General features: G+C 59.2%; 201 protein-coding genes, 5 tRNA genes, 2 pseudogenes and 1 riboswitch (2 of these 209 cut by a window edge). Of the genes and pseudogenes, 122 read left to right on the top strand and 86 right to left on the bottom strand.

The window, feature by feature from the left end; translation table 11 throughout:
- On the top strand, positions 1 to 828 hold the 3' portion of the coding sequence (locus tag ABNP46_RS14140) for a tyrosine-type recombinase/integrase (protein WP_349918609.1). Its footprint begins 492 nt before the window's first position; 828 of the gene's 1,320 nt are visible here — the last part of the coding sequence; its start codon lies beyond the left edge, outside the window; the stop codon is at positions 826 to 828.
- Between the two features lie 28 nt (positions 829 to 856).
- Here ABNP46_RS14140 and ABNP46_RS14135 read toward each other — a convergent pair whose 3' ends face one another.
- Positions 857 to 1,822 carry a hypothetical protein gene (locus tag ABNP46_RS14135; protein ID WP_349918608.1) on the bottom strand — a complete coding sequence of 322 codons (966 nt, stop codon included), beginning with the start codon at positions 1,820 to 1,822 and terminating at the stop codon, positions 857 to 859.
- 796 nt (positions 1,823 to 2,618) lie between these two features.
- Between ABNP46_RS14135 and ABNP46_RS14130 the strand changes: the two genes are divergently transcribed.
- The 8 genes and pseudogenes from ABNP46_RS14130 (at position 2,619) to ABNP46_RS14100 (ending at position 9,142) form a co-directional block, all read left to right on the top strand.
- On the top strand, positions 2,619 to 2,795 hold the full coding sequence (locus ABNP46_RS14130; RefSeq protein ID WP_349918606.1) for a helix-turn-helix transcriptional regulator: 177 nt from the start codon (positions 2,619 to 2,621) through the stop codon (positions 2,793 to 2,795).
- A 375-nt stretch (positions 2,796 to 3,170) separates the two neighbouring features.
- The gene (locus tag ABNP46_RS14125; protein WP_349918604.1) at positions 3,171 to 3,839 is read left to right on the top strand and encodes an inovirus Gp2 family protein; all 669 of its coding nucleotides are present in this window, start codon (positions 3,171 to 3,173) and stop codon (positions 3,837 to 3,839) included.
- Between the two features lie 227 nt (positions 3,840 to 4,066).
- Positions 4,067 to 4,291 carry a hypothetical protein gene (locus ABNP46_RS14120; protein ID WP_349918602.1) on the top strand — a complete coding sequence of 75 codons (225 nt, stop codon included), beginning with the start codon at positions 4,067 to 4,069 and terminating at the stop codon, positions 4,289 to 4,291.
- A 111-nt stretch (positions 4,292 to 4,402) separates the two neighbouring features.
- Positions 4,403 to 6,031: a HamA C-terminal domain-containing protein gene (locus ABNP46_RS14115; protein ID WP_349918600.1), complete on the top strand. Its 1,629-nt coding sequence runs from the start codon at positions 4,403 to 4,405 to the stop codon at positions 6,029 to 6,031.
- 104 nt (positions 6,032 to 6,135) lie between these two features.
- On the top strand, positions 6,136 to 8,277 hold the full coding sequence (locus ABNP46_RS14110) for a DEAD/DEAH box helicase (RefSeq protein ID WP_349918598.1): 2,142 nt from the start codon (positions 6,136 to 6,138) through the stop codon (positions 8,275 to 8,277).
- Between the two features lie 131 nt (positions 8,278 to 8,408).
- Positions 8,409 to 8,486, top strand: a pseudogene (locus tag ABNP46_RS21170) (hypothetical protein); the annotation flags it as partial.
- A 69-nt stretch (positions 8,487 to 8,555) separates the two neighbouring features.
- Positions 8,556 to 9,023: pseudogene (locus ABNP46_RS14105) on the top strand (IS3 family transposase); the annotation flags it as partial.
- Complete coding sequence (locus ABNP46_RS14100; RefSeq protein WP_349918597.1) at positions 8,984 to 9,142, top strand: YagK/YfjJ domain-containing protein; 159 nt, start codon at positions 8,984 to 8,986, stop codon at positions 9,140 to 9,142. The pseudogene ABNP46_RS14105 and the gene ABNP46_RS14100, both read left to right, overlap by 40 nt.
- Positions 9,143 to 9,201: 59 nt before the next feature.
- Here ABNP46_RS14100 and ABNP46_RS14095 read toward each other — a convergent pair whose 3' ends face one another.
- The gene (locus ABNP46_RS14095) at positions 9,202 to 10,281 is read right to left on the bottom strand and encodes a permease (protein ID WP_349918596.1); all 1,080 of its coding nucleotides are present in this window, start codon (positions 10,279 to 10,281) and stop codon (positions 9,202 to 9,204) included.
- A gap of 108 nt (positions 10,282 to 10,389) precedes the next feature.
- Between ABNP46_RS14095 and ABNP46_RS14090 the strand changes: the two genes are divergently transcribed.
- From ABNP46_RS14090 to ABNP46_RS14055, 8 genes are all read left to right on the top strand, one after another.
- On the top strand, positions 10,390 to 10,686 hold the full coding sequence (locus tag ABNP46_RS14090; RefSeq protein WP_349918595.1) for an ArsR/SmtB family transcription factor: 297 nt from the start codon (positions 10,390 to 10,392) through the stop codon (positions 10,684 to 10,686).
- Positions 10,687 to 10,772: 86 nt separating this feature from the next.
- The gene (locus ABNP46_RS14085) at positions 10,773 to 11,153 is read left to right on the top strand and encodes an ArsR/SmtB family transcription factor (protein WP_349918594.1); all 381 of its coding nucleotides are present in this window, start codon (positions 10,773 to 10,775) and stop codon (positions 11,151 to 11,153) included.
- A gap of 134 nt (positions 11,154 to 11,287) precedes the next feature.
- Positions 11,288 to 11,707: an arsenite efflux transporter metallochaperone ArsD gene (gene arsD, locus ABNP46_RS14080; RefSeq protein ID WP_349918592.1), complete on the top strand. Its 420-nt coding sequence runs from the start codon at positions 11,288 to 11,290 to the stop codon at positions 11,705 to 11,707.
- A gap of 68 nt (positions 11,708 to 11,775) precedes the next feature.
- Positions 11,776 to 13,581 (top strand): arsenical pump-driving ATPase, encoded by a 1,806-nt coding sequence (gene arsA, locus ABNP46_RS14075; RefSeq protein WP_349918591.1) that lies wholly within the window; start codon positions 11,776 to 11,778, stop codon positions 13,579 to 13,581.
- Positions 13,582 to 13,643: 62 nt separating this feature from the next.
- Positions 13,644 to 14,723, top strand: coding sequence for an ACR3 family arsenite efflux transporter (gene arsB, locus ABNP46_RS14070; protein ID WP_349922498.1), 1,080 nt, complete (start codon positions 13,644 to 13,646; stop codon positions 14,721 to 14,723).
- Positions 14,720 to 15,151, top strand: a complete 432-nt coding sequence (gene arsC / locus ABNP46_RS14065) for a glutaredoxin-dependent arsenate reductase (RefSeq protein ID WP_349918589.1) — start codon at positions 14,720 to 14,722, stop codon at positions 15,149 to 15,151. Before arsB ends, arsC begins: the two co-directional genes overlap by 4 nt.
- 21 nt (positions 15,152 to 15,172) lie before the next feature.
- Positions 15,173 to 15,685 (top strand): hypothetical protein, encoded by a 513-nt coding sequence (locus ABNP46_RS14060; protein WP_349918588.1) that lies wholly within the window; start codon positions 15,173 to 15,175, stop codon positions 15,683 to 15,685.
- 7 nt (positions 15,686 to 15,692) lie between these two features.
- A complete protein-coding gene (locus ABNP46_RS14055; RefSeq protein ID WP_349922496.1) occupies positions 15,693 to 16,610 on the top strand; it encodes a hypothetical protein in 918 nt (305 codons plus the stop codon).
- Positions 16,611 to 16,842: 232 nt separating this feature from the next.
- On the opposite strand, the gene ABNP46_RS14050 is transcribed toward ABNP46_RS14055, so the two are convergent.
- The 6 genes from ABNP46_RS14050 to ABNP46_RS14025 form a co-directional block, all read right to left on the bottom strand.
- Positions 16,843 to 17,511 carry a hypothetical protein gene (locus ABNP46_RS14050; RefSeq protein ID WP_349918587.1) on the bottom strand — a complete coding sequence of 223 codons (669 nt, stop codon included), beginning with the start codon at positions 17,509 to 17,511 and terminating at the stop codon, positions 16,843 to 16,845.
- A 414-nt stretch (positions 17,512 to 17,925) separates the two neighbouring features.
- Positions 17,926 to 18,333: a hypothetical protein gene (locus tag ABNP46_RS14045; protein WP_349918585.1), complete on the bottom strand. Its 408-nt coding sequence runs from the start codon at positions 18,331 to 18,333 to the stop codon at positions 17,926 to 17,928.
- 9 nt (positions 18,334 to 18,342) lie between these two features.
- Positions 18,343 to 18,768 (bottom strand): DUF2787 domain-containing protein, encoded by a 426-nt coding sequence (locus ABNP46_RS14040; protein ID WP_349918584.1) that lies wholly within the window; start codon positions 18,766 to 18,768, stop codon positions 18,343 to 18,345.
- Between the two features lie 60 nt (positions 18,769 to 18,828).
- Positions 18,829 to 19,407: a hypothetical protein gene (locus ABNP46_RS14035; RefSeq protein WP_349918583.1), complete on the bottom strand. Its 579-nt coding sequence runs from the start codon at positions 19,405 to 19,407 to the stop codon at positions 18,829 to 18,831.
- Positions 19,408 to 19,493: 86 nt separating this feature from the next.
- A complete protein-coding gene (locus ABNP46_RS14030; protein WP_349918581.1) occupies positions 19,494 to 19,949 on the bottom strand; it encodes an IrmA family protein in 456 nt (151 codons plus the stop codon).
- 3 nt (positions 19,950 to 19,952) lie between these two features.
- Positions 19,953 to 20,786 (bottom strand): hypothetical protein, encoded by an 834-nt coding sequence (locus tag ABNP46_RS14025; protein ID WP_349918580.1) that lies wholly within the window; start codon positions 20,784 to 20,786, stop codon positions 19,953 to 19,955.
- Between the two features lie 163 nt (positions 20,787 to 20,949).
- Between ABNP46_RS14025 and ABNP46_RS14020 the strand changes: the two genes are divergently transcribed.
- Positions 20,950 to 21,300: a helix-turn-helix domain-containing protein gene (locus tag ABNP46_RS14020; RefSeq protein ID WP_349918578.1), complete on the top strand. Its 351-nt coding sequence runs from the start codon at positions 20,950 to 20,952 to the stop codon at positions 21,298 to 21,300.
- 11 nt (positions 21,301 to 21,311) lie between these two features.
- Here ABNP46_RS14020 and ABNP46_RS14015 read toward each other — a convergent pair whose 3' ends face one another.
- From ABNP46_RS14015 to ABNP46_RS13995, 5 genes are all read right to left on the bottom strand, one after another.
- On the bottom strand, positions 21,312 to 22,292 hold the full coding sequence (locus ABNP46_RS14015; protein ID WP_349918576.1) for a hypothetical protein: 981 nt from the start codon (positions 22,290 to 22,292) through the stop codon (positions 21,312 to 21,314).
- Positions 22,289 to 23,278, bottom strand: a complete 990-nt coding sequence (locus ABNP46_RS14010; RefSeq protein ID WP_349918575.1) for a YqaJ viral recombinase family protein — start codon at positions 23,276 to 23,278, stop codon at positions 22,289 to 22,291. Before ABNP46_RS14010 ends, ABNP46_RS14015 begins: the two co-directional genes overlap by 4 nt.
- A 94-nt stretch (positions 23,279 to 23,372) precedes the next feature.
- A complete protein-coding gene (locus ABNP46_RS14005; protein WP_349918574.1) occupies positions 23,373 to 24,323 on the bottom strand; it encodes a DUF932 domain-containing protein in 951 nt (316 codons plus the stop codon).
- Between the two features lie 256 nt (positions 24,324 to 24,579).
- Positions 24,580 to 24,655, bottom strand: a tRNA-Thr gene (locus tag ABNP46_RS14000).
- An 82-nt stretch (positions 24,656 to 24,737) separates the two neighbouring features.
- Entirely contained in the window at positions 24,738 to 25,478 is a 741-nt protein-coding gene (locus tag ABNP46_RS13995; protein WP_349918572.1) for a phosphatase, read from the bottom strand.
- A gap of 466 nt (positions 25,479 to 25,944) precedes the next feature.
- Between ABNP46_RS13995 and ABNP46_RS13990 the strand changes: the two genes are divergently transcribed.
- The 4 genes from ABNP46_RS13990 to ABNP46_RS13975 all read left to right on the top strand — a co-directional run bounded on the left by ABNP46_RS13990 (position 25,945) and on the right by ABNP46_RS13975 (position 33,244).
- Positions 25,945 to 26,598 carry a TetR/AcrR family transcriptional regulator gene (locus ABNP46_RS13990; protein ID WP_349918571.1) on the top strand — a complete coding sequence of 218 codons (654 nt, stop codon included), beginning with the start codon at positions 25,945 to 25,947 and terminating at the stop codon, positions 26,596 to 26,598.
- A 47-nt stretch (positions 26,599 to 26,645) separates the two neighbouring features.
- Positions 26,646 to 28,970 (top strand): acyl-CoA dehydrogenase, encoded by a 2,325-nt coding sequence (locus ABNP46_RS13985; protein ID WP_349918569.1) that lies wholly within the window; start codon positions 26,646 to 26,648, stop codon positions 28,968 to 28,970.
- A 162-nt stretch (positions 28,971 to 29,132) separates the two neighbouring features.
- A complete protein-coding gene (locus ABNP46_RS13980; protein WP_349918568.1) occupies positions 29,133 to 32,195 on the top strand; it encodes an efflux RND transporter permease subunit in 3,063 nt (1,020 codons plus the stop codon).
- A 14-nt stretch (positions 32,196 to 32,209) separates the two neighbouring features.
- Positions 32,210 to 33,244, top strand: a complete 1,035-nt coding sequence (locus tag ABNP46_RS13975) for an efflux RND transporter periplasmic adaptor subunit (protein WP_434476148.1) — start codon at positions 32,210 to 32,212, stop codon at positions 33,242 to 33,244.
- Between the two features lie 65 nt (positions 33,245 to 33,309).
- On the opposite strand, the gene pyk is transcribed toward ABNP46_RS13975, so the two are convergent.
- Positions 33,310 to 34,749, bottom strand: coding sequence for a pyruvate kinase (pyk, locus tag ABNP46_RS13970; protein ID WP_349918567.1), 1,440 nt, complete (start codon positions 34,747 to 34,749; stop codon positions 33,310 to 33,312).
- 163 nt (positions 34,750 to 34,912) lie between these two features.
- Positions 34,913 to 35,767 carry a MurR/RpiR family transcriptional regulator gene (locus ABNP46_RS13965; RefSeq protein ID WP_349918565.1) on the bottom strand — a complete coding sequence of 285 codons (855 nt, stop codon included), beginning with the start codon at positions 35,765 to 35,767 and terminating at the stop codon, positions 34,913 to 34,915.
- A gap of 348 nt (positions 35,768 to 36,115) precedes the next feature.
- On the opposite strand from ABNP46_RS13965, the gene glk reads away from it, so the two are divergent.
- Positions 36,116 to 37,084, top strand: a complete 969-nt coding sequence (gene glk, locus ABNP46_RS13960; protein ID WP_349918563.1) for a glucokinase — start codon at positions 36,116 to 36,118, stop codon at positions 37,082 to 37,084.
- A 196-nt stretch (positions 37,085 to 37,280) separates the two neighbouring features.
- Here glk and ABNP46_RS13955 read toward each other — a convergent pair whose 3' ends face one another.
- The 7 genes from ABNP46_RS13955 to ABNP46_RS13925 form a co-directional block, all read right to left on the bottom strand.
- Positions 37,281 to 39,380, bottom strand: coding sequence for an HlyD family efflux transporter periplasmic adaptor subunit (locus tag ABNP46_RS13955; protein ID WP_349918562.1), 2,100 nt, complete (start codon positions 39,378 to 39,380; stop codon positions 37,281 to 37,283).
- Entirely contained in the window at positions 39,380 to 40,720 is a 1,341-nt protein-coding gene (locus tag ABNP46_RS13950; protein WP_349918560.1) for an efflux RND transporter periplasmic adaptor subunit, read from the bottom strand. The genes ABNP46_RS13955 and ABNP46_RS13950 overlap by 1 nt, the downstream gene beginning before the upstream one ends.
- Entirely contained in the window at positions 40,713 to 41,483 is a 771-nt protein-coding gene (locus tag ABNP46_RS13945; RefSeq protein WP_349918559.1) for an efflux RND transporter periplasmic adaptor subunit, read from the bottom strand. The genes ABNP46_RS13950 and ABNP46_RS13945 overlap by 8 nt, the downstream gene beginning before the upstream one ends.
- Positions 41,467 to 42,993 carry a TolC family protein gene (locus ABNP46_RS13940; RefSeq protein ID WP_349918557.1) on the bottom strand — a complete coding sequence of 509 codons (1,527 nt, stop codon included), beginning with the start codon at positions 42,991 to 42,993 and terminating at the stop codon, positions 41,467 to 41,469. The genes ABNP46_RS13945 and ABNP46_RS13940 overlap by 17 nt, the downstream gene beginning before the upstream one ends.
- A 17-nt stretch (positions 42,994 to 43,010) precedes the next feature.
- Positions 43,011 to 54,113, bottom strand: a complete 11,103-nt coding sequence (locus ABNP46_RS13935; protein WP_349918555.1) for a VCBS domain-containing protein — start codon at positions 54,111 to 54,113, stop codon at positions 43,011 to 43,013.
- Positions 54,114 to 54,309: 196 nt separating this feature from the next.
- Entirely contained in the window at positions 54,310 to 55,668 is a 1,359-nt protein-coding gene (locus tag ABNP46_RS13930; protein WP_349918554.1) for an ATP-binding protein, read from the bottom strand.
- Between the two features lie 34 nt (positions 55,669 to 55,702).
- A complete protein-coding gene (locus ABNP46_RS13925) occupies positions 55,703 to 56,377 on the bottom strand; it encodes a response regulator transcription factor (RefSeq protein WP_349918552.1) in 675 nt (224 codons plus the stop codon).
- Positions 56,378 to 57,185: 808 nt separating this feature from the next.
- On the opposite strand from ABNP46_RS13925, the gene rfbB reads away from it, so the two are divergent.
- From rfbB to ABNP46_RS13825, 20 genes are all read left to right on the top strand, one after another.
- The gene (gene rfbB, locus ABNP46_RS13920; RefSeq protein ID WP_349918550.1) at positions 57,186 to 58,307 is read left to right on the top strand and encodes a dTDP-glucose 4,6-dehydratase; all 1,122 of its coding nucleotides are present in this window, start codon (positions 57,186 to 57,188) and stop codon (positions 58,305 to 58,307) included.
- The gene (rfbD, locus tag ABNP46_RS13915) at positions 58,307 to 59,194 is read left to right on the top strand and encodes a dTDP-4-dehydrorhamnose reductase (RefSeq protein WP_349918549.1); all 888 of its coding nucleotides are present in this window, start codon (positions 58,307 to 58,309) and stop codon (positions 59,192 to 59,194) included. The genes rfbB and rfbD overlap by 1 nt, the downstream gene beginning before the upstream one ends.
- Before the next feature lie 86 nt (positions 59,195 to 59,280).
- Entirely contained in the window at positions 59,281 to 60,159 is an 879-nt protein-coding gene (gene rfbA, locus ABNP46_RS13910; protein WP_349918548.1) for a glucose-1-phosphate thymidylyltransferase RfbA, read from the top strand.
- 62 nt (positions 60,160 to 60,221) lie between these two features.
- Positions 60,222 to 60,761, top strand: coding sequence for a dTDP-4-dehydrorhamnose 3,5-epimerase (gene rfbC / locus ABNP46_RS13905; protein WP_349918547.1), 540 nt, complete (start codon positions 60,222 to 60,224; stop codon positions 60,759 to 60,761).
- A gap of 51 nt (positions 60,762 to 60,812) precedes the next feature.
- The gene (locus tag ABNP46_RS13900; protein WP_349918546.1) at positions 60,813 to 61,259 is read left to right on the top strand and encodes an adenylyltransferase/cytidyltransferase family protein; all 447 of its coding nucleotides are present in this window, start codon (positions 60,813 to 60,815) and stop codon (positions 61,257 to 61,259) included.
- Positions 61,256 to 61,882: an SDR family NAD(P)-dependent oxidoreductase gene (locus ABNP46_RS13895; protein ID WP_349918544.1), complete on the top strand. Its 627-nt coding sequence runs from the start codon at positions 61,256 to 61,258 to the stop codon at positions 61,880 to 61,882. The genes ABNP46_RS13900 and ABNP46_RS13895 overlap by 4 nt, the downstream gene beginning before the upstream one ends.
- Before the next feature lie 70 nt (positions 61,883 to 61,952).
- Positions 61,953 to 63,173, top strand: coding sequence for an oligosaccharide flippase family protein (locus tag ABNP46_RS13890; RefSeq protein WP_349918543.1), 1,221 nt, complete (start codon positions 61,953 to 61,955; stop codon positions 63,171 to 63,173).
- Between the two features lie 175 nt (positions 63,174 to 63,348).
- Complete coding sequence (locus tag ABNP46_RS13885) at positions 63,349 to 64,512, top strand: CDP-glycerol glycerophosphotransferase family protein (RefSeq protein WP_349918541.1); 1,164 nt, start codon at positions 63,349 to 63,351, stop codon at positions 64,510 to 64,512.
- 150 nt (positions 64,513 to 64,662) lie between these two features.
- A complete protein-coding gene (locus tag ABNP46_RS13880) occupies positions 64,663 to 65,388 on the top strand; it encodes a glycosyltransferase family A protein (RefSeq protein WP_349918540.1) in 726 nt (241 codons plus the stop codon).
- Positions 65,389 to 66,573: a hypothetical protein gene (locus tag ABNP46_RS13875; protein WP_349918539.1), complete on the top strand. Its 1,185-nt coding sequence runs from the start codon at positions 65,389 to 65,391 to the stop codon at positions 66,571 to 66,573.
- A complete protein-coding gene (locus ABNP46_RS13870) occupies positions 66,566 to 67,342 on the top strand; it encodes a glycosyltransferase family 2 protein (protein WP_349918537.1) in 777 nt (258 codons plus the stop codon). The genes ABNP46_RS13875 and ABNP46_RS13870 overlap by 8 nt, the downstream gene beginning before the upstream one ends.
- A gap of 31 nt (positions 67,343 to 67,373) precedes the next feature.
- Entirely contained in the window at positions 67,374 to 68,279 is a 906-nt protein-coding gene (locus ABNP46_RS13865) for a glycosyltransferase (protein ID WP_349918536.1), read from the top strand.
- Between the two features lie 90 nt (positions 68,280 to 68,369).
- Positions 68,370 to 69,641, top strand: coding sequence for a sugar transferase (locus ABNP46_RS13860; RefSeq protein WP_349918535.1), 1,272 nt, complete (start codon positions 68,370 to 68,372; stop codon positions 69,639 to 69,641).
- Positions 69,642 to 69,646: 5 nt separating this feature from the next.
- Entirely contained in the window at positions 69,647 to 69,958 is a 312-nt protein-coding gene (locus ABNP46_RS13855) for a sugar nucleotide-binding protein (RefSeq protein ID WP_349918533.1), read from the top strand.
- Between the two features lie 199 nt (positions 69,959 to 70,157).
- The gene (gene rfbC, locus ABNP46_RS13850; RefSeq protein ID WP_349918531.1) at positions 70,158 to 70,688 is read left to right on the top strand and encodes a dTDP-4-dehydrorhamnose 3,5-epimerase; all 531 of its coding nucleotides are present in this window, start codon (positions 70,158 to 70,160) and stop codon (positions 70,686 to 70,688) included.
- A gap of 22 nt (positions 70,689 to 70,710) precedes the next feature.
- Entirely contained in the window at positions 70,711 to 71,853 is a 1,143-nt protein-coding gene (locus ABNP46_RS13845) for an LPS O-antigen chain length determinant protein WzzB (protein ID WP_349918530.1), read from the top strand.
- Positions 71,854 to 71,949: 96 nt separating this feature from the next.
- Complete coding sequence (locus tag ABNP46_RS13840; RefSeq protein WP_349918528.1) at positions 71,950 to 73,656, top strand: PglL family O-oligosaccharyltransferase; 1,707 nt, start codon at positions 71,950 to 71,952, stop codon at positions 73,654 to 73,656.
- 140 nt (positions 73,657 to 73,796) lie between these two features.
- Complete coding sequence (locus tag ABNP46_RS13835; protein WP_349918526.1) at positions 73,797 to 74,246, top strand: hypothetical protein; 450 nt, start codon at positions 73,797 to 73,799, stop codon at positions 74,244 to 74,246.
- Between the two features lie 226 nt (positions 74,247 to 74,472).
- The gene (locus ABNP46_RS13830) at positions 74,473 to 75,126 is read left to right on the top strand and encodes a YceH family protein (protein ID WP_349918525.1); all 654 of its coding nucleotides are present in this window, start codon (positions 74,473 to 74,475) and stop codon (positions 75,124 to 75,126) included.
- Positions 75,127 to 75,392: 266 nt separating this feature from the next.
- Positions 75,393 to 79,343 (top strand): DEAD/DEAH box helicase, encoded by a 3,951-nt coding sequence (locus tag ABNP46_RS13825; RefSeq protein ID WP_349918523.1) that lies wholly within the window; start codon positions 75,393 to 75,395, stop codon positions 79,341 to 79,343.
- Positions 79,344 to 79,411: 68 nt separating this feature from the next.
- Here the strand turns inward: ABNP46_RS13825 and ABNP46_RS13820 are convergent, their stop codons facing one another.
- Positions 79,412 to 80,305: a DNA replication terminus site-binding protein gene (locus tag ABNP46_RS13820; protein ID WP_349918522.1), complete on the bottom strand. Its 894-nt coding sequence runs from the start codon at positions 80,303 to 80,305 to the stop codon at positions 79,412 to 79,414.
- Between the two features lie 517 nt (positions 80,306 to 80,822).
- Between ABNP46_RS13820 and ABNP46_RS13815 the strand changes: the two genes are divergently transcribed.
- From ABNP46_RS13815 to ABNP46_RS13785, 7 genes are all read left to right on the top strand, one after another.
- A complete protein-coding gene (locus ABNP46_RS13815) occupies positions 80,823 to 81,032 on the top strand; it encodes a DUF1127 domain-containing protein (RefSeq protein WP_349918520.1) in 210 nt (69 codons plus the stop codon).
- 272 nt (positions 81,033 to 81,304) lie between these two features.
- Complete coding sequence (gene astE, locus ABNP46_RS13810) at positions 81,305 to 82,330, top strand: succinylglutamate desuccinylase (protein ID WP_349918519.1); 1,026 nt, start codon at positions 81,305 to 81,307, stop codon at positions 82,328 to 82,330.
- Positions 82,331 to 82,601: 271 nt separating this feature from the next.
- The gene (pdhA, locus tag ABNP46_RS13805) at positions 82,602 to 83,699 is read left to right on the top strand and encodes a pyruvate dehydrogenase (acetyl-transferring) E1 component subunit alpha (protein WP_349918517.1); all 1,098 of its coding nucleotides are present in this window, start codon (positions 82,602 to 82,604) and stop codon (positions 83,697 to 83,699) included.
- 68 nt (positions 83,700 to 83,767) lie between these two features.
- The gene (locus tag ABNP46_RS13800) at positions 83,768 to 84,754 is read left to right on the top strand and encodes an alpha-ketoacid dehydrogenase subunit beta (RefSeq protein WP_349918515.1); all 987 of its coding nucleotides are present in this window, start codon (positions 83,768 to 83,770) and stop codon (positions 84,752 to 84,754) included.
- A gap of 94 nt (positions 84,755 to 84,848) precedes the next feature.
- Positions 84,849 to 85,949, top strand: coding sequence for a dihydrolipoamide acetyltransferase family protein (locus ABNP46_RS13795; RefSeq protein ID WP_349918514.1), 1,101 nt, complete (start codon positions 84,849 to 84,851; stop codon positions 85,947 to 85,949).
- 205 nt (positions 85,950 to 86,154) lie between these two features.
- On the top strand, positions 86,155 to 86,364 hold the full coding sequence (locus tag ABNP46_RS13790; RefSeq protein ID WP_005331438.1) for a cold-shock protein: 210 nt from the start codon (positions 86,155 to 86,157) through the stop codon (positions 86,362 to 86,364).
- 96 nt (positions 86,365 to 86,460) lie between these two features.
- Positions 86,461 to 86,760: a hypothetical protein gene (locus tag ABNP46_RS13785; protein ID WP_349918512.1), complete on the top strand. Its 300-nt coding sequence runs from the start codon at positions 86,461 to 86,463 to the stop codon at positions 86,758 to 86,760.
- Here ABNP46_RS13785 and ABNP46_RS13780 read toward each other — a convergent pair.
- Positions 86,747 to 86,995, bottom strand: a complete 249-nt coding sequence (locus ABNP46_RS13780) for a TIGR02647 family protein (protein WP_349918511.1) — start codon at positions 86,993 to 86,995, stop codon at positions 86,747 to 86,749. The genes ABNP46_RS13785 and ABNP46_RS13780 overlap by 14 nt on opposite strands.
- A gap of 243 nt (positions 86,996 to 87,238) precedes the next feature.
- Here ABNP46_RS13780 and ABNP46_RS13775 point away from each other — a divergent pair, with 243 nt between their 5' ends.
- Positions 87,239 to 87,790: a hypothetical protein gene (locus ABNP46_RS13775; RefSeq protein ID WP_349918509.1), complete on the top strand. Its 552-nt coding sequence runs from the start codon at positions 87,239 to 87,241 to the stop codon at positions 87,788 to 87,790.
- Positions 87,791 to 87,878: 88 nt separating this feature from the next.
- Positions 87,879 to 88,271 carry a DUF2750 domain-containing protein gene (locus tag ABNP46_RS13770; protein WP_349918508.1) on the top strand — a complete coding sequence of 131 codons (393 nt, stop codon included), beginning with the start codon at positions 87,879 to 87,881 and terminating at the stop codon, positions 88,269 to 88,271.
- Positions 88,272 to 88,366: 95 nt separating this feature from the next.
- Here ABNP46_RS13770 and ABNP46_RS13765 read toward each other — a convergent pair whose 3' ends face one another.
- Both ABNP46_RS13765 and ABNP46_RS13760 read right to left on the bottom strand, forming a co-directional pair.
- On the bottom strand, positions 88,367 to 90,217 hold the full coding sequence (locus tag ABNP46_RS13765) for an extracellular solute-binding protein (protein ID WP_349918506.1): 1,851 nt from the start codon (positions 90,215 to 90,217) through the stop codon (positions 88,367 to 88,369).
- A 109-nt stretch (positions 90,218 to 90,326) separates the two neighbouring features.
- A complete protein-coding gene (locus ABNP46_RS13760) occupies positions 90,327 to 91,220 on the bottom strand; it encodes an EamA family transporter (RefSeq protein WP_349918505.1) in 894 nt (297 codons plus the stop codon).
- Between the two features lie 240 nt (positions 91,221 to 91,460).
- Between ABNP46_RS13760 and ABNP46_RS13755 the strand changes: the two genes are divergently transcribed.
- Positions 91,461 to 91,649, top strand: coding sequence for a hypothetical protein (locus tag ABNP46_RS13755; protein ID WP_349918504.1), 189 nt, complete (start codon positions 91,461 to 91,463; stop codon positions 91,647 to 91,649).
- Here the strand turns inward: ABNP46_RS13755 and ABNP46_RS13750 are convergent.
- Positions 91,646 to 92,839, bottom strand: a complete 1,194-nt coding sequence (locus ABNP46_RS13750) for an HD-GYP domain-containing protein (protein ID WP_349918503.1) — start codon at positions 92,837 to 92,839, stop codon at positions 91,646 to 91,648. The two genes, ABNP46_RS13755 and ABNP46_RS13750, sit on opposite strands and share 4 nt — an antisense overlap.
- 187 nt (positions 92,840 to 93,026) lie before the next feature.
- On the opposite strand from ABNP46_RS13750, the gene rsuA reads away from it, so the two are divergent.
- The gene (gene rsuA / locus ABNP46_RS13745) at positions 93,027 to 93,719 is read left to right on the top strand and encodes a 16S rRNA pseudouridine(516) synthase RsuA (protein ID WP_349918502.1); all 693 of its coding nucleotides are present in this window, start codon (positions 93,027 to 93,029) and stop codon (positions 93,717 to 93,719) included.
- 168 nt (positions 93,720 to 93,887) lie between these two features.
- Here rsuA and ABNP46_RS13740 read toward each other — a convergent pair whose 3' ends face one another.
- Complete coding sequence (locus ABNP46_RS13740; RefSeq protein WP_349918500.1) at positions 93,888 to 94,793, bottom strand: DMT family transporter; 906 nt, start codon at positions 94,791 to 94,793, stop codon at positions 93,888 to 93,890.
- 240 nt (positions 94,794 to 95,033) lie between these two features.
- Between ABNP46_RS13740 and ABNP46_RS13735 the strand changes: the two genes are divergently transcribed.
- Both ABNP46_RS13735 and yfcE read left to right on the top strand, forming a co-directional pair.
- Entirely contained in the window at positions 95,034 to 96,698 is a 1,665-nt protein-coding gene (locus ABNP46_RS13735) for a peptide ABC transporter substrate-binding protein (RefSeq protein WP_349918499.1), read from the top strand.
- A complete protein-coding gene (gene yfcE, locus ABNP46_RS13730) occupies positions 96,695 to 97,237 on the top strand; it encodes a phosphodiesterase (protein ID WP_349918498.1) in 543 nt (180 codons plus the stop codon). Before ABNP46_RS13735 ends, yfcE begins: the two co-directional genes overlap by 4 nt.
- A gap of 24 nt (positions 97,238 to 97,261) precedes the next feature.
- Here yfcE and ABNP46_RS13725 read toward each other — a convergent pair whose 3' ends face one another.
- The 3 genes from ABNP46_RS13725 to flgA all read right to left on the bottom strand — a co-directional run bounded on the left by ABNP46_RS13725 (position 97,262) and on the right by flgA (position 98,688).
- Positions 97,262 to 97,678, bottom strand: a complete 417-nt coding sequence (locus tag ABNP46_RS13725; RefSeq protein WP_349918496.1) for a flagella synthesis protein FlgN — start codon at positions 97,676 to 97,678, stop codon at positions 97,262 to 97,264.
- Positions 97,675 to 97,989, bottom strand: coding sequence for a flagellar biosynthesis anti-sigma factor FlgM (flgM, locus tag ABNP46_RS13720; protein ID WP_349918495.1), 315 nt, complete (start codon positions 97,987 to 97,989; stop codon positions 97,675 to 97,677). Before flgM ends, ABNP46_RS13725 begins: the two co-directional genes overlap by 4 nt.
- A gap of 93 nt (positions 97,990 to 98,082) precedes the next feature.
- Entirely contained in the window at positions 98,083 to 98,688 is a 606-nt protein-coding gene (gene flgA / locus ABNP46_RS13715; RefSeq protein WP_349922492.1) for a flagellar basal body P-ring formation chaperone FlgA, read from the bottom strand.
- 233 nt (positions 98,689 to 98,921) lie between these two features.
- Here flgA and ABNP46_RS13710 point away from each other — a divergent pair, with 233 nt between their 5' ends.
- The 14 genes from ABNP46_RS13710 (at position 98,922) to mgtE (ending at position 113,489) form a co-directional block, all read left to right on the top strand.
- Positions 98,922 to 99,833, top strand: coding sequence for a chemotaxis protein CheV (locus tag ABNP46_RS13710; RefSeq protein ID WP_349918494.1), 912 nt, complete (start codon positions 98,922 to 98,924; stop codon positions 99,831 to 99,833).
- Positions 99,834 to 99,851: 18 nt separating this feature from the next.
- Complete coding sequence (locus ABNP46_RS13705) at positions 99,852 to 100,676, top strand: CheR family methyltransferase (RefSeq protein WP_349918493.1); 825 nt, start codon at positions 99,852 to 99,854, stop codon at positions 100,674 to 100,676.
- A gap of 62 nt (positions 100,677 to 100,738) precedes the next feature.
- Positions 100,739 to 101,137: a flagellar basal body rod protein FlgB gene (gene flgB, locus ABNP46_RS13700; protein ID WP_349918492.1), complete on the top strand. Its 399-nt coding sequence runs from the start codon at positions 100,739 to 100,741 to the stop codon at positions 101,135 to 101,137.
- Positions 101,137 to 101,556, top strand: coding sequence for a flagellar basal body rod protein FlgC (gene flgC, locus ABNP46_RS13695; RefSeq protein ID WP_349918491.1), 420 nt, complete (start codon positions 101,137 to 101,139; stop codon positions 101,554 to 101,556). The genes flgB and flgC overlap by 1 nt, the downstream gene beginning before the upstream one ends.
- Before the next feature lie 15 nt (positions 101,557 to 101,571).
- Positions 101,572 to 102,306, top strand: a complete 735-nt coding sequence (locus tag ABNP46_RS13690; RefSeq protein ID WP_349918489.1) for a flagellar hook assembly protein FlgD — start codon at positions 101,572 to 101,574, stop codon at positions 102,304 to 102,306.
- A gap of 12 nt (positions 102,307 to 102,318) precedes the next feature.
- Positions 102,319 to 103,665: a flagellar hook protein FlgE gene (gene flgE, locus ABNP46_RS13685; RefSeq protein ID WP_349918487.1), complete on the top strand. Its 1,347-nt coding sequence runs from the start codon at positions 102,319 to 102,321 to the stop codon at positions 103,663 to 103,665.
- 147 nt (positions 103,666 to 103,812) lie between these two features.
- The gene (gene flgF / locus ABNP46_RS13680; RefSeq protein WP_349918486.1) at positions 103,813 to 104,559 is read left to right on the top strand and encodes a flagellar basal-body rod protein FlgF; all 747 of its coding nucleotides are present in this window, start codon (positions 103,813 to 103,815) and stop codon (positions 104,557 to 104,559) included.
- 14 nt (positions 104,560 to 104,573) lie between these two features.
- The gene (flgG, locus tag ABNP46_RS13675) at positions 104,574 to 105,362 is read left to right on the top strand and encodes a flagellar basal-body rod protein FlgG (protein WP_100859248.1); all 789 of its coding nucleotides are present in this window, start codon (positions 104,574 to 104,576) and stop codon (positions 105,360 to 105,362) included.
- A 98-nt stretch (positions 105,363 to 105,460) separates the two neighbouring features.
- Positions 105,461 to 106,132 carry a flagellar basal body L-ring protein FlgH gene (gene flgH, locus ABNP46_RS13670; protein WP_349922491.1) on the top strand — a complete coding sequence of 224 codons (672 nt, stop codon included), beginning with the start codon at positions 105,461 to 105,463 and terminating at the stop codon, positions 106,130 to 106,132.
- Positions 106,133 to 106,155: 23 nt separating this feature from the next.
- Positions 106,156 to 107,253 carry a flagellar basal body P-ring protein FlgI gene (locus ABNP46_RS13665; protein ID WP_349918484.1) on the top strand — a complete coding sequence of 366 codons (1,098 nt, stop codon included), beginning with the start codon at positions 106,156 to 106,158 and terminating at the stop codon, positions 107,251 to 107,253.
- Between the two features lie 107 nt (positions 107,254 to 107,360).
- On the top strand, positions 107,361 to 108,449 hold the full coding sequence (gene flgJ / locus ABNP46_RS13660; protein WP_349918483.1) for a flagellar assembly peptidoglycan hydrolase FlgJ: 1,089 nt from the start codon (positions 107,361 to 107,363) through the stop codon (positions 108,447 to 108,449).
- 3 nt (positions 108,450 to 108,452) lie between these two features.
- Positions 108,453 to 110,453 carry a FlgK family flagellar hook-associated protein gene (locus ABNP46_RS13655; protein WP_349918482.1) on the top strand — a complete coding sequence of 667 codons (2,001 nt, stop codon included), beginning with the start codon at positions 108,453 to 108,455 and terminating at the stop codon, positions 110,451 to 110,453.
- A 3-nt stretch (positions 110,454 to 110,456) separates the two neighbouring features.
- Positions 110,457 to 111,665, top strand: a complete 1,209-nt coding sequence (gene flgL / locus ABNP46_RS13650; RefSeq protein WP_349918480.1) for a flagellar hook-associated protein FlgL — start codon at positions 110,457 to 110,459, stop codon at positions 111,663 to 111,665.
- A gap of 186 nt (positions 111,666 to 111,851) precedes the next feature.
- Positions 111,852 to 112,021: riboswitch (M-box (ykoK) riboswitch) on the top strand.
- A 124-nt stretch (positions 112,022 to 112,145) separates the two neighbouring features.
- Positions 112,146 to 113,489 carry a magnesium transporter gene (gene mgtE / locus ABNP46_RS13645; protein ID WP_349918479.1) on the top strand — a complete coding sequence of 448 codons (1,344 nt, stop codon included), beginning with the start codon at positions 112,146 to 112,148 and terminating at the stop codon, positions 113,487 to 113,489.
- Positions 113,490 to 113,560: 71 nt separating this feature from the next.
- On the opposite strand, the gene ppx is transcribed toward mgtE, so the two are convergent.
- From ppx to ABNP46_RS13630, 3 genes are all read right to left on the bottom strand, one after another.
- Positions 113,561 to 115,051, bottom strand: a complete 1,491-nt coding sequence (ppx, locus tag ABNP46_RS13640; RefSeq protein ID WP_349918478.1) for an exopolyphosphatase — start codon at positions 115,049 to 115,051, stop codon at positions 113,561 to 113,563.
- Positions 115,041 to 117,110, bottom strand: a complete 2,070-nt coding sequence (gene ppk1, locus ABNP46_RS13635; protein ID WP_349918477.1) for a polyphosphate kinase 1 — start codon at positions 117,108 to 117,110, stop codon at positions 115,041 to 115,043. The genes ppx and ppk1 overlap by 11 nt, the downstream gene beginning before the upstream one ends.
- Positions 117,111 to 117,185: 75 nt before the next feature.
- Entirely contained in the window at positions 117,186 to 117,698 is a 513-nt protein-coding gene (locus ABNP46_RS13630; RefSeq protein WP_349918476.1) for a glycine cleavage system protein R, read from the bottom strand.
- A 192-nt stretch (positions 117,699 to 117,890) separates the two neighbouring features.
- Here ABNP46_RS13630 and ABNP46_RS13625 point away from each other — a divergent pair, with 192 nt between their 5' ends.
- From ABNP46_RS13625 to ABNP46_RS13605, 5 genes are all read left to right on the top strand, one after another.
- Positions 117,891 to 118,745, top strand: a complete 855-nt coding sequence (locus ABNP46_RS13625; RefSeq protein WP_349918475.1) for a DUF2726 domain-containing protein — start codon at positions 117,891 to 117,893, stop codon at positions 118,743 to 118,745.
- A 250-nt stretch (positions 118,746 to 118,995) separates the two neighbouring features.
- Positions 118,996 to 120,417 (top strand): sigma-54 dependent transcriptional regulator, encoded by a 1,422-nt coding sequence (locus tag ABNP46_RS13620; protein ID WP_349922489.1) that lies wholly within the window; start codon positions 118,996 to 118,998, stop codon positions 120,415 to 120,417.
- A 105-nt stretch (positions 120,418 to 120,522) separates the two neighbouring features.
- Positions 120,523 to 121,557 carry a sensor histidine kinase gene (locus tag ABNP46_RS13615; protein ID WP_349918474.1) on the top strand — a complete coding sequence of 345 codons (1,035 nt, stop codon included), beginning with the start codon at positions 120,523 to 120,525 and terminating at the stop codon, positions 121,555 to 121,557.
- Positions 121,554 to 122,903, top strand: a complete 1,350-nt coding sequence (locus tag ABNP46_RS13610; protein ID WP_349918473.1) for a sigma-54-dependent transcriptional regulator — start codon at positions 121,554 to 121,556, stop codon at positions 122,901 to 122,903. Before ABNP46_RS13615 ends, ABNP46_RS13610 begins: the two co-directional genes overlap by 4 nt.
- Before the next feature lie 110 nt (positions 122,904 to 123,013).
- Positions 123,014 to 123,775 carry a Nif3-like dinuclear metal center hexameric protein gene (locus ABNP46_RS13605; protein WP_349918472.1) on the top strand — a complete coding sequence of 254 codons (762 nt, stop codon included), beginning with the start codon at positions 123,014 to 123,016 and terminating at the stop codon, positions 123,773 to 123,775.
- A 155-nt stretch (positions 123,776 to 123,930) separates the two neighbouring features.
- On the opposite strand, the gene purN is transcribed toward ABNP46_RS13605, so the two are convergent.
- Complete coding sequence (purN, locus tag ABNP46_RS13600; protein ID WP_349918471.1) at positions 123,931 to 124,569, bottom strand: phosphoribosylglycinamide formyltransferase; 639 nt, start codon at positions 124,567 to 124,569, stop codon at positions 123,931 to 123,933.
- Between the two features lie 32 nt (positions 124,570 to 124,601).
- Positions 124,602 to 125,639 (bottom strand): phosphoribosylformylglycinamidine cyclo-ligase, encoded by a 1,038-nt coding sequence (gene purM, locus ABNP46_RS13595; RefSeq protein WP_349918470.1) that lies wholly within the window; start codon positions 125,637 to 125,639, stop codon positions 124,602 to 124,604.
- A gap of 175 nt (positions 125,640 to 125,814) precedes the next feature.
- Here purM and upp point away from each other — a divergent pair, with 175 nt between their 5' ends.
- The 3 genes from upp to hda all read left to right on the top strand — a co-directional run bounded on the left by upp (position 125,815) and on the right by hda (position 128,483).
- On the top strand, positions 125,815 to 126,441 hold the full coding sequence (gene upp, locus ABNP46_RS13590) for a uracil phosphoribosyltransferase (RefSeq protein WP_349918469.1): 627 nt from the start codon (positions 125,815 to 125,817) through the stop codon (positions 126,439 to 126,441).
- A 135-nt stretch (positions 126,442 to 126,576) separates the two neighbouring features.
- The gene (locus ABNP46_RS13585; protein WP_349918468.1) at positions 126,577 to 127,614 is read left to right on the top strand and encodes a DUF2066 domain-containing protein; all 1,038 of its coding nucleotides are present in this window, start codon (positions 126,577 to 126,579) and stop codon (positions 127,612 to 127,614) included.
- A gap of 167 nt (positions 127,615 to 127,781) precedes the next feature.
- Positions 127,782 to 128,483 carry a DnaA inactivator Hda gene (hda, locus tag ABNP46_RS13580; protein ID WP_010633474.1) on the top strand — a complete coding sequence of 234 codons (702 nt, stop codon included), beginning with the start codon at positions 127,782 to 127,784 and terminating at the stop codon, positions 128,481 to 128,483.
- Between the two features lie 233 nt (positions 128,484 to 128,716).
- Here the strand turns inward: hda and aceA are convergent, their stop codons facing one another.
- The 4 genes from aceA to ABNP46_RS13560 all read right to left on the bottom strand — a co-directional run bounded on the left by aceA (position 128,717) and on the right by ABNP46_RS13560 (position 132,974).
- Positions 128,717 to 130,030: an isocitrate lyase gene (aceA, locus tag ABNP46_RS13575; RefSeq protein WP_349918467.1), complete on the bottom strand. Its 1,314-nt coding sequence runs from the start codon at positions 130,028 to 130,030 to the stop codon at positions 128,717 to 128,719.
- A gap of 72 nt (positions 130,031 to 130,102) precedes the next feature.
- Positions 130,103 to 131,710, bottom strand: coding sequence for a malate synthase A (gene aceB, locus ABNP46_RS13570; RefSeq protein ID WP_349918466.1), 1,608 nt, complete (start codon positions 131,708 to 131,710; stop codon positions 130,103 to 130,105).
- Positions 131,711 to 132,417: 707 nt separating this feature from the next.
- A complete protein-coding gene (locus ABNP46_RS13565) occupies positions 132,418 to 132,552 on the bottom strand; it encodes a hypothetical protein (protein ID WP_349918465.1) in 135 nt (44 codons plus the stop codon).
- Between the two features lie 345 nt (positions 132,553 to 132,897).
- Positions 132,898 to 132,974 (bottom strand) — tRNA-Pro (locus tag ABNP46_RS13560).
- 302 nt (positions 132,975 to 133,276) lie between these two features.
- On the opposite strand from ABNP46_RS13560, the gene tadA reads away from it, so the two are divergent.
- The 7 genes from tadA to ABNP46_RS13525 all read left to right on the top strand — a co-directional run bounded on the left by tadA (position 133,277) and on the right by ABNP46_RS13525 (position 142,017).
- The gene (tadA, locus tag ABNP46_RS13555; RefSeq protein WP_349922487.1) at positions 133,277 to 133,759 is read left to right on the top strand and encodes a tRNA adenosine(34) deaminase TadA; all 483 of its coding nucleotides are present in this window, start codon (positions 133,277 to 133,279) and stop codon (positions 133,757 to 133,759) included.
- Between the two features lie 284 nt (positions 133,760 to 134,043).
- Positions 134,044 to 136,281 carry a phosphate ABC transporter permease gene (locus ABNP46_RS13550; RefSeq protein ID WP_349918464.1) on the top strand — a complete coding sequence of 746 codons (2,238 nt, stop codon included), beginning with the start codon at positions 134,044 to 134,046 and terminating at the stop codon, positions 136,279 to 136,281.
- Positions 136,282 to 136,313: 32 nt separating this feature from the next.
- On the top strand, positions 136,314 to 137,963 hold the full coding sequence (gene pstA, locus ABNP46_RS13545) for a phosphate ABC transporter permease PstA (protein WP_349918463.1): 1,650 nt from the start codon (positions 136,314 to 136,316) through the stop codon (positions 137,961 to 137,963).
- 190 nt (positions 137,964 to 138,153) lie between these two features.
- A complete protein-coding gene (gene pstB, locus ABNP46_RS13540) occupies positions 138,154 to 138,972 on the top strand; it encodes a phosphate ABC transporter ATP-binding protein PstB (RefSeq protein ID WP_349918462.1) in 819 nt (272 codons plus the stop codon).
- A gap of 109 nt (positions 138,973 to 139,081) precedes the next feature.
- Positions 139,082 to 139,792, top strand: coding sequence for a phosphate signaling complex protein PhoU (gene phoU / locus ABNP46_RS13535; protein ID WP_349918461.1), 711 nt, complete (start codon positions 139,082 to 139,084; stop codon positions 139,790 to 139,792).
- A 192-nt stretch (positions 139,793 to 139,984) separates the two neighbouring features.
- On the top strand, positions 139,985 to 141,316 hold the full coding sequence (locus tag ABNP46_RS13530; protein WP_349918460.1) for a hemolysin family protein: 1,332 nt from the start codon (positions 139,985 to 139,987) through the stop codon (positions 141,314 to 141,316).
- Between the two features lie 158 nt (positions 141,317 to 141,474).
- Positions 141,475 to 142,017, top strand: coding sequence for a hypothetical protein (locus ABNP46_RS13525; protein WP_349918459.1), 543 nt, complete (start codon positions 141,475 to 141,477; stop codon positions 142,015 to 142,017).
- 70 nt (positions 142,018 to 142,087) lie between these two features.
- Here the strand turns inward: ABNP46_RS13525 and ABNP46_RS13520 are convergent, their stop codons facing one another.
- The 12 genes from ABNP46_RS13520 to ABNP46_RS13465 form a co-directional block, all read right to left on the bottom strand.
- Positions 142,088 to 142,927 (bottom strand): sterol desaturase family protein, encoded by an 840-nt coding sequence (locus ABNP46_RS13520; RefSeq protein ID WP_349918458.1) that lies wholly within the window; start codon positions 142,925 to 142,927, stop codon positions 142,088 to 142,090.
- Between the two features lie 151 nt (positions 142,928 to 143,078).
- Complete coding sequence (locus ABNP46_RS13515; RefSeq protein ID WP_349918456.1) at positions 143,079 to 143,822, bottom strand: amino acid ABC transporter ATP-binding protein; 744 nt, start codon at positions 143,820 to 143,822, stop codon at positions 143,079 to 143,081.
- 62 nt (positions 143,823 to 143,884) lie between these two features.
- Complete coding sequence (locus ABNP46_RS13510; protein ID WP_349918455.1) at positions 143,885 to 144,829, bottom strand: amino acid ABC transporter permease; 945 nt, start codon at positions 144,827 to 144,829, stop codon at positions 143,885 to 143,887.
- A gap of 99 nt (positions 144,830 to 144,928) precedes the next feature.
- Positions 144,929 to 145,717: a transporter substrate-binding domain-containing protein gene (locus ABNP46_RS13505; protein ID WP_349918453.1), complete on the bottom strand. Its 789-nt coding sequence runs from the start codon at positions 145,715 to 145,717 to the stop codon at positions 144,929 to 144,931.
- A 442-nt stretch (positions 145,718 to 146,159) separates the two neighbouring features.
- The gene (locus ABNP46_RS13500; RefSeq protein ID WP_349918452.1) at positions 146,160 to 147,494 is read right to left on the bottom strand and encodes an MFS transporter; all 1,335 of its coding nucleotides are present in this window, start codon (positions 147,492 to 147,494) and stop codon (positions 146,160 to 146,162) included.
- The gene (uhpB, locus tag ABNP46_RS13495) at positions 147,488 to 149,038 is read right to left on the bottom strand and encodes a signal transduction histidine-protein kinase/phosphatase UhpB (protein WP_349918451.1); all 1,551 of its coding nucleotides are present in this window, start codon (positions 149,036 to 149,038) and stop codon (positions 147,488 to 147,490) included. Before uhpB ends, ABNP46_RS13500 begins: the two co-directional genes overlap by 7 nt.
- Complete coding sequence (gene uhpA, locus ABNP46_RS13490) at positions 149,035 to 149,625, bottom strand: transcriptional regulator UhpA (protein WP_349918449.1); 591 nt, start codon at positions 149,623 to 149,625, stop codon at positions 149,035 to 149,037. Before uhpA ends, uhpB begins: the two co-directional genes overlap by 4 nt.
- A gap of 173 nt (positions 149,626 to 149,798) precedes the next feature.
- Positions 149,799 to 150,194, bottom strand: coding sequence for a nucleoside diphosphate kinase regulator (gene rnk / locus ABNP46_RS13485; RefSeq protein WP_349918448.1), 396 nt, complete (start codon positions 150,192 to 150,194; stop codon positions 149,799 to 149,801).
- A gap of 215 nt (positions 150,195 to 150,409) precedes the next feature.
- Positions 150,410 to 151,141 carry a substrate-binding periplasmic protein gene (locus ABNP46_RS13480; RefSeq protein WP_349918446.1) on the bottom strand — a complete coding sequence of 244 codons (732 nt, stop codon included), beginning with the start codon at positions 151,139 to 151,141 and terminating at the stop codon, positions 150,410 to 150,412.
- 73 nt (positions 151,142 to 151,214) lie between these two features.
- The gene (locus ABNP46_RS13475; RefSeq protein ID WP_349918445.1) at positions 151,215 to 151,895 is read right to left on the bottom strand and encodes a hypothetical protein; all 681 of its coding nucleotides are present in this window, start codon (positions 151,893 to 151,895) and stop codon (positions 151,215 to 151,217) included.
- Positions 151,896 to 151,947: 52 nt separating this feature from the next.
- Positions 151,948 to 153,321, bottom strand: coding sequence for an alkaline phosphatase (locus tag ABNP46_RS13470; protein ID WP_349918443.1), 1,374 nt, complete (start codon positions 153,319 to 153,321; stop codon positions 151,948 to 151,950).
- 11 nt (positions 153,322 to 153,332) lie between these two features.
- Positions 153,333 to 154,724 (bottom strand): alkaline phosphatase, encoded by a 1,392-nt coding sequence (locus tag ABNP46_RS13465; RefSeq protein WP_349918442.1) that lies wholly within the window; start codon positions 154,722 to 154,724, stop codon positions 153,333 to 153,335.
- Between the two features lie 330 nt (positions 154,725 to 155,054).
- On the opposite strand from ABNP46_RS13465, the gene ylqF reads away from it, so the two are divergent.
- On the top strand, positions 155,055 to 155,999 hold the full coding sequence (ylqF, locus tag ABNP46_RS13460) for a ribosome biogenesis GTPase YlqF (protein WP_349918440.1): 945 nt from the start codon (positions 155,055 to 155,057) through the stop codon (positions 155,997 to 155,999).
- Between the two features lie 355 nt (positions 156,000 to 156,354).
- Entirely contained in the window at positions 156,355 to 157,500 is a 1,146-nt protein-coding gene (locus ABNP46_RS13455; protein ID WP_349918439.1) for an MFS transporter, read from the top strand.
- Between the two features lie 133 nt (positions 157,501 to 157,633).
- On the opposite strand, the gene ABNP46_RS13450 is transcribed toward ABNP46_RS13455, so the two are convergent.
- The 3 genes from ABNP46_RS13450 to dinG all read right to left on the bottom strand — a co-directional run bounded on the left by ABNP46_RS13450 (position 157,634) and on the right by dinG (position 161,498).
- A complete protein-coding gene (locus ABNP46_RS13450) occupies positions 157,634 to 158,530 on the bottom strand; it encodes a histone deacetylase family protein (protein ID WP_349918437.1) in 897 nt (298 codons plus the stop codon).
- Between the two features lie 79 nt (positions 158,531 to 158,609).
- A complete protein-coding gene (locus ABNP46_RS13445) occupies positions 158,610 to 159,269 on the bottom strand; it encodes a YccT family protein (RefSeq protein WP_349918435.1) in 660 nt (219 codons plus the stop codon).
- Between the two features lie 156 nt (positions 159,270 to 159,425).
- Positions 159,426 to 161,498, bottom strand: a complete 2,073-nt coding sequence (dinG, locus tag ABNP46_RS13440) for an ATP-dependent DNA helicase DinG (protein ID WP_349918433.1) — start codon at positions 161,496 to 161,498, stop codon at positions 159,426 to 159,428.
- 385 nt (positions 161,499 to 161,883) lie between these two features.
- On the opposite strand from dinG, the gene ABNP46_RS13435 reads away from it, so the two are divergent.
- The 3 genes from ABNP46_RS13435 (at position 161,884) to ABNP46_RS13425 (ending at position 165,437) form a co-directional block, all read left to right on the top strand.
- The gene (locus tag ABNP46_RS13435) at positions 161,884 to 162,921 is read left to right on the top strand and encodes a porin (protein ID WP_349918432.1); all 1,038 of its coding nucleotides are present in this window, start codon (positions 161,884 to 161,886) and stop codon (positions 162,919 to 162,921) included.
- 212 nt (positions 162,922 to 163,133) lie between these two features.
- On the top strand, positions 163,134 to 164,108 hold the full coding sequence (locus ABNP46_RS13430) for a hypothetical protein (protein ID WP_349918430.1): 975 nt from the start codon (positions 163,134 to 163,136) through the stop codon (positions 164,106 to 164,108).
- 138 nt (positions 164,109 to 164,246) lie between these two features.
- On the top strand, positions 164,247 to 165,437 hold the full coding sequence (locus ABNP46_RS13425) for an amino acid aminotransferase (protein ID WP_349918429.1): 1,191 nt from the start codon (positions 164,247 to 164,249) through the stop codon (positions 165,435 to 165,437).
- A 92-nt stretch (positions 165,438 to 165,529) separates the two neighbouring features.
- Here the strand turns inward: ABNP46_RS13425 and ABNP46_RS13420 are convergent, their stop codons facing one another.
- The 3 genes from ABNP46_RS13420 to ABNP46_RS13410 form a co-directional block, all read right to left on the bottom strand.
- Positions 165,530 to 167,056: a helicase HerA-like domain-containing protein gene (locus ABNP46_RS13420; RefSeq protein ID WP_349918427.1), complete on the bottom strand. Its 1,527-nt coding sequence runs from the start codon at positions 167,054 to 167,056 to the stop codon at positions 165,530 to 165,532.
- 133 nt (positions 167,057 to 167,189) lie between these two features.
- Positions 167,190 to 167,696 carry a DUF2062 domain-containing protein gene (locus tag ABNP46_RS13415; RefSeq protein WP_349922485.1) on the bottom strand — a complete coding sequence of 169 codons (507 nt, stop codon included), beginning with the start codon at positions 167,694 to 167,696 and terminating at the stop codon, positions 167,190 to 167,192.
- Complete coding sequence (locus ABNP46_RS13410) at positions 167,690 to 168,208, bottom strand: DUF2062 domain-containing protein (protein ID WP_349918426.1); 519 nt, start codon at positions 168,206 to 168,208, stop codon at positions 167,690 to 167,692. The genes ABNP46_RS13415 and ABNP46_RS13410 overlap by 7 nt, the downstream gene beginning before the upstream one ends.
- Positions 168,209 to 168,236: 28 nt before the next feature.
- Here ABNP46_RS13410 and ABNP46_RS13405 point away from each other — a divergent pair, with 28 nt between their 5' ends.
- The 11 genes from ABNP46_RS13405 to ABNP46_RS13355 all read left to right on the top strand — a co-directional run bounded on the left by ABNP46_RS13405 (position 168,237) and on the right by ABNP46_RS13355 (position 178,660).
- Entirely contained in the window at positions 168,237 to 170,462 is a 2,226-nt protein-coding gene (locus ABNP46_RS13405) for a DNA internalization-related competence protein ComEC/Rec2 (RefSeq protein WP_349918424.1), read from the top strand.
- A gap of 112 nt (positions 170,463 to 170,574) precedes the next feature.
- The gene (gene msbA / locus ABNP46_RS13400; RefSeq protein ID WP_349918423.1) at positions 170,575 to 172,350 is read left to right on the top strand and encodes a lipid A ABC transporter ATP-binding protein/permease MsbA; all 1,776 of its coding nucleotides are present in this window, start codon (positions 170,575 to 170,577) and stop codon (positions 172,348 to 172,350) included.
- On the top strand, positions 172,350 to 173,351 hold the full coding sequence (gene lpxK / locus ABNP46_RS13395; RefSeq protein WP_349918422.1) for a tetraacyldisaccharide 4'-kinase: 1,002 nt from the start codon (positions 172,350 to 172,352) through the stop codon (positions 173,349 to 173,351). The genes msbA and lpxK overlap by 1 nt, the downstream gene beginning before the upstream one ends.
- A 206-nt stretch (positions 173,352 to 173,557) precedes the next feature.
- Entirely contained in the window at positions 173,558 to 173,746 is a 189-nt protein-coding gene (locus ABNP46_RS13390) for a Trm112 family protein (protein ID WP_349918421.1), read from the top strand.
- Entirely contained in the window at positions 173,743 to 174,504 is a 762-nt protein-coding gene (gene kdsB / locus ABNP46_RS13385) for a 3-deoxy-manno-octulosonate cytidylyltransferase (RefSeq protein ID WP_349918419.1), read from the top strand. The genes ABNP46_RS13390 and kdsB overlap by 4 nt, the downstream gene beginning before the upstream one ends.
- 210 nt (positions 174,505 to 174,714) lie before the next feature.
- The gene (gene uvrY, locus ABNP46_RS13380; protein WP_349918418.1) at positions 174,715 to 175,359 is read left to right on the top strand and encodes a UvrY/SirA/GacA family response regulator transcription factor; all 645 of its coding nucleotides are present in this window, start codon (positions 174,715 to 174,717) and stop codon (positions 175,357 to 175,359) included.
- Between the two features lie 143 nt (positions 175,360 to 175,502).
- Positions 175,503 to 177,356 (top strand): excinuclease ABC subunit UvrC, encoded by a 1,854-nt coding sequence (gene uvrC / locus ABNP46_RS13375; RefSeq protein WP_349918416.1) that lies wholly within the window; start codon positions 175,503 to 175,505, stop codon positions 177,354 to 177,356.
- A gap of 256 nt (positions 177,357 to 177,612) precedes the next feature.
- The gene (pgsA, locus tag ABNP46_RS13370; protein ID WP_100861136.1) at positions 177,613 to 178,167 is read left to right on the top strand and encodes a CDP-diacylglycerol--glycerol-3-phosphate 3-phosphatidyltransferase; all 555 of its coding nucleotides are present in this window, start codon (positions 177,613 to 177,615) and stop codon (positions 178,165 to 178,167) included.
- A 180-nt stretch (positions 178,168 to 178,347) separates the two neighbouring features.
- Positions 178,348 to 178,423, top strand: a tRNA-Gly gene (locus ABNP46_RS13365).
- Between the two features lie 35 nt (positions 178,424 to 178,458).
- Positions 178,459 to 178,532: transfer RNA gene (locus tag ABNP46_RS13360), tRNA-Cys, on the top strand.
- A 41-nt stretch (positions 178,533 to 178,573) separates the two neighbouring features.
- Positions 178,574 to 178,660 (top strand) — tRNA-Leu (locus tag ABNP46_RS13355).
- A gap of 336 nt (positions 178,661 to 178,996) precedes the next feature.
- On the opposite strand, the gene ABNP46_RS13350 is transcribed toward ABNP46_RS13355, so the two are convergent.
- From ABNP46_RS13350 to ABNP46_RS13335, 4 genes are all read right to left on the bottom strand, one after another.
- Positions 178,997 to 179,245 carry a GlsB/YeaQ/YmgE family stress response membrane protein gene (locus ABNP46_RS13350; protein ID WP_349918414.1) on the bottom strand — a complete coding sequence of 83 codons (249 nt, stop codon included), beginning with the start codon at positions 179,243 to 179,245 and terminating at the stop codon, positions 178,997 to 178,999.
- Positions 179,246 to 179,369: 124 nt separating this feature from the next.
- Positions 179,370 to 180,095: a UDP-2,3-diacylglucosamine diphosphatase gene (gene lpxH, locus ABNP46_RS13345; protein ID WP_349918413.1), complete on the bottom strand. Its 726-nt coding sequence runs from the start codon at positions 180,093 to 180,095 to the stop codon at positions 179,370 to 179,372.
- A gap of 13 nt (positions 180,096 to 180,108) precedes the next feature.
- Entirely contained in the window at positions 180,109 to 180,789 is a 681-nt protein-coding gene (locus tag ABNP46_RS13340) for a DUF4269 domain-containing protein (RefSeq protein WP_349918411.1), read from the bottom strand.
- On the bottom strand, positions 180,779 to 181,276 hold the full coding sequence (locus tag ABNP46_RS13335) for a peptidylprolyl isomerase (RefSeq protein WP_349918410.1): 498 nt from the start codon (positions 181,274 to 181,276) through the stop codon (positions 180,779 to 180,781). The genes ABNP46_RS13340 and ABNP46_RS13335 overlap by 11 nt, the downstream gene beginning before the upstream one ends.
- Positions 181,277 to 181,500: 224 nt before the next feature.
- On the opposite strand from ABNP46_RS13335, the gene cysS reads away from it, so the two are divergent.
- Positions 181,501 to 182,877, top strand: coding sequence for a cysteine--tRNA ligase (gene cysS / locus ABNP46_RS13330; protein ID WP_349918409.1), 1,377 nt, complete (start codon positions 181,501 to 181,503; stop codon positions 182,875 to 182,877).
- 626 nt (positions 182,878 to 183,503) lie between these two features.
- Here the strand turns inward: cysS and ABNP46_RS13325 are convergent.
- The 5 genes from ABNP46_RS13325 to ABNP46_RS13305 form a co-directional block, all read right to left on the bottom strand.
- Positions 183,504 to 184,169: a DUF4145 domain-containing protein gene (locus ABNP46_RS13325; RefSeq protein ID WP_349918408.1), complete on the bottom strand. Its 666-nt coding sequence runs from the start codon at positions 184,167 to 184,169 to the stop codon at positions 183,504 to 183,506.
- Positions 184,170 to 184,210: 41 nt separating this feature from the next.
- Positions 184,211 to 185,830 (bottom strand): DUF6119 family protein, encoded by a 1,620-nt coding sequence (locus tag ABNP46_RS13320; RefSeq protein ID WP_349918407.1) that lies wholly within the window; start codon positions 185,828 to 185,830, stop codon positions 184,211 to 184,213.
- A 332-nt stretch (positions 185,831 to 186,162) separates the two neighbouring features.
- On the bottom strand, positions 186,163 to 186,468 hold the full coding sequence (locus tag ABNP46_RS13315; RefSeq protein ID WP_349918405.1) for a hypothetical protein: 306 nt from the start codon (positions 186,466 to 186,468) through the stop codon (positions 186,163 to 186,165).
- 84 nt (positions 186,469 to 186,552) lie between these two features.
- Positions 186,553 to 186,858 carry a hypothetical protein gene (locus tag ABNP46_RS13310; RefSeq protein ID WP_349918403.1) on the bottom strand — a complete coding sequence of 102 codons (306 nt, stop codon included), beginning with the start codon at positions 186,856 to 186,858 and terminating at the stop codon, positions 186,553 to 186,555.
- Between the two features lie 16 nt (positions 186,859 to 186,874).
- Positions 186,875 to 187,690, bottom strand: coding sequence for a hypothetical protein (locus ABNP46_RS13305; RefSeq protein WP_349918401.1), 816 nt, complete (start codon positions 187,688 to 187,690; stop codon positions 186,875 to 186,877).
- Positions 187,691 to 188,888: 1,198 nt separating this feature from the next.
- Between ABNP46_RS13305 and ABNP46_RS13300 the strand changes: the two genes are divergently transcribed.
- Both ABNP46_RS13300 and ABNP46_RS13295 read left to right on the top strand, forming a co-directional pair.
- Positions 188,889 to 189,902 carry a diguanylate cyclase gene (locus ABNP46_RS13300; RefSeq protein ID WP_349918400.1) on the top strand — a complete coding sequence of 338 codons (1,014 nt, stop codon included), beginning with the start codon at positions 188,889 to 188,891 and terminating at the stop codon, positions 189,900 to 189,902.
- Positions 189,903 to 190,021: 119 nt separating this feature from the next.
- Entirely contained in the window at positions 190,022 to 190,297 is a 276-nt protein-coding gene (locus tag ABNP46_RS13295; protein WP_349918398.1) for a hypothetical protein, read from the top strand.
- Between the two features lie 283 nt (positions 190,298 to 190,580).
- Here the strand turns inward: ABNP46_RS13295 and ABNP46_RS13290 are convergent, their stop codons facing one another.
- The 7 genes from ABNP46_RS13290 to ABNP46_RS13260 all read right to left on the bottom strand — a co-directional run bounded on the left by ABNP46_RS13290 (position 190,581) and on the right by ABNP46_RS13260 (position 195,952).
- Positions 190,581 to 190,742: a hypothetical protein gene (locus tag ABNP46_RS13290; RefSeq protein WP_349918397.1), complete on the bottom strand. Its 162-nt coding sequence runs from the start codon at positions 190,740 to 190,742 to the stop codon at positions 190,581 to 190,583.
- Positions 190,743 to 190,947: 205 nt separating this feature from the next.
- Positions 190,948 to 191,706, bottom strand: a complete 759-nt coding sequence (locus ABNP46_RS13285) for a substrate-binding periplasmic protein (RefSeq protein ID WP_349922484.1) — start codon at positions 191,704 to 191,706, stop codon at positions 190,948 to 190,950.
- A 290-nt stretch (positions 191,707 to 191,996) separates the two neighbouring features.
- Positions 191,997 to 192,497, bottom strand: a complete 501-nt coding sequence (locus ABNP46_RS13280) for a GDYXXLXY domain-containing protein (RefSeq protein WP_349918395.1) — start codon at positions 192,495 to 192,497, stop codon at positions 191,997 to 191,999.
- Positions 192,498 to 192,549: 52 nt separating this feature from the next.
- On the bottom strand, positions 192,550 to 193,569 hold the full coding sequence (locus ABNP46_RS13275; RefSeq protein WP_349918393.1) for a DUF4401 domain-containing protein: 1,020 nt from the start codon (positions 193,567 to 193,569) through the stop codon (positions 192,550 to 192,552).
- Between the two features lie 72 nt (positions 193,570 to 193,641).
- Positions 193,642 to 194,580: a DUF2157 domain-containing protein gene (locus ABNP46_RS13270; protein WP_349918392.1), complete on the bottom strand. Its 939-nt coding sequence runs from the start codon at positions 194,578 to 194,580 to the stop codon at positions 193,642 to 193,644.
- Between the two features lie 218 nt (positions 194,581 to 194,798).
- Positions 194,799 to 195,356, bottom strand: a complete 558-nt coding sequence (locus tag ABNP46_RS13265; protein WP_349918390.1) for a TMEM165/GDT1 family protein — start codon at positions 195,354 to 195,356, stop codon at positions 194,799 to 194,801.
- Between the two features lie 266 nt (positions 195,357 to 195,622).
- Complete coding sequence (locus ABNP46_RS13260) at positions 195,623 to 195,952, bottom strand: translation initiation factor (RefSeq protein ID WP_349918388.1); 330 nt, start codon at positions 195,950 to 195,952, stop codon at positions 195,623 to 195,625.
- A 118-nt stretch (positions 195,953 to 196,070) separates the two neighbouring features.
- Here ABNP46_RS13260 and ABNP46_RS13255 point away from each other — a divergent pair, with 118 nt between their 5' ends.
- Genes ABNP46_RS13255 through ABNP46_RS13245 form a run of 3 tightly spaced genes read left to right on the top strand, consistent with a single transcriptional unit; the run spans position 196,071 to position 198,851 of the window.
- The gene (locus ABNP46_RS13255) at positions 196,071 to 196,298 is read left to right on the top strand and encodes a FeoA family protein (RefSeq protein WP_349918387.1); all 228 of its coding nucleotides are present in this window, start codon (positions 196,071 to 196,073) and stop codon (positions 196,296 to 196,298) included.
- The gene (feoB, locus tag ABNP46_RS13250) at positions 196,295 to 198,565 is read left to right on the top strand and encodes a Fe(2+) transporter permease subunit FeoB (RefSeq protein ID WP_349918386.1); all 2,271 of its coding nucleotides are present in this window, start codon (positions 196,295 to 196,297) and stop codon (positions 198,563 to 198,565) included. The genes ABNP46_RS13255 and feoB overlap by 4 nt, the downstream gene beginning before the upstream one ends.
- A gap of 43 nt (positions 198,566 to 198,608) precedes the next feature.
- Positions 198,609 to 198,851, top strand: coding sequence for a FeoC-like transcriptional regulator (locus tag ABNP46_RS13245; RefSeq protein ID WP_349918385.1), 243 nt, complete (start codon positions 198,609 to 198,611; stop codon positions 198,849 to 198,851).
- 108 nt (positions 198,852 to 198,959) lie between these two features.
- On the opposite strand, the gene tapW is transcribed toward ABNP46_RS13245, so the two are convergent.
- Entirely contained in the window at positions 198,960 to 200,099 is a 1,140-nt protein-coding gene (gene tapW, locus ABNP46_RS13240; RefSeq protein ID WP_349918383.1) for a type IVa pilus ATPase TapW, read from the bottom strand.
- Between the two features lie 53 nt (positions 200,100 to 200,152).
- The gene (locus tag ABNP46_RS13235; RefSeq protein ID WP_349918382.1) at positions 200,153 to 200,509 is read right to left on the bottom strand and encodes a DMT family protein; all 357 of its coding nucleotides are present in this window, start codon (positions 200,507 to 200,509) and stop codon (positions 200,153 to 200,155) included.
- A 113-nt stretch (positions 200,510 to 200,622) separates the two neighbouring features.
- Here ABNP46_RS13235 and ABNP46_RS13230 point away from each other — a divergent pair, with 113 nt between their 5' ends.
- The 3 genes from ABNP46_RS13230 (at position 200,623) to ABNP46_RS13220 (ending at position 203,233) form a co-directional block, all read left to right on the top strand.
- On the top strand, positions 200,623 to 201,372 hold the full coding sequence (locus ABNP46_RS13230) for a substrate-binding periplasmic protein (protein ID WP_349918380.1): 750 nt from the start codon (positions 200,623 to 200,625) through the stop codon (positions 201,370 to 201,372).
- An 81-nt stretch (positions 201,373 to 201,453) separates the two neighbouring features.
- Positions 201,454 to 202,461, top strand: a complete 1,008-nt coding sequence (btuC, locus tag ABNP46_RS13225; RefSeq protein ID WP_349918378.1) for a vitamin B12 ABC transporter permease BtuC — start codon at positions 201,454 to 201,456, stop codon at positions 202,459 to 202,461.
- On the top strand, positions 202,448 to 203,233 hold the full coding sequence (locus ABNP46_RS13220) for an ATP-binding cassette domain-containing protein (RefSeq protein ID WP_349918377.1): 786 nt from the start codon (positions 202,448 to 202,450) through the stop codon (positions 203,231 to 203,233). Before btuC ends, ABNP46_RS13220 begins: the two co-directional genes overlap by 14 nt.
- A 22-nt stretch (positions 203,234 to 203,255) precedes the next feature.
- Here the strand turns inward: ABNP46_RS13220 and aac(6') are convergent, their stop codons facing one another.
- On the bottom strand, positions 203,256 to 203,714 hold the full coding sequence (gene aac(6'), locus ABNP46_RS13215) for an aminoglycoside 6'-N-acetyltransferase (protein WP_349918376.1): 459 nt from the start codon (positions 203,712 to 203,714) through the stop codon (positions 203,256 to 203,258).
- Positions 203,715 to 203,720: 6 nt separating this feature from the next.
- Positions 203,721 to 204,785 carry a 3-deoxy-7-phosphoheptulonate synthase gene (locus tag ABNP46_RS13210; protein WP_349918374.1) on the bottom strand — a complete coding sequence of 355 codons (1,065 nt, stop codon included), beginning with the start codon at positions 204,783 to 204,785 and terminating at the stop codon, positions 203,721 to 203,723.
- 164 nt (positions 204,786 to 204,949) lie between these two features.
- Between ABNP46_RS13210 and ABNP46_RS13205 the strand changes: the two genes are divergently transcribed.
- Positions 204,950 to 205,330, top strand: a complete 381-nt coding sequence (locus ABNP46_RS13205) for a diacylglycerol kinase (protein WP_349918373.1) — start codon at positions 204,950 to 204,952, stop codon at positions 205,328 to 205,330.
- A gap of 194 nt (positions 205,331 to 205,524) precedes the next feature.
- On the opposite strand, the gene serA is transcribed toward ABNP46_RS13205, so the two are convergent.
- The 5 genes from serA to ABNP46_RS13180 form a co-directional block, all read right to left on the bottom strand.
- The gene (serA, locus tag ABNP46_RS13200) at positions 205,525 to 206,757 is read right to left on the bottom strand and encodes a phosphoglycerate dehydrogenase (protein WP_349918371.1); all 1,233 of its coding nucleotides are present in this window, start codon (positions 206,755 to 206,757) and stop codon (positions 205,525 to 205,527) included.
- A 128-nt stretch (positions 206,758 to 206,885) separates the two neighbouring features.
- On the bottom strand, positions 206,886 to 207,107 hold the full coding sequence (locus ABNP46_RS13195; RefSeq protein WP_349918369.1) for a hypothetical protein: 222 nt from the start codon (positions 207,105 to 207,107) through the stop codon (positions 206,886 to 206,888).
- Between the two features lie 10 nt (positions 207,108 to 207,117).
- Entirely contained in the window at positions 207,118 to 207,771 is a 654-nt protein-coding gene (gene rpiA / locus ABNP46_RS13190) for a ribose-5-phosphate isomerase RpiA (RefSeq protein WP_349918368.1), read from the bottom strand.
- 181 nt (positions 207,772 to 207,952) lie between these two features.
- Positions 207,953 to 208,576 carry a 5-formyltetrahydrofolate cyclo-ligase gene (locus ABNP46_RS13185; RefSeq protein WP_349918366.1) on the bottom strand — a complete coding sequence of 208 codons (624 nt, stop codon included), beginning with the start codon at positions 208,574 to 208,576 and terminating at the stop codon, positions 207,953 to 207,955.
- Positions 208,577 to 208,722: 146 nt separating this feature from the next.
- A complete protein-coding gene (locus tag ABNP46_RS13180; RefSeq protein ID WP_349918365.1) occupies positions 208,723 to 210,069 on the bottom strand; it encodes a Na+/H+ antiporter NhaC family protein in 1,347 nt (448 codons plus the stop codon).
- A 321-nt stretch (positions 210,070 to 210,390) separates the two neighbouring features.
- Between ABNP46_RS13180 and dapB the strand changes: the two genes are divergently transcribed.
- From dapB to ABNP46_RS13150, 6 genes are all read left to right on the top strand, one after another.
- Positions 210,391 to 211,203, top strand: a complete 813-nt coding sequence (gene dapB / locus ABNP46_RS13175) for a 4-hydroxy-tetrahydrodipicolinate reductase (RefSeq protein WP_349918364.1) — start codon at positions 210,391 to 210,393, stop codon at positions 211,201 to 211,203.
- A 648-nt stretch (positions 211,204 to 211,851) separates the two neighbouring features.
- Positions 211,852 to 212,988: a glutamine-hydrolyzing carbamoyl-phosphate synthase small subunit gene (gene carA, locus ABNP46_RS13170; protein ID WP_349918362.1), complete on the top strand. Its 1,137-nt coding sequence runs from the start codon at positions 211,852 to 211,854 to the stop codon at positions 212,986 to 212,988.
- Positions 212,989 to 213,004: 16 nt separating this feature from the next.
- Positions 213,005 to 216,229, top strand: a complete 3,225-nt coding sequence (carB, locus tag ABNP46_RS13165) for a carbamoyl-phosphate synthase large subunit (protein WP_349918361.1) — start codon at positions 213,005 to 213,007, stop codon at positions 216,227 to 216,229.
- A gap of 486 nt (positions 216,230 to 216,715) precedes the next feature.
- Complete coding sequence (gene leuA / locus ABNP46_RS13160; RefSeq protein ID WP_349918360.1) at positions 216,716 to 218,374, top strand: 2-isopropylmalate synthase; 1,659 nt, start codon at positions 216,716 to 216,718, stop codon at positions 218,372 to 218,374.
- Positions 218,375 to 218,652: 278 nt separating this feature from the next.
- Complete coding sequence (locus ABNP46_RS13155; RefSeq protein WP_349918358.1) at positions 218,653 to 219,480, top strand: GGDEF domain-containing protein; 828 nt, start codon at positions 218,653 to 218,655, stop codon at positions 219,478 to 219,480.
- 154 nt (positions 219,481 to 219,634) lie between these two features.
- Positions 219,635 to 220,801, top strand: coding sequence for a DUF1615 domain-containing protein (locus ABNP46_RS13150; RefSeq protein ID WP_349918356.1), 1,167 nt, complete (start codon positions 219,635 to 219,637; stop codon positions 220,799 to 220,801).
- A 219-nt stretch (positions 220,802 to 221,020) separates the two neighbouring features.
- Here ABNP46_RS13150 and ABNP46_RS13145 read toward each other — a convergent pair whose 3' ends face one another.
- Positions 221,021 to 221,536, bottom strand: a complete 516-nt coding sequence (locus ABNP46_RS13145; RefSeq protein ID WP_349918355.1) for a hypothetical protein — start codon at positions 221,534 to 221,536, stop codon at positions 221,021 to 221,023.
- A 454-nt stretch (positions 221,537 to 221,990) separates the two neighbouring features.
- A complete protein-coding gene (locus tag ABNP46_RS13140; RefSeq protein WP_349918354.1) occupies positions 221,991 to 222,950 on the bottom strand; it encodes a hypothetical protein in 960 nt (319 codons plus the stop codon).
- A 337-nt stretch (positions 222,951 to 223,287) separates the two neighbouring features.
- On the opposite strand from ABNP46_RS13140, the gene ABNP46_RS13135 reads away from it, so the two are divergent.
- The 5 genes from ABNP46_RS13135 (at position 223,288) to ABNP46_RS13115 (ending at position 228,060) form a co-directional block, all read left to right on the top strand.
- Complete coding sequence (locus tag ABNP46_RS13135; RefSeq protein WP_349918353.1) at positions 223,288 to 223,938, top strand: DedA family protein; 651 nt, start codon at positions 223,288 to 223,290, stop codon at positions 223,936 to 223,938.
- A 261-nt stretch (positions 223,939 to 224,199) separates the two neighbouring features.
- On the top strand, positions 224,200 to 225,495 hold the full coding sequence (locus tag ABNP46_RS13130; RefSeq protein ID WP_349918352.1) for a DEAD/DEAH box helicase: 1,296 nt from the start codon (positions 224,200 to 224,202) through the stop codon (positions 225,493 to 225,495).
- Positions 225,496 to 225,608: 113 nt separating this feature from the next.
- Positions 225,609 to 226,253: a DUF2913 family protein gene (locus tag ABNP46_RS13125; protein WP_349918350.1), complete on the top strand. Its 645-nt coding sequence runs from the start codon at positions 225,609 to 225,611 to the stop codon at positions 226,251 to 226,253.
- Positions 226,254 to 226,540: 287 nt separating this feature from the next.
- Positions 226,541 to 227,581 carry a M35 family metallo-endopeptidase gene (locus tag ABNP46_RS13120; protein ID WP_349918348.1) on the top strand — a complete coding sequence of 347 codons (1,041 nt, stop codon included), beginning with the start codon at positions 226,541 to 226,543 and terminating at the stop codon, positions 227,579 to 227,581.
- A gap of 41 nt (positions 227,582 to 227,622) precedes the next feature.
- On the top strand, positions 227,623 to 228,060 hold the full coding sequence (locus ABNP46_RS13115) for a protease (RefSeq protein ID WP_349918347.1): 438 nt from the start codon (positions 227,623 to 227,625) through the stop codon (positions 228,058 to 228,060).
- Here the strand turns inward: ABNP46_RS13115 and ABNP46_RS13110 are convergent.
- Positions 228,057 to 228,871: the 3' portion of a questin oxidase family protein gene (locus ABNP46_RS13110; RefSeq protein WP_349918345.1), read on the bottom strand. Its footprint extends 172 nt past the window's final position; only the last 815 of its 987 coding nucleotides appear in the window; the start codon falls outside the window, past its right edge — the gene reads right to left on this strand; it ends in the stop codon at positions 228,057 to 228,059. The two genes, ABNP46_RS13115 and ABNP46_RS13110, sit on opposite strands and share 4 nt — an antisense overlap.

The following is a 228,871-nucleotide window of genomic DNA, read 5'->3' as shown; positions in this document are numbered from 1 at the left end:
GTAGATACGGCGGAGGGTACACGTAAAGGACTAATCGTGTTGAATCAGTGTTTAGATCACGCGATGCTTCAAGGCTATATTGAATTTAATTCTGCTCGCCTGCTAAAACCAGCCATGTTCGGGGCATCTATGCCACCTCCACGTGAGCGTTGGCTGACCAAAGAGGAATTAAGGCAATTATGGATTGCACTTGATCAAGCAATCTCAGGAGCAGGCTCTAAAATGAGTGGCGGGCGTGGCATAGCATCTAATGTTGTGCTATCTCTCTCGGTCGCTAATTGCTTGCGGTTGATTTGTTTGACCGCGGCTAGGCGCTCTGAAGCTGTATCTATGAAATGGGAGCAGATTAATGGTGACCGCTGGACTATCCCAGAAACCAAGAATGGCCGTGTCCACGTTGTAACTTTGTGTCCTTTGGTGAAAAAAATACTCAAACAGCAAGCCGCTATATCACAGGGACAATATGTATTTGACTCTACTAGCAACTCGGGAAGCCCAATTACTGGCAATGCTGTCACCAAAGCATTAGAGAGAGTTAGGGTTAAATATATGGCTGAGTATGAATCTTTTAGCCCTCACGATCTTCGTCGTAGTGTGGCAACCGGCGCGGCTGAGTATCTGGATGCCCCAGAACGTCTGATAGAACTATTGCTTAACCATGTGTCGAAAGACCGACTGATTAGAACATACCAAGTTGGAGGTATGGCTGATAAGTTGCGAGGACTATTCTTATCATGGGGTGAATTCATAGAGTCAGTGATTACCGTAACCACGGAAGAAAATGATACTGGAAATATAGTCCCTGTGGATTTCAGAAGGAAAAAATAAAGAAGCACCAGCATTTGCTGGTGCTTCTTTATTTGGATATTTTTTCGTACTCATCCTTAATGAGTCGAGTTATTACTTCATTTTTTCTTCGGTCAGTTTTCATGCAAATGTTGTCTAGCATGCTAATCGTTTTTTCTGGCAAGACAACACTAACCGATCTTTTCCCATTGTTTTTGTCTCGAAAAGATTTTTGTGACCAAGCCGATTTCATTTTCCTAAGCATCAGCTCTCTAGCTGGTGGTATTTCATTTAGTAGGTCAAAGAGTGTAATAATGCAGTCTTTGATTGTCGACGAACTATCCCTATTGATAAACCATATCGGGGGTCTATTGTTTCCTGTTTTTATATTTTCAAATAAATAACTCCATGCCCAATCATGGTCACATTTTTCTATCCATGCTTTTACATCCATTTTTTGACTAGCGATGCGCCATTTTTCTTTCAAAATTTCAAGATCACTCGTCTTTTGCATGTTAGTTGCGTCAAGTATATCAAAAAAAGATATGATACAATTTTTCTTGCTGACATTGTTGATTGGAGAAAGGTCAATATTACAAATGTCATATACATGTAAATCGCCTGTCGCCTCAAATGCACCATCTATTCTGACTCCTATATCCATAGTCGAAGGTGACACAACGGGGTATGTAGTTAAAGAGCGTATGTATGACCATACATAATTACACAAACGATCATTTTTTGTATCTATCCAGCTGAAGTTCGTTTCACTTACACACTCAGACTTTATGCTTTCTATTATTAATTCTCGAGGGACAGTTTTTCCCTCAAAATTTTTAATGGGAGAACCAAGTCCACAGTTATTTCTATTTATAACGATGCTGCTGTTATTCGATAGGTGTCTAATTATATCTTCATCACTTACAGATAAGGATATGTCTTTTTTTAATAATCTGAGGGTGAACTCCCTTTCTCTTTTGGATAAAGAGATGGTGGGTTTTATTTCTAGATCATTCTCACCATACATTGTTGGCATAACTTTATCAGCCCCATTAAGAATATATTACTAAGTAATTTTAGTGCTGTTTTAGGTTATTTTTTAACTTGTTTTTGAGTGATTTGCAATGTCTTTCTGTCGAGTAGTTTTCCATGCTTTAGTACTGTATTACCGTGCTTTTGCCCATCGCCAGCCTACTTTCTTGGGGTCCATTGAAGGTAGTGAAGGCCCACTGTGTGGGGGGGGGGATGGCATGTAATCTTTATCAACGGACAAGTTGATGCGCGCTCTTTGGTAATCACTGTGGTCTGGTCGAGGGGGCGCCACGATTTGAATCGGACGCTAATGATAGGCGCACTGGGCTTGCCAAAATACAACCGCTAGGTACTCGAATGTCTGTGCAAATAATTGGGTCACTTGATCCTCTGTGGGGATCACAAAGAGATGCCTTCAGTTGGTGAATGTTGGGTAATGATATCTGGGGCGCTAACATTGAATTCATGCAGTAGGTGCTAAGTGTGCTGACGATTAGCATGATTGAGGTCGATGGCTGACATACAGGTTGGGTTTGGTAGGTGTTTTTGAAAATGTAGTGATGGAGGAGTAAAGATGAGCGCCCCAGTATAAATAATGAATCTAAATAGACATTTTATTTTCCAGAAGATTCTAGTTCACCAAGTTGGCGTCTCAGTTTTGCTAATGAGATGTGGGCCAGTGCCTTTTAAATTCTCTCTTTGGTAATGAAATGTGAACCAAAGATATGGAGTTTACGTTTGCTTGCCCGCTATATTTTTACACGAGCACCACGTCCTATGGACGACAAAAGGAGCTCATCATGAAACTACTTAAATTGAAAGATGTCATCATAATGACATCACTCTCTAAGGCATCTGTTTACCGTCAGATGAATGACGGGAAATTTCCAGCATCAGTAAAGATCGGCCCAAGATCTGTTGCTTGGGTTAGCTCTGAAATAGAGTCGTGGATTGAAGGGAAAATAAATCTTCGCTAGGGCTAATTTCTGACGAGTAATTGAAATAAATTGGCTCGTTGCTGAGGCTACAAGTCTTGTACTATCAGGGATTAGAGTTATTAGGTTGGTTTGACATTCAATGATTTGGTGTCGGTTATAGTAATATATAAATAAGGAGTGCAAGTAAACACCGAATAACACTGCATACACAGTATGCAGATCGACAGTACAAACATGTATATCTCATAACTATCAGCATACCGGAATCCATAACCTATCATATCGCTATGTTGATAGCGCTGTTTCAAACCTTCAATGAAAGTGTGCTAGTGCACACTCGAAAACTGCTACCTAAATTCTAACGCAGACATACATTCTCAGAATGTGGTCCTTCTTCTACCTATGGAGTTTAATATGTTTGACACTCTTAATGAGTATCGAGTGGCGGCTGAACGCCACTACCAAAGAAGTGGGTATACTTTCGATAAAGATAACCTCAGTAAAATTGTTGCTGTGATGAATGATGCTTTTGCTCAATACTCTAGGGTCTTTGCTTTCAGAGTTGACCTGCACTTCCCTGATAACATTTTTACCAGAATCCTATCGGGTGGCAGTTCATGTTATCATGGTGCAGTGCTGAAGGCATTCTTTGGGGAGCTTAAAAAACTGTTTGTTCTGGATCAGATACGCCAAGCTACAAATGGAAAAAGAGTTCGCAAAACAGCAATTAGATATGTTTGGGCGAGGGAGCAAACAGCAGAGGCTGTCGTTCCTCACTATCACTTGATGTTTTTCTTAAATGGGGATGCCTATTACTCTCTTGGGGATTTTAAGTCTGAGAATATGAATCTGGCAAACAAGCTTAGAGTGGCTTGGCATCGAGCTATCTTTGAAGCAGATTTATCAATTGATTTTTGCCGGTGGCGAGGGTTAGTTCAACTTTCAGAGAAGGGACAGCACGAAATTTTCTCAGATGATCCTGTGGCTATAAAAAAAGTGCTGCTCCATGCAGCCTACCTTGCCAAAAGGGAATCGAAGCGCCGTGGGGAGGGATATCAATGTTTCGGGGGGAGTAACCTTTGAAGGCTTGATAATATACTTCTTTTACTGCAGTAGTGTTGGTGGTATGTGATCCGGGAGTTTTTTCTCCCGGATCTGTTAAGCTAACCCCTCATTTTTCGCCTTATTACTAGAAGTATTCATGGCAGCCTATTCCCCTCCCTTCACTCTTACCCACGCTATGTTGAGCCGGGTAGCGGATTGCCACGTTGGTGGGACAGTGGCGGTCGACTCAGAGCTCTCAAGTACCTATGCTGCGTCGGGAGAACCGGATCCGCACGATACAGGCATCTCTGGCTATCGAGCAAAACACCCTGAGTCTAGAACTGGTGACTGCAGTGATTGGCGGCAAGCCCGTGTTGGGGCGACCTCTTGAGATCCAGGAAGTGCGCAATGCCTTTGCCACCTATGAAGCGATGTCGAACTGGGCTGAATACAGCGTATGTGAGACCCGGCAGGGTTTTGTTGATTTTTAAGTGATAGTCTCGTCAAAATATATCAATCAGTTAGCGACAGGATGGAACAGCTCTATTAGTTGAGCGGATGCCAGATGTCTGCAAATATTTTCGCGATGCAAGGATGTCCTGATGAGTATTACTAGTCCATCCAATGCAGGTGGGCCCGCGGCAAGGCAAGGCTTCAAGTATCAAGACCATGTAGCCGTCACCTTCATTTTCAAAATGCTCCGCGATAGCACCTACTCCCAAGTGGAATGTGAGACAGCGGACGACATCGTGACCGTATTCCAGTGCGACGGACAGCTCGTAAGCGAGTACATCCAGGTCAAGACGACCGAAGCTAACCATAAATGGAACTGGAAAGAGGTGATCGCCCTGGACGGCACCAAGGCCGACTCTTCCCTGCTGCATAAATCTCTGAAATGCGACGTGCGCCCAGGACTTGCCCGCTTCCGAATAGTGACCAAGCGCGACGTTGCAACCATTCTTGAGGGCTTCAAGGTTGAGCTGGAGAAGCGGGTGTTGCCTGACTCCACTACAGACCGAGGCACGGCACTGGTCAAAAAATTCAAGAAGTTTGCCTCACCGCAGAAACGGAATTTCGCCTACTGGGCTGACAACTGTGTCTGGCAGGTCTACGGCGATGTCGAGGCGTTGGAAGCGGTCAATATCAAGGTTCTGTCCCAGCTTGCAGAAGGGCTCGGAAATCGACCCAACTACACCCAACTTCAGGCGATTTACGACGAATTCCTGGAGATGGCCGACAAGGCTGCCACAGCCAATGTGAAGACAGCGGCTGCATCAAAAATCATTCTTCGTGAGCCAGCACTAGCACGCTTGAAAAAGCTATTGGACGAGGCTGATGACAAATCAACAGCCACCTCCAAACCCTACAAAAAGCGCCCGGATCCGTTCTTGGTCGAGTTTCACGCGAGCACCGAAGAGGGTCTGCTGCATTCATTTTCTGGCTTTGACGTGAAGTATTCGCTAAAAAAATGGCGGCACGAGACCTTCGCAAAGCACCTCATCGAATGGCTGCCCGAGTTTTCCCTCAAGGCCAGCGAGATCGTCAATATCCTTGCGCACAACGCCGAAGCGATTCTCGCCCGGTCAATTAGTACTTTCAGCGACAGTGACCTACCGCGCGACAGGCTCATCGCGGAACTGATTCTCCACGCCATCTTGCGCAGCCGCCAAAACAGCGAACCCGTGGCGTGCAAAGTCTTCTACAAATCCGCCGGCAAGCTTTCGGAGTTTGGTAACGCCCATATCGTTCAGATACCTGGCCAGGACGATCAGTTATGGCTAGGTCTTGCTCGCCTGATTGAAGCAAACGCCATGGATGCAACGCTGGAGCAGATCTGCGAAGTCCTTGACGAGACGATCTCAGAAGCAGTGTTGTCGGCAGAACGCGAAATTATCATCTCTCTGCGCGAACCATTGCACCACCAGCCAAAAGCAGATGCCTTCAACCAAGCCTTGCACCGCAATTCACCCGTCGATGACATGCTGAATGTCCTCTGCTTCCCGATCCTGTTGACCTACGACAGCAAAGCGCTTTCGTCAGGATGGCTCGCTGACTACATCAACAGCCTCAAGACTGAGATCGAGACCCACTTCAGCACCTTCACTACACAACTGCCGGAGAACATCAAGCAGGTGAAGGTGATGGTCTTTCTGGTGCCAATGGAAAGCATTGAACTGCTGACCAAGGCTTTCAACGCTCGCTGCGAAAAGCTGGAAGAGCTACAGGTATGAGCTGATTCCTGCTCTTCGGTTTACGCAGCAGAACGTACAAGAAGGGGAAGGTATCCCGAGTGGTGGGCCATCCTGCCTCGGAGGTCTCAAGGAATGATGTGGTCATGAACTACGAAACGATCAAGAACAAGCTAGCGAAACTCGGTGATGAAGGTGCATCAACGATCGATGTACTGCTGGCCATCAACACCATCGTCAACAGAAGCAACTCTGAGTGGGAAGGTCGCGACCTGGTGATACGAGCACTCGACAAATTCAACCTTTTCGACGCAGTCGAACAGTCGCTGCTGCTCAACATGGTACGTGCCGTCGGACTATTCCCCTACATTACGCCTTACCTCAGCAACATGGCGCTTTCTGACCGCCTGGCTTATGAGGCGCACAGGGTTGAAGGTGTTGAACAGGGTATGGTGTTTCACCATCTGCAGGCCCACGTTTTCAGCTTGATCATGCAAGGCCGCAACGTGGTGCTCAGTGCATCCACAAGCGTTGGAAAAAGCCTCGTAATTGACGCGGTACTGGCACAGCGACGATTCAAGAAAGTAGTCGTGATCGTTCCGACCATTGCACTGATCGACGAAACTCGTCGCCGCTTGGTCAAGCGTTTCAAGGGTTTCAATCTGATCACGCACCCCAGTCAGGAAGCTGTGCCCGACACAACCAACGTCTATCTCCTCACCCAGGAGCGCGTCATCCAGCGTCCTGACCTTGCGGATGTGGAGTTCTTCGTCCTGGATGAGTTCTACAAAATCGACTTGGCGAACGGTACAGACGAAAACACCCGTGCTGTTGATCTGAGCCTCGCCTTCCATAAGCTCGCCAAGACCGGCGCTCAGTTCTACATGCTCGGGCCGCACATCCAGAAGATCTCTGGTTTGGATGGTTACGAGTATCACTTCATCCCGTCCGACTACAGCACTGTCGCGGTCGACATCCAGAATTTCAATCTGGGGATGCGCTCCGAAGAACGAGAGGAAAAGTTGCTGGAGCTGGTTAAAACCCTGGACTCACCCACTCTGATCTACTGTCAGGCTCCACCTAGTGCGAACAGGGTTGCCGAGTATTTGATTAAGAAAGCTGAGCTGACCCTAGTGCCGGAGACGCAGGAAATCGCCGCATGGATTTCCAAGCACTACCATCCCGAATGGAACGTTGCCAAGGCCATATCTCTGGGCATCGGGATTCACCATGGTGGGGTGCCGCGCGCACTCCAGCAGTACATCGTCAAACTTTTCAACGAAGGCACCATCAAGCGGATCATCTGTACGTCGACGATGATCGAGGGAGTTAACACCTCGGCAGAGAACGTGATCATTTACGACCGTCGCCTGAACACCTCGACGTTCGATTACTTCACGTACAAGAACATTTCTGGTCGTGCAGGCCGTATGAACAAGTACTTCATTGGCAAGGTATTTATGCTCGAGGCTCCCCCTCCTGAGGAAGGGCTGATAGTCGAGTACCCCATCGGCCATCAGGATGAGAGCTCCCCTATGGGGCTGCTAATGCAGTTGGAACCCGAGTACCTGACCGATATCTCGCGTGGCAGGCTGCAGGATGCTTACGCCAACCCGGTGTTGTCACCGACGACCCTGATCGAGAACCGGCACATTCCGATTGAGCGGCAAGTCGAGGTGGCGGAAACGATAATTCGAGATCTGCCGAACAGCCGAAAACTGCTGGGTTGGAAAGGTATCCCTGAGCCGAACCAAGTCAATTACCTATGTGAGCTGGTCTACAGCCTGGAGGGCGGTAACCTGATGGATTACGGGATATCGTCCAGCTCACAATTGGCTTGGCACATCAATGAGCTCCGAACTCAGAAAAACCTACCAGCGTACTTACGAGACGCAGTAGATAATCGACGACAGGACAACACACCCAGCGAAGCGATCAACCTACGCCTTAAATTCATCAGGAATATGGTTTGCTTCCGATTGCCTCGGGACATCATGGCCGTCAGCAAAATCCAGGCCGACGTATTGGCGAAAAGAGGGATAGAGCCGGGTGACTTCAGCTTCTTTGCTGAGCAGCTTGAAAATATGTTCCTCGACCCGCTACTCACTGCGTTGGACGAATACGGAATTCCCACTCAGATCTCGACCCAGGTCAAGAGCCTCATCTTGCCATCGGAACATCTGAACGACCTACTGGCGAAACTTCGGGCCTTGGCGCCCAGAATAGAGCGCCTTCAACTGACTGACTTTGAAAAAAGCTTAATGCGTTGGGCGGTATCCGAAATGTAGCGTGCTTTGCTGTGAGGTACCCTGATTTTCACAGGCAGTCCCGATTGTTACGATGAGACAATCGGGGGGATTGAATGAAATAGAGAGAATATTATTTACTAGAGTTTCGTGCAGGTGCGGTTCGACTGGTATTGGAGCAAAGGCTCAGCCAATCGGAAGCAGCCAGAAGACTCAGCATTGCCAAAGGCACATTGGCTAACTGGATTGTGGCGACCAAAGGAAGACAGGAAAAAACGGTTCCAGGAGGACGTTCTGTCACTGAGTTGGAAGGAGAAGACGAGGGCTGGCTTTATCTAGCTGGCCTCAAGGATGTGTTTACTTGTGAAATAGTGGGCTATGCGATGGGAGAGAGAATGACCACCAGGTTGGGCAGACAGGCTCTGTTTCGCGCCGTGCAGCAGAAGAGGCCGCCAGCCGGACTCATCCATCACGCAGACCGGGGCAGTCAGTATTGCGCTAAGGCTTACTGGGCTCTTCAGACACAATTTGGCATGCAGACCTCCATGTGGCATAAGGAAAACTGCTTCGACAATGCCCCGATAGAAAGCTTCTGGGGGTCTCTTAAAAATGAATTGGTTCACCACTATCGATTCAAGACGAGAGCAGAGGCCAAGGCTGCGATCCAGGAATACATCGAGATTTTTTATAACCGCCAACGTCGGCACTCACGACTTGGGAAGATACTACTCTGCAAGATTGTAAAAAAATGGGATTGGTGCATTTCCCCAAGAATGCTGAGTATCTGATTGAGCGGAACGATACCGAATCACTCAAGAAGATGCTTGAGCTGGCAGCATATCTAGCTAAAAATGAGACAAAACGACGCAGAGAGGGATGCCGCTGTTTCGGGGCAAGTACTCATTGAGTATTGGTGAACGTTTTCTGTACAAAAGGGCCTTCTGTTCCAGAAGGCCCTTTTGTCATTTATGAAAACAGCAGTTGGGTAAGGTAGCCCATCATGACGGCCATCCCCAGTATGACGGTGAGGAATGCCACAATCATGGGGGTTCTGAACATCGACTTGAGCAAGATCACCTCGGTCAGGCTGGCCCCCGCACTGCCGATGATCAGAGCCATCACTGCCCCCATCCCCATCCCTTTACTCATCAGTACCGATGCAAGCGGGATAACAGCTTCTGCCCGGATATAGAGCGGAATACCCACGATGGCACTGAATGGAATAGCCAGGGGGTTATCTGCCCCAGCGTGGGCGGCGATCCACTCTGACGGAATAAAACCGTAGATAAATGATCCGATCAGTACCCCCAGCAACAAGTAGGGCAGCACCTCTTTGAATTGCTGCCAAGCATCAGCACGAGCTTTGGCAAAGGCAGTGGGGATCACTGGCACTTGGGTCAGGGTCGCGGTGCCACCTGCGCAGCAAGAGAGCGCTGGCGTTGCTTCTGCCTCTGGTTGTGGGGCACAGCAGGATGCCGCAGTACTTATCGGTTTGACTGACTTGATGGTGCTGCTTGCACAGCAAGCGGTTGCATTCGCACTGGCCGGTTCACTCGCAGTAGTGCCGCAACTGGTGCTACAGCTGCTTTTTGGGGCATCTTTAGGGTCAATGACATGACGCTCGAACCCCAGCATGTCCAGCAGCATGCTCGCCAGTACGGAGACGCCAGCTGCGATCACGGCATACAGCACCGTCACTTTCCATCCGAAGGTAGCCCACATCAGGCCGACAATAATCGGATTGAGCAAGGGTGAGACAAACAGGAAAGTCAGTGTCGGCCCAAAACCGGCTTTGGCAGACAAGAGCCCACGCAGCATAGGGATGGTTGAGCAGCTGCAAAATGGGGTCAATGCGCCCAGTACCGCAGAGATCAAGTAGCCTCTGCCTTTTCGTGCCCCCAGCATGGCTTGGATCTTGGCGTCGGGTATCTTCTGGCGGATCAAGCTGACCCCGGCACTGATCACCAGAAACAGCACAGAGAGCTCAAAGGCCAGGAACAAAAACATCTGAGATGCATCCGTCAGCATGGTTAACCAGTCATTCATCTTCATATCCTCCACGTAAATACTACATTTCTAGAATAATGGAAATGATGTGTTGATCAAGACATTTCTGGTATTATCGAAATATGCATCGTGTGGGGAGATTGGGTCATGCAGCTGGAAGAAGTCGCTAAAGCGTTGAAGGAGCTTGGTCATCCAACTCGCCTGTTCATTTTCAAGCATCTCATCAAGGCCGGGACGCAGGGCTTGCCTGTTGGAGAGCTGCAAAAGCAACTATCTATCCCCGCATCAACCCTCAGCCACCATATCTCGGCTCTGGTATCGGTAGGGCTCGTCAAGCAGAACCGGGAGAGTCGCATGCTCATGTGCGTGTCTCAATTCGAGGTGCTGGAAGAGGTCATCGCATTTTTCCGTGAAGAGTGCTGCGTAAACGGCAGCTCAACCTGAATAGGTTCAAAGCAGTGGCAAGCTGCCTTGATCATTTCAACTGTTCTTGTATAGTTGTAATCATGAAATGAATGATAGAGGTTCAAATGAATAAAGATACTGCTACTAAAGTCTTCGAGTCTCTGTCGTCCGGTATCCGCCTCGATGTATGGCGCCTGCTGGTCAAATCTGGGCTGGAAGGGATGGTTGCTGGTCAGTTGGCCAGTGAGCTCGATATCGCTCCGAATACCCTGTCATTTCACCTGAAAGCCATGCTCCACGCGGGCCTCGTCTCGGTGGAGCAAGAAGGCCGATTTTTACGCTATCGCGGCAATATCCCACTGATGCTTGAGCTGATCGGTTACCTCACTGAGGAGTGTTGTAGCGGTCATCCCGAGCAGTGTTTAGATATGCGCGGCACTGCCAATTGTGCTCCCGAAGTGCTTCCCCCTCTTCCTTCCTGCAACAAGGAAGGCTGTTCATCATGAACATCCTGTTTTCATGCTCGGGGAAGCGGAGCGAAGCCCTCTTGTTAGAGGTGTTTTCCGTTTTTCAACAGATCGCGAGGGGCTAAAAGCAGCTCTGGATGCGATTGCCACTGAGATTACGCGAGGAAGTGATTATGAGATTGATACAAGTATTTGACCCTGCCCTGTGCTGCTCCAGCGGTGTATGTGGCACAGATATTGACCAAAACCTGGTGGTCTTCGCGGGCGATGCAGAATGGCTCAAGCAGCAGGGTGGATCTCTATATCGCTTCAACCTGGCGCAACAGCCCCTGGTATTTGCTGAAACCCCTGCGGTGGCTTCTTTCCTGGAGATCTCCGGTGAAGAAGGGCTGCCTGTGACCTTGGTCGATGGCCAGGTGGTGCTCACTGGTCGTTATCCGAGCCGCACTGAGCTGATGCGCTATGCAGGTCTGGCATTACCGAAAGCCTCCGAAGCGGATGGTGCAGAAGCCAATACAGAGCCAAGCAAAGCGGGCGCCATCAAAGGTATCGTCAAGAGTGAATGCTGTTCAGGCAGCAGTGGTTGCTGCTAAGCGAGCTCACGTAGTTAGCAAGATCTCTGTTCGGTTCATTGCCTTGTTCTTCCAGATAGGAGTCTCTCATGTTCCAGTTTCTGACCAATCCGCCACCATTTCTCTTTTACACCGGTAAGGGGGGCGTGGGTAAAACCTCGCTGGCTTGCGCAAGTGCAGTTGCCCTGTGTGACAGTGGAAAAAAGGTACTGCTGGTGAGCACGGATCCAGCCTCAAACGTGGGTCAGGTGTTCGATACCAAGATAGGCAACCAAGTCACCAAGATCCCACAGGTTGAGGGATTGTCTGCGTTGGAGATTGACCCGCAAGCTGCCGCGCAAGCGTACCGTGAACGGATTGTTGGCCCAGTACGCGGCAAATTGCCCGAAAGCATAGTGCGCAGCATTGAAGAGCAGCTATCCGGTGCCTGTACCACAGAGATAGCCGCTTTTGACGAGTTCACCGCCCTGCTGACCGACCGTGACTTAGTGGGTCAATACGATCATATCGTGTTCGACACCGCACCCACGGGCCACACCATTCGTTTATTGCAATTGCCAGGGGCATGGAGCGAGTTCTTGGAACAAGGCAAGGGTGACGCTTCTTGTCTGGGGCCGCTGGCGGGGCTGGAAAAACAGCGCAGCCAATACGCAGAGGCAGTCGCTGCCTTGTCGGATGCCGAGAAAACACGATTGATCCTGGTCGCCCGCGCCCAAACCTCGACCTTGCGGGAAGTGGCACGTACTCATGATGAACTGGCGGCCATTGGCCTTGCCAATCAGCAACTGGTCATCAATGGCATCTTCCCAGAAAGCGAGCAGGTTGATGACCCCTTGGCCGCAGCCGTATGGCAACGAGAGCAGCAGGCTATGGCTAATATGCCAGCGATGCTGGCAAGTCTGCCACAAGACAGAGTTCCTCTCTTGGCCACCAACCTGGTGGGGGTAGACAGCCTGCGCCAGTTACTCAGCACAGAACCGGTCAATGGGGCCTATGAGGTCGAGAGTACGACCGCTGAGCAACACCCTGATTTGAAGCAATTGGTCGATGAACTGGCCACCGATGGTCATGGGCTCATCATGTTGATGGGGAAGGGGGGGGTGGGTAAAACCACCCTGGCGGCAGCGGTCGCGGTGGAGCTCGCCAATCGGGGACTGCCGGTTCACCTGACCACCTCAGATCCCGCAGCCCATCTGGGTGAGACGTTGGCAGGAGCCCTGCCCAGCCTGGAGGTCAGCCGCATTGATCCTCACGCCGAGACTGAACGTTACCGCGCTCAGGTGTTGGCCACCAAGGGGGCGAGCCTGGATGCACAGGGCCGAGCCCTGTTGGAGGAAGATTTGCGTTCCCCCTGCACCGAAGAGATTGCCGTGTTTCAGGCCTTCTCACGGATCATTCGCGAGGCGGGTAAGCGCTTCGTGGTGATGGATACAGCGCCGACTGGCCATACTCTGTTGCTGCTCGATGCGACCGGCGCCTATCACAGAGAAATTGCCCGCCAGATGGGTGGGAAAGGGATGCACTTCACCACCCCCATGATGCAACTGCAAGACCCGAAACAGACCAAGGTGATGATCGTGACTCTGCCCGAGCCAACTCCGGTGCAAGAGGCGTCCAACCTCCAAGCTGACTTGCGCCGTGCCGGCATCGAACCCTGGGCCTGGGTGGTCAATCACATGCTGGCCCCAGCTAGCGTCACTTCCCCCCTACTTGCCCAGCGAGCATATCGCCAGCAACCCCACATCGATGCGGTGAAGGGGGATCATGCTCAGCGCTATGCCGTGGTGCCCTTGCTGGCAACCGAGCCGGTGGGTGTGGAGGCTCTACAAAGTGTATGTCGATCAGCCAAACAGTGGAGTGACTTACGGCAGGTATGCGCCACTTCGAAGGGGTGATTTTTAGCAGCGTTAATCAACATTAAGCCTTCTGCTTTATCAATCTTGTATGGAGTTTCTTGATGACTACCAATACTTGCTGCGTGGATCTACCCGTCAGCAAAAAAATGAGTTTTCTAGACCGAAATCTTACCCTCTGGATCTTTGTCGCCATGGCGATTGGGGTGGGGATTGGATATCTGTTCCCCCAGGTGGCTCAGTGGAACGAGGCGATGTCTGTCGGTACCACCAATATTCCGCTAGCCATTGGCCTGATCCTGATGATGTATCCACCGCTCGCCAAGGTTAACTACGGCACCATGGGCGCGATGACGCGTGACCGTCAGGCCATCACTCTCTCATTGGTGATGAACTGGTTCGTCGGCCCCATCCTGATGTTCGTGATCGCCCTGGTGTTTTTGCATGACTACCCGGACTACATGGTAGGCCTCATCCTGATTGGTCTGGCGCGTTGCATCGCCATGGTGCTGGTGTGGAACGACCTGGGGGGGGGTAACAAAGAGTATGGTGCTGGCCTGGTGGCGCTCAATAGCGGTTTTCAGATCTTAACCTACAGCTTTATGGCCTGGTTGTTCATTACCGTACTGCCCCCGCTGTTTGGCTTGCAGGGGTTTGCGGTGGATATCACCATGCTGGATATCGCTGAAAGCGTGCTGATCTATCTGGGGATCCCCTTCCTTGCAGGCTTCTTGAGCCGTAAATATCTGATCAAGGCAAAGGGAGAGAAATGGTATACCGAGCGCTTTATCCCGGCTATTTCCCCCATCACGCTGATCGCCTTGTTGGCCACTATCGTGCTGATGTTCAGCCTCAAGGGAGAGATGATCGTCGAGTTGCCGATGGATGTGCTGCGGGTCGCTGTGCCACTGGTCGTCTACTTCGTGCTGATGTTCTTCACCAGCTTCCTGGTCGGCAAGAAACTCGGCATCCCCTATGACAAGAATGCCTCCATTGCCTTTACCGCCACTGGCAACAACTTCGAGCTGGCCATTGCGGTCTCCATTACCGTGTTCGGGCTGAACTCTGATCAGGCCTTCGCCGGGGTCATCGGCCCGCTGGTTGAAGTACCGGTGTTGATCGCATTGGTGAATGTAGCCCTGAGGATGAAACGTAATTATCTGAAAACTGAGGTTCAATCATGACTAATACCAACATCACTATTTACCACAACCCTGCTTGCGGCACGTCCCGCAATACACTGGAGCTCATCCGCAACTCAGGGGTGGAGCCCACTATCATCCATTATCTAGAGACCCCGCCGAGCCGCGAGACGCTGGAGTCCCTAATTCAAGCGATGGGGGTGCCGGTGCGCGACCTGCTGCGCAAGAATGTCCCCCCTTATGAGGCCCTGGGCCTCGCCGAGGAGCGGTTCAGTGATGAGGAGTTGGTCGATGCCATGCTGTCTCATCCTCTCCTGATCAACCGTCCCATTGTGGTTACTCCGCTTGGCACCAAACTGTGCCGCCCATCAGAGGTGGTGCTGGATATCCTGCCGAGTCCTCAGCAAGGCGCCTTCACCAAGGAAGATGGGGAGCGGGTAGTTGATGCAAAGGGGCATCGAATTAAGTGACCCAGCAATCAGGAGCATATGATGAGTTCTCTTGGCATTCAGAAAACCAAGGGTGATGCGGTCGAGTGGGCGTTAACACACGGTGTAGCCTTCAAAGAGTCGCTGCATTCTGCCGTGCATACCCCATTTACCCTGACGCCGACATCGATAAGCAGAGGGGGCTATCAGCAGTTAAAAAGTGCGGCCCAGACTCTCAGCAAGCTAATCTATTCGGTATCTGAGGATCATAGTTTTCTGTTCGATGCGATTAATCCCATCACGGCTGGAGATCCCTTCTTTTCAGCCCTGCTTCGCATGCATCAACAAATACATTCATCACCCAGCCAAGCTCCCCGGCTGCCATTGCTCATTATGCGCAGCGACTTTATGGATGATCAGCGCGATGGCCACAAGCTTGTTGAGTTCAATGGCATCGCGGCTGGTATGGGGCCATTTGGTCAGCGAATACATGAACTGCACCGCTATCTGCAACAGCAATGTCCCATTGCATATGCCGAGTTATCGCAACAAGAAATAGGGGGAGCTTGTCGATAATCAGGCCATAGAGAGGCTATCGGCTGGCATTGCCAAAGCCACTTTCAAGATTAAGCAGGAGTTTGGTGACCTTGGCCCGGCAAGGTTTTTGATGATTGTGCAAGAGCATGAAAACAATGTGTTTGATCAGCACCTGCTTGAGTTTGCTCTCCAGCAGAAAGGGATAGAGACACAGCGCAGAACGTTTCGCGAGCTTCACAATCAATTGAGCACGGGCGCCAACAACAGATTGATCCTCAATGGTGTCGGGCCACTCGATACCGTCTACCTACGTGCTGGATATCAATATTCCGATTATGAAGCAGTCGACCTCAAAGAGCAGAGATGTTGCCAGTCGCTGATGGCGACTCGTGTGTTGATTGAGCAACATCGAGTCGCAGTCAATGCAACGGTTGCCCAGCAGTTGGCAACGAGCAAGCGAGTACAAATGCTGCTATCTCGTCTGGGAGAAGATGGACTGGTCGCATTTGGTTTGACCCCGCAAGAGGCCGCAAAAGCGAGAAATCTTCTGGGAGAGATGCATCCTGTTACCTCAGGTAGCGCTGACTTTGTTAAAGCGGCTCCCTCCGATAGCTGGGTGCTTAAAAATCAAGGAGAAGGTGGCGGGCATTGCCTGTTTGGGGCCGACATCTTGGCAAAACTGGCAACGCTTGCTCCCCAACAATATCAGGCCTGGTCGTTGATGCGTCGCTTACACCCCATTCCCAGATCTATGCCTGCATTGATTGTGCGAAAAGGGGAGCTGCATCAGGTGACTGATTTGATCAGCGAACTGGGCATGTTCACCGTTCAGATAGATGACTATCCTGCCAGTATTGAGCACTGTTATGCTGGATATCTTATTCGTAGCAAGTCAGCTGGATCGACAGAAGGAGGCGTTCACAGCGGGCAAGGCGTTCTTGACTCGCTGGTATTCAGTGATTGAGAACTCTCAAGTTGGTGGTTATAGCAATATTCTAAAATCTGCTCTGGTAACGAAAGGCTGCGTGGTCCAATTGCCGGGAGGTTGTCTAAGTTCGCGATATCAAGTGGTGAGGTCGTTTGGATAGCGCCTTTGCCGCCTCCAAATTCTCTATGTGGCAGACATCATTCCGAGAAATCACAATCAGCAACCATCCCAGCCAAGGTCAGTTTACTGAGGCTGGGATTGCGATCCATTAATCATTCTTCGGCAGCAACCGAGATAGGCCCACTTGAGCTGGTAGTTCCCCGATGACCTCAATCTTCCAACCCGTCATATTGGCCCGACACATGTGATAGTGGTGCGTGATGTTGGCCTGCGCTTGCAAGGCGTGACGGGCTTTATCCAGTGCCTCAGTTGTATTGATGCCAATGCGGTTCAGCAGGAGTTCAACGCTGTTCTCCAGTTGCCTGCGTTCATGGGGGGAGAGCACCCCGACCATCACTTTTGACGCCACGTAAAGGCGGGCGTCGTCTTGCGAAATAGTCTTCAAGACACCGCGAGCATGTTCGTTGGCGAGAGTGACCTCCAGGGCCATGTATTTGTGCATGAGGTGACCCTCTTCGAGGCGCATGATCACCTCGTTGACGTTGTAGTGACTGTGCTCCTCCAGATAATCACGCACAAGGAGCTTGTGGGCCAGCGCGATGACATCAGCCCGCTTGATATCGTTAGTGAGCCGAAGGCGCAATTCGGTTGCGCTGGCTAATTTGCCCATTGCGGCAGAAAGCAGACGACCACGTTGCGCCTGACCGGGGGACTCATCGCGACCGGTAACGCCTGTTGGCAGGAATTTATCGGCTATCTCGCGGCTGACGGTGACGCGAATGCGGCTATTTTCCACGGTGAGGGTTTGATGCGTCATGTTACTGCTCCTGAGGCTGCTCAATGACCCGCCTGTTGTACGGTGGCACGTTGAATATTTAGCAAATACGATAAAGAGCTAAAAGCGGATTTATATGGCATGTATTGCCAAATTAGTCCCCAAAGGGAACCCATCTGTACGATGATATTTAGATGAACGGCTTTGGACACCATATGTAATCGATGGCCCTCGTTTGTGTCCAGTGTAAGAGAGGACCGACAGCCCTCCCTTGTTATCTGTTAACCTCAGTCTAAGAACTGATTGACCTCCTTGAAGACAGATTCGAATTTTTCGAGGGACCTAGTTATCTCAAGGCTGTCACCATCCAGAAGCTCAGGATGCCGTAACAAGAATTCTGCGGGCATATAGTGACCAAACTCGGGGGAATCGGCTGGGAGAGTTTTGCAAACAGCTTCAATCTACTCTCTCCTCATGGGGTAAGGGGCCACTCTCAACCGTAAAGCCATGATTAGTGCAACTGCGTTGCAGATCCGCCATAAAACGCGCAAGTACCTGAATTTGTTCTAGTGGTGACACAGGGCCTGCTTGACAGCGCCAGTAACTGCGACGTTTGCTGTCAAAGCAGATTTCATCGACAGCTTGGTTCATGTCGGGCCAATCCCCAGCATTAGTAACACTAAGTAGTTGCCAATTGGGGTTGCTCCAGCGGATCTGCACGGTGATGGTTCTGGCTTGTGGGCTATCCGGTGTCAGGTGCAGCAGCCAGCGCTGGCCATTACGGTTGGGGGTTAGCTTGGCGTTGGTGGCGATTTGTCTCAGCCACTGGCGTGAGTAGTGGGAGAGTGCTAACTCTTGGCTCATGGTGTCCTCCTAATCCCCTGCGACCGTGACGCTGAAGCACTCCAACCGACAGTAGGCAATGAAGTTGCTCTGCCAGATGTCAAACAATTCCCGCGTTTCGGCCAGTTGCAGCGGTCCCCAGCCCAACATGGTGTGCTCACCATCTAAAAAGTTGAAATCGAGCTCCTTGCAGAGCTCGGCATCCTGGCCGAGCCCCTGGTAACTGAAGTCGGTGACGTAATCGAATAGCCAGCCATCGAGCCCACGGATCAGGCGGATCTCGACCGGGTGAACGCCACCTTGCTCGGTACTGTAGCCGGGATTGCGAAAGTTGAAGGTCAGTTGGGTTAAGCGCTCGATATTGAGCGCGGTTTTAGCGATTTCCTGATTCAGCAGAACCAGCAATGCTTGGGCTACGGGCAGGGCAAAGCCGTCCCGGAAAAAGGGAATGGTCATGGTGTTTCCTCATTGAGTTCAAGCAGGAGGGACCTCCTGTTTTGGCTTTGAAGTGATGGATCAGTCGTTTAACCAATCCCAGAGTTTGCTGACGCCATAGGCTGCGACGGCACCTACGGCAAGTGGAGCTAACAGCGGGGCCGAAGCAATTCCGGTGACCGACACCACGGTGGCGGCGGCGCCGGTACTACCAGCGGTAGTAGCCAGAGTGCTGGCAGCAAGCCCAGCCGTTGCACTGGTGGCTGCCCTGCCCAGCGTGTGGCGAACGATTTCAGCAGCCACAACTGTTGCAACTGCGGTCTGCAACAATTTTGGGGGGCGCTGAACCCCTTCGATGCACCAGGTGACAAATTGCTCGCCGTTGGTAAACGGCTGGCCTTGTTCACTTTCATTGAGTCGAGCGTAAGCCCGAGTCAGGCTCTCCTCTCGACTGAACAGGCGATGGACATGGGGTTTGACCTCAATGACGCCATGTTGGCTAAACGCTGTCAGGGACGTCAGTGCCAATTGGCCTGAGTGATCACCAGTAAAGGTTTGTAGACAGTGAATGACCAGATCATGACCAACAAAGATCCCGTGCAGATGGCCTTCAGGCTGTGGTGCTACCAAGTGATCGCCAATAATGAAATGTCGTGTCATGGGGTGATGATCCTATTAAAGGGTTGGAAATGAAAAAGGGCGTCACCGTGAGGTGACGCCCTTTGGCTTTGTTTTTCCTGAGCGGGTTAATTGCCGCCCACGGTGATCTTCAGTGGTTGATGAAGCTCGGGGGTGAAGGTTGATATTGGTAGCGGGGTGACCTGGTTGTTAGCCAGAACCTCGGTCGCTTGAATAATGGCGATAGACTTGGCCTGCTCTACCTGGGCGCAATCCACTTCCGTAAAGCCAGCACCATAGCGGGTCGCGGAGCTCCCGCCGAACGATTCAACTTCTAGCGTTGACTCAGCTAGGGCTTTACCCTTCTTGTCATTAAATTGCAGCGTGATGTACAGCTGGCCAAACTCATCGGCTCCACCGCTATCGAGGGAGAAGTGGTACGCGCAGGCGCCTTGATTGGCGTAGACGGTGTCGGTGTGCTGAATGGTGAGGTAGCGTTGCTCTTCCGCGTGGCTTGGGTGGGACCAGAGCAGTCCACAAGCCGTCAGGGCTACTACTAAGAATTTGGTTGGAACGATGTTCATGATTCACCCGTTGTAATAGTCGCAAGTGGAGGTCAACTTCATGGGCTTGACGGTCCATGTGGCTTTTTGATCCTGCCCACGGTAGATGCTCAGGGTTGAGGCGGAGAGGATCGCGTTGACGAGCTGAGTCCATTCGGCCTGATTTTTGGCTTTACCGGATAGGCGCTGACCATCGACCTCGATCTCCTCGACGGAGCTTGAGGCATCATAGGCGCGGGTGTATCTGAGCTCAGAGTGCAGTGGCCAGGTTGCCCCCGGCATCTGGTAGGCGCATTTGATTTCCAATACGTATCGGGAGTAATCCCGGCCTTGTATCAGGGTATAGCGAGGGCCATAACGCCCCTCTTCGGCCACCCATTGTGCAGGGGGACCTTTCGGTGCCTCCAGCATCTGAGGCTTCTTGGCGTTCTCTTCAGCCTTGCTCCAGGACGCCCCTTTACCCGCCTTACGTTCTTCGTGGTACATCCAAGCATCTAGCGGATAACGCTTGATAAGCCGGTCACCTACCATGACATCGACGTTGTTCAGTCGATTGTAGGTATTGACCTCGATACTGGCTGAGGCGCTGCAGGTGCCAGTATCTAGTTTCTTAAAGCTGCGGCTGGCGTGTTCGGCAACCAGCAGATCGCCAGTAGCACAGCCCGTTTGGGAACGGTTGTTGATGAGGGCAAGGTAGTGGCTGTTTTTGTAGATCAGCTCACAGGTACGTTTGTTATTACACGCTTGAGCCAAGGTGGTGCCATCACTGTCTTGATAGGACCAGATGTCATTGGTGTTGCTGGCCATGACACTCGGTGCAGTGACTGCCAGGGTGAGCAATGGAACGAGTTGTTTCATGAGAACTCCTGTTGGTAGTAAGTCGTTCAGAAAAGGGGATAACCTTTTACAGGTCAGGCAGGCAAAAAATGCCCAATAACAACCTATTAGGTTGATGTTCACCTTTTGCGGTTCTTCATGTCAACGAGTCCACCCCCAACCATAGGGGTTGGTTGGAGGACTTATGACAGATATCAACTTTGAGCAGTTAGCCAAGAGCGTGGGCAAAGCTATTGGGCGTCAGCGTAACCAGGCTGGGTTTACCCAGGAGCAGGTGGCTGAACACCTCAGTATCGGGATGGAGGCGGTCTCGCGGATGGAGCGGGGGATTGTGGTGCCGACCGTAGTGCGGTTGGCGGAGTTGGCTCAGCTGTTTGGCTGTGAGCTGGCGGACTTTCTGCGCGAGACCAGCAACCGCCCGACCGAGCAGGGCATTGTGCTGAGTCAGCAACTGGCTCGGCTCGATGATGTTGACCGAACCCTGTTGCTGGAAACGGTGGAACGGTTGGTGGAGCGGTTGGCTCGTCCCCGCTGATCACCCACCATTCACTGGGGAGGAGATGGGTTCCCTTTCCCCAATTTATTGGTGAGCGGACTCCTTCTTGGTTGTGGCCTCTGCGGCGTTCTGGTTGCTTGGCTTTGCGGTGCGTTATGCGAGGTAGTTGCCTCCGCACCAGCGTTACCATTCACCGCCTCGTCGCTGTTGGCTTTTGGATAGAACTCCTCTAGCAGCATCGGCACCTCTTCATCGATATCCTCAAACTGGCCGTTACGCAGCAACTCACGGGCTGCTTGCTCCATCTGGTCGATGGCGAGTCCCGCCTCTTGGTCACGCTGGGCGGTCTCTTGTGCTTGCCTGACTGCCTCGGTCAGGTTGGTCTCTTCCCGCAAGGTCAAATCCACGTAGTAGACCGGTGTGCGATAGGACTGGGTAGTGCTCTTGGCTCGCAGCCGTAGGGTGAGCGGCAGATAGCGGGTATGGCCGCCGCTCACTGCTTCCAGGTACTTCAGTCGTGCCGCTAGGGTGCGTACCGAGTTGTAGCCGGTGGTACGAAAGATAAAGCTGCCCAGCTCATCCCCTTGCCCCTCCACAAACAGGTTCAGTCGCCCGTACAGCTTGCAGCCCTGTTGCCCGGCAAAGGCGCAGTGCTCTGGCCCTGGGCAGCTGACCTCCTCCATGCTTTGTGCCCCCACGCGTCTTGCCACGTCCCCATTACCGACACAGAGCGGCCTGCCGGTTTGCCGGTCAAAGGCGCTATATTCCGCCCGTAGATTCAAGTCGCTGTCGTTGAACAGCACCCGCACCGGAATGGCGCGGATCTTGGTCTGCTCCTGCCCTTGGCCATTCTTTTGCGATGAGTAGTGTTGGTGCAGGGGATGGAGCAGCCATCCACCCTTTTGTTGTATCTGGGTGGTGAGGGTGAAGCTGTCGTCCTTCTCTGGCACCCACTTATCCTGTTTTTGCACCAGCTTGCCGATGCAGATCCGCCCGATCACGGGCGGGGTGATCGCCAGTCCTTTAATCATGATGTTTGCCTCAATGGTTGAATGGTGAAACGGCGCACGCCGGGCACCGGTTTGACGTAACGGGTAAGCAGGTCGGGATGATCCCGACCGAGCTTATCCAGATCCGGTGCCAGCCGGTCTTTGCTGCGCTTCCAGGTGATCTTGCCGTCAGCAAACAGCCCGGCGGTCGCTCCACCCAAGGTGGCTTGCAGCTGCTGCTTGAGTTGTGACTCCTGTAGCTCGACGGCTTCCTTTTGCTGACGCAAGCGCAATAGCTCCCCAAACAGCTGGTTGAACTCGGGTGAATCGGAGAGATCCACCGTCTGGCCATCGTCACGCGGAAACAGCCAGCTCAGGGCGTTGGCGGCATCACTCGAGCCGTCAGGCTCGGGCTGCTGGTCTTGTTGCACCATCTGCCAGAACTGCGCCTCCCGCTCCGTGAGATCCTGGATCTTCTTTTCGTCACGCTCGATGCGGTAAATCCGAAAATCCTGACCACTGATGAGCACTGCCACTTCGGCCCAGGCATGGCCGGTGACGGCCAGTTGATGTAGTACCTGACACTGGTAAGCCACCGGCACCCCTTCCTCCCACTGGGGGGAACTGTGATAGCTGGCGGTCTTGATCTCCAGAATGCCCGGCCCATCTGGATGGCCGACCACCTCTCGGTCGAGGTTGGCGAGCATGAAGGGTTGCTCGGGGTGTTGCAGTACCGCATTGACCCGGCGTACCTTGTGGCCGGTGCGTTTGGCATAGACCTGCGCCAACACCGGCTCCAGTTCAATGCCCCACAGCACCGCTTCCTTGTGGGAGATATCTTCTGGCTCCTTGCGGCCGGTTTTCTCTAGCCATAGGGTGAGTGGGCATTTGTAGGGGGAGAGGCCTACAGCCACGGCAGCATCGGAAGATCCAATGCCGAGCTTGCGGATAGCGAGCCACTGCTCGCGGGTTAATTGGGTAGTGGAGGCCAGCCGCAGGGCTTGGCCATATTTGGCTTTTGCTTTCATGACGACTCCTTGTTGACGGCATAAATGGCTACGCCCGGATTGGCTTGCGTCAGTCCGGGTGAGGTCGTTATGCGGTTTGAATGGGGAAGTGGAATTACTGCAGCAGAGTGAGGGCCTGATTCAGCGCTTGGGACTTGAGTTGGGCGCCCTGACCGAACCAAGCGGAATCGAGCCGATGATCCTGACTGCGTGCGCGGCGATGGTGATCCACGTATTCGGTGACCGCATTGACCAGCCCCCAGGCTGTATTGCGTGAGCTGGCAAGCTCTGATCCCATGCCTGTGCCCTGATAGAGCTCATGCAGCCGTTGTACCGGCCGAGTGAGGATGATCTTCTCCTCATCCAGCGGTTGCGCCAGCAGGTCGCTGAAAAAGCGCAGTGCCTCTTCGGGAGCCACGGGCCGCTGCGCTAAAGCCTTGGTTTGTGTCTTGAATTCATCCCAATGAGAGAGCTCCAGCCCAAGTGACTCTTTGACGGCAGTAGCATCGAACTGAGTGGAGTGGGGTACCTTGATGGCACCGGTAGCACCGTGCAGTGCCATCTGCAGGGTGTTATTGCAGACCACCCGCAGAGACGTGAATTGCGCCGTAGTGCAAAGCGTGCCGTCGCAACTGGTCGCCAGCAGCAGATAGGACTTTACCAAGTCATTGCCTTTGAGTTTTAGGTCCTGACCGGTTTTAGCCAGAGCCCACAGCTTGCGGCCGCCTTTAAGCGAGCCTGCGGTCTCCAGCTCAAAGCCACCGGCTTCCACTAGGTCTTGATAGAAGTGCAGCACCTCGTGAGGCTGTACCACGTTGTAACGACTTGAGACCACCGACAGGGGGGCGAGGGTATCGGAGCGATAGAGCACCTTGCTGTCGGTATAGTGCCTGATATGCAGCGCATCGGAGGCGACGTTGAACATCACATCGCTCTGCTCAATGGTCCAGTCCATCCTGGCAGCTTGCAGCCAGATATCTAGGGATTGTCGTGGTGGCAAGATATTGCCGAGACCATGCCAAGGCGTTTGGCCGGTGTAGGCCATGGTGTCGATAAGGTGTGCCATAGGGATATCTCCAATGAAAAAGGGACTGCACAGTGCAGTCCATTGGGTAGGTTCATGGAGATAACATATATCTGTAAAATAATGTAATGAGACGCATTCAGTATCTGAAACAAGAGTAAGTGTATTCTGGACGTAGCCGGATCAGAAAGTGAAGGACAGGAGGGTAATGAAGAACAAAAGCGGGGTATGGGGAGGGGTATAGAGCTAAAAATCACAAAGACTTAGCATCATCACAATGCTAAGTCTTTGTTTTATTTGGTGCCGGTAATAGGAGTCGAACCTACGACCTTCGCATTACGAATGCGCTGCTCTACCAACTGAGCTACACCGGCGTGCAGCTAGATTCCCGAAAACTGAGCCATGAGTCAATGCGCCTTGGCAAATTTCATGAGGCCGCTCATGGAGTTAGGCTATCTAGAAATCTGCGAACTCCGGGATATGGGCCCGGCCGCGGCTCTCGAGGAAATCGAGCAGGGCACGGGGGGAGCGGGCCAGGATCCGTTCCTCGGGGAAACCGGTCTCTGCCACCAGCCGCTTGCAGTGCTCGAAGTCTCCCAGGCTGAAGGCGACGTGAGAGTCGGAGCCGAAGGTGAGGTAGGCACCCAGATCGCGGGCGGCCTCGACAATGGCGCGGCAGTTGCCTTCACTGCCGGGGCGGGAGTGGGTGAAGGAGGAGTTGTTGAGTTCGAGCGCTACTCGGTACTCGGCGGCGGCCCTGACCACGGCCGGGATATCGATGGGGAAGGCGGGATTGCCGGGGTGGCTTATCATGTCGACCCGACCGCTCTTGATGGCATTGATCATGGCCTGGGTGTGCGTCGCCTGATCGCAGGGGGGAAACACCGGCTCGTGGAAGCCCGCCATGATCATGTCGAGGCGGGACTCATAGCGTTCGGGGAAGTCTATCTCGCCGGCGATGTTCTTGATGTTGGCCTCGATGCCGCGCAGTATGCCGACCCCATCCACGACCCTCGGCAGCACGTGCAGATTGACGAAGTGCCAGACGTGGGGCGCATCGGCCATCTCCGGGCCGTGATCCGTGGTGGCGAACAGCTTGATGCCCCGGGCTTTGGCGATGGGCAGATAGTCGTGAATGGTGCTGTAGGCGTGGGTGCTGGCGACGGTGTGCGTGTGGGTATCGACCGTATACTTCATCTTCTCTCCCCTCTGGCATGAGGCGCCAGCATAGCAAAAATGGCGGATAGAGGCCACGCAGCGGCTTGCCATACTCTGTCACAAATTACGGCAAGACTGACAAAGTCTGGCCACTTTTGGCAGGGAGAATGGCCCCATCGATGCAAGCCTGAACACCCATCGATGGGTCGACACTGGATGGTCCGACCCGTTTCCCCACCGTCGCCCCCTGCGACGGTTTTTTTTGCCCAGATCCCTGGACATGCTTATTTACTGGATAAAAAAATGCCCAACTAACATGGCGTTAGTTGGGCGAGACTTAATGTTTAATTGCAGTGGCATAGATATAGAGTTCCGTTTCCCGACGAAGTTCCCACCTTGTTCCTCTTTTTTGATTAAAAACATTTCCTCAACACCCGTTCACATTCCCTTGACATGATTGGGCGTGAAACGTACTTTTTAAACATTCGTTTAAGTGAGGTGTCCAGTGAGTAAAATCGATACCAAGAACCGTATTCTCGATGCCGCCGAGGTGCTGTTTGCCGAGCGGGGGTTTGCCGATACCTCCTTGCGTCTGATCACCAGCGAGGCCGATGTGAACCTGGCCTCGGTCAACTACCACTTCGGCTCCAAGAAGGAGCTGATCCAGGCGGTGCTTGACCGCTATCTGAGCCTCTTCATGCCGGAACTGGATGCTCGCCTGCACACCCTGATGGCGCAGGAGCAGCTGACGCTCTTGCAGGTGTTCGAGAGCTTCGTCGAACCCTTGATGAAATTGGTGGCCGTGCGCACCAACGGGCCTGCCATCTTCATGCAACTGCTGGGACGCGGCTACATCGACAGCCAGGGTCACCTGCGCCGTTTCATCACCACCCACTATGGCGCCACCCTGCACGGGATCACCCAGGCCATCTCCAAGGCCAACCCGGCCTTGTCGCCCGCGGATCTGTTCTGGCGCCTGCACTTCACCCTGGGCACCGTCGTGTTCACCATGGCGTCCGCCGATGCCCTGCGTGATATCGCCCAGGCCGATTTTGGCCAGCAGCTCGATGTAGAAGGGCTGGTGCGCAACGTAATTCCTTATCTGGCGTCCGGTGTCGGTGCGCCCGTGGAGTCGACCAGGCTCTCCCTGGCCGTGTAGTGCCCAACAATAATCAACGGAAACAGTGAAATAAAAGGAACTTTCGTATGATCACATTGCTTGTCCTGCTGGTGCTGGCGATAGCCGTGGTACTCGGGATCCCAGCCATCCGCAAAAAGGTGGTGACCCGTCCGGTGTTCGGTATCTTCAAGAAAATCCTGCCGCCCTTGTCGGCCACCGAGCGTGAGGCCATGGAGGCTGGCTCCGTCTGGTGGGATGGCGAGCTGTTTCGTGGCAACCCCGACTGGAAGAAGTTGCACGGCTATGGCAAGGCGACCCTGAGCGCCGAGGAGCAGGCCTTCATCGACAATCAGGTCGAGACCCTGCTCGCCATGGTGGATGACTTCAAGATCGTCAACGAGACCAAGGATCTGCCGGAACCGGTGTGGGATTACCTGAAGAAGGAAGGCTTCTTCGCCCTGATCATTCCGAAATCCTATGGCGGGCGCGAGTTTTCGGCCATCGCCAACTCCACCATCGTCACCCGCATCGCCACCAAGAGCCTGAGCGTGGCGGTCACCGTCATGGTGCCGAACTCCCTCGGCCCCGGCGAATTGCTGATGCACTATGGTACCCAGGCCCAGAAGGACTTCTGGCTGCCGGGACTGGCCAATGGCAAGGAAGTGCCCTGTTTCGCCCTGACCGGCCCGGAAGCGGGTTCCGATGCGGGCGCGATTCCCGACAAGGGGATCGTCTGCAAGGGCATGTACAAGGGTGAGGAAGTGCTCGGGCTTCGCCTGAACTGGAACAAGCGCTATATCACCCTGGCCCCGCGTGCCACCGTGCTGGGCCTGGCGTTCAAGATGTATGACCCGGACAAGCTGCTGGGAGACAAGGAAGAGATCGGCATCACCTGTGCCCTGATCCCGACCAACCACCCCGGCGTGCGGGTCGGCGATCGCCACTACCCCATGGGGCTGGCGTTCCTGAACGGCCCGACCTTCGGCAAGGATGTGTTCATTCCGCTCGACTGGATCATCGGTGGCCCGGAATACGCGGGTCGCGGCTGGCGCATGCTGGTTGAATGCCTCTCCGCCGGTCGTGGCATCTCGTTGCCGGCCCTCGGCACTGCCTGTGGTCACATGGCGAGTCGCACCGTGGGTGCCTACTCCTATGTGCGCAAGCAGTTCGGCATGTCCATCGGCAAGTTTGAAGGGGTGCAGGAGGCGCTGGCTCGCATCGGCGGTTTGACCTATCAGCTGGAAGGGGCGCGTCGCATGACCGCAGGTTCCCTGGATCTGGGGCAGGCACCGGCCATCGTCACCGCGATTTCCAAGTACCACATGACCGAGATGGCCCGCCAGATCATGGATGACTCCATGGACATCCACGCCGGTCGCGCCATCCAGCTCGGTCCGAAGAACTACACCGGCTACGCCTACATGGGCATTCCGGTGGCCATCACGGTGGAAGGGGCCAATATCCTGACCCGCAACCTGATGATCTTCGGCCAGGGTGCCACCCGTTGTCACCCCTATGTGTTCGCCGAGCTGGAAGCGGCCGCCGACACCGACGTGGAGCGCGGCCTCGAGAAGTTCGACGCCCTGCTGATGAAGCACATCGCGTTTGGCACCGGCAACTTCTTCGGCGCCCTGTTCCAGGGGTTGACCCTGGGCCAGTTCAACGGTTCCCCGGTGGGTGGCGAGACCGCACGCTACTACAAGCAACTGTCCCGCATGAGCAAGGGGCTGGCGCTGTGCGCCGATGTCTCCATGCTGATGCTGGGTGGGGATCTCAAGCGCAAGGAGATGATCTCCGCTCGCCTGGGTGACGTGCTGAGTCATCTCTATCTGGCTTCTGCGACCCTCAAGCATTACGAGGATCAGGGTCGCATGGTCTCGGATCTGCCCTTCGTGCAGTACGCAGTAGAACGTAACCTCTACCTCATCGGCAAGGCGTTCGAGGGCTTCTTCCAGAACTTCCCGAACAAGGTCGCAGGGGCCGTGCTCAAGCGGGTGGTGTTCCCGTTCGGTGTCGGTTACAAGATGCCGGCGGACGATCGCTGCCACGCCATCTGCCTGGCCATGATGAAGCCGGGTGAGTTCCGCGACCGCCTGACTGCCCTGTGCTATGTGGGCAAGGATGAGGCGGATCCGGTCGGCCAGATGGAGCGCGCCTTCCAGGCCATGGTCGCGGTTCAGCCCATCGAGAAGAAGCTGGTGCAGGCCCAGAAAGAGGGCAAGCTGCCACGCAAGATGGCCCTGCCTGAGCTGGTCGCCGCGGCGCTGTCCCAGTCCATCCTGAGCCAGGATGAGGCGGACAAGCTGCTGGCCGCCGATGCCTTGCGCTATGAGGCTATCCAGGTAGACAACTTCGCGCCCGGTGAGCTGGAGGGATTGTCTCAACCGGCCCCGGCGGTGCATGCCGCCTGAGTCTGATGCTAGATTGAAAAACCGGCCCATGTGGCCGGTTTTTTTGTTGTTTAACCAGGCATTTACAATGCCGATTAATTCCAGTTTAATGCAATGGCCCTCACCCTTGGGCAGGAAGCCAGGCCAGCGGAATGGCCGATAACAACAACTCAGGAAGAGTGAATGAACCTCGCCAAAACGGCGATCGAACGCCCCATCTGGGTGGCGGTTTCGGTCGTGCTTATTTTTCTGCTGGGCCTGCTCAGCATTCGGGGACTGCCGATCCAGCTGTTTCCCGACATCGATCGTCCCCACCTCAACATCTCGGTGAGCTGGCGATCCGCCTCGCCTCAGGAGATGGAGTCTGAGGTCACCGACCCCATCGAGCAGGAGATGCAGGGGGTGCAGGGGCTGAAAAGCATCGGCAGCAACAGCTACCCCGGTTTCACCGAGATCAACCTGGCATTTGCGCTTGGTACCGACATGCAGCGGGCCCAGCTCGATGTGATCTCGCGGCTGAACCGGGTCTCCGGTCTGCCGGACAGGATCGACGGCCCCTACGTCAACAACTACAACAGCAACGACACCCTCACCTTCTTCTTCATCCAGCAGCTGCCCGGCGCCAAGGGGTTGATCGACGATCATCAGGCGCTGATCGAGGCGCGGATCAAACCGGAGCTGGAGCGGATCCCCGGAGTGTCCACCGTGGAGGTGGAGGGGATCAACGAGCGCCAGATCCAGGTGCGGTTCGACCCCTATCGCGCCGCCGAGCTCGGGGTGGAGATCCCGGTGCTCGCCAGCCGGGCCAGCACGGACTGGGATGTGTCTGCCGGCACCCTCGATATCGGTCGCTGGGAGTACAAGTTGCGCTTCGCCGGTCGCTACGATGTGGAGACCCTGGGGGACAAGGTGGTGGACTGGCGCGATGGCCTGCCCATCTACCTGCGGGACGTGGCCGAGGTGCGGCTGGCCCGGGAGGATAACCCGGTGCTGCGCATCCAGAACGGCAACACCGCCATCGCGGCCCAGATCTTCAAGGAGAGCGGGGCCAATGCGCTGGCGGCGCTGGAGGGGATCAAGGCCAAGGTCGGCGAGCTCAACCGGGAGGTGCTGGAGCCGGTCGGCTTGCACATGGAACAGTCGTTTGACGCCTCCTTGTACATCAACCGGGCGGTGGGCATGGTGACCGCCAACCTGGGGCTGGGGGTCCTGCTCTCCTGCGCCATCCTCTGGGTCTTCCTGCGTCAGCTCAAGGCGACCCTGATGATAGCGATCGCCATCCCCATCAGCATCATGCTCACTTTCTGTCTGCTCAAGATCATGGGCAGAACCCTCAACGTCATCTCCCTGGCCGGCATCGCCTTCGCGGTAGGCATGGTGCTGGATGCGGCCATCGTCGTGCTGGAGAGCATCTATCGCCGCACCGAGCGGGGAGATATCAGCAAGGCGGAGGCGGCGCTGGACGGAACCAGTCGAGTGTGGACGGCGCTGGTGGCCTCGACCCTCACCACGGTCGCCATCTTCCTGCCGGTACTGCTGCTCAACGACGTGGAGGGACAGCTGTTTGCGGATCTCGCCCTCACCATCGCCTGCGCCGTCACTGTCTCCATGCTGGTGGCGGTGACCGTTCTGCCGGCGGTGGCGGCGCGTTGGATGGGGCGCGAGCGGCTGATTGACCCTTATGACAGCCTGTGGCAGCGCACCACCCGCCACGTGATCCGCTGGACATCCACCTCCCGCCAGCGTTGGACCATCATCCTCCTGATGATGAGCGGGCCCATGCTGGTGAGCTGGTGGCTGCTGCCCAAGATGAACTACCTGCCGGACGTGAAGCGCGACGCCATCGACGTCTGGATGACCTTCACCCCTGGGGTCAACCCCCAGGCTCAGCGTGAAGAGGTGATCGATACCCTCATTGCCAGGCTGGATCCCTACATGAAGGGGGAGAAGGAGCCGGCCCTCAAGAACTATTACATCTTGCGCTACCCGGGCGGCGCCCAGATCGGGGTGCGTCCCAAGGACGAGGCCCAGATCAAGGTGCTGGAGCGCCTGCTGATGGACAACCTGCTGGCCAACATCCCGGACACCCGGGCCTTCGGCGGCCAGGGCTCCCTGTTTGGCGGCTTTGACAGCGAGAACAGCATCTCGTTGCTTGTCCAGGGCGGCACCTTGCCCGAGCTCTATCGGGCGGCCAGGGAGAGCATGGCCATCGTACAAAAAGACCTGCCGGGGGCCCAGATACGGCCCGATCCCGGTCTCGACTTCACCGCCCCCGAGCTGCTGCTGGTGCCGCAAGACAGGCGGTTGGCGGAAGTGGGCTGGGATCGCACCCCCATGCCTACCATCATCCAGACCTTCGGGGATGGTCTGCGGGTCGGCGAGTATTTCGATGGGGAGGACAGGCTGGACATCCTGCTGATGGGCCAGAGCTCGGCCAATCCGGATGAGCTCAGAGCCGTACCGCTCGCGACCCCCTCCGGGCGTATCGTGCCCCTGGGGGAATTGCTGCGGGTGGAGCACAACCTGGGGCCGGAGAGCATCTTTCGGGCCGACGGGCGGCGCAGCATCCAGCTCTTTATCACCCCGCCGGACGGCATGAGCATGGAGCAGGTACTGGAAACCCTGCAGAGCAAGAGCTTCGCCGCCATCCGGCCAATCCTGCCTGCGGGCGGGGAGCTGCAGGTGGCTGGCAATGCCGACAGCCTGCAACAGGCACTGGACAACCTCGGCAGCATCTTCCTGTTTGCGGTGCTGATCCTGCTCATCCTGCTGTGGGGCGTCTTCGCCTCGTTGAAAGATGCCATCCTGGTGCTGCTGACCCTGCCTCTGGCGGCGGTTGGCGGCGTGCTGGCGCTGCGCCTGAGCGGCTTGCTGGTGCCGCTGCCGATGGATCTCTTGACCATCATCGGCTTCGTCATCCTGCTGGGACTGGTGGTCAACAACGCCATCCTGCTGGTGCATCAGACCCGTACGGCCGAGCGGGAGGGCATGAGCCGGCCCGCCGCGGTGGCCGATGCGCTGCAAAGCCGGATGCGTCCCATCGCCATGACCAGCCTGACCAGCATCTTCGGCATGTTGCCCCTGATGCTGAGCCCGAGCGAGGGCAGCGAGATCTATCGGGGGCTGGCTACCGTCATCGTCGGCGGCATGAGTTGCAGCACCCTGTTTACCCTGATCCTGCTCCCCGCCTTCTTGCGGCTGGGTGAGCGGGTCGACGTGCCGCAGCCCATTCGGCAGCGAGCCTGAGGAAGGAACCCAAGATGAAACGAATGATGACAAGGATGATGCTGGTCACGGCCCTCGGTCTCGGCCTGCCGGTTCAGGCCAAGATGGTGACCCTGGCCAGCGTGACCCAGGGGGAGGCGGGCGCCAGCATCTGGGTCAGCGGCACGGTGGCAAGTCGTCAGCAGGCGGCGCTGAGCGCCGAGGTGAGTGGCCGGGTTGAGTGGATTGCGGAGTTCGGCAGTCGGGTCAAGGCGGGGGACGAGCTGCTGCGCCTCGACGGGGCCGCGCTGCGGCTGTCGCTCGAGCAGTCCCAGGCCGAGCAGGTCAAGGAGCAGAGCAACCTGAACTTCGCCAAGGCGGAGTTCCAGCGCCTCGAGCGGTTGCACCAGCAGAAGAGCGCCTCCCAGAGCCAGTACGACAAGGCGCGCTATGACGTGGAACAGGCGGCCCTGGCGGAGCGACTGGCGGGGGTACAGGTGCGTCAAATCGAGGAGCAGCTGCGCAGGACCCACATCTTCGCCCCCTTCGACGGGGTGGTGAACGATCACTTCATCCAGCCAGGGGAGCACGTGGACGCGGGGGAGAAGGCGCTGGAGCTGGTCAATCCGGATGTGCCGGACATTCGGTTGCGGGCGCCCATCGTCTGGGCCCAGCAACTGGGAGACGGAGCCAAGTTGCGGATCGAGGGGGAACAGCTCAGCGGTCACGGTGTTTATTACCAGCGGGCGGCGAGCGCGGATCCCAAGTCCCGCCTCATCGAGCTGCGGCTTAAACCCGACGCCGGTCATTTCATCATCGGCTCGCCGGTACGGGTGGCTCTGCCGCTGGGCCAGCAGCAGACCATGCTGCTGCCAAGAGATGCACTGGTGCTTAATACCGAGGGGAGCGTGGTCTATCAGGTCAAACAGACTGGGGATGCACTGACAGTCAGCAGAGTCCCCGTGACCGTATTGTTCGGTGACAGCGATCAGGTGGCGGTGAGCGGGGCCCTCAAGCAGGGAGACCAGGTCGTGGTGCGTGGCGCCGGCAGCCTGCAGGATGGGGACAAGGTGGAGCTGTTTCGTGGCTGAGATGGGCGGTGAGGCATAAAAAAACGGCTCCCGAGGGAGCCGTTTTTACGAGCTGTGATGGGGAATTACTCGACCATCATCACCTTGCAGGTATTGGTACTGCCCACGGTTTCCATCTTGTCGCCATGGGTCAACAGCACCATGTCGCCACTCTGGACCAGGCCCTTTGCCTTGAGTACGTCCAGTGCCTCGCGGCACACCTCGTACACCGGCTTGCTCTCGTCACCGTCGAACAGCACCGGGGTCACGCCGCGGTACAGGTTGGCCCAGGAGAGAGTCTTGTTGTGGGGAGACATGGCGAAGATGGGCAGGCCGGAGCTGATGCGGGACATCAGCAGCGGGGTGGTGCCGGACTCGGTCAGTGCCACGATCGCCTTGACCCCTTCCAGGTGGTTGGCGGCATACATGGTGGACATGGCTACCGCTTCTTCCACCGAGGTGAAGGTGTAGCTCATGCGGTGGTTGGAGACGTTCAGGCTCGGGTGCTTCTCGGCCCCCACGCAGACGCTGGCCATGGAGGTGACGGTCTCGATGGGGAACTGACCGGCTGCGGTCTCGGCGGAGAGCATCACCGCATCGGTACCGTCCAGCACGGCGTTGGCCACGTCCATCACCTCGGCGCGGGTCGGCAGCGGCGCGTTGATCATGGACTCCATCATCTGGGTCGCGGTGATGACCACGCGGTTGAGGCGACGGGAGTGGCGAATGAGCTTCTTCTGCACACCGACCAGCTCGGGATCGCCGATCTCGACGCCCAGATCCCCACGGGCCACCATGACGGCATCGGAGCCGAGGATGATGTCTTCCATGGCTTCATCGCTGGCGACGGTTTCGGCGCGCTCGACCTTGGCCACGATCTTGGCATTGGAGCCAGCCTCGCGGGCCAGTTCGCGGGCGTAACGCAGGTCATCCCCGTTGCGGGGGAAGGAGACGGCCAGATAGTCCACGTCCATGCGGGCGGCGGTCTTGATGTCTTCCTTGTCTTTCTCGGTCAGGGCCGGTGCGGAGAGGCCGCCGCCTTTCTTGTTGATGCCCTTGTTGTTGGAGAGGGGGCCCGCCACGGTGACGCTGGTATAGATGCGGGTGCCTTCCACCTGTTCGACTTTGAGCTGCACGCGACCGTCATCCAGCAGCAGGATATCGCCGGGCACCACGTCCCCTGGCAGGCTCTTGTAGTCGATACCGACCTGTTCCTGGCAGCCTTCCCCCTTGCCGAGAGCGGCGTCGAGCACGAACTTGTCACCGATGGCGAGGTAGATCTTGCCATCCTTGAAGGTGGATACGCGGATCTTGGGGCCTTGCAGATCGCCCATGATGGCGACGTGGCGGCCGAGCTTGGCGGCGATTTCACGCACCTGGTTGGCGCGCTGGATATGATCTTCAGGAGTGCCGTGAGAGAAGTTCATCCGCACCATGTCGGCACCGGCGCGGATGATCCCCTCGAGGATGCCGTCGCGGTCGGTAGCCGGACCCAGTGTGGTTACAATCTTGGTACGTCTTGGCATGAAATACTCCAATGTGAAGTTGATATGACTTGAAATACTGCCCCGTCAAGCGAATAGCGTTGGCGCCCGCCTGCAGACCACTCTGAGTGGCCTTATGTTATTAAATTACGATACTACACCAAGCGAGTTGGCATAGACAGCCGGGGGATGGCCCCCCGAGCCTTCAGGAAGTATGGGGGGTATCAAAGCGGGATTCGCGCAAACCTTCTTTGACTTTCTTCAGGTTTTCGCGAAATTTCATGCCACGGCGCAGGGTAAAACCGGTTGCCAGTACGTCCACCAGTGCCAGCTGGGCAATGCGGGAGGCCATCGGCATGTAGACATCGGTGTCTTCCGGCACGTCCATGGAGAGCACCAGGTTGCACTCGCGGGCCAGGGGGGAATCCTTGGCGGTCATGCCGATCACGGTGGCATCGTTTTCACGGGCCAGCGCGGCAATTTCCACCAGCGCCTTGGTGCGGCCGGTGTGGGAAATCAACACCACCACGTCCCCTTCACTGCTGTTGATGCAGCTCATGCGCATCATCACGATGTCGTCGAAACTCACCACCGGAATGTTGAAGCGGAAGAACTTGTTCTGGGCATCGCGGGCCACGGCGGAGGAGGCGCCCAAGCCGAAGAAGCTGATCTTCTTGGACTGGGTCAGGATGTCGACGCAGCGATTGATGGCGGAGATATCCAGGCTGTTCTTGGCAGCATCCAGGCAGGCCATGGTGGACTCGAAGATCTTGGCGGTATAGGTATCGGGGCCGTCTTCCGCTTCCACGTGGCGGTTCACATAGGGAGTGCCGTTGGCCAGGCTCTGGGCCAGGTGCAGCTTGAAGTCCGGGAAACCCTTGGTATCGAGGCGGCGACAGAAGCGATTGACGGTGGGTTCGCTGACGTCGGCCATTTTGGCGAGGGTGGCAATGCTGGAGTGAATGGCTGTCTGGGGGGACGCCAGGATCACTTCAGCCACCTTACGCTCTGATTTACTGAAACTTTCCAGATTGTTCGTAATTTTATCGAGGGTATTCATCATTACCACCAGGCATTTTTGTAATTTAGCTTCAAGTGTCTTTGCACTAAGTTCACAATTTAGCGTGTTTCTAATTGACTCGAGGACTATACAAGACAAGCTCTTATCCAAACTAACCTCGTCCCCGTAAAGTATGACTCATGTCTAATTATTTCGTCATTTAGGTTACAAACTTCCATTTTGGCGGTGAAAACGCTTACAGATGTTGCAAAGCAACAACACTGTGAGCGGGCGCACAGTTGCGTTCAACAAACCCTCTGTCGCGGGGTGCGCTCGGGTAGAATCCTTGCCAAATAATAAGATCGGGACGGTAAGGGCCGCCCCGAGTTGGTAACGAAGGAGTTTGTTATGCAGCATACCCATGCGCTGGTCGGCGACGTCGGCGGCACCAATGCTCGGTTGGCCCTCTGTGAGCTGGCCACCGGCGCGATTTCCAAGGCCAAGACTTACTCCGGCCTGGCCCATCCCAGCCTGGAGGCGGTGATCCGCCTCTATCTGGAAGAGCATGAGGTCAGGGTGAGCGAGGCCTGCATCGCCATCGCCTGTCCCATCAACGGCGACTGGGTCGCCATGACCAACCACACCTGGGAATTCTCCATTAGCGAGATGCAGGCCAACCTGGGTCTGGCCGAATTGCAGGTCATCAACGATTTTACCGCCGTCTCCATGGCCGTCCCCGTACTGGGGGAAGGGGACAGGATCCAGCTCGGTGGTGATGCTCCCGTGGCGGGCAAGCCCGTCGCCATCTATGGCGCTGGCACCGGCCTCGGGGTCGCCCATCTGGTGCAGGCCGGCGAGCAGTGGCTCAGCCTGCCGGGGGAGGGCGGTCACGTGGACTTCGCCGCCAACAGCGAAGAAGAGGACGCCGTGCTGCAGGTGATGCGTGCCGAACTCGGCCATGTGTCGGCGGAACGGCTGCTGTCGGGCCCCGGTCTGGTCAACATCTACCGTGGCCTGGTGAAGTCTGACGGCCGCGAGCCTCAGGCCTTCGCCCCCAAGGACATTACCGAGCGGGCTCTGGCCGGGGATTGCCTCGACTGCCGTCGTACCCTAAGCCTGTTCTGCGTGCTGATGGGGCGCTTTGCCGGCAACCTGGCCCTCAACATGGGCACCTTCGGCGGTGTCTATATTGCCGGTGGCATAGTGCCACGCTTCCAGGAGTTCTTCATCGGCTCGGGTTTTCGGGTGGCGTTCGAAGACAAGGGGCGCTTCAAACCCTATCTCAAGGATATTCCCGTCTTCCTCATCACTCATGAGGGGCCGGGTCTGCTCGGCGCCGGCGCCTATCTGCGCCAGTCTCTCGGGATCCGGCTCTGAGGGGCGAAGGAAACGATGTCATGGCGGTTAAGTCTTGGTTCAGTGACCAGGGCGTAGAGTGATCACACGTACTCAAGAAGACGGGGCTTCATAAGGAATTGAAACCGGTCTTCATCCGCTGGGTGCGTTTGTCACCTGACAAGCCTGAACTGTTTCACCGGCCCTCGCGGCCGGTTTTTTTATGCCCGTTTGCCCGCTAGAAGCCGCTCTCGCGCAGTAACGCGGCCAGCAGCTGGGTCAGCCCTTCCCCCAACAGACTGCGTTTCTCCCCCTCCAATACCAGCTTGCCCCGGGTCTCCCGCAGATTAGCGGGAGCCTGGTCTAGGCGAACCTGCACCAGGAAAAGCGGGTGTATGGGTTGCAGATCCTCTCCCTGCGTACTGGTGGGGATGGGGCCGCCGAAGCGGGAGCCGAGCATGGGGTGCTTGAGTTTGCCCACCCGGGTGGTGCCGAGGCTGATGAGGGTGCCGGTGAGCGGGCTGGCGGTGCCATCCGGGTAGAAACGCACCGGATCCCCCACTCGCAGCCGTCCCATGTCGTCCGCCGCCACATAGGCATCGAGCTGCCACTGGCTCGGGTCTATCAGGATCCCGACCGGATGCTGGCTGTTGAGCCACTGGCCCGGGCGCTGCTCGGGATCCACATCCAGCCAGAGTCCGTCGAAGGGGGCCGCGAGGCGTAGCCTCTCTATTTCGGCCCGGGTGGCGTTGGCCTCCCGGTATTGCACCCGGAGCCGCTCCTGGGTCGCTATCTGCTCACTCAGGCCGAAAGGATCGTCCAGCATGCCCCCAAGGCGGGCGCCATAGGTCTGGATGCTCTGGGTATTGCCCTGCACCTTCCAGTCGAGATCGGGGTCCACCAGTTGCAACAGGGCATCGCCAGCCTTCACCGGCCCTGGGGCGTGCAGGCTCTCCAGGCGGGCAGGAAAGGGGGTGAACACCAGCAGCTGACGCTCGGCCCGGGCAACCCCGACACCCTTGATCTGGCTGTGCCAGGGCAGGGCCAGCAAGACAAACAGGCTGATGAGGACCAGCCCCAGCCCGAGGCGACGGGGGCGGGTCACGCTGGTGCGAGCCTGCCACCAGTGCCTGAGCTCACGCCAGACTGGCAGCACGATAAACCAGGTGATTTCGACCATGAAGAGGAAGATCCCGAGCAGCTTGAAGAACAGGAAATAGACGGCGATGGCGATGCCGAGGAAGAGCACCAGGCGGTAGCACCAGGTGGCGATGGCAAAGGCGATGAGTGCCCGTCGCTGCCGTGGCGGGAATGGCTCGGGCCAGGGCTCCTGCAGTCCGAGCAGGCGACGGCGCAGTGCCACCCTGGCCAGCGCCGAGGCACGCTCGTGCAGGTTCGGAAAATTGAGCAGATCCGAGAGGATGAAGTAGCCGTCGAAACGCATGAAAGGGCTGGCGTTGAGCGCAAGCGAGAGGATCCAGCTGGTGGTGGCGAGGTAGAGCAAGCCGTTGCGCAAGGGGCCGTCATCGCACAGTGCCCAGCCGAGGGTGGCAAGACCTGCGAGGGATAGCTCGGTCAGGATCCCGGCGCTGGCGATGGCGAGCCGCTGTCTGGGGCGGGTCAGCTTCCAGCTCTCGCTGGTATCCGTGTAGAGCATGGGCCAGAGCACCACGAAGGCGATGCCCATGTGGGCCACCCGCACCCCCAGCCGGGTAGCGACCAGCGCATGGCCAAGCTCGTGCAACGTCTTGGCCAGGATCAGGGCGATGGCGAAGCTCAGCAGTCCATCCAGGGAGAAAGATTCCACCAGGGCGTGGGTAAAGGCATCCCATTGCTGCAGTGCCAGCATGACGCCGAGTAGGCTGGCGAGGATGACCAGCCAGGCGGTGATGGGAGAAAACAGCCAGCCAAGGTGTGTGGCCAGGCGCTGCAGCAGGGCCTGGGGACGCAGCAGGGGAATGCGAAAGAAGAGGTAGTGATGCAGCCACCAGTTGCCCTTCAGCCATGCCCGGCCTTCACTGCCCTGACGCAACCGCTCCACGGCCTGGGGACTTGGGCGCAGCAACTGATGGCGCTCGAGAAACTGGCAGAGGGCGAGGATCTGCTCGGCTTCCGGGTGCAGGGATGTCTCGTTTTGCAGCTGCTGTTGCAGGCTGCGGGGCGTCTGTCCGGCCCAGCGAACCAGACACTCGAATTCGAACCAGCCGATGCGATAGAAGCGGTTGATGACGGTGTCCTGGATGAGCCAGGCGGGCTCCCCGGTGGCGGTGCTGTCGGCCGGGCAGAGGCGCAGATCGTCGCGCAGGCTCGGCAGGGGGAGATCGGCCGGATCCAGCATCAAAGTCCGCTCCAGGCGCGCAGGGCCGCCAGCGGCCGGCGCAGCAGGTAATAGCCGAGCAGGACGCGATCGCCGTAAAGCTTGGCCGTGCCATGCAAGCCGAGGCGCGCATGGGGCGGGGCGTCCTCGATGCTGGCAAGCAGCCGATAGGCGATGACCCCTTCGGCCCCAGGCTGGGCCTGATAGCTGGTCTCCAGGATCTTGCCACGCAGGGGTTGCAAGGGATAGGCGCTGAGGAACAGGGTGACCTCGGCGCCGGGTTCGAGGGCGATGGCGTCGGCGACCGGCAGCTGGATGCGCATGGCGGGACGACCGGGATCCGCCAGTTGCATGATGCGTTCTCCGGTCACCACCGGCTTGCCGATCCAGTCGTTGACGTCGCTGAACACGGCGATGCCATCGCTTGGGGAGGTGACCTCGCTGCGGGAGAGCTGCAGCTCGACCCCCGCGAGTTCGGCCCGTTTCTGCTGGGCGCGGCCGGTGAGCAGGGTCAGCTCACGTCGGCTCTGGGGATTGTCGAAGGCACGCTGGCTGGCGGCGAGCAGTTCGGCATCGGCGACGGCCACCTCCTGCGTCAGTACTTCTGCCCGATTGCGCAAGGTGGTCTCGTCGAGCCGAAACAGCGGGTCCCCGGCCTTCACCACCTGGTTGGGGCGCACTGCCAGATGCTGGATGACCCCCGCCAAGGGGCTGCTGATCACCTGATTGGTGCGTGAGACCACTTCTGCCGGCGCCAGGGCACTCTGGCGAATGGGGATGAGCAGCATGATGCCTGCCGCAGTGGCCAGCAGGATGAGTTGGCGTCGGCTTGGCCGCCAGCTGAATAGCCTGGGTTGATGGGTCAGGCTGTGCCAGCAATAGGCCCAGGTCTGCCAGAGGCCTGGCAGCAGGGGGAGCAGGGGAGCGGGAGGTTCGGCTTCGCGCAGCAGGCAGAACAGACCGAGGCGCTCTCCCTCCTCATGCTGGATGGGAACGCAGAATACCCCCTCCGGCCACCATTCGGCCCAGCCATCGACCAGGTGATCGGGCAGGGCCAGGGCATCCCGTGCCAGCCAGACGGGCTGGTTGCCGCTGACCTGTGCATCGAGCCAGCGACTCATGCCGTCGAGCCAGATGAGGTAGGGAGAGTCTTCGCTGGGTTTGGCCAGGCCCGAGACACAGAGCAGCTCTTGTGCCTGACCGTGGCTTTTGAACACCAGCGCCTGATGGAAGGGCAGCAGCTGATACAGGTCGTTGGCCATGGAGAAGGCGAGGGCGTTGAGACTTCGGGCGGCCATGGTCCGGTCGCGCAGGGCATGGAGTGCGAGCAGTAGCTGAGGCGGAGGGAGGCGTTCAGTCATGGGACTCCATGAGTCGAGCCACGCCACTCATGCCGGCCACCAGCTCGGGGTAGGGGGCATCCAGGCGGGCTTCCAGTTCGACGGTCTGGGCCACGGCATCGACCCTGGCATTGATCTGGCTGATCTTGGCCTGATAGGGCTTGCCGGTTTCGAGCACGTTGATCTCGATGGGCTGCCCCTCCTTGAGGCCGGACAGCAGGCGAGAGGGGACGTTGAGCCTTACCTTGAGGGGACCGTCGCTCACCAGATCGAACAGCGGGGTGCCGGCAGTCATGGTCTGGTAGGGTTTGGCCTGCACCTGGGCGATGCGCCCGGCAAAGGGGGCCCTGACATCGCAGTAGCTGCTGCGGGCCCGAGCCAGGGCATCGGCGCCCTCGGCCTTCTGCACTCCGGTGGCGGCGATGGCGACCTCGAGATCCCCCACCGCATCGAGTTTGCGCAGATTGCGTTTGGCGGCGAGATCCTGGCGCGCCATCTGCAATTCAGCCCGGGCGACGCTGGCCTGAGCCTCCCCTTCACGGCAATCGAAACGGGCCAGCAGCGTGCCCTTTGGGACTCGCTGGCCCAGACGGGCTTGGAGTTCCCCCAGGGTACCGCTCATCTGGCTGGAGAGGGTGGTCTCCAGATTGGCGGCCAGCAGGATGCGGATGGCATTGGGGTCATCCTGCCAGTGCTGCTGATCGCTCTGCGGCGCGGGCGCGGCCTGGAGACTGAGCGGCAACAGCAGCAGGCACGGGAGGCAGAGGTTAGTCGACGAGGGCATAGGGTACCCCGCTATTGGAGGTCAGCAAGGCCTGGTTCTCCTGTTTCTTGATGGTCTGCTCGATGGCGTTGGCCAAGGTGGTGATGTCGTGTTGGGCAATGGCCTCGGGTTGCACATCCAGGCCGATGGAGTTGTAGAGCCGCCCCCAGGCCGCCTGTGCCTGTGAGTAAGCCGCTTCGCGCTGGTAGCGGGAGAGCAGGTAGCGCCCCTCCGAGCGGATCACCTCGAGCTCTGAGCCCTGATCGCTGGTACGGGCCGCCTGAGCGTAGTTCAGAAGACTCTTGTCGACCCGCAGGCTCTCGTCGGCGAAGGCGACCTCCTGGGCTGCCAGGTTATAACGCAGCGCTCCGACCCTGACCTGGGTCAGCACCGCCATGGAGAGGGCGACCCGGCGGGCATCGTCGGTGACCTTCTGGGAGACCTCGGTATTCTGGATGGCGGGGATGCGCAGGAACTTGAGCAGGTTGATCGAGACTTGCAGCCCGGTCTCGGACCAGTGATTGTTGTAGAGATACTGGTTGGAGTCGTAGTTGTAACCCCAGTTCAGGCTGACGTTTGGCCAGAGTTCCGCCTTGGCTATCTTGATGTCCTGCTGGTTGGCACGCTTGCGATACCACTCCTCCATGATCTCGGGGCGATTCTCCAGCGCCATCAGCTCCATGTTGTCGATGGTCTGTGCCAGGATGGGCAGCTTGGGCTCGGGGGTATCGGCCAGTTCCATCTTGCTGCCGGAGGGGAGCGACATGAGGGCGGCCAGCTCGGCACGGGCGAACTCGAGATCCTGTCGCCGCTGATTGAGCAGGGAGACAGCGTCTATCAGGGCCCGTTGGTAGGCGAGGGCCTGCTGGCGAGGCATCAACCCCTGCGTCTCGGCCTGGCGGGCCGAATCCAGGGCCATCTGGGTTCTGGCCATCAGCTTGTTGACCTCTGGCAGCAGCCGCTGCGCCCCCAGGGCGCGCCAGTAGGCGCTGCGCACATCCTGCAGCACGTTCTGGGCAACCTTGCGTCTGCGCTCCTCGGCCATCAACACCTGGTCGGCTTTTTGCTGGTTGCGGTAATAGGCCACTCCGAAGTCCAGCAGACTCCAGCTCAGGCCCAGCCCGCTCAGATCACGATAACGCTCCTGGGACGTTGAGGGGCGCAGGCTCACCTCACCATCCTCTATCCCGACCGAGGTGCCGCCGGAGTCGTTGCTGCGTCCTGCCAGTCCGGCGGAGGCCACCAGCTGGGGCAGCATCTCGTGGCTCGAGAGATCCCGCAGATCGGCGGCCAGGGCGCTCTCCATCAGCTTCAGGCGATAGTCCAGGTTGTACTTGAGGGCGCGGGCCGCCGCCTCGTAGAAGGTAATGGGGTGGTTCACCGGTTCCTGCTGGCCATACATCATCTGGCGATCGAACTGGATCCTGTCGGTCTTGTCCTGCTCGGTATAGGTCTCAGGTGGCAGAGTGCTGCAGGCGCACAGCAGCAGTGGGGTGCTGAGGAGCAAGGGTCTGGAAGCGAGTTGTGGCATAGGGTTCGTCCTTGGAATCAAGTGCCTGATCTTGTTGTTGTGACAGCATTGCGTGCGATGGTGCGTCCCGCAGCATCCTGCAACTGCCTGGTAAAACTGCTGGCCTTGCCGGTGCGCCCGTCAGCGAGATGGGGTCTCATCTGCTGGGGAGTCATGGCGAATACGGACTCATCGCTGAGCAGGCCGTCGGCATTGAGATCTATCCGCCCGTGGCGACCGAGGAAGGTCGCCAGATCCAGCTCCTGGGCAAGCCAGCTCTCCTGTACGCTCTGGCTGACGAAGGTGCCGTCGAGCTGACCCAGACCCTGGCCGATGCTCTGGCTCTGGATCTCCGGCGCCAGCCCGAAGAACAGCTGGCTGCCATCGGACTGCTCGGCGCTGGCCCCGAGCCGTAAATTGATGTTCTGTACGACAGGGGTCACGAACACCACGGGGGTCGGGTCGGGGTAAGCGTCAACGGTGCTGGTATTTCCGGATGCCCCGTCCTCATGGTGGCCAGCGGGTCCCTCGTCGGGGGGCGGAACATAGGGGGCCGAGATGTCCAGGTGGATCACCAACTGGGCCTGGTCGGTGGCATCGCTGCCATCCCCCAGGGTGTAGGTGAAGACATCCTGCAGTACCTGTCCGAGCCCGGCAGCGGCAAGCACTTCCCGGTTGGTCAGGTCGATGGTGTAGCTGTAGCTGCCGTCGGCATTGAGTGTGAGCCAGCCGTAGCGGCCTGCCAGGGGCTGGCCGAGCACGCCCCCGTCGCCGCTGCCATTCTCGGCACCGCTGCGCACGGCCACGACACGCAAGGGATCATTGGCGTCCACATCCCCGTCGTTTGGCAGTACCTGGCCCTGGGTATGGGGGGCGGGCTGCTGATCGTTGGCGACCGCACTGTCATCCTGAGCGACCGGATTGTCGTTGGCCCCTTGAATGAGTACCGTCAGCCGGGCCAGGGACTGAGCCCCGGTGGTGTCACGCATCTGATAGCTGAAGATCTCGGTCAATGTCTGGCCGGTGGTGCGCAGCGCCTCGACCTCGGGGTTGTCATTGTCCAGCAGATAACGGTAGCTGCCATCGGCATTGAGGATGAGCTGGCCATAGCGTCCCTGCAACGTCTGCCCTGCCGCGACGCTGACTCCCTGGGCATTGCTGACGGTGAGGACGGCGCGGGTCTCACCGTTCTCCGCGCTGTCTACATCGCTGTCGTTGTCCAGCACATTGCCCACCGGATCCCGCCCTGCCGTGGTGTTGTGAATGCCGCCAGCCTCGATGGCCGTGGTCTGATCGTCCTGGGCGATGGGGGTGTCATTGGTTCCCTCAATCAGCACTGTCAATTTTGCTTGGGATTGTGCTCCCAGCGTATCTTGCATCAGATAAATAAATGTGTCGGTCAGTGTCTGACCGGCGGTACGCAGCGCCTCGACCTCAGGGTTGTCATTGTCCAGCAGATAGCGGTAGCTGCCATCGGCATTGAGGATGAGCTGGCCATAGCGGCCCTGCAACGTCTGCCCTGCCGTGGCGCTGACCCCCTGGGCATTGCTGACGGTGAGAACGGTACGGGTTTCACCATTGGCCGCGCTGTCTACATCGTTGTCGTTGTCCAGTACATTGCCAGTGGGATCCCGCCCTGCCGTGGTGTTGTGAATGCCGCCAGCCTCGATGGCCGTGGTCTGATCGTCCTGGGCAATGGGGGTGTCATTACTCCCCCTGATGGTCAGGGTCAGGGTGCTGACACTGCCGTCTCCCCAGATATCGACAATCTGATAGCTGAAGACTTCGGTCAGGGTCTGATCCGGTCTACGCAGGGCTTGCACCTCGGCCAGACTGTTGTCCAGGCTGTAGTGCCACCTGCCATCGGCGTTCATAAGAAGATCCCCGTAACGACCACGCAATACCGTGCCCAGGCTGGCACTTTGACCATTGGCGTTTTGTACCTGCGTCACGGTCAGGGAATCTCCTTCAAGATCCGTGTCATTGTCCAGCACGTTGCCGTTCGGATTCAGGCCAGGCTGGGCATTGTTCAGCCCTCCGGCCTCGATGACCTGTGCCTGGTCGGGATTGGCGACAGGCGCATCATTGCGCCCGCGAATGATGATGGTGAGTTGAGCCAGATCGATGGCCCCGGCAAGATCCTGCGCCCGATAGGTGAAATGATCATTGAGGGTCTGCAAGGGCCCCAGGCCCAGTACGGCGGCGTTGGTGATGTCCAGCGCGTATTGATAGTCGCCGTTCAGATGCAGCGTCAGGGTGCCATATTGGCCCACTAGCACCAATGGCACACCCAGACTCACGGGATCGAGAGTGCCGCTGGAGGCCTCTTCCCCGGTGCGCCCCCCCGTCAGGGTGAGGAGGTCGCCACTGTCGACATCCGTGTCATTGGTCAACAGATTGCCGCTGGGGTTTCTGACGTTGCCTGCGCCATTGTCGGCGGCTGCGAGGCCAGTATTGTTCTGGGCGACCGGTGCGTCGTTGGCTCCCTCTATACGGATGATGAGCGTGCTTTGACTGCTGGCATTGTTGGCATCCCGCATGCCGTAATTGAAGGTGTCGTTTAGCACATCGCCACTGGTTCGCAAGGCCTGCACCGCAGGCAGGCTGTTATCCACCACATAGGTGTAGCTGCCATCGGCATTGAGGGTGAGCCAGCCGTAGGTACCCCTCAGTTGTGAGCCCAGGATACCGGCTGTGCCACCAATTGTGCTGACGGCGTTGACGGTCTTGGTTTCATTGAGGTTCGCCGAATCAGGGTCGGTGTCGTTGGCAAGGACGTTGCCGGTGGCGTTGCTGCCCAGGGTGGCATTGTTGATGCCGCCCGCCTCGATGGCGGTTCCGGTGTCGGCAATGGCGACCGGGGTGTCGTTGCGTCCCTCGATGGTGATGGTCAGGGTCGAGGCACTGAGCAAGCCGCCGAGATCCCGGATCTGGTAGTCAAATTGTTCTGTGAGGGTGTCCCCGGGGAGCAGTCTTTGGACATCGGGATTGGCGTTATCCACCACGTAGGTGTAAGTGCCATTGGCGTTGAGGGTGAGCCAGCCGTAGGTGCCCCTCAGCGCGGAGCCCAGGGTCCCGGCGGTACCGCCACTGGTGCTGACGGCACTGACAGTCTTGGTTTCATTCAGGTTCGCCGAGTCGGGGTCGGTGTCATTGGTGAGCACGTTGCCACTGGGATTGGTGCCCGCGGTGCCGTTGTTGAGACCACCGGCCTCGATGGCGATGGCGGTATCGGCGATGGCGATCGGGGTATCGTTGCGTCCCTCAATGGTTATGGTCAGGGTCGAGGCACTGAGCAAGCCGCCAAGATCCCGGATCTGATAGCCAAATTGCTCGGTGAGGGTTTCCCCCGGCAGCAGTGCTTGGACATCGGGATGGGCGTTGTTCACCACATAGCTGTAGCTGCCATCGGCATTGAGGGTGAGGGTGCCGTAGCGTCCGTTGATGGCGCTGCCGACCGTCCCCGTGGTCGCTTCAAAGTTGACGCCGGAGACGGTGAGCTGCTCGCCGTTGGCATCGGGGTCGGTGTCATTGGTGAGCACGTTGCCACTGGGATTGGTGCCCGCGGTGCCATTGTTGAGGCCACCGTCCTCGATGGCGGTGGCGGTATCGGCGGCGGCGGTGGGTGCATCATTGGCCCCCTGGATGGTCATGGTGATGCTGGCCTGGCTGGTGGCCCCGGCGGCATCGCGCATGGTGTAGCTGAAGCTGTCGGTGAGTGTGTTGCTGGTCAGGCGCAGGGCCTGCACCGCAGACAGGCTGTTATCCACCACGTAGGTGTAAGTGCCATTGGCGTTGAGGGTGAGCCAGCCGTAGGTGCCCTTCAGTGCTGAGCCCAGGATCCCGGCGGTGCCACCACCAGTGCTGACGGCACTGACGGTCTTGGTCTCATTCAGGTTCGCCGAGTCGGGGTCGGTGTCATTGGTGAGCACGTTACCGGTGGCGTTGCTGCCCTGGGTGGCGTTGTTGATGCCGCCCGCCTCGATGGCGGTGCCGGTGTCGGCAACGGCGATGGGGGCATCATTGCTACCGTTGATGGTGATGAGCAGGGTAGTGATGTCGTTGAGGTTGCCAAGATCCATGACCCGGTAACTGAAGGTCTCGGTGAGGCTCTCCCCCGTGAGCAGGGCCTGGACGGTGGCGTTGGTGTTGTCGACGACATAGCGATAGCTGCCATCGGCCCCGAGGATCAGGGTGCCGTACAGACCGGGCACCTGGCCGCCGTTGGCGCTGGTGCTGCCCGCCGGCACATCGATGATCTGCCCAAGATCGGTGACGGGGCCCAGTGCGACCTTGTCGACGCGCTTGCTGTCGGCGTTGTCGATGTCCGTATCGTTGCCGAGCACATTGCCGGTTGCATCCGTGCCGGGCTGGCCGACCCCCTGCTCGGTGACGCTGCCCGTATCCGGAGTTGCCACAGGAGCATCGTTGGCTCCCCGGATGGTGACGTCGAGGTAAGCCAGACTGCTGGCACCCAGGCTGTCTATCAGCGTGTAACTGAACCGTTCGGTCAGGGTGTCGCTGTCAAGACGCAGGGCTTCGACGTCCGGATGGCTGTTGTTGACCTCGTAGCGATATCCCCCGCCGGACAGCAGATAGAGAGTGCCATATTTGCCATTCAGGGTGGCGGGGATATCGGCCGAGTTCGGGGTGACGGTGTTGTTGGGGGCCGTGTCCAAACTGGTGACCAGCCCCAGATGCAGACGATCGCCATTGGTGGCAATGTCGACATCCAGGTCATTGGTCAGCAGATTGCCCTGTGGATTGTTTCCTGGCTGGTTGTTTTTCGTGCCACCGGCCTCGGTGGCAGTGACATTATCGTCTTGGCCGATGGGGGCGTCATTGATTGGCCGTATGGTAATCGCGATGCTGGTCGTGTCGGTCAGGGCATCTTCGGCATTGCCGGGGATGCCATCCCCATTCAGCTTGTCACCGAACTGGCCATTGTCATTGACCAGCACGGACAAGACGTCGCTGCCGTTGAAATCCTGATTGCCGCGATAGTTCAGGGTCAGCAGGGCCGCGTTGAGGGCACTCAGGTTGCCGGTCAATATCAGCTGGGCACCACTGTTGTTGGTTACAACGGTCAGGCCCGCGGCGCTGCCAAGAGACAAGACGCCATGACTGACGGTGAGGGTCAGGGTCAGGGCGCCGGTGCCCGCGTCGATATCGGCCACCGACAGCCCTGTGATGGTGAGGTCGGTGTCCTCATCCACGCTCTGGGCCGGTGTGGTATTGCCGAGTTCGGGGGCGTCGTTGAGCTCCACATAGCCAATGTTGGCACCATCGACATATTGACTGCCGTCGATACCGCTTTCGGTGAGGGTGACGCTGACCTGGCCAAGGGTGTTGCCATCGCTGTCGATGCGCACCTGCAGGGTGCCTGCGCTGGCATCCGTGATGGTGGCGCCGGCGGGCCCGTCGAGACGATAGACACCGGCGGGAAGGATACCAAAGGAGAAGTGGCCGCTGCTGTCTGTTGTGGCGGTAAAACTCCGGTTATCCCCGGTGGTGGCCAGATCTCCATCGGCACCGCCCCAGACCAGGGTGACGGTTTTCCCTGTCAGGCCCGGGCCATCCGGAGTGGTACTGGTGTTGGCGCTGGCGGTGTCGTTCCACAGGGTACCGCTGATGATGCCAAGACCGGCCCGGCTGGTGAGCACATAGTTGTTGAGCGTGTTGCCCGGCCCGTCCTGACCGGTACGCTCGCCACTGTCGCTGCCATCTGCGCCGACACTGGAGCCGCCCCAGCCGGTGAAGCTTTCCGGCAGGCTGGACCAGGTGAGGGTCGCATCCGTACCGGTGATGTTGGCGCCATTGGGCAGGTCCACGCTGTAGACAAGGCTCACTTTGGCGCCCACATCCAGCTGGGAGAAGTTGACCGCGAAGCTGTTGCCCTCGGTCAGGGTCACTGTCGTGCCGGGAGGGAGGCCGAAGTTGTTGCCGCCGGCACTACGGTCATAGGTGTAGGTGGTGCCGTTCAGGGTGATGGTCAGGCTGGTCAGGGCGTAGTTGCTGCCACCCGGGAAGCCATCGGTCAGGCGGGGTTCGAAGGCGATGATGCCCCCGGTCTGCTGGAAGTCTATCTGGACGTTGGCACTGCCGGCTGTACCATTGATGCTGGGAGTGAAGCCCGTGATGGTCTTGTCAAGGCCCCCCATGCCGGGTTCGATGACGCTCTGAATGACGGTGGCGCTGGTGCCACGCTGGACCAGATTGGCGGGATCCGTCCCGACATAATCCTTGGCGATGACCCCTAGTTGGGTACCCGCCTGGTTGCTCTGGACGTTGTCGACCCGGACGTTGAACTCGATGGCGATGCCTTCAAGGTTGCTATCGCCATCGAAGTTATCAATGTTGCCCAAGCGGAAAATGATGGTCTGGTTACCATCGGCGTCGGTGACGACTTGGATCTGGCTGTTGGCAAGCAGGCCTTGCAGGCCGTTGGCCAGGGTCGGGGAGATGGACTGCGCGGCTATACTGGTCTGATCGCCAAGGACGTCAGCCCCGGTGATGAGCGACCCACCCAGGCTGCTGGTGAGGGCGCCATTGGAGATCAAGGCTAGCCGGACCTGTTCCGGATCGATAAAACTGAGCCCCTTCGGCAGGCTCACCCTGAGCTCATAGTTGTCATTCTCCCCTTCGGGGATCAGGGCGACCACCTTGTAGCGCACTATCTCGCCCACCGTGACCTGCTCGATGCTGGCATCGGTGGCCCCCCCACCGGTTTCTGCCACACCGCCGACCCGGGAGATCAGAATGCCGCTGGCGATAGGGATGACCCCCTTGCTGATGACCTGGAAGTCGTTGAGCACGTTGTCGATGAGCTGGCCATCGACACCGGTACGCTCGCCAGCGGGGTCGGCACTGGTACCCTGAGTGCCGTTCAGGCTGGTCCACTGCACCTCGGCCTGGTTGGTCAGCTGGGCAAAACTGGTGGCGCTGGCATTGACGGTAGCGGAGACAGTGATGATGAGCTGCTTGCCCACCGCCATGTCGATATTGGCATCGGCCTTGGTCTGCAAGTGGTAGCCGGCCTGTGGGTCGCCCACCAGTTCGAACTGACTGCTGACGTCGACACCATCATAGATGACCGACCCCAGACTGTAGTTGCCCAGTTGGGTGGGCAGGGCATTGCTCAGACGGATGTCGAAGGCGTCCAGGGCGCCGGTGTTGCTGACGACGATGTTGAAGCTGAGGTTGTCTCCCTCCTCGAAGCCATAGGGTGGGGGCGTGGTCTGCAAGCTCTGGATAACAGTGAGTCTGGGCTCCTGAATGATGACATCGGAGGACGGTGCCGTCGTGACTTCTCGCACGATGGGGGCGCCCGCCGCGACATCCCCATCGGGGTCCTGGTAGTGCAAGCTGGCGCCGTTGCTGAGATGGGTACCTGGCTGATTGCTCATGACGTTGTCGGCAACCAGACGCAATCTGATGGTGAAGCTGTTGTTGCCCTGGTTGTTGTCCGCGGTGGCACTACTCACGTTGAAGCTGAAGAGGGCGTCGGCATCATTCGTTCCCAGCCCGCTACCGCTCAGGGTTGGATCGCTGATGGTGCCACCAAAGCCGGTGGTGATGAGCTCATAGCCCTTGCCGCCGTTGTAGCTGGTGTCGAGCCTGAACCCTGGCGGGATAAGGTCGGTGATCTGCAACTGCTGGGTGCTCCCCTCCGGCAGGGTGACCCGGATGTCGTAACCCATGCTCTCACCGATCACCAACACATTGCCGGAGGTATGGCCGGCGCTGGACGAGGCATCCGCATCCCCGTTGATGAAGTCGATGACGAGACTGGGGGCGGCAACCTGCTCGCTTGCCGTGTCGGTCAAATCCACCGGGGTGAAGTCCAGCCCGTTGTTGACGCTGGCATAGTTGCTCAGCACGGCGCTGGTCTCCAGGGTGCTGCTGGTCCGAATATCTGTCGCTACATCCACGTCATAGGTGATGACTATCAGATTGCTACCGTTTGTGTCGGCTGTCGTGCCGCTCCGTCCGGGCAGCAGGCTGGCGACATTGCCCGCGTCCAGGAAGCTGATGGTGTTGCCGTTGACCTGATAGTCGACCCCCAGGGTCAGCTGGGTGCCATCGCCGCGATAGACCTGCAGATTGGCTAAAGCCAGGGATCCGTTGCTGAAGGTGAGACCGGCGGGAAGGTTGATGCTGGTGACGACGTCATAAGCGCCGCCGCCCCCCCGGTTCTCGATGGCCGTGGCCAGACGGAGTTTATCTGCACCGTCTATATCGACGACATCGCCATTCACCGCATTGATATCGGTGATGGGGGCGGTGAAGGGACGACCGCCGCTGCCTGGCGCGGTCCAACTGCCTGTGGTGCCGCTGACGGTACCATTGCTGGACGAGACCACGCCGTGGTTGATGGCGAGATCCGGCTCGGCGATGGAGGTGATGATGGTGACATCCGAGCTGCTGAGCTGGGTCTTGTTCAGGGTGGTGACCTGGCTGGATTGTGCCAGCACATCCAGGGTGCGTTGATCAGCGAAGGGTTGATCGCCGACTCTGAGGGTGAACTCCACCTCGATGCGGCTGCCCCCCAGCGCGCTGGTGGCATAGCTGCCGAAGTCGAAAATGAGGGCGTTGCCGGGCCCCACGGTGACGCTGACGATGTTGCCGAGGTTGGTGTCGCCGGTACCGAAGTGCCACATGCCGACCCCGGTGCCCTCGGTCCAGTTGATGGTGCTGATATCAAACAGGGGGAGGGGCAGATAGGCGGTCAGCTTGAACTGTTCATAGTCCCCGGTCACCAGGTCGTAACTGAGCCGGAAGGTGACCTCATCCCCGGGTCTGAGCTCGACGGGGCCGCCCGGGCTGTTGCTGCCATTGACGGTGGCCAGCTGGATATCGACCTGGCTGGTGGGGATGCGGGTAGTGGTCTGGGAGCTGTCGGACTCCGTGCCGCCAGTCAGGTTGGTGCTGTTCTCAAGGATGCTGGCCGTGACGGTGGCGCTGTTGCCTATGCTGTCCCCTTCATTGATCTCGCTCTGGGGGTTGCCGGCGGGCGGGGTATAACTCTGGCTGATGAGGGCGCTGTAACTCAGCAGGGCGAGGGTGGCGCCTTGCTGATTGTCATCGAAAGCCAGATCGCCGCCGAGCCAGCTCAGCAGCGGGAAGGCATTTTGCAGGGACTGGCCGATATCGAAAGTGATGGTGGTGGTGCCATCGGCATTTTGTGTCGCGGTGTAAACCAGGGCGATGGTCTCACTGGTGCCGTTGCGCATCAGGGTCAGGGTCGGAGTGCCGGTGAAGGTCTGGCCGTCGCTCAGCGTGTCAGTGACCACGAATTGCCCTTCCCCCAGGATATTTTTGCCAAAGGCAAAGTAGTCTGACAGCGCCATCTTGACGGTGTAAGCCAGGGTATCTCCCGGGCTGAGACCCGTCTTGCCACTGTCGACGCTGAGCACGACCTCTTTTTGCAGCGAAATGGATCGAGCCGTGAAGGCAATGGTGTCACCTTGGCCGCTGAAGTCGATGGTCGTGTCCGGTGGCGTCACATCCCGGCTGTCGATGGGGGTCCACTCACCGGTGGCCGTGGGAGCGGCGATGGTGATCTGGACCGCATCGCCGCTGTTGGGGTCGATCACCTGCTGGCCGTTGGCATCGGCGTCGGGCACGTAAAACTTGACGAGGGTGTCGGTGGCGGCGCTCAGGGTACTGTATTGCACCGTGAAGGCGCTGATGAAGATGAGATCGCTGTTGATGGCATTGGCCATCAGGGTCGGATTGGTGATGACCCGGCCATCGGAGAGGGTGATGGAGGTCAGGGTACCGTTGGTCCCCGGCGTGATGGCGGTGACCTGCATATTGGCCGGCAGAGCCTGGCTGATGACGACGTTGCTGAGTATCTGGCCTGCGGCCGGGGTGGCGGTCAGGGTCAGGGTATGGTTGAAGTTGGGGCCCGTGGTGGTCTCCCCTTCCTTCATGTCGAGACTCTGTTCGAACTCGATGATGGTGGGCCTGACCACGAAGCTGTGCAGACTGCTCTCGGTCAGGGTGGGATCATCTAGCGGGTTGTTCAGGGCGTCGTTGCCATACTGGAAGCCGCTGCGCACTCCTATGGTGAGCTGTGGCGTGGCCGAGGAGTAGCTGGTATCCGCCAGCTCGCTCAACCTGGCGCTGATCTGGATGGGAATGTCCGGCTGCCCCTGGGTCACACTGGCAAAGGGCAGTACCACCACCACCAGGGTATCCCCGGCGCGCAGCCCCACATCGGCCGCCCGGATGATGAGGGGATTGCCGCTGCTGTCGACGGCGAGGGGGTGGGTCGCATTGCCGGAGGCGTCGAAGACGACGGTATGGGTCTGGAGGACCTGGCCCAGATAGCTTGCCTGGGTAAAGGTGATCCCATCGTTCCCGTCCTTGCCTGTACTGGGCAGATAGATATCCAGATAGGGAGCATAACCGCTCTGGCTGGCGGCATTGCGAACGTTGACGGTGAACTGGACCTCGTCACCGAGCAGCACATCGGCACTGCTTTGAGGCAGGCTGCTGCTGGGCTCGGCGTTGGCCAGCAGGCTATCGTAGCTGTGCAGCGCTGCAGCACCCAGGGCGAGTGGCTGATCGATGAGTCCCTTGCTCACCTCCAGTTGCCAGTCTCCCCCTTTGCTGATGGCGCCGGTGTCATCGCTGGATGCCCCGACATCGGCCCCAGTCCATTGTGCCAGGGCATTGACCAGCGCCTGTCCGGACTCCCCGGCACCGACTCGGCAACCGTAGAGTTGAATGTCGGCATTCTGGCTCAGATGGGATTGCCAGCCCTGCAATTGCGCACTGACGCTTGCCAGATTGTCGGCGGTGAGGGTGCGATTGCCCAGAGTGAATTGACCCGCGGAGCCGTGGGAGAGGATCTGGATGCTGTCGACCTGGCCGAGCTGCGCCAGTTTCTGCCCAATGGCGGCCAGGGCATCGGTTTGCTTGTCAATCAGCAGCAGGCTGGTGTTGCCGTCCAGGTGTTCGGTCAGTTGCTGCGCTTGCTCGATCCGGGTATCGATGACCAGCAGGTGGCGGGGTTGGGCTGTTTGTGAAGGTTCACCGTGAGCGGGGGCATCGCTTGGGTTGTCCTGGTGCTCCTGACTCTGATGCTCGGCTGCCACGGCCGCGGCACCGTCAAACAGTATGCGCGGTTCCAATGCCAACATCTGGTGTTGGGGCCGGAGAATGGATCTAGGGTTCGAAGTAGCCATAGCAACGCATCCATGCAGTCGTATTTGGCTTTAGTTTATCTCATAGCCGGCAACCCCTTGCCAGCTTGTTAGTGTTTGATTCGTCAAAAAATGGCAGCTTCAGGCAGCAACCTGATGAGGGTTGCCCACTCACTCTTCAGCCTCAGGGAATGGTCATCTGGAAACGGGCGCCGCCAAGGGGAGATTCATCCACCCGAATGTCGCCACCGTAGCTGTGCACTATTTCGGTCACGACCGCGAGACCGATGCCTTGGCCAGGGGAGCTGTCAGCCCGGACACCGCGCTGGAAGATCTGCTCCGACTTGCCGGGCGTGATGCCTGGACCATCGTCTTCCACCAGAATAAGCAGGCCACTGCCTTGCCGACGTACCTGCACTTGTACCTCACTGATGGCAAACTTGCAGGCGTTGTCGAGCAGATTGCCCATCATCTCCATCAGATCCCCCTGCTCGCCATGGAAGAAGACGTCATCGTCGAACTGGAACTGGGTCTGCAGTTTTTTGTGGCGATAGACCTTGGCCAAACTCGCCAGCAGCTTCTCGATGAGGGGGACTGGCTCGGTACCTTTGCTCGCGAGGCGCTTGCGGCCGGTGACGGCGCGGCGCAGCTGATACTGGATGATCTGATCCATGGTGGTGATCTGTTCATTGATGTTGTCGTGCACCGGGTGGCCCAGTTTGAACTCCTGAGCCGTGATCTGGATGAGGGCGAGCCGGGTTTTGAGACTGTGGGCCAGATCGTTCAGCGCATGCTGATAGCGTTGGGTCTGCTGGCGTTCATTTTCCAGCAATTGGTTGACCGACTCGGTCAGGGGCAGCAGCTCCCGCTCATAATCGCTGGAGAGGGCCTCCCGTTTGCCGGCCCGGATCTCGTTGATCTGCCGCGCCATGGTGCGAAGGGAGGAGAGGCTCCAGAAACTGGTGAGCAGCAGCAGGGCACCCAGCAGGCAATAGGCCAGCAGCGCCTGGCGGATGCATTGGTAGAGGTACTCCCGGGTCTGATCCTGATAGCGTTTGGCGGAGTCGACCATGACCACGTAGTAGGTGGTGGGGCCGTCACCGTGATTGCGCAGGAAGCGCAGACTGTAGATGAAATAGCTGTCACCGTTCTTGATGGTGTGCAGCTTGAAGAAGTAATCCTGATCCAGCCCCCCCAGATACTTCATCAGGTCTTGGCAGATGGTGCCCTTGATGGTGATCACTTCCGGCATGTGCAGGCTGGACCAGCTTAGCTCGCCATCCGAGCGACAGATGAGGGTATCGAGGTTGGGATCGATGGCATCGGGGGTGATGCTGGCGAGCTCCGTGATGGCGTGGGGATCCGGCTGCTTGGAGGAGAACAGCTTGGAGAGGTTCTCCTGCATGCGGGTACTGGCCTTCTGGGCCTGCTCTTCGGCATGGCCGAGATAGAGGATATAGACGGAAAACGCCATGATGATGGCGATGACCAGCATGGCGCTCATCATCAGCTTGATATGCAGGGAGCGGCGGATAAGCTTCATCAAATCTCCCCCAAACGCCATGGCGATGTTCCGCTTAACTGCATGACAGGTTGAAGATGTAACCCTGGCGGCGGATGGTGGAGATGGGGGCGATGGTCCCTTCCGGATCCAGCTTTTTGCGCAGACGGCTCACCATCACCTCTATGGTGTTCGGATCCCCTTCACCATCGCCGTAGAGCTGGTCCAGCAACTGCTGTTTGGAGACTACCTGGCGGGCGTTGCGCATCAGGTACTCCAGGATCAGATACTCGAAGCTGGTGAGAACGGTGACTTCACCGGCGATGGTCAGCTCCTTGCGAGAGAGATCCAGCTCGTAGTCACCGGCCTTCACCCGGGGAGAAATGAAGCCGGCGCTACGGCGTACCAGCGCGTTCAAACGGGCCAGCAGCTCGTCTTTCTGGAACGGTTTGACCAGGTAATCGTCGGCTCCGGCCTCCAGCCCTTCGACCTTGTCCTGCCAGCTTCCGCGCGCGGTCAGTACTATGATGGGGAAGGGGATCTGCTGCTCTCTCAACTGGGTGATGAGATGCAGCCCGTCCATGTCCGGCAGGCCGAGATCGATGATGGCCACGTCGATGGGGTAGTCACGAGCGTAATGCAGCGCAACCTGGGCCTGATCCGTGCTGTAAACCTGATTCTGGGCCTCGGTCAACAGCGTGGTGAGGTGATGGTTGAGCAGCTTGTCGTCTTCGACCAAAAGGATTTTCATAAGATGCATGGTGATGAGGGTCCAGGCTGTCAATTAGAGAGGGTAAGAAGAAGAGAGTCAATCCGGATCCTACACGCTCCCCCCTGTATCGAGACTGAATCGTTCCTACCGTTATGAAACCCTGCCCCAATTACTTGTGGCAACGGTGATGAAGCCTGATCTCTATTTTGTACTGAATGTCACAGACTATTGCTCGGTGTTCTTTGAGGCCCGTGAATAAGGTATGCGACTGTTTTTATTGCACCATGGACATCTGTCACCCGCTCAGACATCACCGTTACGATTCGCTGCTACAACCTGAACGGACAGCCTTTAGTATGAGATGCCACATAGAAATATTTGGTTGTGTAACACGATAACTATGGAGGAGATAAAGAGTTGCGCACAAAGTAAGCGGTCTTTTTTGAATCCTACTTGGATGGACAGTTTCCTGCTGTTTTGACTGTTAATCATCGGGCTAATCGAGATAGAATCTGACTCGAAATCGGGTGTAGGGCCTTGGTTGCCCAATATGTGAACAATGTATGTTCTCGGAATACTCAGATGTGCAACGTAATTTGATGGCATTGTGACATATCAACCAATACAAGATGCTGGAGGATATGATGACCAACAGCGCCCACTATCAGGTTAAAATCAGCATGTTGGGAGCTGTAACCCACTGCGGTAGCTAACCCCATTGCTACTGGGAAGATGTCTGAATGGACGCGGAGCTAACCACAACCCATCGTAGCCAATTTACTCTAAACCTCATCAAGACAGTGCTTTCTTATCCTATCCAGCTAATCCTTCAAGAGCATTACATCCTATGAAGATTCTTTTGACTGGTGGCGCCGGTTTTATCGGTTCTGCGGTTGTACGCCATATCATTCAGCATACCCAAGACTCAGTGATCAATCTCGACAAGCTCACTTACGCGGGGAATCTGGAATCGCTGGCGGAGGTATCAGGCAGCGATCGCTATGCGTTCGAGCAGGTCGATATCTGCAATCGTGCCGAGCTGGATCGGGTGTTTGCCTTGCATCAGCCGGATGCCGTGATGCACCTGGCCGCCGAGAGCCACGTCGATCGCTCCATCACTGGTCCTGCCGACTTTATTGAGACCAATATTATCGGTACTTACATGTTGCTGGAGGCGGCCCGCGCCTACTGGAACGGTCTGGACGAGGTTCGCAAGGCTGCGTTCCGCTTCCACCATATCTCCACCGACGAGGTCTATGGCGATCTGCTCCATCCGGATGACGTCGCTGCCGGTACAGAGCTGCCACTGTTCACCGAAACCACGCCTTACGCGCCCAGCAGCCCCTATTCTGCCTCCAAGGCATCGAGCGACCATCTGGTACGAGCTTGGCGCCGTACTTATGGTCTGCCGACCATAGTTACTAACTGCTCCAACAACTACGGCCCCTATCATTTCCCCGAAAAGTTGATCCCGCTGGTCATCCTCAATGCGCTGGATGGCAAGCCGCTGCCGGTTTATGGCAAGGGCGACCAGATCCGCGATTGGCTCTATGTTGAGGATCATGCGCGTGCACTCTATACCGTGGTCACCACAGGTGTGATCGGCGAGACCTACAACATTGGCGGTCACAACGAGAAACAGAATCTGGACGTCGTTTATACCATCTGCGATCTGCTCGACGAGATGGTGCCTCTGTCTCCCTCGAACCTTGGGGGAGAGGGCCGGGGTGAGGGGAGAAGCTACCGCGATCAAATCACCTATGTGGCCGATCGCCCCGGTCACGATCGCCGCTATGCCATCGATGCCAGTAAGATGAGCGCCGGACTCGCCTGGCAGCCGCAAGAGACCTTTGAGTCCGGTATCCGCAAGACGGTGCAGTGGTATCTGGATAACCAGCAGTGGGTCAGCAACGTCAAGAGCGGCGCCTACCAATCCTGGATTGAGCAGAACTACGGGGAGCGTACCTGATGCATATTCTGTTGTTTGGCAAAAATGGTCAGGTAGGCTGGGAGCTGCAACGCGCACTGGCGCCGCTGGGGCGCATCACTGCCGTTGATTTTGACTCCACCGACTATTGCGGTGATTTCAGCAACCCGACCGGGGTGGCCGACACGGTACGTCTGGTCAAGCCGGACGTGATTGTCAACGCAGCAGCCCACACCGCTGTCGACAAGGCCGAAAGGGAGCGTGGATTTGCCGAGCTGCTCAACGCAACCAGTGTGGCAGCGATAGCCAAAGAAGCGGAAGTATTGGGTGCCTGGCTGGTGCATTACTCCACAGACTATGTGTTCGATGGTAGCGGCGAGCGCCCCTGGGCGGAAACCGATACAACAGCACCGCTCAATGTCTACGGCGAGACCAAGCTGGCGGGTGAGCAAGGGGCGGCGCTTTGCTCTCGTCATCTGATTTTTCGCACCAGCTGGGTCTATGCCGCACGGGGTGCCAACTTTGCCAAGACCATGCTGCGCTTTGGCAAAGAGCGCAGCGAAATGTCGGTCATCAATGACCAGTTCGGCGCACCGACCGGTGCCGAGTTGTTGGCTGATTGTACCGCTCATGCAATCCGCGTAGCCCAGAGTAACCCCGACGTTGCCGGGCTGTATCATCTGATAGCCTCCGGCACCACCACCTGGTTTGACTACGCCCAGCTGGTGTTTGCCAAAGCCAGAGAGGCCGGGGTTGAACTGGTGGTAACGCAACTCAATGCAGTGCCGACCAGCGCCTTCTCGACTCCTGCCAAACGTCCTCAGAACTCTCGCCTTGATACAAGTAAATTCCAGCGCACTTTCGATCTGGTACTTCCGGAGTGGACTGTCGGTGTGGAGCGGATGTTGGCTGAGATCCTCGGCAAGTAAATCCCCGACAGGCAAGGGTAAAACTTGAAAGGTGTAGTCGCAAGCCACCCTTTTCTTTTGCAATTTAAAAATAAGAAACAAGCATCATGACTAAACGTAAAGGCATTATTCTGGCCGGCGGCTCTGGCACTCGTCTCTATCCAGTCACCATGGCGGTGAGCAAGCAACTGCTGCCCATATATGACAAGCCGATGATCTACTATCCGCTCAGCACCCTGATGCTGGCAGGTATTCGCGATATTTTGATCGTCAGTACGCCGCAAGATACTCCTCGCTTTGAGCAATTGTTGGGGGATGGCAGTCAGTGGGGCCTGAATTTGCAATATAAGGTGCAGCCCAGCCCGGACGGGTTGGCCCAAGCCTTTATTCTGGGTGAAGAGTTTATCGGGTCAGACCCCTGTGCGTTGGTATTGGGTGACAACATCTTCTATGGCCACGACCTGCAGAAACAGCTTGAAGCAGCCGCCGCTAAAGAGAGCGGCGCCACCGTCTTTGCTTACCACGTTCATGACCCTAAGCGTTATGGGGTGGTGGCGTTCGATAAAGAGGGCACCGCTATTTCTCTGGAAGAGAAGCCACTGGAGCCCAAGAGCAACTATGCGGTGACGGGGCTCTACTTCTATGACAACAACGTGGTTGAGATCGCCAAGAGCCTGAAACCGTCACTGCGTGGTGAGCTGGAAATCACCGATGTGAACCGTATCTACTTGGAGCAAGGCAATCTATCGGTGGCCATGATGGGACGTGGTTATGCCTGGCTTGATACCGGTACCCATGAAAGCATGATAGAAGCGAGCAACTTTATTCAGACTATAGAAACACGTCAGGGACTGAAAGTGGCTTGCCCGGAAGAGATCGCCTATCGCCAGAGGTTCATTAATGCCGAACAGGTTCGTGAACTTGCTGCATCGTTGGCGAAGAATGCGTATGGCCAATATTTGTTAAGAATGGTTGCCAAAGCATGATGTGATATGGGGGGGAGGGAATATGCTCCCCCATAAAGATTGAATTAAATGTGGATAGACAGATGAATGTAATCAAGACAGCAATTCCTGATGTACTTATCTTGGAGCCTAAAGTATTTGGGGATGAGCGTGGTTTTTTCTTTGAAAGCTTTAATCATAAGCAGTTTGAAGAGGCTGTAGGATATCCTATTACCTTTGTACAGGACAATCACTCAAAGTCGTCGAAAGGCGTGCTACGTGGATTGCACTACCAGTTGCCACCCCATGCTCAAGGGAAATTGGTGCGATGTGCTGTGGGTGAGGTATTTGATGTCGCGGTAGATATTCGTCATAACTCACCTACATTCGGGCAGTGGGTTGGAGTGAATATTTCTGCAGAGAATAAACGACAATTATGGATTCCTGCCGGCTTTGCTCATGGATTTTTAACTTTAAGCGAGTCAGTGGATTTCTTATATAAGACGACAAGTTATTATAAACCAAATTGTGAAAGAACTATTCTGTGGTGCGACCAAGAGTTAAGGATTGATTGGCCTTTTGATGGGGCTCCGATATTGTCAGAAAAAGATACAGCTGCTTTACCATTAAGTATGATGGTTTAATAAAGTGGATGTTTTTATTTATTTTAAATGCGAAATCATATAAGGTCATTTATGTCACATATTGTATATGTATCTGGTACATTTGATTTATTCCATAGTAACCATCTGAAAATGATAGAATATGGTCGTGGATTAGGAGATGTACTTATTGTTGGGGTTAGTACAGACGAGTTAGTTTGTAGCTATAAAAATCCACCAGCTGTACCATTCGAAGAGCGCATATCAATTATAGAAGGATTACGAGCACCTGATGTTGTGGTACCTCAACATACTTTAGAGCACAGTGAAACTGTTAAAAAGCTGAACATTGATATCTTCGTGATAGGTGATGATTGGTTAGGGAAGTATGATTATTTAAAAAAATTAGGTGTGAAAGTTTTCTATATGCCATATGGAAAAGGAGTGAGTTCTACTAATCTTAAAAAGAAAATTCATGATCAGTATGAAAAATTGATTGAGCGAAGTGATAATCATCCAATACCAGAGCCAAAAGTATGAAAATTTTATTAACTGGTGGTAACAGTGATCTAGCAAAACATATAGCCGCGACACTTTGCAGATTTGATGATTATCAAGTCTCGGCTCCAAAACGTGCTGAATTAGATGTAACAAGTCAAGAATCTGTTGAGAATTATTTTTTAGGAAATAGTTTTGATGTCGTAGTCAATTGTGCAGGCTCATTATATTCTAGTCGAATTGTGGATTCCGAACCAGCATTCTGGATCAATGATATACAGACAAATTTGATCGGCACATATCTAGTATCTAGAATGGCCCTAATAAAGAATAATAGATGCCGTATCGTTAATTTATCGTCTACAGCAGCATTTAACGCTTATAAAGATTGGACTGCTTATTGTGCCGCTAAAGCGGGAGTAATTAAACTAACTATGGGATTAGCTAAAGATGGATATGATACTTTAGCTCTATGTCCTGGAGCTATCGATACAAAATTACGTGATGGACTTTCAATAAATAACTCAAATGTAATGACGATTGAAGAAGGTATAAGACCTATAATTAACGCAATTACAACTCAACAGTATAAATCTGGAGATATTGTATTCTATCGCAAAGGCATTTTGGAATTAAACCCGGATTTTGTTATTGACAACAAGTGAAGCTTAAAAGTCAATTCATTTCCCTTTCTTTTTATTAAAGTAAATGCATTAAAAGCTGAGAGAGGATTAATTGAGAGAGGTAGCATTAAGCAAAAACATTCTATCATTGATGTTAGTTCAGTTCAGTAACTATATAGCGCCGTTATTAGTGTTACCTTATCTTAGCCGTGTTCTCGGATTAGAGGGGTTTGGCACGGTAGCTATGTCAATGTCACTTTGTAGTATTGCTCTGATTATTACCGACTATGGCTTTGGTATATCGGCTCCATATTGGCTGGCAAGAAACAAAGAAGATAAGAGAATAGTAGCCGATTACTTGGGAGCTATTTTTACCGTTAAATTTTTCTTGTTTTTAATAACTTCCGCATTTGTTTTACTATATTTTAGGCTAGGCAATACAATACCAGATATTAGCAGCATCCATATTGCTATAATAGCATCAATTTTCTTTCAATCTTTTCAGCCTAATTGGTTTTTTTTAGGCATAGAGAAAATGAAAAAAATCACCATATCTATGGTGTCTGCAAAACTACTTTACGTTTTCTTTATTTTTATTTTTATTAAAGAAAAAAATCAAACTGACTCTGTTTTAATATTCTTTGCTTTAAGTAATCTATTGGCTACATCTATTGGAGTTATCAGTATATATAAAGAGGGCTATTGGATTTCAATGGCTGATCGTAAAAAATGTTATACCCTATTGAAAGAGGGAGGAGTATTTTTTGTTTCAAGATTAGCAGTTGGAGTATATACAAGTGCAAGTACCTTTCTCGTGGGCTCATTTTCTGGAACTAATTCTGCGGCGTTGTATAATAGTGCGGAAAAATTATATCAAGCAGGTCAAAGTATTATATCACCAGTAAGTCAAGCATTGTTCCCTTATCTGGCTAGAACCGGCAATAAAAAAGATCTCTATAAATTCGTTGGAGTAGGGATAATCCCTATGGCATTTACTGCCATTATTGGTATATCTTATTCTCAAGAGATAATGGGTTTTTTGTTTGGCGAGCAATTCATTTCTGCACATGAATATCTAGAGATATTTCTTATAGCACTTCTAATTAATTTTGTTGGGGTTAACTTTGGTTATCCAGCATTTTCATCCATTAACAGGATTGATATAGCAAATAGAAGTGTTATTTTTGCTGCGGTAATTCAGATCCTGGCGCTAAGTGTTATGTATATAACAGATGGTATCACGGCAAAAAACATATGCCTAAGCGTTTTGGCTGTAGAGTCTCTAGTTATGTTTATAAGAGTGATTTTTTTTTATTTCTTACAGAAAAAATAGAGTGAATATTTTCCCAATGTAGTCACATATCATTTAAATTATCGAAAATTTTAATCTTATCATTGCAAAGTCCAACACGTCATCTCAAGATAATGCCTGCTCATTGCCACCGCATAATGTTATTCTTAATGTGTAGCTATTATCATGCTCATTAACATAAAATGAAGTCATATATATGAATAATGTTTTCAGAATTGCTTCTAGATGCATGCAGTACTTTTTATATTGGCTCTCGGGAGCTTTTCCAAGGAATAAAAATATTTGGGTTTTCGGGTGCTTTGGCATATATGGGGATAACAGTAGATATCTTTATGAACATGTGTGTAAAAATAATCCAGATATAACACCTGTCTGGATATCGCAAAATATTCAATCAGTTGAATTAGCCTCTAAATATGGTAAGTCTTATCGTAGATATTCTGCTATGGGATTGTACTTCTGTCTTCGAGCTGGTGTCTATATTTATAGTTCTTACGCTAGGGATATTTGCTGGTTTACATCTAGAGGAGCTCTTAATGTTAATTTATGGCATGGGATTCCATTAAAGAAAATTGAATTTGACATCAGATGTTTGCCTTTGGTGAAAATATTCCATGAAGCCAACATCTTATCTAAGTTTATGCACCCTCATGCACACTTAAGGCATGATCTGGTGCTATGCCCGTCATTATATGTGGCTGAATATTCTTATATTTCTGCATTCAGGCTGAGAGGTATCGAAAATTTAATCATAACTTCTTATCCTAGAATAGGTCAAATTTTAAAAATGACAAAAAATAGGAGTATTGATGCTGATAAAAGCCCCTTTACTTTCGTATATACACCAACTTGGCGTGATTCTGGTGTGGATTTCATAGCAGAGTCAGGCATTAACTTTGAGCTGCTCAATGATTTTTTAGCAAGAAATAATGCTAGGTTGAAAATAAAACTACACCCTGCGACAGAGCTGACTATTAACCCTATAGGATGGTCAAATATATCTTTGATTGACAATAAAATAGATCCTTGCGAGTTAATGGTTATGGCTGATTGTTTAATTACGGATTACTCATCAATATTTTTTGATTTTTTGATTCTAGATAGACCAATAATATTTTTCCCGTTTGATAAAGAAAGCTATTTGAAAGAGCGAGAGTTTTATCTAGACTATGATTTAAATACGCCGGGAGTTAAAGTTTATTCATTGTTTGAACTTATAGCTGCAATGGAAAAAATTATTTCCAATAGTGATGACCATCAAACTGAACGGAATGATATGAAAGCATTATTTGGTATTGACTATAATAAAGGAAATGAAACGATAGTTTCTTCTATAAAGAAAAGTCTATTTGATTTTTAAATGAATTATAAATATCATTTCTGATTTTTAGTTATCGCTAAATTTATGCATAATGGTGAACAAATGCTGGAAATATGTATATCGACATATGGAGAGAGAATAAACAGGCTATCATCCTTACCATTTTTAAATAATTGTAGGTATTTGATAGTGCATCAGGATTATGTCGATGTATTTATCTCAAATGATGCAAGAGAAAGATTTTCTTATGAAGATATAACTCTAATTGAAAGTGATACAAAGGGACTGACGAATAGCAGAAATGAAGCATTGAAGTACTCTACAGAAGAGTTAATACTTATATCTGATGATGACGTTGTCTATGAGTGTGATGTGGCTGATAAGATATTATCAGCCCAAAAAAAAAATCCTTTTCATATTGCCTTGTTTAAAGCTAAGGTTACAGAAGACTCAACGGATTTTAGAAAATATCCGATAAATAGTGGACAATTAAGTAAAATAGAATGTTTGCATGCATGCTCTATTGAAATGGTTATCGACAAAAGAATAATAGACACATCTGAGGTGTTCTTTAATAAGGATTTTGGGATAGGTGCTAAATTTATTTGTGGAGAAGAGAGTGTTTTTCTTTTTGATGCAATAGATGCCAATTTAAACATTAGCTTCATCAATCAATATATTGTGTCGCATCCTAAAGAAAGTACAGCAACAAATAAAAATAATGCCTTTAGTATCCTGAAAGCAAAAGGGGCGGTTTACCGATATGGGTTTGGCTTTATAATCGGCCTGCTTTTGATTTTAAGGTTGTCATTTTTGAAACCAATGTCAAAAGTTATGGGGGTCTCTAAGTTCTACTTTCTGAAAAGTCTTTTGACTGGCTTCATGGCTATTTCAGACACCTCTCAGGATAAATAAATGCATCTTACAAAAACACATGGTAGAAATTATTTCACCTTGTTTTTTTATATTATTAGTATTTCCTTGTCAATAAGGTTATCTTTTTACTTTAATGATTCTACCCGATATATTCCATTACGAGTTATCATTGTAATATTTCCTTTTGTTCTTCTCTCATCTTTTTATGTTAAAAACGGCATATTGAAGTGGGGGAATGCTATTTCATTATTATTGTATTCCTTTATTGCGACTACATACGTATTTATATGGTCAATCGACCTAGGGTACGCTGCTGTTGGAAAAAGCATAGAGTTTATCTACCCACTTGCAGTTTTTATATCATTAAAGTCTATCTTTGAAAAAATAAACTTAAATGAGGCCATAAAAGGTGGGCAGCTTTTTACTGTTGCATCCATCTTATTGATGTTGATTGATACATATATTCGTTTTATGCATCCTGAGTACGCAGTAAAGGGGGATGGGGAGGGCTATAGTGACGCTTTAAAGAGAGATACATTCTATGTATTTAAGTATGGAAGCATAATGTATCTGGATTCAAATTATGTGGCCTTGCATGCATTAGTTGTTAGTGTGTTAGTGTATTATTTGTTTTGTGGTTTTTTTAGGAAAATATTGTCGTTATTTTGTGTTGTTATAATAGTAATGACGTTAAGTCGCGCAGCTTATGTGGCATTTCTTATTATTCCTGTATTATACCTTCTTAGAAAGGTAAGTGTCCAAAGTAAATTTGTATTGTTTTCTATTATCACGCCATTAATACTAGCTATTATCATCCACTATATTGATTTTTTAGATTTTAATGATGCCAGTTTTGAAACAAAGTTTGGTATATTTAATGCTTTTTTTTCCAAGATATTTGAAGTCAATTTAGGTACACTTATGTTTGGCCAGGGATTTGATGTTGGTGGCTACTTATATAGTTGGAAAGAAGGCGGGTATGCTCATGCCATGATACCTCTTATTGTTGGTGAGGTGGGTATTGTTGGAATGTTTTTTTATATTTCAATTATTATTTATTCGTATGTAAAAGTAGGATTCGATAGCTTATATATAACATTACCTATGATTATTGCTGGGATGTCTTTGATATATCCATATGATGCAATGTATATATATTCCATATTATTACTTTTCTATGTAAAGGATAAATCGAGAAAATATAATGAGGTCTACAATGGTTGATGTCAGTGTGGTTATACCATATTACAATGGTGAAAATACAATATCTCAATCACTACAGTCTATTTGTGAACAGACCTTAATACCCAGAGAAGTTATTATAATTGATGATTGTAGTGTAGATAAAAAAGTGCTTTCTGATATTGTTGTATATTTTTCTAACAAATTAAATATTAGGTTACATTCCTTATCGGAAAATCGAGGGGCCGCGTATGCAAGGAATATGGGGGTTGCGTTATCAAGCTCCTCATTAATTGCATTCCTTGATTCAGATGATGTGTGGCACCCCAAGAAGATTGAAGTACAGTATCATTTTATGCTTGAAAGCAATGCTCATATCTCTGCGCATTACTACATTCAGAATGTAAATTTTAAAAAAATGGAGGCCTCTGAGATTATTAAATCAAAGAGGATTAAAAAAATCAATTTTTTGATTGGTAATCCTTTCTTTACGCCAACGGTTATGATTAAAAGAGACATGGTGATGTTTAATCCAAAGTACAGAGTGGTTGATGATTACTGTTGTTGGCTAGAAAATATAAAAAGGGGGCCTGCATTTTTAATAAAAATACCATTGGCTGGTGGGTTTAAGGCAGCTATCGGAGCCAGTGGTTTGACAGGAAACATCGCTAATATGCATGAGTCATATAAAATAGTTCTAAAAGATCTTTATTATAAAAAGGAAATTAGCTTTTTATTTTTATTTGCCGCTACTCTATTAGAGAATTTAAAATATCCTCTTAGGATGCTAAAATGTTATTGTTTAAAGTAGTTTTTAGAAATTTTCGACATGGATTTTTTAGATGATCGTAAATAGTAATAGTAAATGTCTCGTTTTGGTTGCAGCATACAATGGTGAAACTACGCTCGTAGAGCAGCTTGATAGCATTTTGCGACAAGAAAAAATTGATGTTAACATTGTAATTAGCCTTGATTTAAGTTGTGATAGTTCTTTTGATATTTGCACTATGTATGCAAATAAATTTTCTAATATAACACTTTTGCCCTATGGTGAACGATTTGGGGGGGCGGGTAAAAATTTCTATAGACTATTAAAAGATGTTTATATTGGTGAGTATGATGTTATTTCTTTTTCTGATCAAGATGATATCTGGCCTTCCGATAAAATATACCGTGCAACTCAGTATTTGAGTGAATATGATTGTTATTCGTCTAATGTTATTGCTTTTTGGGAGGATGGACGTGAGGTTTTAATCAACAAGGCTCAACCATTTCGTCGATGGGATTTTCTATTTGAGGCTGCCGGTCCTGGTTGTACTTATGTTTTTAATCGCGACTTTGCTATTAACTTTCAGCAATGGTTGATAGGTAATTATGCTAGAGTGTCTAATAATATTGAACTTCATGATTGGCTCATTTATGCTTTCTCTCGTCGTTATGGTTATCGTTGGTTTATAGACGCTATGCCTATGATGCGATATCGGCAGCACGCTAATAATCAGGTTGGTACTAATAATAATTTTAAAGCAGCCCAGAAAAGAATCTCGCTAATTAAGTCCAAATGGTATCGTAAACAAGTGATGAATATCGCTGAATGTTTGGATTTACAAAACTCAGCCATATTCAGATATGGCCTTGAAAATGGTTATAAAGGTAATTTATATCTTCTTGTTAGAGTTAATGAACTAAGGCGTAGAGCTCGTGATCGACTAGCTCTAGCACTATTCTTGTTATTTAAAGTTTTTTAATAAAATCGTTCTGCTGTAGTTTTTATTATCTTCTTTTAATTCTAGTTTTGTGTGATGATATATAGCTAATGTTTTATTTGGGGGTTGTCCTTGTCATTTCAACGTCGTCACTCACGCTGGTATGAGCGTGTATTATTTAGCCCTCCTGCCTTGTTCATCTTCGGGGCCTTGTTGGCGGTGTGTCTGCCCGCCATTGAGCGCTGGGGATGGGGATTCTGGGAGGGGCTCAATGCCGTCAGGGTCAACACCCTGAGTGGTGCCTTCGTGGCGTTTCTGCTGACCGGGATAGTGCTGCATCGCTTCCTCCGCTATCCCGGCGCGAGTCCCGTGGCCTATATGATCCCTACGGTGACCACTCTTTATGGTGCCTTGGTCGGCATTCTCTTCTTCCTGCGCCTGCCTTACAGCCGTCAGGTATTGTTCGAGTCATATGTGGTAGCACTACTTTGCTGCTGGTTGGTCTATTTTATTGGCCGTCGTTACCGGACTCCAAAATACGCCTTGTTGCCCTTTGGTGATTATCAGGCCCTGACCCAGCATACGTGTGTGCAATGGCGTCTGCTGGACAAACCCGATCTCGGGGCCGTGCGTTATGACGCCGTGGTGGCAGATCTTCGGGATGAGAAGCTGGCGGGTGAGTGGGAGCGTTTCCTGGCGCGCTGCGCCCTGGCTCACATTCCCGTCTATCACATCAAGCAGATCAGCGAGACCCTGACCGGGCGCGTGAAAATAGACCATCTCCACGAGAACCAGCTTGGCTCCCTCTTGCCCTCTCCCGTCTATGCCTTCATCAAACGGGGAATGGACATTCTGGCCGCGTTGATCGCGATCCCGCTGTTTTCCCCCTTGATGCTGGTGACGGCTATCCTCATCAAGCTGGAGAGCCCGGGCCCCGTGATGTTCCTGCAAAACCGGGTAGGGAAGGGGAACAAGGATTTTTGCATCTACAAGTTCCGCAGCATGTGCAAGGATTCTGAAAAAGCCGGCGCCCAGTTTGCCCAGGACGGTGACATGCGCGTCACCCGGGTGGGCAAGGTGATCCGTAAGCTGCGCATCGACGAGCTGCCGCAGTTCTTCAACGTCCTTAAAGGGGACATGAGCCTGATTGGGCCAAGACCGGAGCAACGCACTTTCGTCGATCAGTTCGAGCGGGAGATCCCGTTCTACATGTATCGTCATATCGTGCGGCCCGGGATCAGTGGTTGGGCGCAGGTGGTGCACGGCTATGCTGCCGATGCCGATGATACCCGCATCAAGATCGAGCACGATTTTTACTACATCAAGCACTTCTCCCTCTGGCTGGATGTACTCATCGTGTTCAAGACCATCCGCACCATCCTGACCGGTTTTGGCGCGCGGTAATCCCGATGCGGATCTTGTTGCTGGGGGCTCGTGGCCAGTTGGGACGAGCCCTTTTTTCTGCCCTGTGCCGGGATTATCCCCATTGGCGGGTGATGGCCCTTGGCAGGGAGGTGTGTGATATCACTGACCCCGATGCGCTGATCAGCGCCCTGAACCGCCATCAGCCTGATGTCATCCTCAACGGTGCGGCCTATACGGCAGTCGATCTCGCACAGAGCCAGCCCGAGCTGGCAGAGCGCATCAATCATCAGGCAGTCGCACTGCTTGCTCGGGAAGCCGGTGCCAGGGTACCTCAAGATGTTTTACAACCCGGTTAGGCGCCATGGTTCCAATGATGGGCTGTCACCGGTAGAGTTTGAAAAGCAGTTCAATGTTCAGCAACAGAGTGCCTAGAAAACCCGGGGCGATTCAGAGGACTGGTGCAACCGACCTTGGGTTTTGCAAACTTTGATTGGGATTGATTCGAAATGATATTGAGTGATATATCTTTACATTCATACCTCAATGATAACCTCTATGCATCTGACCTCCTTGAATATCCCTGATGTACTTCTTGTCCACCACCAACGTTATGAGGATGAGCGGGGCAGCTTCATGGAGTTGTTTCGTCATGAAGCCTTTAGGCAACGATGTGGTGATTTTATCTTCGTTCAGGACAATTTGAGTCGCTCTCGGCAGGGAACCTTGCGTGGCCTGCACTATCAGCAGGAGAAGCCTCAAGGGAAGCTGGTGCAGATTATCACAGGCACCATCTTTGATGTGGCGGTGGATCTGCGAGAGGGCAGCTTGACTCGTGGGCAATGGGTTGGACAACTACTCTGTGATGAAGAAAGCTCTGCTTTGTGGATCCCCCTCGGCTTTGCTCATGGTTTCTATGTGCTAAGTGAGTGGGCCCATGTGCTCTATAAGTGTACTGATTATTATGACTCTCGGTTGGAGAGAACCTTGAACTGGTCAGATCCCACTCTGGCGATCACTTGGCCCCTGTTGGAAAATGCATCATTGTATTTATCGGACAAAGATCGTAATGCCCCTTTCTGGCAATAAATAATAATTTTTAGGGCCCAGTATGAACAAGCAAGTATGTGACAATGTAAACAACGTATTACCTAAAGGCTGGCAAGCTTCCTCAGATGATGAAATCGATTTGCGTGAATTGATCCTAGTTTTGTGGCGTCAGAAGGTTCTAATTCTGCTGATTGCTGCCACATTCACCATAGCAGGTGTTGCTTATGCGCTCTTGGCTCCCCAGGTTTGGGTCAGCCAAGCCGAGATCATGCAACCCAACCTTAAAGAGGTTGAATCGCTTGAGCTTAATATCAACCAGTTGCTCAATGCTCAAGTGCCAGCGACAGCCTTCACCGCCTTCGACAAGAAAGCGATTTATAATGATTTTGTCAATAATTTCAATGGCTTCAATAATAAGCGTCAGTTTTTGATCGAGGAGGGATATCTTGATACCGAAGCTAAAAAGTCTGAAGTAACAGATGAAAAAGGTAAGCGGCTGTTATTGAAAGGCATGGTTGAAGGGATCAGTGCAAAAGCGCCTGATAAATTGAGTGAAAATGTCACTCTATCCTTTGCTGCAGACACTGCAGTTGAAGCCAAGCAGCGTTTGGAGCGGTATATAGCTTTCATCCAGCAACAGGAGTCTATGGCCAAAGGTAAGGCGCTGACAACGATCTGGCAAAACAGGATCAAAACGTTGCAGACTCAGTATGAGAGCTCCCAGTTGGATACCATCAAGCAACTGCAGGATGACATCATACGTACCGAATATGGGCTTCGTATTACTCAGGCAGCAGGAATTGATACCCCAGTTCAAAATTTGCAAGATAAGGGAAGCCTGCCTATCGATCTGGGTGCGCGCGCCCTGGCAGAGAAGCTCAAGATCCTCAAGGAAATCAAAAACCCCGAGTTCCTCAACCCGGTGTTGAGTGACCTGCGTTTGCAATTGAGCAGTTTGCAGGCCATCAAGCTCGAAGAGCTGCCATTCCAATCATTCTCCTATCTGGCTTCGCCGAGTGAGCCTCTTTCCCGCGACAAGCCCAAGCGCCCGCTGATCGTTGTGTTGGCTACCTTGCTCGGTGGCATGTTGGGGGTGGGGATTGTGCTGGTTCGCCATGCGTTTCGCAGACCAGAACAAGTCAGACCAGAACAAGTCAGACCAGAACAAGTCAGACCAGAACAAGTCAGACCAGAACAGGTATAATGTTTATCCATGAGCGAGAGGGGGCAATAGCCCCCTTTTTTGTTTTCTGGGGTGCACGCGAGTGGCGAGGAGTATGGGATTGAGGAACCTGGGAAGATGACAACGACGGCAAAGTCTTTTGGCGTAGTGAGCGGACTCTACTGGCTGCTCGGCATGCATTTCTTTATGCACAATCCGGGGGGCTCCGGGCTCTATCTGCCGTTCAATGCCTGGGGCTGGATCTTTGCGAGCCTGGTCATTGGGCTCGGCCTCTGGCAGGTGACCTTGCGCCAGCAGTTGGTCGTCTCTTCGCTGCAGATTGGACTCTGGCTGGGGGGCATGCTGCTGCTGCTGCCCATGGCCTATCCGGGTTTTGAGCAAAAAGACTACGCCATTCCCCGTTTGCTCGGGCTCTTTGCCGGCCTGCTGTTTCTGAGTTGTCTCTACCAGTGGAAATGGGAGAAATCGGCGCGGGATAAACTGCTTTATCTGTTGTTGGTGGCGGTGGCCATTGAAGGTGTTGTCGGTCTGGTGCAGTTCTATCTGCTGACACCGGGCAACTGGTTAGGATACGACACACGTGCCAACCGACCCTACGGCATCTTCCAGCAACCCAATGTGATGGCGAGCTTCATGGCGACCGGTCTGTCGCTGGCAGTTTGGCTCGAGATGAAGGGGAGTACTCACCCCTGGCTCAGGGGGCTGCGTTATGGGGTGATCCTCGCGGCGTCAGTGCTGCTGGTCGTGCTGCAATCCCGGGTCGGCCAATTGGGGGGCTTGCTGGCCTTGTTGTTGCTGGTGCCGCAACTGCGACGTCAACGGCAGCTGGGGCGCATCCTCACCCTGATCGGACTGGGTATTGCCCTGGGGTTTCTCTCCCAATACGCCATGGCGGGGGCCAAGCGGGGGCTGGATATCTACCAATCCGGCGGCATGCGCTCCATCTACTGGCCCTATGCCGCCAAGTTGATTGCAGAGTCCCCCTGGACGGGTTGGGGCTACGGCAGCTTCGAGCCGGTGTTCCTCGAGCATTACATGGCTGACAAGGCCCTCAACCCAGCCATGGTGCAGATTGAGTACAACCTCGACCACCCCCACAACGAATTTCTCTACTGGGCAGTGGAGGGGGGGATTGCCCCCATGCTTGGCATGCTGCTGATGGGGGGGACCTTGCTGTGGCGGCTGAGTCGGGCGGGCTGGGTCAGAGGCGCTGCGCTGCTGGCTCTGGTGACCCCCATCTTGCTGCACAGCCAGACCGAATACCCCTTCTATCATGCCATCGCCCTCTGGTGGGCCCTGTTGCTGCTCATCTATGTGGTGGATGCGGAAGTGGAGGAGGGGGGGGCGGCCAGCTGGCGGGAATATGTTTATCGCCCCTGGCTGCTGCTGCGCTTCATGGCCATTGCCATTCCCCTGGTGGTGGTGCCCTTCATGCTGACCGCCATTCACACCGCCTGGGTGGTGACCAAGTATGAGCGCGGCGGTTACAAGGAACCGACCCTGCTGCTGGACGTGGTCAATCCCATGGCCTGGCTGACCCGAGTGGAGTTCGACGTCAACGCGGTGCGGCTGATGGTGGGCCTGCAGACACACAACAAGGTGGAGCTGGAGGCCTATCTCGAGTGGGGGCATGCCTTCGTGCGCCACACCCCGCGGGCCAATATCTACGCCAACATGGTGATCGCCCTCAATGCGCTGGGGCGTACGGAAGACGCCAACCAGCTGCGGACCCGGGCTCTGCTGCTCTATCCGGGTGAGCCCTTGCTCACCGGCAAGGAGGCTGCCTCGGTGGCGGCGACCCTGGAGCGCAAGCCCTCCTCCTGACGACGTTCAGGTTCTCGTCACTATCTGGGGGGCGGGCAAGCCTGCAGTCAGCTTGGTTCCGGTAGTCTGATGATTCGATGGCAGGGCCCTCCTGCCACCGGCCCGGCATCCCCGCCGGGCCCCTCATTGGAGCCTACATCGTGAAGAAAGTGGAATTCATCGCCGCCAGTCTGCTCATCCTCAGCTCATCCGCCATGGCCGGTACCAGCGCCCAGGTCGAATATGGCACGGTGCAGGAGAGTCATCTCATCACTCAGACCACCCAGCCTGCCCATCAGGGGGCCAGACCCCTTCGCACCATAGGCGCGGCGGCGCTCGGTGCGGCTGTTGGCAACCAGTTCGGCGGCGGCTCGGGTCAGACCATCATGACTGCCACGGGGGCGATTGCCGGCGCTGAGGTGTCTCGTCGTCGCCAGAGTGCGCAGAATGCACCCCAGACGGCGCAATCGGTGGAGCTGCAGATCAAGACCGACGGCGGCAAGGTGCTGAGCGTAGTGCAGGCGAGCGATCCCAAGCTCAGCTTTGCCAAGGGGGACAGGGTGAGGATCCTGACCTCGGGTTCAGACACCCGGGTCGACAAGTCGCTCTGAATAACGCTGCATCGACTGGGCCCTGACTCGGTGACCGCCTGGCCAGAGCAGGGTGAGGGTCTCCCTGAACTACCCTGGTCGGGGGTTGAATGACGCCGTTTGTGGTCCATTCCTGCACGATGTTTCACCAACTGTTTTCCCCGGTCGCAAAATTGTGGTTCAGGGCTGGACGAGGTGCGCGCCTTGGTTAAGATAAGTCTCTTAACGTGTGGCAAGGGAGGTTGAAATGGAGTTAGTACTAGGCCCGCTGGAGGCCCGGGTGATCGGCTGTCTGATAGAGAAAGAGATCTGCACGCCGGATCAGTATCCCCTCTCCCTCAATGCACTGGTCAACGCCTGCAACCAGAAGAGCAATCGTGAGCCCGTGCTGGATCTCGCCGAGCTGGATATTCGCGCCGTGATCGACGAGCTGATCCGTCGCCGTCTGGTGGTCAATACCGCCGGCTTCAACGCACGGGTACCGCGCTATCAGCATCGCTTCTGCAACACCGAGTTTGGTGAGCTCAAGTTCACGGCCCAGGAGCTCGGCATCCTCTGCGAGCTGTTGCTGCGGGGCCCGCAGACGCCGGGCGAACTGCGCTCGCGCACCAACCGCCTGTGCAGTTTCGACGATGTGACCGAAGTCGATGCTGTGCTGGCTGGCCTCGCCGAGCGGGGCCCCTATGTGGTCAAGCTGCCCCGGGAGCCGGGCAAGCGGGAGTCCCGTTACGCCCACCTGTTCAGCGGCGAGATCGATCTGCAGGCACTGGCACAGGCGGCTCCCGCCAGCACTTACGCCTCTCCCGCCACCGATCGCCTGAGCCAGCTCGAGGAGGAGGTCGAGAGCCTCAAAGAGCGTCTGACGGCCCTGGAGTCCAGGCTGGCGCAGCTGGAGGGATGAAGCCCGCGATGGTTCACAAGAAGGCGCTTCGGCGCCTTTTTGCTTGCACCGGGTTGCCCGTTGGCGAGATTAATTCATCGTCGCCAACGTCCGCCATCTGGCTCCCTTCATGCTAATTTTTCCCCTCTTTTTGTCGATCCCTGTCCTATTCTCCCCACCGTTTTTTATGAAGCTGGCCGCTTTTTTTGTACTAATTCGCGCTTAAGGGTCGAGCCGCCGCCCCTTTCTCGGTAAAATTCCGCCTTTGCACCAGCCCACGAGTCCTGATGTCAGCCTTCACCCTCTCTTCGGATTGCTATGCCCTGCTCAGCGAGCTGCAACTGCAGCGCGCCGCCAGCCCCCGCTATCGGCTCGACGCCTTGCAAGATGCAAGGCCTGGCCCCCAGTCCCCCGGACTGCTGGCCGAGCGGTTGGTACAGCTGCAGGAGCAGGGCTTGGTGCGTCTGCGAGGAGAGCAGCAGTGGAGCCTGACGGCGGAGGGAACGCTGGCCCTGATCCTGGGAGTGCGTGGCGGCCATTGTCCCATGCCGGAGTGGTCACGGGTGCCCTCCGTCACCGGGCAGGAGATGGCGCAAGCCCTGGTGCGCGAACTCTGTCTGGGGGAGGCGGGCCAGATCCCCGCCTATTACCAGAGTGCCGAGCTGCTGAGTCTGCTGGACCTGCCCGATGCCCATCGCCTGTTGCCCGGGGCGAGCCCCGCCTGGCAGCAGCTCCTGCTGGAACACTTCGCCCTGCAAACCCTGCTGGATGCCGAGCCCGCGTCAGGCTGGCCGCTGGCAGAGATTGCCGCGGCCTGCGCCGCCCCCCTGTCCGGGCGGGTACAGATGCTGGCTGCCGAGTGGCAGTGGCTCTGCGGCTCGCCAGAGGGGGAGGCCAGGGGCGGGGTGACCACTCACTGGCCAGCACTGCAGCAGTTGGCGGAGCACACCGATGAGCACCCCCTGGGGGAGCGCCTGCTCGGAGCCCTGGCGCAATGGAAGGCCGAACGACAGGGTGAGGGGGATCTCAGCACCTGGCCCCCCATGTTCAGCACCCTGCTCTGGCTGGGCTGGTTGCAGCAGGCCGATCCCGTGCTGGCCAGCGAGCAGCGCAAGCAGTGGCAGCGCAGCCTGGGTCAGGGGGGGGCACGCACTGGCTTCCCGCTGCTCGGAGATCTGCTGGGGCAGTGGGCCGGTGATCGCCACGGTCAGGCAGTCGGTCTGTTCGATACCCTGCAACTGCCCCTTGAGGAGCTGCACTGGGGCTATCTCTGGCTCGATCTCTGCGCCCTCGCGCGCCATGGGGAGCAGAGCCCCCAGGTGGCCATTTTGCACAAGTGGGATCTCTCCCACCTGCTGGAGGCCGAGCCCCATCACCGGCTGATGGCGTTTTGCCAGGATCTGCTGCGCAGCTTGCTGGGGCAGGGGGCGCAGCGCCTCCCCCTCAATCAGTTGCAGGTCGCTGCGGTGGGGCAGGGCAGTGAAGATCCGGAGGATGACAAGGCTCCCGCCTCCGCCAGCTGGCTGAACTGGCTGCAGGGGTTGGGGCGCTCCAGTGGCGTGCGCAAGGCGCAGGAGCGGCTGGTTTGGCTGCTTCACGCCGAGGGGCCCGAACTGGAGTGCAAGATCCAGAAGCAGAGCACCAAGGGGGAGTGGACCGCCGGTCGACGGGTGGATCCCGCCCTTCTCTCCACCCAGTATGCGGCCCTGCTGGACGAGGCCGACTGGGCGCTGGTGCGCACCCTGCCGCGCTCAATGAGCAAGTTGCCGCGAGAGGCCTGGGCGCCCCTTGCCGACCATCCCCGCCTGTTCAACGCCAAGGGCCAGAAGCTGCAACTGGCCATCAGCGCCCCCTTGCTGCAGATCGTGCCGGATGACGGGCAGAGCGATCCGGAAGCTTTGGCGCAGACGGCCCAGCCTTCGACTCCAGAGTCCCGGATGCCGGGCATGCGGGCGTTGCTAAACCCCCGGGCCGCGGCCCGGGGGGCGCATATCGTGCCGCTGGCGCAGGATTTATGGCAGCTTATTCTGACGCCGCAAGCATTGGTAGACAGATTGCCTACCTTGACCACCATTCCCCCCCTGCCCGAGGCGGGGTTGGCCGAGTTGCAACGCACCCTGGACGCCATCCCGGATCTCCCCTGGCACAGCCAGGTGGCGGGCCTGCAGGGCAATGCCGAGATCGCCCCCTGGCCGGGTGTGGCCTCGGTACAGCTGGATTGGCAGGATGGCCAGCTGGTGGTCCAGCTGGTGACCCGGGAGGGGGACTTGCCCCCTCTGCCCCTTGGCAAGGGGGAGGCCATCGTCCGGCAGGGGATGAAGGCGTATCACTACTGGCAACGGGATCTGGGGGCGGAGAAGGAGGCGGCCCAGCGGCTGCGCAGCCAACTGCCCATCGGGTTGCCGGGCAACGAGTGGAAGCTGGAGGGTGAGCAGGCACTGACCCTGGTCAACGCCCTGCCGGAGCTGGTGGACGCCGGCGTGGCCATTCACTGGCACCAGGACAGCGCCCGCCTCAAGAGTCTGGACGAGGCGGCCTTGAGCCTTCGCATCGAGCGGCGCCAGGACTGGTTCCAGGTGGAAGGGGCCCTGGCGCTGGACGAACACCAGATCCTCGACTTGCGCCTCATCCTGCGTCAGCTCACCCCGGGCCAGCGCACCGTCCAGCTCGATGACAAGACCAGCCTGATGCTGACCGACAAGCTGGTGGATCGCCTGACCATGCTGGGGGCCATGCTCGACACCGAACAGCGCATCAACAACAAGCTGGCCTATCCTCTGGCCCGCCTGTTGTCCGCGGTGACCACGGCGGGGGACGAGGCCTGGCAGTCCCTCCAGCAGGAGTGGCAGCAGGAGGTGGCGTGTCCGCCCGAGTTGCTGACGGCGCTGCGGGATTACCAGAAGGAGGGGGTACGCTGGATGGCGACCCTGGCCCACCACGGCTTCGGCGCCTGCCTCGCGGACGACATGGGCCTTGGCAAGACCCTGCAGGCGCTTATCCTGCTGCGCATGCGCCAGCATCTGGGACCGGCTCTGGTGGTGGTGCCCAAGTCAGTGGTCACCAACTGGCAGGAGGAGGTGGCCCGCTTCGCCCCCGAGCTGGAGGTGGTCATCTTCGAGAACCCGGCCGAGCGGGAGGCACTGATCCAGGAGGCCAGGCCGGGTCAGATCGTGCTGGTCAACTACGGCATGCTCGGCAGCCTCGCCCAGGCTCTCAAGTCCCGTCACTGGTCGAGCATGGTGCTGGATGAGGCGCAGCAGATCAAGAATGCCGGCACCCAGCGTGCCAAGCTGCTGTTCCAGCTCGACGGCGATTTTCGTCTGGCGCTCTCCGGCACCCCCATCGAGAACCACCTCGGTGAGCTGTGGAGTCTGTTTGCCTTCATCAACCCGGGGCTGCTCGGCAGCCTCAGCGAGTTCAAGCGTCGCTTTGGCAAGGCGGTCAAGGATCCCCGCCATATGTCGTTGCTGCGGGCGGTGATCAGCCCCTTCATCCTGCGCCGCCTCAAGCAGCAGGTGCTGACCGAGTTGCCGGACAAGACGGAGATCATCCATCACATCAGCCTCTCCCCGGAGGAGCGCCAACTCTACGAGGCGACGAGACGGGAGGTGGTGCAGCAGGTGCAAAGTGCCGATGGCCGCGCCCTGATGCACGTGCTGAGCGGCCTGACCCGGCTGCGCCGACTCTGCTGCTCCCCCCAGCTGGTGATGCCGGAGTGGTCACAGACCAGCAGCAAGCTGGACGAGGCCATGGGGCTCCTGGAGGAGGCCATCGACGGGGGCCACCGGGTGCTGGTGTTCAGCCAGTTCGTGGATCTGCTGAGCCTGTTGCGGGCACGCATCGAGCAGCGCCAGTGGGACTACTGCTATCTGGATGGTGGCTGCTCCGCCAAATCCCGTCAGGAGTCCATCCTGCGTTTTCGTCACGAACCGGTGCCCCTGTTCCTCATCAGCCTCAAGGCGGGGGGCACGGGGCTTAACCTGACCCAGGCCGATACCGTGCTGCACCTGGATCCCTGGTGGAATCCGGCGGTGGAAGATCAGGCGAGCGATCGGGCACACCGCATGGGGCAGACCCAGCCGGTGACCGTCTATCGCCTGGTGTGCGAGCAGACGGTAGAGGAGAAGATTGTGGCCCTGCACGATGAGAAACGGGCGCTGGCGGATGGCCTCTTGAGTGGTCAGTCCGAGGTGAAGGGGCTGGATGTGGAGAGCCTGCGCGCCCTGCTGATGAGCTGATTGCCCGGGCGGGCGAAAGTGACGAGGGGAGCATCCGGTGATGCTCCCCTCGTCGTTTGGGCTCCTGCCTACCCCTGATAGCGGTAGAGGTGCAGCCGCTCTATGATGGCCTCGCCGCCTATCTTGCGATCCCGCCTGGCCTGACGCAACTTGGGGGGATAGTGGCCGAGGTGAGTGACGCTGGGGGGCGTGTCCGAGCAGAGCAAGAGCGGCAGGCTCGCCTTGAGCTGCTGCTTGCGCGGCTCCCTGTCCTGCCACAGCAGGTTGATCATGGGGTGGGTCTTGACCGGCCGCCGGATCCGCAGCGCTACGTCCGCCGGCAGGCGGCGAATGTCATACACCTCCTGATCCACCATCTTGCTCCACTCCTCGTTGTCCGACAGGGCCGGCACATAGCGGCGGCTGCGCTCCAGCATCTCCAGCACCTGCTCCCGGGTCAGGCGGCTGATGCTCTGTTTGTCCGCCCAGGTGAAGCCGAGGGAATGCAGCTCCCCCTGGAGCAGGGTCAGCTTGCGATAGACCTGCAGGGTGATGACCCCGGGCAGCGCCTGATGCACCAGCTCGAACTTCTCATCCCGTCCCCCCGCCTGTTGCACCAGTGCCTTGAAGGCGAGCTTGTGGCCGTTGATCGCCTCAATCAGGGGGCCGAGCTCCCCGGCGCAGGCGGCGGGAAAGCGCAGCCAGCCCGGCAGGCGCAGGGTCGCCTTGGTGGAGCAACCGGGGCGGGCACAGTGATCCTGATAGGCGGCCTGGGTGACGGCCAGTGCCTCCTCACCCGTTAGATAGCCCACCTCTATGGTGTCGATGGGATCGTGCTCCTCCCCCAGGGGCACGGCGGGGAGGGGATAGACATGGGCCTCCAGCAGGGGTAACTGGCCGAGCCGATTGGCGAGGTGCGCCAGGGCGGCTTCCAGGGTCTCCATCTGCTGGCGCAAGGCGGCGGTCGGGGTAAAGGCGTCCATCGACATATCCTGTGGTGAGCGCCTGCCGGCTGAGTGACGGGCGGCGGCGCTGGGCCAAACTACTGTATAAATAACCATATCAGCATGAAGGCGGGGCGCCAAGTCCCCATCGCAATCTGCCAGCAGGGGCGGGAGGGGCAGTGCCATTTGAGCGTTGGTTGTTTGTATCTGACTGTTAAATAAGGATCAATGAAAGATCACATGATTAACAATTGGCTGTGAACCCGCGGTTATCGGCATGCTTGCCGGTGAGATGCCATGCATAGCTACTGCGAGAAACTGCATAGTTAGAGGCGGAAGAGGCAGGAGAAAATGCTGTGGGGGCGCCCATTGGCGTATGAAAATATCATTTCCATTTAAAATCAACTGGTTACACGTGACTCTCCTGTGATGTTGATCATTAGTTTTCCTAATCTCTTGTATCAAAATTCGTCAATTGAGACGCCTCTGCTCCCTGACTAAGCTCTGCGCAACAAATTTGAACCCAGTGTCGCACTTTATTCAGAGGAGCCATCCCATGGCCAACATGACTTATACCGAAGCCGGTTACCAGCATTCCAGCCAGACCAATCTGGTGGCTCGCGTGAAAACGACCGTCCTGACCTGGCTTGAGCGCAGCCGCAGCCGCCGTCAGCTCTCCGAGTTGCCCGCCTACCTGCTCAAAGACATCGGCCTGAACGAAGCCGACCGTTATCAAGAGACCACCAAGCCGTTCTGGCGTGGCTGAATGACCGGGCATGGATGCCTCGTTTCTCTGCTGATTGTCATCCGCCATCTCGCCTCTGAGAGCGGCATGACCTGATCCCCTGTTCTCCCCGTCCTCCCGCAGTGTCCCGTTTTTCTCCCTCTGTGCCTCATCGCTCTCCCCCGTTAGCCACTGTTGCATTTGTATCCTTACTGTTTGAATTTGTTTAAAAATTGGTTCTAAGGCTCCGGCTCTTGCGTATAATCCGCCTTGTCTGACATCGACAAGTGTGAACCGACAAGAGGGTGAGATGGATGATTCCCCAGCATGACTTTTTGGCCCTGACCCGCCGCCACGAGTGGCAGCTCGACCCCTTCGCCTATACGCTGCCAAACGGCGACAAGGTGAGCGTGTGGGACACGGGAGTGCTCTGCCTGGAGCCCGCCATCGGCGCGGGTGATGAGCCGGGTGGACGCAAGGACATCGTCCTCTCCTGCGGCATCCACGGTAACGAGACCGCCCCCATCGAGATCTGCAACCAGCTGCTGTCGCGCTTGCTGAGTGGGGAGTTGCAAACCCGTCACCGGGTGCTCTTCCTGTTTGGCAACCCGGCCGCCATGAATCTGGGACTGCGGGAGGTGGAGGAGAACATGAACCGCCTCTTCTCCGGCGCCCACAGCAAGGGGGAGGGGCTCTGCAACCGGGAGCGGATCCGCGCCATGCGCCTCGAGCAGTATGTGAGCCGCTTCTTCGAAGACCCGGCCCGGCCGCGCTATCACTACGATCTGCACACCGCCATTCGCGGTTCGCGCCACGAGAAGTTTGCGGTCTATCCCTTCCCTCACGAGCGGCCCCACTGCAAGGAGCAGGTGCAGTTCCTCGGTGCCTGCGGGGTGCGCACCATACTGCTCTCCGGCGGGCCGACCACCACCTTCAGCTATTACAGCTCCCATCGCCACGGCGCCCACGCCTTCACGGTGGAGCTCGGCAAGGTGCGCCCCTTTGGCGAGAACGACATGACCCGCTTCATCGAAGCCCGTCAGGCGCTGCAGGAGCTGGTGACCCGGGACGAGATGGTGCTGGAGCCCTGGCGCGCCGATGACTTCACCCTGTTCGCCATCGATCGGGTGATTAACAAGCGCTCCGAGCAGTTCCGCTTCCTGTTTGCCAGCGACGTGGACAATTTCACCGAGTTTCCCCAGGGATTTGTGCTGGCGGAGGACGGTGATCAGCAGTACAGGGTAGAGAAACCGCGGGAGGCGGTGGTTTTTCCCAACGTCAACGTGGCCATCGGCCAGCGCACCATGCTGCTGGTGGTGCCGACCCGGTTGTGGGAGTGATCTGAGCCCGTTGCTGCCCACCGAAGTGGCGTCCCAGGCGGCTGCGGGGGCAACACATCCGATGGGCGTGATCCCAAATTCACCCTGACAGGGAGCCCGAACGGGCTCCCTTCTTCCTTTCTGCTCGCCGAAAATCTCTTCTTCTTTCTGAAATTAAAGAAGTTTCTACTGGTCTAACCTGACGAAATCCCATTGCCACAAAGTTAACATGTTGTTTACATTTTGAGGGTCACCTCATGGTGGTGACGCTGACAACGGCAAGGAGCCAGTTATGACCCATGTCGACATCCCCTTCCTTCGTTACCTCGATGAGGAGGGGCGCCCGGTCGCGACACTGCCGACCTGGCTGGACAAGGCGACACTGCACACCTTCTACCGCAACATGGTGATGGTGCGCAGCTATGACAAGAAAGCGATCGCGCTGCAACGAACCGGCAAACTCGGCACCTTTCCCTCCCACCTGGGGGCGGAAGCGGTGGGGATCGGGGTCGGGCTCGCCATGCAGCCAGAGGATGTCTACGTACCCTATTACCGGGACATGCCGACCCTCTATGTGAGAGGCGTGCCCATGGAGCAAAACCTGCAATATTGGGGCGGGGATGAGCGGGGTAGTGTTTTCTATAAGCCTGATGGCGAATTATCGGAAGATTTGCCTATCTGTGTGCCCATCGCCACCCAGATCACCCACGCCGCCGGCATCGCCGCGGCCTTCAAACTGCGCAATCAGCCCAGGGTCGCCGTGGTCACCATCGGCGATGGGGGCACCTCCAAGGGGGACTTCCTCGAGGGGCTCAACTGCGCCGGTGTCTGGCACCTGCCCATGGTGATGATCATCAACAACAACCAGTGGGCCATCTCGGTGCCCCGCAAGCTGCAGACCAGCGCCCCGACCCTGGCCCAGAAGGGCATAGGGGCCGGGGTGCGCAGCCTGCAGGTTGATGGCAACGACGTGGTGGCCGTCTATGAGGCAACCCGCGCCGCCATGGAGCGGGCCCGCAGCGGCAAGGGGCCGACCCTGATCGAGGCGGTCAGCTACCGGCTCGGGGATCACACCACCGCCGACGACGCCACCCGCTATCGGGAATCCGCCGAGGTGGAAGCCGCCTGGGCCAAGGAGCCGGTCAAGCGGCTGCGCCAGTTCATGGCGGAGCAGGGCTGGTGGGATGAGGAGCAGGAGCAGGCTTTGCTGGCGGATGCCGCCCGCGAGGTCGAACGCGCCGTCGCCGCCTACGAGGGCATGGCGCCCCAGGCGCCGGAAACCCTGCTCGATTACCAGTTTGCCGAGCTGCCGCGGGACTATCGCAGCCAGCGTCAGCGCATCATCGCCAAGGGGATGCAGTTGCAGGGCGGGGAGACACATCATGAGTGAAATGACGCTGCTCGAAGCAGTCCGCCTGACATTGCATCACGAGATGACTCTGGGCTTGGGGAGGCTGCATGAGTGAAATAACGTTGCTCGAAGCCATCAATCTGGCGCTGCATCACGAGATGGAGCGCGACCCGGATGTGGTGGTGCTCGGTGAGGATGTGGGGGTCAACGGCGGGGTGTTCCGTGCCACCGTGGGCCTTAGGGACAAGTTCGGTTTCAAGCGGGTGATCGATACCCCGCTTGCCGAAGGATTGATCGCCGGGGTGGCGGTCGGCATGGCCACCCAGGGGCTCAAACCCGTGGCGGAATTCCAGTTCCAGGGCTTCATCTTCCCCGGTATGGAACAGATCATCTGTCAGGCGGCGCGCATGCGCAATCGCACCCGTGGGCGGCTCTCCTGCCCCTTGGTCTACCGCTCTCCCTATGGCGCCGGCATCCACTCGCCGGAACACCACAGCGAGAGCGTGGAGGCGCTGTTCGCCCATATTCCCGGTCTGCGGGTGGTGATCCCGTCGAGCCCCAAGCGGGCATATGGTCTGCTGCTCTCCGCCATCCGCGACCCGGATCCCGTGATGTTCTTCGAGCCGGATCGCATCTACCGCTCCATGAAGTCCGACGTGGTGGATGATGGTGTCGGCCTGCCACTGGATGTCTGCTTTACCCTGAGACCGGGGCGGGATCTCACCATCGTCGCCTGGGGCGCCTGCATTCAGGAGGTGATGCGAGCCGCCGCCCAACTGGCAGAGCGGGATATCCAGTGTGAGGTGCTGGACTTGGCCACCATCAAGCCGCTCGATATGGAGAGCATCCTCAGCTCGGTGCGCAAGACCGGCCGCCTGCTGGTGGTGCACGAGGCCTGCGGCAGCTTCGGGGTAGGCGCCGAGATAGTGGCGCGGGTCACCGAGGAGGCGCTGACCTCCCTCAAGGCACCGCCCAAGCGTCTCACCGGGGTGGATGCCGCCGTGCCCTACTATCGCAACGAGGAGTATTACCTCATCACCGAGCAGGACATCGCGCATGCGGCTCATCAGCTGATGGAGAAAAACTGGCTATGACCTTGTTCATGACATGGGGTGTGAGCCTCAACACAAGCGACAGGCATGGAATTTTTCAACGTGCGGTGATTTCCCAGCGGATGGAGAACGGGTCATGAAATTTTTCAAATTACCGGATCTGGGCGAAGGATTGGCCGAGGCCGAGATAGTGGAGTGGAAGGTGAGCGCCGGCGATACGGTGCAGGTGGATCAGGTGCTGCTGTCGGTAGAAACCGCCAAGGCGCTGGTGGACGTGCCCTCGCCGGTGGCCGGGGTCATCGCCCGGCTCTGTGGTCAAGAGGGAGATATCCTCCATATCGGCGCCCCCCTGGTGGAATTCGAAGGGGGTGAGGATGACGGTACCGTCGTGGGCAAGGTCAGTGCCCATCAGCAGCATATCGAGGATCACTTCGTGGTCGGCGCCATGGCTCCCGGTGGCAGCCTGGTGCAGGCCATGCCCGCAGTGCGGTTGCTGGCGCAAAAACTCGGTCTCGACATCGACAAAATACAGGGCAGCGGCAGTGCCGGCATGGTGACCGAGCAGGACGTGCAATCGGCGTTCGAGGTGATGCAGGGCAGTGGCAACGAGTTCCTCAAGGGATCGCGCCGGGCCATGGCCAAGGCGATGGAGCTCTCCCACAAGACGGTGGTGCCGGTGAGCCTCACCGACGAGGTGGATCTGCGTCACTGGCGTGCCGATGAAGATGTGACTGTGCGCCTCATCAAGGCCATCGGGGTGGCGTGCCGCGCCGAACCCTCCATGAACGCCTGGTTCGATGGGGATACCCTGTCGAGACGCCTGTTCAACGAGGTCAACGTGGCCATCGCGGTGGACTCCAGACACGGCCTCTATGTGCCCGTGATGGAAAACGTGGCCGAGCGGGAGCGGGCGGACATCCGTCAGGGGCTGGATCGGATGATCGCCGACGTGAAGGCCCGCGCCGTGCCGCGGGAGATGCTGCAGGGGGCGACCATCACCCTCACCAACTTCGGCGCCATCGCGGGTCGTTATGCCAGCCCCATCGTGACGCCCCCCCAGGTGGCCATCATCGGGGCGGGCAAGTTGTTCGAGAAGGTGGTGTTCATCAACGGGGAGGCGAGACCGGTACGGGCGCTGCCCTTGTCGATGACTTTTGACCATCGCGCCAGCACCGGCGGTGAGGCTGCACGCTTCCTCAAAGCCCTGGTTCAGGCACTGGAATCTGTTGATGTGTAAGCCTTTGTACCCTGCCGTTGGCAGGGTACAAATTTGTTTGCGTAATCGACAAAGGGACGTATAATCTCAGGCAGCTTGAAAAGGCGATTGTTATGTCAATGAATACGATGTTTTGCATCTTTTCCTGTTGTTCATAAGTAAATCCCGTTTTTGAGCTTTACCCGCTGAAAAGCATAAGTAATTATTTTGAATACAGGTTAAAGATATGTCCAACATGATCACCGGTACCGTTAAGTTTTTCAACGAAACCAAAGGTTTTGGCTTCATCCAGCAAGAAAACGGCCCGGACGTTTTCGTTCACTTCAGCGCCATCAGCGGTAACGGCTTCCGTACCCTGGCTGAAGGTCAGCGCGTACAGTTCTCTGTGACTCAAGGTCAGAAAGGCCCGCAGGCTGAGAACGTAACTGCTCTGTAATTCTTACAGAATTTAAGAAAGCCGCGCTGCCTCTGGTAGCGCGGCTTTTTGTTTATGGCATATTCTTGAATCCATGTCTGAACCGTGCCAATCATCATGATCCCATCCCTGCTGCTGAGTGCCACCCTGCTTGTTGCGACACCCGCGCCCAACCCTGTGGCGAATGAGGCTGCTTCCGTGTGTCAGCAGTTTGTGCAGGTACGCCTGGGGAAGACGGCCCAGCCCGAGGAGGTCAAAGTGCAGCCCGTGGCCAAACGGGTGGGGGAGTGGCTGGTGGACGGCAAAGTAAAAGGACCCGAAGGTCCTTTGCTGTTTGCCTGTCTGCTGAAGCACCAGGGGAGTTGGGAGTTGCTCAACTTCTCGCTCTGGGCCCCGCAGGAGCTCAATTCGGCTTGAGTGCTACCAGCAGATGCTGGAGATGCTCGAGCATGGTCATGCCGAAGGGGGTCAGGTAACCGCCATCGACGGCACTGATCAGGCCCTGACTGTGCAGGCGCTCCGCCGCCAGGCTCAGCGCCGGGGAGAGATCGCTGCGCAGCTTGATCCCTTGGCTCATGTTGGCCGGATCAAAGCATGCCAGTATTTTCAGCTCATTCACAAAATCCTCGGAAACCTGTTCGATCCCACTCATGGATGCACTCCTTAACGCTAAAGATGTATGCAAACTAGCATTCCCGGTTTCACTTTAGTGGGCGCTGGCTCAAAGTATTGGGCTTTATGCGGGGTGGCGCGGTGCAAGCGCTGTTTTTTTGGCCTGAAAACCACCTGCTGGATGCCGGGCTGCGGCCGTCAAATGCCTCGATAAACATGGTAGACTGTCACTCTTTAGTCTCTTAGGCTCGGATGATCCGGCCTGTTGCCCAAGGCGCCTCTCATGATCACTGTCACTCTGGTTTCTCTGCTGCACAGACTCGGCCCCCGTTTCCCCCACTACTCACCGGCTTTGCTGCTGCCGCTGGTCGAGGCTCATCGGGGGGATCTCTGGCTGCCTGCCATCAAGGGGGCAGAGGTGATGGCGCTGGTGCAGCAAGGCGAGGGTGCCCAGCAGCTGGTCTCTCTCGCCTCGGGTTGGTGTGACTTTGGGAGCGGCAATGGCGGAGATACCCCAGAGCTGGATGCGCTGGCGAGCTATGACGAGGAGATGCTGGACAACCTGCTGATGTACTGGAGCCATCCGGCCAAGATTAACAGCCCGATCACCGATAACCTGTTCGAGCTGCGCCGCGAAGTGGTGGACGAGGCCCATGGTGCCAAGTTGGCCATCGCCTGGGAGCAGCAGCAGCAGGCTCGCCTCGAGCAACTCATGCAAGGGGCCAGGGCCGGGCGGGATCAGCTCTGCTTCGTGGAGGTGGAGTCCGCCTACTGGCTGCGCCAGCGTCTGAGTGAGCTCCCCGAGATCACCCTCGTCACCCCGGCCCTGGGGTGAGGCTTTGTGGCGACGCTGCATGACCGGCTGGACAAGCCGACGGCAAGATGTGAACATGTCGCCCTTTATTGAATGAGAGACTTGACCGATGAGCTATGAACTTAGCGACACCGAGCGCAATGCCGCGCTGCAACTGAACGCCGATTACCGCTTCGATCACTTCATCAGCAAGCTGGTCGAGCACGAAGAGCTGTTTGTCCTGACCGACGAGCACGGCGTCATGATGTTGACCACCGATGATGAAGACTGCATCCCGGTCTGGCCGCATCCTGAATACGCCAAGGCCTGGGCCGAGGGGGAGTGGGCCGAGTGCAAGCCGCAGTCCATCACCCTCAAGGTGTGGCTGGAGCGCTGGATCGACGGCATGGCGGAAGATGAGCTGTGCGTCGCCGTGTTCCCGACCCCGGAGCAGGAAGGCATCGTACTGGAGCCGGCCGACGTGGCTGACGCCATCGCCGAGAAACAGGCCAAGCGCGGCTAAGCGCTTCGCCTCTGCCAAGACCCCGCCTGAGTGCGGGGTCTTTGTTTATGGCGAGGAGGGTTGGGCTATCTCGGCACCACCGTCATCAGATGCGCTCACGGTTGCTGATAACGGGTATCCACCACTGTCACGGGGGGGAAGCGCTGACCGCTCTTGATGGCTGCCCGAGTCTCTTGCTTGATCTTGTCGTCTATCCAGAACAGGCCGCCATAGCTGTAACCCGAGCTGGCGCCATCCAGCGGCCAGTAGAGCAGATCGCTCTGGGGGGTGGCCGGTATCTTGGGCAGCTTCACCCAGCGCCAGGCGCCGGCCCGGGTGTAGGGCACCTGATAGGCGGGGACGAAGCTGGCGAGCTCGAACAGTCGCTGCTGGATCTGGCGTGACAGCTCGGCCTTTCTCGTGAAGTCGAACGCCTTGTCGTACTGCTCCACCAGGGCGGAGATGGCATCGTCGTCGATGTTCATGATGTTGTTGGTCTGGGGCTTGTTGGCGTTCACCTTGTGGAAGAACTCCCAGTAGGCGGGGTAGCGACTACCGGCCCAGGCCATCCAGGCGCTCTGGTGTTTCTTCTCCAGCATGGACTTGAAGCCGGCGGAGGCATCCATCAGGTTCAGCTCCAGATTGAGCCCTGCCTTCTTCGCCTCCTCCCGCAGCAGGGTCAGCCGCTGGGCATGTTCCGCCGTGGTGTAGGTGATGGTGAGGGAGAGGGGCTGCCCCTTGTCGTTTTGCAGCACGCCGTCCGGCCCGGCCTTGCTGAAGCCGGCCTTGGCGAAATACTCACGGGCGAGCTTGGGATCGAAGGGGCGCGCCTTGATCTCGGTGTTGGTGAAGGCCCCCTGGCCGGAGCCATAGGTATTGAGGCGCTGATAATCCCCCCGCAGCAGGGTCGCTATCATCTTGTCGATGGCCAGCGCATGCTGGATGCCGATCCGCACGTCGGGGTTGCGCAGCAAGGGGTCGGCGGTGTTGAGGTAGAGTCCCATGGGGGACTGGGGCGTCTGGGTGTAGAACCAGAGTTTGTCGATATAGCCCTTCTCGAACTCCGCCGTCTTGCTCTTGTCGTGCCACCAATTCGGCATGACGAGCCCGAAGCTGTCCAGATCCCCACGCAGGAAGTGCTGCCAGGCGATGTTCTGATCCCGCAGCACCTTGACCTCGATCCTGTCCGGGTTGAAGCGGTGCTGGAAGTAGCGCTCGTCGTTGCCCCACCAATCCTTGACTCTCTCGAACGTCACGGATTTGCCCTTCTTGACCTCGCCGATCCGGTAGGCGCCGGTGACCGGCAGCAGCTTCCAGTTGTACTCCTTGACCCAGTTGGCGGTGAGCTTGATGGCGTGGCTCGGCTCGGGGGAGAAGGGGAGGGAGTCCAGCAGATCTTCCCGGCTCTTCTCGGTGCCGCTGGTGATGGAGAAGGTGTGGTCGTCAAATTTGGTCACATCCACTATCTGGGTCGAGTAGTAGTTGTTGTACCAGGGATCGTTGATCTCCTTGCTGCGCATCATCTTCAGGGTAAACAGCCAGTCGTCCGTGGTGACCGGCTCGCCGTCCGACCAGCGGGCCTTGGGGTTGATGCGAAAATAGAGGGTTTTGTGATCGGCCCCGAACGCCCACTGGTTCGCCAGCATGGGCATGGGCTTGCCGGTGATGGGGTGGGTGGCGAGCAGGGGCAGGGTGCCCTCCCGGATGTAGGCCGCGAAGCCGCCGTTGGAGTCCGGCCCGTATTTGCGCAGGGTGAGGGGGAAGCTCAGCATGAAGTCGTGAAAGGTGCCCCCGCGCTGGGCGGCGGGATCGGCATAGACCGGGTCTGTGTCGTTGCTCTCCCACACGAGATCTGTCGGCAGGGCTGCACTCCAGACGAATGTGCTAAAAAATAGCGGCGCAGCAAAGGCAGTGATCAGTCGAATGCGTGAGGGGAGTGAAATGGTCGGTGACGAAGGGTGCAGCATGTCCTTGCTCTCCTGATGATGGGCGTCCTGCCGGCAGCAAACGATAACAGGCCCCTCGGGGCCTGCTTCAATATGGAAAGTTTTCCCGTGCGGGTCAATGGGTTATCGCTCAGCGTTCGGATTGTGCCTTGAACAGCCGCAGGCGCCCTCCCAGCAGGTGTACCACGAAGCCGAGCAGCACCAGAGCCGACCCCAGCCACTGCAGCGTGTTGGGGTGTTCATCCAGCAAGAGGGCGGCGGTCACCATGCCGACACAGGGTACCAGCAGGGAGAGGGGCGCCACCTGGGCGACCGGGTAGCGCATCAGCAGCCGTCCCCAGAGGCCGTAGCCGAGCCAGGTGGCGACAAACGACAGATAGATGACGCACAAGAGCCCCTGCCAGCTGAAGTGCAGCAGACTGTCCGCGATGCGTTCCGGTCCCTCGAACAGCCAGGAGAGGGCGAGGAAGGGCAGGATGGGCACCAGGCCGCCCCAGGCGATGAGGCTCGGCAGCGTGGTCTGGTAGCGCAGGCCTATCTGGCGATTGATGACGTTGCCAAGGCCCCAGCAGGCGGCGGCGCACAGGGTGAGCGCGAAGCCGAGCAGGGTGAGATTGCCTTCACCGTTGGCGGCGATGAGGTAGAGGCCGCCCCCGGCCAGGGGCAAGGCCACCCAATGGTGGGCCTGCCAGCGTTCCCCCAGCCAGAGCATGGCGAACAGCAGGGTGAACAGCACCTGGGATTGCAGCACCAGGGAGGCCATGCCCGCAGGCATGCCGAACTTCATGGCGCTGAACAGGAAGGCGAACTGCCCCAGGCTGATGGCACCGCCGTAGGCGAGCAACCAGCGCCAGGGCATGGCGGGTCTGGGCACCAGCAAGATGGCGGGGAAGACCACGCCGATGAAGCGCAGGGCACCCAGCAGCAGGGGCGGTATTCCCTCCAGCCCCCACTTGATCACCACGAAGTTGAGGCCCCAGCAGAGAATGACCAGGGCGGCCAGACACTTGTCCTTGGCTTGCATATACATCCTTGTTTGGCATGACTGAGAAGAGAAGGCGCCGGGTGAACCGGCGCACGGGCAGAAGCTCGAGCATAACCGCTAAGGGGTGATCCGCGTCAACCCGTGAGATGAAAGGGACGGCAATCTCTTGCCAACGGATGAGGGGGAGGCTCTGGGCGGCGTCACTCGGCCAAGACTTGGGGCGGGACTAGACTCTGGAGGAGGGCCCGGCATCCCGGGCCCCTTGGCTGGAGATACCCCATGAGCGATCACTCCCTGCTGCCCCATGGTGAAGACTTGCGCCGCGCGATACGCTGGCTGGGTGAACATCATCAGCACGATCTGCGGGCCATCGAGGAGGTGAGCCTGCGTTTTGATCTCTCCCCCCTGGATGAGGAGTTTCTTATCCGCCATTGCCGCGAACAGGCCAAAGCGGCGCCGGAGTGCTAGATGAAGCGGGCGAGGTGGATGTCAAACTCCTTGGGATCCACCGTGCACTCAATGCTCTCCTGGCTCCCGCTTCTGGCCAGATCCAGCCACTGCACCTCGAGGTAGTGGCGCTGGGTGGCGTGATAGATCACCTTGACCACGGGTTTGAGCGGCTCCTGGGCATTGCGCTGCATGACGATGGCGAGCCGCTGGTTGGAGAGGCGCACCAGGGTGCCGACCGGATAGACTCCCATGCACTTGATGAATCGATTGACCAGCTCCCGATCGAAGTGGTGATCCGCTCCCTTGAGCAGGATCCGGAACGCCTGGGTGGGGGACATGCCCTGCTTGTAGACCCTGTCGGCGGTCACCGCATCATAGACATCGACGATGCCGCTCATGCGGGTGTAGAGGGAGAGCTGGCTGCCCTTCAGGTGGCGTGGGTAGCCGCTGCCGTCGAGCCGCTCGTGGTGATTGGCGGCCACCTCCAGCATGGTGGGGGTGATGCCGGCGGTGGCGATTAGGATGTCGTGGCTGTGCACCACGTGCTGGCGCATGATGACAAACTCCTCCTCGGTCAGCTTGCCCGGTTTGTTGAGCAGCGCGTCCGGGGTCATGATCTTGCCCACGTCATGGAGCAGGCCCCCCAGGGTCAGCTCCTTGAGCACGCTGCGATCCAGCTCGAGATGGCGGCCGAAGTTGGCGAGCAAGATGGCCACGTTCATGGAGTGCTCCATCAGATAGGCATCCTTGGCCCGGATCCGGGCGAGGCAGAGCATGGCATCCCCGTGGCTGAACATGGTGTCCACCATCTCTTCGGCGACGGCGGCCAGCGGGGTGATGTCGATGGGCTCTCCCGCCTTGAGCTGGCGAATAAACTTGCCTTGCAGCTCGCGAGCCTCCTGATAGAGGCGGCGGATCTTGAGCGTACGCCCCTCACCGTTGGCAGAGTTGCCCGGAGGCTGGGGGGCGACGGCAGGAATGGGCTCGGGGGCGAGGAGGGTGTCGATGCCAGCCAGCTTGCTGCGGGCGAGATCCACCCGTACCGTGGTGACGCCGCGCTGAACGAGGGAGGCAATCTGCTTGCGATCGGTGACCAGTCCCATCTGGGCTATTTCCATGGTACCGGTCTGGCTGGTGATGGCGATGACATACATGCCGGGTTGCAACTGGCTGACGGGGATGACGGGATGAGGCGTGTGCGACTTCATACGACTTCCTGCGATTCTTATTATGCGTAACGTGGGCCCTCTGCGGGCAGTCTAACACCGGCCATCGATGGCGTCATGATCGCCGAGTGGCCTTGCGTCACACCGTTTATCCTCGGCCATAGTGCTGGCGTTGCCTGACATGGCCGATATAATGACGCCCCTTTCATCATGGACTCCGAGGTTGTGCATGCGGCTTGATAAATTTATTTGCGATTGCTCCGATTTGACCCGCTCCCAGGCGGGCAAGCTGATCCGCCAGGGGGAGGTGATGGTCGATGGCATTCAGGTCAAGCAGCCGGCCTTTCATATCAACGAGCAGAGCCAAATCGAGTTCGACGGCGTCATGCTGACCCTCAATCAACAGAACCGCTACTTCATGCTGCACAAGCCGGAGGGCTATGTCTGCTCCAATGAAGACCCGGATCATCCCACCGTCTTCTTCCTGATGGACGAGCCCTCCATGGGCAAGCTGCACGTGGTGGGGCGGCTGGATCTCGATACCACGGGACTGGTGCTGGTCACCGATGATGGCCAATGGTCCCACCGCATCACCTCGCCACGACACGAATGCGCCAAGACCTACCACGTCTGGCTGGCGGATCCGGTGAACGAGGATGCCATCTCCCTGTTTGCCGATGGGGTGTATCTTCGCAACGAGAACGACAAGACCAAGCCGGCCCAGCTCGAGCTGCTCGGCGAGTGCGAGGCGCGCCTGACCATTCACGAGGGCAAGTATCACCAGGTGAAGCGGATGTTTGCCTCCATCGGCAACAAGGTGGTGGGGCTTCATCGGGAGCGGATCGGTGGCCTGACGCTGGATGCCGACCTGGCCGAAGGGGAGTACCGCGAACTGACCGCCGAGGAGATAGCCCAGTTCTAGTTGCCTGAGTAGCAAGGGTTGGCCTCAGCGCCATGACATTGCCCCGTTTCACGAGGCGGTGATGAGGTCAGAAAAAACCGGGATGACGGGAGCCTGAGTCGAGGCGGGGGAGGTTGACACTTCCCCCGCCCCGATTCGTTGAACAACGATGAAGCGGCAAAGAGGCGATCAGCTCCCGCCCATGCCGAGGACCAGGGCCGTGCCCAGGGTCGCCAGCAGGGCGCCCGCCCAGGCGGGCAGGGCGGGGCGCGTGCCCGAGTGCCACCACAGCAGGGGCAGCAGGATGACCGGGGTGGTGGAGGAGAGAATGGCCACCATGCCCACGTCCCCCTGGCGCAAGGCCACCAGGATAAGGGTCATGCCGAGGGTCATGGCGAGGAAGCCGTTGATCCCTATCATGCCGAGCACCTGGCGGTTGATGGGGTGGTGCGGCATGGCGAGCGGCACCCGCAACAGCCGCAGGGTGCAGTGCGCCAGCAGGGCGCTGCCCATGCGGATGCCGGACGCGCTCACCGCATCTACCTCGCCGCCCATCATCACCGGCTTGGCGATGATGGCACCGAGGCTCTGACAGAGGGCGGCCGTAAGCCCGAGGGCGATGCCGATGGCGAGGTGCCCGCGCACCTGCTCCCACTCGTTGTCCTGGGCCCCGCCACGTCGTCCGAACAGGATCGCCAGCATGACCCCGGCCAGCACCAGCAAGGCCCCCACCAAGCGCCAGCCACCGAGTTGCTCACCGAACAGCCAGAGGCCGAGCAAGGCGGAGAAGAGCGCATGGCAGGAGAACAGCAGGCCGCTGCGCCGGGGGCCCAGCCGGTTCATGCAGGCGAACAGGGCGGTGTCGCCGACGAAGATGCCGATGAGGCCGGACAGGGCCAGCAGGGGGAGGGCGCTCTGGGTCAGGGTCTGCCAGCCACCGGTGGCCAGGCTGGCGCTGCCCAGCATCAGCGTGACCAGGAACATCCGCCAGCGGCTGTAGGCAAAGGCCCCCAGATGACGGGCCGGTTTGACGGAAATCAGGGCGGCGACCGCCCACAAGCCGGCGGCAGCCAGAGCCAGCCACTCATACCCCATAACATATCCCTGCATAGATGATCGAAAAGGCGTGCCAGGTCGTGACTGAGCCTTCGCTGGCGGACATCGCAAAAAACTTCTGAAAAAAATAGCCCGAAAGACTCCATCTGCCGGGCAAGCCCGATACAATACGGCCCGTCTTCGGGGATAACAAGCGCGGCATCATGCATTCTTGACCAAGGCGCGCCGCCGGCCTTCCCCCTATTTTTGTTGTGAACAGAATTGAATGAGGTTGATGTGATGCGTTCCCCCCTTGCCCCCCACTGTGCCCGCCGCTGGCTTCCCCCTTTTCTACTGGGTCTGATGCTGGCACCTCCCTTGCAGGCGACCACCGTTGTCCAGAGCCCGGCTCTGGCGGACCGACAGACCCTGGTCAAGGGGAATGGCGCCGAGCCCGAATCCCTGGATCCGGCCCAGATCCGCTCAGGTTTTCCCGGTGAAGTGGTGCTGGTGGACCTGTTCGAAGGACTGGTGAGTGAAGATGGCCAGGGCAGGATAGTGCCGGCCCAGGCCCTGCGCTGGGAAACCAGCGAGGATGGCCTGGTGTGGCGCTTCTTTCTGCGTCCCCAGCTGAAGTGGTCGAACGGTGAGCCGCTGACGGCCCGGGATTTCGTCTATGCCTGGCAGCGGCTGCTGGATCCGGCGCAGGGCTCCCCGTCTGCTGGCCTGCTGCTGGCCACCGGTATCAACAATGCCCAGTCCATCTATGCCGGCGCTCTGGATCTGAACGCCCTGGGGGTGGAGGCCGAGAGCGACCAGATCCTCAAGGTGACCCTGGAGCGGCCCGTACCCTATTTCCTGCAGCTCATCAGCCAGCGCCCCTTCGTGCCGGTGAACAGGCAGGCGATCGCGCAGTTTGGCAAGCAGTGGACCCAGCCCGGCAAGCTGGTGAGCAACGGTGCCTACAAGTTGGTGAACTGGGTGCCGAACGAGCGGATAGAGGCCGAGCGCAACGCCCAGTATTGGGACGACGCCCATACCCGCATCCAGCGGGTCACCTACCTGCCGCTCGCCTCCCAGCATGCGGAGCGGCTGCGCTACGAAGCGGGCGAGATCCAGCTCACCAACAAGGTGGCGCTGGAGTACTACCAGAAGACCAAGGAGACGACCCCCGAGCGAATTTGGGGCCTGCCCCTGCTCGGCACCTATCTCTATACCTTCAACCTGCGCCGCCCGGAGCTGCAGGATGTACGGGTGCGCCAGGCCCTCGCCATGGCCATCGATCGCCGCTTGCTGACCGACAAGGTGAGCGGCCAGGGTGAGCCGCCGGCCTGGTCCCTGCTGCCCGCCATGCCGGGTTATGAGGCGCTCGGCTCCGAGCTCGCCACCCTGGATCAGCCGACGCGGCTGGCCAAGGCCGCGGCCTTGCTGAACGAGGCGGGTTACAACCGCGATCATCCCCTCACGCTGACCCTGACCTACAACACCTCGGAAAATCACAAGCGGCTGGCGCTGGCGGTGGCCGCCATGTGGAAGCCGCTGGGGGTGGAGGTGGTGCTCAACAACATGGAGTGGAATGCCTACCAGGTGGCGAAGGACAGCGGTGATTTCATGCTGGCCCGTTCATTTTTGTTTGGTGATTATGTTGAACCATCATCCATGCTCAGCAGTTTCCGCTGCCAGGATCCCCAGAACGAGAGCGGCTACTGCAATCCCGCCTTCGATGCCCTGTTGCAACAGGCGGCGGACAGCCTGGATGGCAAGGCCCGCAACGGCTACTACCATCAGGCCGAGCGAATGCTGATGGACGAGATGCCCGTCATCCCCGTCTATCACTACAACCAGATGCGGCTGGTGGACCCCTCCCTGCGCGGCCTGCCGAGCAGCAATCTCAAGGGTTCCATCGCCACCAAGGATCTCTACTTCAGCCAGCCGCCGGTCGCAAAGGAAGGGAGCGCACCATGAAGATCGCCATCATCTCCGACATTCACGGCAGCCTGCTTGCGCTGGAGACAACGCTGGCGCGGCTCGCCCCCTGGCAGCCGGATCACTATCTGCTGCTCGGGGACTTGCTCAATCACGGCCCGCGCAATCCGGTCCCCGAGGGCTATGCCCCGGCGGCGGTGGCCGAGCGGCTCAATCAACTGGCGCCGCAGATCATGGCGGTACGGGGCAATTGCGACTCGGAAGTGGATCAGACGCTGCTCGATTTCCCCATCACGGCCCCCTACAACCAGCTGCTGGTGGACGGGCGACGCTGGTTCGCGAGCCACGGCCACCTCTATCAGCCGCAGGCGGTGCCCCTGCCTGCGGGCAGCCTGTTCATCAGCGGCCACACCCATCTGCCCGTGCTGAAGCGGGAAGGGGATCGGGTGCTGGTGAATCCGGGGTCTATCTGTTTTCCGCGAGGGGAGTGGCCGGCAAGTTATGGCCGCTATCAGGATGGCATCCTGAGCATTCACGGCTGCGCCGATGGGGCCGAGCTGATGCGACTGGTGTTGTAACGAAAAGCGAGAAGAGAGCGGCGATCAGGCCTTGATGCCGAGGGAGCGGGTCCCCGAACGTGTGTTGCCCTTGGCGTCATAGGTCAGGGAGTTGCTGTCTCTGAGCTTGCTGAGGAAGCTGGCCAGACGGCGATTGGAGATGATGCTGAGTTCGAGCAGGCGACCGTTGAGATCGTTCTGTTCCTGACAGGCATCCAGTTTGCTTTGCAAGGCCTGCAACTGCGCGGGGAAGGCGCTCAGTTGCTGACGCAGATCCGGCTGCTTGGCCAGGGTCTGATCCAGGGTTTCGATGGCAGCCAGCAGTTGCTGCTTGCGCTCGGCCAAGGCTGGCAGGGCCAGCGCCCTGTGCTGCTTGAGCAGATCAAATTCCTCCGCCAGCACGCCTTGCATCTGGGAGAGATGGTCGTCCTGGGCGCGCAACAGCTCGGCTAAGTCCATCATCCGAGGCGTTTATCCAGATCCGCTTCGAAGCTGAACATCTTCTTGGCGACGGCTTCGCTGTCGACCTTGTATTCACCGCTGGCGATGGCCTTCTTGAGGCTCTCGACGCGGCTCTCGTTACCGGTCGAGACGGTGTTGAGGGTTTTGCTCATCTGTTGCAATTGCTGTGCCTCGCTGGTCAAGGAGACAGAGTCAGCCTTGACGGGGGTCGCGCGGCTGCCTTCGGCCGAAGTCGTAGACTTGCTGGCGACGCTGGTTGCATTGTTTTGCAGCCGGCTGTTTGCCAAGTTGTTGATATTGTTGATAGCCATAGGGTTACCTTCGTCTGCTTTGCTGTTCGCTTATCTGGTTATCGGTGACGGCGGTCAGAACTTTAGAAAAAAAATCGGGCATTAACAAAATAATCAGAATGTGACCACCACGGAGCCGACGGCATCGACCTTGCCTTGCACCTGCCTGCCCGAGCGGATGTTGACGAGCCTGATCATGTCTCCGAAGCTGCCATCTTGCAAGGCTCGGGCCATGGTTTTGATCTGCATGCTGCTGTTTTCGGCGCTGAGGGTGACCTGGTCCCCCTTACATACCACGCACACCTGGGTGAGGCGGATGGGCTGGCCGGGTTTGAGCTCCCGCTTGCTGCGCACCCCGATGAGGGGAGCGGTGTCGCTCAAGTAGTCTCCACGGATCAGGGTTTGATCCTGGTAGGCCAGGGTCAGCATGCCCTCGCTCAGGATGTCGCCCTTGGCCACGGGGGCCGCCACGGTGACATAGGGTTTCTGGATGCTGACCCGCACCGGCAGATAGAGATCCCAGGGCTTGTCCCCCTCGCACTTGAGATAGACAGTGGTGTTGCGGCGGATCTCTATCTTGCTGGGGAAGGAGAGGGTCAGGGCCTCTTCACAGCGGCTCAAGGGGAGGCGCTCGTCGATGGAGGCGGCAGTCACCTCGGCCTGGGCATCCAGGGGGATATCCAGCTGGCCGAGCACGAACTCCTGTGCCTGCTCCTGCAGGTATTGGGTGACCTCGGATGCCCGGGCCTGAGAGAGGCCGACAAAGGGCAGTAAGATGAGGAAAAGTCTACTAATCATTTTTGCTTGCCGGTCGATAAGCTGTTCACGTATATCACCGTAGTTAACTATGCTTGCTGCAGAATTTGGCCGCCCAGACAACAAGAGTCTGACGCACGCCAGCCTGTATGCGAAGACATATGCATGATTAATGCCAGCGTTTTTAGGGAGTGTTTATGGCGGGTATTCTCGATTCGGTCAATCAACGTACCCAGCTAGTGGGACAAAACCGGTTGGAACTGTTGTTGTTTCGTCTCAACGGACGTCAAAGATTTGGCATCAACGTCTTCAAGGTGCGTGAGGTGCTGCAGTGTCCGCCTCTGACCGTCATGCCCAAGCTGAACTCCTGCATCCGCGGGGTGGCGCACATTCGTGGCCAGACCATCTCGGTCATCGATCTCAGCATGGCGATGGGTAAACGTCCGATCCAGGATCTCTCCAAGTGCTTCATCATCATCTCCGAGTACAACCGATCCATTCAGGGGTTCCTGGTGCACTCGGTGGAGCGCATCATCAACATGAACTGGGAATCCATCCTGCCGCCCCCCAAAGGCGCCGGGCGCATCAACTACATGACGGCGGTCACCGAGGTGGACGGCGAGCTGGTGGAGATCCTGGACGTGGAGCGGATTTTGAACGAGATCTCGCCGGTCTCCACCGAGGTGAGTGCCGAGCTGGTGGACGCCAGCGTGGAGCGCAATCCCCATGGTCGCCCGGTGCTGGTGGCGGATGACTCCTCGGTGGCGCGCAAGCAGGTGCAGCGGGCGCTGGAAGCCATCGGCGTGCAGTGTGTGCTGGCCAAGGATGGGCGCGAAGCCCTCAACATGCTGCTGGAGATGGCCAAGCAGGGGCCCATCCTGGATCAGATTGCCCTGGTCATCTCGGACATCGAGATGCCGGAGATGGACGGTTACACCTTCACCGCCGAGATCCGCAACAATCCCGCACTCAAGGATTTGCATGTTATTCTGCACACTTCCCTCAGTGGGGTGTTTAATCAGGCCATGGTCCAGAAGGTTGGTGCAAACAACTTCATCGCCAAGTTCCAGCCGGATGAATTGGCCAAGGCCGTACAAGGCGCACTCTAATAAAGAAGAAAAAACTGCATGAAGACACTTTCGGACGACTTATACAAACAATTCAGCAATTTTCTGGCGCAACAGAGCGGGATCGTGCTGGGTGACAACAAACAGTATCTGGTCAAGAGTCGTCTGTCGCCCTTGATGACTCAGTTTGGTATCGAGAGTCTGTCTGAACTGGTGACCCGCTCCATGGGGATCCGGGAGCGGGAGCTGAAGATGGCCGTGGTGGACGCCATGACCACCAACGAGACCCTGTGGTTTCGCGATACCTATCCGTTTCAGCTGCTCAGCGACAAGATCTTCCCGGAGCTGGGCAAGAGTGGCCGCCCCATCAAGATCTGGTCTGCCGCCTCCTCCTCCGGGCAGGAGCCCTATTCCATCGCCATGACGGCGCTGGAGCAGCAGGTGAAACGGCCGGGTACCCTGCCGGGCGGGGTGCAGATCGTCGGCACAGACATCTCCAGCACCATGCTCAACCAGTGCAAGGAGGGGGTCTATGACAGCCTGGCGCTGGCGCGCGGCCTCTCCCCCGAGCGCAAGCGGCTGTTCTTCGAGCCCTGCGGTGACAACAAGATGCGGGTGTCGGAGCGTGTCAGAAAATTGACCAGCTTCCGCCCCCTGAATCTGCTGGAGAGTTACAGCCTGCTCGGCAAGTTCGACATCATCTTCTGTCGCAACGTGCTCATCTACTTCGCCCCCGAGGTGAAGTCCAAGATCCTCAACCAGTTTGCCAGCAGCCTCAATCCCGGCGGCTATCTGATGCTGGGGGCCTCGGAGTCCCTGGCCGGTCTCACCGACAAGTTCGAGATGATCCGCTGCAACCCCGGCATCGTCTACAAAGTCAAATAACTCCCTTCTAACCCCTCTTTGGCACACCTCTTGCTAAACATTCGTGAAGCAGGAGGTGCGCTATGGCAATTTCATTCGACAAGGCATTCGGGGTTCACCAGTACACGCTGAGCGTTCGCGCCAAGCGTGCCGAGGTGCTGTCCAGCAACATCGCCAACGCGGATACCCCGGGTTTCAAGGCAAGAGACATCGATTTCTCCCAGGCCTTGCAGCAGGCCCAGAGCCAGCAAGGGTTCGGTCTGGCCACCACCAGCGAGAAACACTTCGCCTTGCAGATGGACGCCCCGGGCACGACCCAGTATCGCAACCCTCTGCAACCGGATACCGGAGACGGCAACACCGTGGATGTGCAGGAGGAGCGTAGCGAGTTCCTGCGCAACAGCCTGGAGTACCAGGCCTCCCTCGAATTCATGAACGGCAAGATAAGCGGCCTGCTCAAGGCACTGAAAGGAGAACAGTAATGAGTTTGTTCAAGGTCTTTGACATTGCAGGCTCTGCCATGAGCGCGCAGTCCGTTCGCCTCAACACGGTGGCGAGCAACATGGCCAACGCCGATAGCGTCAGCTCCAGTGTGGAAAAAACTTACCATGCCAGGCGGCCAGTGTTTGCCGCCCAGCTGGATCAGGCCATGTCCGACAAGCAGGCCTCGGTGGGGGTGGATGTGAAGGGGATCGTCGAGAGCGATGCCCCTCTGCTCAAGGAGTACAACCCCAATCACCCCATGGCGGACAAGGATGGCTTCATCTTCAAGCCCAACGTCAACATGGTGGAGGAGATGGCGGACATGATCAATGCCTCGCGCAGCTACCAGACCAACGTCCAGGTCGCCGATGCAGCCAAGAAGATGCTGCAGCAGACCCTTGGCCTCGGCAAGTCCTGACAGGGGGAGCGATAGATGGCAGATACCTATGACAGCCTGCTCGGCGTCAATCGAACGACGGCGAATCAGACCAGCACCACCACCAGCGTCCAGAAGAAGGAGCTGGATCAGGAGTCCTTCCTCAAGCTGTTGACCATGCAGCTCTCCTATCAGGATCCGTTCAAGCCGGTGGACAACGCCCAGATGTTGTCCCAGATGACGTCCATGTCGACCTCCCAGGGGATCAGCAGCCTCTCCACCCAGATGGAGAGCCTCAACAGCCTGATGACCTCCAGCCAGGCGCTGCAGGCCTCGGCCCTGGTGGGCCAGAACGTGTTGATCCCATCCCAGACCGGTTATCTGGAGAAGGGGGAGAGCATCAGCGGGGTCATCGCCACCGGTGACGGCGCCAGCAACATCAAGGTGACGGTGAAGGACGAGAGCGGCCAGGTCATCAAGGAGTTCTCCCTCGAGGGAGACAAGAAGGGCAACGTGGCCTTCGAGTGGGATGGCAAGGACAAGGATGGCAATGAGGTCAAGAGCGGCAAGTACAGCATAGAGGCGCACGGCACCGTGGACGGCAAGTCCGAGAGCATGCCGGCCCTCACCTATGCCAAGGTGGAGAGCGTGACCCTGGGCACCAGTTCAAACCCCAGCACCCTCAAACTCAGGGGACTGGGTGGCATCTATCTGACCGATGTATTGGAAATTGGCGGGACGAGCGGCAAGTCGACCACGACCCCTGACTCGACCTCTAAAGCAGTGATCTAAGGAGATAAAGACATGTCATTCAACAATGCCCTCAGCGGCATCAATGCGGCTCAAAAAGACCTGAACGTCACCGCGAACAACATTGCCAACGTCAACACTACCGGCTTCAAGGAGTCCCGCGCCGAGTTTGCCGACGTCTATGCCAACTCCATCTTCGTCAATGCCAAGACCCAGGTCGGCAATGGGGTGGCGACCGGTGCCGTGGCCCAGCAGTTCCACCAGGGGGCGCTGCAATTTACCAACAACGCGCTGGATCTCGCCATCCAGGGCAACGGCTTCTTCGTGACCTCCGATGGCCTGACCAACCTGGATCGCACCTATACCCGCTCCGGTGCCTTCAAGCTGAACGAAAGCAGCTACATGGTCAGCAACTCCGGTGGTTATCTGCAGGGGTACGAGATTAACGCCGATGGCACCCCCAAGGCGGTGAGCATCAACGCCACCAAGCCCATCCAGATCCCGGACAAGGCCGGTGAGCCGGTACAGACCACGACGGTCGAGGCGGGCTTCAACCTGCCTTCCAGCACCAAGACTCTGATGGATGTGAATGCCTCCAAGTTCGATCCCAAGGATTCGAGCACCTACTCTTCCTCCACGTCCGTGGTGGCCTACGACTCCCTGGGTGAAGCACATACCATCACCCAGTACTTCGTGAAAGAAGCCGACCCGGCCGATCCGACCCAGGCGGCGGTACCGACCGCCTGGCGCATGTACCTCTATCAAGATGACAAGCCCATCGACATCGCCGGCGGCACCGCCACCACCATGGCGACCGGTGTCAGCCAGGCGCCCCTGAGCGCCCGCGTGACCTTCGATGCCTCCGGCAAGATGGTGACGCCGACCACGCCGGCGGTCATCAAGACCGAACAACTGGGGGCGGCGGGGGCCGGTATCATCACCAATGGTGCCGATGGCACTCAGGAGATCGAGTTCAAGCTGGGCACCGTGACCCAGTATTCCTCTCCCTTCGAGGTGAGCAAGCTGACCCAGGATGGCTCTACCGTCGGTCGTCTGACCAAGGTGGAGATCGGGGCAGATGGCATCGTCTCCGCCACCTACAGCAACGCGACCACGGTCAAGGTGGCCATGGTGGCCATGGCCAAGTTTGCCAACTCCCAGGGCTTGACCCAGGTGGGTGACACCTCCTGGCGCCAGTCCCTGCTCTCCGGGGACGCCCTGCCGGGTACGCCGAATTCGGGTACCTTCGGTTCCATCAAGTCCTCGGCCCTGGAGCAGTCCAACGTGGATTTGACCACCGAGCTGGTGGATCTCATCACCGCCCAGCGCAACTTCCAGGCCAACTCCCGTTCCCTGGAAGTGAACAGCTCCCTGCAGCAGAGCATCCTGCAGATCCGTTAATCGAGTACGCGGTTGTAAAGGGGCGCTTCGGCGCCCCTTGTGTTTTCTCTTCCCCCGCCTTTTACCCCTTCTTCGTGCCAATCGCGCTGCTATTGGCATCCTACTTGCAGTTGTCCCCCGAGAGTCATCAGTTTGACGGAGGATCCCATGGATCACCTGCTTTATATTGCCATGTCCGGGGCCAAGGAGAACATGAACAGCCTGGCTGTGCGTGGCAACAACCTGGCCAACGCCAACACCATCGGCTTCAAGTCTGACTTCGAGCAGGCGCGCAGCATGCAGGCGTTTGGCGAAGGGCTGCCCACGCGGGTGTTCGCCATGACGGAGAGTCCGGGTCAGAACCTGCAGCATGGCCTGCTGCAGACCACGGGTCGGGATCTTGACGTCGCCGTCGACGGTCCGGGCTGGATTGCGGTGCAGGATCCCAACGGTGGCGAGGCCTATACCCGCATGGGCAACCTGCAGTTGAGCGAAGCCGGCAACCTGCAGACCTCCACCGGCCTGAACGTGGTGGATGACGCGGGCCAGCCCATCGTGCTGCCGTTGCCCATGGAGAAGATCGAGATCAACCGGGACGGCACCATCAGCGGTCGCCCGGAAGGGGCCGCCCCCAACCTGCCGGAAGATTTCCAGCGCATCAAGCTGGTCAATCCGCCGGCCGATGCGGTGGCCAAGGGGCAGGATGGCCTGTTCCGTCGCAAGGATGGCCAGACTGAACCGGCCTCCGCCAATGTCGGCTTGCTGGCGGGCTCCCTCGAGGGGAGCAACGTCAACGTGGTCGACGAGATGACCAACCTCATTCGCTTGCAACGTCAGTTCGAAACTCAGGTCAAGATCATGAAGACCGCCGAGGAGAATGACGAGGCCCAAACCCAGCTGCTGCGTATCAGCTAATCAAGGAGCATTAAATGAATCCTGCACTCTGGATCAGCAAGACTGGCCTCGATGCCCAGCAGACCAACATCTCGGTCACCTCGAACAACCTGGCGAACGCCAGCACCGTGGGTTACAAGAAGGCTCGCGCCATCTTCGAGGATCTGCTCTATCAGAACATCAACCAGCCGGGGGGCCGCTCTTCGGCGGACACCGAGCTGCCCTCCGGCCTGATGCTGGGGGCGGGGGCCAAGGTGGTGGCCACCCAGAAGAACCACAGCCAGGGCAACGTGCAGACCACGGACAACTCCCTGGATCTGATGATTAGCGGGCGCGGTTATTTCGAAATCCAGCTGCCGGATGGCAGCGCCGCCTATACCCGCAACGGTCAGTTCACCCTCAATGACGAGGGTACCATCGTCACCCCGGGCAACGGTTATCCGCTACAGCCGGAGATCCAGATCCCCGAGAACGCCCAGAGCGTGACCGTGGGCGAGGATGGCCAGGTGTCGGTGCAGCTCAAGGGTGATGGCCAGTCCCAGGTGGTCGGTCAGATCAACACCACGGATTTCGTCAACCCCACCGGCCTGCAACCCATGGGGGAAAACCTCTTCGTCGAGACCCAGTCCAGTGGTGCCCCCATCCAGGGGACCGCCGGTGCGGACGGCCTTGGGGTCATCAAGCAGGGCATGCTGGAGACCTCCAACGTCAACGTGACCGAGGAGCTGGTCAACCTCATCCAGGCCCAGCGGGTCTATGAGATGAACTCCAAGGTCATCTCGGCGGTGGACTCCATGATGTCCTTCCTGACCCAGCGGACCTAAGGGAAGGCAACGTGACAAGAAGACTGTCTTGGCAACGCTTGGCGGTGGAGGTCCTCGTGTCCTTCCTGACCCAGCGCACCTGATGTAGGAGACCCATGATGAAAGCCATATGGATGCTGGGCCTGCTGACGCTGGCCGGCTGCACCAGTACCCCCAACACCGCCAGACCCGATGATCCTGAGTTCGCCCCCGTCTACGGCGAATCGGAGCCGGTGTCGGTGCGTCCCACCGGCGCCATCTTCCAGCCCGAGCAGGTCAACGGCATCTACTCGGACATCAAGGCCCACAAGATCGGGGACATCATCACCATCGAACTGGCGGAGTCCACCTCGGCCTCCAAGAAGGCCAACACCCAGAGTGGCAAGGACAACAGCTTCGACCTGTCACCGGTCAGCCTCGGTGGGGTGCCGGTGACCGCCAGCCCCTACAACCTGTCGGCCTCCGTGGATCAGAGCAGCGCCTTCAAGGGGCAGGCCAAGGCGGATCAGAGCAACAGCCTGCAGGGCAACATCTCGGTCAGCGTGGTCAAGGTGTTGCCGAACGGCAACCTGCTGGTGCGCGGCGAGAAGTGGATCATGCTCAATAACGGCAATGAGTACATTCGCATCACCGGCCTGGTGCGCCCGGAGGACGTCACCTCCGAGAACAGTGTGTCGTCCCAGCGGGTCGCCAACGCGCGCATCCACTACGGTGGCACCGGCGATCTGGCCAACACCCAGGAACAGGGCTGGCTCACCAGCTTCTTCAACGGCCCCTGGTGGCCCATCTAGCAATCAGGGGTTTAGGAGCTCTCATGAATCGACTTCGTCTGCTCGCCTTGCTGTGCTGCTGTTTGCCGCTCGGGCTGGCACACGCCTCGCGCATCAAGGATCTCACCTCGGTGGAAGGGGTGCGCAGCAACCAGCTGATCGGCTACGGCCTGGTGGTGGGCTTGCCCGGCACGGGGGAGAAGAACAACGCCTTCACCGAGCAGACCTTCAGAACCATGCTCAACAACTTCGGCATCAAGGTGCCGGATAACATCAAGCCGAAGATTAAAGACGTGGCGCCGGTGGCCATCCATGCGGATCTGCCGGCCTTCTCCAAGCCGGGCCAGACCATAGATGTCACCGTCTCCGCCATCGGCGAGGCGAAGAGCCTGCGCGGCGGCACCCTGCTGCAGACCTTCCTGAAAGGGCTGGACGGCCGCGTTTACGCCGTCGCTCAGGGCAGCCTGGTGGTGGGGGGCCTCGGGGCCGAGGGGGCGGACGGCTCCAAGGTCGTGGTCAATACCCCGACCGTGGGGCGCATCGCCAACGGCGCCACTGTGGAGCGTGAGGTACCGAACTCCTTCAGCCAGGGCGACACCATCACCTTCAACCTGAACCGACCTGACTTCACCACCGCCCGGCGGGTGGCCGACGTGGTCAACGATCTGGTGGGCCCCAACACGGCCCAGGCGCTGGATGCCACCTCCATCAAGGTGTTTGCGCCCCGGGATCCGGGTCAACGGGTCTCCTATCTCTCCACCATCGAGAACCTGGAAGTGGATCCGGCGAGCGAATCCGCCAAGATCATCGTGAACTCGCGCACCGGCACCATCGTCATCGGCAGCGAGGTCAAACTGCGGCCCGCGGCCATCAGTCACGGTGGCCTGACGGTCACCATCGCCGAGAATCAGCAGGTCTCCCAACCCAATCCGCTGGCCGGTGGCCAGACGGCGATCACCAACAACTCCACCATCAACGTGCAGCAGGATCCGGGTCGGATGTTCAAGCTCGACACCGGCGCGACCCTGGACGATCTGGTGCGGGCGGTGAATCAGGTAGGGGTAGCCCCTGGCGATCTGATGGCCATCCTGGAGGCCCTGCAGCAGGCGGGCGCCATCCAGGGTCAGCTGGTGATCCTGTAAATGGGTGTTTGTGTCGAGGCGGTGATGCGAAGCCTGGTCACTCGGCGGGAGGCCATCTGGTCGACGCCGGGCGGCAAAGGCTTGCCACGGGCGGCAACGAGGTAGGTATGGCAGAGTTCGACACCCAGAGCGGGATCAACCTTGGCATGGTGCAGGACGTCCAGAACCTGGACAAGCTGCGCCGGATGAGCCAGAGCAAGGAGGGCAAAGGAGAGGCGCTGATGGCGGCGGCTCGCCAGTTCGAGTCCATCTTCACCCAGACCCTGTTCAAGGGGATGCGCCAGGCCAACGCTGTGCTGACCGAAGGCAACCCCATGAACAGCAGCTACACCCAGTTCTACGAGGGGATGCTGGATGAACAGCGGGTCGCCGACATGTCGAGCAAGGGGGGCCTTGGTATCGCCGAGATGGTGGCCAAGCAGCTGGCCCCCGAGCAGAAGACCTTTACCCACAACGATGGCCGGGTACTCAGGCTGCCGGAGCGCACCGAGCGGGTCTACAAACCCTACCAGCCTCCCACTTCGGCACCGAACGATCTGATTGCGGCCTCAAAAGTTGGCAAAGATTTTGCTGATAACGAGATGGGGGGGAGCCAATCGACGGCCACTTCCCACCGTCGCCGTGCCATTCCCCCCATGGGGCCGGCACAAGGCATCGCCGCCGGACACAGCAGTACATTGGACAAGACGGCGCTGGTGTTCGACAGCCCGGAGGAGTTCGTGGACAGGCTGATGCCGCTCGCCAAGAAGGCGGCGGACAAGCTGGGGCTGAGCCCGGCGGTGCTGGTGGCCCAGGCGGCCCTCGAGAGCGGCTGGGGCAAGCGGGTGATCAAGGACGGGGAGGGGCAGATAACCCACAACCTGTTTGGCATCAAGGCCGATCCTCGCTGGGATGGTCCCAAGGCGGTGGTGAGTACCCTGGAATACGAACAAGGGGTGGCCTCACGCCAGAAGGCGGCGTTTCGCTCTTACGAGTCGTTCGAGGAGAGCTTCAACGACTATGTGGACTTCCTCACCTCGGGCACCCGTTACAAGGGGGCATTGGCCAAGGTGGATAGTCCGGATCGCTACTTCGAGGCGCTGCAACAGGCCGGGTATGCCACCGACCCCCAGTATGCCAGCAAACTGAAACAGGTATTGCGCAGTGACGCCATCGCCGGCTACTCCGCAACCGGCAACACAGAGATGGAGCTGTAAGCTATGGCAAGCGATCTGCTTGGAATTGGAACCTCGGGTGTGATGGCCCAGCAGCGACTGCTGCAGACCACCAGTAACAACATCGTCAACGTCAATAGCCAGGGCTATGTACGTGAGCGCACCCTGGTGTATACCAACTCCGTCGGATTGGGGACGGGCGACATGGTGACCCAGCGGGTCATCAACAGCTATGCCCAGGGGGAGGTGCGTCGTGACACCTCCGCCTACCATGCCTCCGGCAATCGCTACGATCAGCTGTTCCAGCTCGACAGCCTGCTGGGTGACAGCAGCAACAGCGTGGGCACCACCATCACTTCCTATTTCAAGGCCTTTCACACCGCCAACGAGTCACCGGCCGAGATCGGGGGTCGCAAGACCACCCTGAGCGAACTCAATGGCATGGTGAACCGCTATCACACCCTCTCCGCCCAGCTCGACAAGCAGTCGGACACCATCAACGCCACCATTGGCGACGAGACCGACAGGGTCAACAGCCTGCTCCAGAGCATCAACGATCTGAACCAGGCCATTATCCGCACCCAGGGGACGCCGGAAGAGAGTCTGATGCTGTTCGATCAGCGGGATGAGGCGGTGCGTCAGCTCTCCGAGAAGATGGAGATCCGTACCGTCACCCAGCCCAACGGCAGCATGCTGGTGAACATGAGCACGGGCCACTCCCTGGTGCTGGATGGCGGGGTAGCGCAGTTCAAGGTGGTGGCGGGCAACCCCGACTCCCGGGACTCGACTCTGCAACTCACCCTCGGTACCAACAAGGCCGACATCAACGATCAGGACATCGGTGGCGGCATCGGCGGCCTCTTTGCCGCTCGCCGGGATCTGGAACCCTCCAAGCGGGAGTTGGGGCAGCTGGCCGTCGCCATGGCGGATGCCATGAACCAGCAGAACCGGCTGGGGATGGATCTGGACAACGAGATTGGCGGGGATCTCTTCACCCTCGCGGCCAGCAAGGGCCTGCCCTATGGCAGCAACACCGGCAGCGGCGCCGCCAGCGTCAGCTTCGTGCCCGGCAAGGGGACCGAGGTGACCACCTTCGATTACGAGGTGAAGTTCAGCAGTGCCACCGGTTATGAGGTGTTCGCCATCGATGGCAGCGGCAACCGTACCTCTCTCATGACGGGCACCACGCCGCCCGCCAAGGTGGGCGTGGCGGGACACGGCATCGAGATCGATCTTTCCGGTACCCCGGCGGCAGGGGACAAGATCCTGTTGCAGCCGACCAAGTATGCCGCCGCAGGACTCGAAGCCGCCATCACGCGCCCGGAGGATATCGCACTGGCATCCCCCATCAAGGCAGATAAAAATTCTCAGAATATCGGCTCCGGTGAAATAAAAATGACCGGTGTCTACAACACGGGGACGGGCTCGGGGTTTGGTACCAACAGCCTGGATCCCGCGGCGCCCCAGGTGGTCAAGATAGACAACAGCGGCAACTACGAGGTCTATGCGGCGGACGGCACCACCCTCATCGGGGTGGCACCGGCTTCGAGCAAGGGACAGAACCTGATGGCCGCCCTCGAGAGCCCGCTGGGAGGCCCCAAGGTGTATGCCGATCCCAAGACGGCGCCGGGTTATGACGTCAGCATCACCGGCAAGGTGGAGGCCAAGGACAGCTTCCATCTGAGCTACAACAAGGACGGTTTCGCCGACAACGCCAATGGCCTGGCCCTGGCGGAGCTGCAAAACAAGGAGCTGGTGCGCAAGAACAACAATGCCGCCACCAGCAACGACAAGATGACCTTCAACGATGCCTACAGCGCCCTGGTGACCGGGGTGGGCAACAAGACCAGCCAGGCCAAGACGCTGTTGCAGGCCAACGAGGCCAAATTGACCCAGAGCACCGGCATCTACGAGAGCGTCTCCGGGGTCAATCTGGAGGAAGAGGCGGCCAACCTCATCCGCTTCCAGCAGTCCTATGCCGCCTCGGCCCAGATCGTCAACACCGCCAAGACCATCTTCGATACCCTGCTGTCGTCCGTGAGGTAATCCATGCGCATCACCACCAACATGATCTACGACCGCAATCTGGCCACCATGAGCAAGGTCAGCGAGCGCCAGAACACGGCTTACAACCAGCTGATGACAGGGGACAAGTTCACCCGGGCGGGGGAAGATCCCTCCGGCATGAGCCAGAAGCTGGCCCTGACCAAGGAGATCGACCTGTTCAAGCAGTACAGTGTCAACGGCAGCCTGCTGGAGAACAGCCTGGGCCACGAAGACACAGTGCTATCCTCCATCAACACCGCCATGTTGAGCGCCAAGACCCTGATCCAGAAGGCGAACAGTTCCGCCATGGGCAGCGAGGAGCGCAGCGCCATCGCAAGCGAACTGGAGGGGCTGCAAAAGCAGATGTTCGATCTGATGAACAGCAAGAACTCCCAGGGGGAGTTCATCTTCGGCGGCAATCAGAGCAAGACCCAGCCCTTCGTCAAGGATGCGAGCGGCAACTATGTGTTCCAGGGGGACACGGGCCAGCGCAGCATCCAGGTCTCGCCGACCGTGCAGATCCCGGCCAACGATTCGGGCTTCGATCTGTTCGAGATGGTGGCGACCCGGCGCACCGCCAGCGCCACCAGCGGCAACATCCAGGTGGGGGTGGGGGATCAGGGCAACTTCGAGAGCTTCTATCGCAACAACTACGACTCCGCACTGCCCAGCAACGAATTCACCGTGAGCACCCTGGCGGGCCCGCCGGATACCTACGAGATCAAGGACAGCGGCGGTACCGTGGTGCAAAGTGGCGACTACAGCGCGGGCAACAAGATTGCCTTCAACGGGTTGGAGCTGACCCTGGACTTGCCGGCGGGCAGCGCGGATCAGACCTTTGCCCTCGATGCCCCCAAGAACGACAACATACTCAATGGCATGTCCGACTTCATCTCGGCCTTGCGCGACCCCAACATCTCGGCGGATGACTTCCAGCTGGCGGTGGCCGACGCCACCACCCACATGGACAACGCCAGAACCAAGGTCGATCGAAGGCAGGGGGACGTGGGCAGCCGGCTCAACAGCCTGGAACAGGTGATGAGCTCGAACGATGGTCTCAGCACCCTGAACCAGCAGGCGCGGGCCAAGGTCTCCGAGGCGGACATGTACGAGGTGATCGCGGCGCTGTCGAAGGAAGACGCCGCCATGAGCGCCTCCCAGCTCGCCTTCAGCAAGATAAGCAAGCTGACCCTGTTCGACTATATCCGCTGATCTCCGCTCGTTGACCGTGACTCCCCCGTGGCCCTGGCCCGGGGGAGTCGTCATTTCAGGGCCCTTTATTTCAAGGCCCTCTCGGCCAATTTGTAACAACCCGTTGCAAGGAGCCACGGCGCCTTGACTCCCGGTCGCGCCTCGCCGATGATGCCGCCCGCATGGCCCAGGGCCCTGCATCTATTCGCAGCATCTCGTTAGGCGAGGCTCCTGCATAAACACAGGCCACTGATCTCACGACGTCCAGAGACGCCCAAGATCAGGACAGTTTTCATCGGATTAAGGTGTCAACCCAAGTGGCTTCCGGCGTGCCGGATACGTTATGCAGTGCTAAAGCTGGTACGTGGGGATGAAGACACGCCGGACGGCGTCATTTCCTGCCTGTTACTCGTCAATCAAATTGCTGTTTTCTTGCAAGCGGCGGCCGCGGTTCATCGGCTGCTTCCGGGCTTGCCCCGGGATCACATGAGGACATCTGTGATGAAGAAAACACACCACCTGCTCAACCGTCATCAACTGCTCGACCTGGCTGCCCTGCAGGGCTGGCTCGCCCGTACCCTGGATCCGGTCCAGCGGGCCGACCAACTGCTGACCCTGCGTCCGGAAGAGCTCAACTGCATCTTCGACACCCTGCCTGCTCCGCAAGGGAGTGAGCTGCTCGTCTCCCTGCCACCGGATGGGGCCGCCAGGCTGCTGCTGCGCCTGCACGCCAGCATACTCGGTGTGCTGCAGGGGGCCATGCCGCGGCGCGAGCTGCTCGGTATCCTGCGCAAGCTCGATGAGAGCGAGCGCCGCAAACTGCTCGCCTGCCTCCCCGAACCGGCGCAGTCGGGGCTATCCACCCTGCTGGAGTGGCCGAGCGAATCGGTCGGGGCCAACATGCGTCACGAGTTCGTCGCCATCCATGAGGGGGAGACGGTGGCGATCGCCAAGCAGCGGATCCACGATGCCTGGGACAAGGGGTTGCCGTTCCAGCAGCTTTACGTGGTCAGCGGTGATCAGCGCCTGCTCGGCAGCGTCACCCTCAAGTCCTTGCTCATCGCCGACCCTCAGCGGCCGGTGAGCGAGCTGATGGACAGGGAGGCGGTGCGCATCGATGCCCGTGCGGATCAGGAGCTGGCGGCCCGTCTGCTCATCGATCGCGACATCTCGACCCTGCCGGTGGAGGACAGGGGACGGCTGGTTGGGGTCTTCCACGTGGACGACGCCGCCGACATCCTGGAACTCGAATCCACCGAGGATGCGGAGCTGCAAGGGGGCTCGTCACCGCTGGATACCCCCTATCTGCAGGCGACGCCCTGGCAACTGTGGCGCAAGCGGGTGGGCTGGCTGCTCGTCCTGTTCGTGGCCGAGGCCTACACCGGCACCGTGCTGCGGGCCTTCGAGGAGCAGCTGGAAGCGGCCATCGCCCTGGCCTTCTTCATCCCGCTGCTCATCGGCACCGGCGGCAACAGCGGCACCCAGATCACCACCACCATAGTGCGAGCCATGGCGGTGGGGGAGGTGAGCATGAGAAACCTCGGCACGGTGCTCAAGAAGGAGCTCTCCACCGGTCTGCTCATCTCCATGGCCATCGCCCTGGCGGCCTGGGTACGGGCCTGGAGCCTGGGAGTGGGCCCCGAGATCGGCATGGTGGTGACCCTGACCATCATCGCCATCGTGCTCTGGAGCGCCACCGTTGCCTCCGTGATCCCCATGGTGCTGCGCCGCTTCAGGATAGATCCGGCGGTGGTCTCAGCCCCCTTCATCTCCACCCTGGTGGATGGCACCGGCCTCATCATCTACTTCGAAATTGCCAAGTGGCTGTTGCCGGAGTTGCACTGAGCAGACAAGAAAACCCTGCATAAGCAAAGAGGCAGCCACCGGGCTGCCTCTTTTGCATCAAGGAAGGGGCGCTAGCTCAGTTGAAACAGCAGGGGCCAGCCCTGCTCCTGACAGTAACGGTGCTCCTTCTCCAGATTCTGCATCAGCAGGCGGTTGTCCTCGCACCACTCGGTCGGCAATGTGACCACCAGCTGATCCCCGGCGGCGACCACCCTCAACGGCGGCAGCAGATTGTCCTGGCGTCGGTGGTGGGCCGCCACCGCGAGGCGCAGGATGCGGATGCAGCGCAGCACCGTCTGCTCATCGTGGTTCGGCAGGGCGGGCAGTTCGGCGAGCTTGAGCCCCTTGCGCTGGAAGCGCACCAGGGCCGCGAGCAGAGCCTGATCGTCCTGGTTGAAGCCGGGCAGGTCGGTGTTTTGCAAGATGTAGGCGGAGTGCTTGTGGATGCCGCTGTAGTTGATGGCAAGGCCAATCTCGTGCAGCCGCGCCGCCCAGCCGAGGATGGCGCGATAGGGCTCGATGGGCATCTGCCAGGGATCGCTCAGGGCATCGAACAGGGCCAGCACGCTCTGCTCGACCCGGGCCGCCTGGCGCTTGTCGATGCGGTAGTGGCTGATGAGGGCAAGGGCGGTGCGCTCGCGGATGTCGTGGTGCTGCAGCCGCTCCTCGAACTCGTACAGCAGCCCTTCACGCAGGGCGCCGTCGGAGTACTCCATCCGCTCGATGGGCAGGGAGGTGAAGAGCCCGATCAGGATGGCGACCGCGGCGGCGAACACCCCCAGGCGCTCTTCGGTCAGACCCGCGAGTTTGAGCTGCTCGACCTTCTTGTGCTTGAGCATCTCGGTCTTGAGCTGCTCGAGCCCCGCCAGCGTGATGCTGCCATCGGTCCACTCTTCCCCCTGCAAGACGTCCCGCACGGTGCGAATGGAGCCCGAGCTGCCGAGGCAGCTCTGCCAGCCGAGCTTGCGGTACTGGTTGATGATGGGGGCGAGCTGGTGCTGGGCCTCCAGCACGGCGGCGTTGAAGGCCTTCTCGCTCAGCTTGCCGTTGCCAAAGAAGCTCTGGGTGAAGCTGACGCAGCCCATCTTGCGGCTGGTGAGGGCCTTGTGTTCGAACCCTTCGCCGATGATGAGCTCGGTGCTGCCACCGCCGATGTCCACCACCAGCACCTGGCCTTCGATGTGCTGGGTGTGCGCCACCCCCTGATAGATGAGACGGGCCTCTTCCTGGCCGCTGATGATCTCGACCGGGTGATTGAGCACCAGGGCGGCCTCGCGCACGAAGTCACGGGCGTTGCTGGCGCGGCGCAGGGTGTAGGTGCCGGCGATGCGGATCTGATCCGGCTTGATGTTGGTGAGGCGCTCGGCGAAGAGGCCAAGGCAGTCGAGGCCGCGGGCCATGGCTTCCTCGGACATGCGGCGCTGCTCGTCCATGCCCTCCGCCAGGCGGACCCGCTCCTTGATGCGATCGACGATCTGCATCCGCCCCTCGGCGAGGCGGGCGATGACCATGTGAAAGCTGTTGGAGCCCAGGTCGACAGCGGCGTACAGACTATTGTCCATGGTTTGACTCTATGCGTTTGAGATAATCGTAAATCGCCACCTGGGAGCGTACCTTGCGGCGGTTGCCCCGCTTCACGTACTGGTTGCTCTGATCCGCATCGATGACGCGGGCCTTGCAGGTGTCGCCGAGCTGCAGCTGGAGAATGTCCAGGATCCGCTGCTTGAGGCGCTCGTCGTAGATGGGGGTGCCCACCTCGATGCGGCCGTCGATGTTGCGGCTCATCCAGTCGGCGCTGGAGATGAACAGCTGGGGGTTGCCCTTGTTGTGGAACACCATGGCGCGGGGGTGCTCGAGGAAGCGGTCGATGATGCTGATGACCTGGATGTTCTCGCTCAGGCCCGGCACGCCGGGGCGCAGGGCGCACATGCCGCGGATGATCATCTGGATGGGCACCCCGGCCTGACCGGCCGCGTAGAGGCGGTTGATGAGATCCTTGTCCACCAGGTTGTTGATCTTGAGGGTGATGCCGCTTGGCTGCCCCGCCTTGGCGTTGGCCAGCTCGTTGTCGATGAGGCGATAGAGCTGACGACGGCTGTTGATGGGGGAGACCAGCAGGTGGTTGAACTTGTAGCGCCGGTAGGGGTACTCGATGTACTCGAACACCCCCTCCACCTCGGCGGTGATGTCCGGGTGGCGGGTCAGCAGGGAGAAGTCGGTGTAGATCTTGGCGGTCTTCTCGTTGAAGTTGCCGGTGCCGATGTGGGCGTAGCGCACCGCCTCGCCGTGTTCGTGGCGGGTGATGAGGCAGAGCTTGGAGTGGATCTTGAGGCTCGGCACCCCGAACACCACCTTGACCCCCGCATCGGTGAGGATGTTGGCCCAGTCGATGTTGGCCGCTTCGTCGAAGCGGGCGCGCAGCTCCACCACCACGGTCACCTTCTTGCCGTTGTTGGCGGCGTCGATGAGGGAGTGAATGATGCGCGACTTCTTGGCGACCCGGTAAATATTGATGCGTATGGCGCTTACTGCCGGGTCAAACGCTGCCTGACGCACCAATTCCGTGAAGTGATGGAACTTGTGATAGGGGTAATACAGCAGAATATCCTGCTTGGCGATGGCGTCGAAGGCGTTGACGAAGCCGTCGAAGTCGCGGCAATCCAGCGCCGGCAGCTTGGGGTTTTCGAGATAATCCCGGCCCACGTTGGGGAAGCCGATGAAGTCCTTGAAGTTGTGATAACGACCGCCGGGCATGATGGCGTCGTATGAGCTTATCTGCAGCTTGAGTTTGAGGAAGCTTATCATGGCGGCGGGCATCTCCCGCTCGTAGACGAAGCGCACCGGCATGGCGGTGAGGCGCTGCTTCAAGCCATCACTCATCTTGTCCACCAGGCTGAGGTCTAGCTGGTCGGAGAGATCGTATTCCGCGTCCCGGGTCAGCTTGACCGCGTAGGCCGCGATTTCGTCGTAGTCGAAGAAGCCCTTGAAGATCTCGTCAAGACAGAAGCGGATGACGTTGTCGAGGATGATGATCTGCTTCTTGCGGCGGGTGCCTTCCGGCGGCAGCTGGAAGAAGCGGGGCAGATCGTCGGTCGGCACTTCCACCAGGGCGTACTGGATCACCTGGCCGTTCTTCTTCATTTCGACGGCGAGGTAGGTGTGCTCGTCTTTCAGGAACTTGACCGGGTTCACTTCCTTGTTCAGCAGGATGGGGATGATGTGGCGCAGCACCTTCTCCTTGAAGAAGACCCGCAACCACTGCTGAATGGCATCGGAGAGCTGGTTCTCGTTGACCAGGAAGATGTTGTGGCGGGCGAGGGCGATCAGCAGTTCCTTGTAGGTGTTGTCGAACGCCTCGCCAAGGGCCATCACCTTCTGCTGGATGGCCCGCAGCAACACCTTGGCCTCGTCGTCACCGCCGTGCACCTCGTTGATGAGAATGCGGCGCTTGACGTCCGAGACCCTGACCTTGAAGAACTCGTCCTGGTTGGAGGAAAAGATCCCGAGGAAGCGAACCCGCTCGATGAGGGGGACCGTCTTGTCCATCGCCTCTTGCAACACCCGTTCATTGAATGAGAGCCAACTCAGCTCTTTCTCTTCATACTGCTTGTCGGTGCTCATATATGCCTCTGTGATCCGGTTGCATCTGGCCGGCAGTTATGGGGTCAAACCATGACAAATTTATGACAGCCGGCGCTATTCGGTGAGGTCTTGATCGATATCGACCACCAGATCATCGGAAAGGGACTCCAGCGCACTGATGAGGGCATCCAGTTCGAGCTGGGGGGGCAGGGCCACCAGGGCATGGGCGTAGAAAAGCGGAGCGCCGGAGTGGGGGGCCGGTTCACAACCGGTGGTGAGGTCCGCCACGTTGATATTGAGCTGACGCAAGATGCTGGCGACCTCGTGGACGATGCCGGCCCTGTCGTTGCCGGTCACGCTCAGCATCACCTGGCGGGCGGGTTCCGGGCTGAGCTGACCTTCGGCGAAGCTGACGGTGAGGCCAGGCAGCATCACCAGCGCCTCGCACAGGCTGCGATAGTGCTCATCGGGGACGCTGACGTGCAAGATGCCGGCAAATTGTCCGGCCAGCTCGCTCATGGAACTGGCCAGCCAGTTCCCTTGCTCATGGCTGATGGTATTGGCCAGGCTCTCGACGATACCCGGCTTGTCAGCCCCGATGACGGTGACGACCAATTGCTTTTGCATCCTGCTCTCCTTTGAATGAGTTCCACCAGCATTGTGCCTGCTGTGGCAGGTCATATGAAGCCCCGCCGTGCGTAAAACCCATGAAAAACCCCGATCCCCGAGCTCGCCCTTCTGCGGGCGATGCGCGCCCTCTTGCCCCTGTGGTAAAGTGGCGCTCCTTCTCTCTCATTGTGTGAATTGGACAGTACCCTCATGAATACCCTTGTCGTATCGGGATTGGTGTTATTGGTGCTCCTGCTGCTGGCGATCTTCTGGTCCCGTGGCAAGCAGGGCAAGACGTTGCCCTATGATCTGCAGGAAACTCTGTTCAGCCCGGCGGAGCGCTCCTTCCTTGGGGTGCTGAGCCTTGCTGTGGGTGACAAGGCGCGGGTCTTCGCCAAGGTGCGGGTGGCGGACGTGCTGACGCCCGAGGCGCGCATGGGCAAGAGCAAGTGGCAACAAGCGTTCAACAAGATCAGCGCCAAGCATTTTGACTACCTGCTCTGCCACCCGGGGGATCTCTCCTTCCTCTGCGCGGTCGAGCTCGATGACAGCTCCCATCGCCACCAGAAGCGCAAGGCCCGGGATCAATTCCTGAAAGAGGCCTGCGACAGCGCCGGCCTGCCGCTGCTGCAGATCCCTGCCAGCAGCCACTATCAGGTGGAGGATCTGCGTGAACAGCTGCTGCCGCTGCTTGCCAGGACGACGGCCCCTGCCGAGGATCTGCTGCCCGGTGAGCGGCGCGAGCCGACCTTCAATCCGCTGCAACTGGATGGGGTGGATCTGAGCGAGAGCCATCACGGACACAAATCGGTCAGCCCGCAGCCCGGGATCGCCACTGTGACGCCGGAGAAAGGGATGCCGGAACCCGAGCTGCTGGACAACCTGTTCAGCGACCTGGAGGAGGAGGAAGAGCGTCCCCAGGCGCAGCCCCACTGCCCGCGCTGCGACGCCCTGCTGGTGGAGCGGGAGGCCAAGAAGGGCCCCCATGCCGGCCGCCTGTTCCTCGCCTGCAGCCGCTTCCCGCAATGTCGCTACGCCGCTCCCCGGGAGCAGATGCATCACTGACATCCCAGAGGGTCCCTTGTGGACCCTTCTTTTTTGATAGTCCCCTGTCATCTTCTATTCTTACCCCGCTGGCAAGATGCCCGTACCGTGATCCCGTCCACAGAGAGGCGGGCAAGACGCGACAATTTTTGACAATCCGCCAGAATTTTGGCACCTTGTGCGGCATTGACACTATGGGCGGCGCATGGACACGCTCATATAAAATACTTAAAAAACAATAAGATATTTTAGAGGCTTCGACAGGATGGATATGATGGCGATGGGGGTATTGATTGTCGATGCCGATGAACAGCGGCGTTTGCAACTGGGTACTGTGCTCTCCTTCATGGGGATCCCGTGGCAGGAAGTGGAAGAAGGCGATCTCGACATGGCGGTGGAGTCCTCGGGGCCCCTGCAAGGGATCCTGACGGGCGAGCTGCTTGAGCGCCCCCTCATCGAGCTGCTCGGGGCCTTCCCCCGCATTCCCTTTCTCTCTCTGCAGCAGGCGGATCACCCCAATAGCAACTTCATCGGTGGCAGCGACGAGCCCTTCACCTATGAGTCCCTGACCCGCCATCTGCACTTCTGTCAGGCCTTCCTCTCCCTCCATCCTCGCCAGCAACTGCACGACAAGGGCCAGGCCCTGCTGCGCCTGCTGGTGGGCAAAGGCAGGGGCATTCAGGAGGTGCGCCGCCTCATCGGGCAGGTAGCGGAAACCGACGCCAACGTGCTGATCCTGGGTGAATCCGGTACCGGCAAGGAGGTGGTGGCTCGCGCCATCCACGAACTCTCTGCCCGCAGCACTGGCCCCTTCGTGCCCATCAACTGCGGCGCCATCCCGGCAGAACTGCTGGAGAGCGAGCTGTTTGGTCATGAGAAGGGGGCCTTCACCGGCGCCATCGCCGCCCGTCGCGGCCGCTTCGAACTGGCCCAGGGCGGCACCCTCTTCCTCGACGAGATCGGCGACATGCCGCTGCCCATGCAAGTCAAGCTGCTGCGGGTGCTGCAGGAGCGCCAGTTTGATCGGGTCGGTGGCGGCAAGCCGGTGCAGGCGGACGTGCGCGTCATCGCCGCCACCCACCGGGATCTGGAGACGATGATCCGCACCCAGGTGTTCCGGGAAGATCTCTATTACCGCCTCAACGTCTTCCCCATCGAGACGCCCCCCCTGCGCGAGCGCTCCGACGACATTCCCCTGCTGCTGCAGGAGCTGCTCAATCGCCACGCGGAGCAGCACAAGGGCATCATTCGCCTGACCCAGCGCGCCATGGAGTCCCTGATGCAGTACTCCTGGCCGGGTAATGTGCGCGAGCTTTCGAACCTCATCGAGCGCTTGCTCATCCTCTATCCGAACCAGATCGTGGATGTGGCGGATTTGCCCGGCCGCTATCGTCTGCTCCCCTGCGAGCCGAGAGACGAGCGTCTTACCGAGATGGACGAGCGGGATGCCCTGGCCGCCGTGTTCCAGAGCACCCCCGAGCTGGACGCCCCGGCTGCCGTGGCGCTGCCCATGCAGCTGCCTCAGGAGGGGGTCAACCTCAAGGAGATGCTGGCGGATCTCGAGGTGGAGTTGATCCGTCAGGCCCTGGAGTCCCAGGACGGGGTGGTGGCCCGCGCCGCCGACCTGCTCAGCATGCGCCGCACCACCCTGGTGGAGAAGATGAAGAAATACGGCATGAGCAAGGAAGCCTGAGGTCAAGGCTTTGACGCCAGGCTTCAACCAATTGATATTTATGGAGTATTTTACTGGCATGGAAATTGAATAGGCTTACCCCAAACCCAGTTTGAGGTCAGGTTTATGACAATGCTCCAGCAGGACAATCCGCTCCAGTCTCACGAGGTGAGCCAGCTCTACGCCATCTTCCAGGCACTGCCGACCGGCGTGTTGCTGCTGGATGGGGAGGGCTGCATCACCCGCGCCAACCCGGCCGCCTTGGCCCTGCTGGGGGAGCCGCTGGAGGGACAGCCCTGGCGCGAGATCATCGCCCGCAGCTTCCATCCCCGTGAAGACGATGGACACGAGATCTCCCTGCGGGACGGTCGCCGGGTCCAGCTCTCGACCCAGCCGCTGGCGGATCAACCGGGCCAGCTGGTGTTCATCACGGATCTCACCGAGACCCGTCAGTTGCAGGACAGGGTCAACCACATGAAGCGGCTGTCGGCCCTCGGCAACATGGCCGCCACCCTGGCCCACCAGATCCGCACCCCCCTCTCCGCCGCCATGCTCTATGCGGCCAACCTCGCGAACCGCACCCTCAAGCCCGAATCCCGCAGCCAGTTCCAGCAAAAGCTGATGGCGCGGCTGCAGGATCTGGAAAAGCAGATCAACGACATCCTGCTGTTCGCCCGCAACGGCGACAACCAGGTGGTCGCGCCGGTTTCGGTACAGGGGTTGCTGGCCGAGGTGCAGGCGGGGGCCGAGGCCTTCTGCCAGCAGCAGGGCTGCACCCTGCACATGGAGGCGCCGGAGCCTGATCTCTGCCTGCTGGCCAATAACAGCGCTCTGGCCGGCGCCATCAACAACCTGATCGCCAACGCCCAGCAGGCGGGAGCGACCTCCCTGCTGGTGAGTGCGGTGCGCAGCGGTGCCCGGGTGGAACTGCGTATCCTCGACAACGGCAAGGGGATGCCCGCCAAGCTGCTTGGCCAGATCTTCGAGCCCTTCTTCACCACCCGCTCCCAGGGCACCGGCCTTGGTCTGGCGGTGGTGCAATCCGTGGTGCGGGCTCATCAGGGGGAGGTCAGCGTCGCCTCCGTGCCCGGTGAGGGCACCTGCTTTACCCTCTCATTCCCGCTGCATCAAGCGGTGGTGCGCCTTGGAGGTGTGGCATGACCCAGGCCCGCATTTTGGTTGTGGAAGATGACAGCGGCCTGCGCGAGGCCCTGGTGGATACCCTGCTGCTTGGCGGTTACGAGTGCCGTGAGGCCGACAGCGGCGAGCGGGCCCTGCTGGCCCTCTCTCGCCAGAGCTTTGACATGGTGATCTCGGATATCCAGATGGGGGGCATGGATGGCCTGACCCTGCTGGCCAACATTCGCCAGCAATATCCCCAGGTACCTGTGCTGCTGATGACCGCCTACGCCAACATCGACGGCGCCGTGCGTGCCATGCGGGAGGGGGCCATCGACTATCTCGCCAAGCCTTTCTCCCCCGAGGTGCTGCTCAATCAGGTGAGCCGCTACGTGCCGCCCCAGAAGATCGAGAAACGGGCCGTGGTCCATGGGGATCCCAAGACCGCCGAGCTGTTCCAGCTGGCGACCCGGGTGGCGCGCAGCGAGGCCACCGTCATGGTGACGGGCCCAAGCGGTACCGGCAAGGAGGTGCTGGCCCGCTATATCCACGACAACTCCAGCCGTGCCGAGCAGACCTTCATCGCCATCAACTGCGCCGCCATTCCGGAGAACATGCTGGAGGCGACCCTGTTTGGTTACGAGAAGGGGGCCTTCACCGGTGCCGTCCAGGGCTGTCCCGGCAAGTTTGAACAGGCCCAGGGCGGGACTCTGCTGCTCGACGAGATCACCGAGATGGATCTCGGCCTGCAGGCCAAGCTGCTGCGGGTGTTGCAGGAGAAAGAGGTGGAGCGGCTCGGCAGCCGCAAGATGATCCCGCTGGACGTGCGGGTCATCGCCACCAGCAACCGGGATCTCAAGAAGGCGGTGCAGGATGGGCTGTTTCGCGAGGATCTCTACTACCGTCTCAACGTCTTTCCCCTGCGCTGGACCGCGCTCTGGGAGCGGCCCGGCGACATCCTTCCCCTGGCCGAGCACCTGCTGGCACTGCACGCCAGCCAGATGGGGCTGCCCGCCCCACGGCTCAAGGAGAGCGCCAAGTCCCGGCTGCTGGCCCATGGCTGGCCCGGCAACGTGCGCGAGCTCGACAACGTGGTGCAGCGCGCCCTGATCCTGAGCCCGGACGGGGTGATCGGGGAGGCTGAGCTGCTGCTCGAAGAGAGCGACGAGGAGATGAGCGAGGGGCTGGTACGCCCGCTGGAGCGGCCGGCCGCGAGCGAGGGGCTCGGTAGCGAGTTGAAATTGCAGGAGCACCAGATCATTCTCGATACCCTGCAGGAGTGCAACGGCAGCCGCAAGGCGGTGGCCGACAGGCTCGGTATCAGCCCGCGCACCCTGCGCTACAAGCTGGCACAGATGCGGGACGCGGGCATCGAGCTACCCGCCTGACGGCCTGCGCCGTGGCCTTGGAGGCCCGGCTCGATTATCATGGGGGCCTGATGTTCCGTATCCGGGCTCACGGCGCCATGGCTGGCGCGGGCCCCTGTTAGGAGACCCCCATGATCTCTCATCGAAAACTGGAATCCCTGCTCAACCACCTGCTCGAACCCCACGCCATCAAGGATTACTGCCCCAACGGCCTGCAGGTGGAGGGGCGTGAGCGCATCCGCAAGGTGGTGACCGGCGTCACCGCCAGCCAGGCTCTGCTCGATGCGGCGGTGGCGGCCAATGCCGACGCCATCCTGGTTCATCACGGCTACTTCTGGAGTGGCGAACCGGCTCAGGTCACCGGTATGAAGCAGCGCCGCCTCAAGACATTGTTGACCCACGACATCAACCTGTTCGCCTATCACCTGCCGCTCGATGTGCACCCCGAGGTGGGCAACAACGCCCAGCTCGCCAAGCTGCTCGGCATCAAGGTGCGCCGCGGCCTCGAACCCTGGAACAGCAAGAGCGTGGCCATGGTGGGCAAGCTGGAGGAGCCCATGAGTGGCTCCGATTTTGCAGCGCTCATCGCCGAGCGGCTCGGCCGCACGCCGCTTCATTGCGGCGACAGCGGCCCCGAGCTTATCCGTTCCGTGGCCTGGTGCACCGGCGGCGGCCAGAGCTACATCAGCCAGGCGGCGGAGCAGGGCATCGATGCCTTCATCTCGGGGGAGGCCTCGGAGCAGACCATCCACACCGCCCGCGAGATGGGCATGCACTTCTATGCCGCCGGCCATCACGCCACCGAGCGCTACGGCGTCAAGGCGCTGGGGGAGTGGCTCGCCACCGTGCATGGGCTGGATGTGACCTTTATCGACATCGATAATCCGGTCTAGGGGCGGCAGCGTATCGCACTGCCTGATGTCATCGTGGTGGATGACCACGCTGAGATATTGGGTTTTGATTTGCGAAAGTGCTGATAATTGTGTGTTTTAAGAAATAAAAAGGAGGCCGTCGGCCTCCTTTTTTCATCTGTCAGAACGGGGTCGGCTTACTCGCTGGCATAACCCGCCGGGCCGAGCGCCGCATCATCCAGGAAGGCAGTCCCTTCCTGCATCCGCAGGCGGCCTTCACAGAACCACTGCACCACCAGGGGATAGATGCTGTGCTCCTGGGCCTGCACCCGGGCTGCCACCTCATCGGCCTCATCCCCTTCGAAGATGGGGACACGGGCCTGCAGGATGACGGGGCCGCCGTCGAGCTCCTCGGTGACGAAGTGGACGCTGGCACCGTGTTCCTCGTCACCGGCATCGATGGCGCGCTGATGGGTGTGCAGCCCCTGATACTTCGGCAGCAGGGAGGGGTGGATGTTGATCATCTTCCCGGCGAAGTGGCGCACCAGATCGCCGCTCAGGATCCGCATAAAGCCCGCCAATACCACCAGATCCGGCTGATAGCCCGCCATCAGCCCCTGCAGGGCGAGATCGTAATCCTCCCGGCAGGCAAACTGCTGCTGGGCCAGCACGCTGGTGGCCACCCCGGCCTGCTCGGCGCGCACCAACCCATAGGCATCGGCCTTGTTGCTGATGACACCGACCACCTGGCCCGCAATCTTGCCGCTGGCGCAATGATCCAGAATGGTTTGCAGGTTGCTGCCGCTGCCGGAGATCAGCACCAGGATGCGTTTCATCGGGGAGGCCATTTGGCCGTGGCTCTGGTCACTCATTGAATGATGACCTGCTCCTCACCCTCGGCCGCCTTGGCAATATGGCCGATGTGCCAGGCATTCTCACCCTCGGCCTTGAGCAGGGTCAGGGCTTTCTCCAGCTGATCCGCCGGCAGGGCGATGATCATGCCGACGCCGCAGTTGAAGGTGCGATACATCTCGTGGCGGGTGACGTTGCCAGCCTGCTGCAGCCAGCTGAACACCGCCGGCCACTGCCAGCTCTGCTCGTCGATCACCGCCTGGGTGCCAGCGGGCAATACGCGGGGGATGTTCTCCCAGAAACCACCGCCGGTGATGTGGGAGAGGGCGTGAATTTCGCACTCCTTGATGAGCTTGAGCACGGGTTTCACGTAGATACGGGTCGGCTCCAGCAGGGCGTTGGCCAGGGTGGTATCAGCCAGCGGCTGATGCACGTCGGCCTTGGAGACTTCCAGGATCTTGCGGATGAGGGAGAAGCCGTTGGAGTGGGGGCCGCTTGCGGCCAGGGCGATCAGGGCATCCCCATCACCGACCTTGCTGCCGTCGATGATCTCGCTTTTTTCCACCACGCCGACGCAGAAACCGGCGATGTCGTAGTCTTCCCCTTCGTACATGCCCGGCATCTCGGCGGTCTCACCGCCCACCAGGGCACAGCCTGACTGCTCGCAACCGGTGCCAATGCCGGTCACCACGGCGGCGGCGGTGTCCACGTCCAGCTTGCCGGTGGCGTAGTAGTCGAGGAAGAAGAGGGGTTCGGCGCCTTGTACGATCAGGTCATTGACGCACATGGCCACCAGATCGATGCCCACGGTGTCATGCTTCTTCAGATCGATGGCGAGACGCAGCTTGGTGCCCACCCCGTCGGTGCCCGAGACCAGCACCGGCTCCTTGTAGCCAGCAGGGATCTGACACAGGGCTCCAAAGCCGCCAAGACCACCAAGGACTTCAGGACGACGAGTGCGCTTTGACACGCCCTTGATACGTTCAACCAGTGCATTGCCGGCATCGATATCTACGCCAGCATCCTTGTAGCTCAGTGAGGTTTTGTCAGTCACGCGTATTCCCCGTCATATAAACAAGTGGAGGGTAAAATTCGGGGCGTATTCTACCAGCGGCGGGGTAAAAGCAGAAAGGAAATCGTTTGCGCGTTTTTGCGTGGAAAAGCTCTACAAGCGGCGGCTTTTGTTGTATGATTCCGCGATTTTTTTGCGGCAGTTAGAGGAGATAATAATGAAAGTCGTTGAAGTCAAACACCCCCTGGTCAAGCACAAGATCGGTCTGATGCGTGAAGGCGATATCAGCACCAAGCGTTTCCGTGAACTGGCCAAAGAAGTGGGCAGTTTGTTGACCTACGAAGCGACCTCTGACTTCGAAACGGAGAAGGTTACCATCGATGGCTGGAACGGGCCAGTAGAAGTTGACCAGATCAAGGGCAAGAAGGTCACCGTCGTGCCCATCCTGCGCGCCGGTCTTGGCATGATGGACGGTGTGCTCGAGCACATGCCGAGTGCCCGTGTCAGCGTGGTCGGTATCTACCGCGACGAAGAGACTCTGCAGCCGGTCCCCTATTTCGAGAAGATCGTCAGCAACATCGAGGAGCGTCTGGCCCTGGTCATCGACCCCATGCTGGCCACCGGCGGCTCCATGATCGCCACCATCGATCTGCTCAAGAAGAAGGGCTGCCAGTCCATCAAGGTGCTGGTGCTGGTTGCCGCCCCGGAAGGCATCAAGGCGCTGGAAGCCGCCCACTCGGACGTGGAGCTCTATTGCGCCTCCATCGATCAGGGGCTGAACGAGAAGGGCTATATCGTGCCCGGTCTCGGCGATGCCGGTGACAAGATATTCGGTACCAAGTAAGTCCTGATTGTCTCTCCGTGAAGCCGGCCTCGTGCCGGCTTCACGCTTTTTGGCGTTGTACCGGCCGCTTGCCTTGCTGATAAAGCGGCCTTGCCGCTACCATAAGCACCATCTCCCATTTCGAGAATCTTCTTTATGCTGAAACGCTTAGCAACATTTCTCTGCTGTTGTCTGCCCTTGGTGGTGTCGGCCGCCCAGGTGAGCGATCTCTATCAGGGCAAGGCGCCGACCAGTGGTGATACGGCTGCCGCCCAGTCCCAGGCATTGGGGGAGGTGCTCATCAAGGTGAGTGGCAAGCGCGACATCCTGACCCAGCCCGAGGTGGTCAAGGCGCTGGCGGCCCCCGCCGACTATGTGCAGCAATATGGCTATCAGGATGTGGGGCCGGTCAAGTTTCTCAAGGCCGACTTCAACGTCGCCAAGGTCAACGCCCTGATCGGCCAGAGCAAGTTTGCCCTGCTCGGACCTGCACGCCCGCAGATGGCCATCTGGTTGGTGGTGGATCAGGGGGAGCGCCGCATCCTGGCGGATCAGTCCAGCGATGGCTGGGCGGCGGCATTGCGGGCCCAGACCCAGGCCATGGGACTGCCGGTGAGCATTCCTCTGATGGATTTGGATGACAACATGGCGGTCAACGCCACCGATGTGTGGGGACGCTTTGCCGATCCCATCCTGGCCGCCAGCCAGCGCTACGGCGCCGAGATGGTGGTGCTCGGCAAGCTGTCGCCTGATGACAAGGAAGAGGGCAAGTGGAGCATCGACTGGGGGCTCTACGGCACCAAGCCGGGCGCCCAGGGCGGTGAGCTGACCGAGCTGACCAAAGGGTCGGGTTCCGGTACCCAGGCCGAGGTGGCACAAGGCTTCGCCGATGCCCTGGCCGGCTGGCTGGTACAGAGCTATGGCACGCGCATCTCGGGCGTGGTCTCCAGCCAGACGCTGGTGGTGGAAGGCTTGTCCGGCATCGATGGCATGATCCAGATGCAGAAGATGCTGCAAGGCATGGCCACGGTCACCAAGGTGGCGATCGGCAAGCTGGAAGGGGACAAGGTCACCTTCAACCTCACGCTGCAAGGGGACAAGGCCGAGCTGGTGCGCGGGTTGCAACTGGAGAGCCGGCTGCATCAGGTGGAAGACAACGAGCAGGGTCTGCGCTATCAGTGGTCCCAGCCCTGATCCTGTTTGAGGATCTGGCGTCCCGCCATGGGGACAAGATGCGCCACTCATGGTCGCACCCTGGATCCTTGTTGAGGATCCACACCGCCCGGCCTGGCCCGGGCGGTTCTCTATCCGCCACTGCAATGATACACTTGGGCACAAATATCACAGTCAAAGCCCAACGAGTGAAGCAACCGGCCCAACTGTCTTTAGCCGTACAATTACCGGATGATGAAACCTTCGTCAGTTTTTATCCCGGCAATAACGCCCATCTGATCACCGCCCTCAAGAATGCGGCCATTGGTCAGGGCTCACCTTTCCTCTATTTCTGGGGAGCCAAGGGCTCCGGGCGCTCCCACCTGCTCCATGCCACCTGTGCCGAAGTCAACGCCAGGGATGCCGCTGCCGCTTACCTCTCCCTCGATCAGTTCGAACAGCTGGATCCCAGCATGCTCGACGCCCTCGAGAGCCTGCCCCTGGTCTGCCTCGACAGCCTGGAGGCCATCGCCGGCAATGCGCTCTGGGAGCGCGCCCTGTTTGATTTCTACAACCGCTGGAAAGAGAAGGGAGAGGGAACCCTGGTGGTGACGGGCTGCAGCGCGCCGCGTAAATTGGGGCTGCAACTGCCGGATCTCGCCTCCCGTCTCGACTGGGGGGTGAGTTTCCATCTGGACGAGCTTGATGACGAAGGCAAGCTCAGCGCCCTGCAACTGCGCGCCGAACTGCGGGGCTTCAAGCTCCCCATCGACGTGGGGCGCTTCCTGCTCAACCGGCTGTCGCGCGACATGCGCACCCTGCTCACGACCTTGAATCAGCTCGACAATGCCTCCTTTCGTGCCAAGCGCAAGCTGACTATTCCCTTTGTCAAAGAGATCCTCGAGCTCTGAGAACCTGTTCACACTCTTACTGCGAGGCCGTGATCAAGGCTCATGTGCTGCTCGGAAGCCTCATGTGTGTTTACACACTCCGGTTCCTGCGCTGCTCTTCGCCTTGCTGACAACCTCTCGTCACAGAGCGTGAACCGGTTCTAAGGCTCTGTTCCCTCTCCCTCCGGGAGAGGGGCCTTTCAAAAAGAAACCCCGGCTCCAGGCCGGGGTTTTTTATTGCTATCCGTAAGTTATCAGTGGAACTGATCTTCTTCGGTGGAGCCGGTCAGGGCGGTCACCGAGGACTGGCCGCCCTGGATGACGGTGGTCACCTTGTCGAAGTAACCGGTTCCCACTTCCTGCTGGTGCGCCACGAAGGTGTAGCCCCGCTCGGCGGCGGCAAACTCGGGCTGCTGCACCATCTCGACGTAGTGCTTCATCCCTTCGCCACGGGCGTACTGGTAGGCTAGCTCGTACATGTGGAACCACATGTTGTGGATACCCGCGAGGGTGATGAACTGGTACTTGTAGCCCATGTCGGAGAGCTCCTGCTGGAAGCGGGCGATGGTGGCATCGTCCAGGTTCTTCTTCCAGTTGAAGCTTGGGGAGCAGTTGTAGGCCAGGATCTTGTCCGGGTACTGTGCCTTGATGGTCTCGGCAAACTTGCGCGCCTCGTCCAGGTCCGGCTTGGCGGTTTCACACCACACCATGTCGGCGTAGGGGGCGTAGGCCAGGCCGCGGGAGATGGCCTGCTCGATGCCGGCCTGCACCTTGTAGAAGCCCTCAGCGGTACGCTCACCGGTCAGGAAACCTGCATCGTACGGATCTGCATCCGTGGTCAGCAGATCCGCTGCGTTGGCGTCGGTGCGGGCGATCACCAGGGTGGTGGTGCCGCAGACGTCGGCCGCCAGACGGGCCGCGATGAGCTTTTGCACAGCTTCCTGGCTCGGTACCAGCACCTTGCCGCCCATGTGGCCGCACTTCTTGACGGAGGCCAGCTGATCTTCGAAGTGCACGCCGGCGGCGCCCGCTTCGATCATCCCCTTCATCAGTTCAAACGCGTTCAGCACGCCGCCGAAACCGGCTTCGGCATCCGCCACGATGGGCAGGAAGTAGTCGATGAAGCCCTTGTCCTGTGGACCCACCTTGTTGGCCCACTGGATCTGGTCGGCGCGAGCGAAGGAGTTGTTGATGCGCTCCACCACGGACGGCACCGAGTTGGCCGGATAGAGGGACTGATCCGGATACATGGTGGAAGAGAGGTTGTTGTCCGCCGCCACCTGCCAGCCGGAGAGGTAAATCGCCTCGATGCCCGCCTTGGCCTGTTGCACCGCCTGGCCGCCGGTCAGGGCGCCGAGGCAGTTGACATAGCCCTTCTTGGCGCCGCCGTGGATCAGTTCCCACAGCTTGTCGGCACCGCGCTGGGCCAGGGTGTGCACCGGCTGCAAGCTGCCGCGCAGATTCACCACGTCTTCGGCGCTGTAGCCGCGTTTGATCCCTTTCCAGCGGGGGTTCTCTGCCCAGTCTTTCTCGATAGCCTGGATCTGTTGCTCACGGGTCAGTGCCATATCAGTTCCCTCTTTCATTGATTTCACGTGTCCATTGACTTGTTATTGGTCCGCCCCGCGAGGGGCTCAGTTTCAGAGCCGCTCGTAACCGGGCAGCGTCAGAAAATCGATCAGGGTATCGGCGCAGGTGATCTGCTCCATCAGCTCGCTCGCCTCGGCAAAGCGGCCGGCCTGCCAGCGGGTTTCGCCCACTTCGCCTTTGACCACCTCCAGCTCCTCGGCCAGCATCTGGCGGAACAGATCCTTGGTCACCACCTGGCCGTTTGACAGACTCTTGCCGTGGCGGATCCACTGCCAGATGGAGGTGCGAGAGATCTCGGCGGTAGCCGCATCTTCCATCAGGCCGTAGATGGGCACACAGCCGTTGCCGTTGATCCAGGCTTCCAGATATTGCAGGGCGACCCGGATGTTGGTGCGCATGCCCGCCTCGGTACGCTCGCCCTCACAGGGCGCCAGCAGCTCACTGGCGGTGATGGGGGCATCCTGCTCGCGCAGCACGGTCAACTGGTTGGGCGATCCGGCCGGGATGGCGGCGTTGAACACGGCCATGGCGGTATCAGCGAGGCCGGGGTGAGCCACCCAGGTACCGTCGTGGCCGTTGCTGGCCTCGCGCTCCTTGTCCGCCTTCACCTTGGCAAACACCTCGGCATTCACCGCCGGATCCTTGGCCGGAATGAAGGCCGCCATGCCGCCCATGGCCAGGGCACCGCGCTTGTGACAGGTCTTGATCAGCAGGCGGGAGTAAGCCGACAGGAAGGGCTGGTCCATGGTGACCACCTGGCGGTCGGGCAGGACGCGGTCGGGGTGGTTCTTGAGCGTCTTGATGTAGCTGAAGATGTAGTCCCAGCGGCCGCAGTTGAGCGCGACGATGTGATCCTTCATCTGATAGAGCAGCTCATCCATCTCGAACACCGCCGGCAGGGTTTCGATGAGCACGGTGGCCTTGATGGTGCCGCGGGGCAGACCGAATCTGTCTTCGGTCCAGGCGAATACCTCGCTCCACCAGCGACCTTCCAGGTGGCTCTGGAGTTTCGGCAGGTAGAAGTAGGGGCCCGAGCCCTTGGCCAGCAGCGCCTTGTGGTTGTGCAGGAAGTAGAGGGCGAAGTCGAACAGGCCGCCGGGAATGGGCGCACCGTCGAAGGTGACGTGCTTCTCCGGCAGGTGCAGGCCGCGCACCCGGCAGATGAGCAGGGCGGGATCTGCCTTGAGGGCATAGGATTTCCCTTCCGGACTCTGGTAGGCGATGGTGCCATTGACCGCATCGCGCAGGTTGATCTGACCCTCGATCACCTTATTCCAGGCCGGCGCCAATGAGTCCTCGAAATCCGCCATGAACACCTTCACGTTGGCGTTGAGGGCGTTGATCACCATCTTGCGCTCCACCGGACCGGTGATTTCCACCCGGCGGTCCTGCAGATCGGCGGGGATGCCACGCACTGTCCAGTCTCCCTCGCGGATATGGGCCGTCTCTGGCAGGAAATCGGGTAATTCACCGCCGTCGATGCGCGCCTGGCGGGCCACGCGCTGCTTGAGCAGTTCATTGCGCTGGGGGGCGAAGCGCTCCACCAGTTCGGATACCAGGGCCACCGCATCCGGCGTCAGGATTTGCGCGTACTCGGGAAGCATTTCGCCTTGCATACGCAGACGGGTGCTGCTGATGGTCTGGGCCGGTGCCGACATAGGGTTCACTCCTTTGAAAGTTACATTTTGAACTTATTAACTACGACTAACGTCGATCCCTGTTTTTCTTAAAGGCCCTGTAACAGCGGGGCAACATGACTCATAAGGTGCAAAAGATTACCCGTGCCGTCAACCGTATTTTTAAAACACCTGTTTTTTGTGGATGGTTAAGATGATGTTTTAAAAGGATTTATATGGTTAGTGTAAAAGCTCTTTGCAGATGGTTATGCTCTCGCATCCCAGCCTCGCCAGGGGGAGGGGAAGGAGAGGTCAGGAGGTGTCAAAAATGTAATTAATTACGTAATAAAATTACCAATGCAAAAACAAATCCCGACCTAACTCCAGACTTTTAAAAAACATCCGTATGAAATATCTGCGGTGAATTCAGTTGGCATCCAGCTTAGAAGAGAACTCGGTGATGAACTGTTGTTTAAAACCAAATGTCTGAAATACGGTGGTGTGACGCAGGCAGGGAAAGTCTCTGAAAATGACGGGCAATAACGTAGGTTTGTATCAAGGCGCCGATGGCCGGGGGGAGGGGGAACAAGGCAATGAGGCAGCTGATTATGCTGTCATTTAGTGATTTGTTAGCGTTTTGTCGTTATTTTGACCAGGCGGGAATGGCGCGCTCAAAGAGGGGGCGGCGTGTGGGGAAAAGAGGCCCCTCAGGGAGGGGGCGCTGACCATGCCGGAGGGCTGGCCGCCGCTCAATAGTCATCATCCGGGGCGGCGAGATCGATCACGTCGAGGTGCACCATATGGCCGTGCTCTGTGCTGCCGGATTCGCTGGCCGGGGTCGGGAGCAGGGGTTGGTCGGGTTGGGTATCAACTGCTTGCGTCATGGGTGCTTGCCTCAATGGATTGCAAGCCGGTCGGTGACTCCCTCACCCGAATATCCACCTCCCTGTTTATATGGCCGGCGGAAAAGTGGCGTATCCTAGCGAGACTTTTAGAAAGCTTCAAGCGGTTCTGTATAAAAAACATTCCGGCACTGTGTTTTCGAACGATGGCAGCATGAATGCGCGGTGAAAGCCGCCATAGAGGAAGAAGATAGTGCGGCATGGGGCAAGGTGGCGGGCTGCGATGGCGGGGTGAAAGCTGTCAGCGATGCTTTGCGACAAGACCAGAGGGAAATATGCAGACAAAAAAATAGCCCAGTCGAGGGACTGGGCTATTTTCGGGGAATTTGGTCGGTGTGAGAGGATTCGAACCTCCGACCCTCTACACCCCATGCAGATGCGCTACCTGGCTGCGCTACACACCGACGGAGTCAGCTCGGCTGACGGGAAAGGAGTCTAATGAACTGGCTCTGCGGACGCAACTCCTTTTTTATCAGTCAGATGCCGACTGCTTCTTTATTGTCCAGGCATGATGAAACTTGGGCCGCAGCGGGAGATTTGGCATAATCGCCGCCCACTCGGCCCCTGGGCTGAACGCCGCTGGTCGCGGCAACGAAAACCCTCTTCCTGAGGCCAGAACCACCAAGATCGACGAATGAGAGGAACGGGAGTGACGCCATCTGAGCAGGCTGACGAGATTCGCCAGACAGAACAAGACGAGCGCTGGATGCACCATGCCATGGCCTTGGCCAGCAAGGCGGAAGGGATAGGCGAAATCCCGGTGGGCGCCGTGCTGGTGCTGGATGATGAGGTCGTGGGAGAGGGGTGGAATCGCTCCATCAGCGAGCATGACGCCTGCGCCCATGCGGAGATCATGGCGATCCGCGCCGCCGGGACGCGGCTGCAGAACTACCGGTTGCTCGACACCACCCTCTACGTGACCCTGGAGCCTTGTTGCATGTGCGCCGGCGCCCTCATTCACAGTCGGGTCAAGCGGGTGGTCTATGGGGCGCGGGATCTGAAGACAGGGGCGGCGGGTTCGGTGTTCGAGATCCTGCAGGACACTCGTCACAATCACAGCGTCGAGCTGCAGGGGGGCGTGCTGGCAGAGGCCTGCTCGGCCCAGCTGTCGGCTTTCTTCAAGCGGCGCCGCGCCGAAAAGAAGGCGGCGAAGCAGGCCGCCAAGCCGACGGAACCTCCCTGCGCCTGATCTGGGCGGGGCACCCTGCTCCGCCTCGTTTCCCTGGGGCTTTGCTTAGATCTGATGGAGCAACCTGTCTTCGTCTTGCCCCGAGGTGTTTTGTCTATATCAGTCGGGACAACCTGCCTTCCTCTCGCACCCAAGTTCTTTGCCTTTATAAGGGCCCCATTCCCCGACAGAAGCGCCCTATTTCCAGCGCCGAAAAGAAGCGCGCCATCGACCTCCCCATGTAACAAAACTGTCATGCAACCGCCATATAATGCCGCCAAGCCTAGCTCACATTGAGGTTTTGCATGTCATCGGAATCGATCAACCTGGTCATGGCGGGCAGTAGAAAACGCCGGATCAAGGACAAGTTGGCCAAGTACGGGGTCACCACGGGTGGTGGTCTGGTACTGGTGGCTCTATTGCTTATTTTCTTCTATCTGCTCTACGTGGTGAAGCCGATCTTCAATGGCGCCAGCATGGAAGCGACCTCCTCCTTCACGCTGCCGGTGCAGGGCAAGACCGCCTGGCTCGGCGTCGAGGAGCAGAACGAGATCGGTTATCGCTTCAGCGACCAGGGTCAGGTCAGCTTCTTCGCCGTCCAGGCCGATGGCAACCTCAAGGTGGGTCAGGTGCTGGGCCAGAGCCAGGTGGCCGGTCAGATCACCTCGGTCGCCGCCCCGGCACCGGGCCAGAAGCTCATCGCTTACGGCTTTGCCGATGGCAAGGCGCTGGTGGTCCAGCCCTCCTTCAAGGTCTCCTATCCCAATGACGTGCGGGTCATCGAGCCCAGCCTGCAGCATCCCTTCGGCGATGAGCCCATGGTGGTGGATCCGCAAGGCAAGGCATTGACGAGCATGGTGTTCGAGGCGACCAAGGACAAGATGGCCGCCGCCGCCGTGACCGAAGATGGCCGTGGCGTCATGACGGTGATGAGCGGTGAGGAGAATTTCCTCTCCGGGGAAGTCGAGTGGAGCAGTGAAAACTACGCCATCCCCTCCCTGCCACGTCACGTGGATCAGATGCTGCTGACCCCGAATCTGCGGATCCTGTTCGTGCGCGATGGCAATCGCCTGTCTGTTTACGACATCCACAACCTGAACGATATCTCCCTGCGTGATGTCATGGAGATCAACGCCCCCGATGCCAACGTGGCCCGGGTCGAGCTGCTCTCCGGCGCCTCCTCCCTGCTGGTGGGCAATGACAATGGCGTCATCTCCCAGTGGTTCGAAGTGGCGAAGGATGGCAAGCGCCAGTTTACCCAAATTCGTGACTTCAAGAGCGATGGCGCCGTGGCGCTGCTGACCCCCGAGCATTTTCGCAAGGGCTTCATCAGTGCGACCCAGGATGGCACCATCAACTTCTTCCACGCCACCGGTGAAGCCAAGCTGCTGACCGAGAAGGTGGAAGGCGGGGCCCTGGCGGCGCTCGCCATCTCTCCCCGTCACAACCTCTTGCTGGCCCAGCAAGGGGATGGCTTCAAGCTGTTTGATGTGGAGAACGATCACCCCGAGGTGACCTGGTCCGCCCTGTGGCAACAGGTGTGGTACGAGGGTTATCCCGAGCCGCAATACGTCTGGCAGTCCACCTCCGCCAGCAACGACTTCGAGGCCAAGCTGAGCCTGGTGCCCCTGGTATTCGGTACCCTCAAGGCATCCTTCTACGCCATGGTGTTTGCGGTGCCGCTCGGTGTGGCCGGCGCCATCTACACCGCCTACTTCATGTCGGCGGGCCTTCGCAAGTACGTCAAGCCGACGGTGGAGATCATGGCGGCCCTGCCGACCGTTATCCTGGGCTTCCTGGCCGGTCTCTGGCTTGCCCCCATCATCGAAGGGGCCCTGCCCGGCGTCATCCTGCTGTTGATCCTGCTGCCCATGGGCATGCTCTTGACGGCGCTGGTCTGGAACTACCTGCCGGAGCGTGGTCGCACCTGGCTGCCGGACGGCTGGCACGCCATCTTGCTCATTCCGGTGCTGCTCGTCATCGGTTGGGGGGCCTTCTCTTTGAGCCCGCTCATCGAGAATGCCTTTATGCACGGGGATTCGCGCATCTGGCTGACCCACGAGATGGGCATCAAGTTTGACCAGCGCAACTCCCTGGTGGTCGGTATCGCCATGGGCTTCGCGGTCATCCCCACCATCTTCTCCATCGCCGAAGATGCGGTCTTCTCGGTGCCCAAACACCTCACGCAAGGCTCTCTGGCTCTGGGGGCGACCCCCTGGCAGACCCTGAGCCGGGTGGTGATCCTGACCGCGAGCCCCGGCATCTTCTCGGCCGTGATGATGGGCCTTGGCCGCGCCGTGGGCGAGACCATGATAGTACTGATGGCGACCGGCAATACCCCCATCATGGACTTCTCCATGTTCCAGGGGCTGCGCACCCTGGCGGCGAACATCGCCGTGGAAATGCCGGAGTCGGAAGTGGGCAGCTCCCACTACCGGGTGCTCTTCCTCGCGGCCTTCGTCCTGTTTGTATTCACCTTTATGTTCAACACCCTGGCAGAGTTCGTGCGTCAGCGGCTGCGTGAAAAATACAGCTCTCTGTAAGGAACGACTCTGTCATGGACAAGGAATCGACAATGGGTAAGTGGTTTAAATCAGGGGCCCCCTGGATCTGGATGACCGGCGGTGCCGTCAGCCTGAGTCTGGTTGCCGTACTGGGCCTGTTGCTGCTGATAGGCTGGCGTGGTCTGGTCTACTTCTGGCCTCACCCCATCTATGAATGGCAGTTGCAGGATGAGCAGGGCAACAAGAGCGTGCTCATCGGCGAGATCAACGATCGCGAGCTGGTACCGGTGGAGCGGCTGCGTTCAGCCGGGTTGGCTCTGGAGGGTGAGGAGCGCGAGCTGCTGACCCGCTATCTGGTCAAGACCGGCAACCGGGAGTTCGTCGACCTCGATTTTCGCTGGATCCTGGAGACGGACATCCAGTCCCAGACCCAGCCGGCCGAGCTCGCCATGGTCGAGCGCACCACCAACGGCAACTTCTACGGCTACATCGTCGGGGTGAAGGAGGATGGCAAGGCGCTGAGCCAGGATCTGCATCCCGCCCTCATCCGGGTGCTGGAGCGCGCCAACGCGCTGTCCGAGAAAGCCAATGACCTGCAAAAGGGTGACATCGGCAGCATCAACTACCAGCTGGAGCGGCTGCGCCTCAAGGAGCGCAAGGCCGAGCTGGAAGGCCAGCTGACCGATGCACTCAAGGCCGAAATGGAGGCCGAGCGCAAGGCACTGAACGACAACTATCAGGTGCTGGAGAAGGAGCTCTTCTCCCTGCGCACCCAGGCAGACAGAGACAGCATCACCGTCAAGGACATGCGCGGCGAGCTGGTGACCATGCCCATGTCCAAGGTGCTGGACGTGGTCTGGCCCAACGACATGAGTCTGCCGGCCAAGGTGGGACACTGGTTCCATCAGATAGGCAAGTTCATCTCCGATGATCCTCGTGAAGCGAACACCGAGGGCGGGGTCTTCCCGGCCATCTTCGGCACCGTCTTCATGGTCCTGCTGATGGCCATCATCGTGACCCCCCTCGGGGTGGTGGCGGCGGTCTACCTGCACGAATATGCGGGCAAGAACAGCCTGACCAAGATCATCCGCATCGCGGTGATCAACCTGGCCGGTGTGCCGTCCATCGTGTACGGGGTGTTTGGCCTGGGCTTCTTCGTCTATACCCTGGGCGGCTCCCTGGATCAGCTGTTCTACCCGGAAGCGCTGCCGAGTCCGACCTTTGGCTCCCCCGGCGTCATCTGGTCCGCGCTGACCCTGGCCATCCTGACCCTGCCGGTGGTGATCGTCTCCACCGAAGAGGGGCTGGCCCGGATCCCGAGTACCATACGTCAGGGCTCCCTCGCTCTGGGGGCGACCCAGGCCGAGACCCTGTGGCGCATCGTGTTGCCCATGGCAAGCCCGGCCATCATGACCGGCCTTATCCTGGCCATAGCACGGGCGGCCGGGGAAGTGGCCCCCCTGATGCTGGTGGGGGTGGTGAAGCTTGCTCCGACGCTGCCGATGGACGGCAACTTCCCGTACCTGCACGTTGAGCGCAAGTTCATGCACCTGGGCTTCCACATCTATGATGTCGGCTTCCAGAGCCCGAACGTCGAGGCGGCGCGCCCCCTGGTCTACGCTACCTCCTTCCTGCTGGTGACGGTGATCGTCGGTCTGAACCTGACCGCTATCGGTATTCGTAATCACCTGCGCGAGAAATTCCGCTCTTTGGAACATTAATGCAGGTGAACCTGACCGACATCACGGGCATCCGCAACCACTTGCGCGAGAAATTCCGGTCGCTGGAACACTGATCCGGCTGACCCAGACTGAGATTGGCGATGTGCGGCCCAAGGGCCGCCATCCAGAGCAACCCATGAAACGGTCGCTGGAATTGCTCCGGCCACCTTGAAACGATTTGAGGCAACAGATGATCAACGTAACACCGAACTCGACCCAGCACACCGCGACCGACCTGCTCAATCTGAGTCCTGAGCAGACCGCCCTCGAGGTCAAGGATCTCAACCTGTACTACGGCAACAAGCAGGCGCTGTTCAACGTCAACATGAAGATCCCCAAAGGGCAGGTGACCGCCTTCATCGGCCCGTCCGGTTGCGGCAAATCCACCCTGCTGCGCTGCATCAACCGGATGAACGATCTGGTGGATATCTGCCGCATCGAGGGGGAGATCCAGCTGCATGGCCACAACATCTACGACAAGAGCGTAGATGTCTCCGCCCTGCGCCGTCAGGTGGGCATGGTGTTCCAGCGTCCGAACCCCTTCCCGAAGTCCATCTACGAGAACGTGGTCTATGGTCTGCGCCTGCAGGGCATCAACGACAGACGCACCCTGGATGAGGCTGCCGAGCGTTCCCTGCGCGGCGCGGCCTTGTGGGAAGAGGTGAAGGATCGTCTGCACGACAACGCCTTCGGCCTCTCCGGTGGTCAGCAGCAGCGTCTGGTCATCGCCCGTGCCATCGCCATCGAGCCGGAAGTCCTGCTGCTCGATGAACCGACCTCGGCACTGGACCCCATCTCCACCCTGACCATCGAGGAGCTGATCAACGAGCTCAAGAGCCAGTTCACCGTGGTCATCGTGACCCACAACATGCAGCAGGCGGCGCGGGTGTCGGATCAGACCGCCTTCATGTACATGGGCGAGCTCATCGAATACTCGAACACCAATACCATCTTCACTACGCCGGCCAAGAAGAAGACCGAAGACTACATCACCGGTCGTTATGGCTAAGGTCGTCGCAGGGAACAGGGGCATGGGCCATGAAGCGCATGAATATCAGGAACAGATTGGCAGTCGGTTCAACGGCTAAGGCATAATCGGAGCATCAAGGATTACTCGTATGGATAATATGAACCTCAATAAACACATCTCCGGTCAGTTCAATGCCGAGCTGGAGAACGTTCGCAATCAGGTGCTGGTGATGGGGGGCCTGGTAGAGCAGCAACTGACCGATGCCATCGCCGCCATTCACACCCAGGATCTGGATGCGGCGCGCAAGATAGTGGCCAACGACCACAAGGTCAACGCCATGGAAGTGGCCATCGACGAGGAGTGCACCCGCATCATCGCCAAGCGCCAGCCCACCGCCTCCGATCTGCGTCTGGTGATGGCCATCATCAAGACCATCACGGATCTGGAGCGGATCGGCGACGTGGCGGACAAGATAGCCCGCATGCTGACCGACAACGCCAACAAGCCACAGCCGCCGCTGGTGTCGCTCGAGAACATGGGGCGTCGCACCATCAAGATGCTGCACGACGTGCTGGACGCCTTCGCCCGCATGGATCTGGACGCCGCCATCATCGTCTACAAGGAAGATGACAAGGTGGACCGGGAGTACGAGTCCATCATCCGCGAGCTGATGACCTACATGATGGAAGATCCCCGCACCATTCCCCAGGTGCTGAACGTGCTGTGGGCGGCACGGGCCATCGAGCGGGTCGGCGATCGCTGCCAGCACATCTGCGAATACATCGTCTACTACGTCAAGGGCAAGGATGTCCGACATACCAAGGCGGACGAGCTGAGTGACTTGCTGGGCAAGCATTGAGCAAGGAGTGAATAAAAAGGCGCGTAAAGCGCCTTTTTTGTTGCATTGAGTGGCATCTTAAGATAACGCCCCCGGACGGGGCTTTATCTGCTAGAATATGGCCCCTGTGTGAGTCCCGGATGGACTCACGGCCCGGTCCCCCGGGCCCAGTTTGCCGTCTTGTGTCAAGGCGGCTGTCGCAATAGGTCAATCATGAGTTTTGCCGATAGTCTGTTTTTACTGATGTTGCTGGTCGCCAGCAGCGTGTTCTTCTCTCTCTCCGAGATTTCTCTCGCCGCCTCCCGCAAGATCAAGTTGCAGGTGATGGCCGACGAGGGCAACCGCCATGCCGAAAAAGTGCTGGCGCTGCAGGCCCAGCCGGGCAACTTCTTTACCGTGGTGCAAATTGGCCTCAATACCGTCGCCATCCTCGGCGGTATCCTGGGGGAATCGGCCCTGAACCCCGCCATCAAGGAGCTTGTCTCCGAGTTTTATCAGGGCCCCTGGCTCTCCCAGATAAGCTCGGCCGCCTCCTTCGTGTTCGTCACCGGCATGTTTATCCTGATCGCGGACCTGATGCCAAAACGCCTCGCCATGACCATGCCGGAGCGGGTCGCCGTCATCGTCGTGCGTCCCATGATGCTGTGCGTCACCCTGCTGATGCCGCTGGTGTGGCTGTTCAACGGCATGGCGAACGGTCTGTTCCGTCTGCTGCGCGTCTCCATGGTACGCAACGACGAGATCACCTCGGATGACATCTATGCGGTGATGGATGCAGGCGCCGAGGCCGGCGTCATCCAGCGCGAGGAACACCAGCTCATCGAGAACGTGTTCGAGCTGCAATCCCTCGGGGTCACCTCCGCCATGACGGCGCGGGAAAGCCTCATCTACTTCACCCTGCAGGAGGGGGAGGAGAGCATCAAGGCGAAGATCGCCGAGCACCCTCACAACAAGTTCCTGGTCTGTGACCACAACCTCGACAGCATCAAGGGCTTCGTCGATGCGAAAGAGCTGCTGATCCGCGTCATCAGTGGCCAGAGCATCGATCTCAACAGCGGCTCCCTGGTGCAGAACGTCATCATCATCCCCGATACCCTGAACCTCTACGAGGCGATGGAGTACTTCAAGAATCATCGTGGCGACTTCGCGGTGGTGATGAACGAATACGCTCTGGTGGTGGGGATTGTCACCATGAACGACCTGATGAGCACAGTGATGGGGGAGTGGGCCACCCACGTGGTGGAAGAGCAGATCGTCCAGCGGGACGAGAACTCCTGGCTGGTAGACGGGGTGACCCCCATCTCCGACGTGATGCGAGCCTTCGACATCGAGGAGTTCCCGGAGAACCAGAACTACGAGACCATCGCCGGCTTCATCATGTACATGCTGCGCAAGATCCCCAAGCGCACCGACTCGGTGAAGTACGCGGGCTACAAGTTCGAAGTGGTGGACATCGACAGCTACAAGATCGATCAGCTGCTGGTGACCCGGGTCGAACCCATTGCCGCCGAGAAGCTGCCGCAAGAGTCACACCCGGCAGCCTGAGTGGCGGACACTCATGCCGGTGGATAAAAATGGCCCTGTATGGGCCATTTTTCGATATTATGCGCGCATACCCCTTGCAGGGGCCGGGCGACAAGTTGCCTGGCCAAGTGGAACCCATGAATGGAAACCATAGTGACCGAGAAGGTCGTTCAGGAGTCATGAAGATGCCGTCTTATTCCCGTGCCCTTGGCTGTGTGGCCCTGGCCCTTGCCCTCGGGGCCTGTAGCCAGAGCGCGCCGCAAAAGCCTGCCGCCACACCCAAACCCGCCGCCCCCAAGGCTGCCGTGGTGGCGCCCCAGCCCGATCCCGATGCGGTGGTACAAAGCGCCGTGGCTGAGCCGAATCCGGTGTTCGACGAGGAGTACCATGGCCCGGATCAAGGGTCGCTCGAGTCGGTGACGGCCCTGTTTGCCCGGGGTTACATCGAATCCGCCATGCGCGAGACCATGCTGGCCGCCGTGCACAGCGACTACCCGTTGCTCGGCATGCGGGACGTGCGCCTGACGGATCCCGTCTCCAAGTTCCTCACCTCGGCCCAGGCCCGTACCACGGCCCACGATTACCTCTACGCCGGGGTGCAGCGCAGACTGGGTCGCCCCTTGAGCCCTGCCCAGTGGGAGCAGATCTGGCAAGGTTATTCCCAGCAGGGGCGAGTGTCCGACTGGGTCAAGCAGACCAAGCGGGTACTGGCCGGGCGTTGAGCCGCCAGCTGACTTCGTTGTGATGAGGCCACCCTTGGGTGGCCTCATTTCTTTCCAACGCTGAACCGGCTCAGGAGGCGGATGGGCCGGCCGGCTTGCCGAACAGCACCTTGAACCGTGCTCGCCAGGGCAGACCACGGGCGTCTCTTAGCATGTCGCGCCACTCGTGGAAGGTGAGGGTGAGCGGGTTGAAGCTGTGGATGGGCTTGGTGATGCCGAAACGACATGGCTCGGCCGGGTCTTCTTCCACGAAGGTGCCAAACAGCCTGTCCCAGATGATGAGCACGCCGGCGAAGTTGCGATCGATGTACTTGGCATTGCTGGCATGATGCACCCTGTGGTGGGAGGGGGTGTTGAAGAACGCCTCGAGCCAGCCGAGCTTGCCCACCACCTGGGTGTGAACGAAGAACTGGAAGCCCAGGCTCAGCAGCACGGTGGCGACTACGGCCTCGGGCGGGAAGCCGATGAGTATCATGGGGATCCAGAACAGCCACATGCCGGAGACCGGATACATCAGGCTCTGACGAAAGGCGGTGGAGAGGTTGAGGCGCTCCGAGCTGTGATGCACCACGTGGGAGGCCCAGAGCCAGCGCACATGGTGGCTGGCGAAGTGGAACAGCCAATAGCAGAGATCCTGCAGCAGGAAGAGCAGCAGCAGGCTCCAGACATTGAGTTCGATGTCGAACAGGCGCCAGCCCCAGAGGCCGTCGTAGAGATAGGTGATGGCGATGGCCGCCAGTGCATCCCCTCCTTGGTGCATCAGCGCCAGGGAGGCGTTGGCGAACAGATCCCGCCATTGATAAGCGGCGCTCGGAAAGGCGGTGCCATGCTTGCGCAGGTAGAGCATCTCCCAGACGACAAAGCCGAGGAAGAGGGGGGAGAGGTAGAGCAGCAGTAGTTGGACATCCATGTCAGCCATCCGGTTGGACCAGTTGGCTCCCAGCATACCGAATAAATGTAAAATTTCATTAACATTTCATGGGGCCAGCGCGGCGGATGATGGGCTGGTGCATAAGGCAGAGGGAGCCAAGGCTCCCTCTGTGGTGTTCGGCGATGCCGTGTTACAGCACCTGGCTCAGGAACTGGCGCAGGCGCGGGGAAGGGGGATTGTCGAAGAAATCGCCGGGCTTCTCGTCCACCAACAGCTCGCCGCTCTCCATGAACAGCACCCGGTCGGCGACCTCGCGGGCGAAGCCCATCTCGTGGGTCACCACCACCATGGTCATGCCCTCTTTCGCCAACCCCTTCATCACGTCCAGCACCTCTCCCACCATCTCGGGATCCAGCGCGCTGGTGGGTTCGTCGAACAGCATGATGCGCGGCTGCATGGCCAGCGCCCGGGCGATGGCCACCCGTTGCTGTTGACCACCGGAGAGCTGGGACGGGTAGCTCTGGGCCTTGTTGGAGAGGCCGACCTTGAGCAGCAGCGCCTTGGCTCTCTCCTCAGCCTCCTTTCGGGAGAGGCCGCGCACCTTCTGGGGGGCCAGACTGATGTTGTCCAGCACACTGAGGTGGGGGAAGAGGTTGAAGGACTGGAACACCATGCCCACCTCTTCCCGCAGCTTGTTCACGTCCCCGGGCTCGGTCAGGCTGATGCCGTCCACGACGATGTGGCCGTCGTTGATGGTTTCGAGCTGGTTGAGGGTGCGCAGGAAGGTGGATTTTCCCGAGCCGCTCGGGCCCACGATCACCACGACTTCCCCCTCGGCTACCTGGGTGCTGACGTTCTTGAGAGCATGAACCTCGCTGCCGTAAAACTTCTCGACGCCCGTCGCCTTGATGATGGGATCAGTGGCTTTCTGCATGTGTCACCTCCAGCGGATGGACGAGGAAGGTGCGGGGTCTCGACCGCGGTCGGGTTTGCATATCAGTTGCTTTTCGCATATTTCACCTCGAGACGGCGGACCAGGAAGGAGAGGGTACCGGTGAGCACCAGATAGAGCAGGGCCACGGTGAACCACACCTCGAACGGGCTGAAGGTGGAGCTCACCACCTCGCGCCCGGCCTTGGTCAAATCCGTGATGGAGATGACGGAGACCAGGGAGGAGTCCTTGATGAGGTTGATGAACTGGCCCGCCAGCGGTGGCAGTACGCGCTTGAAGGCCTGGGGCAGGATCACGTAACGCATGGTCTGGGCCGAGGTCATGCCGAGGCTGCGGCCTGCCTCCATCTGCCCCTTGTGGATGGAGCTGATGCCGGCGCGCACGATTTCTGCCACATAGGCACCGGTAAACACAGCCAGCGCCGCCACCCCGGCGGTGAAGCGATCCAGATTCAATACGGTGCCGATAAAGAAGTAGACGATGAAGATCTGCACCAGCAGCGGGGTGCCACGGATGAGCTCCACATAGGTCACCGCCAGGTTACGCAGGGCGGGGTTGGGGGAGAGTCGGGCCAGCCCTGCCAGGGTGCCCAGCAGGATGGCGAAGACTCCGGCCACCAGGGAGAGTTTGACCGTGACCCAGACGCCCCAGGCGATGGGGCCGGCGGTCCAGCTGAGTTGGGAATCGAGCGTATCGCCAAGGAAGATGGTATCCCCTTCGGCCACTTGTGCACCCTGGGGGGCAATGGCCTGGCGACGGCTGGCATCGGCATCGTCTTGCAGGAAGAGCTGACCCTTCTCGGCGACCACGGTGCCATCAAATTCGGCGAAATGTTTCTGTTCGGCCTGGTAGGCGATGTATTGGGGAATACGCTCCCAGCGCCAGGTGTAATCCACCGCCTGTACGGCCTTGTAGATGCCGAAGATGGCGGCCAGCAGCATCAGCAGGAAAACGCCTTGCCAGAGCAGCTGATTGGGTTGTTTTTCCATCTGTCTTGCGGGTTTGGGGTTGATCACTGTCACAACCTCTCTTGTCGTTATTGTGTGGGGGTCTGCGTGAAGGGGCGGCGGACCGCCCCTTGAGAGGTGTTACTTGAGCTGATTGAGCCAGGTAGTGGATTCAAACCACTTCTTGTAGAGACGGTCGTAGCTGCCGTCGCCCTTGATTTGGCGCAGGTAGTTGTTGAACCAGTTGAGGGTGTCCTGATCGCCTTTGCGGATGGCCCAGGCCAGCGGCTCGAAGGTGAACGGCTTGTCCAGGTGCACCACGGCGCCGGCATTCTGGGAGGCGAAGATGGCGTTGTAGGGCAGGTCATAGATGAAGGCATCGACCTTGCCGTTGATCACTTCCAGCTTGGCGTCATCCTGGGTTTCAAACTGCAGCAGGGTGGCTTTCGGGATCATGCGCTTGACCGCCTGTTCGCCGGTGGTGCCGAGCTTGACTGCGATCTTGTATTTGGGGTCGTTCAAGTCCTGGAAGGATTTGATCTCGTTCGCTTTGTCCTTGCGCAGGACGATGGTCTGGCCGACGACGATGTAGGGATCGGCGAAGTTGACGCGCAGGTTGCGCTGGGGAGTGACCGTCATGCCGCCCATGATGACGTCGAACTTGTCGGTCAAGAGGGCCGGGATGATGCCGTCCCAGGCGGTGTTGACGAACTCCACCTTCACGCCCATCTCCTTGGCGACCATCTTGGCGAGATCCACGTCAAAGCCGATGTATTGGCCCTGCTTGTTGGTCATTTCGAAGGGTTGATAGCCGGCGTCGAAGCCGACCCGCAGTACACCGCGCTCCAGCACGGCGTCCAGGGTGGAGCTGGGAGCGGCGTTGGCCAGCCCGCACAGCAGCAGGGTAGAGAGAATGAGTTTTTTGATCATATCGGTGACGTCTCTGTCGAAAGTGTGTTCGGCCTTGAACCTGCTCCCGTGCGACTCCATGGCACAAGAGACTGCTGCATCCGGCAACAGGCAAGACAGGATTATTGTCTTGGGTCGGGCAAAAGCCCCATATGAGATTCTATGAATGGTCTGCTGAGTGAAAAATGTACCAAAACTTGATTGTGCTAGAAGACTCAATAAGTTAGTCGCACTTTTCCCTCGTGGCTTGACTCATAAAAGCACACGAAAACAACATATCTATCTAAGCGCGCGGGTTCAAGTGCAAAACGCCGTCGAGGTCGTTTTGTGCCACTTTCCCCCGGCTTGCGGGGATCAAACGAGCTTGTTTCACCCGTATTGTGTCGCCGGATGACACTGGCAGTCGGGTGGTGGCTATCCCTTGATGACGATGTCCTGCCTGTGGAGGAGGACGTGTCACGGCTCAGCTCAGGGCTGTGATGGGGAGCCTCGGCGCCTGGGCCTTGAGGAAGGGGAGCAGCAGCAGGGCCGAGACCCCGGCCGCTACCGAGATCACCACGAAGAAGCCGTTCCAGTGCCAGATCTCCAGCACCCGGGCCAGGGGATAGCCCGCCAGCGCCGCCCCCATGTAGGCAAACAGGCCGACGAAGCCGGTGGCGGCTCCGGCGCAGTCCTTGTGGGAACACTCGGCGGCCGCCATGCCGATCAGCATCTGGGGCCCGAACACGAAGAAGCCGATGGTGAAGAAGCAGGCCGCCTGCATCACATAGCTGAAGAAGGGCATCAGCCACAGGGAGCCCACCGAGAGCAGTATCCCCACCGCGAAGATGAGGTTCATGGGACCCCGGTTGCCGTTGAACAGCTTGTCCGATCCCCAGCCCGCCACCAGGGCGCCGATGAATCCGCCCACCTCGAACATGGAGATGGCCGAATTGGCGCTCATCAGGTTGAAGCCGCGTTGCTCGGTCATGTAGAGGTTGCCCCAGTCATTGATGGCGGTGCGCACCACGTAGACCAGCACGTAACAGCAGGCCAGCAGCCAGATATAGGGGTTGCCGAGCACGTATTTGCGCAGGATCTGGCGCGGGGTGAGGCCGGTATCCTGGGTCTGCTGGGCGATTTCCAGCGCATCGTTTCGCCATTGTCCCACGGTGGGCAGTCCCAGGGTGTTCGGGGTATCCCGCAGCCGCCAGCAGAGGAAGAGTCCCGCCACAATGGCGAGGAGGCCGGGCACTATCATGCCGTAGCGCCAGCCATGCTGCAGGGCGATGGTGCTGACGATGAGGGGAATGAGGGCGCCGCCCACGTTGTGCGCCGTGTTCCAGACCGACCACCAGGCGCCGCGTTCGGTACGCGAATACCAGCTGGTGAGCAGCTTGGAGCAGGGGGGCCAGCCCCAGCCCTGGAAGAAGGCGTTGGCCGCCATCAGGGCCGCGAACAGCCACAGCGATGACGACAGCCCGAACAGTATGTTGATGACCCCGGTCGCCATCAGCCCGATGCCCATGAAATAGCGGGGATTGGCCCTGTCGCTGATGATGCCGGAGAGGAACTTGGACACCCCGTAGGTGAGGTAGAACAGGGTGCCGAGCAGGCCGATGTCGGCCTTGTCCAGCAGGCCCTGGGCCAGCATCTCCGGCATGGCGAAGTTGAAGCTCTTGCGGGTGAAATAGAAGACCGCATAGCCCAGATACATGGTCAGCAGCAGGTGGATGCGCCAGTGGCGATAGGTGGCGTCTATCTCGCGTTTGTCCCGCAGCGGCGGTGCGGGAGGGTGGCTCTTGATGAAATTCAGCATGAAGGAGTCCTGCGTGGGTGTCGAAGGTCACGCATCCGGCCCTCCCGTTTGCGGCTGGGCAGCGAGAGCGTCAGCTGGGTGCCGTGCAGGCAGGAGAGCTGCAACCTGCCCCCGAGCGCCTGTACCCGCTCGCGGATGCCGAGCAGGCCATAACCCTGGGGCGTGTGTTCGGGCAGACCGCAGCCGTCGTCTTCCAGTTGCAGCTGCAGCTGGCCACCCTGCTGACAGGCCTGGATGCGCACCGAGCTGGCGTTGGCATGCTTGACCACGTTGTTGAGCCCCTCCTGGCAGACCCGAAACAGGGTGACCCGCTGGGCATCGGAGAGATCGCTGTCCCCGAGCTGCCACTCGAGGCGGGTGACGATGCCGCGGCGCTCCAGTTCCAGCTCCCGCAGCAACCCCTGCACTGCCTGCTTCAGGCTCATGTCGTCGAGTTGACGGGGGCGCAGGCGACCGAGCAGGCCGCGCACCGCGTCATAGATGCCGAGCGACAGGGTGTCGATGAGGGCGCTGCTCTGGCCGACACCGGGGTTGTCCGGTGCGAGGCGCCGCACTATGCCCGCCTGGGTGCGAATGGCCGTGATGGTCTGGCCGATATCGTCGTGCAGCTCCCGGGCCACCTCTTTACGGATGCACTCCTCGGTCTCCAGCAATCGCTCGGTGAGCTGGCGATTGTGGGCGAGCTGCTGAGTGAGTGCCTGGTTGAGTTCACGCTGGCGCTGGATCCCGGCGCCGAGCAGCAGACCGGTCAGACTCTGGGCCAGCAGGGAGAGCAGCAGATCCAGCGGGTGCTCGTGCCAGGCCTGGCCCGCCATCAGCGCCACCGTGTTCATCAGGGTGGCGAGCAAGGCGCCTTGCCAGCCGTAGCGCCAGGCCATGGCCATGATGGGTATGGCGAGGCAGAACGGCGTGAAGCGCACCAGGGAGTCCGGCAGGCCGAGCTGCAACCCGAGGCTCAGCACGAACAGCAGCAGATACCAGAACAGGTGACGAAAGCGCCAGTCTACCGGCTGATCGATGAGGGCGGGGCCGAGGGGCACCCAGGTGGCGCGGGTGAGATAGTGCCAGATCAGCATGCAGGTGGAGGTGAGCGTGAGCCCGCCGGTCAGGGTCAGCAGCAGGGCGGTGAGCGCCGCCTCCCCGGCCAGATGCCAGATCAGGGATTGCAGCAGGGCCGCCGCGGTGACGGTGGCGAGCAGCACCAGCAGTTGCTGCCAGTCGTTGCGCACCGGCTGGCGACGGGCGATGAGCAGGGGCACCAGGGTGAGCAGGCTGCCGGCTTCTATCCATGGCCACAGGGGGATCCCGACCTCCCTGTCGAGCCAGTAGAGCAGCAGGGCCTCGCACAATAGCAGCGGTGGCCAGTAGGGGAGCGGGCTTTGCAGCAGCAGGCCGAGGCGAAGGCCGAAGGGGAACAGCAATACCGCCAGGGCCGGGTTCTCCACCAGGTGCAGGCCGATGCTCCAGAGGCAGAACCAGCCGGCGGCGAAGATGAAGCTGGCCGCCAGCGAGATGGCGGCATAGCTGGCGAGACGGGGGATCACCAGCTGTCCAGCATGCGGTGGGCCAGCTCCACGTTGTTGCTGACCTTGAGCTTGTCCATCAGGTTGGCGCGGTGAACGTGCACCGTCTTGGGGGAGAGGCCGAGCTGCTCGGCGATGGCCTTGACCTCCAGCCCGCGGGCCAGCAGCTGCGCCACCTCCCGCTCCCGGTTGGTGAGGGGATCCCGGCTGTTGCAGGCGAGCTTGTGGGCGATGTCCGGGGTCAGGTAACAGCCCCCCCGGGCGGCGGTGCGCACCGCGGCGATCAGCTCATCCGGGCTGCAGCGCTTGGAGAGAAACCCCTTGGCTCCCGCCTGCAGGGCCTGCTCCACCAGGGCCGGGCTGTCGTGCACCGACAGCATCACCACGGCGAGGCTGGAGGGGAGTTGCCTGAGCAGTTCCAACCCTGAGCCGTCCGGCATGGAGATGTCGCACACACAGAGCTGGACGCCGCTGCCGGGCAGACCGGCGAGGGCGGCATCGGCCGAGCCGAATTCGGCGACGACCCGCAGGTCGGGTTCCAGGTTGAGCAGTTGGGCGAAGCCGGAGCGGACTATCTGGTGATCGTCGATGAGGGCAATGTTTATCATGGTGTCGGCCTGAAGCTGTGGCCAGGGCTGGCGCGGCCAACAAGATACCCGTGGTGCCACCTTGGCTCAAGGGAAAGGGCAAACGGTGAGCAAGATAAGTGACCGGACGGGGGGGAAGTTTGATCCGGATCAGGCGGTACGCCCTTCCGCAGGGGGGAAGGGCGCTTGGGTGATCAGCGATGCAGCTCGCCGGCGCGCTCGGGCTGATAGACCACGTCCAGGATCTCCACCTGGATGGTGCGACCGGCGGGGCCTGGCCAGGCGATGCTGTCACCGACCTTCAGCCCGAGCAGGGCGCTGCCGACCGGCGCCATCACCGAGATCTTGGTCTCGTCACCCAGTGCATCCTTCGGGTAAACGAGAGTCAGGCAGAATTCACTGTTGTTATTTTGCATTTTAAAGCGAACTGTACTGTTCATGGTGACCACGTCCGGCGGCATGTCGGCGGGTTCACGGATCTCGGCGCGATCCAGCTCCTCTTGCAGGGCCAGGTGCTGGGGGTGGTTGCCGAGCAGTTGTTCGATACGATCGAGATCCAGGCTGGAAATCACGAGATGTGGCTGTTTCATAGGGCATTCCTTATCAATGGCTGACAAGACCAGGATGACGGGCAAGCTGGTCGAGAGATAAATCGGGATTGTGTAACGAGATCGCAAGCGCGATGCCCCCGAGCGACTCGCGCTGCAGGGCGAGGGCGGGGGCTCAACGGGGTGTGAGCGGACTGGAAAAAATCATGAGTGCTTTCATGTGGATACCATAACCATTCCCACAGGCTTTGGCAATGTCAGGGGGTCTGGTAGTCGTACTGCTTGAGGATGCGGGCCAGCGTCCCGTCGGCTCGCATCTCATGGATGACCTGACGCCAGCGCGCCGCCTCCTTGGGTGGAAAACCGGGATGGGCGGCCAGGTAGAGCGGCGTGGTCTGCAAGGTGTCACCCCGCACCAGGTCATTGAGGGGCAGGCCCGCCTGTCTCTGGGCATAGCGGGCGGTATTCCAGGCCACGGCCCAGACCTGAATGCGCCCACGGGCCAGTTTGTTGGCGTTGTTGAGCTCCTCGGCGACGGTCTCGACCCGCTGCTCGGGCAGCGTCCGGCTCAGGCTATGGCCATAAGAGCCGCGCATGGCGCCGAGTGACAGGGAGGGCAGTTCACCGACCGTGACAGGGGCGGGGTGATGGTGGCGGTGCGTCACCAGCACGAAAGCCTCGTCCAGCAAGGGGGTTATCCAGAGAAAACGGGGGGCGCGCTGGGGGCTCTTGACGGGGGGCACCAGCAGGACGTCCGCCCGGTATCTGGCTTGCTCCACGGCGCGGGCCATGGGCATCAGCTCGATGTGCAGGGGTTCATGCAGTCGGCGCGCCGCCTCTTCCAGCACTTCGATGACCATGCCGCTCGGCGCCCCCTGTTGTGACTGGATGACATAGGGGGGCACCTGTCCGGCGATGACGGTCACGGCGCTGGCGCAAGGCACCAGCAGCCAGAACGAGCATGATAAAAGCAGAGTGCGCAGCGACATGAGCAAGGGCCCGACAGAGAATGGCGGGAGTGTATCATGATGCTGGGCAGGCGTACCGGGGTGTGCTTATCCGCTAATCGAAGAAGTCCCGCAGATCCAGCGTCTGGTAGCCATCGAGCTGCTGCCAGGGCAGGGTCTTTGGCAGTGACTTCGGGGTCACTTCCATCCGGTAACTGCGATAACCATCCAGACTCGCGGACTCCACCACCAGAGGGAGTTGCCACTGACTGGACCAGAGGATGCGGGTGCGTTGCTTGCCCTCGCGTTTTTCATACCAGCGGGCCTGGGCGGGGGCCGCCTCGTCCAGTGGCGTCATGCCCTGCAGCAGGGCCGGATCCACCAGGTAGCGGATCTTGTCCCAATTGGGGGTAAAACCGACCTGGCCGTACTCCTCGGGAGGAACGTCCACCAACTGGTTGTGCCAGGCGTCGGCGTAGCGCAGTTGCAGGCCCTCGTCGCTCTGGCTGACCCAGCGGGCCGCCATCTGATGGGTGAAATGCTTGTGGCCAGGATTGGCGTCATGGGTGGCGTGATAGGCGCGGGCCAGGGGTATGGGGATGAGCCGCTGGCTCCACACCTGGTTGCCGACCCGCATCCATTTTTCTTGCCAGTGGCTCTCCCGGGCGATGCCATCGGCACCGGTCACCCGGTTCTGGTAGCTGATGCGGGTGGCCAAGTCCGGAACGTCGTCGAAGTAGGCCTGGCTTGTCGCGGGGCTGGCGAGCAGCCAGAGAGGAAACAAGAGTCGAATCATAAGCATCGCTCGAAAGAGCAGGGGCCAGCGCTTATCGGCTGGCCCCCGCCGCTTACAGACCGAGCGCCTCCCGCAACTTGCCGAACACGCGGGTGTTGTCGAGGGTGCCCTTGAAGCGGTCGCTGCCGGCGCCGCCGGCGAACAGCATGACATCGCCGCCGCCGTGGGTCTCGGAGCCGAGCTTGACGCCGGTCTCCTGCAGGTAGTCATCCGCCATCACCTGATCGCTGGTGAGGGTGGGGCGAACGTCGTGACGGGTAGGGCCGTTGCCGAACACCAGGGTGGTGAAGGGTTTGCCCTGGGCGTCGTTCTGGGTCGAACCATCCTCATTTTTCACCAGATCCAGCACGGGGTTGCCCTTGGCGGAGTAGCCGTTGATGGTCATGGTGTGGTCGTGATCCGCCGTCACCACGATCAGGGTGTTGGCGAGATCCACCTTGGCCAATGCCGTCTTCACCGCCTCGTCCAGAGCCACCGCATCGGTCAGCGACCGTTTGGCGTTGGTGGCGTGAAGGGCGTGGTCGATGCGTCCCCCTTCCACCATCAGGAAGTAGCCCTCGCTGTTCTGACTCAAGAGATCGATCGCCTTGGCGGTCATCTCGGAGAGTGACGGCTGGGTGTTGGCCGCGCCCTTGGCGACCCGGTCCAGCTCGTAGTCGAGGTGTGATTTGGCACTGAACAGCCCCAGCACCTTGCCGTTCTGCACCTTGGCGAGATCGCTCTGGGTGGTGACGTATTGATAACCCTGGGCGCTGAGCTCGGCGGTGAGATCCCGGCCATCGGCGCGGCCCCCCTTGTTGCTGGCGCTATAAGGGGTCCAGTGATTGGCGCCGCCCCCCAGCAGTACATCCACCCCATCCCCGAGGGCGGTGTTGAAACCGGCACCGCCCGGCACCGCCTGCTCGGCGATGGCATAGGCCGCATCCCGGTGGCAGATGTGGGAGTAGGTGGCGGCCGGGGTGGCGTGGGTCAGCTCGGTGGTGGTGACGGCGCCGACGGACTTGCCCGCCGCCTTGGCCAGCTCCAGCAGGGTGGGCACCGGGGTGCCATTGTCGCTGGTGCAGTTGTTGACGCCCTTGTTGCCATTCACATCTTTGCCCGGCGCCACGGCCTGGGTATCGCTGCTCATGGCAATGACCTCGTTGTTCATCTTGACGCCCGTGGTGTAGGCCGCCATGGAGGGGGCCGAATCCGTGGTCTGGGCATCGTTGGAGAAGGTCTTGATGCGTGCGCTACGGGGCAGTTTCATGATCTCCAGATCCCCCTCTTCACCGACCTTGAACAGGCGGGTGGCGGTGAGGACGGTGGGACCCATGCCGTCACCGATGAAGAGGATCACGTTCTTGGCGTCGCTGGCCTGGGCCTGGCCCGCCAGGGCTCCCAGTAGGGCGGTGCAGACGAGGGTTTTATTCATGGCTGATTTCATCAGAATGCTCCTTACAGCTTGGCCGCAGCCTTGACCTTGCCGAACACGGCGGTGTTATCGAGAGAGCCGTGGAAGCTGTCCGCTCCCTGGCCGATGGCGCCGAGGAAGACGTCGGTGCCGCCATGGGTTTCGTTGCCGATGTCGCCGGTGCTGACCACCACCTCCTGGTGGTAATCGTCGGCGGAGACGGTGGCGTCATCGAGGGCGGCCACGCTGCTGCGCGGGCCTTCTACCCGGTTGTAGCCGTTGCCAAAGCCGATGATGGTGTAAGGCATGCCGTCGGCGTCCTTGCTGGGTTCGCCATCGGTGTAGTTCTTCACCAGCCCGAGCACGCCCGGGTTGCTGGCAGTGGTCTTGCCGGTACGCTTGGCATAGCCGTTCAGTACCAGGGTATGGTCATGGTCGGCGGTGACCACGATCAGGGTATTCTGCAGTTCGGGATCGGTTTTCTTCACCTCAAGGATGGCGGCCTTGATGGCGTCATCGAAGGCGATGGTGTCCTGCAGGGCGCGCTTGGCGTTGGTGTCGTGCAGGGCGTGATCGATGCGTCCCCCTTCCACCATCAGGAAGTAACCCTTCTCCTTGCCCTGGAGCTGCTTGATGGCAGCCAGTGTCATCTGGCTCAAGGAAGGCTCGCTGGCCGGTCTGTCCAGGTCATATTTCATGTGGCTCGAACCGAACAATCCCAGCAGCGGCTTGCTGGCATCGGCCTGGTTCAGCTCGTCGAGGGTGCTGGCAAACTGGTAGCCCTTGGCCTGCATCTCGCTCACCAGGTTGCGACCATCGGTGCGCTTGCCCTTGTCGGCGGTGGGCAGGAAGAAGCTGCTGCCGCCCCCGAGCACCACGTCCAGCCCCTCTTTCAGGGCCCCGTTGTAGCCGGCGCCACCCGGAACCATCTGGGCGGCGATGTCTGCCTCCAGATCCCGGTTGCAGATGTGGGCATAGGTGGCGGCCGGGGTAGCGTGAGTCACCCGGGTGCTGGTGACGATGCCGGTGCCGCGCCCGTCAGCCTTGGCCAGCTCCAGCAAGGTGGTGACCGGCTTGCCGACACTCTGGTTGCAGTCGGCCTCCTGGGTGGCGTCGCTGTCCATGCTGATGACGCCGTTGTTGCTCTTGACCCCGGTCATGTAGGCCGCCATGGAGGGGGCCGAGTCGGTGACCTGGGCATCGTGGGAGTAGGTCTTGATGAAGGCCGTCTCCGGCAGGGTGTCTATGGTGAGATCCCCCTCTTCACCGACGCCGTAGATACGGGCCGCGGTCAGGGTGTTGAGGCCCATGCCATCGCCGAGGAAGAAGATCACGTTCTTGGCGCGGGGTTCGGGGGGATTGCTGTCGTTTGTGGAATTGCAGCCAGCGGCCAGGGCGGCTCCGATCATCAATGCAAGTCCTGCCATCTTTCTCATTGGGGTTCGCTCCTTGTAAAACCTGAGCGCAGCCTAGAGGGGCCGGATGACACTTTTAGTGAAATTGGATGACAATCCGATGAAGGTGTTAGCTAAATGTTATGTTGTATCAATCACTTATTGATGATGGCTCTGTCAGTTTCCCGCCCTGAATAAAGGCGGGCAGGGGGAGCCAGCGGCTTGGTGGTTTGCTTTTATCTGACTAGAATCACCTGTCAAATTGAGGCGCCAACGGGTAAAATGCGCCCCCTTGCGACGCCAGACGTCCGCCATCGCTCGCCGCGCGTTCCCGTAAGCCAGCGCCTGCAGCCCTTACAGAGAGTCACGGATATGTCCATCAACTGGTTCCCCGGCCACATGCACAAGGCCCGCAAAGAGATTGCCGAGGTCATGCCCCAGGTCGATGTCATCATCGAGATGATCGATGCCCGCATCCCCTTCTCCAGCGAAAACCCGCTGGTGCCCGAGCTGCGCGGCGATACCCCGGTGATCAAGGTGCTGAACAAGGCGGATCTTGCCGACCCCGAGATCACCGAGCTGTGGGTGGCGCACATGGAAAAAGAGAAGGGGATCAAGGCGCTGCCCCTGACCCAGCAGGAGCCGGAGAAGATCAAGGCGCTGCTGACCCTGTGCCACGAGATGCTGCCTGAGCGCAACTTCGACCTGCGCGGCGTGCGGGCCATGATCATGGGCATCCCCAACGTGGGCAAGTCGACCCTGATCAACACCCTGGCGGGGCGCATCATCGCCCGCACCGGCAACGAGGCGGGGGTGACCAAGTCCCAGCAGCGGATCAAGCTCGACAACAACGTTATCCTGACCGATACCCCGGGTTTCCTCTGGCCCAAGCTCAATCCGCCCTCCTGCGGCTACCGGCTGGCTATCACCGCCGCCATCAAGGACACGGTGTTCGACTATGCCGACATCGCCATGTTCGCCGCCGATTACTTCATCAAGGCGTACCCCGAGCGGATCAAGACGCGCTACCAGTTGAGCGAGCTGCCACAAACCGAGATCGAGCTGCTCGAGCTTATCGCCCGCCAGCGCGGCTTCATGCGCAAGGGGGGGCTTGCCGATCTGCACAAGGCGTCCGAGATCCTGGTGAACGAGTTCCGTTCCGGCATGCTGGGCCGCATCTCCCTGGAAACGCCGGAGATGGTGGCCGCGGAGATCATCGAAGCGGATGCCGAGGCCGAGCAGAAGGCCAAGGAGAAGGCGGAGCGTGAGGAGCAGCGTCAGGCCCGCGCCCGTCGCAAGTACGCCAAGAAACGTTGAGCCGGGGCCTCCTTGCTGGCGTTGCCACCGACTGACACACAAAGCGCCTGCGGGCGCTTTTTGTTTGGCCCACAGTGTTCTGCAACCTCGCTTCTTCACGCTTCCGTCTTTATGCTGGCCGTCGCCATTGCCCATGGGGGGAGGGCAAACCCTGCTTAAGGCCCTCGCTTTATATAGAAACCGCCAGATAATCAGCAGGATATGAACAAGGTTCAGCTGGCGCTCGCTGAGTCGCACTGTGGGCACCAATCACTGGCCTGAAAAAATCCCGCCGACGCTCTCTCTGAGCGATTGACAATGGTTTTGGCGGTGGCATGATGCGCTCGCATTTTTGCCTCTCCCCACGGTTTTATCCATGACCACATATACCCGGCCAGTGCTGTTATTGCTCTGTGGCCTGCTGCTGACCCTGGCCATCGCGGTGCTGAATACCCTGGTACCGCTCTGGCTGGCCCATGAAAAACTGCCGACCTGGCAGGTGGGCATGGTCAGCTCCTCCTATTTCAGCGGCAACCTGCTGGGCACCCTGCTGGCGGGGTCGCTCATCAAACGGGTCGGCTTCAACCGCAGTTACTACCTGGCCTCCCTGCTCTTCGCCGCAGGCTGTGTAGGCCTCGGGATCAGCCTCGAATTCTGGAACTGGCTCGGCTGGCGTTTCCTCGCCGGGGTCGGCTGCGCCATGATCTGGGTGGTGGTGGAGAGTGCACTGATGTGCAGCGGCACCGCCCACAACCGTGGCCGTCTGCTGGCCGCCTACATGATGGTCTATTACGTGGGCACGGTGCTGGGGCAACTCCTGGTGAGCAAGGTGCCGACCGGGCTGATGGCGGTATTGCCCTGGGTCACCGGTCTGATACTGGTGGCCAGCTTGCCATTGCTGTTCACTCGCATCGTCAATGCGCACGGGGAACAGCAGAGTACCACCCTGGTCTGGCCCATGCTGCGCCTGCGATCGGCCCGTCTCGGGGTCGATGGCTGCATCATCTCCGGCATCGTGCTGGGATCCCTCTATGGCCTGATGCCGCTCTACCTGAATCATCAGGGCGTGAGCGACGGGGGCATCGGCTTCTGGATGGCGGTGATGGTGAGTGCCGGCATCCTGGGGCAGTGGCCCATCGGCCGTCTGGCGGACAGGTTCGGACGCTTGCCGGTGCTGAGGGTGCAGGTGTTCGTGGTGATCCTGGGGGCCCTGGGGATGCTCGGCAACGCGGCCATGGGGCCGACCTTGTTCATCCTGGGGGCGGCGGGATTCACGCTCTATCCGGTGGCCATGGCCTGGGCCTGCGAGAAGGTCGAACAGCATCAGCTGGTGGCGATGAACCAGGCGCTGCTGCTGAGCTATACCATCGGCAGTCTGCTGGGGCCGACCCTGACCGCGATGCTGATGCAGCGCTACTCGGATAACCTGTTGTTCGTCATGATAGCCTGCGTCTCCTTCATCTATCTGCTGATGCTGCTGCGCAAGATGGGGACACACAGGACGCCGGTGGCTCATGCCTGAGGGTGGGCAAAGGCGCCAGATACCGGGCCGTCAATCGGCTAGCCAATCCTGGGGGCGAGCTGAGCCGTCACTGTTGTGCTTTATATAAAGAAGAGGCGGCCCCTGGGCCGCCTCTTCGTTTGGGGTGAGCGGGCTAGCCGAAGCGGCGCCGCGCCTCCTCAAACAGGGAGAGATGCAGGGGGATCAGGGCCTGCCAGTCTCGCCGATAGCCACCTCCCGGCACGGCGGCGATGGCCAGCCCATGCTGCCGCGCACAGTCAAAGACCATGGCGTCCCGTTGGCGCACCCCGGCATCGCTCAGGGAGAGAAACCCCAGCTCGTCGGCATGGTGCACATCCACCCCGGCCTGATAGAGGATGAGATCCGGCTGATAGAGGCGCAGCGCCAGGGCGAGGGCCTGCTCCAGGGGGGTGAGGTAGGCATCGTCCTCCATGGCCTCTGGCAGCGGGAAATCCAGATGGGAAGCGGGCTTGTGGAAGGGGAAGTTGCGCTCCCCATGGAGGGAGAGGGTGATGATCTCCCGGCTCTCCGTGCACAGGGCCGCACTGCCATCCCCCTGATGGACATCGAGATCCACGATGAGCACCTGCTCGCAGCGTCCCTCGTCGAGACAGGTCTGGGCCGCAATCACCAGATCGTTGAACAGGCAAAAACCGCTGCCATAGTCCCGGTGGGCATGGTGGTAGCCACCGGAGATCTGCAGGCCGCACCCTTCGGCCAGGGCATGGCGGCTGGCGGCAATGGTTGCCCCGACCGAGTGCAGGGTACGCTCGATAAGCAGGGGCGACCAGGGAAAGCCGAGTCGGCGGATGGCGTCCCGGCCCAGGGCGCCGGTGAGGGCGGCCTCCACATAGTGCTCGTCATGAACGCGGGTGAGCTGCTCCCGGCTGGCGGGGGCCGTCAGTGCCAGGGGATAACCCCGGGCCGACAGGGTCTGCTGCAGCGCCTGGTACTTGGCGAGGGGAAAGCGGTGGCGCGCCGGCAGAGCGAGGGCGGAATAGCTGTCGTGATGGAAGATGCGAAGCGTCATGAGGCGGCCTGCCCAAGGTTTGAGAAGGGCGTGAAAAAGGGGAGCATGGCTCCCCTTTGGCATCGATATGGCGTGGCCATTACTGCTGCTGGATCACCCAGATCTGGAATGCCTTGCGGGTCTCGGCATCGGCCTTGTTGTACCAGCTCTGCAGCTGGGTCAGGGCTTCCGGGTTGCTCATGGCCTTGCTCGGCGCCACTTCGACCGGCGCGCTGGCGGCAGCCATCACGGCGGCGGTGGAGACGGCAACGGTTTTGGGCTGATTGAATGCCTTGCCCATCTTGATGAGCTCTTGCTGGTAGTCACGGGTCAGCTGGAAGCCACCCACGGTCGGCATGATGAATTGCTCGGTCTTCAGAGCCTGGCCGGTGGCTTTGTCTTTCAGGACCACGTTCTGATCCTTGATGAAACGACGAGCTTCCTCTTCCTTGCGGGGTTTCTTGAAGTCGAGGAACAGTTGCTGGTTGTCGGCGGCGTTGAAGTTGATCACCAGGGGCTCGGCGGTCACCAGCTTGGTTTCGCTGCGGCTGGAGTAGTTGCCTTCGAAGGCGACGACGACCTGGTGCCGGCCAGGCTCGATGGAGAAGACGGTGGCTTTGTCGAGCAGTTGCGGGTTGACGGGTTCACCGTCGAGCAGCTGGATGACGTAGGGATTGTTTATTTCCAGTTGGCTAGCGGCCAGGGCGCTACCTGCCCACAACAGACCAGCCAGGGCCGGTACCAGAACAGTCAGTTTCATTTCATCTCCTTGAACAGTCAGGCGAGTGCCCACTGAAAAATAGGGGCTCATTTTTACAGGTTTGCCGCACAGCGGCAATAGGTGTTTAGGGCGTCTCTGACCGGGTTTGCAGCGTATTTTCTCGCAGGAGAAGGGGCGGGCAGTCGATCCTTTGGCCTACTCCACCCGTCGGGTGAAGGGCGGCAGGGCATCCAGCAGCCCCTTGCCGTAACGCTTGGTCAGCAGGCGCCGGTCGAGAATGGTGACCCGCCCCCTGTCGGCCTCCTTGCGAATGAGGCGACCGCAGGCCTGGATGAGCTTGCGGGACGCCTCCGGCACCGTCAGCTGCAGGAAGGGATTGCCGCCGCGCTGCTCAATCCACTCGGCGGTGGCCTCTTCCACCGGGGAGTTGGGCACCGCGAAGGGGAGCTTGGTGATCACCAGGTTGGTGAGGTAGTGGCCGGGCAGGTCCAGCCCCTCGGAGAAGCTGCCGGTACCAAACAAGATGCTGGCCTGGCCGCCGTCGCACTTCTGTTTGTGCAGGGTCAAGAGGGCGCTGCGAGATGCCTCCCCCTGTACTAGCAGGGAGAGCCCCTTGGCCCGCACTCCCGCCGCCACTTCGTTCATCTGCCGGTAGGAGGAGAAGAGCACCAGGCTCGCCTCCTTGCCCGCCACCAGGCGGGGCAGAGTTTCTATCAGCTCCTGGGTGAAGGCCGGGGCGCTGGGCTCATGGACCATCTTGGGCAGATAGAGCTCCGCCTTGTGGTAGTCGAAGGGGGAACGCAATCGCAGATAGCGGGTGCCATCGTGCTCCTTGAGCCCCACCTGATGGCGGAAGTAACTGAAGGAGGAGAGGGCGGTGAGGGTGGCCGACACCAGCACGGCGCCAAGGCATTTTGACCAGAGCCACTCCTCCAGCAGATAACCCACTTCGATGGGGGAGGCGTGCAGCCAGATGTCGCCATCCTCCCCCTTGGCCATCCAGCGGGCCAGTGGCGTCTTGCCGGTGGGCACGTGGCGGCTCAGCATCTCCCACAGGGCGCAGAAGCTCTCGAGTCGTTGCAGGTGAAAACCGCTCTCCGCCAGCAGGGGCTCGGCCTCCTTGCGGCGGATCTCCCCATCCTTGAGAGCCTCGCCGATGGCCCCCTGCATCCTGTCCAGCGCACGCAGCGCCTTCTTGCTCGCCTCTTTCAGATTCTCCGCCAGCATGGGCAGGGGATCCGGCAGCACCCCGTCGGCGAAGCGATGATGCTGCTCCCCCCCAAACAGGTGATCGTTGCCGGCGAGCCACTGCTCCAGCGCCTTGAGATCCGGCTGCAGGGAGGCCAGCGCATCCTGCAACTTGAGCTGAGGGTCCAGCAGGCTCTCCTTGTTCAGCGCCCGGGCCAGTTTGCCGGCACTTTGCACCAGCTTCTCCAGCCAGCGGCGCGAACCCTTGACGCTGGCGGAAGCGGCCCCGTGATCCCGGGCGATGGTCGGCAGGTGATGGGCTTCGTCCAGCACATAGATGCACTCATCCGGCGGCGGCAGAATGATGCCGCCCCCCATGGTGAGATCCGAGAGCAGCAGGGCGTGGTTGACCACCAGCACGTCGGCGGCATCCATGTCGTTGCGGGCGCGGTGGAAGGGGCAGTGCTGGTGATGGCTCAGGGCCTTGTTGCAGCTGTGGCGGTCGGCGGCAATCCTGTCCCAGCAGAGATCCGGGATGGGCTTGGGCCAGTTGTCCCGATCGCCGTCCCACTTGCCCTCGGTATAGGCCTGCCACAGCGCCTGATAGCGCTCTTTGTCGGCATCGGAAGGCTTGTGTTTGCTCAAAGCCCCGAAATCGAGCTCGAAGTTGGCCATCTCGCCGCCGCTCGCCGCCTGCTCCAGCAAGTGTTCGCAGCAGTAACGCTGGCGTCCCTTGACCAGCATGAACCGGAACGGCAGCTCGCTGTGCCTGTGGTAGAAGGGCAAGTCCTTGTGGATGAGCTGCTCTTGCAGGGCGACGGTGGCGGTAGAGATCACCAGCTTCTTCTGGGTGAGGCGTGCCACCGGGATGGCACCCTGGGCGTAGGAGAGGGATTTGCCGATGCCGGTGCCCGCCTCGGCTACCAGGATCCGGCGGGCCCTGTCGTATTCACCGGTCAGGGTCTTGGCTATCTCGGCCACCAGAAAGTTCTGCTCTTTACGGGGCACAAAGCCGGGTAAACCATCGGCAATCTGTCGATAAGTATTGCGAATGGTGGCTTTGAGGCGGGTCGATAGCATAAATGAAGTCTGGCCGATGCGGGGGAGGTGCAGACAGGATACCCGCAACAAGGCGGTGGGGTCGAGGCAGGGAGTGACAGGGGAAGGGATCCCTGGCGCCGCATTTATAGTATGAGGACTCAAATCGGTGCAATAAACCACCAGACTGGGTTATTAATGCAGCGATAATCGCTGTAAACGTTTTCCCTTTCAGGGGCTGTCAATGTGAGAGTCAGCTCACAAAATTTTTGCTTTGACTAAGCATTTCGCAAAAAGTTCCAAGTTTTTTCGTTGCGGATAGGAAAACCCGGTGATAGTCTCGGCGGCATAGTGATGCAAAGAACATCGCTAACACAGGGAATAACAAGGACTTAGTGTTTAATTACAGTAGGCATTGGAAACAACTATGAAAAAGACAATTCTGGCTATCGCAATCCCGGCTCTGTTCGCTTCTGCCGCTAACGCCGCAGTCGTTTATGACAAAGACGGTACCTCTTTTGATATCTACGGCCGTGTTCAGGCTAACGTATACGCTGACCATGACGACGCTGATACCGAGCTGGTTGGTTCTTCCCGTCTGGGCTGGTCCGGTAAAGTTGCGCTGAACAACACTTGGTCCGGTATCGCCAAGACCGAGTGGCAAGTTTCTGCTGAAAACTCTGACAACAAGTTCAACTCCCGTCACATCTATGTCGGCCTGGACGGTACCCAGTACGGTAAGATCATCTTCGGTCAAACCGACACCGCGTTCTACGACGTGCTGGAGCCGACCGATATCTTCAACGAATGGGGTGACGTAGGTAACTTCTACGACGGCCGTCAAGAAGGTCAGATCATCTACTCCAACAGCTTTGGCGGTTTCAGCGGCAAGCTGTCCTACCAGACCAACGATGACGTAGCCGTCAAGGTTACCGACATCGGCCAAGGCATCACTGAAGACGCCGTATACGGTCCGAACGTAAAACGTAAGTACGGCTATGCTGCCGCTGCTGGTTATGACTTCGACTTCGGTCTGGGCTTCGACGCCGGTTACGCTTACTCCGACCTGGAAAGCACCACCACTTCCGCTTCTGGCGACAAGAAAGAGTGGGCCCTGGGCGCACACTACGCCATCAACGGCTTCTACTTCGCCGGTGTCTACACCCAGGGTGACCTGAGCTACGACAACACTGCCTTCGGTAGCGACAAGGACAAGGGCCGTGGCTACGAGCTGGCTGCTTCCTACAACGTTGACGCCTGGACCTTCCTGGCCGGCTACAACTTCAAGGAAGGCAAGGTTGCCTCCAACTCCGCCAATGCTTCTTACGAAGATATTGTTGATGAGACCCTGCTGGGCGTGCAGTACAACTTCACCTCCAAGTTCAAGGCTTACACCGAGTACAAGATCCAGGGTATCGACAACGTGGATGACGAGTTCACCGTTGCCCTGCAATACAACTTCTAATCCAGTCTTGAGACTGAGTTAGTGAGTAAACGGCCAAGCTTCGCTTGGCCGTTTTGTTTTTTGTGCCCTTCCCACACAACACCTCCTCCGACCTCTCCCACTCATTCCCGCGCAGCATCACGTTGCCACGCTTTTTCCCTTGGCTCTCTCAAGCTGGATCGCTAGATTATTCAACTTGTTGAAGGAAAGTTGACCGACAGGGAAGAGCAGGCTTGATCGATTTTACCCACCCCGAGTGGCGGGCGCTGGCGCAGCAGTTGCTGGCCGATGCCGCCCCTGTGTTGCGTGCGCGCCAATGGCAGCCGCTCATCGGCATGCTCAGAGACAATCAGCTGTTGCTGGCCCTTGGCAATCATCGCTATGAGCTGACGCCGGCGGGCCGCCGCTATCTGACCCGTGAGCTGACCCTGGCCGAGATGGCCTGCGCCCCGCCCGAGCCGGAGGAGTGGCTGCATGGGCAGGGTTGGTTGCTGGGGGAGCGGGTCAACGAGCGGGTACTGGCGGCGCTCTATCGCAAAGGGCAGGGCAGCTTCAGCCCCGTCGAGCAGATCAACTTCGAAGACAAGGGGATTGGGCTGTGTCGGGATCAATCCCTGCGGCTGCGGGCCGCGCATCCGTTCAGCCTGTTTTTCAGCGGGGGGCGCCTGCTGGATGCGGGGCCCTGGCTGGAGAGTCTCGGCGAGGTGGCGCTGCCCGTTCGCACCCTGGGGGGCCTTGGCAAGATCCTGTGGAGGGAGGGGCATATGCAGCGAGTGATCAGCACCAATTCTCTCGGCGCCTTCGCGGAGCTGGCATTGCCCGATGATGCCCTGCTGGTCTGGCTGCCCCCCGATGAACCCGGCGCCCTGCGGTCCCTGATTGCCGCACTGCCGCCTCAGGTGCTCTGGAGTCACCTGGGGGCGCTGGAGCCCGCGGCCATCGATCGGGTGCTGATGCTGGCCGAGCGGCTTGGGCGGCCGGCGAGCTGGTGGCTGCCACGGGTCTTGGCCCCCATCAAGGAGGCCTATGCCTCGCCCCTGGTGGATTCCCGCCCCTGGGAACCGAGCCGGATCCCGCGGCCACTGGTGGCACTTTGTAGCGATTTGATCGAGTCAAACAGCGGTTTGTCCGCCGAAGTCTGCGCCCTGGCGCATGAGTGGCATGCCGTCGGTGACCTGGGCAGTGTAAGTGGTCAAAGATGTCTGTGAAAAAGCGGTTTTCCCCTATTGAGCAGGGTGGTATAAAGAGCTGACAATGCGCTCCCCTGCGGGCGCTTTTGTTTGCCACTTTTTTGTTTCAAAAACGCGCCTGCCACCCAACACATTCAATGGAATACAGGGACTACCATGTTTGAAAAGGTTGTTGCCGCCCCAGCGGATCCTATTCTGGGCCTGACCGAAGCCTTCCGTGCCGATACTCGTAACCGCAAGATCAATCTGGGGGTCGGTATCTACAAGGATGAGTCCGGTGCCACCCCCATACTGCACTGCGTCAAGAAGGCCGAACAGAAGCTGCTCGGTGACGAGAAGACCAAGAATTATCTCGGTATCGAGGGCAACCCCGAGTACGCCCGCATCGTGCAACAACTGCTGTTCGGGCAGGACTCCGCCCTGATCGCCAGCGGCCGCGCCAAGACGGCGCAGGCACCGGGCGGTACAGGGGCGCTGCGTATCGCCGCCGAGTTCGTGGTGCGCAACGGGCTCGCCAAGACCATCTGGATCTCCGATCCCACCTGGGCCAACCATGTCAGCGTGTTCCAGGCCGCCGGTCTCTCCGTGAAATGGTACAAGTACTACGATGCCGCCACCAAGGGCCTCGACTTCGCCACCATGCAGGCCTCGCTGGCCGAAGCGCAGGCCGGCGATCTGGTACTGCTGCACGGCTGCTGCCACAACCCGACCGGTATCGATCCGACCACCGAACAGTGGCAGGCCCTGGCCAAGCAGAGCGCCGCCGCCGGCTGGTTGCCGCTGTTTGACTTCGCCTATCAAGGGTTTGCCCGTGGCATCGAAGAGGATGCACAAGGGCTGCGGATCTTCGCCGCGTGCCACGACGAGCTGCTGGTGGCGAGCTCCTTCTCCAAGAACTTCGGCCTCTACAACGAGCGGGTCGGCGCCTTCACCCTGGTGAGTGCGAGCAAGGCCGTGGCCGATGTGGCCTTCACCCAGGTGAAGACCGTCATCCGTGCCAACTACTCCAATCCGCCGTCACATGGCGCCGCCGTGGTGACGGCCATCGTCAGCGATCCGGCCCTCTATGCCGAGTGGGTGGAAGAGGTGACCGCCATGCGCGTGCGGATCCGCGAGATGCGCGAGCTGCTGGTGGAGAAGCTCGCCGAGCGTGGTGTCGCCCAGGACTTTGGCTTCATCCGCGAGCAGAACGGCATGTTCTCCTTCTCCGGTCTCTCGAAAGATCAGGTGGAGCGCCTCAAGAGCGAGTTTGCCATCTATATCGTCGGCTCCGGCCGGATCAGCGTGGCCGGGATCACCCGTGCCAACATCGATCCCCTGTGCGATGCCATCGCCAAGGTGCTGTAAGGCGACTCGCGCTAAACCAAACGCCTGCCCGCCAGGGCGCACGCAAAGCCCGCCAATTCGGCGGGCTTTTTTATGTCGGGTTATCGTGGGGACTAGCGCCGCCCCTTGCCCCCCAGCAGGGATCCCAGCACGCCGCGGATCAGCTGACGTCCCACCTCGTTGCCGAGGGTGCGGGCCACGCTCTTGGCGGCGGTTTGCACCACCCCGTCGTGCTGGCCGCCACGGGGGCCGGTACGGCCAAACAGCATGCCGCTCAGGGCATCGAGCAGCCCCCCCTGCTCAGGCTGGCTCTTCGGGGTCGGGGAAGGGCTTGATTTCTCATCCCCGGCCGCTTTTTCCTCATTCTCATTGCCCTTGAGCCGCTCGAAGGCGGACTCCCTGTCCTCGATCTGCTCATAGCGGCCGTGCAGCAATGAGCTCTGGACAAGAGTCTGACGCTCGGCCCCCGTCAGTGGCCCGATGCGGCTGGCGGGGGGAGCGATGAAGGCGCGCTCCACCACGCTGGGGCGCCCCTTCTCATCGAGCAGGGAGACGAGCGCCTCACCGACGCCTAGCTCGGTGATGACCCCAGCGGCGTCGAAGGCGGGGTTGGCTCGCAGGGTGTTGGCGGCAATGCGCACCGCCTTCTGATCGCTCGGGGTGAAGGCGCGCAGGGCATGCTGAACCCGGTTGCCGAGCTGCCCCAGCACCGAGTCAGGGATGTCGGCCGGGCTCTGGGTGACGAAATAGACGCCGACCCCTTTGGAGCGGATGAGACGCACCACCAGCTCTATCTTTTCGAGCAATGCCTTGGGCGCGTCATTGAACAGGAGATGCGCCTCGTCGAAGAAGAACACCAGTGTAGGGCGTTCGGGATCCCCCACCTCGGGCAACTGTTCGAACAGCTCGGAGAGCAGCCAGAGCAGGAAGCAGGCATAGAGCCGGCTGGACTGGGTCAGTCTGGCGGCGGCCAGCACATTGATGTGGCCCCTGCCGGCGCCGTCGGTCTGCAGCAGATCCTGGATATCCAGCATGGGCTCGCCGAAGAAGTGATCCCCCCCGGCGCTCTCCAGGGTGAGCAGGTTGCGCAGGATGGCCCCGACCGAGGCGGTGGAGACATTGCCATAACGGGTGGTGAGGAACTTGGCGTTCTCCCCGACAAACTGCACCATGGCCCGCAAGTCTTTCAGGTCGAGCAGCAGCAGCCCCTCGTCGTCCGCCACCTTGAACACCAGCTCCAGCACCCCGCTCTGGGTGTCGTTCAGCCCGAGCAGCCGGGCCAGCAGCAGGGGACCCATGTCGGAGACGGTGGCCCGCACCGGGTGGCCCTGCTCGGCAAAGAGATCCCAGAAGATGGCCGGGCTGGCGGCAAATTCGGGTGCGGGGATGCCGAGCTGCGCCAGGCGGGCATCGAACTTGGTGGAGGGGGCTCCTGGGGCACCCAGTCCGGCGAGATCCCCTTTGACGTCCGCCAGGAACACCGGTACCCCGATGCGGGAGAAGCCTTCCGCCATCACCTGCAGGGTGACGGTCTTGCCGGTCCCGGTAGCGCCGGTGATGAGGCCGTGACGGTTGGCCAGTGCGGGCAGCAGGGTGATGGGCTGGCCATTGGCGTAGGCGAGGGTCAGTGGTTCGGCCATGGAGGGCTCCTTATCGCAGTCGACCAAAGAGGAAACAGACTGATAGGAGTGTGGTGGCAGAGCCAGATGATGGCAAGGGACACCCTCGCGTCGGCCTCCCTTATGTCATTCATTCGCCTCGAAAGTTATGCGTTCAGGGGCGCCGGGGTTGACCCTTGCCGAGGCGAGCCAGTTGCAGCAGCAACAAGGTGAGCAGGGCCCCGGTGGCGGCCGTGATCAGGGCGAGCAGCAAGCTGCCGAGCAGGAAGGGGGGCACCAGGGTGGCCGCCTCGTGTTCCAGCCAGTGCAGTGACCAGTTGAGGTGGAAGGGTTCGGGGGGGTGCCCCAGCATCAGGCAACCGGTGTGATAGGCCCACAGGTACATGAAGGGCAGGGTCAGGGGGTTGTTGAACCAGACTGCCAGCAGGGCCAGCGGCAGGTTGAAACTGAAGACGAGGGCTAGGGCCACCGCGACCAGGGAGTGCATGGGCATGGGCACCCAGCTTGCGAAGATGCCGGAGGCGATGGCGCCGCAGAGGGCGCGGCGCCCACCCTGCCACAGTGCCGGAGCGAGCAGCCGCTCGCCGAACAGGGCAAACCATTTCTGTTGGCGCAGGGTTTCGGGATCCAGCTTCAGGCGGGCTAACCACTGCTTCAGCATGCCCGTGCCACCTTGCGTTTCTGCCATTGACGCACCGTGTTGATGCGCCAGAAGGTGCGGATCAGGGCGTAGCCGAGCAGGGAGCTCAGCAGGGCGAGCACCAGGGAGCCCAGCAACAGGGGCGGAGCCAGGGTTTCGAATACCGAGACCAGCCAGGCCCAGGTGAACTCTATCTCGATATGTTGATGGGGCTGGCCCAGCAGCTGGCATCCCACCAGATAGGCACCGTAGAACAGCGGCGGCATGGTGAAGGGGTTGGAGAGCCAGACCAGGGCGACGGAGAGGGGCAGGTTGACCCGGCAGGCGATGGCGCCGCCGGCGGCCAGCAGCATCTGGCAGGGGAGCGGGATCCAGGCCATGAAGAGGCCCACCGCGAAGGCACCGGCGGCGGAGCGCCGGTTGAGGTGCCAGAGGTTGGCATCGAGCAACAGCTTGCCAAACAGGCGTAAATGCTTGTGCTCCTTGAGCTTCTCCTGATCGGGCAGCCAGCGTTTGATGAGTCGTTTGGGCATGTTTGAAACCTTGCTAAATACTTGCTCAATGGATCTGCGTCTATTGTCGTTTGCCCTAGGGGCAAGCTCCTCACTGCTCTGGCCCTGGCTCCCCTCGATGGCATGGGGGGCCGTGCTGCTGATGTTCGCTCTCTGGCTGGCCCATGGCCGTCATTGGCCCTGGCTGTTCCTGCTGCTCGGCATGCTCTGGATGCAGGTCAGTCTGCAATATCGGCTGGCCTGGCTTGGGAGTCTGGAGGAGCAGACTGCCCACATGATAACCGCAGAGGTGCAAAGTACGGAGTCCTCTGGAGGGAAAGAGGGGGATAAATTTGCTCGTCTGCTGCTGCGCCTCGACACCCTGGATGAGAAAACCATCCGTCCTTCGCCCCTGATCCGCGTCAACGCCTACCAGGGGTTGCCCCCTCTGTCCGCCAGTAGTCGGATCACCCTGGTGAGCACGCTCAAGCCGGCCCACGGGCTCGCCAACGAGGCGGGCATGGACGGGCGAAGACTGCTGCTGGGCAAGGGGATCACCGCCACCGGCAACCTGCGCCGGGTGGTGGCGCTGGCGGCTGTCGCCCCCGGCTGGCGTGAACGCTGGCTGGCCGAGGCCCGTCTCGCCTGGGCTGGACTGTCTCAGGCACCGTTGCTGGCGGCGCTGACCTTTGGCGAGCAGGGCGGGATCTCGGATGCCCAGTGGGATCTGTTTCGTGGCAGCGGCCTGACTCATATCATCGCCATCTCGGGCCAGCATATCGCCCTGGTGGCGGTGCTCGGGTGGTGGCTCGGGCGCCTGTTCGGCTTGCGCGCCGCCATAGTTGTGTCGCTGCTGTTTGCCGCTGTCTACAGCGCCCTGGCAGGATTTGCGGTGGCCACCGAGCGGGCCCTCATCATGGTGGCGGTCTGGAGCCTGCTGCGTTGGCGACGGCGTGACTGGCCGAGTCATCGCATCTGGTTGTGGGCCTTCGTCGTACTCACGCTCTGGGATCCCTTCGCCCTCTACTCGGCGGGTTTCTGGCTCTCCTTCCTCGCGGTGGCGCTCCTGCTGCTGGCGAGCCATCTCATGGCCAGACCCGGCCTGATGCGTCTGCAAGTTCTGCTGCTAGTCGGTCTGCTGCCCTTGCAACTGTTGTTGTTCGAGGGGATGGCCCCCCTGACGCTGCTGTTCAATCTGCTGGCTCTGCCGCTGTTTTGCATCGGCATCATCCCGCTGGCACTCATCGGCGTGCTGGTGGCGCCCATTTCCACCACGCTCGCCCACGGTCTGTTCTGGCTCTCGGCATGCGGACTGGAGTGGGTGCTCTGGGGCGTGAACCTGCTGGCGAGCCATCTTCAGCTCTGGTGGCCGGTGCCGGGCTGGCTGATGCCGACGAGTCTGCTGCTCATCCTTGTGTGGGCGGGCTGGCGTCTACCGGGGGGGCGCTACCTGGCGCTGCCGGTGGGCACGGCCCTGCTGCTGGCTGCATGGCCTGCGCCCAGCCCCTGGCAACTGCGGGTGCTGGACGTGGGACAGGGGCTGGCCGTGCTCATCAGTCGGGGGGAGAGGGGCATCCTCTACGATACCGGCGATCGCTACCCCGGCGGCTACAACATGGCCGATGCCGCCATCCTGCCCGTGCTGAACCGACTCGGCATCCGGGTACTGGATGCCCTCATCATCAGCCACAAGGACAAGGATCACGCGGGCAATCGTCTCGCCGTGCTGCAGGCGTTGCCGGTGCGCCGGGAGATCTCCTCCTTTGCATTCAGCCCAGGCACCCAGCTGTGCCAGCGTGGTCAGCGGTGGCGCTGGCAGGGGCTCGAGTTTGCGGTGCTGTGGCCTGTGCGGCCGGGAGCGGGACACAACAACGATGGCTGTGTGGTGCAGATAAGCGACGGCCCTCGCCGCATGTTGCTCAGTGCCGATATCGAGAAGGAAGCGGAGCGTCGCCTGCTGGTATTGGAAAACGCTGAGGGGCATGTAGGGAGGCTTGCCAGCACCCTGCTGATCAGCCCGCACCACGGCAGCCGCACCTCCTCGACACCGGGCTTCGTGGCGGTGGTCAGTCCGGCCTTTGTCATTCATAGCGCGGGTTTCATGAATCAGTGGCAATTTCCCAAGCCCGAAGTGGTGGCCAGATACGCGGGGGCGCATCAATGGGTGACGGGGCAGGATGGTGCCATCCTGGTCGAAGCCGAGGGGGCGGGACTCAAGATCCGGGCCGAGCGGGAAGAGGGGCCATGGTATCGGCGAAACGGCGACTGGTGGCGGCCCAGACTCTGGGGTTGGTAGGGCATGCCTTCGCTATTTTCCATGTTGTCAGCGCGCGGCGTGATGGCGGTGCTTGGTGTAAGCCTGCGCTTTGGCTAGAATAGCCCGTCATTTCCTTCAATTACGGCTATTCATGCAACAAGAAACCTCACAAGAGAGCTGGCCCGTCTTCAAGCGCCTGCTCGGTTATGTCCGGGATCGCAAACTGGGACTGGTTGGCGGCATCATCGGCATGCTGGGCTATGCAGCCGTGGATACCACCTTCGTCTATTCCATCAAGCCGCTCATCGATCAGGGGCTCAACGGCAACGACAGTAGCGTGCTCAAGTGGATGCCCTTCTTCGTGCTGGGTATCGTCGCCTTGCGTGGCTGCGCCGCCTTCCTCTCCAACTACTGCATGGCCTGGGTCGGCAACCATGTGGTGATGCGGCTGCAACAGCAGGTGTTCAGCCACCTGATGGCCATGCCCATGAGTTTCTTCGACCGCCAGAATACCGGTAACCTGCTCTCCAAGGTGACCTATGACGCCGGCCAGGTCTCCTCCGCCGCGAGTTCGACCCTGGTCTCCCTGGTGCGGGAAGGGGCCACCGTTATCGGCCTGCTGGGCCTGATGTTCTACCACTCCTGGCAACTGTCGGTGATCTTCCTGGTGGTGGGCCCGGTAGTGGGCGTCCTCATTGGTCTCATCAGCCGTCGTTTTCGCAAGATCAGCCGCCAGATCCAGCAGGCGGTGGGAGATATCACCACCTCCACCGAGCAGATGCTCAAGGGTCACAAGGAGGTGCTGATGTTCGGTGGCCAGGAGGTGGAGGACAAGCGCTTCTTCTCCGTCAGCAACCGCATGCGCCAGCAGACCATGAAGATGGTGGCGGCGGATGCCATCGGCAGCCCCATCGTGCAGATGGTGGCCTCGGTGGCCCTGGCGGTCTTCCTCTATGTGGCGACCATCGACAGCGTTAAGGCGACCCTGACCGCGGGGACCTTCACCGTCATGGTCACCTCCATGATGATGCTGCTCAAGCCGCTGAAAAGCCTGACCGACGTGAACAACCAGTTCCAGCGCGGCATCACCGCCTGTCAGAGCCTGTTCGGCCTGCTCGACTCCACCCCGGAAGAGGACACCGGCACCCGCACCCTGGAGCGGGCCCGTGGTGAAATCGAGTTTCGCAATGTCACCTTCACCTACCCGACCAAGGAGACTCCGGCGCTGCACAATGTCAGCTTCAAGGTCGAGGCGGGCAAATCAGTGGCCCTGGTGGGGCGCTCCGGCTCCGGCAAGAGCACCATCGCGAGCCTGCTGACCCGTTTCTACGACATCGAGCAGGGGGAGATCCTGCTGGACGGGGTCAATATCCGCGAATACAAGTTGAGCGAGCTGCGCAAGCAGTACGCCCTGGTCTCCCAGCACGTGCATCTGTTCAACGACTCCGTGGCCAACAACATCGCCTACGCGGCGGAAGATCGCTACAGCCGGGAACAGATCCAGCACGCGGCCAGCATCGCCCACGCAGACGAGTTCGTGCGCAAGATGCCGGAAGGCTACGACACCGTCATCGGTGAGAACGGCGCCTCCCTGTCTGGCGGTCAGCGCCAGCGCATCGCCATCGCCCGCGCCCTGCTGCGCGACGCCCCCGTGCTGCTGCTGGATGAGGCCACCTCGGCCCTGGACACAGAGTCCGAGCGTCACATCCAGGCGGCCATCGACGAGCTGTGCAAGGCGCGCACCTCCCTGGTCATCGCCCACCGCCTCTCCACCATCGAGAAGGCGGACGAGATCCTGGTGATCGACGAGGGTCACATCGTCGAGCGCGGCAACCACAGCGAACTGATGAGCCAGCAGGGCACCTATGCCCAGCTGCGCGCCATCCAGTTCGGTGCCAGCCAACCCGCCGCGAGCCAGCAGGCCTGATGCTGGAGCGGCTCTGGTACGAGAAGAGTGGCTGGCGCTGGGCGCTGGCCCCCTTCGCGCTCTTGTTCGCCCTCATCAGCGGCGTGCGCCGCTCTGCCTATCGACGCGACTGGCTCAAAGCCTATCGCGCCAGTCTGCCGGTCATCGTCGTCGGCAACATCTCGGTCGGTGGCAACGGCAAGACCCCGGTCGTGGTCTGGCTGGTGGAGCAGTTGCAGGCTCGCGGCTTCAAACCCGGGGTGGTGAGCCGTGGCTACGGCGGCAAGGCGCCCCATTATCCGTATCGACTGGATGAGAACAGCACCACGGCCGAGGCGGGGGATGAGCCCGTACTGATCGCCCGGCGCTGTGGCTGCCCGGTGGTGGTGGCCCCCAAGCGCGCCGATGCGGTGCAGCGATTGGAGCCTGAGGTGGACATCATCATCACCGACGACGGCCTGCAGCACTATGCCCTGGCCCGGGATCTGGAACTGGTGGTGGTGGACGGCATGCGCCGCTTCGGCAATGGCTGCCTGCTGCCCATGGGGCCCCTGCGCGAGCCCATGACCCGCTTGCAGCGGGTGGATGCCATCATCTGCAATGGCGGCACCCCGGCGAGGGGGGAATACCCCATGCAACTGGTGGCGGATACGCCGCGCCGGGTGCGAGACGACATGCCGGCCACCGAGCCTTTGCCGCGCGAAATCGATGCCCTGGCGGGAATCGGTCATCCTCCCCGTTTCTTCGCGACCCTCACCAGCCTTGGCTATGAACTCAAGCAGAGCGTCGGCTACGCGGATCACCAGGCGTTCGACCGCGCCGAGCTGCTGGCCCGCTTCGGCGAGCGTCCCTTGCTGATGACGGAGAAGGACGCGGTCAAGTGCCGGGACTTCGCGCCGGACCACTGGTGGTATCTGCCGGTCAGCGCGGCGCTGCCGACCTCCTTGCTCGATGCCCTGCTGGCCTCCTTGGCCACGACCCGTGGGGATGTGGCAGCACCTCGTGCTAATGTGAATAAATAAACATCGTATTTGTGCTGCTGGTGCGAGATTTACCTTGGGTAATGACTGCCACAGCGGCCCAATCAGTTGAAAATATGGCGATGTCCGGCGTGAATACCAGGCCTGTGCCCGCAGGGGTACTCGTCATCGGCGCCGGACATGCCCACTGGATTGCCCGGCATTACTGACCGGGATCGCCTGTCCGAAATCGTCAAAGGAGTTTCGTTGTGGCACTGGATATCAAATTGCTCGACATCATCGCCTGCCCGGTTTGCAAGGGGAAGCTGCACTACAACAAGGCCGCCCATGAGCTGATCTGCCGCTTCGACAAGCTGGCCTATCCGCTGGAGGAGGGGATACCTGTGTTGCTGGAGAACCGCGCCCGCGCCCTGGCACTCGAAGAGCTGAACCCATGAGCTTCGTCGTCGTCATTCCGGCCCGCTACGCCTCGACCCGGCTGCCGGGCAAGCCGCTGGCGGACATCCATGGCAAACCCATGGTGCAGCACGTGGTGGAAAAAGCCCTGCAGTCCGGTGCGGATCGGGTGATCGTTGCCACCGACGACGTGCGGGTACAAAGCGCACTGGCTGCGGTGGCCAGCGAGACGGGAGCCGAGGTGTGCATGACCTCCCCGGATCACCAGTCCGGCACCGAGCGTCTGGCAGAGGTGTGCCGTCACTACGGTTTTGCCGCCGATACCATCATCGTCAACGTGCAGGGGGATGAGCCCCTCATTCCCCCCGCCATCATCCGCCAGGTGGCGGACAACCTGGCCAGTGCCAGCGCCCCCATGGCGACCCTCTCCGTGCCCATCCAGGATGCCGAAGAGGCGTTCAATCCCAATGCGGTGAAGGTGGTGACCGACCAGGCGGGCTATGCCCTCTACTTCAGTCGCGCCTCCATTCCGTGGGACAGGGATCGCTTTGCCCAGAGCCACGCAGAGATCGGGGCGCATTATCAGCGCCATATCGGCATCTACGCCTATCGCGCCGGTTTCATCCAGCGTTACGTGGATTGGGCGCCGAGCGCCCTCGAGCAGATCGAGGCGTTGGAGCAGCTGCGGGTGCTCTGGTACGGGGAGAAGATCCACGTGGCCCTGGCGCTGGAAGCCCCCCCCGTGGGAGTGGATACCCAGCGGGATCTGGACAAGGTGCGTGCCCTGCTGGCCCCCTGATAAAGATCACGGCAATCAGACCCGAAACGGCGCCTCAAGGCGCCGTTTTTTGGTTGAAACTTTACATAATTAGTTGATTTAAAACGGCATTAATGGAGAGTTTCAAACTTTTACCGGCCATGGTTTGCCAAATCACCGAGTTTGGTTATGATGCAAGACGCCGTGTTAACCCTAACTGGCATATAACGACATAAGAAACGGGGTGTATGGGTGATTAATGTATTCCTGGTCGATGATCATGAGTTGGTGCGTACAGGGATAAGACGCATTTTGGAAGATGTCCGCGGGATCAAGGTGGTGGGCGAGGCACAGAGCGGCGAGACGGCCGTGGCCTTCTGCCGGCAACATCACCCCGACGTGATCCTGATGGACATGAACATGCCGGGGATCGGCGGTCTGGAAGCGACCCGCAAGATCCTGCGGATCCGGCCCGATGTGCGCATCATAGTGCTGACCATTCATTCAGAAAACCCCTTCCCGACCAAGGTGATGCAGGCGGGTGCCGCCGGTTATCTGACCAAGGGGGCTGCGCCTGACGAGATGATCCACGCCATCCGGCTGGTACACTCCGGCCAGCGTTACATCTCCCCGGAGATTGCCCAGCAGATGGCCCTGAGCCAGTTCGCCTCGGCGGACGAGAACCCCTTCAAGTCCCTCTCCGAGCGCGAGCTGCAGATCATGATGATGATCACCAAGGGGCAGAAGGTGACCGACATCTCCGAGCAGCTCAACCTGAGTCCGAAGACGGTCAACAGCTACCGCTACCGGTTGTTCAGCAAGCTCGACATCAACGGGGATGTGGAGCTGACCCATCTGGCCATTCGCTACGGCATGCTGGATGCCGATACCCTCTGATCGGGTTGAGTGTGTTGAAAAAGGCGGCCCGGGCCGCCTTTTTGCTTGATGGCCCTGGCTGCTTCTGTCGCCGCTCGGTTTTGCTTTCCGGTGGCGGGGCGCAGTATGATCCCCCGAGAATCTTGTCCTGAATCGAGTCGCCGATGATCCCTTCTCCTGAACCCCATTTCGACAGCAAGTCCTTCCTGAGTGCGGTCACCAACCAGAGCGGTGTCTACCGCATGTATGATGCTGGCGGCACCGTCATCTACGTGGGCAAGGCCAAGGATCTCAAGAAGCGACTCGCCTCCTACTTTCGCACCCATGTCGACAGCATCAAGACCCGCACCCTGGTGCGCCAGATAGCCGACATCCAGGTGACGGTGACCCACACCGAGACCGAGGCGCTGATCCTCGAGCACAACCTCATCAAGCAGTACCAGCCGCGCTACAACGTGCTGCTGCGCGACGACAAGTCCTACCCCTGGATCATCATCACCAGCCATCGTCATCCTCGCATCGGCGTCCACCGTGGGGCCCGCAAGGTGAAAGGGGACTACTTCGGCCCGTATCCGTCCGGTGGCGCCGTGCGCGAGAGCCTGCACCTGATGCAGAAAATCTTCCCGGTGCGCCAGTGCGAGGACGCCGTCTATGCCAACCGCACCCGTCCCTGCCTGCTCTATCAGCTCAAGCGTTGCGCCGGCCCCTGTGTCGCGGGTCTGGTGAGCGAGGCGGAGTACGCCCAGCAGGTGGAGCTGGCCAAGCTGTTCCTCGCGGGCAAGGACCAGCAGGTGATAGGGGAGCTGGTGGGCAAGATGGAGTCCGCCAGCGGCGATCTGCGCTTTGAGGAAGCGGCCCGCTACCGGGATCAGATCCAGGCCCTACGCCGGGTCACCGAGCAGCAATCGGTGAGTGGCAATGTGCTGGACGAGCTGGATGTGGTGGGGGTGGCCTTCGAACAGGGCACCGCCTGCATCCATGTGCTCTTCATCCGTCAGGGCAAGGTGCTGGGTTCGCGCAGCTACTTCCCCAAGGTGCCGGCGGATACGCCGCTCGACGAGGTGGTGCAATCCTTCCTGCTGCAGTTCTACCTGTCGGGGCAGGGGGGCAGGCAGATCCCGAGCGAAGTGCTGCTGGACGTGGCGCTGGAGGATGAAAGCGTCATCGCCGAGACCCTGAGCCAGACCGCCGGTTACAAGGTGCGGGTGCAGAGCCGCACTCGCTCCGAGCGGGCCCGTTTCATCAAGCTGGCCGCCATCAACGCCGAGACGGCGCTGCGCTCGCGCCTCGCCCACAAGAGCACCACCACCGCCCGCTTCACCCAGCTGGAGGAGCTGCTGGAGCTGGAGGCCCCCATCGCCCGCATGGAGTGTTTCGATATCTCCCATACCATGGGGGAGCGCACCGTGGCGTCTTGTGTGGTGTTCAACCGGGAGGGGCCGCTCAGCTCCGAATACCGCCGTTTCAATATCGACGGCATCACCGGCGGGGATGACTACGCCGCCATGGAGCAGGCGCTGGAGCGGCGCTTTGGCAAGCAGCAGGAGCCGGACAAGGTGCCGGATGTGCTGTTTATCGACGGCGGCCTCGGCCAGTTGCGCCGGGCCGAAGAGATCCTGGCGCGACAGCTCGAGTTCCTCGGCGGCAAACACCCACTGCTGGTGGGGATCGCCAAGGGGGTGACCCGCAAGGCGGGGCTGGAGACCCTCATCATGGGGGATAGCCACGAAGAGCTGCACTTGCCGGCGGATATGCCCGCCTTGCACCTCATCCAGCACATTCGCGACGAATCCCATCGATTTGCCATCACCGGCCACCGGGCACGGCGCGCCAAGGCCCGCACCACCAGTACCCTGGAGGATATTCCCGGGGTCGGGCCCAAACGCCGGCAGGCCCTGCTCAAATACCTGGGGGGCCTGCAGGAGGTGAAGAAGGCGGGGGTGGACGAGCTCGCCAAGGTGCCCGGCATCAGCCAGGAGCTGGCCCAGTCCATCCACGATGCCCTGCACTCGTTGTGATAGAAACAGGGTCATATCGGCGCGGGGATCATCCTGGGCGATCAGGGTATTGCACAGGGGCGCCGGGCCCGGTGGGATCTGGCAAAGCCCTGTTTCGGCATACAAGAGCCGTGACGTCGGGGGGCCGCCAATGCCATAATAACCGGCATCCTGAGGTTATTGACGGATCCATAGACCAAGACGGGCACCGCCCGGTTGCATCGGCAATCGGCTTGGGGCTACCCTGTAGCGGCATACAAGAAGTGGCTGAAAAATAATGACAAATATTCCTAACCTGCTGACGTTTTTTCGGATTTTGCTCATCCCCGTCTTCGTCATCCTGTTCTACCTTCCCTATCAGTGGGCCTATGTGGCGGCGGCCATCGTCTTCATCCTGGCGGCGGCGACCGACTGGTTTGATGGCTATCTCGCCCGCAAGCTGAACCAGTCCACCGCGTTTGGTGCCTTCCTCGATCCCGTTGCCGACAAGATCATGGTGGCGGCGGCCCTGGTGGTCATCGTCGAGCACTACAACACCATCTGGGTGACCATTCCGGCCATGACCATGATAGGCCGCGAGATCATCATCTCCGCCCTGCGGGAATGGATGGCCGAGCTTGGCAAGCGCTCCTCGGTGGCGGTCAGCTGGATTGGCAAGTGGAAGACCATGATCCAGATGGTGTCGCTCACCGGCCTCATCTGGCAGTACGACATCTGGATGGTCTGGCTCGCCTACGTGCTGCTCTATGTGGCGACCGTGCTCACCTTCTGGTCCATGTTCCAGTACATGAAGGCCGCGTGGGGCGATCTGAGCTATCACTCCCGCTTCTAGTTTGTCTCCTCACAAACCCCCGTTTCCCGGCCCTTGGTGCCAGGAAACGGTCATGAGGGGCAAAAGTGTGGGAAAGGGCAAAAAATGCCCGAACGATCAGCGTATTAAATGTTTTTGGTTGACTGGGCGAGGAACATCGCTAGAATGCGTCCTCGTAGTCAGGCAATCAGCCAGACCGATGCGGGAATAGCTCAGTTGGTAGAGCACGACCTTGCCAAGGTCGGGGTCGCGAGTTCGAGTCTCGTTTCCCGCTCCAAATTCAGACAATCGAGAGTTCACTCTCCTTTGCATGGCGCGTTAGCAAAGCGGTTATGCAGCGGATTGCAAATCCGTTTAGTCCGGTTCGACTCCGGAACGTGCCTCCATATTGACAAGCCCGCCGCGCGGACTTGATACCGATTACGGTGCCCGAGTGGTGAAATCGGTAGACACAAGGGATTTAAAATCCCTCGCCGTTCGCGGCGTGCCGGTTCGATTCCGGCCTCGGGCACCATTAAAATCAAAGACTTAAAAAGGCCGCTAGCAATAGCGGCCTTTTTGTTTTTGTCTCGTGTCCACCTTTTGTCCACACATCCTCGGACTTGGGATCAAGTCCATTCAGTTCGATGACGATTGGATGGAGTGGATAGTGCATTGCCGCAAGTTTGCCGGCCCCACTACTTACGTCGGTTCTGTCCCATCGTCTGGAATGGATGCGGTCTGTTGCTACCTGTCATCCCCTTGCCTGATGTACGTCACTTCTTGGATCGCGACCATAAAAAATCCGAAACACTGGGTTTCGGATCTTTGCCCGTGAGGGCGCGCACTATGCCAAGGGAAAGCGGGTCTGTCAGCTGCGTACCTTGTTGTAGATAAACAGCACGATCAGGGCGCCGACGGTGGCGATGATGATGCTCGGCAGGTTGAAGCCGGTAACGTCACCCATGCCGAGCAGGGTGCTGACATAGCCCCCCACCATGGCACCGATCACGCCCAGGATCACCGTCATGAAGAAACCACCACCATCCTTGCCCGGCATGATCCATTTGGCCAGAATGCCGACGATCAGTCCCAATACAATCCAGGTAATAAATCCCATCACTCTATCCTCGCTATGTGAGAGACCTAGAGTATACGCAGTGGATTGGAATGTATCCCGCCAGGGACTCGGGTTGGTCAGAAATAGTCATATGAGAACCATCCACCCGGCGGGCGTGCATTGTTTACGCCAGTGAACAGGTCTCGAGTCGCTGCCCGGCGGGGGAGCACACCAGAATGGACCCCTGCTCGAACCAGTCTCCCAGCACGATGCGCCGCGCCCGTTTGCCATCCAGTTTGAATTCGTGGATGGCGGGCCTGTGGGTGTGGCCGTGGATCATCAGGGCGCAGTCATGGGCGCGCAACATGGCGTCCACTGCCGCGGGGGTGACGTCCATGATGGTCTGCTGCTTGCCGGCGTTCTCCATCTGGCTCTGACCCCGCAGTCTGTAGGCGATGGACTGGCGGCGAGCGAGGGGCAGGCGCAGAAACAGCCAGCGCAGCCACTTCTGCTGGGTGATGCGACGAAACTTCTGATAATCCACATCCAGGGTGCAGAGCAGATCCCCGTGGCTCAACAGCACCCGCTCCCCGTAGAGGTCGATGACGCAAGGGTCCCCGAGCAGTGTCATGCCGGCACGTTTGGCAAACTGCCTGCCCAGCAGGAAGTCACGGTTGCCGTGGATGAAGTAAAGGGGCACCCCTTGCTGGCTCAGGGCGAAGAAGGCATCCGCCACCTGGCGATGGAGTGGATTGGGGTCGTCATCTCCCACCCAGAATTCGAACAGATCCCCGAGTACATAGAGAGCATCGGTGCCGGGGGCGTCCTGTTCGAGAAAGCGCACCAGGGCGGCCGTCATGTCGGGGCGGGTATCGCTGAGGTGAATATCGCTGATAAAGAGGGTGTTCATGGGGTCCTGAGCGTCATGGTAAGGGAAGGTCGCCGGTGCGAGGCGAGGAGGGCGCCGCTGACCAGACAATCTGGTCAAGATGCTTACCCTCCAGGGCCAACAAGGCCAGATAAGGGTCACCGGGGAGATCGAGCAACCGGCAGATGGCCGCTTCACCCTTGAGATCCGCATGATGGCGAAGGGCGAGCACGGCGAGATAAAAATCGTGGCCGAAGCGCTCGAGCAGGGCGGCCATCAGGCTGAGATGGCGCCAGCCGTGGCGCGTCTCGATGGGCGCTTGGGTGATATAGAGCTCGACGGGCCATGCCTGGCCATCCGGGCCGTCATGGGTCTGCTCGGCGAGCCACACCTGCTGACCCTTGTCGCTGACCTGCCAGCCGTGCCGGGCAAGGTGTTTCGCGAAGGCGGCGGGTGAGCCGTGCTGGCAGAGAATGTCGAGATCGCTGCCGGGCCGATCCAGCCCGATGGCGACCGTGCTGACCAGCGCGAGATCCTGGCACTGATCTGCCAGCTCATCCCACAGTCCGGCGCTGAGCAGGGCGTGGGCCGAGCGCTGGCGCGGGTTGCCCTGGGCCAGGTAGTCGAGGCGGCGCCAGTTCGGGCCGCCGTCTGCACCCGATGCCAGCGCAGATGGAAAAACTGCGGCCGGGGCCGCAGTTGTGTCAGTGCCGAGATGGCAGCAATCAGTCAGCAAGGGTCACCTTGGTGATGACGACGTCTTCGGTCGGCACGTCCTGGTGCATGCGGCCGTAGTTGCCGGTCTTCACGCCCTTGATCTTGTTGACCACGTCCATGCCCGCGGTCACTTTACCGAATACGCAGTAGCCGAAGCCCTGGGTGGTGGCGGACTTGAAGTCGAGGAAGTCGTTGTTGTTCACGTTGATGAAGAACTGGGCGCTGGCGGAGTGCGGCTCCATGGTACGGGCCATGGCGATGGTGCCAATCTTGTTGGACAGGCCGTTGGCCGCTTCGTTCTTGATGGAGGCGCGGGTGTCTTTCTCTTCGAAGCCGGGAGCATAGCCGCCGCCCTGGATCATGAAGCCGTCGATGACGCGGTGGAAGATGGTGTTGTCGTAGTGACCGTCACGGCAGTATTGCAGGAAGTTGGCCACGGTTTCCGGGGCTTTCTCGGCGTTCAGGGTGAGGGTGATGTCGCCGTGGTTGGTGTGCAGAGTAACCATGAGGTTGTCCTTGTCTGTGAGGTGAGCCGCGCCGGGCTCACGGGTGTATGGCATAAAGTGGTGGCAATTCTAGCCCAACAAGGGCGCCCGGCATAGCGCTGGCGTGATACCAATGTGGCGTGCGAAGGGCGACGGTGCAGGATCCGGCCCGTTTTGCGCCTCGTTTTCTCCCCCGGATGCGGTTAGAATGTCAGACCATTTTACTCACAGGCAGTGGTCTAAAGATGCTGAAGATCTACAACACACTCACTCGTCAAAAAGAAGAATTCAAACCTATCCACCCGGGCAAGGTGGGCATGTATGTGTGTGGGGTCACCATCTACGATCACTGTCATATCGGCCACGGCCGCACCTTCGTCGCCTTCGACGTGGTGGCCCGTTACCTGCGCTACAGCGGCTATGAGCTGAACTATGTGCGCAACGTCACCGACGTGGACGACAAGATCATCAAGCGTGCCGCCGAGACGCACGTTACCTGCGACGATCTGACCGAGCGTCTCATCGGCGACATGCACCAGGATTTCGATGCCCTCGGCATGGTGCGCCCTGACATCGAACCCCGCGCCACCCAGCACATTCACGAAATCATCGAGCTGGTGCAATCCCTGCTGGCCAAAGAGCACGCCTACGTGGCGGACAACGGTGACGTCATGTTCATCGTCGAGTCCTTCGCCGACTACGGCAAGCTCTCGGGCCAGGATCTGGAACAACTGCAGGCCGGCGCCCGGGTCGACGTGGTCGATGCCAAGCGCAATCCGCTGGACTTCGTGCTGTGGAAGATGTCCAAGCCCGGCGAGCCGACCTGGGACAGCCCCTGGGGCCCGGGTCGCCCCGGCTGGCACATCGAGTGCTCCGCCATGAACTCCAAGCACCTTGGCAACCACTTCGACATCCACGGTGGCGGCTCGGATCTGCAGTTCCCGCACCACGAGAACGAGATCGCCCAGTCCTGCTGCGCCCACGGTGGCGACTACGTCAACACCTGGATGCACAGCGGCATGGTGATGGTGGATAAAGAGAAGATGTCCAAGTCCCTTGGCAACTTCTTCACCATTCGCGACGTGCTGGCCCACTATGACGCCGAGACCGTGCGCTACTTCCTGATGTCCGGCCACTATCGCAGCCAGCTCAACTACTCGGAAGACAACCTGAAGCAGGCCCGCGCCGCCCTGGAGCGCATGTACACCGCATTGCGCGATCTGCCGGCCGTTGCCGCTGCCGGTGGAGACGAGCAGGTGGCCCGCTTCAAGGAGGCGATGGATGACGACTTCAACACCCCGGAAGCCTACTCCGCCCTGTTCGACCTGGTGCGCGAGATCAACCGCCAGAAAGCCGAAGACATGGCTGTCGCCGCTGGCCTGGGTGCCCGTCTGCGCGAGCTCGGCGCCGTGCTCGGCATTCTGCAGCAGGATCCGGATGCCTTCTTGAAGGGTGACGAGGCCGACGACGAAGTGGCCGAAATTGAACAACTAATCGCCCAGCGTAACCAGGCCCGTGCCGACAAGAACTGGGCCGCCGCCGACGCCGCTAGAGCCCGTCTCACCGAGATGGGCATAGTGCTGGAAGACAGCGCCGGCAAGACCAGCTGGCGCCGTGCCTAAGGCCGGTGGAGCTGCTCGCGCCAACCGGTTGAGCCAATAAAAAACCGCAGCCCTAGGGCTGCGGTTTTTGTTTGTGCCTTTTCCCTCGACACCTTTTAAGCCTCTGCGCTCTGCTTAAGCCCCGGTGGTCTGCGCTCTGATCCTCTCTCCCCTTGTGGGAGAGGGCCAGGGTGAGGGGAGCTAACGTCATTCCTTGGTTCGGTTGCATGTCGTCCAACGCCTTAATGGCATGGCTTCGCCATGCAGGACGCGAGGGGCTGCCCTCGAAGAGGTTTCGCCGCCGCTGCGCGGCTTGGCGAGTGACTTTTGAAAGACCAAAAGTCACCAAAAGTCTTCTCCCCCGGCAAACCGCCCGCTTCGCGGGTTCCCTCGTCTCGTCCAACGGGTCGGACGGAGCGCCGCAGACGGCACATCCCTGTGCCGGCTGCGGCTGCGCCATCATCCCTGATGGCGCTCCTGACCCGTTGAACTCGACTCGGCGGTTTGCAGGGGGATCCAATACCGTGCCCGCCCGTGGCTTTATCTTTCTGGTCGACTGTTTATTACGCCGTAGGAGGAGAGCTGTGCAAGGGGTTGGCTAGATAGAAATCAGGAATAAAAAACCGCAGCCGAGACGGCTGTTTTTATTAAATTTTTCCTATTCTCCGTTTTGGTATTTTATTTTCCAAGTCTTGAGCTGCATCCTTTAGAACATAGCCATGAAGTAAGTTTTCAACTATGTCCATCACTTGGCTAACTTCATGAGCTCTGGCCTTGTGTCCACGATGGGTTGCAGCATGTCCAATTTCAAGAACTGCATTTAATATAACTTTATTAGGCTTGCTTATTAGCCCATCAGATTCCAGCTTGCTCATCTTTTGAGCAAAGTTGCCGATATCTCCTAATTGGTCATTCATAAACATGTCAATTAATGTTCTTGCCCCCATGAGAGCTAAACGTCTGCTATCTGCATGCAGTGCTGTATAGACTTCTTTCAACATTTCTGACCAATCAGAGGGGATTTCATCATGCCATTTTGGCAATTGACGAGAGATTTGTGGAGGGTAGTATTCTTCTTTCACACCATCAAATTCAGAGAAATAAAATCGTCTTTGTAGTGATATGTTTTCACAACCACAACACTCTAGCATTTTATATGTTGTATTCCAACTTATCTCGTAATCACAGTATGGATCACTTTTATCCGCAAGTTCACTTCCACCGTTTGAACGTTCAGCAATTACAAAGTGTTTGGTTTCATGTAAGCACCCATTGCAGTGCGCCTTTTCAATTTTGAAGTTTTCTTCAGACATACATATCCCTACTGATAAAAATAGAAAATATTAATTCTTTCTTAAGTGGTCTCTTTTATATGTTGAGATATGTATATACCGATCTCGAATCCTAGAGCCAAAATACTTTTTCTCCAATGCTCTAGAGAAAGCAGAAAGTTTATTGAGTTAATATCAGTTAACTGGTTAATCTCTTTCTGAAAAACAAACCAAAGAGATGCCTTTTTTATGTCTCTGCCAGTACCCACAAATGCTTTTTTATGTAGCTCTAAAGCAGTTAAAGATTGAGTTATGTTATAAATGAGTTCGCTCATATCGTCAGATATTTTTAATGCTATTACCTCACCATTTTTTGCATCGTATAAATCTGCAATCTCGACTTTATAATCTTGAGCATTTGCCTTTATTGATTTTACTTGCTCTGTTTTTCTGTCAAGAAGTTCATAGTTATGAAGCTTACATAGTTTTTTATTGAAGTAATATTCTCGATATGTGATTTTGTTTTCAACAGAGTCAGGTGAGCGCTGAATTTCCTCTTCTTTTTCTTTTTTCCAAGAAAGATAGTCTGACTCAATAATATTGTCTCGAGCAGATAGCGGGATCTTATTTATTGAACGTTCTAAATATTGCATGAATGTGCTATTAAAAACAAACCATGCACCGTGCCGCAATAAGTATTGCTGATTATTAAATGTAAAAGAAAAATCTATGGCCTCTTTTAGACATTTACTCCTTCTAGCCATACTCTCATGATGAAATTTTATTTTTATATCGGAAATTGGGATTTTTTTGTCTAATTTTATTAGATATTTTACAATGCTTTCTTTTTCTAATGTTTGCCCTAGTTCTTGTAAGTTCTCTTCTGGTTCACGACTGGATTTTGTGTAAATAGAGTAGTTGAATTCATCAGATGTTAAAGTTATATGCCCACCGAGCACTTCAAATTCTGACAAAGAGAATGATGATTTTCCTTCTCTAATTGCATTGAGTAAGTTTTTATCCAACTCATTTTTCAAGTCAATATCTTTAACTGGTTCTAGTTTTGGCAGTGATATAACCTCACCTTTCATCATATTCTGCTCGATTTTCTCAAGCAATGAATCAATTTGTTCGGGAGGAATGTTTGCACTGATTTGAACTGAATCAGAAAAAATAATATTTCGTTCGCCCCACTCCTCTATATTTCTAGCTTTAGCTTTCAAATGGTCAACAGATTCTCCAGGGTCATAGTTATCTTTTATAAATTTATTATAAGACGACATTTCTCCTGTTTTTATGTTGGCAAAGTAAGTGCTTTTCTTTAAAAGCGTTGACTCTTCATTAGCCATTCTGATTGCAAGATTGATTCCAAAATCACGTTCTATGTATTTACCTAGATAAAAATGAGATTTACCTAAGCTCACTAAATACGAAAACCTCTTCCTCTTTGATTTAGGCTTTGATATGAGTAGTCCATAATGGAATAGATTTTTTGGTGTTATTTTGGGATCGTTCAGAAATGACTTATAAGAATTAATCCACCAAACGTCATTACCATCTTGCTCTTCTGAAAAATAGAAGGTGGAAATGAAATTTTTATAAGATTTTGTTTTTTGCTTTTTTAGTCCTGTTTTATCAAGACTTTGCTCTAGCTTCTTTAAGTTTTCATTGCTGATTCGATATATATTGTATTTTATATCCATATAGTGATTCGTTTCCCTTCGGTTTTAAATGGTCTATTGGTGAAGAGTGGCCTGGTGTTCTATAAATATAGTTATGTCACGTCTGAGTATTCACTATCGGGCCTTTAATATAAAGCCGCTTCCCGATAGGGATGTGTTCCGCTTGTTGCTGCACTCACAATGTTTTTCACCTATGAAACTATGTCGATGATTCCCGTTTCATGGGGGCGACAATCTGACCTTGTCATGGGGTGGGCGATGTGCTGGCTCTGAGATAATAATCCGCCCGATCATTGCCAGGATAGGATAGGATAGGATAGGAATAATGAGTGATATAAGTTGCATAGATATTTTTAAGAGCGACTTTCAACTTTCCAATGTTCACCATTGTTAGATGGTTTTTTATTTTCATCACATCGAGTGACTTTGTTTTTTCCATTGCCCATATCTAGCTCAAGCCAAGGTAATGTAAAGTTTTTAAACATAAAGTAGATTGGTTCTTCTATGTTTATCTTTTGTGGTTTTTTAGGGCTGCATATTAAAAAATGAGGCCTGACCTTGGGCCATGTATTTTCGTTACCGAAAATAGCCTTGAATCGTTTGTTTTTGCTATCTAGCTGACCATTGCTAAAGTAGCTGTCGCCTTTAGCTTCAATCATCACAATATGGGTTGTGTTTTCATGATCGGCAAAGGCAAGAAGAAAGTCGACATCCTCTTGCGTTCCTGATATCTGATAGTCGATTTAAATTCCATTTTCTTCTATGAAATTGCGTTTTACGCGACCCGTAGTGTTGTTTTTAGTGAGATACAAGCTGGCATAAATCCAGTCAAGATGATAATCCATCGCTGCAAAGTATTCTCTGGGGATTTTGAAACCGATTAACCTAGATATCTCATCAAGCTGCTTGTCATCCATGCGAAACTCTGGGTTTCCCAGCATTTGGCCAACCAGATAAAACCGCTCTTTACGGTTAAATGACTTCAAATTTTCAATTAGATCGTTTTTCATAGGATTGTTGAGGCATTTTCCATTAAGCATTTGATGCATGGGTTTATATTGTCAATCAAAAATAAATAGTTCTTTTCTCAGATGTGGATTTATCTATGTACTCAGCGTTGTTTCCTGCTATGTTAATTCGACCAAATGGTTTTAATAATATCCAATCCATAATATCAGAACCGTTCAATTCTGTTGCTATTGGAACAGGAATTAAATTGTCGTCGGTATAGTTAGACAGGTTTAAATTAAATTTTTTAACATCTTTTATTTGTTGGTCGGAAAGATGAAATTTTTCTATGTGCTGAAATGCTTGAACGAACATCCATATTTTCAAGTTTCCAATAGAAAACTCTATAATACCATCGTCACATATGTAGCTATCTTTTTTATCGGTAGCTCGCTGTGCGGAAAATAGTGTCATTACAGCAGCAACCGAAAATTTTCTTTTCCCGACTTCAAAGGAAATTCCATATTCCGATTCGTGGTCAGTGTCGCTCAAGTAGAAGAGTTTGTTCTTTCGAATACATTCAGGGGTAGAAATAATGCTTTTGTTAAACGATTCCCCATTAATCCAGGGGTGCGTATGCATACTACCTATATACGCATAATCTTCGCCAAACATCTCTGCTATTTCTTTTTTAATTTCTAATGACTTTGTGTAAGTTATTACTGAATCTCTGCTTCTGACTGCGGATGTTTCTACAGAAATATGGTTTATATAACATGTTAGTGGGGTCTTTTTGTTTATTTTACCCCAAAGGTGAGCATATGTCTCAACTGCGATGACCTTACTCTCTTTATGTTTTATTGTGTATGCTTCAACTGCAGACATTAATAACTCGAAAAATGCACTCTTGCTGAAATTAACAATGGCGTTCATTTCTAATGCTCTCTTAGTTATATGTGACTTTCTGTTTTATTATTCGGGTTCAACTACTTAATGAGAACGAGGCCGTAGGTTTGGTTAGCGAAGCGTAATCGGACGTTCGAGAAATAAGTGTTATCTTGGCAAAATAGTTCACTATCAGGCTTTCAATATAAGGCCATTCCCCGATAATGCGGTCTGCCGCATGTTGCTGTAATCAACGTCATTTCCTCACCGATGCAACCAAGCTGATTTTGCTTGTTGTATGGGGGCGACAATCTGGTCTCACCCTGCTGGTGATCGAGGGGCTGAATAAGAGATAACGCCTCTCCCGATCACAGCCCCGGATACACAGGGTACTGTTGATTGGCCTCGGGACTGAAGGTTCGGCGTTGCCCCCTGTTGTTCGCTGAGGTGAGCCCGTTTGTCCAGGCCGCGAGGCAGGACGCCGAGCGAGCGGCGCTGGGCCAGGGGCCAAACCGGAATTGGACGAGCAACGCTCGACCCGGTTTGGCGCAAGGACAAGGATGTCCGCAGCGGACTTTGACCGACGCCATGGATGGTGGAGGTCAAAGCCCATCGCCGCGTGCCGTGGGACAAAAGGGTGAACCGGGGGAACCCGACGCAGGCGGGCGAACAAGTGGGGGAGAAGACTTTTGGTGACTTTGGGTCTTTCCAAAGTCACTCGCCCAGCCGCGCAGCGGCGGCGAAACCCCATCGAGTACGGCGTCCTCGTGTCTCACGCGATGAAACCGTGCCAAAAGAGGCTAGTGACCCCTCACCCTGACCCTCTCCCGCAAGGGGAGAGGGGATCACACCGAAACCCCGTCGAGGACGGCGTCCTCGCCCCTCGCCGAGACGCAGGATGCCGGTCTGGCATCCGCCAGAGACGCTGCCGCCTGACTGTGACTGCCAGAGTGCGTCGTGAACCGTCGCCAACCGTATGCTCGCGTCAGGTTCAGACTCATCTTACGGAGCCATCTTGGCCTGATCTATGACTTTGATGAGTTAAACGTCAGAAATGAATGAATATTTGCGCTGGCTCAACATTATGGCTGCATCCGGGTCGGGGGCCGAAGCAAAGCCCGGACGGCGCGCCGTCAAAGTGTGAAAAGGGTGGAATTTTACCGGGCTGAGGCCCGCTCTCGCTTGTCGGGTCATGCCCGGCTTGGGTAAGGTTATCCATGGATAACATGCAAGCTTGGAGATAGGCATGGACAAGATATTGCAGGCCCTGTCTGTACAGGTCACCCGGGCGCGGGATCTGGAGAGCCTGACCCGGCCGCTGCTGGAGATGCTGGAAGCGGTGACCGGACTGGAGTCGACCTACCTCACCGAGATAGACCTCGGGGAGGAGAGGCAACACATCCGCTTCGCCCGCAACGTGGCCGAGTTGCAGATCCCGGAGGGGCTCTCGGTGGACTGGAGCGATACCCTGTGCCGGCGCGCCATGAACGAGGGGCGCCTCTATACGGGCAATGTGGCCGACTGCTGGGGGGATTCCGATGCCGCCCAAGAGCTCGGCATTCGCACCTACCTGAGCAGCCCGGTGCGCACGCCCTCGGGGTCGCTCTACGGCACCCTGTGCGCCGCCAGCGCCAAACAGAAGCCCTGCGTGCCGGGCTCCGAGCAGCTCATCGCCTTCTTCGCGATGCTCATCGCCGAGCACGTGGAGCGGGAGCAACTGCTGGTGCAGTTGCAGCAGGCGAATCTGGAGCTGTCGCGTCAGGCGCTGAGCGATCCCCTGACCGGACAGCTCAACCGCCGCGCCCTCATGCTGGAGTTGCCGCTGCTGTTCTCCCTGTCGGCGCGGGCCGGCCACCCCGTGCTGGTCGCCTTCATCGATCTCGACGGTTTCAAGCAGATCAACGACACCCATGGCCACGAGGCGGGGGATCTGCTGCTCACTACGGTGGCGCAGCGGCTGGGCTCGGCCCTTCGCAGCGGCGATCTGCTGGCGCGGGTCGGCGGGGACGAGTTCGTGGTGGTGGGCATGGGTCCGCTGCCAGAGGAGGAGGCGCAGGAGCTGGCGGTGCTGCGCTTCCAGCGTCGTTTGTTCGAGCAGAGCGTGCTGCAGTTGCCGCTGCCCGCCCAGACGTTGCATTACCCCGGGGCCAGCGTGGGGGTGGTGGCGGTCAATCCCGCCGAGACCAGCATCGAGGAAGCTTTACGTCTGGCAGATGCCAGCATGTATGCGGTCAAGCGGATGCGCCGCACGCAGGGCTGAGCCAGCGGGTGAACAGGCGGGACGGTGAAGGCCGATCGCCCCGACTTGATGCCGCGCATTGTTGCCCCGACGACGGCGATGCTAGGATGCAGCTCTTCTCATCACAGGCAGCCTCGACCATGGCCAACCGGTTTATCAGCACAGTGCGCACCCTGGCGGCAAAGGCCGCCGATCTGATGGAGTTTCAGCAGCGGATCTGGGTGGTCAGCATACTGCACGACACCCACACCGACACCTTCGTCGTCAATGAGGGGAGCTTCGAGGAGCCCATGCAGTGGATGGTGCGCAAGGGCTATGACGGGGCCATGCTGCGCCAGGTGGACGAGATGGTGCGTTCCCAAGCCATCGAGCTCCCGGTGGGGGCGGTGAGCCACCGGCTGATGCGGGTCAAATAGGATCACGCAGACAGGTTGTGGCAGATAGGGCTGTGGCAGATAGGGTCGTGACATGGCGCGGCGCCCTGTTCGCGGGGGCATCTGCTCGCCGGGAAGACGCTGAAAGGCACCCTGTGGGCCCTGGTGGCGTGGGAGACACGGCCCCTGGCCGGAAACAAGCCACTTTATAAAGTTTCTTGTACTGCCTTGATGTGAATTATCAGGTGATTTGTGCTTTGTTTTTTCATTATTCCCTCGTAGTTTAACTGTGCCAAATCCCCTTGGTAGCCATAAATAGCTGTCGTCATGCCGCGATGGGCATCCTGTTGTCGCCGTCGCCGTCGCCGTCGCCGTCGCCATCGCTACGCTCGACGCCGCCAGCATCCCGCCCGTCAACAAGCCTGCCGCGCTCTGCCAGCCCCTTGTCGCTCAAAGAGCTGCGTCCATTCCCCATCACAGGGATCACCCGGGTCCTCCTCTTTTCACCCCCCCCATCCCGTGAGTGCAGCCAGAGGGGGGAAAGTCATTGCCGTGTTCATGGCCCGTGCCGGAGCCGGTGTGCTGGGCACCAGGCTGCGGGCAGGCGACGCGACCATCGTCGCAAGAAAAGGCGCTGGCGCATAACGGCGCCAGCGGGGTTGAAAGCTATCGGGGGGGGCTGCGAAGGCCGGTCAGGGGAGGGGGAAGTACTTGGCCTGCAGCAGCCGGAAGTCGCTGCTTGCCAGCACCTGGGTCAGGCCGTGCTGGAACTCCTTGACCAGGGCATCGTCCACCGGATGGCTGAAGGCGTAGCAGAACTGCTCGGAGCTCAACACCCAGCTCACGGTGAACAGGGCGGGATCCAGCTGCTGGGCCTTGATGAGATCCTGCAGGGTGGTCTTGTTGGTGGAGATGAGATCGACCCGGCCCGAGGTGAGCATGCGCAGGGCCTGGGAGAGGCGGTTGGCACTCATGATCTTCTGCTCATCGAAGCCGTTGTTGAGCAAAAGCTGCTCTCCCACGTCGGTGCGCACCGCCCCGATGTTGTAGTTCAGGGCATCTTCCAGCTTGCGGATCTTGAGGTTTCGCTTGGCGAGCCCCATCAGCACTATCTCGGCGTAGCCGATGGGGCAGGCCCATTTGAAGAGCGGGTTGCGGGCCTCGGTGCGGGCGGTGGAGAAGAGCACGGCGTTGGGTTTCTGGGTCAGCAGGTAGTAACCCCTGGCCCAGGGCAGCATGGTGATGGGCTGGGGCGGGGTATTGGTCTTCTGCCACACCAGTTGCAGCAGCTCGACGGCGAGCCCGGTGGGGGCTCCCCTCTCATCGCTGAAGTTGTAGGGTCTGTACTCCTCGGTGAGATATTGCAATTGGCCGAGAGCCGGGCTGGCCCGGGCCTCGCCCGCCAGCCCCGGCAAGAGCGCCAGGGGGAGCAAGAGCGCCGCGGCGCCCATGACAACTGATGTGACTCTGCTCATCCAGACCCTCCTGATGCAGGTTATCCCCATCAAGTGTTGCCAAGTCCCGGGCTTTCGCCACCCGCCATGGAGGAGGTGGTCGGATTGCGGCCCCGGCACATGGTTATCGCGATGGAGGGGGAGGTCGGATTTCGGCCATGGCACTCGGCAGCCAAAGCTGGTCGGGCAGGGGCAAGCGGCAAGGCGCAGTCAGGCTGGCAGAGGGGCGTCGGGCGGGCCAACCGCAGTACCGCCAGTTCATGACGGTACTGGTGGGCGCAAGGGGATTACCAGCGCGCCCGGCTGGGGCCGATGGGCTTGAAGGCCGCGTCTCGCAGCCCCACCAGCAGGGTGGAGCCGTCACCTTGCAACCTGAACTCCCCGTAGCGGGCCGCCTCGAACTGCTCCCCCGTTCCTTCCTCGAAGAAGTAGGCGTCCGGCCCGATGCGCCACTGGTTGCCTTGTCTGCGCACCTGCAGCAGGCGTTCATCGGCCGCCAGTGCGTCCGGCTTGCCGTCTGCCACCCAGTGGGCCACCTGATGCTCGTCCAGGCGGACAACCAGGGTCTCGAGGGCGGCGAGCTTGTCCTGCCCCAAGCCGGCGATCTCACGGGCCAGCGCATAGTTCAGGCGCATGTAGTCCCCCTGCATCAGGGAGCGGGGATCGACCGGCGCCAGGGGCAGCAGCACCACGTCGCCGCTCGCCATGGCGTGTTCGAAGCGCCAGACGGTGGCATTGATCCCCACCAGGATGGCGAGGCCGGTCAGCAGCAGTGCAAGACGCTTCATGTCGGGCCTTTTGTGGTCAAGATATGAGGTGGGGTGGATTGTGGTAGTGGTTTCATGAGGTTTTCCTTGTGCCAAGCAGTTTCAACCACTGACGAGCGCCGAGCAGCAGGGCCCCCGAGCCCAGCAGCAACCAGGATTTGGTCATCAGGCTGAGCCCCAGATCGTAGTAATAGAGGGAGCCAAAGCCCAGCAGCAGCAGGCCCGCCAGGGTCATGAGGCCGAGGCTCCCGCCGTAGAAGCCGAGCACCAGTACCAGGGCACCGGCCCCCATGCCGGGGATGATGGCGCTGATGAGCACCAGCGGCAGGGCGCAGAGCAGGGGCAGTTTGAGGCGCACCATGACCCCGAGCAGGAGGGCGGCGCAGAGCAGGGGGTTGAGCCAGAGGGGCAGGCGGGAGCCGCCGAGCTCGTCGAGCACGCTGGCGCCACCCTCCCAGAGCGGGTGATGCAGGCGGCCCAGCACCAGCAGGGAAAGGGCCAGTCCCAGGGTCAGGGACTCGTAGAGCTGATGGCGCCTGGGGTCGCGTTCAGCCTGCAGCCAGCAGGCGGCGAGGGCGGCCATCACCAGCGGCAGGGCCAGCAGTTGCAGGCCGAGGCAGGCGAGACCGAGGGCCAGCAGGATGGCGGCGGCGAAGCTGTGGAACAGCCGCACCAGCCAGTGCTCGAACAGGGCGGCGATGGCCAGCGCCAGCAGGGTGAGCCCGAACCAGAGGGGGGCCGAGTCCAGATCCAGCCGATCCAGCAGGCCGTAGAGCAGCCAGGCGTCCGCCGCCAGCGCCAGGGCCAGCACGAACTGATCCCGCAGATCGCTGGCCTGGGGGCCCCGCGATGCGCTGCGGTTGAGACCGAGGGCCGCCACCATCAGCACGGCGCCGGTGGCGAGGGCGTGGTTCGCCTCCTGGATCCAGGACTCCAGCGCCATGAAGAGGAAGAACAGCAGGAAGAGGGCGGCCAGCCAGCCCACCACGCCGAGCAGGAAGCGGCTCGACCAGTGGGGCTGCTCATCCCTCGGGGCACCCCCCTCGACGAGCTGGGCGGCTTGCAGCCGCTGCCAGGGGGTCAGTTCGGACATGGAATTGCCTCCGTGATGAGGGTCGGTGACGTGGCCGCCAGGGGCGCGCGCCGGGGCTGCCAGCCAGTGAACTCAGCCATGACGCCTCCGTTGTTGTTGCAGCCAGCGGCTCGCGGCCACCGAGAGGCCGATGGCGATGAGGCTGAGCAGGAGGAAGCCGTTGATGTCGGGTTCCATCCACTTGCCGAGCGCCGCCAGGATGACGGCGATGAGGCTCAGGCATCCCATGGCGAGACCGGCGATGAAGCGACCATGCCAGCGCAGGTAGGCGGCGGCGAGCCAGCCGAGCCAGAGGGGCCAGACCCAGGGAGAGGCGGCGTCAAACAGCGCCAGCAGGGTCAGCAGGGTGATGCCAAGGCCGGCGGCCAGGCCCGCCAGCCAGGAGGGCATCAGCCCCCATCGGGCGGGCGCCGGGATGAGGGCGCCCCAGAGGGCGAGGTTGAACAGGGAGAGGCTCCAGCCGAGGGCCTCCTCGTCGAAGGCGAAGAAAAAGTCAAACAGGCCGAGGCGCCAATAGAGCACCAGGGCCAGTTGGCCGAGCAACCAGCAGAGGGTCCAGAGCAGGGGGCTGGTGCCGAGCGCCGCCAGGGGCGTGAGCAACAGGGCCCAGGTGGCGAACAGCTGCCAGGGATCGGCACCGGTCTGGTAGGTCTGGCCCACCAGGGCCAGCAGGGCCCCGATGTTGAGGGCGACGGCCAGCAGCAGGGCCTGGCGCGCGCCCCCCGTCATGGGCCGCTTCCACAGCAGCACCAGCATGGCGAGCAGGGGCAGCTCCAGCAGGGCGAGGCGGGAGAGGCGGCCCAGCTCCTGCCAGTTGAAGGCGACGAAGAACACCAGCCCGGCGCCGAGGCAGAGGCTGCCGAGCCAGAGCAGCAGCCGGTCGAACAACCACTGCCAGCGCTGGGCACTGGGGGGGAGATCCAGCAGCGCGAGGGCCGCCGGCAGTCGCTCGGGGGCCAGGCTGCCACGCCTGACCCAGTCGAGCAGGGTCTGTCTTGAGGTGAAGTGCATGGCAAGGCTCCCAAGTGCCTGTCTGTCCTTGTATTTGTCGCATTATGGCACGGCAACGTGATGGGGGGCAGACCCTGTCAGAGGGGTTGCGACAGGGGGGCGCGGGGTTCAGGGAATGCCTACAAAAAGCCCCGCGGTGTGCGGGGCTGATGAGGGTGGGGCCTCTGGTGCCATCGGTCAGTGCTCACGCTGACCCCGGCAGCCTATGGCGGCCCGTCTCAGACGAAGATGAGGGTGCTGATGCCCAGTCCCACGAAGAGGATGGCGCAGGCGATGCGGATCCCCTTGAGGGGCAGCTTGTCGGCACCGAGCTTGCCGAGCAGCACCACGGGCACGTTGGCCAGCATCATGCCGAGGGTGGTCCCGGCGATCACCTGGGTGAGGGAGTCGTACTTGGCGGCCAGCAGCACGGTGGCTATCTGGGTCTTGTCGCCAATCTCGGCGATGAAGAAGAGCACGAAGGTCGCCATGAAGGGACCGTATTTGTCCAGCGAGCTCTCTTCGTCGTCCATCTTGTCCGGCACCAGGATCCAGATCGCCATGGCGATGAAGGCGGCGGCCACCAGCCAGGTCATGAGATGGGGATCCAGCCAGCGGCTGATGAAGCCCCCAATCCAGGCGGCCCCCGCGTGGTTGAGCAGGGTCGCCACCAGCATGCCGGCGATGATGGGCCAGGGTTTTCGAAAACGACAGATAAGCAGCAACGCCAGGAGCTGGGTCTTGTCGCCGATTTCGGCGATGGCCACGCTCAGGGTTGAGGTCAACAAGGCTTCCATAAAAAAGTAACCGGGGGACGGAATTGTTATACCTGAGACAAGCCTGCGCCATCCGTCCCCGGTATTGGCACTGGCCCGTCAAAGGTCTTGTCAAATCCGGCGTTCCCCGGATCACCCTGACCATGGTGAGTTGGCACCAAGTGTGTTGATCAGGATCGCGGGTCGGACTGGGCAAAAGCCGACCGGCCGCGAGACTACTCCCCCTCGATGGGAGCGGGCATTCTAGGGAAAAAGGGGGAGGGAAACAAGGATGAAAAAGCCGGGGGCTAGCCGCCAACCAGCTTGACGCTGAAACCCGCCTTCTCCAGTTCGGCCTTGATAAGTTCCCGTTTGTCACCCTGGATCTCGATGATCCCTTCCTTCAAGCCCCCGCCGGTGCCGCACTTTTTCTTGAGCAGGGTGGCGATGCTCTTCTGCTGATCCTGCGGCACGCCGTGGATGGTGATGACGCCGGCGCCCTTGCGTCCCTTGGTCTCGCGTCGAATGCGAACGAGCCCGTCGGTGGGGAAGGGGGAGGCGTTTTGGGGGGCGGTTTGCTCTTTGATCATGCCGCCATCCGTGCTGTAAACCAGGCGGCTGTTATTGTCTGGGGTCATGGCAGTTCTTGTGGATTAGCTGAACGGAGTTTGATTTTACGCAAATAAATCTTGGGGGCACAGCTTATAATTCCCGGACTAAAAGCGAATTATTCTTGTTTATCATCAGGAGTCCGTCATGGTACTCACGCAGTTGTCGCCGGGGCAGAGTGCTCGCATCAAGAACATGAATCAGTTGACGCGCCCGTTGCGACGCAAGTTGATGGTGATGGGCCTCTTGCCCCAGACCGAGGTCATTTTCCTGCGGGCGGCTCCGCTCGGGGATCCGCTTCAGATCCAGTGTCAGGGCATCTGTCTCTCCATGCAAAAGAGCCTGGCACGGCAAATCGAGGTGGAACCGGTATGAGTTACAACCTGGTCACCGTCGGTAATCCCAACAGCGGCAAGACATCCCTGTTCAACGCCCTCACCGGTGCCCGCCAGCAGGTGGGCAACTGGAGCGGGGTCACCGTCGACAAGAAGATGGGCGAGTTCTCCGCAGGGGATCACGACTATCAGCTGATGGACTTGCCCGGCATCTACGCCCTCGCCAATCAGGAGGCGAGCCTGGACGAGCAGATCGCCAGCCGCTTCGTCGAGGGTCAGCAGCCGGATCTGCTGCTCAACGTCATCGACGCCGCCAATCTGGAGCGCTCTCTCTACCTCACCCTGCAACTGCGTGAACTGGGCCTGCCCATGGTGGTGGTGCTCAACAAGATGGATCTGCTGCAAAAGCGCCGCGTCACCATAGACGAATCCCTGCTGAGCGAGGCCCTGGGTTGCCCCGTGGTGTCGCTCTCCGCCCACAACCGCCAGCAGGTGGCGGCCTTCAAGGCACAGATCCAGGGCTTCGTCGGCAAGGTTGCTCCGGCCCTGGTGCTCGACTACGGCCAGCCGCTGGAGGCGGACATCGCCGAGCTTGAGACCCTGCTCGCCCCCCATCACCTCAACGCCCGCGGCCGCGCCCTGCGCCTGCTGGAAGAGGACGATGCCATGCAGGAGACGGTGCAGGCCGGTCAACAGGCCGCCGTCAACAATCTGGTAAGCCGGGCCCATCGCGCCCAAGACATCGATCTGCAGCTGGCCGACCTGCGTTACGGCCACATCCATCACTGGTGCCAGCAGGCATGCAAGCAGCAGGGCAAGCTCACCATCGCCCAGAGCGAATGGCTGGACAAGGCGCTGCTCAATCGCTGGGTGGGCATCCCCTTCTTCCTGCTGGTGATGTATCTGATGTTCATGTTCGCCATCAACGTGGGCAGCGCCTTCATCGACTTCTTCGACATCATGGGGGGAGCCCTGTTCGTGGACGGGGTGCACCACCTGCTCGGCCTGGTGGGCGCCCCAGCCTGGCTGGATGCGGTGCTGGGGGACGGCGTCGGCGCCGGTCTGCAGACGGTGGCCACCTTCATCCCCGTGGTGGGCTGCCTGTTCCTGTTCCTCGCCGTGTTGGAGAGCTCGGGCTACCTCGCCCGCGCCGCCTTCGTGGTGGACGCCCTGATGCGCCGTCTCGGCCTGCCTGGCAAGGCCTTCGTGCCCATGCTGATGGGCTTTGGCTGCACCGTGCCGGCGGTGATGGCGACCCGCACCCTCAACTCCGAGCGTGAGCGGCTGATGACCTCGGCCATGGCGCCCTTCATGTCCTGCGGCGCCCGCTTGCCGGTCTACGCCCTGTTCGCGGTGGCCTTCTTCCCGGAATCGGGTCAGAACCTGGTGTTCGGTCTCTACCTCATCGGTATCCTGGCGGCGGTGCTCACCGGCCTCTTCCTGCGCAGCACCCTGCTGCCGGGCAAGAGCGATTCCATGGTGATGGAGATGCCGGACTACGAGTGGCCCCGTCCGGTGGACGTGGCGCTGCGCACCTGGCAAAAGCTCAAGGCCTTCATCTTCGGCGCGGGCAAGACCATAGTGCTGATGGTGGCGGTGCTGAGCGTGCTCAACTCCCTCGGTACCGACGGCAGCTTCGGCAACCAGGACAAGGAAAACTCGGTGCTGAGCAAGCTCAGCCAGACGGTGACCCCGGTGCTGCACCCCATCGGTGTGCGGGAAGAGAACTGGCAGGCGACCGTGGGTATCCTCACCGGCATCTTCGCCAAGGAGGCCGTGGTCGCGACCCTGAACAGCCTGTATGCCGGCAGCACAGGGGATGATGAGGAGAGTGAATACTCCCTGCTCGGCAGCCTGCAGGAAGCGCTCGCCACCATACCCGCCAACCTCGCCGGCATCGATCCGACCGACCCCATGGGGATCAAGGTCGGGGACCTGGAAGATCAGCAGGTCGCGGCCGAGGAGCAGGAGGTCGACACCTCCACCTACGGCAACATGCAGACCCACTTCGACGGGGTGGCCGGTGCCTTCGCCTACCTGCTGTTCGTGCTGCTCTACATGCCGTGCGCCGCCGCCATGGGCGCCCTGGTGCGAGAGACCGGCCGCCAGTGGGCCCTGTTCACCGCCGCCTGGTGCAACTACCTGGCCTTCATGTGCGCCACCGTCTTCTATCAGCTGGCGACCTTTGCGGCCCACCCCGAGCAGAGCCTGCTGTGGCTGGCCTTCTACGGTCTGTCCCTGGTGCTGCTCTGGTGGCTGGGTCGTCGTCACGGCGACATCGCGGGTCGCAAGGTGATGGCCCTGTGAGCCAGCTTGCCGCGACTCGCCAACAGCAAGAGGAGAACCAGCCATGATCCTGCGTGAACTGGGTGACTACCTGGCGCAACGGCAGAAGGTGAGCCGGGCCGATCTGGCCCGCCACTTCCACACCTCGGAAGATGCGGTGGAGGCCATGCTGGGGGTCTGGATGCGCAAGGGCCGTGTCGCCAAGCGCGAGAGCCGGGTTTGCGGCGGCAGCTGCTGCGGCAAGCACCAGGAGGTGATGTTCGAGTGGTGTGAGCCGGGCCAGATAGGCCTGGTGCAAAAGAGCTGACGAGGCCAGTCTCGTCACCCTGTTTATCACTGCCTGAACACGAAAAAGGGAACCATGTCGGTTCCCTTTTTATATTCTGCAGATCCCTTCATCTGTCATCGGCACGGGCTACAAGAGATCCTGCTGCCCATCCTTGGTGGGTTCCAGGCTCCAGCTGCTGGCATCGGCGCTGCCGAGGATCTGCCCCTTCTCCCGCCACAGTTTGATCTTGAGTCGCAGGTTGTTGGCGGAGTCGGCGTTCTTCAGCGCCTCCTCTTCATCGATGGCCCCTTCCACCACCAGATCGAACAGGGCGGTGTCGAAGGTGACCATGCCAAGGGCCCGGGATTTCTCCATGATCTCCTTGAGGCTGGCAAACTCGCCACGCTTGATGAGATCCCGAATGGTGTGGGTGCCGAGCATGATCTCCACCGCCGCCCGCCGTCCGCCGTCCAGCGTCTTCACCAGCCGCTGGGAGACGAACGCCTGCAGGTTGTTGCCCAGATCGTTGAGCAGCTGGGCCCTGCGCTCCTCGGGGAAGAAGTTGATGATGCGATCCAGCGCCTGGTTGGCGTTGTTGGCGTGCAGGGTGGAGATGGCCAGGTGCCCGGTCTCGGAGAAGGCGAGGGCATGTTCCATGGTCTCGCGGTCACGAATTTCCCCGATGAGGATGACATCCGGTGCCTGGCGCAGGGTGTTCTTCAGGGCGGCGTGGAAGCTGCGGGTGTCCACGCCCACCTCCCGCTGGTTGATGATGCTCTTGCGGTGGCGATGGACGAACTCCACCGGATCCTCGATGGTGATGATGTGGCCGCTATGGTTGCGGTTGCGATGGTCGATGAGGGCCGCCAGCGAGGTCGACTTGCCCGAGCCCGTGCCGCCGACGAACAGCACCAGGCCGCGCTTCTCCATGATGGTGTCGAGCAGCACGGGAGGGAGCTTGAGATCCTCGAAGCGGGGGATCTCGGTCTTGATGTTGCGCGCCACCAGCGAGACTTCGTTGCGCTGCTTGAAGATGTTGATGCGAAAGCGGCCGACCTGGGGCAGGGAGATGGCGAGGTTCATCTCCAGCTCCTTCTCGAACTGCTGCTTTTGCTCCGCATCCATGATGTCGTCGGCAATCTTCGCCACGTCTCCGGGCCCGAGGGGGGTCTCGCTCAAGGGGCGCAGTGCGCCGTTGAACTTGGCGCACGGGGGAGCGCCGGTGGAGAGATAGAGGTCGGAGCCATCCTGCTTGGCCAGCGTCTGTAACATGTCTCGCAATTCCATGGGGGCCTCTTGCTCAAAGGGATGCGGTGGGGACTGTGGTTGAGTGTACAGGCTCAGATGCCGGTGAGTTTCTCGCGAAACACAAAAAATACCGCGCCGAGGATGCAGAGGCCGGCCCAGAGGTAGTCCCATTTCAGGTCTTCTTTCAGATAGAAGATGGAGAAGGGAACGAACACGGTGAGGGTGATCACCTCCTGCAGGATCTTGAGCTGACCGACCGACAACACGGTGTGGCCGATGCGGTTGGCAGGCACCTGCAACAGATACTCGAACAGGGCGATGCCCCAACTGACCAGCGCGGCGATGATCCAGGGCTTGTGGTTCATGCTCTTGAGATGGGCATACCAGGCGAAGGTCATGAAGACATTGCTGCAGATGAGCAGGCCTATGCTGGTGATGATAGGGTTCATTAGGTTCTCCTTTGAAATCAAGCGCATTTTATCTCGACTCCATGGGTTTCCATAAGTGGGGCTTGAGGGTATTTTTAGCGCACAAGGATGAAGACAACAGAAGGCTGAGATGGATGGGCAAGACAAGCTGGGGAGTGCTTGGTCTGCTGTTTGCCTGCATGGCGCCTGTGGCCATGGCGGCCAGCGGTGCGCCGACCCTGACGGTGGCGACGGATGTGTGGCCCCCTTTTCGCATGCTGGCGCAGGATGGGCACTTTTATGGGCTGGATATCGATATCCTGCGCCGGCTGCAGGCTCGCAGCGGTGTCAGCCTCGAGCTCAAGCGGGTGCCCTGGGGGCGAGCCCTCAAGCAGATGCAGACCGGCCAGACTGACCTGATGATAGGGCTGGCCCACACCCCAGAGCGGGCGGCCTTCATCGATTACCTGCAACCGGCCTACTATCAGTGCCGCCCCGCCTTCTACGGCAAGGCCGGGGCCGTGCTCGGCATCCGGCAGTACGAGGATCTGCGTGGACGCGAGGTGGGCTATGTCCTCAATTCTGCCTACTTTGATCCCTTCGATGACGACCCCGGGATCGACAAGCACGGCGTACCGACCGAATCCCAGTTGCAACGCATGGTGGAACGTGGCCACCTGCCGCTGATGATAGGCACCGACTGCCAGGTGGATTACGCCCTGAGCAAGCGCAACGCTGGCGCCCTCCTCAAGGCGGACTATCAGCCGCCGTCCCCGGTGGTGCTTTACCTCGGGATCAGCAAGCGCTCACCCCATCATGATCTGGCCCCGGCCCTGGTGAAGGCCCTCAAGGAGATGGTGACCAGCGGCGAGATAGAGACCCTGGCCAAGCCTTACCACCCTTGACCTCGGGTGGTCAGGCGCTGGTATCATGCACCCTTGCTGGCGGCCCGCTTTGGGTCGCATCTCTCTCATCGGGGATCCCGCTTGTATCTCGCTCTCATCCATCGCCAGCAGCGCTGGCAGCGTTATTGGCTGCTTGCCCTGCTGCTGCTCACCTTGCTGCTGTTCGTGTTCTCCCTCGCCTGGGGGGAGTTTGTGCTGCTGCCCTGGCACCCCATGAGCGAGCTGGAGCAGCGCATCCTGCTGGACTTGCGCCTACCGCGCGCCCTGCTGGCACTGCTGGCGGGGGCGGCGCTCGCCTGTGGCGGCGCCGTGCTGCAGGTGATGCTGCACAACCCGGTGGCGGAGCCCGGTCTGCTCGGCGTCTCGAGCGGGGCAGGGCTTGCCGCCATGATAGCCATGGCGGTGGCCCGCACCCTCGGGGTCTATCTGCCGGGTTGGGGCTTGTCCCTTGCCGCCTTCGGTGGCGCCCTGCTGGTGACCATGATGCTGATCCGGCTGGCCCGCCGCGCCCGCCTCGGCCACACCCGCTTGCTGCTGTTCGGGGTCGCCATCGGGATCCTTACCAATGCCGCCATGACCTGGCTGATGTATTTCGCCGATGACGCCTCCTTGCGGGAATTCATGTTCTGGATGATGGGCAGCCTCTCCTATGGCAGCCAGCAGCTTGGCTGGTGGTGGCTGGTGCTGCCGCTGACCCTCGGCTGGCTCTGCCTGCAGGGGCGGGCCTTGCAACAGTTGCTGCTGGGGGAGACCCAGGCTCGCCTGATGGGGCTGGACGTGGACAGGGTGCGGGTGCAACTGGTGCTGGCGGTCTGCCTGCTCACCGGCCTCGCGGTGGCCCTGTGCGGGGTCATCGGTTTCGTCGGCCTGGTGGTGCCCCATCTGCTGCGCCTGTGTGGCGGCAGCGATCAGCGCTTTCTGCTGCCAGCCTCGGCCCTCGGTGGCGGGGCCCTGCTGCTCGGGGCCGATCTCATCGCCCGCTCCGCCCTCGATGCCGGCGAGCTGCCCATCGGGGTCATCACCGCCTCGGTGGGGGCGCCGCTCTTTATCTACCTGCTGTTGAGGCAAGATGCCGATGTCGCCCGTTAACGCTTTTGCTGAGTCCTCACCCGTGCTGGCGGCCCGCGCCGTGACCATTCCCGCGCGGCTGGCCCCACTGGATCTGGCGTGGCAGGGGGGGCAACTGGTGGCCCTGCTCGGCCCCAATGGCAGCGGCAAGTCGACCCTGCTCGGCGCCCTGGCCGGGCTCCTGCCTTCGCAGGGGAATGTGCTGCTGGATGGGCAGTCCATATTGGACATGAGCTGGCCAGAGCTTGCCAGGCAGCGCGCCATGCTGCCACAGCGTCAACCCCAGCTGTTTCATATCCCGGTGTTTCAGGTGCTGAGCCTGGGGCTGGATGAGGCGGCCGAACCCGATGCCCGCAATCAGGCGGTGCTCGCCCTGTGCCGCGAACTGGAACTCGATGCCCTGCTGGCGCGGGATTTCAGCCGCCTCTCCGGCGGTGAGCAACAGCGGGTGCTGATCGCCCGCACCCTGCTGCAGATCTGGCCCGGGCTCAACCCGGCAGGCAGGGTGCTGTTGCTGGACGAACCCCTGGCGGGGCTGGATCTGCATCACCAGCTGGCCCTGTTGCGGCTGCTCCAGCGCCTCTCCCGGCAGGGGCTGCTGGTGGTGATCGCCATTCATGACATCAACCTGGCCATTGACTGGGCGGATCGGATCCTCTGCCTGCAAGAGGGGGCGCTGGTGGCCGAGGGGGGCGTCGATATTATCGATGAAGCACTGCTGGCACGGGTGTTCCAGATAAAGACGGATCGCATCGAGGCGGATGGCCGGGTCTGGTTTATGCCAAGCCTGTGAGAAACAAGAAAGGCCCCTGGCGTCAGCCAAGGGCCTTTTTGAAGAAGACGACCCGCTCCGTTTCGGCAAAGCCGAGTCGCTGGTGCAACTGCTGCGAGGCCAGATTGTCGATAGCGGCATCGGAGGCCAGCTCGCGACAACCCAGCTCGCGGCCCCACTGCGCCACTTGGGCTATCAAGGCTTGGGCCAACCCGCGTCGACGCGAGGCCGGCTGCACATAGACACCTGCCAGATAGACCACAGGGCTGCTCTCGCAGCCGTTCACGTAATCGTGGCTCAGGGCCGCATCGGCAAAGGCCACCGCCTGGTTCTGCGCATCCAGCACCAGAAAGGCGTTGAGATGAGCATGGGACAGCAGCTCGGCCCCTTCCTGCAGATATGCCGCCATCCCGTGGTGCGGCCACAGCTGCTGGCGCAGGGTTGCCCACTGGGCCAGCCGCATCTCGTCGAGGGGGACTATCCGCCAGTTGGCGTTTGTCATCAGAACTCAGGCCTGCCGCTTGTCCAGCCGTACCTGGGCGGCCTCGGCCAGCATGGCCAGCAGGGTCTCGGTATCGCTCCACGACAGGCAGGCATCGGTGATGCTCTGGCCGAAGGTGGCGGCGCAGCCGTTCTCCACATCCTGACGCCCTTCCACCAGGAAGCTCTCGGCCATGATGCCGGCGATGCCGGTACGGCCGCGGCGCAGCTGATCGCAGATATCCTGGGCCACCAGCAGCTGGCGGCGGTGATCCTTCATGCTGTTGCCGTGGCTGAAATCCACCACCAGCCGCTCGGGCAGGCCCACATCGGCCAGCGCCTCGCACGCCTCATCGACACTGGCGGTGTCGTAGTTCGGCCGATGGCCGCCGCGCAGGATCACGTGACCGAAGGGGTTGCCGGCGGTACGGTAGATGGTCATCTTGCCGTCCTTGTCCGGGGAGTAGAAGATGTGGCTGTGACGGGCGGCGCGCACCGCATCGATGGCGATGCGAGTGTTGCCGTCGGTGCCGTTCTTGAAGCCGACCGGGCAGGAGAGGGCGGAGGCCATCTCGCGGTGAACCTGAGACTCGGTGGTGCGCGCACCGATGGCGCCCCAGGTGATGAGATCGCTGATGTACTGGCCGGTCACCATGTCGAGGAACTCGGTGGCGGTGGGCATGCCGAGGGCGTTGATGTCCACCAGCAGTTTGCGAGCGAGTTTCAGCCCCTCGTTGACGTCGAAGCTGCCATCCAGGCGCGGATCGTTGATGAGCCCCTTCCAGCCGACGATGGTGCGCGGCTTCTCGAAATAGGTGCGCATGACGATGCACAGGCTCTGCTTGTATTGCTCGCGCAAGGCGTTGAGGCGCTGGGCATATTCGTGGGCGGCGACGGGATCGTGGATGGAGCAGGGGCCGACGATGACCAGCAGGCGCTGATCCTCACCGGCGAGAATGGCTTCCACCTCCCGGCGGGCGTCCAGCAGGTTCTGGGCGATCTGGTCGTTGATGGGGAAGGCGTGCGCCAGCTCGCTCGGAGTGATCAGGGACTCCAGGCGGCGGGTGCGCAATTCATCGGTGTGAATGGACATACGACTCAATTCTCGAATAGGTGGTGTGGACCGCCATGGGCAGGCCCTGATAAATGCAGTGCCGAAAAGGCAGAGGGATAAAATAAAGCAAAAACCCCCTGATGGAAACCATCGCGCCTCTGCTAGGATGTGAGCCCAAAAGCCATTTCAATGAGGTAGTTATCGTGGCAAAGCCAGGCGCGACCGGGTTAACCCGTATCATCAACGCAACCGGTTACAGCATGAAGGGGCTCAAATCAGCCTGGATCAACGAGGCCGCCTTCCGTCAGGAGCTGGTGCTGGTGCTGCTGTTGATGCCGCTGGCCTGCTGGCTCGGGGACTCCCTCAATCAGGTGCTGCTGCTCATCGTCATCAGCTGGCTGGTGGTGATCGTCGAGGTGCTCAACTCCGCCATCGAAGCGGTGGTGGACCGCGTCGGTTCCGAGCATCACGAGCTCTCCGGCCGCGCCAAGGATCTCGGCTCCGCCGCCGTCTTTATCGCGCTGGCCCTCAACGCCCTGGTCTGGGGCGCGCTGATTGGCCGCAACCTGCTCGGCTGGTGGTAGTTAAGGCCCGATTTTCTATTACGTTTTCACCTCTCACGCCAGGAATAGAGCAGGGTGAGGGGCGTCCCTTTTTCCCCTCATCCCCAACCCTTCTCCCGCGAGGGGAGAAGGGAGCTAACAGGGATTAGGCTCTGCGGCATAAAAAAAGCCCGTCATCAGACGGGCTTTTTTGCTTTGGGAAAGAGAGCAAGGCATCAGTGCAGGATCCGGGCACGGATGGTGCCGCCGATCTCCTTGAGCTTGGTCAGTGCCTTCTCGCTGTGCTCCGTCTCCACGTCGATCACCACATAGCCAATCTCGCTGCTGGTCTGCAGGTATTGACCGGCGATGTTGATCCCTTCGTCGGCGAAGATCTGGTTGATCTGGTTCATGACGCCGGGCTGGTTGCGGTGGATGTGCAGCAGGCGGCTGGAGCCCTTGTGGCCGGGCAGGGAGACCTCCGGGAAGTTGACGGCGGAGAGGGTGGATCCGTTGTCGGAGTATTTCACCAGCTTGTTTGCCACTTCCAGCCCGATGTTCTCCTGCGCCTCCTGGGTGGAGCCGCCGATGTGGGGGGTCAGGATGACGTTGTCCAGACCGCGCAGCGGCGTCAGGAACTCCTCGTCGTTGGACTTGGGTTCGACGGGGAAGACGTCGATGGCGGCGCCACTGAGGTGGCCGCTCTTGATGGCTTCCGCCAGGGCCTCGATGTCCACGACAGTACCGCGGGAGGCGTTGATGAAGACGGCGCCCGGTTTCATCATGCGCAGCTGCTCGGCACCGATGAGATCCTTGGTGGAGGCGGTTTCCGGCACGTGCAGGCTGATGACGTCAGACATGTTGAGCAGTTCCACCAGGTTCGGCACCTGGATGGCGTTGCCAAGGGAGAGTTTGTTCTCGATGTCGTAGTAGTAGACCTTCATGCCGATCATCTCGGCGATGATGCCAAGCTGGGTGCCGATGTGGCCGTAGCCGATGATGCCGAGCTTCTTGCCACGGGCTTCGACGGAGCGGTTGGCGAGCTTCTCCCAGACGCCGCGATGGCACTTGGCATTCTTCTCGGGAATGCCGCGCAGCAGCAGCAGGATCTCCCCCAGCACCAGCTCGGCGACGGAGCGGGTATTGGAGAAGGGGGCGTTGAACACCGGAATGCCGCGGACATGGGCGGCGTCGAGGGCGACCTGGTTGGTACCGATGCAGAAGCAGCCGATGGCCACCAGCTTGTTGGCGGCGTCCAGCACCTTCTCGGTGAGCTGGGTGCGTGAGCGCAGGCCCACGAAATGCACGTCGCGAATGCGCTCGATCAGATCCTCTTCCGACAGCGAGGTCTTGAGGTACTCCACGTTGCTATAACCGGCAGCCCGGAAGGTTTCCACCGTGTTGGGATGGACTCCCTCCAGCAGCAACACCTTGATTTTATCCTTGTCCAGCGAATACTTGGCTGTCATGACGATCCCTCTGTTTTATATATGTGTGCGAAAAACGGTGCAGGTATGCGATGTGAAGAAAACCGTAAATTAGCAAAAACAGCGAGGAGAGGGAATATTTGTGACGAAAGTCAAATTCTTTGAAGTTTTCAACGATAGTTGTAGCTGAGACTATGTCGTTTGTCGAGCCAGAAACAGCAACGGCGCCCGAGGAGGCGCCGTTGCTGTTTCTGCGGCAGAGGGGCCCTGGACGGGCCGCTCACCGCTGGCAGGGAGACTTGGTTGGTGACCACGCCATCCGGGGTGCCGATCAGCACGGCATCTGCACCACGGTGGGCGGAACATGGATCCTGGGGGACCACGCCGACCATGCCAGATGCCTTATTGGGTCACGACCCCGTCCGGAGTGCCGATCAGCACGACGTCTGCACCGCGATGGGCGAACAGGCCGTTGGTGACCGTACCGACGATGGCGTTGAGCTGTACTTCCAGCCCCTTGGCATCGGTGATGGCCATGCCCTTGACGTCGAGGATGTGGTTGCCGTTGTCGGTTACCACCCCTTCACGCCACACCGGGTTGCCGCCGAGCTTCTTGATCTCGCGGGCCACGTATTCGCGGGCCATGGGGATCACTTCCACCGGCAGCGGGAAGGTGCCGAGCACCGGGACCGTCTTGGTGTTGTCGATGATGCAGATGAACTTGTCGGCCACGGCGGCGACGATCTTCTCGCGGGTCAGAGCGGCGCCACCGCCCTTGATCATGTCGCGGCTGGCGTTGATCTCGTCGGCGCCATCCACGTAGACGGAGAGGGCATCGATCTCGTTGAGATCAAACACGGGGATACCGAAGCCCTTGAGGCGCTCGGTGGAGGCGACGGAGCTGGAGACCGCGCCCTTGATCTCATCCTTCATGGTCGCCAGTGCGTCGATGAAGTGATTGACGGTAGAGCCGGTGCCGACCCCGACGATGGTGCCGGGAACCACGTATTTGAGCGCAGCCCAACCGGCCGCCTTCTTCATTTCATCTTGAGTCATGATGGATCCTTATGGAAAAAGCGGCGGCATTATATCCAAGCAATCCCTCGAGAGCGACCGCAGGGCGCATGTTTTGGCCCAAAAAGCCCCAAGATGTAAATCGTTTGCCTGTTTATTGGTCATGAGGTCTGGTGGCAGTCAAACATGTCGTCATTCAATCCGTTGGCAGCGTAGTTGACTGTCAGGCTGGATGGGATTGGGAGAAGTGCCATAGGCGGGCCGGGGTGAGGATCTGCGGCAGGGGCACGTCCCACTGCTCCTGCGGCACGCTGTCTACCTGCTGGCAGTCGTGAGCAAGGCCGAGCGGCAGGGGGCCAAGCCTGTGTTCATGCCAGCTGGCGAGGGTGCGATCGTAATACCCCCCTCCCATGCCGAGCCGGTTGCCTGTGGCATCGAAGGCCACCAAGGGGGTGCAGATGATGTCCAGCATGCTGTGGGGCACTACCTGCGACATGTCGAGCTCGGGCTCGGGGATGCCGAAGCGGTTGCGGATCATGGGGCTGGTGGCGGTGTAGCGCTGGAACAGTAGATGGCCCGGGGTGAAGGGGTGTAGCACCGGCAGGTAGACCTCTTTTTGTTGGGCCCAGAGCCAGTGAATGGTGGGCAGGGGATTGAGCTCCCCGTCGTTGGCCAGGTAGAGAGCGATACGCCTGGCTGCCAGGATATCGGGGTGCTCCTTGAAGCGGACCACCAGTTGCTCTGCCGCCGCCTGCTGCTCGTCCTGACTCAGGCTCTTTCTGCGCTGGCGGATGAGCTGGCGCAGGGAGTGACGTGCATCGGGGTGTTCAGGCTGGCGATCCGGCATGGGGGCTCCTTGAGGATGATGAAGAGGGTGGGCAGAAGGCCGAGATTACCTTAACAAGGGCATGGCGGGATGAAAAGCGGCCCGGCCCGCGCGTCAGGGTTGGTGAAGGGCGCGGCCAAAGGCCTGGCCCTTCACGCGGAGGGGTCTCAGGCGACCTGGCGGTTGCCGGCGGCGCTGCTCGTCTGATGCTTGATAAACACTGCAACGATGGCCGCCAGCGCCAGGGCCATCGGGTAGAAGCTCATGCTCACGACCGCGAGCGGCGAGAGGGCGAAGATGGATCCAAGCAGCAGGGCCTGGGCACCCCAGGGGATCAGCCCCTGCACCACGCAGGAGAAGATATCCAGCATGGAGGCGGCGCGGCGCGGGGTGACCCCGTGTTGCTCGGCCAGATCCCGTGCCACCTTGCTGGCGACGATGATGGCCACCGTGTTGTTGGCGGTGCACAGGTTGGTGAGACCCACCACCCCGGCGATGCCAAGCTCGGCCGCCTTCTCGTTCTGCTCCCCCTCGTGGGCCCGGGTGAAGCGGGCGATGAGGGCGGCGATGCGGGCGCTGATCCAAGCAAGGCCCCCCTGGCGCTCCATCAGGGCGCCGAGGCCGCCGATGAGCATGGAGAGCAGGAAGATCTCCTGCATGCTGGTGAAGCCCTGATAGATGTCCTTGCTGAACTGGCCGATGGGGTAACCCCCTACCAGACCCACGCCGCCGGCAGCCAGGATGCCGATCCCCAGCACCACGAACACATTCACCCCGGCCAGTGCCAGTCCCAGGATCAGCAGATAGGGCATCACCTTGAGCAGATCGGCGCTGGCGGCGGAGGCGGGGACATCCCCGGTGGAACCCAGCAGCAGATAGAGCAGGATCACCAGCACGGCGGCGGGGGCGGCAATCTTGACGTTCTCGCGGAACTTGTCCTTCATCTCGCAGCCCTGGCTGCGGGTCGCGGCTATGGTGGTGTCGGAGATGATGGAGAGGTTGTCCCCGAACATGGCGCCGGAGAGTATGGTGCCCGCCATCAGCACCGGGCTGATGCCGGTGGCATGGGCCACGCCGAGGGCCACCGGCGCCACGGCGCCTATGGTGCCCATGGAGGTGCCCATGGCGGTGGCAATAAAGGCAGAGATAAGGAAGAGGCCCGGCAGCAGACACCAGCCCGGGATGAGGGAGAGGCCGAGCGCGACCGTGGCATCGACCCCGCCGGTGGCCTTGGCCACGGTGGCGAAGGCGCCCGCCAGCAGATAGATGAGGCACATGGCCATGATGTTGCTGTCACCGACCCCCTTGAAGAAGGTCTCGAGGTTTTTGTTGAATCCCTCCCGGCCCAGCATCAGCGCCAGCATGACGGCGGGCAGGGCGGCGACGGGGGCGGGCAGCTGATAGAAGGCAAACTCGACCCCCTGCAGGGTAAGCCAGGTGCCGGTACCGATGAAGAGAGCAAGAAAGACCAGCAGGGGCAGCAAGGCCCTGGCACTGGGTTGGGTCTGGATCATGTGTTCCTCGAAACTTGAACAATGACCTCCTGTCGCGGCCTGCGTGAGTCCGAAGCATGTCGGGCACAGGGTGGGCATCCTGCCGCTATGGGGAGCCTACAGTAGTGGGAGCGGGAGGCGGGGTCAAGATAGACGTCCAGATGGATAATTTTTTCTGTCTGGCGATTTCGATTGGGTGATTAATTCCACTTAAAATTCGGCAATTTGTTTTGTTTATTGTTTTTATGTCGGGCGCTGACTGGCGTCCACGGCGAGCTTTTCAAAGCGGACGCAGGCTGGTAAAACGGTCATCTTTCCATAAAAACAGATGAGAGGGTGGAGATGGACAATCCGATCCGTGTGGCCGTGATGGGCTGTAATGGTCGTATGGGCAAGGTGCTGCTGGAGGCCATTACCAATGCCGAGGGCGTGGTGGTCGGAGCGGCGCTGGAGCGACCGGGCTCTGCCGTGATAGGTCTGGATGCCGGCGAGTTGAACGGACTTGGCAAACTGGGCGTGCTGATCAGCGACAGCCTGGACAAGGTACGTGATGAGTTCGATCTCATCATCGACTTCACCCGTCCCGAGGTGACCCTGGCCAACCTGGCGTTCGCCAAGGCCCACGGCAAACAGATGGTGATCGGCACCACCGGCTTTGATGAGGCGGGCAAGGCCGCCTTGCACCAGGCCGCCAGCCAGATAGGCATCGTCTTCGCCTCCAACTACTCGGTGGGGGTCAACCTGGTGTTCAAGCTGCTGGAGCAGGCCGCCAAGGTGATGGGGGATTACACCGACATCGAGATCATCGAGGGGCATCACAGACACAAGGTGGATGCGCCGTCAGGCACTGCGCTCTCCATGGGGGAGGTGGTGGCCAGGACACTCGGACGTGACTTGAAAGAGTGTGCCGTCTACGGTCGTGAGGGGATCACCGGTGAGCGGGATCGCAACACCATCGGCTTTGCCACCATACGTGCCGGCGATCTGGTGGGGGAGCACACTGTCATGTTTGCCGACATCGGTGAGCGGGTGGAGATCAGCCACAAGGCGTCCAGCCGCTTGACCTTCGCCAATGGTGCCGTGCGGGCAGGCAAGTGGCTGAAAGATCAGGGCGCCGGTCTCTACGACATGCAGGATGTCCTCAATCTGAAATAAGGCTGTCCAGACTAGCCATCCGTCAGAAGAGAAACCCCGGTACGCCGGGGTTTTTTACATTAGTTGCCTAAACAAGGCTTAGCCGTCATTTTTTGTCTGAACTGCCATAAAATCAACGACTCCCTGAATTCTCCCCGTTCTTCATTGCGAAAATGTCATCAAAGGGTAACGGGGATGAGCCTCAATGATCCCGCTCGCCCCGTTTTCTTAACCGACATCAAAGAGACTAAAAATTCAATCGCATAAAAACGTTTTCTTTTGTTGGTGGAAAGTTTTTTATCAGAAATCGGCATTGATTGGCTCATGTTTGTTTTTTTGTAAAATCATAACTATCTGTAATTGATGAAATAAATATCCATTTATGTATGGGCGGCGGCGTTGTCTCTGCCTTTTGCGTCAGCTTTTTGATTTTCTTTTGGTAGAGGGGATTGCAAAGCGGGTTAGTGCATAGATAATGGGTAATACTGCTTTTTTATTGAATTTAGATGCATTTCAGGTGAGAAAAGACGTTGAAATGCGATCGTTTTTAAGTAGAATGCGCCCAATTTGCCAGAAATCTGCCGGGTCAGAGCCCTGTTTCAAACAGCGTAAAGACCCGCAACACCCAGGTAAATTGCTGAATTTAAAGCTAAATAACTGGAGGTTGTCTTGAATCACACTGCATTGCTAGTGCTGGAAGATGGAACTGTGTTCAAAGGCGTGTCGATAGGCGCCGAGGGATGTTCCGTTGGTGAAGTGGTTTTCAATACGTCGATGACGGGCTATCAGGAAATCCTCACCGATCCCTCTTACTCCCGTCAGATAGTCACCCTCACTTACCCCCATATAGGCAACACCGGCACCAACAGCGAAGATGAAGAGTCCAGTCAAATCCACGCACAAGGATTGATTATCCGGGACCTTCCGATACTTGCCTCCAATTTCCGCAATCAGCAATCCCTCTCCGATTACCTCAAGTCTCAAAACATCGTTGGCATCGCCGACATCGACACCCGCAAACTGACCCGCATCCTGCGCGAGAAAGGCGCCCAGGCTGGTTGCATCCTGGCGGGCAAGCAGGTTGATGAGGCGTACGCACTCGAACAGGCCCGCGCCTTCCCCGGTTTGAAGGGGATGGATCTGGCAAAAGAAGTGACCGTCAGCGAGTCCTACAGCTGGACCGAAGGGAGCTGGCAGCTCGGTAAGGGCCATGTCACCCCGGCTGCCGATGAGCTCAAATACCACGTGGTGGCCTATGACTTTGGCGTCAAGCGCAACATCTTGCGCATGCTGGTGGACCGTGGCTGCCGTCTGACCGTGGTGCCGGCCAAGACCCCGGCCGCCGAGGTACTGGCGCTGAACCCCGATGGCATCTTCCTCTCCAACGGCCCCGGTGACCCCGAGCCGTGCGACTATGCCATCGAGGCCATCAAGGCGTTCCTCAATACCAACACCCCGGTGTTCGGCATCTGCCTCGGTCATCAGTTGCTGGGGCTGGCCTCCGGTGCCAAGACCCTGAAGATGAAGTTCGGTCATCACGGTGCGAACCATCCGGTGAAGAGCCTCGATGACAACACCGTCATGATCACCGCCCAGAACCACGGTTTTGCGGTGGACGAGGAGAGCCTGCCGGATTGCCTGCGCGCGACCCACGTCTCCCTGTTCGACGGCTCCCTGCAAGGCATCCATCGCACCGACCGCCCAGCCTTCAGCTTCCAGGGTCACCCGGAGGCAAGCCCGGGCCCCCACGATTGTGCCGGTCTCTTTGACCACTTTATTGAATTGATCAAGCAGTATCGCGCTTAAGAGGAAAAGAGAAGCCATGCCAAAACGTAACGACCTACAGAGCATCCTGATCCTCGGCGCCGGCCCCATCGTCATCGGTCAGGCCTGCGAATTCGACTACTCCGGCGCCCAGGCCTGCAAGGCCCTGCGCGAGGAGGGATACCGCGTCATCCTGGTGAACTCCAACCCGGCCACCATCATGACCGACCCGGAGATGGCCGATGCCACTTATATAGAGCCCATCACCTGGGAAGTAGTGCGCGAGATCATCAAGAAAGAGCGCCCGGACGCCATCCTGCCCACCATGGGCGGCCAGACTGCGTTGAACTGCGCCCTGGCACTGGAGAAGCACGGGGTGCTGGCGGAGTTCGGCGTCGAGATGATCGGTGCCACGGCGGACGCCATCGACAAGGCCGAGGATCGCTCCCGCTTTGACAAGGCCATGCGCAGCATCGGCCTCGAGTGCCCGCGCGCCGGCATCGCCCACAACATGGAAGAGGCCTGGGGCGTGCAGCAGATGGTGGGCTTCCCCTGCATCATCCGTCCCTCCTTCACCATGGGCGGCTCCGGTGGCGGTATCGCCTACAACACCGAAGAGTTCGTCGAGATCTGTGAACGCGGGCTGGATCTCTCCCCCACCAAGGAGCTGCTCATCGATGAGTCGCTGATTGGCTGGAAAGAGTACGAGATGGAGGTGGTGCGGGACCGCAACGACAACTGCATCATCGTCTGCGCCATCGAGAACTTCGACCCCATGGGCATCCACACCGGTGACTCCATCACGGTGGCGCCTGCCCAGACGCTGACCGACAAGGAATACCAGATCATGCGCAACGCCTCCATGGCGGTACTGCGCGAGATCGGTGTCGAGACCGGTGGCTCCAACGTCCAGTTCGGCATCAACCCGAAAGATGGCCGCATGGTCATCATCGAGATGAACCCGCGGGTGTCGCGCTCCTCCGCGCTCGCCTCCAAGGCGACCGGTTTCCCCATCGCCAAGATCGCCGCCAAGCTTGCCATCGGTTACACCCTGGACGAGCTGATGAACGACATCACCGGCGGTCGCACCCCGGCCTCCTTTGAGCCGGCCATCGACTACGTGGTCACCAAGGTGCCGCGCTTCAACTTCGAGAAGTTTGCCGGCGCCAACGACCGTCTCACCACCCAGATGAAGTCGGTGGGTGAAGTGATGGCCATCGGCCGCAACTTCCAGGAGTCCCTGCACAAGGCCCTGCGCAGCCTCGAAACCGGCAAGACCGGCTTCGACCCCATGGTGGATCTGAACGCACCGGACTCCCTGACCCGCATCCGTCACGAACTGCAAGACGCGGGTTGTGACCGGATCTGGTACATCGCCGATGCGTTCCGCGCCGGTCTCTCCATGGAAGGGGTGTTCAAGCTGACCAAGATTGACCCCTGGTTCCTGGTGCAGATTGAAGAGCTCATCAAGCTGGAAGAGCAGGTCAAAGAACGTGGCATGGCTGGCCTCGACGCCGACTTCCTGCGTACCTTGAAGCGCAAGGGCTTCGCCGACGCGCGTCTGGCCAAGATCCTCGGCGTGGCCGAAGGCGAGCTGCGCAAGCTGCGCGCCCGCCACAATATCTTCCCGGTCTACAAGCGGGTCGACACCTGCGCCGCAGAGTTTGCGACCAACACCGCCTACATGTACTCCAGCTATGACGAGGAGTGCGAGGCGGCCCCGAGCAACCGCGACAAGATCATGATCATCGGCGGCGGCCCGAACCGTATCGGTCAGGGCATCGAGTTCGACTACTGCTGCGTGCACGCGGCCCTGGCCCTGCGCGAAGACGGTTACGAGACCATCATGGTCAACTGCAACCCGGAAACCGTCTCCACCGACTACGACACCTCTGATCGCCTCTACTTCGAGCCGGTGACCCTGGAAGACGTGCTGGAAATCGTGCGGGTCGAGAACCCCAAGGGCGTCATCGTCCAGTACGGCGGCCAGACCCCGCTCAAACTGGCCCGCGCCCTGGAGGCAAACGGTGTGCCGGTGATTGGCACCAGCCCGGATGCCATCGACCGCGCCGAAGACCGCGAGCGCTTCCAGTCCGCCGTCGAGCGTCTGGCGCTCAAGCAGCCGGAAAACGGCACCGTCACGGCGCTGGAGCAGGCGGTGCAGGTTGCAGCCCGCATCACCTACCCCCTGGTGGTTCGCCCCTCCTACGTGCTGGGTGGCCGCGCCATGGAGATCGTCTATGACGAGCAGGACCTGCGTCGCTACTTCGCCGAAGCCGTGAGCGTCTCCAACGAATCGCCGGTACTGCTGGACAGATTCCTGGACGACGCCACCGAGGTGGACGTGGACGCCATCTGCGACGGCGTGGATGTGGTCATCGGTGGCATCATGGAGCACATCGAGCAGGCCGGTATCCACTCCGGTGACTCCGCCTGCTCCCTGCCGCCCTACACCCTGTCCAAGGCCATCCAGGACGAGATGCGCGAGCAGGTGCGCAAGTTGGCGCTGGAACTCGGCGTGGTGGGCTTGATGAACGTGCAGTTTGCGGTCAAGGACAACGAGATCTACCTCATCGAGGTGAACCCCCGTGCCGCCCGGACCGTGCCCTTCGTCTCCAAGGCGACCGGTGCGCCGCTGGCCAAGATTGCCGCCCGGGTGATGGCAGGTCAGAGCCTGAAAGAGCAGGGCTTCACCCAGGAAATCATCCCGCCTTACTACTCGGTCAAAGAGGTGGTGCTGCCGTTTGCCAAGTTCCCGGGTGTGGATCCGCTGCTGGGGCCGGAGATGCGCTCCACCGGTGAGGTCATGGGGGTGGGCAGCAGCTTCGCCGAAGCCTATGCCAAGGCCCAGTTGGGTGCCGGTCACCAGGTGCCGAGCGAAGGGCGTGCCCTGCTCTCCGTGCGCCACGGCGACAAGGAGCGGGTGGTGAACCTGGCGGCCAAGTTGCTGGAGCTGGGCTATGAGCTCGATGCCACCCACGGCACCGCCGTGACCCTGGGGGAGGCGAGCATCAACCCGCGTCTGGTGAACAAGGTGCATGAAGGGCGCCCGCACATTCTGGATCGCATCAAGAATGGAGAGTACACCTACATCGTCAACACCGCCGAGGGGCGTCAGGCCATCGAAGATTCCAAGCAGCTGCGCCGTGGCGCCCTGCAGCACAAGGTGGCTTACACCACCACGCTGCACGCGGCCTTCGCCACCTGCATGGCCATCAGCGTCGATGCCACCGCCAATGTGAACTCGGTGCAGGAGCTGCACCACAAGGTGAACAACCGCTAAGGCACCCATGGCAAGGGCCGGGGACCTCGGCTCCTGTACTACTCAAAACCCCGCCAGCGATGGCGGGGTTTTTGTTTACCCAATCCTGTGTGAAGAGAGCGGCGCTGGCTGAGGTGAAATGAACTCATAAATAGTTATATTTTAAGGAGTTGTTGCGCATATTTAGTCTTTAGTCGCCATCTTCGCAATCTTTCACCGCGTCCGCTTCCCTATACTGGTTTCTCATCACCAAGGTCATCCGCGTCTGCAGGTGCCGCTGTCGCAAGACAACGCATAGGCAGTGCGAGAGGATCAGGGTCAGCGGCTTACCCAGCCACGCTGGCCGGCTCCCCCTTATCAGGCGGGGCCCATGGAAACCGGTGGTGGGGTCATCGTCCCACCCCCTGTCAGGGCCAGCGTTACCGCGCCAACCCGTTCCCCCTGCTTGCACTGCCCCTCAGCCGCTTCCCGTGACCCCTTTATGGCCCCAGCCAAGGAAAGACGAATATGAGCTTCGATCACCGCAAATACCGCCGCTCCCCCGTGATCAATCTGGCGGATCGCCAATGGCCCAACCGGGTGATGGAGCGGGCGCCGCTCTGGTGCGCAGTGGACTTGCGTGATGGCAACCAGGCGCTGGTCGAGCCCATGACGGTGGCCCAGAAGCTGCAGATGTGGGCACTGATGGTGCACATTGGCTTCAAGCATGTCGAGGTGGGCTTCCCCGCCGCCTCCCAGCCGGATTTTGACTTTGTGCGCGAGCTCATCGAGCGGGACCTCATCCCCGAGGATGTGACCATCCAGGTGCTGGTGCAGGCCCGGGAAGATCTCATCGCCCGCACCTTCGAGTCCCTCAAGGGGGCCAAGCGGGCCATCGTTCACGTCTACAACTCGGTCAATCCGACCCAGCGCAACTATGTGTTCAACTCGGGTCGGGAAGGGGTCAAGGCCATCGCCGTGCAGGGGGCGCGCTGGGTGCGCGACTATGCGGCGAAGAACCCAGGTACCGAGTGGAGCTTCCAGTACTCCCCCGAGAGTTTCAGCAGCACCGAGGTGGAGTTTGCGGTGGAGGTGTGTGACGCCGTCATCGACGAGTGGCGCCCTGCCGCCCGCCCCATGATCCTCAACCTGCCGGCGACGGTGGAGGTGAGCACTCCCAATGTGTTTGCGGATCAGGTGGAGTGGTTCTGCCGCCACCTGAAGGCACGCCCCGAGGTGAGCATCTCCATCCATACCCACAACGATCGGGGTTGCGGGGTGGCCGCCGCCGAGCTGGCGGTGCTGGCGGGGGCGGATCGCATCGAAGGCACCCTGCTTGGCAACGGCGAGCGCACCGGCAACATGGACATCGTCACCATGGCCATGAACCTCTACAGCCAGGGCATAGACCCGGAGCTGGACTTGTCTGATATGGACGCCATCGTCGCCACCGTCGGGGCCTGCACCCAGATTGCACTGCACCCGCGCCACCCCTATGCGGGGGAGCTGGTCTACACCGCGTTTTCCGGCAGCCATCAGGACGCCATCCGCAAGTCCCTGGCGGCGCCCAAACCCGACGCTTACTGGGACGTGGCCTATCTGCCCATTGATCCTGCCGATCTCGGCCGCAGCTACGAGGCGGTGATCCGCATCAACAGCCAGTCCGGCAAGGGCGGCGTTACCTATCTGCTGGAGCGGGATCTTGGCCTGCAACTGCCGCGCTGGCTGCAGATCGACTTCAGCCGCCGGGTCCAGGCGCAGGCCGAAGCGAGCAGCAGCGAAATCAGCCCTGAGCAGATCCGCGCCCTGTTCGAGCAGCACTATCTCGAACCCGTCCATGGCTACCGTATCGGTCGCTTCCAGCTGGGGCACGACAACCAGGAGAACCTGCGCCTCGAACTGCAGACGCCGGATGGCGGTGTGCAGCTGAGTGGCGAGGGGGAGGGGGCCATCACGGCACTGGTCAACGGCTGGGAGCGTCATACCGGGATGCACATCGACGTGCTCGATTACTCGGAGCATGCCCTCAGTGCCGGTACCGAGTCCCGGGCTGCCGCCTATGTGCTGCTCAGCATCGATGGCGTGCGCCACTGTGGCGTCGCCGTGGGGCGCGACGTGGTCAACGCCTCCCTGCAGGCGGTGATCAACGGTGCGGCGCAGCATCAGGCTCTGCGCCAGAGCGCCTGACCGTTCATTGCGGGCCTGTGCGGCCCGTATTTGTTCCTCGGCAATCCCCTGGCCTTTGTGGTGAGGGGATTGTTTTTTATGGAAAATCTGGTTCACAATACGAGCATTGAACGGCCTGGACTGCACCATGGCGGCATGTGCCCGCCCATGCTGGCAAACACCCGGCTGTCGCGGGCTAGCGATGCCTTGGAGCCAGAGAGATGCTAAAGACTCCCCTTAAATTATCCATACACCCAAGCCGCTTTTCGTCTCTCTCCCGTGGCCGCCGCATCGCTCTCATGCTGCTGCCCTGCCTGCTGCTGTTGACGGCGGGATGGGATGGACTCTCTTTTGCTCTGCTGCCCCAGCACCACCTCTATACCATCGGGGGCATGGCCGAAATCATCAATGTCTTGACCCTGCTATTCATGTTCTGGGTCGTGCAGTGTGCCAGCCTCTCCCGACGCTCCTATCTCTACCTCTCCACCGGCCTCTATCTGTGGCTCGTCTCGGGCGCCATCGACGTGATGGACGAGGTCTACTTCCAGCCTTGGTGGCTCTCGCGGGTGGAGGATTGTCTGCGCTCTCTGGGGATGCTGGCGACGGCATGGGGAGTCTTGCTGATGGTCAAGCAGATGTACGACACCCAGGTGCGTCTGGCTTCGCTCGCCATGTCCGACGAGCTGACCGGTCTGTCCAATCGCCGTTCTTTCAGTGCCGTGCTCGACTCCCAGATGGAGACGGGCACCCCGCTGCTGTTGCTGGATCTGGATCATTTCAAGCAGGTCAATGACCGCCATGGTCACGGCACGGGTGACAATGTGCTGCGGGAGTTCAGCGCCTTGCTGCGTCAGCACTGTCCGGCGGAAGGGATCGTCGCGCGGCTCGGGGGAGAGGAGTTTGCCATCTGGTTGCCGGGGCTCGCCATCGGCAAGGGGGGCGAGCTCGCCGAGCAGATCCGGGCCGCAACGGAGCGTCTGGTCATGACGGACGGGATCAGGGTGACGGTGAGCGTGGCGGTCGGCATCTGCCTCGAAGGGGAGAATGCGGAGGCCCTGGTGAAACGTACCGATCTTGCCCTCTATCGGGCCAAGCATCTGGGTCGCAACCGGGTTGAACTGGCCTGAGAAAACGGCATTCTGCGGTGCTCATCCCCACAGGGTCGCATGAATGCGCGCCTTCTGATCCTTTTCCCAATCCACTACAATGACCGCCTGTTTGCGTTCGGGGCCCCTCATCCGGGATGAGGGACCCGACCCCTTCTGCTCACCGGAAGCCTTCATGACACTTTCTCCCCGACCGCTGGGCTCGGCCCACTCGCTTGTTGCCTTGTCCCTCTTGTTGGCCGCCCTGCTGGCAGGCTGTGCCAGCGAACCTGGCGTCCCCGCGAAAGAGGCCGCCGCCATTGCCAAACAACCCAAGGCCATGCAGCCCCGTCAGCCTGCTGACATGAAAAACCGCATCGTGCGCTTCCTGCCGCGCCAGGTACCGGACAAGCAGGGCTGGGCCAACGACGTGGTGACGGCCCTCTCGACCCAGAACATCACGGTGAGCGATCACAATGTCTGCAGCGTGCTGGCGGTGGCGGAGCAGGAGGCGACCTATCAGGCCGACCCCGTGGTCCCCGGTCTTGGCAAGATTGCCTGGAAGGAGATCAACCGGCGGGCCGGCAAGCTGCTTATCCCGGAGTTCGTGGTGCGCTCGGCCCTCAGCATCAAGTCCCCCACGGGCAAGTCTTATGCCGAGCGCATCGACAAGTTGCGCACCGAGCGGGAGATGAGCGAGATCTTCGAGGACATGATAGGCACAGTGCCCATGGGCAAGACCCTGTTTGGCAACCTCAACCCTGTGCACACCGGCGGCCCCATGCAGGTCAGCATCGCGTTTGCCGAGGCCAATGCCCGTGGTTATCCCTATCCGGTCAAGGAGTCCATCCGTCACGAGGTGTTCAGCCGTCGTGGGGGCATCTGGTTTGGCACCAGGCATATCTTCGGTTATCCCGCCGACTACCCGGACACCCTCTATCGCTTCGCCGACTTCAATGCCGGCTGGTACGCGAGTCGCAATGCCGCCTTCCAGGCCGCCGTCAGCCGGGTGAGTGGCAAGACCCTGGCGCTGGATGGGGATCTCATCCGCTATGACTCCGACAAGCCTGGCAACACGGAGCTCGCGGTCTACAGCATCGCGAGCCGCCTCAGCATGAGCCAGAACGCCATTCGCCAGAGCCTGCGACTGGGGGACAGCGAGAAGTTTGCCAAGACGGATCTCTACAGCAGGGTTTTCACCCTGGCGGACAAGCAGGCCGGCACCCGTCTGCCGAGGGCCATATTGCCCGGGATCCAGCTCAAGAGCCCCAAGATCACCCGCAACCTCACCACCGCCTGGTTTGCCAAGCGGGTGGATGACAGGGAACAAGCCTGCGTGCGCAAGCTGGCGACTATCCAGTGATCATATGGAGTCATTCAGTCAGTGATATCGCAAGGGCGCCAGTGGTCGCCCTTGCCAGTTAAGGTCAGGCCCGGCTGGGATCATGGAAGGGGCAGAAGAGGTTCTGCAGGCGGGCAATGGGGGAGAGTCGCCTTCGGTAAAAAAAGCCCCTGGGCGGGGCTTCGAAGTATGAAGTCTTACGTCATGTTTGACGGCGTGGTGCCAGGCTGGTGACTGAGCTCAGCCCTGGCTCAGGCCCTGAACATGCCCCTTGCTGTCGCTGACGCAGCGCCACAGTTTGGCATCATTGGGGGCTTTGATATCGACGCCGGTAGCGGCCTGGGAGAAGGAGACGTAATCGACGATCAGCTTGCTCTGGGCGACGCCGCTTTTCTTGGCGACGGCCTTGAGGCAGGCGGCTTCCGCTGGCTTACTTTCTGCTTTGCTACCGTTGTAAACCGCAGGCGTTGCGTTGGTGGCCTCGGCCTGGCAGATGCCATTGGGGCCGTGCGCGATGGCGTAACTGATGGCCAGTTCCCCCTCGGTGGTGATAGATAGGGTGGTTTTGCCGGATTTCGCCTCGTAGTAGCTGGGGCTGAATTTGGTCAGGGCGGCTTTTTTGCCGTTGATGGTGACGACGCCTGCATTGGCTGCCGCCTGGATATTGCCGGGGCAGCTGGCATTGAAATCTGGGACCTGAGCCTGGACAAAGCCAGCCATGGCCAAAACGGACAAGGCGATGAGAGCATTTTTCATGAATTAACCTCAATAAAGCGACAAGGGACAACAGGGCTCGGTGCATTGACTCGGCAATCAATGTGTTGAGTTCAAGGGAGTGGCTCGATAAGCGTTGAATGTGCCCCGTTGAGGGCGAAATCTAGCAGAGCTGTGGCATAAAGAGAATAAAGGAAAGGAGAGGGGTAAATATATATTCCATACGGTTGTTTGTTGGTTTTTTAGTATTTATTGATTTTTAATCAATCGCTTTAATTGATATTCATTGCCGTTTGGTGAGATGGTTTCGTGAATGTGAACAACACTGTCGCACCGAGCTGAAATATAATCGGCGGCGATAAGAAATATTACCGTTTTATTCTGAGTGATGATTTAGATGAGTATATTTCAATACTTATATGTTGCATACATCAATGACGTGGCAAATAAACATCACTACATGTTGATTAATTAATGTGGCGTTTTTTGGGATACATCAGAAGCTCATCGCCAAGCCAACGGAGTAACCGTGGGTGTTGTTGCTGAACATATAGCGAGCCACCAGGCGGGTGCGAGTCACGAAGATATCGTATTTGCTGCTATCGAGTTCGAGCCCAAGCCCCAAGGAGTTGAGGCTGTTGAAGCCGAGCAGTCCCCGCTGCTCTCCCAGGTATTCGGTGCGAGCCCCTTCCAGCACGTAGCGCAGGGGGCGGTCAAGCAGGGTCCAGTCCCACATGGGGGCGCGGCGGCGCAGATAGAGTCCCAGGTTTTCCGCCTCGGCCTGCCCTTTGACGCTGGGACTGGTGCCGGAAAAACTCTGCAGATGCTGGTAGGAGTAGCGCAGCTCCACGTCGATGTCCTGCGGCTTGGAGAAGAGCTCATAGTCCAGCATCAGGGCCCCCCCGAGGCCATAGACGTTGAGTCGGCCACCATCGAGAAAGTCCAGGCTCTTGCCGGTCTTGTGCCGGATGAAGAGGGCGCCGAGGCGCAGATCGCTCGCCAAGGTACCCAGGGTAAAGTTGCCGATGGGGCGCAGCACCAGGTTGCCGCCCCATTTGTCCTTGTGCAGGGTGAAGTCCCACCCTATGCCACCGGTGGCGGTCAGGCTGTTCCACTTGGTGGGAATGGTGCGGGTCTCGTTACCATCGCTGAACACGAACTGGGGATCGTAGCGACTGTAGCCCAGGGTGCCTTCCAGATAGATGGGCACCTCCGCACTCATGGTGGCGCCGCCCCCGAACTGGGTGATGGTCAGCGCCGATTTTTCCCCCGTGCCGCCCCCTATGTCCAGGTTGCTGGCGGTGATGTCGGGCACCACTGTGTAGCTCATCAGGGAGACCACGGCATTGGCACGGCGCTGTACTAGGGATTCATCATCGGCATGGGCCGCGAGACTGAGCAGCCCCAGGCTGGTCAGAGAGAGGGCTTTGCTGTCAAAAAATGGGGTCAACGCCATACCTTGCTCCGTGGGTATCCTCGTCCGATGAGGCGTCCTTACACTGTAATGGTTTTTGGTCGCCTTGGCAGCGGGCAGCAGTGCCAACTGACTATATTCTTTGCCAAATCTCACGCTGGATCAGCGGCATGCGTCCCCTTGTGTGCTGGCTCGGCATGTCTGTGCGGGAATGCCAAAAGCCCACATAAATCGCAGACATTAATTTATTGTTCAGTTCTGCGGGTGTATAACGGGCCTCCCACAGGGATAGTTGGGGTTGCTATCAGGGAAGAATGGCCAGCTGGAGCCCTTGGGTCTCCATGACGGATGTGCAGTACGTTGATGGGAGTCACACCGGATGCAGGACATGCTGCTTGCCATATGGCATCAGGATTTTGAACAGCTTATACAAATGCAAGCCATCGGCTTGCTCGTCACCTGTCTGGTGGTGATCCTTTTTCTCGAATCGGCCTTCGTCTTTTTGCCCCTGCCGGGTGACAGCCTGGTACTGCTGGCCGGTGGCCTGGTGGGGATGGGGGTGCTCGGTCCCGAGGTGACCTTCCTCTATATGCCCCTCGCCGCCGGGCTCGGCAGTCTGGTGGCCTATCTGCAGGGGCATGCCCTGCATGGCACCTCTTTCATGAGTCACGTGGAGCGAATGATCCCGGAGGGGAGCCTGCCAAGAGCCTCCCGCCTGCTGGACAAATACGGCTTCTGGGCCATGTTCGTCTCCCGCTTCATCCCCTTCGTCAGGGTGCTGACGCCCATGCTGATGGGGGTCTCCCGTCTGCATCTGCCCAAGGTGATGGTGGCCAGCTTTGCCAGCGCCTTCCTCTGGGCCCTGGTGTTGAGCCTCATCGGCAAGTTCGTGATGGCGACTCCGGTCCTGGCCAATCACCACGAGCTGCTGACCAAATGCCTGCTGGTGACGTCGCTAGCCCTCTTCGTCATCGCCGTCGCCGCCATCGGTTTTCGTCTGCTCAAGCGCCCGACCAACCGCATTCGCTGACCCGCCGATGCAAGCAGAGGGGGCCGGCGCCCTCTTTGCATTGCTGGCGCCAGCTTCCCGCACGCGGCAGGCGCCTGGTAAAAATAGCGGCCATTTGAGGCGGCATTTTCCTCGTCTATCTGTTACACTTCGCGCCCGCGATTTCCGGCTCACACTCTGACTTGATGTCAGGCCCAGCCGTCCGTGGCCACTTGCCTCGCGATGCCGAGCCATCCATCCACTCAAGCCAATCACAACCCAGCTGGAACACAGGAACCCAATATGAGATTTGAATCGTTCGATTTTGCCCCCGAGATTTTGCGCGCTATCTCAGATTGCGGTTATCAGGAGATGACCCCTGTGCAGAGCCAGGCGATCCCGACCATACGCCGTGGCCGCGACGTGCTGGCCAGCGCCCAGACCGGCACCGGCAAGACCGCCGCCTTCGCGCTGCCCATCCTGCAGCGCCTGCTGGACAACCCGGCACCGATACAACCCTCCAACGCCCGGGTGCTGATCCTGACCCCGACCCGCGAGCTGGCAGCTCAGGTGGCGAGCAACATCAATGACTTCGCCAAGTACCTGGATATCAGCGTGCTGACCATCTATGGCGGCGGCAAGCAGGACGTGCAGGCCAAGAAACTCAAGGCGGGGGCACACATCATCGTCGCGACCCCGGGCCGTCTGCTCGAGCACCTCACCGCCTGCAACCTGAGCCTCTCCGGGGTGGAGTGTCTGGTGCTGGACGAAGCGGATCGCATCCTCGACATGGGGTTTAGCGCCGATGTGCAGCAGATCCTTCAAGCCACCAACAAGGCGCGCCAGAACCTGCTGTTCTCCGCCACCTTCTCCGATGCGGTGCGCAAGCTCGCCAACCTGATGCTGGACAGACCGCAGATCGTCAGCGTCAACAAGCAGAACTCCACCGCCGACACCGTCAGCCACACCGTCTATCCGGTGGAGCAGAAGCGCAAGCGCGAGCTGCTCTCCGAGCTCATCGGCAAGCAGAACTGGCCCCAGGTGCTGGTGTTCGCCAGTACCCGCGAGAGCTGCGATGAACTGGTGACCGAGCTGAACCTGGATGGCATCAAGTCCGCCGTGGTGCACGGGGACAAGGCCCAGGGCAGCCGTCGCCGCGCCCTGCGCGAATTCACCGAAGGCAAGCTGCGGGTGCTGGTGGCCACCGAAGTGGCCGCTCGCGGTCTGGATATTCCGAATCTCGAATACGTGGTCAACTACGATCTTCCCTTCCTCGCCGAGGATTATGTGCACCGTATCGGTCGTACCGGCCGTGCCGGCAAGAGCGGCATGGCCATCTCCTTCGTCAGTCGCGAGGAGGAGCGCACCCTGCTGGAGATCGAGGCGCTGATCGGCCAGAAGATCCGCCGCATCATGGTGCCGGGCTACGAGGTGAGCAGCCGTGACGATCTGATCAAGCAACTGCAGGAGCGCCGTCGCTTCGGCAAGCGTCCCCAGCGGGAAGACAACGCCGCCGCCCAGGCCATGGCCGAGAGCAAGCTGCAGGGTCAGCGTCTCAAGCGTCTGGCCGCCGCCAAGAAGCCGCGCCAGCCGAAATAAGGCGCGCATGTTGCCCCTTGCCTCGCGGGGGCCTGGTATTCAAAGGCGCCACTGGCGCCTTTGTGCTGTCGATGACTCAGCGGTTGGCCCGCACTCTGTTTGAAGGACTCGTGATGACCACTCCCACCTACAATCAGGCCCTGTTCGACATGGCCAGCCAGAGCCTGGCCGAACTGGCCCGCACCGGCGAGCAGAAAGCCGGCCAGCGCACCCCGGCCCAGGAGAGCCACTTCCTCTGCACCTGGATGGCGGATTCGCTCAAGGAAAAGCGCTTCTCCCGGCTGGTGATGGAAGATTTGAAGACCTGGATCCAGCAGGGGCGTACCCTGGGGGCGGGGGCCGATCTGAAAGGATTGCTGGAGCGCATCGTCTGCCAGTACGGCCGCGCCATGAGGGATCCGGCCGGTCTCGGCACCAGGCTCGCCGCCCTGCTGGCCGAGTTGGAGGAGGCGGGTTGGTTAGTGTTTACCGACGTGGAGGTGGACGCCAAGCTGCGTCTGCAGGGGCAGGGTCAATCCAGCCTGGTGATCTCGCGTCGCGAATACGAGGAAAACATCGAGGGTGGTGAGCTGGTCAAGCCCCTGACTCTCTACGTGCGCGGGGATGAGGCGCATCTCGCCGCCGCGGCCTTTGCCCAGGGCCTGCTGCTGAGCCAGGGCAACAAGAAGACCACCCTGGTCAAGCATCACAAGGCCTATCGACTGGTGCCGGACAACGCCCAGAGCGCGCTGGCGCTGCTGGCCCGGGTCAGTGACTGATCACTCGAGGTTTTTCCCTTGCATCGACCCCGGCCCGCGCCGGGGTTTTTTATGGGCAGCAGTGGGCAAGGGGCTAACGAGTTGAGGCCATGGCGCCCCCGCGAAGGCCCGTTTTTGTCGCAGCATGGGGGCGAGGGCGAGGCTCCCCCCTTAGATGGGCGTCGTCCCCCATATGGAGGGATGGTGGCGCAAAACTTCTGCTCTAGGGTGAACAGGCCCCAAAGAGGGCCGAATGAAGTAAGGAAGCAAACCGCCTGATGGCGCAACTCAATGAATGAGGAAATCCGATGAAAGCAACTCCCATCGCCCTGCTGCTGGCCGGTATTCTGGCCTCGCCACTCTGCGCTGCCGCCCTCGATGCCCGCCTCTCCCTGGTGGAGGGCAACGCCGAGGACGTGCGGGTCAACCTGACGCTGACCAACACCGGCGACAAGCCCGTCCGCCTGCTCAAATGGCAACTGCCGGGCGGCGAGGATGCCCCCCTGTTCGTGGTGGAGCGTGACGGCCAGCGGGTTGGCTATGAGGGGGCCCTGATCAAGCGGGCTGCCCCGACCGACAAGGACTACCAACTGCTCAAGGCTGGCCAGAGCCTGACGCTGCAGGCGGAGATCTCCGGTCTCTACGACATGAGCGTCCAGGGCCAGTACCACATCCGTTATCAACTGCCGACCCTGGCACAGGGCAGTGGCGTCGCCAAGGCCAAGCAGGCCCAGGGGAGTGAATCGAATACCGTCAGCCTCTGGGTGGAAGGGGTGAGCGACGAGCGGCTGCAAGCCAGGGCCGCATCGTTGGCCGAGCCCCAGGCGGTGACCGCCTCGGTGAGCTTTACCGGACGCTGTACCAATACCCAGAAGAGCAACATTCTGACGGCTCTGGATGCAGCCAGCAGCATTACCAATAACTCAAGCAGCTATCTGGCAGTGGATAAACCCAGCGGGCAGCGCTATCGCAGCTGGTTCGGTGCCTATGATGCCTCCCGCTGGAACCAGGCCGAGGCGAATTTTAGCAAGATCAAGGATGCCATCGACAACAAGCCGCTCACCTTCGACTGCGGCTGCCAGCAGAGCTACTTCGCCTACGTCTACCCGGATCAGCCCTACAAGGTCTATCTGTGCAAGAGCTTCTGGACGGCCCCGGTCAACGGGACCGACTCCCGTGCCGGCACCATCGTTCATGAGTTGAGTCACTTCACGGCGGTGGCGGGCACCGACGATCTGGGTTACGGTCAAGGCAACGCCCGCAACCTGGCGAGCACGGATCCGCAAAAGGCGCTCAACAACGCCGACAACCACGAGTATTTCGCCGAGAACACCCCGAGCGAAAATTGATGGATGATGGGGCCGCAAGGCCCCTTTTTGATGGAGGCACCATGATGACACTCTTGATCACCACCCTCGCCCTGGCGACCCCCCTGCAGTGCGAGCTGTCGGTCAAGGCCGAGAGCGCGGTGAACGAACCCCTGCCGCTGGTGATGACCTTGACCAACCAGGGGGAGGGGCCCATCGAGGTATTGAGCTGGTTCACCCCCTTCGAGGGCTGGTTCGCCGATGCCATCGACCTGCGTCTCGAGGAGAACCCGATTGCCTACCGGGGGCCGCTGGCCAAACGCGGCGCTCCGGGGCCCGACGACTTCTTCATTCTCGGGGCCAATCAGCGCAACCAGGCGGATGCGGATCTGACCCAGGTCTATGATCTGTCGCTGCCGGGCCAGTACCACCTGAGCTATCGCCCCCAGTCGCTGACCCTGACCCAGGGGTTTGCTCCCAGTTGCCCCGCCATCAGCTTCACCCGGGTGGCTGCGCCTTAACCGGCCACCCGCTCACCTTCAGTTGCCAGCAGTCCCACCGCGCGGGCGGCCACGGCCAGGTAACGGGACGGGTGAGGAGTGCTCGCCTGCTCCCGCCAGCAGCAGTGCACCAGCTTGATCACGTGATCGTCCCGGCTCGCGATCGCCAGCGGCAACACCTGCTCCCAAGTCAGCCCTGCAACGTCCGGCCAGCGTTGGATTCCCGGCGCCGGTGCTCCGACCGTGATATAGGCTGCGGCCACCGCCTGCCACACCAGAGTCTGCCAGCGGCCTTTTAGCTCATCGGGCAGATGGCGAGCGACGATGGCGGCGGCCCGGCTGCCGGTCACCAGATGAAGCACGGTGAAATTGCGGGTCTGCCAATAGAGGGATAGGGCTGCTTCGGCCAGTTGCGTCAGCATATCGCCATCGTCATCCAGCGTGCGCGGCAGTGAGTCCGGCCAACGCGGATCCGCGGCTACCTGACGCAAACGGGCGGTGATCCACTCACTGGGCCAATGTGACCCCTCCCATTGCGCAGACAGGCTCCCCAGCAGAGCGGAGATATCTCGGCAAGCCACTCCCACACCCTCCGGCAATATCAGCGGCTTGCAGCGCCAGGCGGCCAGCGCCGCGGCCTGCTCGCCAAGATGGTCGTTCTCCAGGGCGCAAGCGAGTCGAATAAGTGGATGAAAGGCGCCACCGGCGGGGGAGAGACCTTCTTCCAGCAGGGTTTCGAAGGTGGGCAGCCAGCCTTCCCCGGCCATTCGAATGGCTAGCCGCTGGCGTTGCTGCACGAATTGCTGTTCCTCTTCCCCCAGTGCAGGCGAGC

This window comes from Aeromonas veronii, assembly GCF_040215105.1.
GTDB lineage: Bacteria > Pseudomonadota > Gammaproteobacteria > Enterobacterales > Aeromonadaceae > Aeromonas > Aeromonas veronii_G.
The sequence above is the reverse complement of the archived record's forward strand: the minus strand, read 5'-3'. Positions and strand labels throughout refer to the sequence as shown.

What these genes read in the sequence shown, in the direction of transcription:
- glk (WP_349918563.1), top strand. Translation starts at nt 36,116, where the DNA reads ATGCAGCATACCCATGCGCTGGTCGGCGACGTCGGCGGCACCAATGCT.
- ABNP46_RS13265 (WP_349918390.1), bottom strand. Translation starts at nt 195,356, where the DNA reads ATGGAAGCCTTGTTGACCTCAACCCTGAGCGTGGCCATCGCCGAAATC.
- rfbA (WP_349918548.1), top strand. Translation starts at nt 59,281, where the DNA reads ATGACTAAACGTAAAGGCATTATTCTGGCCGGCGGCTCTGGCACTCGT.
- upp (WP_349918469.1), top strand. Translation starts at nt 125,815, where the DNA reads ATGAAAGTCGTTGAAGTCAAACACCCCCTGGTCAAGCACAAGATCGGT.
- ABNP46_RS13350 (WP_349918414.1), bottom strand. Translation starts at nt 179,245, where the DNA reads ATGGGATTTATTACCTGGATTGTATTGGGACTGATCGTCGGCATTCTG.
- feoB (WP_349918386.1), top strand. Translation starts at nt 196,295, where the DNA reads ATGAGTTACAACCTGGTCACCGTCGGTAATCCCAACAGCGGCAAGACA.
- ABNP46_RS13475 (WP_349918445.1), bottom strand. Translation starts at nt 151,895, where the DNA reads ATGATTCGACTCTTGTTTCCTCTCTGGCTGCTCGCCAGCCCCGCGACA.
- ABNP46_RS13420 (WP_349918427.1), bottom strand. Translation starts at nt 167,056, where the DNA reads ATGGCCGAACCACTGACCCTCGCCTACGCCAATGGCCAGCCCATCACC.
- leuA (WP_349918360.1), top strand. Translation starts at nt 216,716, where the DNA reads ATGAGCTTCGATCACCGCAAATACCGCCGCTCCCCCGTGATCAATCTG.
- ABNP46_RS14090 (WP_349918595.1), top strand. Translation starts at nt 10,390, where the DNA reads ATGCAGCTGGAAGAAGTCGCTAAAGCGTTGAAGGAGCTTGGTCATCCA.
- ABNP46_RS13270 (WP_349918392.1), bottom strand. Translation starts at nt 194,580, where the DNA reads ATGCACTTCACCTCAAGACAGACCCTGCTCGACTGGGTCAGGCGTGGC.
- ABNP46_RS13895 (WP_349918544.1), top strand. Translation starts at nt 61,256, where the DNA reads ATGAAAATTTTATTAACTGGTGGTAACAGTGATCTAGCAAAACATATA.
- msbA (WP_349918423.1), top strand. Translation starts at nt 170,575, where the DNA reads ATGCAACAAGAAACCTCACAAGAGAGCTGGCCCGTCTTCAAGCGCCTG.
- ABNP46_RS13525 (WP_349918459.1), top strand. Translation starts at nt 141,475, where the DNA reads ATGAAGATGCCGTCTTATTCCCGTGCCCTTGGCTGTGTGGCCCTGGCC.
- lpxK (WP_349918422.1), top strand. Translation starts at nt 172,350, where the DNA reads ATGCTGGAGCGGCTCTGGTACGAGAAGAGTGGCTGGCGCTGGGCGCTG.
- ABNP46_RS13855 (WP_349918533.1), top strand. Translation starts at nt 69,647, where the DNA reads ATGCGGATCTTGTTGCTGGGGGCTCGTGGCCAGTTGGGACGAGCCCTT.
- ABNP46_RS13925 (WP_349918552.1), bottom strand. Translation starts at nt 56,377, where the DNA reads ATGAAAATCCTTTTGGTCGAAGACGACAAGCTGCTCAACCATCACCTC.
- kdsB (WP_349918419.1), top strand. Translation starts at nt 173,743, where the DNA reads ATGAGCTTCGTCGTCGTCATTCCGGCCCGCTACGCCTCGACCCGGCTG.
- ABNP46_RS14015 (WP_349918576.1), bottom strand. Translation starts at nt 22,292, where the DNA reads ATGATTAAAGGACTGGCGATCACCCCGCCCGTGATCGGGCGGATCTGC.
- dinG (WP_349918433.1), bottom strand. Translation starts at nt 161,498, where the DNA reads ATGCTATCGACCCGCCTCAAAGCCACCATTCGCAATACTTATCGACAG.
- ABNP46_RS14010 (WP_349918575.1), bottom strand. Translation starts at nt 23,278, where the DNA reads ATGAAAGCAAAAGCCAAATATGGCCAAGCCCTGCGGCTGGCCTCCACT.
- ABNP46_RS14125 (WP_349918604.1), top strand. Translation starts at nt 3,171, where the DNA reads ATGTTTGACACTCTTAATGAGTATCGAGTGGCGGCTGAACGCCACTAC.
- serA (WP_349918371.1), bottom strand. Translation starts at nt 206,757, where the DNA reads ATGACAGCCAAGTATTCGCTGGACAAGGATAAAATCAAGGTGTTGCTG.
- ABNP46_RS13795 (WP_349918514.1), top strand. Translation starts at nt 84,849, where the DNA reads ATGAAATTTTTCAAATTACCGGATCTGGGCGAAGGATTGGCCGAGGCC.
- ABNP46_RS13480 (WP_349918446.1), bottom strand. Translation starts at nt 151,141, where the DNA reads ATGTCGCTGCGCACTCTGCTTTTATCATGCTCGTTCTGGCTGCTGGTG.
- ABNP46_RS13145 (WP_349918355.1), bottom strand. Translation starts at nt 221,536, where the DNA reads ATGAAAAATGCTCTCATCGCCTTGTCCGTTTTGGCCATGGCTGGCTTT.
- uhpA (WP_349918449.1), bottom strand. Translation starts at nt 149,625, where the DNA reads ATGATAAACATTGCCCTCATCGACGATCACCAGATAGTCCGCTCCGGC.
- ABNP46_RS13450 (WP_349918437.1), bottom strand. Translation starts at nt 158,530, where the DNA reads ATGACGCTTCGCATCTTCCATCACGACAGCTATTCCGCCCTCGCTCTG.
- pyk (WP_349918567.1), bottom strand. Translation starts at nt 34,749, where the DNA reads ATGCCAAGACGTACCAAGATTGTAACCACACTGGGTCCGGCTACCGAC.
- ABNP46_RS13980 (WP_349918568.1), top strand. Translation starts at nt 29,133, where the DNA reads ATGAACCTCGCCAAAACGGCGATCGAACGCCCCATCTGGGTGGCGGTT.
- ABNP46_RS13655 (WP_349918482.1), top strand. Translation starts at nt 108,453, where the DNA reads ATGGCAAGCGATCTGCTTGGAATTGGAACCTCGGGTGTGATGGCCCAG.
- ABNP46_RS13425 (WP_349918429.1), top strand. Translation starts at nt 164,247, where the DNA reads ATGTTTGAAAAGGTTGTTGCCGCCCCAGCGGATCCTATTCTGGGCCTG.
- ABNP46_RS13750 (WP_349918503.1), bottom strand. Translation starts at nt 92,839, where the DNA reads ATGAAGTCGCACACGCCTCATCCCGTCATCCCCGTCAGCCAGTTGCAA.
- flgL (WP_349918480.1), top strand. Translation starts at nt 110,457, where the DNA reads ATGCGCATCACCACCAACATGATCTACGACCGCAATCTGGCCACCATG.
- rsuA (WP_349918502.1), top strand. Translation starts at nt 93,027, where the DNA reads ATGCGGCTTGATAAATTTATTTGCGATTGCTCCGATTTGACCCGCTCC.
- ABNP46_RS13930 (WP_349918554.1), bottom strand. Translation starts at nt 55,668, where the DNA reads ATGAAGCTTATCCGCCGCTCCCTGCATATCAAGCTGATGATGAGCGCC.
- ABNP46_RS13410 (WP_349918426.1), bottom strand. Translation starts at nt 168,208, where the DNA reads ATGCCCAAACGACTCATCAAACGCTGGCTGCCCGATCAGGAGAAGCTC.
- ABNP46_RS14110 (WP_349918598.1), top strand. Translation starts at nt 6,136, where the DNA reads ATGAACTACGAAACGATCAAGAACAAGCTAGCGAAACTCGGTGATGAA.
- ABNP46_RS14060 (WP_349918588.1), top strand. Translation starts at nt 15,173, where the DNA reads ATGAGTTCTCTTGGCATTCAGAAAACCAAGGGTGATGCGGTCGAGTGG.
- ABNP46_RS13940 (WP_349918557.1), bottom strand. Translation starts at nt 42,993, where the DNA reads ATGCCACAACTCGCTTCCAGACCCTTGCTCCTCAGCACCCCACTGCTG.
- ABNP46_RS13775 (WP_349918509.1), top strand. Translation starts at nt 87,239, where the DNA reads ATGATCACTGTCACTCTGGTTTCTCTGCTGCACAGACTCGGCCCCCGT.
- ABNP46_RS13245 (WP_349918385.1), top strand. Translation starts at nt 198,609, where the DNA reads ATGATCCTGCGTGAACTGGGTGACTACCTGGCGCAACGGCAGAAGGTG.
- ABNP46_RS13120 (WP_349918348.1), top strand. Translation starts at nt 226,541, where the DNA reads ATGAAAGCAACTCCCATCGCCCTGCTGCTGGCCGGTATTCTGGCCTCG.
- ABNP46_RS14005 (WP_349918574.1), bottom strand. Translation starts at nt 24,323, where the DNA reads ATGGCACACCTTATCGACACCATGGCCTACACCGGCCAAACGCCTTGG.
- ABNP46_RS13610 (WP_349918473.1), top strand. Translation starts at nt 121,554, where the DNA reads ATGACCCAGGCCCGCATTTTGGTTGTGGAAGATGACAGCGGCCTGCGC.
- ABNP46_RS14020 (WP_349918578.1), top strand. Translation starts at nt 20,950, where the DNA reads ATGACAGATATCAACTTTGAGCAGTTAGCCAAGAGCGTGGGCAAAGCT.
- phoU (WP_349918461.1), top strand. Translation starts at nt 139,082, where the DNA reads ATGGATAATATGAACCTCAATAAACACATCTCCGGTCAGTTCAATGCC.
- ABNP46_RS13690 (WP_349918489.1), top strand. Translation starts at nt 101,572, where the DNA reads ATGGCAGATACCTATGACAGCCTGCTCGGCGTCAATCGAACGACGGCG.
- ABNP46_RS13755 (WP_349918504.1), top strand. Translation starts at nt 91,461, where the DNA reads ATGAGCGATCACTCCCTGCTGCCCCATGGTGAAGACTTGCGCCGCGCG.
- ABNP46_RS13900 (WP_349918546.1), top strand. Translation starts at nt 60,813, where the DNA reads ATGTCACATATTGTATATGTATCTGGTACATTTGATTTATTCCATAGT.
- ABNP46_RS13845 (WP_349918530.1), top strand. Translation starts at nt 70,711, where the DNA reads ATGAACAAGCAAGTATGTGACAATGTAAACAACGTATTACCTAAAGGC.
- ABNP46_RS13405 (WP_349918424.1), top strand. Translation starts at nt 168,237, where the DNA reads ATGGATCTGCGTCTATTGTCGTTTGCCCTAGGGGCAAGCTCCTCACTG.
- ABNP46_RS13985 (WP_349918569.1), top strand. Translation starts at nt 26,646, where the DNA reads ATGATCACATTGCTTGTCCTGCTGGTGCTGGCGATAGCCGTGGTACTC.
- ABNP46_RS13710 (WP_349918494.1), top strand. Translation starts at nt 98,922, where the DNA reads ATGGCGGGTATTCTCGATTCGGTCAATCAACGTACCCAGCTAGTGGGA.
- ABNP46_RS13275 (WP_349918393.1), bottom strand. Translation starts at nt 193,569, where the DNA reads ATGTCCGAACTGACCCCCTGGCAGCGGCTGCAAGCCGCCCAGCTCGTC.
- ABNP46_RS13155 (WP_349918358.1), top strand. Translation starts at nt 218,653, where the DNA reads ATGCTGCTGCCCTGCCTGCTGCTGTTGACGGCGGGATGGGATGGACTC.
- ABNP46_RS13735 (WP_349918499.1), top strand. Translation starts at nt 95,034, where the DNA reads ATGCGTTCCCCCCTTGCCCCCCACTGTGCCCGCCGCTGGCTTCCCCCT.
- ABNP46_RS13830 (WP_349918525.1), top strand. Translation starts at nt 74,473, where the DNA reads ATGGAGTTAGTACTAGGCCCGCTGGAGGCCCGGGTGATCGGCTGTCTG.
- purN (WP_349918471.1), bottom strand. Translation starts at nt 124,569, where the DNA reads ATGAAACGCATCCTGGTGCTGATCTCCGGCAGCGGCAGCAACCTGCAA.
- ABNP46_RS14025 (WP_349918580.1), bottom strand. Translation starts at nt 20,786, where the DNA reads ATGAAACAACTCGTTCCATTGCTCACCCTGGCAGTCACTGCACCGAGT.
- ABNP46_RS13625 (WP_349918475.1), top strand. Translation starts at nt 117,891, where the DNA reads ATGAATACCCTTGTCGTATCGGGATTGGTGTTATTGGTGCTCCTGCTG.
- ABNP46_RS13615 (WP_349918474.1), top strand. Translation starts at nt 120,523, where the DNA reads ATGACAATGCTCCAGCAGGACAATCCGCTCCAGTCTCACGAGGTGAGC.
- ABNP46_RS13235 (WP_349918382.1), bottom strand. Translation starts at nt 200,509, where the DNA reads ATGAACCCTATCATCACCAGCATAGGCCTGCTCATCTGCAGCAATGTC.
- ABNP46_RS13585 (WP_349918468.1), top strand. Translation starts at nt 126,577, where the DNA reads ATGCTGAAACGCTTAGCAACATTTCTCTGCTGTTGTCTGCCCTTGGTG.
- ABNP46_RS13665 (WP_349918484.1), top strand. Translation starts at nt 106,156, where the DNA reads ATGAATCGACTTCGTCTGCTCGCCTTGCTGTGCTGCTGTTTGCCGCTC.
- ABNP46_RS13825 (WP_349918523.1), top strand. Translation starts at nt 75,393, where the DNA reads ATGTCAGCCTTCACCCTCTCTTCGGATTGCTATGCCCTGCTCAGCGAG.
- ppk1 (WP_349918477.1), bottom strand. Translation starts at nt 117,110, where the DNA reads ATGAGCACCGACAAGCAGTATGAAGAGAAAGAGCTGAGTTGGCTCTCA.
- ABNP46_RS13780 (WP_349918511.1), bottom strand. Translation starts at nt 86,995, where the DNA reads ATGAGTGGGATCGAACAGGTTTCCGAGGATTTTGTGAATGAGCTGAAA.
- ABNP46_RS13185 (WP_349918366.1), bottom strand. Translation starts at nt 208,576, where the DNA reads ATGCCGGATCGCCAGCCTGAACACCCCGATGCACGTCACTCCCTGCGC.
- ABNP46_RS13180 (WP_349918365.1), bottom strand. Translation starts at nt 210,069, where the DNA reads ATGATCCAGACCCAACCCAGTGCCAGGGCCTTGCTGCCCCTGCTGGTC.
- flgJ (WP_349918483.1), top strand. Translation starts at nt 107,361, where the DNA reads ATGGCAGAGTTCGACACCCAGAGCGGGATCAACCTTGGCATGGTGCAG.
- ABNP46_RS13955 (WP_349918562.1), bottom strand. Translation starts at nt 39,380, where the DNA reads ATGCTGGATCCGGCCGATCTCCCCCTGCCGAGCCTGCGCGACGATCTG.
- ABNP46_RS14115 (WP_349918600.1), top strand. Translation starts at nt 4,403, where the DNA reads ATGAGTATTACTAGTCCATCCAATGCAGGTGGGCCCGCGGCAAGGCAA.
- ABNP46_RS13530 (WP_349918460.1), top strand. Translation starts at nt 139,985, where the DNA reads ATGAGTTTTGCCGATAGTCTGTTTTTACTGATGTTGCTGGTCGCCAGC.
- ABNP46_RS13280 (WP_349918395.1), bottom strand. Translation starts at nt 192,497, where the DNA reads ATGAAGCGTCTTGCACTGCTGCTGACCGGCCTCGCCATCCTGGTGGGG.
- flgG (WP_100859248.1), top strand. Translation starts at nt 104,574, where the DNA reads ATGAATCCTGCACTCTGGATCAGCAAGACTGGCCTCGATGCCCAGCAG.
- ABNP46_RS13125 (WP_349918350.1), top strand. Translation starts at nt 225,609, where the DNA reads ATGACCACTCCCACCTACAATCAGGCCCTGTTCGACATGGCCAGCCAG.
- arsD (WP_349918592.1), top strand. Translation starts at nt 11,288, where the DNA reads ATGAGATTGATACAAGTATTTGACCCTGCCCTGTGCTGCTCCAGCGGT.
- flgB (WP_349918492.1), top strand. Translation starts at nt 100,739, where the DNA reads ATGGCAATTTCATTCGACAAGGCATTCGGGGTTCACCAGTACACGCTG.
- ABNP46_RS13320 (WP_349918407.1), bottom strand. Translation starts at nt 185,830, where the DNA reads ATGGATATAAAATACAATATATATCGAATCAGCAATGAAAACTTAAAG.
- ABNP46_RS13705 (WP_349918493.1), top strand. Translation starts at nt 99,852, where the DNA reads ATGAAGACACTTTCGGACGACTTATACAAACAATTCAGCAATTTTCTG.
- cysS (WP_349918409.1), top strand. Translation starts at nt 181,501, where the DNA reads ATGCTGAAGATCTACAACACACTCACTCGTCAAAAAGAAGAATTCAAA.
- ABNP46_RS13605 (WP_349918472.1), top strand. Translation starts at nt 123,014, where the DNA reads ATGATCTCTCATCGAAAACTGGAATCCCTGCTCAACCACCTGCTCGAA.
- ABNP46_RS13310 (WP_349918403.1), bottom strand. Translation starts at nt 186,858, where the DNA reads ATGCATCAAATGCTTAATGGAAAATGCCTCAACAATCCTATGAAAAAC.
- ABNP46_RS14035 (WP_349918583.1), bottom strand. Translation starts at nt 19,407, where the DNA reads ATGACACGACATTTCATTATTGGCGATCACTTGGTAGCACCACAGCCT.
- ABNP46_RS14135 (WP_349918608.1), bottom strand. Translation starts at nt 1,822, where the DNA reads ATGCCAACAATGTATGGTGAGAATGATCTAGAAATAAAACCCACCATC.
- ABNP46_RS13870 (WP_349918537.1), top strand. Translation starts at nt 66,566, where the DNA reads ATGGTTGATGTCAGTGTGGTTATACCATATTACAATGGTGAAAATACA.
- ABNP46_RS13945 (WP_349918559.1), bottom strand. Translation starts at nt 41,483, where the DNA reads ATGCCCTCGTCGACTAACCTCTGCCTCCCGTGCCTGCTGCTGTTGCCG.
- ABNP46_RS13255 (WP_349918387.1), top strand. Translation starts at nt 196,071, where the DNA reads ATGGTACTCACGCAGTTGTCGCCGGGGCAGAGTGCTCGCATCAAGAAC.
- ABNP46_RS13840 (WP_349918528.1), top strand. Translation starts at nt 71,950, where the DNA reads ATGACAACGACGGCAAAGTCTTTTGGCGTAGTGAGCGGACTCTACTGG.
- rfbC (WP_349918547.1), top strand. Translation starts at nt 60,222, where the DNA reads ATGAATGTAATCAAGACAGCAATTCCTGATGTACTTATCTTGGAGCCT.
- dapB (WP_349918364.1), top strand. Translation starts at nt 210,391, where the DNA reads ATGGACAATCCGATCCGTGTGGCCGTGATGGGCTGTAATGGTCGTATG.
- ABNP46_RS13620 (WP_349922489.1), top strand. Translation starts at nt 118,996, where the DNA reads ATGATGGCGATGGGGGTATTGATTGTCGATGCCGATGAACAGCGGCGT.
- aceA (WP_349918467.1), bottom strand. Translation starts at nt 130,030, where the DNA reads ATGGCACTGACCCGTGAGCAACAGATCCAGGCTATCGAGAAAGACTGG.
- ABNP46_RS13800 (WP_349918515.1), top strand. Translation starts at nt 83,768, where the DNA reads ATGAGTGAAATAACGTTGCTCGAAGCCATCAATCTGGCGCTGCATCAC.
- rfbB (WP_349918550.1), top strand. Translation starts at nt 57,186, where the DNA reads ATGAAGATTCTTTTGACTGGTGGCGCCGGTTTTATCGGTTCTGCGGTT.
- ABNP46_RS14045 (WP_349918585.1), bottom strand. Translation starts at nt 18,333, where the DNA reads ATGAGCCAAGAGTTAGCACTCTCCCACTACTCACGCCAGTGGCTGAGA.
- ABNP46_RS13630 (WP_349918476.1), bottom strand. Translation starts at nt 117,698, where the DNA reads ATGCAAAAGCAATTGGTCGTCACCGTCATCGGGGCTGACAAGCCGGGT.
- ABNP46_RS13305 (WP_349918401.1), bottom strand. Translation starts at nt 187,690, where the DNA reads ATGAACGCCATTGTTAATTTCAGCAAGAGTGCATTTTTCGAGTTATTA.
- ABNP46_RS13820 (WP_349918522.1), bottom strand. Translation starts at nt 80,305, where the DNA reads ATGGACGCCTTTACCCCGACCGCCGCCTTGCGCCAGCAGATGGAGACC.
- ABNP46_RS13725 (WP_349918496.1), bottom strand. Translation starts at nt 97,678, where the DNA reads ATGATGGACTTAGCCGAGCTGTTGCGCGCCCAGGACGACCATCTCTCC.
- arsA (WP_349918591.1), top strand. Translation starts at nt 11,776, where the DNA reads ATGTTCCAGTTTCTGACCAATCCGCCACCATTTCTCTTTTACACCGGT.
- ylqF (WP_349918440.1), top strand. Translation starts at nt 155,055, where the DNA reads ATGTCCATCAACTGGTTCCCCGGCCACATGCACAAGGCCCGCAAAGAG.
- ABNP46_RS13765 (WP_349918506.1), bottom strand. Translation starts at nt 90,217, where the DNA reads ATGCTGCACCCTTCGTCACCGACCATTTCACTCCCCTCACGCATTCGA.
- ABNP46_RS13325 (WP_349918408.1), bottom strand. Translation starts at nt 184,169, where the DNA reads ATGTCTGAAGAAAACTTCAAAATTGAAAAGGCGCACTGCAATGGGTGC.
- ABNP46_RS13445 (WP_349918435.1), bottom strand. Translation starts at nt 159,269, where the DNA reads ATGAAACTGACTGTTCTGGTACCGGCCCTGGCTGGTCTGTTGTGGGCA.
- ABNP46_RS13865 (WP_349918536.1), top strand. Translation starts at nt 67,374, where the DNA reads ATGATCGTAAATAGTAATAGTAAATGTCTCGTTTTGGTTGCAGCATAC.
- pdhA (WP_349918517.1), top strand. Translation starts at nt 82,602, where the DNA reads ATGACCCATGTCGACATCCCCTTCCTTCGTTACCTCGATGAGGAGGGG.
- lpxH (WP_349918413.1), bottom strand. Translation starts at nt 180,095, where the DNA reads ATGAACACCCTCTTTATCAGCGATATTCACCTCAGCGATACCCGCCCC.
- ABNP46_RS13455 (WP_349918439.1), top strand. Translation starts at nt 156,355, where the DNA reads ATGACCACATATACCCGGCCAGTGCTGTTATTGCTCTGTGGCCTGCTG.
- ABNP46_RS13230 (WP_349918380.1), top strand. Translation starts at nt 200,623, where the DNA reads ATGGGCAAGACAAGCTGGGGAGTGCTTGGTCTGCTGTTTGCCTGCATG.
- ABNP46_RS13315 (WP_349918405.1), bottom strand. Translation starts at nt 186,468, where the DNA reads ATGATTGAAGCTAAAGGCGACAGCTACTTTAGCAATGGTCAGCTAGAT.
- flgE (WP_349918487.1), top strand. Translation starts at nt 102,319, where the DNA reads ATGTCATTCAACAATGCCCTCAGCGGCATCAATGCGGCTCAAAAAGAC.
- ABNP46_RS13760 (WP_349918505.1), bottom strand. Translation starts at nt 91,220, where the DNA reads ATGCAAGCCAAGGACAAGTGTCTGGCCGCCCTGGTCATTCTCTGCTGG.
- arsB (WP_349922498.1), top strand. Translation starts at nt 13,644, where the DNA reads ATGACTACCAATACTTGCTGCGTGGATCTACCCGTCAGCAAAAAAATG.
- ABNP46_RS13965 (WP_349918565.1), bottom strand. Translation starts at nt 35,767, where the DNA reads ATGAATACCCTCGATAAAATTACGAACAATCTGGAAAGTTTCAGTAAA.
- ABNP46_RS14100 (WP_349918597.1), top strand. Translation starts at nt 8,984, where the DNA reads ATGGGATTGGTGCATTTCCCCAAGAATGCTGAGTATCTGATTGAGCGG.
- tadA (WP_349922487.1), top strand. Translation starts at nt 133,277, where the DNA reads ATGCACCATGCCATGGCCTTGGCCAGCAAGGCGGAAGGGATAGGCGAA.
- ABNP46_RS13950 (WP_349918560.1), bottom strand. Translation starts at nt 40,720, where the DNA reads ATGACTGAACGCCTCCCTCCGCCTCAGCTACTGCTCGCACTCCATGCC.
- ABNP46_RS14120 (WP_349918602.1), top strand. Translation starts at nt 4,067, where the DNA reads ATGCTGCGTCGGGAGAACCGGATCCGCACGATACAGGCATCTCTGGCT.
- arsC (WP_349918589.1), top strand. Translation starts at nt 14,720, where the DNA reads ATGACTAATACCAACATCACTATTTACCACAACCCTGCTTGCGGCACG.
- ABNP46_RS13210 (WP_349918374.1), bottom strand. Translation starts at nt 204,785, where the DNA reads ATGTCCATTCACACCGATGAATTGCGCACCCGCCGCCTGGAGTCCCTG.
- ABNP46_RS13195 (WP_349918369.1), bottom strand. Translation starts at nt 207,107, where the DNA reads ATGGTCGGCGTGGTCCCCCAGGATCCATGTTCCGCCCACCGTGGTGCA.
- ppx (WP_349918478.1), bottom strand. Translation starts at nt 115,051, where the DNA reads ATGGACAATAGTCTGTACGCCGCTGTCGACCTGGGCTCCAACAGCTTT.
- ABNP46_RS13295 (WP_349918398.1), top strand. Translation starts at nt 190,022, where the DNA reads ATGGCCAACCGGTTTATCAGCACAGTGCGCACCCTGGCGGCAAAGGCC.
- ABNP46_RS13335 (WP_349918410.1), bottom strand. Translation starts at nt 181,276, where the DNA reads ATGGTTACTCTGCACACCAACCACGGCGACATCACCCTCACCCTGAAC.
- flgM (WP_349918495.1), bottom strand. Translation starts at nt 97,989, where the DNA reads ATGGCTATCAACAATATCAACAACTTGGCAAACAGCCGGCTGCAAAAC.
- ABNP46_RS13565 (WP_349918465.1), bottom strand. Translation starts at nt 132,552, where the DNA reads ATGACGCAAGCAGTTGATACCCAACCCGACCAACCCCTGCTCCCGACC.
- astE (WP_349918519.1), top strand. Translation starts at nt 81,305, where the DNA reads ATGATTCCCCAGCATGACTTTTTGGCCCTGACCCGCCGCCACGAGTGG.
- ABNP46_RS13885 (WP_349918541.1), top strand. Translation starts at nt 63,349, where the DNA reads ATGAATAATGTTTTCAGAATTGCTTCTAGATGCATGCAGTACTTTTTA.
- pstA (WP_349918463.1), top strand. Translation starts at nt 136,314, where the DNA reads ATGGGTAAGTGGTTTAAATCAGGGGCCCCCTGGATCTGGATGACCGGC.
- ABNP46_RS13500 (WP_349918452.1), bottom strand. Translation starts at nt 147,494, where the DNA reads ATGCTGAATTTCATCAAGAGCCACCCTCCCGCACCGCCGCTGCGGGAC.
- pgsA (WP_100861136.1), top strand. Translation starts at nt 177,613, where the DNA reads ATGACAAATATTCCTAACCTGCTGACGTTTTTTCGGATTTTGCTCATC.
- ABNP46_RS13520 (WP_349918458.1), bottom strand. Translation starts at nt 142,927, where the DNA reads ATGGATGTCCAACTACTGCTGCTCTACCTCTCCCCCCTCTTCCTCGGC.
- ABNP46_RS13550 (WP_349918464.1), top strand. Translation starts at nt 134,044, where the DNA reads ATGTCATCGGAATCGATCAACCTGGTCATGGCGGGCAGTAGAAAACGC.
- ABNP46_RS13995 (WP_349918572.1), bottom strand. Translation starts at nt 25,478, where the DNA reads ATGAAGTATACGGTCGATACCCACACGCACACCGTCGCCAGCACCCAC.
- ABNP46_RS14040 (WP_349918584.1), bottom strand. Translation starts at nt 18,768, where the DNA reads ATGACCATTCCCTTTTTCCGGGACGGCTTTGCCCTGCCCGTAGCCCAA.
- tapW (WP_349918383.1), bottom strand. Translation starts at nt 200,099, where the DNA reads ATGGAATTGCGAGACATGTTACAGACGCTGGCCAAGCAGGATGGCTCC.
- ABNP46_RS13435 (WP_349918432.1), top strand. Translation starts at nt 161,884, where the DNA reads ATGAAAAAGACAATTCTGGCTATCGCAATCCCGGCTCTGTTCGCTTCT.
- ABNP46_RS14050 (WP_349918587.1), bottom strand. Translation starts at nt 17,511, where the DNA reads ATGACGCATCAAACCCTCACCGTGGAAAATAGCCGCATTCGCGTCACC.
- ABNP46_RS13975 (WP_434476148.1), top strand. Translation starts at nt 32,210, where the DNA reads ATGAAACGAATGATGACAAGGATGATGCTGGTCACGGCCCTCGGTCTC.
- yfcE (WP_349918498.1), top strand. Translation starts at nt 96,695, where the DNA reads ATGAAGATCGCCATCATCTCCGACATTCACGGCAGCCTGCTTGCGCTG.
- ABNP46_RS13140 (WP_349918354.1), bottom strand. Translation starts at nt 222,950, where the DNA reads ATGGCGTTGACCCCATTTTTTGACAGCAAAGCCCTCTCTCTGACCAGC.
- ABNP46_RS13285 (WP_349922484.1), bottom strand. Translation starts at nt 191,706, where the DNA reads ATGGGCGCCGCGGCGCTCTTGCTCCCCCTGGCGCTCTTGCCGGGGCTG.
- ABNP46_RS13465 (WP_349918442.1), bottom strand. Translation starts at nt 154,724, where the DNA reads ATGAGAAAGATGGCAGGACTTGCATTGATGATCGGAGCCGCCCTGGCC.
- ABNP46_RS13300 (WP_349918400.1), top strand. Translation starts at nt 188,889, where the DNA reads ATGGACAAGATATTGCAGGCCCTGTCTGTACAGGTCACCCGGGCGCGG.
- ABNP46_RS14085 (WP_349918594.1), top strand. Translation starts at nt 10,773, where the DNA reads ATGAATAAAGATACTGCTACTAAAGTCTTCGAGTCTCTGTCGTCCGGT.
- ABNP46_RS13510 (WP_349918455.1), bottom strand. Translation starts at nt 144,829, where the DNA reads ATGGAAAAACAACCCAATCAGCTGCTCTGGCAAGGCGTTTTCCTGCTG.
- ABNP46_RS13875 (WP_349918539.1), top strand. Translation starts at nt 65,389, where the DNA reads ATGCATCTTACAAAAACACATGGTAGAAATTATTTCACCTTGTTTTTT.
- flgF (WP_349918486.1), top strand. Translation starts at nt 103,813, where the DNA reads ATGGATCACCTGCTTTATATTGCCATGTCCGGGGCCAAGGAGAACATG.
- ABNP46_RS13785 (WP_349918512.1), top strand. Translation starts at nt 86,461, where the DNA reads ATGATCCCATCCCTGCTGCTGAGTGCCACCCTGCTTGTTGCGACACCC.
- ABNP46_RS13790 (WP_005331438.1), top strand. Translation starts at nt 86,155, where the DNA reads ATGTCCAACATGATCACCGGTACCGTTAAGTTTTTCAACGAAACCAAA.
- ABNP46_RS14130 (WP_349918606.1), top strand. Translation starts at nt 2,619, where the DNA reads ATGAAACTACTTAAATTGAAAGATGTCATCATAATGACATCACTCTCT.
- ABNP46_RS13740 (WP_349918500.1), bottom strand. Translation starts at nt 94,793, where the DNA reads ATGGGGTATGAGTGGCTGGCTCTGGCTGCCGCCGGCTTGTGGGCGGTC.
- ABNP46_RS13815 (WP_349918520.1), top strand. Translation starts at nt 80,823, where the DNA reads ATGGCCAACATGACTTATACCGAAGCCGGTTACCAGCATTCCAGCCAG.
- mgtE (WP_349918479.1), top strand. Translation starts at nt 112,146, where the DNA reads ATGAAGAAAACACACCACCTGCTCAACCGTCATCAACTGCTCGACCTG.
- carB (WP_349918361.1), top strand. Translation starts at nt 213,005, where the DNA reads ATGCCAAAACGTAACGACCTACAGAGCATCCTGATCCTCGGCGCCGGC.
- ABNP46_RS13135 (WP_349918353.1), top strand. Translation starts at nt 223,288, where the DNA reads ATGCAGGACATGCTGCTTGCCATATGGCATCAGGATTTTGAACAGCTT.
- ABNP46_RS14030 (WP_349918581.1), bottom strand. Translation starts at nt 19,949, where the DNA reads ATGAACATCGTTCCAACCAAATTCTTAGTAGTAGCCCTGACGGCTTGT.
- uvrC (WP_349918416.1), top strand. Translation starts at nt 175,503, where the DNA reads ATGATCCCTTCTCCTGAACCCCATTTCGACAGCAAGTCCTTCCTGAGT.
- rfbD (WP_349918549.1), top strand. Translation starts at nt 58,307, where the DNA reads ATGCATATTCTGTTGTTTGGCAAAAATGGTCAGGTAGGCTGGGAGCTG.
- pstB (WP_349918462.1), top strand. Translation starts at nt 138,154, where the DNA reads ATGATCAACGTAACACCGAACTCGACCCAGCACACCGCGACCGACCTG.
- ABNP46_RS13130 (WP_349918352.1), top strand. Translation starts at nt 224,200, where the DNA reads ATGAGATTTGAATCGTTCGATTTTGCCCCCGAGATTTTGCGCGCTATC.
- rpiA (WP_349918368.1), bottom strand. Translation starts at nt 207,771, where the DNA reads ATGACTCAAGATGAAATGAAGAAGGCGGCCGGTTGGGCTGCGCTCAAA.
- aceB (WP_349918466.1), bottom strand. Translation starts at nt 131,710, where the DNA reads ATGTCGGCACCGGCCCAGACCATCAGCAGCACCCGTCTGCGTATGCAA.
- ABNP46_RS13150 (WP_349918356.1), top strand. Translation starts at nt 219,635, where the DNA reads ATGACACTTTCTCCCCGACCGCTGGGCTCGGCCCACTCGCTTGTTGCC.
- rfbC (WP_349918531.1), top strand. Translation starts at nt 70,158, where the DNA reads ATGCATCTGACCTCCTTGAATATCCCTGATGTACTTCTTGTCCACCAC.
- ABNP46_RS13415 (WP_349922485.1), bottom strand. Translation starts at nt 167,696, where the DNA reads ATGCTGAAGCAGTGGTTAGCCCGCCTGAAGCTGGATCCCGAAACCCTG.
- ABNP46_RS13470 (WP_349918443.1), bottom strand. Translation starts at nt 153,321, where the DNA reads ATGAAATCAGCCATGAATAAAACCCTCGTCTGCACCGCCCTACTGGGA.
- ABNP46_RS14095 (WP_349918596.1), bottom strand. Translation starts at nt 10,281, where the DNA reads ATGAATGACTGGTTAACCATGCTGACGGATGCATCTCAGATGTTTTTG.
- ABNP46_RS13115 (WP_349918347.1), top strand. Translation starts at nt 227,623, where the DNA reads ATGATGACACTCTTGATCACCACCCTCGCCCTGGCGACCCCCCTGCAG.
- ABNP46_RS13505 (WP_349918453.1), bottom strand. Translation starts at nt 145,717, where the DNA reads ATGATCAAAAAACTCATTCTCTCTACCCTGCTGCTGTGCGGGCTGGCC.
- ABNP46_RS13770 (WP_349918508.1), top strand. Translation starts at nt 87,879, where the DNA reads ATGAGCTATGAACTTAGCGACACCGAGCGCAATGCCGCGCTGCAACTG.
- flgC (WP_349918491.1), top strand. Translation starts at nt 101,137, where the DNA reads ATGAGTTTGTTCAAGGTCTTTGACATTGCAGGCTCTGCCATGAGCGCG.
- flgH (WP_349922491.1), top strand. Translation starts at nt 105,461, where the DNA reads ATGAAAGCCATATGGATGCTGGGCCTGCTGACGCTGGCCGGCTGCACC.
- ABNP46_RS13515 (WP_349918456.1), bottom strand. Translation starts at nt 143,822, where the DNA reads ATGCAGAAAGCCACTGATCCCATCATCAAGGCGACGGGCGTCGAGAAG.
- ABNP46_RS13220 (WP_349918377.1), top strand. Translation starts at nt 202,448, where the DNA reads ATGTCGCCCGTTAACGCTTTTGCTGAGTCCTCACCCGTGCTGGCGGCC.
- ABNP46_RS13260 (WP_349918388.1), bottom strand. Translation starts at nt 195,952, where the DNA reads ATGACCCCAGACAATAACAGCCGCCTGGTTTACAGCACGGATGGCGGC.
- rnk (WP_349918448.1), bottom strand. Translation starts at nt 150,194, where the DNA reads ATGAAACAGCCACATCTCGTGATTTCCAGCCTGGATCTCGATCGTATC.